Source organism: Pseudomonadota bacterium (assembly GCA_018823285.1).
Lineage (GTDB): Bacteria > Desulfobacterota > Desulfobulbia > Desulfobulbales > JAGXFP01 > JAHJIQ01.
The window spans coordinates 1-199,178 of sequence record JAHJIQ010000007.1; the positions used below are offsets into that span (position 1 = coordinate 1).

175 protein-coding genes, 5 tRNA genes, 1 other RNA gene and 2 pseudogenes are annotated in these 199,178 nt (G+C 52.0%); 113 read left to right on the forward strand and 70 right to left on the reverse strand.

Translation table 11 applies throughout. From position 1 onward, the window contains the following. From KKG35_01935 to KKG35_01945, 3 genes are all read right to left on the reverse strand, one after another. Window positions 1-452, reverse strand: a 452-nt coding sequence (locus KKG35_01935) for a 4Fe-4S ferredoxin (GenBank protein ID MBU1736878.1), incomplete at its 3' end; no start/stop codon positions are given. An 8-nt stretch (window positions 453-460) separates the two neighbouring features. After that, entirely contained in the window at window positions 461-2,497 is a 2,037-nt protein-coding gene (gene fdhF / locus KKG35_01940) for a formate dehydrogenase subunit alpha (GenBank protein ID MBU1736879.1), read from the reverse strand. Window positions 2,498-2,779: 282 nt separating this feature from the next. Further along, window positions 2,780-2,929: a hypothetical protein gene (locus KKG35_01945; GenBank protein ID MBU1736880.1), complete on the reverse strand. Its 150-nt coding sequence runs from the start codon at window positions 2,927-2,929 to the stop codon at window positions 2,780-2,782. A 236-nt stretch (window positions 2,930-3,165) separates the two neighbouring features. Between KKG35_01945 and KKG35_01950 the strand changes: the two genes are divergently transcribed. The 17 genes from KKG35_01950 to KKG35_02030 all read left to right on the forward strand — a co-directional run bounded on the left by KKG35_01950 (window position 3,166) and on the right by KKG35_02030 (window position 21,484). After that, on the forward strand, window positions 3,166-3,720 hold the full coding sequence (locus KKG35_01950) for a hypothetical protein (GenBank protein ID MBU1736881.1): 555 nt from the start codon (window positions 3,166-3,168) through the stop codon (window positions 3,718-3,720). A 355-nt stretch (window positions 3,721-4,075) separates the two neighbouring features. Then, complete coding sequence (fusA, locus tag KKG35_01955) at window positions 4,076-6,160, forward strand: elongation factor G (protein ID MBU1736882.1); 2,085 nt, start codon at window positions 4,076-4,078, stop codon at window positions 6,158-6,160. 221 nt (window positions 6,161-6,381) lie between these two features. After that, window positions 6,382-7,092 carry a hypothetical protein gene (locus KKG35_01960; protein ID MBU1736883.1) on the forward strand — a complete coding sequence of 237 codons (711 nt, stop codon included), beginning with the start codon at window positions 6,382-6,384 and terminating at the stop codon, window positions 7,090-7,092. Window positions 7,093-7,169: 77 nt separating this feature from the next. Further along, window positions 7,170-7,931, forward strand: a complete 762-nt coding sequence (gene hisA, locus KKG35_01965) for a phosphoribosylformimino-5-aminoimidazole carboxamide ribotide isomerase (GenBank protein ID MBU1736884.1) — start codon at window positions 7,170-7,172, stop codon at window positions 7,929-7,931. A 144-nt stretch (window positions 7,932-8,075) separates the two neighbouring features. Next, window positions 8,076-8,270 (forward strand): hypothetical protein, encoded by a 195-nt coding sequence (locus tag KKG35_01970; GenBank protein MBU1736885.1) that lies wholly within the window; start codon window positions 8,076-8,078, stop codon window positions 8,268-8,270. Window positions 8,271-8,315: 45 nt separating this feature from the next. Further along, window positions 8,316-9,209, forward strand: a complete 894-nt coding sequence (locus KKG35_01975) for an HDOD domain-containing protein (protein ID MBU1736886.1) — start codon at window positions 8,316-8,318, stop codon at window positions 9,207-9,209. Further along, window positions 9,206-10,123 carry an MBL fold metallo-hydrolase gene (locus KKG35_01980; GenBank protein ID MBU1736887.1) on the forward strand — a complete coding sequence of 306 codons (918 nt, stop codon included), beginning with the start codon at window positions 9,206-9,208 and terminating at the stop codon, window positions 10,121-10,123. Before KKG35_01975 ends, KKG35_01980 begins: the two co-directional genes overlap by 4 nt. 131 nt (window positions 10,124-10,254) lie before the next feature. Further along, window positions 10,255-12,432 carry an ATP-dependent RecD-like DNA helicase gene (locus KKG35_01985; GenBank protein MBU1736888.1) on the forward strand — a complete coding sequence of 726 codons (2,178 nt, stop codon included), beginning with the start codon at window positions 10,255-10,257 and terminating at the stop codon, window positions 12,430-12,432. Beyond that, window positions 12,419-12,847, forward strand: a complete 429-nt coding sequence (locus tag KKG35_01990) for a hypothetical protein (GenBank protein ID MBU1736889.1) — start codon at window positions 12,419-12,421, stop codon at window positions 12,845-12,847. The genes KKG35_01985 and KKG35_01990 overlap by 14 nt, the downstream gene beginning before the upstream one ends. 174 nt (window positions 12,848-13,021) lie before the next feature. Continuing rightward, the gene (locus KKG35_01995) at window positions 13,022-13,558 is read left to right on the forward strand and encodes an RsbRD N-terminal domain-containing protein (protein MBU1736890.1); all 537 of its coding nucleotides are present in this window, start codon (window positions 13,022-13,024) and stop codon (window positions 13,556-13,558) included. A gap of 50 nt (window positions 13,559-13,608) precedes the next feature. Next, the gene (gene dsrM, locus KKG35_02000) at window positions 13,609-14,667 is read left to right on the forward strand and encodes a sulfate reduction electron transfer complex DsrMKJOP subunit DsrM (GenBank protein MBU1736891.1); all 1,059 of its coding nucleotides are present in this window, start codon (window positions 13,609-13,611) and stop codon (window positions 14,665-14,667) included. A gap of 89 nt (window positions 14,668-14,756) precedes the next feature. Continuing rightward, window positions 14,757-16,358 carry a (Fe-S)-binding protein gene (locus tag KKG35_02005; GenBank protein MBU1736892.1) on the forward strand — a complete coding sequence of 534 codons (1,602 nt, stop codon included), beginning with the start codon at window positions 14,757-14,759 and terminating at the stop codon, window positions 16,356-16,358. Then, window positions 16,351-16,731 carry a sulfate reduction electron transfer complex DsrMKJOP subunit DsrJ gene (gene dsrJ, locus KKG35_02010; protein MBU1736893.1) on the forward strand — a complete coding sequence of 127 codons (381 nt, stop codon included), beginning with the start codon at window positions 16,351-16,353 and terminating at the stop codon, window positions 16,729-16,731. Before KKG35_02005 ends, dsrJ begins: the two co-directional genes overlap by 8 nt. After that, window positions 16,731-17,558 (forward strand): 4Fe-4S dicluster domain-containing protein, encoded by an 828-nt coding sequence (locus KKG35_02015; protein MBU1736894.1) that lies wholly within the window; start codon window positions 16,731-16,733, stop codon window positions 17,556-17,558. The genes dsrJ and KKG35_02015 overlap by 1 nt, the downstream gene beginning before the upstream one ends. Window positions 17,559-17,569: 11 nt before the next feature. Further along, the gene (gene nrfD, locus KKG35_02020; GenBank protein ID MBU1736895.1) at window positions 17,570-18,739 is read left to right on the forward strand and encodes a polysulfide reductase NrfD; all 1,170 of its coding nucleotides are present in this window, start codon (window positions 17,570-17,572) and stop codon (window positions 18,737-18,739) included. 125 nt (window positions 18,740-18,864) lie between these two features. Beyond that, entirely contained in the window at window positions 18,865-21,207 is a 2,343-nt protein-coding gene (cysS, locus tag KKG35_02025; protein MBU1736896.1) for a cysteine--tRNA ligase, read from the forward strand. Window positions 21,208-21,407: 200 nt separating this feature from the next. Then, window positions 21,408-21,484 (forward strand) — tRNA-Arg (locus KKG35_02030). A 355-nt stretch (window positions 21,485-21,839) separates the two neighbouring features. On the opposite strand, the gene KKG35_02035 is transcribed toward KKG35_02030, so the two are convergent. The 10 genes from KKG35_02035 to KKG35_02080 form a co-directional block, all read right to left on the reverse strand. Further along, window positions 21,840-23,123, reverse strand: coding sequence for a cytochrome ubiquinol oxidase subunit I (locus KKG35_02035; protein ID MBU1736897.1), 1,284 nt, complete (start codon window positions 23,121-23,123; stop codon window positions 21,840-21,842). Continuing rightward, window positions 23,120-24,190 carry a hypothetical protein gene (locus KKG35_02040; GenBank protein MBU1736898.1) on the reverse strand — a complete coding sequence of 357 codons (1,071 nt, stop codon included), beginning with the start codon at window positions 24,188-24,190 and terminating at the stop codon, window positions 23,120-23,122. Before KKG35_02040 ends, KKG35_02035 begins: the two co-directional genes overlap by 4 nt. A gap of 223 nt (window positions 24,191-24,413) precedes the next feature. Then, window positions 24,414-24,902, reverse strand: a complete 489-nt coding sequence (locus KKG35_02045) for a hypothetical protein (GenBank protein MBU1736899.1) — start codon at window positions 24,900-24,902, stop codon at window positions 24,414-24,416. Between the two features lie 124 nt (window positions 24,903-25,026). Beyond that, window positions 25,027-25,389, reverse strand: a complete 363-nt coding sequence (locus KKG35_02050) for a hypothetical protein (protein MBU1736900.1) — start codon at window positions 25,387-25,389, stop codon at window positions 25,027-25,029. A gap of 91 nt (window positions 25,390-25,480) precedes the next feature. Beyond that, complete coding sequence (locus KKG35_02055; GenBank protein ID MBU1736901.1) at window positions 25,481-26,416, reverse strand: hypothetical protein; 936 nt, start codon at window positions 26,414-26,416, stop codon at window positions 25,481-25,483. Window positions 26,417-26,464: 48 nt separating this feature from the next. After that, window positions 26,465-29,560: a hypothetical protein gene (locus tag KKG35_02060; protein MBU1736902.1), complete on the reverse strand. Its 3,096-nt coding sequence runs from the start codon at window positions 29,558-29,560 to the stop codon at window positions 26,465-26,467. Window positions 29,561-29,858: 298 nt separating this feature from the next. Further along, the gene (locus KKG35_02065) at window positions 29,859-30,257 is read right to left on the reverse strand and encodes a hypothetical protein (protein MBU1736903.1); all 399 of its coding nucleotides are present in this window, start codon (window positions 30,255-30,257) and stop codon (window positions 29,859-29,861) included. A gap of 114 nt (window positions 30,258-30,371) precedes the next feature. After that, entirely contained in the window at window positions 30,372-30,668 is a 297-nt protein-coding gene (locus KKG35_02070; GenBank protein MBU1736904.1) for a curli assembly protein CsgF, read from the reverse strand. A gap of 37 nt (window positions 30,669-30,705) precedes the next feature. After that, window positions 30,706-31,440 carry a hypothetical protein gene (locus KKG35_02075; GenBank protein ID MBU1736905.1) on the reverse strand — a complete coding sequence of 245 codons (735 nt, stop codon included), beginning with the start codon at window positions 31,438-31,440 and terminating at the stop codon, window positions 30,706-30,708. A gap of 84 nt (window positions 31,441-31,524) precedes the next feature. Beyond that, entirely contained in the window at window positions 31,525-32,880 is a 1,356-nt protein-coding gene (locus tag KKG35_02080; GenBank protein MBU1736906.1) for a DUF4384 domain-containing protein, read from the reverse strand. Window positions 32,881-33,436: 556 nt separating this feature from the next. On the opposite strand from KKG35_02080, the gene KKG35_02085 reads away from it, so the two are divergent. Further along, complete coding sequence (locus tag KKG35_02085) at window positions 33,437-34,093, forward strand: cyclic nucleotide-binding domain-containing protein (protein ID MBU1736907.1); 657 nt, start codon at window positions 33,437-33,439, stop codon at window positions 34,091-34,093. Here KKG35_02085 and KKG35_02090 read toward each other — a convergent pair. Further along, window positions 34,065-34,778, reverse strand: a complete 714-nt coding sequence (locus tag KKG35_02090; protein MBU1736908.1) for a class I SAM-dependent methyltransferase — start codon at window positions 34,776-34,778, stop codon at window positions 34,065-34,067. The two genes, KKG35_02085 and KKG35_02090, sit on opposite strands and share 29 nt — an antisense overlap. 145 nt (window positions 34,779-34,923) lie before the next feature. Between KKG35_02090 and KKG35_02095 the strand changes: the two genes are divergently transcribed. The 9 genes from KKG35_02095 (at window position 34,924) to KKG35_02135 (ending at window position 44,616) form a co-directional block, all read left to right on the forward strand. Further along, the gene (locus KKG35_02095; GenBank protein MBU1736909.1) at window positions 34,924-36,471 is read left to right on the forward strand and encodes a methylenetetrahydrofolate reductase C-terminal domain-containing protein; all 1,548 of its coding nucleotides are present in this window, start codon (window positions 34,924-34,926) and stop codon (window positions 36,469-36,471) included. Window positions 36,472-36,647: 176 nt separating this feature from the next. Then, entirely contained in the window at window positions 36,648-38,069 is a 1,422-nt protein-coding gene (locus KKG35_02100) for an amidophosphoribosyltransferase (protein MBU1736910.1), read from the forward strand. 20 nt (window positions 38,070-38,089) lie between these two features. Continuing rightward, entirely contained in the window at window positions 38,090-39,058 is a 969-nt protein-coding gene (locus KKG35_02105; GenBank protein ID MBU1736911.1) for a KpsF/GutQ family sugar-phosphate isomerase, read from the forward strand. 172 nt (window positions 39,059-39,230) lie between these two features. Then, window positions 39,231-39,797 carry a 4Fe-4S dicluster domain-containing protein gene (locus tag KKG35_02110; GenBank protein ID MBU1736912.1) on the forward strand — a complete coding sequence of 189 codons (567 nt, stop codon included), beginning with the start codon at window positions 39,231-39,233 and terminating at the stop codon, window positions 39,795-39,797. A 12-nt stretch (window positions 39,798-39,809) separates the two neighbouring features. After that, on the forward strand, window positions 39,810-40,403 hold the full coding sequence (locus KKG35_02115) for a hydrogenase iron-sulfur subunit (protein MBU1736913.1): 594 nt from the start codon (window positions 39,810-39,812) through the stop codon (window positions 40,401-40,403). Continuing rightward, window positions 40,403-41,071, forward strand: coding sequence for a methylenetetrahydrofolate reductase C-terminal domain-containing protein (locus KKG35_02120; GenBank protein ID MBU1736914.1), 669 nt, complete (start codon window positions 40,403-40,405; stop codon window positions 41,069-41,071). The genes KKG35_02115 and KKG35_02120 overlap by 1 nt, the downstream gene beginning before the upstream one ends. A gap of 170 nt (window positions 41,072-41,241) precedes the next feature. Continuing rightward, complete coding sequence (locus KKG35_02125) at window positions 41,242-41,565, forward strand: hypothetical protein (GenBank protein ID MBU1736915.1); 324 nt, start codon at window positions 41,242-41,244, stop codon at window positions 41,563-41,565. Between the two features lie 64 nt (window positions 41,566-41,629). Continuing rightward, window positions 41,630-44,089, forward strand: coding sequence for a fatty acid cis/trans isomerase (locus KKG35_02130; GenBank protein ID MBU1736916.1), 2,460 nt, complete (start codon window positions 41,630-41,632; stop codon window positions 44,087-44,089). A 317-nt stretch (window positions 44,090-44,406) separates the two neighbouring features. Next, a complete protein-coding gene (locus KKG35_02135; GenBank protein ID MBU1736917.1) occupies window positions 44,407-44,616 on the forward strand; it encodes a DUF1059 domain-containing protein in 210 nt (69 codons plus the stop codon). 44 nt (window positions 44,617-44,660) lie between these two features. Here KKG35_02135 and KKG35_02140 read toward each other — a convergent pair whose 3' ends face one another. From KKG35_02140 to KKG35_02175, 8 genes and pseudogenes are all read right to left on the reverse strand, one after another. After that, window positions 44,661-45,383, reverse strand: a complete 723-nt coding sequence (locus KKG35_02140) for a VTT domain-containing protein (protein ID MBU1736918.1) — start codon at window positions 45,381-45,383, stop codon at window positions 44,661-44,663. A gap of 156 nt (window positions 45,384-45,539) precedes the next feature. Further along, window positions 45,540-46,079 carry a methyltransferase domain-containing protein gene (locus KKG35_02145; protein ID MBU1736919.1) on the reverse strand — a complete coding sequence of 180 codons (540 nt, stop codon included), beginning with the start codon at window positions 46,077-46,079 and terminating at the stop codon, window positions 45,540-45,542. A gap of 230 nt (window positions 46,080-46,309) precedes the next feature. Continuing rightward, window positions 46,310-46,486: a hypothetical protein gene (locus KKG35_02150; protein MBU1736920.1), complete on the reverse strand. Its 177-nt coding sequence runs from the start codon at window positions 46,484-46,486 to the stop codon at window positions 46,310-46,312. A 134-nt stretch (window positions 46,487-46,620) separates the two neighbouring features. After that, window positions 46,621-46,911: pseudogene (locus KKG35_02155) on the reverse strand (TlpA family protein disulfide reductase). Between the two features lie 6 nt (window positions 46,912-46,917). After that, window positions 46,918-47,085: a hypothetical protein gene (locus KKG35_02160; protein MBU1736921.1), complete on the reverse strand. Its 168-nt coding sequence runs from the start codon at window positions 47,083-47,085 to the stop codon at window positions 46,918-46,920. Next, window positions 47,082-48,137, reverse strand: a complete 1,056-nt coding sequence (locus KKG35_02165; protein MBU1736922.1) for a HAMP domain-containing histidine kinase — start codon at window positions 48,135-48,137, stop codon at window positions 47,082-47,084. Before KKG35_02165 ends, KKG35_02160 begins: the two co-directional genes overlap by 4 nt. A 31-nt stretch (window positions 48,138-48,168) precedes the next feature. Further along, entirely contained in the window at window positions 48,169-49,503 is a 1,335-nt protein-coding gene (locus KKG35_02170) for a sigma-54 dependent transcriptional regulator (protein ID MBU1736923.1), read from the reverse strand. Between the two features lie 6 nt (window positions 49,504-49,509). Beyond that, window positions 49,510-51,195, reverse strand: a complete 1,686-nt coding sequence (locus KKG35_02175; protein MBU1736924.1) for a HAMP domain-containing protein — start codon at window positions 51,193-51,195, stop codon at window positions 49,510-49,512. Between the two features lie 420 nt (window positions 51,196-51,615). Here KKG35_02175 and KKG35_02180 point away from each other — a divergent pair, with 420 nt between their 5' ends. The 12 genes from KKG35_02180 (at window position 51,616) to KKG35_02235 (ending at window position 60,640) form a co-directional block, all read left to right on the forward strand. Continuing rightward, window positions 51,616-51,852 carry a sulfurtransferase TusA family protein gene (locus KKG35_02180; protein ID MBU1736925.1) on the forward strand — a complete coding sequence of 79 codons (237 nt, stop codon included), beginning with the start codon at window positions 51,616-51,618 and terminating at the stop codon, window positions 51,850-51,852. 149 nt (window positions 51,853-52,001) lie between these two features. Continuing rightward, window positions 52,002-52,274 carry a hypothetical protein gene (locus KKG35_02185; protein MBU1736926.1) on the forward strand — a complete coding sequence of 91 codons (273 nt, stop codon included), beginning with the start codon at window positions 52,002-52,004 and terminating at the stop codon, window positions 52,272-52,274. Between the two features lie 57 nt (window positions 52,275-52,331). Further along, on the forward strand, window positions 52,332-52,499 hold the full coding sequence (locus KKG35_02190; protein MBU1736927.1) for a hypothetical protein: 168 nt from the start codon (window positions 52,332-52,334) through the stop codon (window positions 52,497-52,499). A gap of 35 nt (window positions 52,500-52,534) precedes the next feature. Continuing rightward, a complete protein-coding gene (locus tag KKG35_02195) occupies window positions 52,535-52,837 on the forward strand; it encodes a DsrE family protein (GenBank protein ID MBU1736928.1) in 303 nt (100 codons plus the stop codon). A 24-nt stretch (window positions 52,838-52,861) separates the two neighbouring features. Further along, complete coding sequence (locus KKG35_02200) at window positions 52,862-54,523, forward strand: glycosyltransferase family 39 protein (GenBank protein ID MBU1736929.1); 1,662 nt, start codon at window positions 52,862-52,864, stop codon at window positions 54,521-54,523. Between the two features lie 309 nt (window positions 54,524-54,832). Beyond that, on the forward strand, window positions 54,833-56,266 hold the full coding sequence (locus KKG35_02205) for a YeeE/YedE family protein (GenBank protein ID MBU1736930.1): 1,434 nt from the start codon (window positions 54,833-54,835) through the stop codon (window positions 56,264-56,266). A 123-nt stretch (window positions 56,267-56,389) separates the two neighbouring features. Next, the gene (locus KKG35_02210; protein ID MBU1736931.1) at window positions 56,390-56,641 is read left to right on the forward strand and encodes a sulfurtransferase TusA family protein; all 252 of its coding nucleotides are present in this window, start codon (window positions 56,390-56,392) and stop codon (window positions 56,639-56,641) included. A gap of 49 nt (window positions 56,642-56,690) precedes the next feature. Continuing rightward, the gene (locus KKG35_02215; GenBank protein MBU1736932.1) at window positions 56,691-56,876 is read left to right on the forward strand and encodes a hypothetical protein; all 186 of its coding nucleotides are present in this window, start codon (window positions 56,691-56,693) and stop codon (window positions 56,874-56,876) included. An 11-nt stretch (window positions 56,877-56,887) separates the two neighbouring features. Next, the gene (locus KKG35_02220; GenBank protein MBU1736933.1) at window positions 56,888-57,091 is read left to right on the forward strand and encodes a hypothetical protein; all 204 of its coding nucleotides are present in this window, start codon (window positions 56,888-56,890) and stop codon (window positions 57,089-57,091) included. A gap of 28 nt (window positions 57,092-57,119) precedes the next feature. After that, window positions 57,120-57,584: a universal stress protein gene (locus KKG35_02225; protein ID MBU1736934.1), complete on the forward strand. Its 465-nt coding sequence runs from the start codon at window positions 57,120-57,122 to the stop codon at window positions 57,582-57,584. After that, on the forward strand, window positions 57,581-59,113 hold the full coding sequence (locus KKG35_02230; GenBank protein ID MBU1736935.1) for an FAD-dependent oxidoreductase: 1,533 nt from the start codon (window positions 57,581-57,583) through the stop codon (window positions 59,111-59,113). The genes KKG35_02225 and KKG35_02230 overlap by 4 nt, the downstream gene beginning before the upstream one ends. Before the next feature lie 12 nt (window positions 59,114-59,125). Next, complete coding sequence (locus tag KKG35_02235; GenBank protein MBU1736936.1) at window positions 59,126-60,640, forward strand: B12-binding domain-containing radical SAM protein; 1,515 nt, start codon at window positions 59,126-59,128, stop codon at window positions 60,638-60,640. On the opposite strand, the gene KKG35_02240 is transcribed toward KKG35_02235, so the two are convergent. Both KKG35_02240 and KKG35_02245 read right to left on the reverse strand, forming a co-directional pair. Beyond that, on the reverse strand, window positions 60,591-61,667 hold the full coding sequence (locus KKG35_02240) for a radical SAM protein (protein ID MBU1736937.1): 1,077 nt from the start codon (window positions 61,665-61,667) through the stop codon (window positions 60,591-60,593). The genes KKG35_02235 and KKG35_02240 overlap by 50 nt on opposite strands. A gap of 6 nt (window positions 61,668-61,673) precedes the next feature. After that, window positions 61,674-62,696, reverse strand: a complete 1,023-nt coding sequence (locus KKG35_02245) for a glycosyltransferase (GenBank protein MBU1736938.1) — start codon at window positions 62,694-62,696, stop codon at window positions 61,674-61,676. A 310-nt stretch (window positions 62,697-63,006) separates the two neighbouring features. Here KKG35_02245 and KKG35_02250 point away from each other — a divergent pair, with 310 nt between their 5' ends. The 4 genes from KKG35_02250 (at window position 63,007) to KKG35_02265 (ending at window position 67,149) form a co-directional block, all read left to right on the forward strand. Then, on the forward strand, window positions 63,007-63,978 hold the full coding sequence (locus KKG35_02250) for a hypothetical protein (GenBank protein ID MBU1736939.1): 972 nt from the start codon (window positions 63,007-63,009) through the stop codon (window positions 63,976-63,978). Between the two features lie 344 nt (window positions 63,979-64,322). Continuing rightward, complete coding sequence (locus tag KKG35_02255; GenBank protein ID MBU1736940.1) at window positions 64,323-66,074, forward strand: putative sulfate exporter family transporter; 1,752 nt, start codon at window positions 64,323-64,325, stop codon at window positions 66,072-66,074. A gap of 56 nt (window positions 66,075-66,130) precedes the next feature. Further along, window positions 66,131-66,469: a hypothetical protein gene (locus KKG35_02260; GenBank protein ID MBU1736941.1), complete on the forward strand. Its 339-nt coding sequence runs from the start codon at window positions 66,131-66,133 to the stop codon at window positions 66,467-66,469. A 95-nt stretch (window positions 66,470-66,564) separates the two neighbouring features. After that, window positions 66,565-67,149 (forward strand): NF038143 family protein, encoded by a 585-nt coding sequence (locus KKG35_02265; protein ID MBU1736942.1) that lies wholly within the window; start codon window positions 66,565-66,567, stop codon window positions 67,147-67,149. A 121-nt stretch (window positions 67,150-67,270) separates the two neighbouring features. On the opposite strand, the gene KKG35_02270 is transcribed toward KKG35_02265, so the two are convergent. From KKG35_02270 to KKG35_02290, 5 genes are all read right to left on the reverse strand, one after another. Next, the gene (locus tag KKG35_02270; protein MBU1736943.1) at window positions 67,271-69,535 is read right to left on the reverse strand and encodes an amino acid permease; all 2,265 of its coding nucleotides are present in this window, start codon (window positions 69,533-69,535) and stop codon (window positions 67,271-67,273) included. A 92-nt stretch (window positions 69,536-69,627) separates the two neighbouring features. Next, window positions 69,628-70,227: a mechanosensitive ion channel family protein gene (locus tag KKG35_02275; GenBank protein ID MBU1736944.1), complete on the reverse strand. Its 600-nt coding sequence runs from the start codon at window positions 70,225-70,227 to the stop codon at window positions 69,628-69,630. Between the two features lie 51 nt (window positions 70,228-70,278). Next, window positions 70,279-70,953 carry an acetate--CoA ligase family protein gene (locus tag KKG35_02280; GenBank protein ID MBU1736945.1) on the reverse strand — a complete coding sequence of 225 codons (675 nt, stop codon included), beginning with the start codon at window positions 70,951-70,953 and terminating at the stop codon, window positions 70,279-70,281. Further along, window positions 70,946-72,313 carry a CoA-binding protein gene (locus KKG35_02285; GenBank protein ID MBU1736946.1) on the reverse strand — a complete coding sequence of 456 codons (1,368 nt, stop codon included), beginning with the start codon at window positions 72,311-72,313 and terminating at the stop codon, window positions 70,946-70,948. Before KKG35_02285 ends, KKG35_02280 begins: the two co-directional genes overlap by 8 nt. Before the next feature lie 45 nt (window positions 72,314-72,358). Next, the gene (locus tag KKG35_02290) at window positions 72,359-73,219 is read right to left on the reverse strand and encodes a GGDEF domain-containing protein (GenBank protein ID MBU1736947.1); all 861 of its coding nucleotides are present in this window, start codon (window positions 73,217-73,219) and stop codon (window positions 72,359-72,361) included. A 313-nt stretch (window positions 73,220-73,532) separates the two neighbouring features. Between KKG35_02290 and KKG35_02295 the strand changes: the two genes are divergently transcribed. The 4 genes from KKG35_02295 (at window position 73,533) to KKG35_02310 (ending at window position 81,562) form a co-directional block, all read left to right on the forward strand. Further along, window positions 73,533-77,534 carry a translocation/assembly module TamB gene (locus KKG35_02295; protein ID MBU1736948.1) on the forward strand — a complete coding sequence of 1,334 codons (4,002 nt, stop codon included), beginning with the start codon at window positions 73,533-73,535 and terminating at the stop codon, window positions 77,532-77,534. A 79-nt stretch (window positions 77,535-77,613) separates the two neighbouring features. Further along, window positions 77,614-79,707 (forward strand): outer membrane protein assembly factor BamA, encoded by a 2,094-nt coding sequence (gene bamA, locus KKG35_02300; protein ID MBU1736949.1) that lies wholly within the window; start codon window positions 77,614-77,616, stop codon window positions 79,705-79,707. Between the two features lie 104 nt (window positions 79,708-79,811). After that, window positions 79,812-81,221, forward strand: a complete 1,410-nt coding sequence (locus KKG35_02305; GenBank protein MBU1736950.1) for an MBL fold metallo-hydrolase — start codon at window positions 79,812-79,814, stop codon at window positions 81,219-81,221. A gap of 71 nt (window positions 81,222-81,292) precedes the next feature. Next, window positions 81,293-81,562, forward strand: a complete 270-nt coding sequence (locus tag KKG35_02310) for a LapA family protein (GenBank protein MBU1736951.1) — start codon at window positions 81,293-81,295, stop codon at window positions 81,560-81,562. 107 nt (window positions 81,563-81,669) lie between these two features. Here the strand turns inward: KKG35_02310 and KKG35_02315 are convergent, their stop codons facing one another. Beyond that, the gene (locus tag KKG35_02315) at window positions 81,670-82,617 is read right to left on the reverse strand and encodes an OmpA family protein (protein MBU1736952.1); all 948 of its coding nucleotides are present in this window, start codon (window positions 82,615-82,617) and stop codon (window positions 81,670-81,672) included. A 373-nt stretch (window positions 82,618-82,990) separates the two neighbouring features. After that, entirely contained in the window at window positions 82,991-83,437 is a 447-nt protein-coding gene (locus KKG35_02320) for a hypothetical protein (protein MBU1736953.1), read from the reverse strand. Window positions 83,438-83,742: 305 nt separating this feature from the next. Between KKG35_02320 and KKG35_02325 the strand changes: the two genes are divergently transcribed. From KKG35_02325 to KKG35_02370, 10 genes are all read left to right on the forward strand, one after another. Then, complete coding sequence (locus KKG35_02325; GenBank protein ID MBU1736954.1) at window positions 83,743-86,514, forward strand: DEAD/DEAH box helicase family protein; 2,772 nt, start codon at window positions 83,743-83,745, stop codon at window positions 86,512-86,514. A 217-nt stretch (window positions 86,515-86,731) separates the two neighbouring features. Further along, the gene (locus KKG35_02330; protein ID MBU1736955.1) at window positions 86,732-87,559 is read left to right on the forward strand and encodes a KilA-N domain-containing protein; all 828 of its coding nucleotides are present in this window, start codon (window positions 86,732-86,734) and stop codon (window positions 87,557-87,559) included. Further along, complete coding sequence (locus KKG35_02335) at window positions 87,552-87,962, forward strand: GxxExxY protein (GenBank protein MBU1736956.1); 411 nt, start codon at window positions 87,552-87,554, stop codon at window positions 87,960-87,962. Before KKG35_02330 ends, KKG35_02335 begins: the two co-directional genes overlap by 8 nt. An 89-nt stretch (window positions 87,963-88,051) precedes the next feature. Then, window positions 88,052-89,767, forward strand: a complete 1,716-nt coding sequence (locus tag KKG35_02340) for a type I restriction-modification system subunit M (protein MBU1736957.1) — start codon at window positions 88,052-88,054, stop codon at window positions 89,765-89,767. Further along, on the forward strand, window positions 89,764-90,423 hold the full coding sequence (locus KKG35_02345; protein MBU1736958.1) for a virulence RhuM family protein: 660 nt from the start codon (window positions 89,764-89,766) through the stop codon (window positions 90,421-90,423). The genes KKG35_02340 and KKG35_02345 overlap by 4 nt, the downstream gene beginning before the upstream one ends. Beyond that, window positions 90,420-91,658, forward strand: coding sequence for a restriction endonuclease subunit S (locus KKG35_02350; GenBank protein ID MBU1736959.1), 1,239 nt, complete (start codon window positions 90,420-90,422; stop codon window positions 91,656-91,658). The genes KKG35_02345 and KKG35_02350 overlap by 4 nt, the downstream gene beginning before the upstream one ends. Further along, window positions 91,655-93,841, forward strand: coding sequence for an AAA family ATPase (locus KKG35_02355; protein ID MBU1736960.1), 2,187 nt, complete (start codon window positions 91,655-91,657; stop codon window positions 93,839-93,841). The genes KKG35_02350 and KKG35_02355 overlap by 4 nt, the downstream gene beginning before the upstream one ends. 123 nt (window positions 93,842-93,964) lie before the next feature. Further along, window positions 93,965-94,843 carry a GIY-YIG nuclease family protein gene (locus tag KKG35_02360; protein MBU1736961.1) on the forward strand — a complete coding sequence of 293 codons (879 nt, stop codon included), beginning with the start codon at window positions 93,965-93,967 and terminating at the stop codon, window positions 94,841-94,843. A 9-nt stretch (window positions 94,844-94,852) separates the two neighbouring features. After that, a complete protein-coding gene (locus tag KKG35_02365; GenBank protein ID MBU1736962.1) occupies window positions 94,853-95,872 on the forward strand; it encodes a DUF4145 domain-containing protein in 1,020 nt (339 codons plus the stop codon). A gap of 45 nt (window positions 95,873-95,917) precedes the next feature. Beyond that, the gene (locus KKG35_02370) at window positions 95,918-96,409 is read left to right on the forward strand and encodes a hypothetical protein (GenBank protein MBU1736963.1); all 492 of its coding nucleotides are present in this window, start codon (window positions 95,918-95,920) and stop codon (window positions 96,407-96,409) included. A 241-nt stretch (window positions 96,410-96,650) separates the two neighbouring features. On the opposite strand, the gene KKG35_02375 is transcribed toward KKG35_02370, so the two are convergent. The 8 genes and pseudogenes from KKG35_02375 to KKG35_02410 form a co-directional block, all read right to left on the reverse strand. Beyond that, the gene (locus KKG35_02375; protein MBU1736964.1) at window positions 96,651-96,956 is read right to left on the reverse strand and encodes a type II toxin-antitoxin system RelE/ParE family toxin; all 306 of its coding nucleotides are present in this window, start codon (window positions 96,954-96,956) and stop codon (window positions 96,651-96,653) included. Between the two features lies 1 nt (window position 96,957). After that, complete coding sequence (locus KKG35_02380; GenBank protein MBU1736965.1) at window positions 96,958-97,227, reverse strand: type II toxin-antitoxin system Phd/YefM family antitoxin; 270 nt, start codon at window positions 97,225-97,227, stop codon at window positions 96,958-96,960. Between the two features lie 153 nt (window positions 97,228-97,380). Then, window positions 97,381-97,643: pseudogene (locus KKG35_02385) on the reverse strand (hypothetical protein). 245 nt (window positions 97,644-97,888) lie between these two features. Next, window positions 97,889-97,973 (reverse strand) — tRNA-Leu (locus KKG35_02390). Window positions 97,974-98,010: 37 nt separating this feature from the next. Beyond that, window positions 98,011-98,397, reverse strand: coding sequence for a preprotein translocase subunit SecG (secG, locus tag KKG35_02395; GenBank protein MBU1736966.1), 387 nt, complete (start codon window positions 98,395-98,397; stop codon window positions 98,011-98,013). A 57-nt stretch (window positions 98,398-98,454) separates the two neighbouring features. Then, the gene (gene tpiA / locus KKG35_02400; GenBank protein MBU1736967.1) at window positions 98,455-99,210 is read right to left on the reverse strand and encodes a triose-phosphate isomerase; all 756 of its coding nucleotides are present in this window, start codon (window positions 99,208-99,210) and stop codon (window positions 98,455-98,457) included. 91 nt (window positions 99,211-99,301) lie between these two features. Beyond that, entirely contained in the window at window positions 99,302-100,486 is a 1,185-nt protein-coding gene (locus KKG35_02405) for a phosphoglycerate kinase (protein ID MBU1736968.1), read from the reverse strand. Window positions 100,487-100,623: 137 nt separating this feature from the next. Continuing rightward, a complete protein-coding gene (locus KKG35_02410; GenBank protein MBU1736969.1) occupies window positions 100,624-101,832 on the reverse strand; it encodes a glyceraldehyde-3-phosphate dehydrogenase in 1,209 nt (402 codons plus the stop codon). Between the two features lie 337 nt (window positions 101,833-102,169). On the opposite strand from KKG35_02410, the gene KKG35_02415 reads away from it, so the two are divergent. The 5 genes from KKG35_02415 (at window position 102,170) to ispD (ending at window position 105,877) form a co-directional block, all read left to right on the forward strand. Further along, window positions 102,170-102,246 (forward strand) — tRNA-Ile (locus KKG35_02415). 374 nt (window positions 102,247-102,620) lie between these two features. Further along, window positions 102,621-103,457, forward strand: coding sequence for a Nif3-like dinuclear metal center hexameric protein (locus KKG35_02420; protein MBU1736970.1), 837 nt, complete (start codon window positions 102,621-102,623; stop codon window positions 103,455-103,457). 50 nt (window positions 103,458-103,507) lie between these two features. Further along, entirely contained in the window at window positions 103,508-104,224 is a 717-nt protein-coding gene (locus tag KKG35_02425) for a hypothetical protein (protein MBU1736971.1), read from the forward strand. Between the two features lie 95 nt (window positions 104,225-104,319). Next, window positions 104,320-104,673, forward strand: an RNA gene (gene rnpB, locus KKG35_02430) — RNase P RNA component class A. A 10-nt stretch (window positions 104,674-104,683) separates the two neighbouring features. Beyond that, window positions 104,684-105,877, forward strand: a complete 1,194-nt coding sequence (gene ispD, locus KKG35_02435) for a 2-C-methyl-D-erythritol 4-phosphate cytidylyltransferase (protein ID MBU1736972.1) — start codon at window positions 104,684-104,686, stop codon at window positions 105,875-105,877. A gap of 78 nt (window positions 105,878-105,955) precedes the next feature. On the opposite strand, the gene KKG35_02440 is transcribed toward ispD, so the two are convergent. The 3 genes from KKG35_02440 to thpR form a co-directional block, all read right to left on the reverse strand. Beyond that, window positions 105,956-108,565, reverse strand: coding sequence for a PAS domain S-box protein (locus KKG35_02440; protein MBU1736973.1), 2,610 nt, complete (start codon window positions 108,563-108,565; stop codon window positions 105,956-105,958). 1 nt (window position 108,566) lies between these two features. Further along, the gene (locus KKG35_02445) at window positions 108,567-109,709 is read right to left on the reverse strand and encodes an ABC transporter substrate-binding protein (GenBank protein ID MBU1736974.1); all 1,143 of its coding nucleotides are present in this window, start codon (window positions 109,707-109,709) and stop codon (window positions 108,567-108,569) included. Window positions 109,710-109,854: 145 nt separating this feature from the next. Next, complete coding sequence (gene thpR / locus KKG35_02450; protein ID MBU1736975.1) at window positions 109,855-110,397, reverse strand: RNA 2',3'-cyclic phosphodiesterase; 543 nt, start codon at window positions 110,395-110,397, stop codon at window positions 109,855-109,857. Window positions 110,398-110,595: 198 nt separating this feature from the next. On the opposite strand from thpR, the gene aroD reads away from it, so the two are divergent. Genes aroD through aroA form a run of 3 tightly spaced genes read left to right on the forward strand, consistent with a single transcriptional unit; the run spans window position 110,596 to window position 113,381 of the window. Continuing rightward, window positions 110,596-111,270: a type I 3-dehydroquinate dehydratase gene (gene aroD / locus KKG35_02455; protein ID MBU1736976.1), complete on the forward strand. Its 675-nt coding sequence runs from the start codon at window positions 110,596-110,598 to the stop codon at window positions 111,268-111,270. Then, the gene (locus tag KKG35_02460; protein ID MBU1736977.1) at window positions 111,257-112,078 is read left to right on the forward strand and encodes a shikimate dehydrogenase; all 822 of its coding nucleotides are present in this window, start codon (window positions 111,257-111,259) and stop codon (window positions 112,076-112,078) included. Before aroD ends, KKG35_02460 begins: the two co-directional genes overlap by 14 nt. 7 nt (window positions 112,079-112,085) lie before the next feature. Beyond that, window positions 112,086-113,381: a 3-phosphoshikimate 1-carboxyvinyltransferase gene (gene aroA, locus KKG35_02465; GenBank protein ID MBU1736978.1), complete on the forward strand. Its 1,296-nt coding sequence runs from the start codon at window positions 112,086-112,088 to the stop codon at window positions 113,379-113,381. On the opposite strand, the gene KKG35_02470 is transcribed toward aroA, so the two are convergent. Both KKG35_02470 and KKG35_02475 read right to left on the reverse strand, forming a co-directional pair. Beyond that, the gene (locus tag KKG35_02470; GenBank protein ID MBU1736979.1) at window positions 113,376-113,741 is read right to left on the reverse strand and encodes a PilZ domain-containing protein; all 366 of its coding nucleotides are present in this window, start codon (window positions 113,739-113,741) and stop codon (window positions 113,376-113,378) included. The genes aroA and KKG35_02470 overlap by 6 nt on opposite strands. A 122-nt stretch (window positions 113,742-113,863) precedes the next feature. After that, entirely contained in the window at window positions 113,864-115,501 is a 1,638-nt protein-coding gene (locus KKG35_02475) for a glucose-6-phosphate isomerase (GenBank protein MBU1736980.1), read from the reverse strand. 192 nt (window positions 115,502-115,693) lie between these two features. Here KKG35_02475 and KKG35_02480 point away from each other — a divergent pair, with 192 nt between their 5' ends. The 3 genes from KKG35_02480 (at window position 115,694) to cobO (ending at window position 118,899) form a co-directional block, all read left to right on the forward strand. After that, complete coding sequence (locus KKG35_02480; GenBank protein MBU1736981.1) at window positions 115,694-116,548, forward strand: DnaJ domain-containing protein; 855 nt, start codon at window positions 115,694-115,696, stop codon at window positions 116,546-116,548. A gap of 107 nt (window positions 116,549-116,655) precedes the next feature. Further along, the gene (locus KKG35_02485; protein MBU1736982.1) at window positions 116,656-118,362 is read left to right on the forward strand and encodes a M48 family metalloprotease; all 1,707 of its coding nucleotides are present in this window, start codon (window positions 116,656-116,658) and stop codon (window positions 118,360-118,362) included. Window positions 118,363-118,377: 15 nt separating this feature from the next. Further along, window positions 118,378-118,899, forward strand: coding sequence for a cob(I)yrinic acid a,c-diamide adenosyltransferase (cobO, locus tag KKG35_02490; GenBank protein ID MBU1736983.1), 522 nt, complete (start codon window positions 118,378-118,380; stop codon window positions 118,897-118,899). Between the two features lie 4 nt (window positions 118,900-118,903). Here cobO and KKG35_02495 read toward each other — a convergent pair whose 3' ends face one another. Further along, entirely contained in the window at window positions 118,904-119,605 is a 702-nt protein-coding gene (locus tag KKG35_02495; protein ID MBU1736984.1) for a hypothetical protein, read from the reverse strand. A 154-nt stretch (window positions 119,606-119,759) separates the two neighbouring features. On the opposite strand from KKG35_02495, the gene hemG reads away from it, so the two are divergent. Further along, the gene (gene hemG / locus KKG35_02500) at window positions 119,760-121,124 is read left to right on the forward strand and encodes a protoporphyrinogen oxidase (protein MBU1736985.1); all 1,365 of its coding nucleotides are present in this window, start codon (window positions 119,760-119,762) and stop codon (window positions 121,122-121,124) included. 9 nt (window positions 121,125-121,133) lie between these two features. On the opposite strand, the gene dnaA is transcribed toward hemG, so the two are convergent. Beyond that, window positions 121,134-122,474: a chromosomal replication initiator protein DnaA gene (gene dnaA, locus KKG35_02505; protein ID MBU1736986.1), complete on the reverse strand. Its 1,341-nt coding sequence runs from the start codon at window positions 122,472-122,474 to the stop codon at window positions 121,134-121,136. 734 nt (window positions 122,475-123,208) lie between these two features. Further along, window positions 123,209-124,558 (reverse strand): dynamin family protein, encoded by a 1,350-nt coding sequence (locus KKG35_02510; protein ID MBU1736987.1) that lies wholly within the window; start codon window positions 124,556-124,558, stop codon window positions 123,209-123,211. A gap of 341 nt (window positions 124,559-124,899) precedes the next feature. On the opposite strand from KKG35_02510, the gene KKG35_02515 reads away from it, so the two are divergent. The 3 genes from KKG35_02515 to KKG35_02525 all read left to right on the forward strand — a co-directional run bounded on the left by KKG35_02515 (window position 124,900) and on the right by KKG35_02525 (window position 127,586). Continuing rightward, window positions 124,900-125,133, forward strand: coding sequence for a ferrous iron transport protein A (locus tag KKG35_02515; GenBank protein ID MBU1736988.1), 234 nt, complete (start codon window positions 124,900-124,902; stop codon window positions 125,131-125,133). 6 nt (window positions 125,134-125,139) lie between these two features. Then, window positions 125,140-127,362: a ferrous iron transport protein B gene (feoB, locus tag KKG35_02520; GenBank protein MBU1736989.1), complete on the forward strand. Its 2,223-nt coding sequence runs from the start codon at window positions 125,140-125,142 to the stop codon at window positions 127,360-127,362. A gap of 147 nt (window positions 127,363-127,509) precedes the next feature. Continuing rightward, window positions 127,510-127,586 (forward strand) — tRNA-Arg (locus KKG35_02525). Window positions 127,587-127,726: 140 nt separating this feature from the next. Here the strand turns inward: KKG35_02525 and KKG35_02530 are convergent. The 4 genes from KKG35_02530 to KKG35_02545 form a co-directional block, all read right to left on the reverse strand. Further along, the gene (locus tag KKG35_02530) at window positions 127,727-128,278 is read right to left on the reverse strand and encodes a nucleoside deaminase (protein MBU1736990.1); all 552 of its coding nucleotides are present in this window, start codon (window positions 128,276-128,278) and stop codon (window positions 127,727-127,729) included. An 84-nt stretch (window positions 128,279-128,362) separates the two neighbouring features. Further along, window positions 128,363-128,530 (reverse strand): hypothetical protein, encoded by a 168-nt coding sequence (locus tag KKG35_02535; GenBank protein MBU1736991.1) that lies wholly within the window; start codon window positions 128,528-128,530, stop codon window positions 128,363-128,365. Window positions 128,531-128,817: 287 nt separating this feature from the next. After that, window positions 128,818-130,854: a response regulator gene (locus KKG35_02540; GenBank protein MBU1736992.1), complete on the reverse strand. Its 2,037-nt coding sequence runs from the start codon at window positions 130,852-130,854 to the stop codon at window positions 128,818-128,820. A gap of 202 nt (window positions 130,855-131,056) precedes the next feature. Further along, window positions 131,057-131,794, reverse strand: a complete 738-nt coding sequence (locus KKG35_02545) for an arginyltransferase (protein ID MBU1736993.1) — start codon at window positions 131,792-131,794, stop codon at window positions 131,057-131,059. A gap of 272 nt (window positions 131,795-132,066) precedes the next feature. Between KKG35_02545 and KKG35_02550 the strand changes: the two genes are divergently transcribed. Further along, entirely contained in the window at window positions 132,067-133,554 is a 1,488-nt protein-coding gene (locus KKG35_02550) for a hypothetical protein (protein MBU1736994.1), read from the forward strand. Window positions 133,555-133,570: 16 nt separating this feature from the next. Here the strand turns inward: KKG35_02550 and KKG35_02555 are convergent, their stop codons facing one another. The 5 genes from KKG35_02555 to KKG35_02575 all read right to left on the reverse strand — a co-directional run bounded on the left by KKG35_02555 (window position 133,571) and on the right by KKG35_02575 (window position 138,390). Next, the gene (locus KKG35_02555) at window positions 133,571-134,827 is read right to left on the reverse strand and encodes a Y-family DNA polymerase (protein ID MBU1736995.1); all 1,257 of its coding nucleotides are present in this window, start codon (window positions 134,825-134,827) and stop codon (window positions 133,571-133,573) included. Between the two features lie 39 nt (window positions 134,828-134,866). Continuing rightward, complete coding sequence (gene umuD / locus KKG35_02560) at window positions 134,867-135,319, reverse strand: translesion error-prone DNA polymerase V autoproteolytic subunit (protein MBU1736996.1); 453 nt, start codon at window positions 135,317-135,319, stop codon at window positions 134,867-134,869. Then, the gene (locus KKG35_02565) at window positions 135,319-136,638 is read right to left on the reverse strand and encodes an AI-2E family transporter (protein ID MBU1736997.1); all 1,320 of its coding nucleotides are present in this window, start codon (window positions 136,636-136,638) and stop codon (window positions 135,319-135,321) included. Before KKG35_02565 ends, umuD begins: the two co-directional genes overlap by 1 nt. Further along, a complete protein-coding gene (locus tag KKG35_02570) occupies window positions 136,616-137,119 on the reverse strand; it encodes a cyclic nucleotide-binding domain-containing protein (GenBank protein ID MBU1736998.1) in 504 nt (167 codons plus the stop codon). The genes KKG35_02565 and KKG35_02570 overlap by 23 nt, the downstream gene beginning before the upstream one ends. Window positions 137,120-137,406: 287 nt before the next feature. Next, window positions 137,407-138,390, reverse strand: a complete 984-nt coding sequence (locus tag KKG35_02575; GenBank protein MBU1736999.1) for a WYL domain-containing protein — start codon at window positions 138,388-138,390, stop codon at window positions 137,407-137,409. Window positions 138,391-138,549: 159 nt separating this feature from the next. Here KKG35_02575 and KKG35_02580 point away from each other — a divergent pair, with 159 nt between their 5' ends. Then, window positions 138,550-138,771 carry a hypothetical protein gene (locus KKG35_02580; GenBank protein MBU1737000.1) on the forward strand — a complete coding sequence of 74 codons (222 nt, stop codon included), beginning with the start codon at window positions 138,550-138,552 and terminating at the stop codon, window positions 138,769-138,771. A gap of 88 nt (window positions 138,772-138,859) precedes the next feature. Continuing rightward, complete coding sequence (locus KKG35_02585; protein ID MBU1737001.1) at window positions 138,860-139,210, forward strand: hypothetical protein; 351 nt, start codon at window positions 138,860-138,862, stop codon at window positions 139,208-139,210. 157 nt (window positions 139,211-139,367) lie between these two features. Here KKG35_02585 and KKG35_02590 read toward each other — a convergent pair whose 3' ends face one another. Beyond that, window positions 139,368-140,327, reverse strand: coding sequence for a PAS domain-containing protein (locus KKG35_02590; protein MBU1737002.1), 960 nt, complete (start codon window positions 140,325-140,327; stop codon window positions 139,368-139,370). Window positions 140,328-140,548: 221 nt separating this feature from the next. On the opposite strand from KKG35_02590, the gene KKG35_02595 reads away from it, so the two are divergent. Beyond that, a complete protein-coding gene (locus KKG35_02595; GenBank protein ID MBU1737003.1) occupies window positions 140,549-141,076 on the forward strand; it encodes a TlpA family protein disulfide reductase in 528 nt (175 codons plus the stop codon). 76 nt (window positions 141,077-141,152) lie between these two features. Here the strand turns inward: KKG35_02595 and KKG35_02600 are convergent, their stop codons facing one another. The 3 genes from KKG35_02600 to KKG35_02610 all read right to left on the reverse strand — a co-directional run bounded on the left by KKG35_02600 (window position 141,153) and on the right by KKG35_02610 (window position 143,187). Beyond that, window positions 141,153-141,368 (reverse strand): hypothetical protein, encoded by a 216-nt coding sequence (locus tag KKG35_02600; GenBank protein ID MBU1737004.1) that lies wholly within the window; start codon window positions 141,366-141,368, stop codon window positions 141,153-141,155. 6 nt (window positions 141,369-141,374) lie between these two features. Further along, window positions 141,375-141,929: a hypothetical protein gene (locus KKG35_02605; GenBank protein ID MBU1737005.1), complete on the reverse strand. Its 555-nt coding sequence runs from the start codon at window positions 141,927-141,929 to the stop codon at window positions 141,375-141,377. A gap of 247 nt (window positions 141,930-142,176) precedes the next feature. Further along, complete coding sequence (locus tag KKG35_02610) at window positions 142,177-143,187, reverse strand: RNA pseudouridine synthase (protein MBU1737006.1); 1,011 nt, start codon at window positions 143,185-143,187, stop codon at window positions 142,177-142,179. Between the two features lie 210 nt (window positions 143,188-143,397). Between KKG35_02610 and KKG35_02615 the strand changes: the two genes are divergently transcribed. The 8 genes from KKG35_02615 (at window position 143,398) to KKG35_02650 (ending at window position 154,251) form a co-directional block, all read left to right on the forward strand. After that, a complete protein-coding gene (locus KKG35_02615; GenBank protein ID MBU1737007.1) occupies window positions 143,398-143,784 on the forward strand; it encodes an Hpt domain-containing protein in 387 nt (128 codons plus the stop codon). A gap of 91 nt (window positions 143,785-143,875) precedes the next feature. After that, window positions 143,876-144,109, forward strand: a complete 234-nt coding sequence (locus KKG35_02620) for a hypothetical protein (protein MBU1737008.1) — start codon at window positions 143,876-143,878, stop codon at window positions 144,107-144,109. Between the two features lie 1,311 nt (window positions 144,110-145,420). Continuing rightward, window positions 145,421-146,356, forward strand: coding sequence for an agmatinase (gene speB, locus KKG35_02625; GenBank protein MBU1737009.1), 936 nt, complete (start codon window positions 145,421-145,423; stop codon window positions 146,354-146,356). Continuing rightward, on the forward strand, window positions 146,346-148,418 hold the full coding sequence (gene speA / locus KKG35_02630) for a biosynthetic arginine decarboxylase (protein MBU1737010.1): 2,073 nt from the start codon (window positions 146,346-146,348) through the stop codon (window positions 148,416-148,418). The genes speB and speA overlap by 11 nt, the downstream gene beginning before the upstream one ends. Window positions 148,419-148,433: 15 nt before the next feature. Further along, the gene (locus KKG35_02635) at window positions 148,434-149,621 is read left to right on the forward strand and encodes a saccharopine dehydrogenase family protein (GenBank protein MBU1737011.1); all 1,188 of its coding nucleotides are present in this window, start codon (window positions 148,434-148,436) and stop codon (window positions 149,619-149,621) included. Continuing rightward, window positions 149,588-150,724, forward strand: coding sequence for a carboxynorspermidine decarboxylase (gene nspC / locus KKG35_02640; protein ID MBU1737012.1), 1,137 nt, complete (start codon window positions 149,588-149,590; stop codon window positions 150,722-150,724). The genes KKG35_02635 and nspC overlap by 34 nt, the downstream gene beginning before the upstream one ends. A gap of 570 nt (window positions 150,725-151,294) precedes the next feature. Further along, window positions 151,295-153,166, forward strand: a complete 1,872-nt coding sequence (locus tag KKG35_02645) for a HAMP domain-containing protein (protein MBU1737013.1) — start codon at window positions 151,295-151,297, stop codon at window positions 153,164-153,166. A gap of 14 nt (window positions 153,167-153,180) precedes the next feature. After that, window positions 153,181-154,251, forward strand: a complete 1,071-nt coding sequence (locus KKG35_02650) for a LuxR C-terminal-related transcriptional regulator (protein MBU1737014.1) — start codon at window positions 153,181-153,183, stop codon at window positions 154,249-154,251. 72 nt (window positions 154,252-154,323) lie between these two features. Here the strand turns inward: KKG35_02650 and KKG35_02655 are convergent. Next, window positions 154,324-154,399: transfer RNA gene (locus KKG35_02655), tRNA-Lys, on the reverse strand. Window positions 154,400-154,764: 365 nt separating this feature from the next. Here KKG35_02655 and bioA point away from each other — a divergent pair. Further along, window positions 154,765-156,036, forward strand: a complete 1,272-nt coding sequence (gene bioA / locus KKG35_02660) for an adenosylmethionine--8-amino-7-oxononanoate transaminase (protein MBU1737015.1) — start codon at window positions 154,765-154,767, stop codon at window positions 156,034-156,036. 85 nt (window positions 156,037-156,121) lie between these two features. Here the strand turns inward: bioA and KKG35_02665 are convergent, their stop codons facing one another. From KKG35_02665 to KKG35_02675, 3 genes are read right to left on the reverse strand one after another with little or no spacing between them, the layout of a single operon-like run. Continuing rightward, window positions 156,122-158,455 carry an FAD-dependent oxidoreductase gene (locus KKG35_02665; GenBank protein MBU1737016.1) on the reverse strand — a complete coding sequence of 778 codons (2,334 nt, stop codon included), beginning with the start codon at window positions 158,453-158,455 and terminating at the stop codon, window positions 156,122-156,124. Between the two features lie 12 nt (window positions 158,456-158,467). After that, entirely contained in the window at window positions 158,468-160,105 is a 1,638-nt protein-coding gene (locus KKG35_02670; GenBank protein MBU1737017.1) for a 4Fe-4S binding protein, read from the reverse strand. Next, window positions 160,063-161,205 carry a glutamate synthase gene (locus KKG35_02675; protein ID MBU1737018.1) on the reverse strand — a complete coding sequence of 381 codons (1,143 nt, stop codon included), beginning with the start codon at window positions 161,203-161,205 and terminating at the stop codon, window positions 160,063-160,065. Before KKG35_02675 ends, KKG35_02670 begins: the two co-directional genes overlap by 43 nt. A gap of 770 nt (window positions 161,206-161,975) precedes the next feature. Between KKG35_02675 and KKG35_02680 the strand changes: the two genes are divergently transcribed. From KKG35_02680 to KKG35_02690, 3 genes are read left to right on the forward strand one after another with little or no spacing between them, the layout of a single operon-like run. Beyond that, window positions 161,976-163,109, forward strand: a complete 1,134-nt coding sequence (locus KKG35_02680) for a Re/Si-specific NAD(P)(+) transhydrogenase subunit alpha (protein MBU1737019.1) — start codon at window positions 161,976-161,978, stop codon at window positions 163,107-163,109. Between the two features lie 11 nt (window positions 163,110-163,120). Further along, window positions 163,121-163,414 carry an NAD(P) transhydrogenase subunit alpha gene (locus KKG35_02685; GenBank protein ID MBU1737020.1) on the forward strand — a complete coding sequence of 98 codons (294 nt, stop codon included), beginning with the start codon at window positions 163,121-163,123 and terminating at the stop codon, window positions 163,412-163,414. Beyond that, window positions 163,411-164,790, forward strand: coding sequence for an NAD(P)(+) transhydrogenase (Re/Si-specific) subunit beta (locus tag KKG35_02690; protein MBU1737021.1), 1,380 nt, complete (start codon window positions 163,411-163,413; stop codon window positions 164,788-164,790). Before KKG35_02685 ends, KKG35_02690 begins: the two co-directional genes overlap by 4 nt. Window positions 164,791-164,916: 126 nt before the next feature. Here the strand turns inward: KKG35_02690 and KKG35_02695 are convergent, their stop codons facing one another. The 3 genes from KKG35_02695 to aat form a co-directional block, all read right to left on the reverse strand. After that, window positions 164,917-166,998, reverse strand: a complete 2,082-nt coding sequence (locus KKG35_02695; GenBank protein MBU1737022.1) for an MtrB/PioB family outer membrane beta-barrel protein — start codon at window positions 166,996-166,998, stop codon at window positions 164,917-164,919. A 15-nt stretch (window positions 166,999-167,013) separates the two neighbouring features. Continuing rightward, window positions 167,014-167,913, reverse strand: a complete 900-nt coding sequence (locus KKG35_02700; protein MBU1737023.1) for a DmsE family decaheme c-type cytochrome — start codon at window positions 167,911-167,913, stop codon at window positions 167,014-167,016. A gap of 244 nt (window positions 167,914-168,157) precedes the next feature. Then, window positions 168,158-168,838: a leucyl/phenylalanyl-tRNA--protein transferase gene (gene aat, locus KKG35_02705; GenBank protein MBU1737024.1), complete on the reverse strand. Its 681-nt coding sequence runs from the start codon at window positions 168,836-168,838 to the stop codon at window positions 168,158-168,160. Between the two features lie 338 nt (window positions 168,839-169,176). On the opposite strand from aat, the gene selA reads away from it, so the two are divergent. From selA to KKG35_02790, 17 genes are all read left to right on the forward strand, one after another. Next, window positions 169,177-170,610 (forward strand): L-seryl-tRNA(Sec) selenium transferase, encoded by a 1,434-nt coding sequence (selA, locus tag KKG35_02710; GenBank protein MBU1737025.1) that lies wholly within the window; start codon window positions 169,177-169,179, stop codon window positions 170,608-170,610. After that, the gene (locus KKG35_02715; protein MBU1737026.1) at window positions 170,610-172,700 is read left to right on the forward strand and encodes a tetratricopeptide repeat protein; all 2,091 of its coding nucleotides are present in this window, start codon (window positions 170,610-170,612) and stop codon (window positions 172,698-172,700) included. Before selA ends, KKG35_02715 begins: the two co-directional genes overlap by 1 nt. A gap of 13 nt (window positions 172,701-172,713) precedes the next feature. Continuing rightward, complete coding sequence (locus KKG35_02720) at window positions 172,714-173,403, forward strand: TIGR00730 family Rossman fold protein (protein MBU1737027.1); 690 nt, start codon at window positions 172,714-172,716, stop codon at window positions 173,401-173,403. Between the two features lie 64 nt (window positions 173,404-173,467). After that, the gene (locus KKG35_02725) at window positions 173,468-174,370 is read left to right on the forward strand and encodes a hypothetical protein (protein ID MBU1737028.1); all 903 of its coding nucleotides are present in this window, start codon (window positions 173,468-173,470) and stop codon (window positions 174,368-174,370) included. A 71-nt stretch (window positions 174,371-174,441) separates the two neighbouring features. Then, window positions 174,442-176,409, forward strand: coding sequence for a type II secretion system secretin GspD (gspD, locus tag KKG35_02730; GenBank protein MBU1737029.1), 1,968 nt, complete (start codon window positions 174,442-174,444; stop codon window positions 176,407-176,409). A gap of 164 nt (window positions 176,410-176,573) precedes the next feature. Continuing rightward, entirely contained in the window at window positions 176,574-178,079 is a 1,506-nt protein-coding gene (gene gspE / locus KKG35_02735; protein ID MBU1737030.1) for a type II secretion system ATPase GspE, read from the forward strand. Between the two features lie 154 nt (window positions 178,080-178,233). Then, entirely contained in the window at window positions 178,234-179,448 is a 1,215-nt protein-coding gene (gspF, locus tag KKG35_02740; GenBank protein ID MBU1737031.1) for a type II secretion system inner membrane protein GspF, read from the forward strand. Then, entirely contained in the window at window positions 179,448-179,864 is a 417-nt protein-coding gene (gene gspI, locus KKG35_02745; protein MBU1737032.1) for a type II secretion system minor pseudopilin GspI, read from the forward strand. The genes gspF and gspI overlap by 1 nt, the downstream gene beginning before the upstream one ends. Before the next feature lie 40 nt (window positions 179,865-179,904). Further along, on the forward strand, window positions 179,905-180,519 hold the full coding sequence (gspJ, locus tag KKG35_02750) for a type II secretion system minor pseudopilin GspJ (protein MBU1737033.1): 615 nt from the start codon (window positions 179,905-179,907) through the stop codon (window positions 180,517-180,519). Further along, window positions 180,516-181,457 (forward strand): type II secretion system minor pseudopilin GspK, encoded by a 942-nt coding sequence (gene gspK / locus KKG35_02755; protein MBU1737034.1) that lies wholly within the window; start codon window positions 180,516-180,518, stop codon window positions 181,455-181,457. Before gspJ ends, gspK begins: the two co-directional genes overlap by 4 nt. A gap of 84 nt (window positions 181,458-181,541) precedes the next feature. Further along, window positions 181,542-182,840, forward strand: a complete 1,299-nt coding sequence (gene gspL, locus KKG35_02760; protein ID MBU1737035.1) for a type II secretion system protein GspL — start codon at window positions 181,542-181,544, stop codon at window positions 182,838-182,840. Further along, the gene (locus KKG35_02765) at window positions 182,837-183,316 is read left to right on the forward strand and encodes a type II secretion system protein M (protein ID MBU1737036.1); all 480 of its coding nucleotides are present in this window, start codon (window positions 182,837-182,839) and stop codon (window positions 183,314-183,316) included. Before gspL ends, KKG35_02765 begins: the two co-directional genes overlap by 4 nt. Before the next feature lie 3 nt (window positions 183,317-183,319). Next, window positions 183,320-184,135, forward strand: a complete 816-nt coding sequence (locus tag KKG35_02770; GenBank protein MBU1737037.1) for a type II secretion system protein N — start codon at window positions 183,320-183,322, stop codon at window positions 184,133-184,135. Window positions 184,136-184,174: 39 nt separating this feature from the next. Further along, window positions 184,175-184,648, forward strand: a complete 474-nt coding sequence (gspG, locus tag KKG35_02775) for a type II secretion system major pseudopilin GspG (protein MBU1737038.1) — start codon at window positions 184,175-184,177, stop codon at window positions 184,646-184,648. A 22-nt stretch (window positions 184,649-184,670) separates the two neighbouring features. Then, window positions 184,671-185,144, forward strand: coding sequence for a GspH/FimT family protein (locus KKG35_02780; GenBank protein ID MBU1737039.1), 474 nt, complete (start codon window positions 184,671-184,673; stop codon window positions 185,142-185,144). Between the two features lie 61 nt (window positions 185,145-185,205). Beyond that, the gene (locus KKG35_02785; protein MBU1737040.1) at window positions 185,206-185,670 is read left to right on the forward strand and encodes a 2TM domain-containing protein; all 465 of its coding nucleotides are present in this window, start codon (window positions 185,206-185,208) and stop codon (window positions 185,668-185,670) included. Between the two features lie 210 nt (window positions 185,671-185,880). Further along, window positions 185,881-186,252, forward strand: a complete 372-nt coding sequence (locus tag KKG35_02790) for a hypothetical protein (protein ID MBU1737041.1) — start codon at window positions 185,881-185,883, stop codon at window positions 186,250-186,252. A gap of 62 nt (window positions 186,253-186,314) precedes the next feature. Here the strand turns inward: KKG35_02790 and KKG35_02795 are convergent, their stop codons facing one another. The 3 genes from KKG35_02795 to typA form a co-directional block, all read right to left on the reverse strand. Next, a complete protein-coding gene (locus KKG35_02795) occupies window positions 186,315-186,617 on the reverse strand; it encodes a hypothetical protein (GenBank protein ID MBU1737042.1) in 303 nt (100 codons plus the stop codon). Next, entirely contained in the window at window positions 186,614-188,404 is a 1,791-nt protein-coding gene (locus KKG35_02800; protein ID MBU1737043.1) for a hypothetical protein, read from the reverse strand. Before KKG35_02800 ends, KKG35_02795 begins: the two co-directional genes overlap by 4 nt. A 228-nt stretch (window positions 188,405-188,632) precedes the next feature. Then, complete coding sequence (gene typA / locus KKG35_02805) at window positions 188,633-190,420, reverse strand: translational GTPase TypA (GenBank protein MBU1737044.1); 1,788 nt, start codon at window positions 190,418-190,420, stop codon at window positions 188,633-188,635. Window positions 190,421-190,789: 369 nt separating this feature from the next. On the opposite strand from typA, the gene mraZ reads away from it, so the two are divergent. The 8 genes from mraZ to KKG35_02845 all read left to right on the forward strand — a co-directional run. Next, window positions 190,790-191,278, forward strand: a complete 489-nt coding sequence (mraZ, locus tag KKG35_02810; GenBank protein ID MBU1737045.1) for a division/cell wall cluster transcriptional repressor MraZ — start codon at window positions 190,790-190,792, stop codon at window positions 191,276-191,278. A 79-nt stretch (window positions 191,279-191,357) separates the two neighbouring features. Further along, window positions 191,358-192,257: a 16S rRNA (cytosine(1402)-N(4))-methyltransferase RsmH gene (gene rsmH, locus KKG35_02815; protein MBU1737046.1), complete on the forward strand. Its 900-nt coding sequence runs from the start codon at window positions 191,358-191,360 to the stop codon at window positions 192,255-192,257. Then, on the forward strand, window positions 192,194-192,601 hold the full coding sequence (locus tag KKG35_02820) for a hypothetical protein (GenBank protein ID MBU1737047.1): 408 nt from the start codon (window positions 192,194-192,196) through the stop codon (window positions 192,599-192,601). The genes rsmH and KKG35_02820 overlap by 64 nt, the downstream gene beginning before the upstream one ends. A gap of 12 nt (window positions 192,602-192,613) precedes the next feature. Next, the gene (locus KKG35_02825; GenBank protein MBU1737048.1) at window positions 192,614-194,608 is read left to right on the forward strand and encodes a PASTA domain-containing protein; all 1,995 of its coding nucleotides are present in this window, start codon (window positions 192,614-192,616) and stop codon (window positions 194,606-194,608) included. Then, entirely contained in the window at window positions 194,605-196,215 is a 1,611-nt protein-coding gene (locus KKG35_02830; protein ID MBU1737049.1) for a UDP-N-acetylmuramoyl-L-alanyl-D-glutamate--2,6-diaminopimelate ligase, read from the forward strand. Before KKG35_02825 ends, KKG35_02830 begins: the two co-directional genes overlap by 4 nt. Before the next feature lie 32 nt (window positions 196,216-196,247). Further along, a complete protein-coding gene (locus tag KKG35_02835; GenBank protein ID MBU1737050.1) occupies window positions 196,248-197,705 on the forward strand; it encodes a UDP-N-acetylmuramoyl-tripeptide--D-alanyl-D-alanine ligase in 1,458 nt (485 codons plus the stop codon). 55 nt (window positions 197,706-197,760) lie between these two features. Next, complete coding sequence (mraY, locus tag KKG35_02840) at window positions 197,761-198,840, forward strand: phospho-N-acetylmuramoyl-pentapeptide-transferase (protein ID MBU1737051.1); 1,080 nt, start codon at window positions 197,761-197,763, stop codon at window positions 198,838-198,840. A gap of 5 nt (window positions 198,841-198,845) precedes the next feature. Further along, on the forward strand, window positions 198,846-199,178 hold a 333-nt coding region (locus tag KKG35_02845), incomplete at its 3' end, for a hypothetical protein (protein ID MBU1737052.1).

Here is a 199,178-nt window from a genome sequence, read left to right on the forward strand (position 1 = left end):
CCGCTCTTGGTGGCGTTACAGAAGCAGTTCGGGAAAGGATTGTTGCAGTTCAGACCGATCAGAACCGAGTTTTTCCGGCGGGCGAGATAGTGGGGATCGGTGGTGTTCTGCAGAAAGCTTACGTCCATGTAAAGGATTGCCGAAAGGTCACAGGAGCGGACGCCGAAGTACACGGTCGGCTCAAGGGTATTTGTGGTGTGCTTGAATTCGTACTTGTCCGGAGTGGCGACCGTATAGGTGAACAGGATTTCACTCTGGGGGAACATGAACTGTTTTAACGAGTTCTGTGGCTGGCGGTCGAGGTCGAACGACAGGGAGTCGACAGTGTCGATCGGGCTGAACAGGGTGTCGCCGTGACGGTTGGTTCTGGGGCCGATCAGCCGGTACTTTTTGTTCAGCTTTCGGAGAAACGGGGTGAGGTGGTCTTTTTTGAGGATCAGTTTGTCGGTCATGATCTGGTTTAGTTCCCGGCTGGAATTTTATTGATTCTGACTGCGCAGACCTTATATTCCGGACAATTGGCCAGAGGGTCCCAGGTGTCGATACACAAGGCGTTGATCGGCGACTCGGAAAAATGAAACGAGGTGTAGAGTGACCCTGGCTGCACCTGGTCGCTGATGGAAGCGGCAACCGGGATCGCCCCCCGCCTGGAAATAAGTTCGACAATCTCGCCGTTTCTGATCTGCATTTTTTCCGCATCGCTTTTATGGATCTCAAGCAACGCTTTATCGCTTTCCCGATTCAGGGCCGCACTCTTCCGGGTCATGGTGCCGGTATGGTAGTGATGGTATATCCGCCCGGTGATCAGGGTGAAAGGGTAATCCTGATCCGGGAGTTCGCTTGGCGGCACATGATCGGCCGGGACAAAATGGCCGCGTCCCCGGGTGAAATAGTATTTATGCAGGAATTTTGTCCCGGTATGGCTCCGATCCCAGCAGGGCCACTGCAGACCCCAGGAGGAGTCGAGCCGGTCGTGGTGCATGCCTCCGTAAATGGGGGCGAGCATCGCAATCTCTTCCATCACTTCTGCAGGGGATTCGTAGTCCATCGGATAGCCGAGTCTTTCGGACAGGGCGGTGATGATATCCAGGTCGGTTCGGCAGCCCCCGATAGGAGGAATGGCCTGACGGACCATCTGCACTCTTCGTTCGGAGTTGGTGAAAGTGCCTGTTTTTTCGGCAAAGGAGGCGGCAGGAAAGACCACATGGGCCAGTTCTGCGGTCTCGGTCAGGAAGATGTCTGAAACCGCCAGGAAATCCAGCCCGGTCAAGGTTTCTTTGACCTTGGAAAGCACAGGGTCGCTGAGCATCGGGTTCTCGCCCATGATGAACATGGCCCTGAGCGCGCCATTTTTCCCGCCATGGGTCATTTCCATTAGCGACAACCCGGGCTGTGCGGAAAGTTCGGTGTTCCAGGCCTTTTCGAACTTCTCTCTGAAATCCTGGTTGTTGACTGGTTGGTAGCTTGGATAAACATTTGGCAGGGCGCCCATGTCGCAGGCGCCCTGAACATTGTTCTGGCCACGCAGGGGGTCGACCCCCGTGTCTTCCTTCTCAACATTGCCGGTCAGCATGGCCAGATTCGCCAGAGACTGGACGTTTCTGGTGCCGCAGATGTGCTGGGTGATACCCAGGCAGTAGCAGATTACAGCTTTCTGCGCCTGGGCATAGAGTTGCGCCGCCTTTCTGATCTTTGCCGGATCAACTCCGGTAACGGAAGCGACTTCGTCAAGGTCAAGGCGGAACAGCATGTCGCGGAGCTGATAGTAATTTTCAGTGCGCATCTCGATAAACAGGTCATCGACCAGGTTTTCGTCGAGAATAATGCGCATCATCCCGTTCAGCAGGGGAATGTCTGTTCCCGGGCGAAGGTCCAGATGGATATGGGCGAACTCGGCAAGTGGGGTTTTGCGGGGGTCGATAACAATCAGCTTCGCCCCTTTGTCAACGGCATCAAGCATTCGGCGGGCCACCTGGGGGTGGGCTTCGGTGGTATTGGAGCCGGAAACCAGGATGACTTCCGCGTTTTCAATCTCGTTGATTGAATTGGTCATTGCCCCGCTGCCGAAAGTGGTGGCAAGACCTGCCACCGTCGGGGCGTGTCAGAGGCGGGCGCAATGGTCGATATTGTTGGTTTTCATCACGGCGCGGGTGAATTTCTGGAGCAGGTAGTTCTCTTCATTCGTGCACTTTGCCGAAGAGAGAACGCCAAAACCTTTGTCGCCTTCTCTGATCCGCATTAATTCCTTTGCGGTGTAATCCAGGGCTTCATTCCAAGTGGCAGGCGCCAGGGCGCCGTTTTTGCGGATCAGGGGCTGGCTAAGGCGTTCTGGTGAATGGATAAACTCGTGGATGTGCCAGCCTTTGACACATAAATTATTGCGGGAAACCGGATGATTGCGGCTGGCGCTTGAGCCCCGGATCATGCCATTGCTTTCGTGAAGATACAAGCCGCAACCGCAACCGCAATAGACACAGGTTGTTAAGGTGTCGCCCATGATGCCTGCTCCTTCGTCCGGCTTCCCGGTTCTGGTCAATCAGGGTGCCGTGAACCTTAATGATTTAAAGCGAAAGGGTCTCATCATTTTTCCTGGAGATGAGAGGCGGGTCTGATTCCTGCTTGTTGGCCAAAGTACTGGCCAGCTCTTTTTGTAGTCTATATCTGAATGATTATCTATAGCAATGATTTATAGCAAATACCGGGAGATGAAAAGGGCAAAAAAAAAGAAGCCCGGAAAGTAACAGTTTCGGGCTTCTTCAGGGAAAGGTGGGGCGCGGGGTTATTTTGAACCGCAGCGGCAGCCGCACCCGGATTTTTTGCTTTCTTCCTGCTTGACCATGGCAGAGGCTTCACCGCAGGCCGGGCATTTTTTCGGTTTACAGCGTCCTTCTTTGGTCTCACCACATTTTTCACACTTAAAAATCGCCATCGAGTTCTCCTTTGCTGGTTGGTTAAAAAAAGCCCTGAAACTGAGAGGTCATTGTAACTGATAACGTTTACTGAACTGATTTTTAAACATCGATTTTCAGGTTGTCAAGTGACTAAAAAAATGTAATAAGGCCCGAATATTTTTTTTGCCTGGCAAGTTTTGAACTTTATCAATAAGATAGTCACATCATGCAAAACAGGCGGATCTAAACGAAAACATAATTGAAAGGTGTTGATATGCTGGTGAAAGAAAATTGCACTCTTTACAGCGGCGGACTTCAGGGTGCCGAAACTTTTTTTGGTGAGATGGCCGAGAAATGGGGGGTAAAGGAGGTCAACTTCACCTTCGACGGGCGAGTCCCCAACAGGGATCGTAACCTGGTTGTTATTTCCGAAGAGGAGCTCAGGCGCGGCGATATCAGCATGGAACTCGCTTCCAAGATGATGAACAGGAATTATTACGGGGCGGAAAAGATCCGCAAGGTGCTCCAGACAATTTTTCATATGGTCAATAACGGCCATCAGATTTTTGTCGTGGGAACAATCCAGAACGACAATACGGTCAAAGGCGGGACCGGATGGGCGGTGGAGCTTGCCAAGCTGTTCAATCGGCCTGTGCATGTTTATGGACAGGTCAGAAAAGGCTGGTTCACCTGGCGGGAAGGTGCGTGGCATGAAGATGACCCAAGAATCGAGCACGATACATTTGTCGGTACCGGGACCAGACACCTGACTGATAACGGGCGGCACGCTGTTGAAAAGCTGTTTGCCGATTCCTTCGGGAGTCGTTGATCCAACAGTGAGAGAAGGGTTCCGCGCGGACACTCATTTGCCTCCAACTCGGCCTGCCTGAAAAACTCTCCGTTTTCCTGTTTGATACAATCGGAAAACCGGGGAGTTTTTGTCTTTGACGGCTGCTGTTTTTTCTTGACAGCATCAGGGCTTACGGTTAAATGTACCCGTTCTCAAAATCAGCCTTCCATTGAAACATGGCTGGTTGTTTATAGATTCGATATTGTCAGCCCCATCAGCGGGCTGTTTTATTTGGAAGGCATGAGTGGAACGCAGGTCGTTCACGGTGTCGGTGCTATCAAGAAAAACCGGTTTAAAATTTTTTTAGGCGAACCGCATTTAGAGGTTGTAGAAAATGAGCGACGATCTGGCAAAAGTTAGGAATATCGGGATCAGTGCCCATATCGATTCGGGCAAGACCACCCTGACCGAGAGGATCCTTTATTATACCCAGAAGATCCATGCGATCCATGAAGTCCGGGGCAAGGACGGCGTGGGTGCAAAAATGGATTCGATGGAACTTGAAAAGGAAAGGGGGATCACCATTGCCTCCGCTGCAACTCATTGCACCTGGAAGGGTCACGATATCAACATTATCGACACCCCCGGGCATGTTGACTTTACCATTGAGGTCGAGAGGGCTTTGCGCGTGCTTGATGGTGCGGTCCTTGTTCTCTGCTCGGTGGGCGGGGTGCAGTCCCAGAGCATCACCGTAAACCGGCAGATGACCAGATACAACGTCCCCCGGATCGCATTCATCAACAAGTGTGATCGGACCGGAGCAAACCCTCTGCGGGTAACCAACCAGCTTCGGGAGAAACTCCAGCTCAATGCGATCAGACTCCAGCTGCCCATCGGGCTCGAAGCGGATTTGAAGGGTGTGGTTGATCTGGTGACCATGAAGGCTGTTTATTTCGAAGGCGATAACGGGGAGATCATCCGCGAGGCGGAGATTCCGGCAGAACTCATGGCGGATGCCGAAGCAGCTCGGGAAGAACTCCTTGATGCCGCTTCCATGCACTCCGACGAGCTGATGGAAGCGGTGCTCGAAGGAACACCAACCCCGGCAATGATTCGAGACGCAATAAGGCGCGGGACTCTCGCCTTGGACATTACACCGGTGTTTGTCGGTTCCGCCTATAAGAACAAAGGGGTTCAGGCACTCCTTGACGGGGTGAACAGTTATCTGCCGAACCCGATGGATGTTGAAAATATCGCGCTTGATCTGAGCAACGGGGAAGCCGAAGTCAAGGTAACCAACCGCCCCGAAGATCCGTTGGTAGCCCTTGCTTTCAAACTCGAAGACGGCCGTTACGGCCAGCTCACCTATGTCAGAACCTATCAGGGTGTCCTGAAAAAAGGGGATGCCATCGTCAACAGCAGGACGGGCAAGAAGGTCAAGGTCGGGCGGCTGGTCAGGATGCATGCCGACGAGATGGAAGAGATCGACAAGTCCGGCTCAGGAGACATCGTGGCCCTGTTCGGTGTTGATTGTGCATCGGGAGATACCTTTACTTCAGGGGATCTGAATTACTCGATGAGTTCCATGCATATTCCGGCGCCGGTTATCTCCCTGGCAATTGTGCCGTCGGATAACAAGGCCCAGAACAACATGTCGAAGGCGCTGAACCGCTTCACCAAGGAGGATCCGACCTTCAAGACCTATGTTGATGAAGAAACCAATGAAACCATAATTTCCGGGATGGGAGAACTGCATCTCGAAGTCTATATCGAAAGGATGAAGAGGGAGTATGGTGCAGTGGTCGCTGTCGGCGCTCCTCAGGTCGCTTACCGCGAAACCATTACCAAAAGAGCGGAGTTTAACTACAGCCATAAGAAACAGACGGGTGGTTCCGGGCAGTTTGGTCGGGTGGCAGGATACATGGAGCCCACCACGGATGGACAGGAATACGAATTTGTCGACAGTATTGTGGGTGGGTCGATTCCCAGGGAATTTATTCCTTCCTGTGATAAGGGTTTCCAGAAGAGTCTGGCCAAGGGTTCCCTGGCGGAAGCTCCGGTCACCGGGGTGAGAGTGGTCATTAATGACGGTTCCTCGCACGCGGTGGATTCGTCGGATATCGCTTTTCAGCTTGCGGCCATCGGCGCGTTCAAGGAAGGATATCAGAAGGCAGGCCCGGTATTGATGGAGCCGATCATGAAAGTCTCTGTTGAAGGGCCCACCGAGTTCCAGGGCGGGATCATGGGCAGTATCAACCAGCGTCGGGGTATGATCATCGGCACAACCGAGGAAGGTAATTATACAGTTGTTGAGGCGGAAGTGCCTCTTTCCGAGATGTTCGGCTATTCGACCATATTAAGGTCGCTGACTCAGGGCAAGGCTGAATTTACCATGGAGTTTTCAGTGTATCGCCAGGTGCCGAAGAATGTTGCTGAAGGGATTATTCAGGAACGGATGAAGCAGAAGAAGAGCAATTAACCTGTTGCCCGGAATGATGGTTATCAGGTAGAATCCGCTTGTCTTTGCCGCAAACTGCAGCGCAAGTCGTTATGGTCTCTGCGGGAGGATGTTTTGGTTCTTTGAGCCACTGTTAAATCTATTAATTTGATAAGCACTGTCAGTCGGTCCCGCGGATTTTCAAGAAGTTTCACTTTCGCTGTTTGCGATACTGACAATTGTTTTCATAGGAGATAATGAGCATGCAGAAACAGGATCTTGTCGATAAAAACCCATTGAAAATCTTAGCTCAAACTAAAGAGGGCAAGCCTGTAAGCAAACGGATGGGTCTGGTCACAGCCCGTGCCGGACTTGGCAAGACTGCTATTCTGGTCCAGATCGCCCTTGACAGTATCCTGCGTGACAATCAGGTTCTGCATGTCAGCATTGGTCAGAGACTTGAGAAAACAAAAGCCTGGTACGATGACATCATCAAAGACATTACCGAGGGTGTTAAGCTTGCCAACACTGCTGAACTGATGGCGGATGTTCTTAAGAACAGGCTGATCATGACTTTCAAGGAGTCCGAATTTACCAGGCCCAAGCTGGAAGAAAGATTGAACGATCTGGTCTATCAGAATATTTTCCGCCCTTCGTGCCTGGTTATTGACGGCTATGATTTCGGCGATTCATCAAGGGAGGCTCTTGCTGATTTCAGGGAGCTGATGGAGGCAATGGATCTGCAGATCTGGTTTTCCGCCGTCAGTCATCGTGATGATGATCGGGTGAGTGAAGCGGGGGTTCCTGCACCATGCCATACGCTTGATGATTTGTTTGATACGGTTGTTGTGATCAAGCCGGAAACCGCCAAGCCGAATCTCTCCCTGAATATTGTCAAGGATGAAACCGGCTGCGTGGAAAAAGGTAAGGTGCTGGATCTTGATCCCGCCACCTATCTGGTGAAAAGTACCTGATAAGATGTTTCTTTCTGAAAATACCAACTGAGAACAGTGGTGGGAGGCTTGCGGGCTTTTCCACCATTTTTTTTGCCATGAAATTTCGACCATGCATAGACATTCATGAGGGAAGGGTTAAGCAGATCATCGGCTCATCCCTGTCAGATTTTGATCACGCCGCCCTGCTGACCAATTTTGCCTCTGAGCATCCGCCTGCGTATTACGCAGAGATGTACCGCCGCGACAACCTCACCGGAGGGCATGTAATCATGCTTGGCCCCGGGAATGACGGCGCTGCTGCCGAGGCGCTTGAGGCATGGCCTGGCGGCATGCAGCTGGGGGGGGGCGTCAATGCCGGGAATGCCATGAAATGGCTCGACCGGGGGGCTTCTGCGGTGATCGTGACATCCTATGTTTTCCATGACGGGGCGGTCAATGAAGAGAGGTTGCGAAAGCTTGTCGGGACCGTGGGGGCGGAGCGGCTGGTGATCGATCTCAGCTGCAGGAAGAAAGACGGGCGATATTATGTGGTCACTGATCGGTGGCAGAAATTTACCGAGGTTGAGATTAACCGGGAGGCCATCGCGTATTTTTCCGGATTCTGCAGTGAGCTGCTGATCCATGCAGCCGATGTGGAGGGGAAATGCGAAGGGGTTGCCGTTGATCTGATTGCCCTGCTTGCTGACCTGGTTACTATTCCGACCACCTACGCCGGCGGGGTAAAAGACCTTGCCGATCTTAAACTTGTAAAGGAGGTTGGCAAAGGGCGGCTCGATGTGACTGTGGGCAGCGCTCTTGATATTTTTGGCGGTTCCGGGATCAGTTACCGGGAAGCCGTGGATTTCTGCAGTCGGTAGTAGGAGTCTTTCGCTCAGGGGTGATGATTCTTTACTCGGCATCATGTGAAAAACGGGTGTGTCGGTAAAGGTCCGGACGTCTTGCATTTTGAATCCCGAATCTATAGAATTATTCTGCACCCTGGAATTTACATAAGGTTTTGCATGGAAAATAGTGAAAAGAAGTTGCCACGTACAGAAAACGGAAATGAGCTGGCCGACCTGAAAATCAAGATTTCTCCTGAACTGTACCGGGCGTTTCAACGGTGCACCTGGGTCATAGTGAACGAAACCGGCAGGGGGCAACTTGAGATTATGGATGAAATGGTCAGGGATTTTCTGGTAAAACATGGCTGTTAGGAATTCAGATAACGGATCGCTGCACCCGCCCAAGGGATTAAGATTATGACAGAATCACTGCCGACCAATGATGTGAGGTTCAGGCAGATTCAGGACTATATCGACCGGATGCCGAGTCTTTCGACAACCGTTACGAAAGTGCTGGAAGTGTGCAATCGTCCCAATACTTCTCCCAATGATCTTAACCGAGTGATTTCCCTCGACCCGGTTCTCACCGGTCAGGTCCTCAAGCTGATCAATTCGGCTTATTATTCATTGCCCAACCAGATCACGTCACTCACCAGGGCCATCATTATGCTCGGCCTGAATACCGTTAAAAACCTGGCTTTGAGTACCGCTGTTCTCGGGGCTTTCAAGTCGGATGCCTTTCAGGCCCTGTCCATGGACGGATTCTGGGCCCACTCCATCTGCGTTGGAGTGACCGTAAAAACCCTGGCCGCGAAACTTGAAATTCCAGTGGCCATGCGGGAGGAGTATTTTGTAGCCGGTCTGCTTCACGATCTTGGTAAAATCCCGCTGAACAACTGCTTTTCAGAGGAGTACAGCCGGATATTGAACCTGGCGGTCCTTGAGCAGGGGCCGTTGAAGCGTGCCGAGGAGATGATGCTTGGCTTTGATCATGGTCAGGTTGGCGGAATGATCGCCGGCAAATGGCAACTCAATGAAGCAATTACCGATGTGCTGAGCGACCATCACACTCCGGAAAATATCACCGGGGAGAGAAGTCAGATGGTGATGATGACCAGTCTGGCCAATGTCTATGCCAACATCAATCAGTTCGGTACCGCAGGGGATCAGTATCAGGATGAATCCCAGCTTTCCTGGCTGTTGGAATCACTGGGTCTTAAATGGAGTGACCTGCAGGCGATGGAGGGGACGGTCAGGGCTGAAATTGAAAAAGCACAGATTTTTCTCCAAATCTCAGAGGAGGCGTGGTGATGCAGGTTAAATTCTGGGGAGTGCGGGGGTCTATTCCCTGCCCCGGGCCCGATACCGTGAAGTATGGGGGAAACACACCATGTATAGAGCTGCGAATAAGGGAGAGCGGAAGGCTTATTATTATTGATGCCGGATCAGGGATCCGGGAACTCGGCAATTATATGATGGCCCATGACCTGCCAAAAGGACCGATCCGGGCCGAACTTTTTCTGACTCACACCCATTGGGACCACATCATGGGATATCCGTTTTTCACCCCGATCTATATTCCGGGCACCGAGATCAGGGTCTGCGGGCCGGTGAACCATGAGGAGGACAGCCTGGAGGGAATAGTCGGCGGTCAGATGTCATACCGTTATTTCCCGGTCCGACATCTGGAGCTGGCGGCAAAGATTAAATACACCAGCCTGAAGGAAGGGAAATTCGATCTGGGAGAAGGGATGGTTCTTACCACCAAATATCTGAACCATCCTGTGTTATGTCTGGGCTACCGTTTTCAATACAAGGGAAAGGTGTTCTGTACCGCATACGACACCGAACCGTTTCAGAACCTTTTCACCACAGATATCAATGATCCCTCGTATGACAAAGACATGGCGCAGGAAGGAAAGGCTGTGGCCGATGAGCAGAACAAGGCCATTGAAGATTTCTTCAAGGGCGTCGATGTGCTTGTTCACGACGCGCAATACACCAAACGGGAGTATAAGGAATCCAGAGTGGGCTGGGGGCACAGCTCGATTGAGCATACGGTTGCTGCGGCAAACCGGGCCGGGGTCAAGAATCTGGTGCTTTTTCATCACGAGCCTGGCCGTTCCGACAAAGAGATCGACAGGATCGCAGAAGAACTCCATGCCGGCAAGAAATGGTCAACGAATCTGATCTTTGCCCGGGAAGGGATGGTGATCGATGTGTAGTTTAAAGTATCCCCGCCGGCTCTGATTTATTGCGGTGATCCCTTCCCCTTGATTTTTCCCCGCCATCCTTTTCCCCGGTAACACCGGTTTTTTTCTATACTTCCTTTCCCATAGTTTCTATACCTATTCCCATGAATGCGGATAATGCAAAAGGCGATGAAGCGGCACTTGAGGGGATCCTGGAGAGAATCACCTTTCACAGTGAAGAAACCGGCTTTACCGTTGCCAGGTTGAGAGAGGATGGTGGAGCGGGTGATCTGAAGACGATCGTCGGCACTTTCTCTTCTCTTGCCGTTGGTTCGTCACTCTCACTCATTGGAAAATGGGAGAAAGATTCACGTCATGGCGAACAGTTCAAAGTCGAAAAATGCACGATAGTACGCCCCAGTACATTGAAGGGTATTGAAAAGTATCTCGGTTCGGGGTTGTTCAAAGGAATCGGCCCTGCTTATGCGGGGAGGATCGTCAAGCGTTTCGGCATAGCGACTCTTGAGGTTCTTGACAAAGAGCCGGGGAGACTGCGTGAGGTTCAGGGGCTGGGGCGCAAGAAAGTGGCGGGGATCAAAAAAATCTGGCAGGAACAGCGAAATGTCCATGAGATCATGGTCTTTCTCCAGAGCCATGAAATATCTGCAGCCTACGCGGTCAAGATCTATAAGGTTTATGGTGATGCTTCTTTAGCCGTCGTTCGGGAAAACCCGTATCGTTTGTCGGAAGATATCTGGGGCATCGGGTTTCTGACCGCGGATCGGATTGCCAGGTCGGTGGGAATGGCAATGGACGACCCCAGGCGTGCCAGAGCAGGCGTTCTTTACACTCTCAACGAGGCTACGGGGGAGGGACATTGTTTTTTGCCGGAACATGAGTTGCTGGAAAGAAGCAGTCTCCTTCTGGCGATGCCTGTCGAACTGATAATCCCTCATCTGCCGCAGTTGGTCGCCGAGGAAAAGCTGGTCTTGGCGGACAAAAGGGTCTACCCGGCCAATCTTTATGCGGCCGAGACGGGCAGCGCAGCAAATCTGCTCAGAATTGGCGCCGGCACGCCGGTCTGGTGTGGTATTGATTGCGAAGCTGAAATTGTAAAAGTGCAGAAAGAGATCAGTATCGCTCTTGCCCTGGGCCAATCCGAGGCTTTGCAGGCGGTTCTGGAAAACCGTCTTACCGTCATAACCGGTGGCCCGGGGACTGGGAAAAGCACCATTTTAAAGGCACTGGTAATCATTCTGGAAAACAAAGGGTTCAATGTCAGCCTTGCCGCCCCCACCGGCAGAGCTGCCAAGAGACTTGGTGAGGCAACGGGCAGAGAAGCCAGAACGATTCATCGCCTCCTTGAATTTGATCCTTCCATAAACGGATTTAAGAGAAACAGAGACAATTGTCTTGATGCCGACCTGGTGATTGTTGACGAAGTGTCGATGCTTGACATCATCCTGGCCAATGCCCTGTTGAGGTCGATTTCCGCAACCGGTGCGCTGGTGTTGGTCGGTGATGCCGACCAGTTGCCCTCGGTCGGGCCAGGGAATTTCCTGAAAGATATCATTGAATTCGGCCGGATCAAGGTGTCCCTGCTTACCCGGATATTCAGGCAGGATGAAGGAAGTCTGATCAGCATTAATGGGGCCCGGGTTAACCGTGGAGAGCCTCTTGAGCTGTTGCCTGACTTCAAGGGGGAGAAAGATTTTTATTATATTTCCCGGGAAAATCCCGATGAGATAGTAAGAGAGATAACCTCTCTCTGCGGCGGCAGACTGACCGTGAAATATGGCTTTGATCCGCTGAAGGATATTCAGGTCCTTTCGCCCATGCGGAAAGGACTTGTTGGAATTGACAACCTGAACAGCAGTCTGCAGGAGGTTTTGAATCCAGGCAAACAGGAGGTACAAAAAGGGCATGTAAAGTTCAGGGTTGGTGATAAAGTCATGCAGTTGCGTAACAATTATGATAAGGATGTATTTAATGGTGACCTTGGTTTCATCGAAACGATTGACGAGGATGAGCAACTGCTGATCCTTGATATAGAAGGAAGGAAGGTCAGGTATGAGATGTCGGAGCTTTCCGAGCTCCAGTTGGCTTATGCCATAACCGTTCACAAGTCTCAGGGTTCTGAGTTTCCGTGCATCATCCTGCCTGTCCACACTTCCCACTATCCTCTTTTGCAGAGGAACCTGGTCTATACCGGAATAACCCGTGGCCGGCAGCTGGTGGTGATTGTGGGAAGTCGCAAGGCACTTGGCATTGCCATCCGCAATGATCAAGTGATGCAGAGAAACAGCGGGCTGAAGGAGAGACTGGCTGATGGTTGTCTATGAGATCAAAAGACCGACTCCGGTAGTGACCCCTCCCACCCCCAAAGTGGCCGGTCGTGATGTTGACCCCGTATTTGATATTGAAATGGCATCCCACGTCAAGCGCTTTGAAAGGGTCTATGAGTCTTCACGGGGGAAGCAGAAAAAGCAGGAAGATGAATATTCTCAGGGCGACAGGCCGCAGGACACGGTCCGGGAAATGGTCGACCGGGTGAATCGCAACCTGGAAAAACACGGAATTCTCGTTCATCTGGTTCTTTCCAGAGACGAAAACGGGTTTTCCGTCGATGTCTATGACTGTACCAGCAACGAAGTGTGCGAGGTCATCCGTGACATGGTAATCGACCTGAATGACCTCCCCGCCCTGATCAGAAAGCTTCAACAGGAAACAGGTTTTATCGTCGATACAGTTTCCTGAACGTCACGCCATTTATTTCATATAGGAATTCTTCCTGAATAATCTGCGATTTCTCCTGCCTTTTTCTTGTTGAAAAAAGAAAACAAACATGATAGGAATTCTGCTCGGCGAATGAATCGTCATTCATAATTTCTGGCCTTGTTTCTGGGTCTGTTGTTTTACCGGAATTTTTTTATGCAGCTTTTGCAGTTGTTCAGGGAGAAGGAGGGGGGGATTGTAAAAAAATGGGTCGACCATATTTTTTCCGAGTTCCCTTCTGAGTCACTTAGATTTCTTAACAATAAATCTGATCGATTTGCCAACCCGCTGGGGCATAATTTTACTGCAGGGCTGGCAGAACTTTTCAGAGCCCTGGGGTCGGATGTGGATGTAGATATCACACCCGCCCTTGAGCAGTTGATGAAACTAAGGGCGGTTCAGAAAGAACACACCCCTTCCGAGTCGTTAAGCTTTATTTTTGAAGTAAAAAGAATCTTCAGGAGCGAATGCCGCAAGGAGTGGTCCGCTGAGCTTGAACAGCAATGGCCTGATTTTGAAGCCAGGGTGGACAAGCTGGCTCTTCAGGGTTTTGATCTGTACATGGCCAGTCGTGAAAGGTTGTTCAATGTCCGCATGCATGAACTGCGAAGCGGACGCGGTGAAATAGTTGATCGGGCGAGATGTCCATCCGCGATGTTGCGGGAAGAGATGAAGTTGAAGGAAAAAAGTTAATGACAGCTAAACCATTAATCACAGTTCAACTAGATGCGAGGTAACAGTAAATGAAAGTCCTGAAAGCTTTAGGTATTGTCCTGGTGCTGATGGCGTTGGCCTATGTGGGCGTTATGTTGCCCGGCGGGCGAACGCTGTTCGGGGTCGTCTTCCCGTACCTGGCCCTGGCCATATTCATCATCTTCTTCATCGCCAAGGTGGTGGGCTGGGCTAAGTCTCCTGTACCATTCAGGATCCCGACCACCAGTGGCCAGGCGAACTCTCTGCCGTGGATCAAACAGAACAAGCTGGATTGCCCTTCAACCACTGCAGGGGTGATCGGCAGGATGGTGCTGGAGATCTTCGCTTTCCGGTCACTGTTTAAAAACACCCGGGCGGAGATTCACGAAGGACCGAAACTTGCCTACGGGAGCAGTAAGTTCCTCTGGCTGTTCGGGATCATGTTTCATTATTCGTTCCTGTTGATCGTTCTTCGCCACCTGCGCCTCTTCACCGACCCGATTCCCGCTTTTGTTCACGCGCTGGAATTTGGCGACGGTTTTCTGCAGGTGGGGGCGCCCACCCTGTACATTACCGATCTGGTATTCATCGGGGCGCTGACCTTTCTTTTCCTGCGTAGACTTGTTCTTCCCGCTATCCGCTACATATCCCTGCCGGCAGATTATTTTCCGCTTTTCCTGATTCTCGGCATCGGTATCACCGGGGTGTTGATGCGGTACTTTGTCCGGGTTGATGTCGTCAGCATCAAGATGCTGACTCATGGTCTGGCAACTTTTCAGCCGGTTATATCTGAAAATGTCAGCGGCCTATTCTTTGTCCATCTTTTTCTGGTCGCGTCCCTTCTTGCCTATTTCCCATTCAGCAAGTTGATGCATCTGGGCGGGGTGTTTTTAAGTCCGACCAGGAATCTTGCCAACAACAGCCGTATGGTGAGACATATCAATCCCTGGAATGATCCCTCCATCAAACCCCATTCTTATGCCAGTTATGAAGATGAGTTCCGGGAGTTTATGGTAGATGCGGGTCTGCCTGTCGATAAAGAGTTGCCGCCAGCGCCAGCTGAGGAAGTGGCTCCAGCGGAAGGTGGAGCGTCGGCGGAATCTGAATGAGCATGAAAATCAGCTGATAAGGAACTACGAAAATGGCAGATACTAAAGTTGCACAAATGAGTGAGAGCGTTGCGAAAGACCCGTCGCTGATGACGGGCGCCGTCCCGAAGAAGGACTGGATGGATACGCCGGCAGTGTTCAAGCCGGGGAACTACTGTTACCCGGGCAAGGAAAGCATGGCAGCGTATCATGGCAAAAATCTTCCCGGGAAATTCGGTCCGGCTCGCGTCTGGGATGTTGAGAGTGATGACTGGAAGCTGGTGGATAACTGGCAGCAGATCCTCCTCGAGGGGATGAAGGAGCGGCTGGAAAAGTTCCGTTCTTTCAAAATCTTCATGGACTGCTGTGTGCGTTGTGGTGCCTGTGCCGACAAATGTCACTTTTTTCTTGGCACCGGAGACCCCAAAAACATGCCGGTACTGCGGGCCGAACTATTGCGGTCGGTCTACCGGAATGATTTTACCACCGCCGGAAAAATCCTTGGCAGCCTCGCCGGCGGCAGGGAGATGACCTTTGAGGTTCTTAAAGAGTGGTTCATGTATTTCTACCAGTGTACTGAATGCCGGCGTTGTTCAGTATTCTGCCCCTATGGGATTGATACAGCCGAAATTACCATGATGGGACGTGAGCTTCTCCATCTGGTCGGAGTCAATACCAACTGGATCCTTGAGCCTGCGGCAAATTCCAACCGGACAGGGAACCATCTCGGTCTCCAGCCGCACACCTTTAAAGAGAATGCTGAATTCCTTCTTGATGATATCGAGGAAGTGACCGGCATAAGACTGAACAGCCTTACATTCAACCGGAAGGGAGCTGAAATCCTTTTTGTAATTCCTTCGGCCGATGTATTTGCAGATCCCGGCATCTTCACCTTCATGGGCTATCTGCTTCTTTTCGATCATATCGGTCTGGATTATACGATCAGTACCTATTCTTCCGAGGGTGGCAACTTCGGGCTCTTCACCAACAACGAGCTGATGAAGAAACTGAACGGCAAGATGTATGCCGAGGCCAAAAGACTTGGGGTTAAATGGATCCTGGGCGGTGAATGTGGTCATATGTGGAGAGTTATCCATCAGTATATGGATACCATGAACGGCCCTGCCGATTTTCTTGAGGTCCCGAAATCACCGATCACCGGCACCGTGTTTGAAAACGCCGCTTCCACCAAGATGGTTCATATCAGTGAATTTACTGCCGATCTTATCAAGCACGACAAGTTGAAGCTCGATAAGTCCCGGAACGATCACCGGATAGTCACTTTCCATGATTCCTGTAATCCTGCCCGGGCCATGGGTTTGCTCGATGAACCACGTTACATACTTGAGAATGTTTGCAATAATTTCCACGATATGCCTGAAAACACAATCCGGGAACAGACTTTCTGCTGCGGTAGCGGCACCGGTCTGAACACCGGTGAGATCATGGATCTGAGGATGCGGGCTGGTCTGCCGCGCGCCAACGCGGTAAAGTACGTTGAAGAAAAGTACGGTGTCAATATGCTTGCTTGTGTTTGTGCAATTGACCGTGCCACTCTTCTGGCCCTGATGCAATATTGGAATCCGAACGTTGAGGTGTGCGGTGTTTCCGAATTGGTCGGAAATGCTCTCATCATGGACGGGGAAAAAGAGAGAGATTCCGGACTCCGGTTCGAGCCTCTCGCAGCAAATGAGGGTGAAACAGATGTATGATAAAGGAAAGATCATAACCGGTCTGATCGTCTTTGTGGGCCTGATCACATTCCCGATCTGGTACGGTTTCGGCAGTGCCGGCCATCTGCCGAACCCGGAGAAGCCGAAGAACGCCAAGGAATGTGTAGAAGCAGTGGATTATATGCGTACGTCTCATATGCAGCTCTTGAATGAGTGGCGGGATGATATTGTCAGAAGTGGCGGGACCCGTGCTGGGATTACCCATGACGGGACTGAATATATTCGGAGTCTGCAGAAGGGTTGCATGAAGTGTCACACCAACAAAGCAAAATTCTGTGACGAGTGCCATACCTATACAGCTGTAAAACCTTACTGCTGGGACTGCCACATCCAGCCTAAGGAGGCGAACTGATGGATAACAGCAGAAGAAAATTTCTTAAACTGGCCGGAGTTTCAGCAATAGCCGGCATTGCAGCACCTGCAGCATTCAATTCCTTGTTGAAAGGCGAGGCATTTGCTTCAGGCGGCGGTAGCGGCCACGGGGAAGATAAAGCGCCAACCGGTAAGCGATATGGATTTGTAGTGGATGTTCAGAAATTCGCCGCCGATAAAGATCTTGCCCAGCGCTGTATCAATGCGTGCCATACCACCCATAATGTCCCGGACTTCGGGAAGGACAACAAGAAGGATGAGATCAAATGGATCTGGACGGAGACCTTTGGTCATGCATTTCCCGATCACAGTCAATATAAAAAGAATACGCAGCTTGTCGATCTGCCGATTATGACTTTCTGTAACCATTGCGACAATCCTCCTTGTGTAAGGGCTTGTCCGACCAAGGCGACTTTCAAGAATGCTGACGGAATGGTGTTGATGGATTTTCATCGTTGCATCGGGTGCCGGTTCTGTATGGCGGCCTGTCCCTATGGGGCGAGGAGCTTCAACTGGCGGAATCCCGCAGTTAAGAATGAAGACGGATCATACAAGTATATTCGTCGCCCGAATCTTGATTTTCCCACCAGAATGCGGGGTGTGGTCGAGAAATGCAATATGTGCGCCGAGAGACTGGCCGAAGGCAAACAGCCTGCCTGTGTCGATGCCTGCCGGCCAACTGACGGCATTATTTTTGGCGACTTGAATGACCCGAATTCTGAGGTGTCAAAGGTTTTGAGGGAGAAATTTACCATTCAGCGGAAACCGGCGCTTGGGACCAAGCCGTCGATTTTCTATATAATATGAGGTGAAAAGTCATGATTGAAAAAGCACTATCTGGAAACAGATTATACTGGACATGGCTGGCTATTCTCCTCGCCATAATGGGTGTGGGGGGCTTGTGCTACGTTCAGCAGTTCAACTACGGTCTCGGGATAACCGGTATGAGCCGGGATGTCTCATGGGGACTGTATATTTCCCAGTTCACCTTCCTGGTTGGAGTTGCCGCCGGAGGAGTTATGCTGGTGCTGCCTTACTACCTGCATAATTACAAGGTGTTCGGGAGGATTACGATCCTGGGTGAATTCATGGCCGTGGCAGCGGTTTCCATGTGCCTGATGTTTATTCTTGCCGATCTCGGTCAGCCGATGCGGGCATTGAACGTTCTTCTGCATCCGACTCCAAACTCTATTCTTTTTTGGGACATGATCGTTCTGAACGTCTATTTGTTCCTGAATATTGTTGGTGGCTGGGTGATTCTGAATGCTGAGAAAAAAGAGGTTCCCCCGCCGAAATGGGTCAAGGCGCTCATCTATATTTCAATTCCCTGGGCGATCAGTATCCATACGGTTACGGCGTTTCTCTACTGCGGTCTTCCAGGACGTCATTACTGGTTGACTGCCATTCTGGCTCCACGCTTCCTGGCCTCAGCTTTTGCGGCCGGTCCTGCCCTGCTGGTTATCTGTGCGTTGATACTTCGACGCTATACTGCATTTGATGCTGGTAAAGAGGCAATCAACAAGTTGGTGACGATCATCACTTATGCCGCGATCCTGAACTTCTTCTTTGTCGGACTTGAACTCTTTGTCGGATATTACAGTAATATTCCGGGACATATGCATACTTTGGATTATCTCTTTTTTGGCCATGAAGATGGTGGAGTTCTTTATGATAATCTGGTTGGGCCGATGCGGTTCTCAATGTTCATCGGCATGGCAGCAACCATTGCCCTGTTGTTCCCGAAAATGCGTGACAGTTACTGCAAAATCGGCTGGCTCTGCGGCGCTATCTTCCTTTCTCTATGGATTGATAAAGGGCTTGGCCTGGTTCTTGGCGGGTTTGTGCCTTCCCCGCTTGACTATTATGTCGAGTACTACCCAACGGCTATTGAGCTAGGCATCACCGCCGCAGTGTGGGCAACAGGCGCCTTTATCCTGACCGTACTTTACAAGGTGGCCATTTCGGTTAAGCTGACCAAAGAAGCATAAAGTAGATTTTGACCTGAAGGTCATTTTGTCGATTAAAGCAAGCCTCCCATCGGGAGGCTTGCTTTTTTAGTTTCCAGGAATTAAGAATAGGTTCTTTTCCTTCAAGATGAGCAGATATAGGGCAGATGAAAAAATACAGCAATATTCTTTCCAGGATCGGCAATACTCCATTAGTCCCTATTCAGAGGCTGAATCCATACAAGAATGTGTTAATTCTTGCGAAGCTTGAGTCATTTAATCCGGGAGGTTCGGTTAAGGAGCGTATTGCTCTCAACATGATCGAGACCGCTGAGAAGAGCGGCGAACTGACGCCGGACAAGATTGTCCTTGAAGCAACCAGCGGCAATACAGGCATCGGTCTGGCGATGGTCTGTGCTGTCAAGGGCTATAAATGTCAGCTGGTCATGCCGGAATCAGCAAGTATTGAACGGCGCAAGATCATGACCGCCTATGGAGCGGAAATTCTTCTCACTCCAGCCAAAAGAGCAACGGATGGAGCGATTGAACAGGCTTACGCCATGGCCCGGGAACACCCTGACCGTTATTTTTTGACTGACCAGTTCAATAACGATGCCAACTGGCAGACCCATTACCAGCATACCGGCCCGGAAATCTGGGAGCAGACCGATGGCAAGGTTACGGATGTTGTTGCAACTCTTGGAACCACAGGCACCGTGATGGGGATCTGCCGTTATATGGCGGAACATCACCCTGAGGTGAAAGTGACCGCCATGGAACCGTTTCTGGGTCATAAGCTTCAGGGTCTGAAGAATATGAAGGAGTCATATAAGCCCGGGATATTCAAGCGAAATGAACCCTTTCAGGTGATCAATATCCCTGATGAAGAGGCTTTTAGTAAGGCCAGACAGTTGGCGGCCAGGGAGGGTTTGTTTGTCGGGATGAGTTCCGGAGCGGCCATGTGTGCCGCTCTGACCAGAGCTGCCCAGATTGAGAAGGGCCTCATAGTTGTTATTTTCCCGGATGGCGGCGAGAAATATCTTTCCACCCCGCTGTTTAGTGCAGAACAGGTCAAGGAGGAGGTGGAGGTTGTATCCCGGCTCAAGTTTTACAATACCCTGTCGAAGCGCAAAGAGCTCTTCAGACCTGTAAATCCCAAAACGGTAACTTTCTACACCTGTGGGCCGACCGCGCATGAGCCGGCCAATCTGGGCCATTGTCGACGCTTTATTCATTCCGATCTTGTGAGTCGCACATTGAAGTACCGTGGCTATGAGGTGAAGTTCTTCATGAATTTCACAGACCTCGACGACAACACCATCAGAGGTGCCGAGGAGAACGGTCAGTCTGTTGCCGATTTCACTGCTGGATATATCAGCCAATTCAAGCAGGATATTGCAGCTTTAGGGGTACTCCCTGCTACCGAATATCCCAAGGCTTCGGAACATGTCAACCGGATGATCGATATGTCCCGTGACCTCGTGAAAAAAGGTTTTGCTTACGAAAAACATGGCTCCATCTATTTTGATATTTCCAAATTTTCCGGGTACGGGAGGCTTTCCGGTATCGATCTCAGCAAGATCCAGCATGGGAAAACCGTTGATCTGGATGATTATGAGAAGGACAGCCCGGTTGATTTTACCCTGCTTAAAAGATCAGCCCTTACTGAGCTGAAGAGCGGAATATATTTTGAAACCGAATGGGGAAAGATGAGACCTGGCTGGCATATTGAGTGTGCGGCGATGTCTTGTCATTTCCTTGGTGATACTATTGATATTCATTCCAGCAGTCGGGATCTGATGTTTCCGCATCATGAGAACGAGATCGCCATTGCCGAGGCACTCAGCGGCAAACCGCTGGCCAATTTCTGGCTGCACAGTGAGCTTGTGCTGGTAGAAGGAAAGAAGTTGAGCCGGGGGGCAGGGAATCTCATTACCCTGAAAGATCTTGTTGCTAAAGGATATTCAGCCCGCCAGGTCCGGTATTATCTGTTACGAACGCATTATCGTAAACCCATCAATTTTTCTTACCGGAAATTTGATGCAGCCTTGGCAAGTTTGAAGAGGCTCGACGAATTCTGCATCAAGATTCTGTGCCTTCCACCTGACTTGCCCCATCCTGAAGTGGCCGCTTATCTGACAGAGCTTGAGGAAAGGTTTTTTGCAGGACTCGATGATGATCTGAACGTCTCAAAGGCTTTTGGAGCCTTGTTTGACTTCGCCAAGAGGGTCAACCCTATTCTGGAAGCAGGGCGGCTTGATCGGGACCAGAAGGCGTATATCCTTGATGCGTTAAGGCGGATCAATTCGGTGCTCAATATTCTGAAACTTGAGGAATGTCCTTTGGCCCCGGAAATTGACAAGCTCATAAAAGAAAGGGAAGATGCCCGCCGGAACGGTGACTGGGTCAAAGCTGACGGGGTTCGCGATCAGCTTGCCAGTCAGGGTATTGAGGTGATTGATACTGCGAAAGGGACGACGGTCTGGAAAGAGAAGAAAGGTGGCAAATAGGACAGGCGGCAGACATTTTTTGGATTGGGATGGCAACTGATTTGTTTACGGTGTTAGTTAGCAGGCTGCTTTTCGTCTTAACCGTTTTCAGGACTCTGAGTTGAATGAAGCATAATGGCGTAAGTTCAAACAATAAGAGTTGCAAAGTCGGGAGTGAAGTGCTAAAAAAAGCAACTTCTGAATGAAGGTTTATCCAGGACGCGCCCGTAGCTCAGCCGGATAGAGCACCGGCCTTCTAAGCCGTAGGTCACAGGTTCGAATCCTGTCGGGCGTACCAATTGAATTTTCTCTTCCCATCTAATATGGAAGGACCGAGAAGAATACACACTGTCCTTCGGCCTCCTTGTCTACTGACAACCCTGTCGTGCTTACCAAATATGATTTTACCCGGTGACTGAATTTATCCAGGACAAAGGTAGGGTCTTTCTTTGTCCCTCAGCACGCCGTGTTTGTTGGCGAGGGCTTATTACTCTTTATAGAAGAGCGCTCTGCCCGTGCAATGCTATTGAGGAATGTTGCGAATTCCATAAAAGGGAGTGCTAAAGCTGTTCACATGACATCCAGTAGAAAAAGATACGGATGTAAGTGGAATAGTAACGAAAAACGCCCCGGGGATTCCGGGGCGTCTTGTTTCATCTCTCCAGATCACTGAAGATAAAATGGGTGAGGGCTTCTGCTTCCTTCGCGGTAGCGATAAAGGGGGGCATGTATGCTCTTTTATTTCCCATACTCTCATAAATAAAGGTCATGCCTTTGGGTTTCATGCCTTGGGTCAATGAGGTGATGTTGTTGAACGGACCACCGACGGAATGGCAAGAGAGACAGAGAAGATCAAAGACCTGTCTGCCTGTTTTGCTCATGTTTTCGTCTTTAATCTCCCGGGTATCGACCCATTTTGCTGTATGCAGAATTCCAGCATCTTTTACTGCATCGATCTCAGTTTTCAGAATCGTGTTTGAGTACATGAAGTTATGAATAATATACGGTCTGCGCCCGCTTTCGCGGATGAATTCAAATGAGCCAAGATAAAAGAGGCCGAGTACCAGCATGACTGCTGCCAGACCCCGGTTGATGTTGGCAGGCATCTTAATTGCCATACCGAGGCCGCCAAGAATAATCAGAGGTGAACAGACAATGAAAATCTTGATTACAGGTTGGATGTCGGGCATGTTTTTAAAAATCAATTCGTGCATGTCCGGGGGCAGGGCGCTTTTGTACCACCATGCGGAAGTGAGAAAGAGAACAAAGGGGGCCAGAAGCCACTTGGCGCAATAACGGACAAGGGTTGTTCTCAGAGCATCATCTTTTGACCATGAAGCGGTAAGGAAGCCGAACAGGCCTGCCAACATGATGGCGAGAAAGAATCTGAAAAAGAGGGACGGCCAAAACGTGGGATGAAAAAAACCGTGCCAGAAATTACCAGTGATTAGCCATTCGCCCGGGGTAAGCATGAAACCTACAATGCCGTTGATCACAAACAGCGATAAGAACGCTGCGGCAAAATATATCCAGCCGATGGTCAGATGGGTCCTGTTGCTGATTCGGTTGAATGTTTTGTAATAGATAAACAAGGAAATGATCTCGACCAGGAAAAAGACCCACTCGGTGGCCCACGCAAAAACAAAGAGATGGATCAGTTTAGAAGTTGCGGCCGGATTTAGAACCGAGATTGTGAACCAGATACCTACTCCGGTCAAAGCCCCGAGCACCATGGTGAGTAGAACAAAAAGTCGGGTGTGTTTATAAACATACCCTAGGATACTTGGACTGTTTTCACGCAAGCCCTTATGTTCCGTAAGCACCAGAAAAAGTCCGCCGCCGATCGCGAAATGGGAAATATAGACATGAAGAGTCGCAATCAGGGCAATAAGAAGACCGCCACCGGCAAAGTCTAGTTGCCATACTGGATAGTTCATGACTTACCCTCCATTTCACTGCAGACTTTTTTCATCATCCACCATATCAGCCAAATTGCAAAGAGTAGGGCGGTAGAAAAGATGATGAACGGACCGTACACCGGATTGACTGGTAGCTCGGAGATGTTAATGTAATCCTGCAGATAGCTGTTGCGAGCGATTTCACGGGCAACAGTCATCATCATGATGGTTGCGAGTGTCCACAGTGTAGCTTTATAAATTCGATAAGATTGAGCATAAATCACTGACAGGGCACAGAATGCAACGGAAGCGATTATCATTATGAAAAAAGCTTTGCCGGCCGGATCAGGCGTAATAATAATATTGTTTTGCAGGGCGCTCAGGAACCAGAAGCCCACGCCAAAATTGATGATGGTGCTGTAGGTGAACCAGTTGCAGCCGTATGTAATTCGCTTTTTGCGAGTTTCTTGGGTCAACCCCTGATCACGGTCTGAAAAAACTGCCAGGGATAAACCTCCAACGGCGATCGCAGACAAGATAAAATGAAGATATCTGGGAAGCAGGGCTGAGTCGGAAAGATTCAACATCCAACCGCCACGGCAGGAAAAATATCCGAGCCAGCTTGCAGGATCCTGCATGATGCTGATGTTGTTTGTGAAGAAAAAAGAGATCAGCAGAAACATGGCGATCGGCAGGCCGAGCAACAAGGTCTGGTGACCGCATCTCTCAAACTGGAAATTGTATAAGTATACCAGATAGTAACTGATGATAAGAAGGACCACGATAGTCAACCAGAAAGCGGCCATGAGGACTGTGCTGGTATAAAAAAATTGGCCGTATAATGTCTGGAGGAATAAGAGGGGGGCAACACCGAAATTTATCGTAAATGCCAGCGAGTAGGGGAGGGTCCGGACCAGATCTCTGCTGAGAGAATTTTGTTCTGTGTCAACGCCGGCCGGTGGCCCGGCAAGTGCAATGAAACCGGAGCCCAGCATAATGTTCATTGCCAGAAAATGAAGAAAAGTGGTTGCTATGAGAAAGATCTGCAGCCAGACCCAGGAAACCGGAATTGCTTCCGGAGGCGGCATCAGGGAAATAGGATCCATTGCTCGCTCCTCAAATTATGATTTGAAATTCATGAAATATACTACTGTGATATTAATTCTATTGGAAGGGTAAAGCAAAATCAAATTGCGGTTGTATCTGAGTAGAAACCAAGCCTGTTACTCCCTGTGACTGGCGGGGAGGGTAGAAAATGTCACGACCCTAGCTGTGTTCATTTTCATTATGAAAAAATTGTGCTGAGCGTGTTGTGAAAGGAGACAACTTTTAATCTGCCTGATTCATAGGGCGAGGTGGAACAACCAGGCCATGAGAGCTGCCCAGCCTTCTGACCATGTCGAGGAATGAGTTGGGCATTGGCAGACTGCGATCTGTCAGGAGAAGGCCACGGTCTTCAGCCGTGCGGAGAACTGAGTCGTCCGCATCTTCTCCCCGTTCGATACGGTTACAGATGGTTTGCATGCGCAGAGCATCTGTTAGAGGGATCAGGACTCTTTCGCCAGTTTCAGTCAGAGCCGCAATTTCCTGATCAATCAATGCTTTGTTTTCGCGGGTGAACGAGGCAAAAGGTTCCTCGGTGTTTGCCTGGGCAAACAGTGCATTCAAAACGGCTCCGGCCAGCATATTTCCGAAACGACTGTCGCTCTCTTTATGATGTTCCTGAATCTGTCCCTGGATCGTTCTAAAAAGAATCATTCGAATAATTTCGATGCCCTCTCGAAGTATCGGGATCAGCTTGCTGTCAAACTCCTTCATTGTTGATCCTTGCTGTGATTCTGATAAGAGAAGAGCCGTCATTCTTTCCAGTATTGAAGAAAGAATGACGGCTCATGTTGTTTTCAGGGATGGAGAAACTCCAACCCTGGATTGCGATCAGAGTCTATTTGCCGCTGGTCTGGATCTTGTCACCCTTAGACTCATCAATAATAATGACATCCCCATGGATGGTGCTTCCCGCACCCATGACAACACTATTCATGTTGTTGTCTCCGCTCCCGGAAGAGGAACTGGAACTGGAGGAAGAAGCACCCCTCTGGGCGCTATGCTGGGCAACTGCAGCCTGTGATTTGGAATTCATGATGATGAATTTGATGTTCTTGTCGCCCTTTCCCATGTCATCATAACTGGCGATACCGTCGTCAGTGGATTTTGATATGCCGTCATCTAGATCATCGGCCATGGCAACACCAAAGCATGAAAAGAGGAGCAGTGATAATAGTAAAAACAATTTGATATTTTTCATCTTACATCCCTCAAATCAATTGACCTTTAACATCAAAACCAAATCAACAGGCTGTTATTAGCTGATCAAAATAATAACAGAGGTTTATCCATTATTCAACAGTAACTGATCCCATGCTGGCTTCGGAACCAGCACCAATGGCAACGTTAGCAGACTTGTCAACATTGGCTTTGTTGGAAATTGTGCCTTTGATGTCCGCATTCTTGATGGTGACAGAACCCATATTTGCGGTAGCGCCCTTACCAATGGCAACGTTTGCTGACTTGCTGACGTTAGACTGGTTGGAAACAGTGCCTTTCACATTAGCTCTGTCCAAAGTCACGGAACCCATATTGGCAGTAGCGCCTTGACCGATGGCAACGTTAGCAGACTTGTCAACATTAGCCTTGTTGGAAACAGTCCCTTTAATGTTGCTGTTTTTCATGGTAACAGAACCCATATTTGCGGTAGCGCCCTTGCCGATGGCAACGTTTGCGGACTTGCTGACGTTAGAGCGGTTGGAAACGGTGCCCTGCACACTGCCCCTTTCCATGGTAACTGAGCCCATGTTGGCGGTAGCGCCCTGGCCGATAGCAACGTTGGCGGATTTGTCGACGTTGGCCCGGTTTGAAATGGTGCCCTTTACATTACCACCCTTCACAGTTACAGAACCCATATTGGCGGTAGCGCCCTTGCCAATGGCAACGTTTGCGGACTTGCTGACATTGGACTGGTTGGAAACAGTGCCTTTGATATTAGCCCTGTCAAGAGACACGGAACCCATGTTGGCGGTAGCGCCCTGACCGATGGCAACGTTTGCAGACTTGTCAACATTGGACTTGTTGGAAACGGTGCCTTGAATGTTGGAGCCTTTAACGCCTACCGAACCCATCCTGGCGGTGGCACCCTTACCGATGGCAACGTTTGCGGACTTGCTGACATTGGACTGGTTGGAAACAGTACCTTTAATGTCGGATTTTGCCATTGAGGCAGTTGAAAAACCCATGACCAGACTTAATGCTGTTACTGCGATGACTGCTTTCTTCATTTTAACCCCTCCTTAAGTGGTTGTTTAGAAGTGTGGACACCCGCGCTTCTACTTCATGATAACTGAGTTTTTGTTGGACTTGCTGCCACCGGTGGCGACATTGATATTCTGTCCGAAACTGAAGGGAGAATCAGTGTCGTTCACCGTAATACCTCTACCTGATGAAACCGATACATTGCCATTCACAGTGCCACTTTTTATAATTACGGCGCCGGAATTGGCTTCAGAACCGGATCCGACAGCGGCATTTACTGCCACCATACCGCCGTGGACATTGGTTGAAACATTGCCCCGGACGGTGCTGTTTTCGATTTTGGTGGTGCCCATGTTGGCCTCGGAATTGCTGCCGACTGCGACATTAATGGCCCCTCCACGAACCTTATTGGTGATATTGCCGCCGACATTGCTGTTTCTGATGATTGTCGCGGCCTGGTTGGCTTCAGCTCTGCTGCCGACGGCGACGTTCAGTGCTCCACCCCCAACTGTATTCTTGATGTTCCCGCGGACCGTGCTGTTTTCGATGTTGGTGGCCGCCTGATTGGCTATCGCACGATTCCCGACGGCAACGTTCAGTGCTGCACCACCCACAGTGTTGGTGATGTTGCCCTTAACATCGCTGTTTTCGATGTTGGTAGCTGCCTGATTGGCAACTGTACGGTTTCCCACTGCTACGTTCAAAGCCGCGCCGGCAACCTGATTGTTTACATTTCCGGAAACATTGCTGTTTTTTATCTTCAAGGCTGCCTGATTGGCCTCTGATCTGTTGCCCACCGCAACATTCAGGGCGGCTCCGCCGACTGTGTTCTTAGCAGTGCCTTTGAAGCTGCTGTTTTCCATCTTGACCGCAGCCTGGTTGGCCTCTACCCTGTTGCCCACTGCGACGTTTAGAGCAGCACCGGCAACTGTGTTTACTGCATTTCCGCTGAAACTGCTGTTTTCCATTTTGACGGCGGCCTGGTTGGCTTCGGCCCTGTTGCCCACAGCAACGTTCAGAGCAGCTCCGGCAACGGTGTTTACCGCATTGCCTTTGAAGCTGCTGTTCTCCATTTTGACCGCAGCCTGATTAGCCTCAGCCCTGTTGCCTACTGCAACGTTCAGGCCAGCCCCAGCCACGGTGTTCACTGCGTTGCCGCTGAAATTGCTGTTCTCCATTTTAACGGCGGCCTGGTTGGCCTCTACCCTGTTCCCCACAGCAACGTTCAAGGCGGCGCCGCCAACGGTATTCACGGCATTGCCCTTGAAGCTGCTGTTTTCCATCTTGACTGCAGCCTGGTTGGCCTCAGCCCTGTTGCCGACAGCGACGTTCAATCCTGCCCCGGCCACGGTGTTCACCGCATTGCCTTTGAAATCACTGTTTTTCATGTTCACAGCGGCTTGGTTTGCTTCGGCCCGGTTACCAACAGCAACGTTCAGGGCAGCACCGCCGACGGTGTTGACGGCATTGCCTTTGAAACTGCTGTTCTCCATCTTGACGGCAGCCTGATTGGCCTCTACCCTGTTCCCCACCGCAACATTCAGGCCAGCCCCAGCCACGGTGTTCACCGCGTTACCATTGAAGCTGCTGTTTTCCATTTTGACCGCGGCCTGGTTTGCTTCGGCTCTATTGCCGACTGCAACGTTTAAAGCCGCTCCGCCAACGGTATTGACTGCAGCGCCTTTGAACTCGCTGTTTTTCATGTTCACAGCGGCCTGGTTGGCTTCTGCCCGATTGCCGACAGCAACGTTAAGAGCGCCGCCGACGACCGTATTAACGGCTGCGCCTTTCATTGTACTGTTTTCCATCTTCAGTGCGGCCTGATTTGCTTCAGCCCGATTCCCTACGGCAACGTTAACTGCCCCAAGGGCTCCGATAGAGTTCACAGCGGCACCTTCAAGGCTGCTGTTCTCCATTTTCACTGAGGCCTGGTTGGCTTCAACCCGGTTGCCGACTGCAACGTTGACCAGGTTCTGACCGATAGCGGTATTGACAATTGCGCCTTTGACCTTGGAGTTCTCCAAGCTGGTTGCGACCTGTCTTGCTTCAGCCCTGTTGCCGACGCCTACATTGACGAGATTCTGGCCGACGGCACTGTTGACAATCGCGCCGGTAACCGATGAATTATTAAGGTTGGTTGCGGCCTGGCTTGCGGTGACTCTGTTACCGACGCCTACATTAACCAGATTTTGCCCGACTGCGGTGTTGATGGCTGCACCGGTCATCTGGCTGCCGCTCATTTTAATGGAGGCCTGATTGGCTTCGACCCTGTTGCCGACCCCGACGTTAACCATGTTTTGCCCAACAGCGGTATTAATGGCGGCACCGGTGAGCTTTGATTTTTCCAGGGTTGTTGCTGCCTGGGTGGCATCGACCCTGTTGCCGACTCCGACATTGACCATATTCTGACCGACGGCAGTATTCAAAACGGCGCCGGTCACCTGACTGCCGTTCATTTTGATTGACGCCTGGTTGGCTTCGACCCTGTTTCCAACTCCGACATTGATCATGTTTTTACCGACAGCCGTATTTATGGCGGCGCCAGTCAATTTGCTGTTATCCATTACCACTGAAGACTGGCTCGCTTTGACTCTGTTGCCGACCGCGACGTTAATTGACTGGTCAACCACGGAAGTATTCAGGATTGCGCCGGTCGACGTGCTGTTCTCCATGCGGATCGAAGACTGGTTCGCATCAACCTGATTTCCTACAGCGACATTGATGGCATTTTTGCCCATGGCCGTATTGATTGCAGCCCCGGTAATATTGCTGTTCTTGGTATTTATTGATGCCTGATTGGCAGAAACTTTGTTGCCAACGGCGACGTTAATGTTCTTGTCAACCATGTTGGTGTTGATCGCTGCGCCGGTGAGTTTGCCACCAAGTTTTATTGATCCCTGGGTTGCCTCAGCTTTGTTGCCAACAGCAACGTTGACGTTCTGCTTTCCTTTATTGGCGTTAATAACCGCGCCGGACATATCAAGATTCTTAAGTGCAACTGAACTCTGATGGGCTGTACTGTCTTTGCCCACCGCTACGTTTACATCTTTGGAAATCTGGTCCGGGATGTTCAGCACCGCGCCCTTTACATTGGACTCGGCTGCAACCGGAGAGACGGCGGTGATGAAAAAACAGGGAGCAAGAATCGTCAGCAATAGTACTTTTTTCATAGCGGCCCTCCCGGAACGCCTGAAGGCTGTTCCAGAATTGAGATTGTTCATTTATTACTGGTCAGCAAGTGATCGTATATAATTTCCAAGAGTCAGTGTTACATGCAAAGGTGAATATAATATTCAAAAGAAAGGCTCGTTCTGTTTCTGCCTTGGATACTTGAATAGACATTTGGAAGCCTTAATAACATAATATGCATTATACAAATGCTCCGCTCAACTGACAGTGAACTTTTGCCAATTTTTCTGTGAACAAATCACTCTTTGTAAATATGGGTTTTCTGTAAACCATTTGCGGTTAATCCCAGGTGAAATCGGCGCTGATTTTTGCAGCGCCGGAGACGTTGGAAACATTCAGAACAGTGTCAAACGACACGGACTCTCCGTTCATAATCGGCTGATGCCCCTTTATGGGCATTTCTGTTGAGTGGAGCACGGCACCGGATATTGACAGAATGTGCAGAACAAGGTGCCCCCGCAGAACAATTCGGGAGATGTTTTTAATGCTTCCTTTCACAATTACTACTTTATTGGCAGGGTGATACTCTGCTTCCATGGAATCAAGAGTGACATAGGCATATTCCTGATCGGTCGAAGTAAGTGTTTTTCCGATGGCCGAGTTGTCGCTAACAGAGAACAACGTAAGTGCTGTAAGTAGCACAAATACCAGTATGGTGTTAGAAAGTCTTTTGGTCATAGCCAACGCCTTTTTCAAACACATCATTTTCAGCCCCGGTCTCTTCTCCCTGCCAAAATTATGAGGCCCGGGGTTGATTTGGATAAAGCCGCACCATTGTGCGTAATGATATAATCACTTCACTGAACTGAACGGTTTTTTTAATTCGTTTTTAACTATTTTGCTCTCAAGTACAGACCCATATTCACGGCTGTATACGGTCCGTGTTTCGCCGGTAACTGTGTCGATAACAAAGGCACCTATAACCCCACCTTTGTCGCCTATGGAAGTTGCCCATGACGAAAGCTGATAACGCCCGTTATCGAGAGCAAGAGTTGGGGTTCCTTCAACTTCAATTACCTGGTATGCCCCGGTTAGCAGAAGAAACATCAGGGTGACACCAACGCCGAACAAAAAATATTTGATTTTCATGATCATCTCCAATTGTCGCAACAGGCTTTTATCGTGATCATTTGGTCTGGGCTCTAGAGAAATCGTCAGATTGAGCGCCCTGGCCTTCTACCTCTATAAATTCATCCGGATCCAGGATCTTCTGGCCGATAATTTCAGAGACCTCTTTGGTGTCGATTGTGAGTTTCACAAAGGCATCGCCAGCGGCGTCCCAGCCGTAGTCTTTCAGCCTGGCAAGGTAGATGGTTGCGAGTACTTTTGATTTAACCACATCTGATTTGAGCATGTAATTTTCAACGGTCGTCTCACTTTCCAGGGTGAAGCCGACTATCCGTTTTGCAAGTTGTTTGTAAGCATCAATTTCTGCGGCACGCAATGCGCCAAGAGGGGCAACCATTGCAGGGGTGGAGGTTGCAAAACCGACCCGGGTAAAAGACTTGCCGTTAAAATTCATCGGCATGCCGTCGATGTTCTCAAACTCGTTAAGAGTGATCGTGGCGGTGGCTTTGGCAATGTCTTTTTCGGCGTCGTAGACCACTTCATCGATTTTGACGCCCCGGATCTCAGCTTTGGTCTTTGATTCGGTCCGGCCTTCAAAGCTCGTTGCCATCATGTTTTCCACCGACTCGGTGGATCTGATTTTGAGTCCGTAAATTGCCTCTACGATTGCTCGCTCAGCTATAATCTTAGCGGCTCTGGTGGTCATGATTTTTTTGTTGCCGGCCAGTGCCGTTAATGGTGAGCATAATAGGGCTATTGCGATCAGGATTGTTGAAATTCTAAGGATGCGCATGTTTGTTCCTCCCTGCATGTATATCATTCAGTTTCTGAAAATTGTTAATTGTTATTATGATAACACCCGTTAAACAGGCAGATTTTACCATTCATCGTCTTTCAGTTTACGACCAAAACCGAACCCGGCTCTCTTTGGTGCAGCCGCCGGAGCGGGAGCGGCTTCGGGTTGAGCGGCTGGAGCGGCCTGGGCCTGGGCAATTTCCTGGTCGGCATATACCGCAGTTTCAACGTTCTGGGCAACCGGAGCAGCAGCAACCTGTGGGGTGGAGGCAGCATTCGCTTCTGCGGCCATCGCCGCCTCGTACAGGATATTGTTCAACGCTTTGCGGCGTGCACGGGCTTCATCACGGAAAGGCATGGTGGTATAAATTGCAATAAACTGGTCCTTGGATATTTTCTTGCTGCCGATCTGGTAGGCGGGATCAAATTTTGCCAATGCGGCTTCGGTCTGAGAGTCAAGCTGACCGGTCATTTGAAGATCGTAGCCGTGAATGTAAAGCCATTGCTGCACTGCTGCGGTTTTGGCGGCATCATCCATCGAGTAGTATATTTCTTCCAATGATTCCAGCACGATCGGGTCTGGATTTGCATCGTCTCCAAGCAATCTCCAGTATGGAAGATTGAGATATTTACCGATCATTTGTACCATACTGACCTGAACGAGCAGACGAACCGCTTCATGGCGCCCCTGTACTTTTTTGACGGAACCCTTCAGTCCGAAAGTCGGGCCGAAAAGAGTAAGGCCGATCTCTTTTTCCTTCATGGCTTTGTGGACTTCCATACTGTTGGTGGTGGTCATTTTCGGGATGCCGGTCAACGTGTTGGGATCTATCATATTAAAATCAATGGTGATACGCGCCTTGCCGGTTTTTCCGGTGTTGCCGAAGTTTGCCCCAACTTGTTCTGATGGCAGGGAGGTTTTGATTCCCTTGATATTGGCAGTTGCAGCGGCATCCATTCCTTCTCCTCTGGTTTCAAGTCCCCTGTCGAATTCGGTGATGCCACCGGTTAATACCACATCGGGTTTGATTTTGTTCTCAAAGGAAGAGTATCCGGTGACCATCTGGTTCTGAATAAAGGCCGGGTCGTAGGGGACATAGCCAACACCGCCACCTATCGAGTTCAGGGTGCTTTTCATGATCTCGGTAATATTCCTCTGGATTTCGCCACCGGTTGTAGCGGCGGTGCCTGTATTGTCGGCAATGTCGGTGGACATTATATTGACAAGGCCGGTATCATAGACACCGGTCATGATTCCCAGTTCCGAGAGGGCTTTATTGTATGAAGTAATTTTGACTTCCGGAGCTGATTCTTCAAGCTCAACATCCACGTCGCGCGGGTCCATCCCTCCGCATGAAACGACCAACGGCAGAAATGCAGCCAGCAATGTACTCCACAGGATCTTTCTGAATAATGCGCCTGAAGTATTAACGCTCATGATCTTCCTCTCCATTTCTAACTTAATTAGGATATTAATATATTAAATAAGTGGAACCCATATCAAAGAAGGTCGGGTTTGGAACCTCGACATGTAGAGTTTTCCACTCCTAGATTACATAGAGCTGAGTATTAAAGTCAACAAATAAAGTTCCAGCAAAAACCGGCTTTCGGGACGTGGTGTACAATCATGGAAAAGATCGTGTTGTCAGGGTCTTGGCTCGATTTGTGCTGTCGGCTCGATGTCATGAATCCATTATATATCTCAGTGTTACAAATAAACCGTGAAGTTTGTTGCCTGATTTTTGTGATTTAATAACACCTAAAGATTTTTTACAGGTAACAACAGTTTGGCAAAAGGTGCAATAGGTTGTCAGAAATATATTCCGCCTGTTTTCGCTAATTTTCAAGTTGAACGAGCAGTTGGCCGGGGGATGATATGTGCTGTGCAGAGGTGTAATTTGCTAGGAGAGAGTTATAATTCGATTGAAAAAGTGGCATCTTGCTGTAATCTGTTAAATGCTGCCAAATGAACAATAAAATGGAAGGTGGATGCAATGGATGAAATTTTTGCTGAAAATGAGCTATTCTCCGGTCTTGAGAAAAAAGATCGGGACATCATCATGGCGGTGGCTGCTAAAAAGAGTTTCCCGAAGAATACGGTGATACTCAGTCAGGGAGATGACACGCACTCGTTGTATATAGTCACGAGTGGCAAGGTTAAAGTTAATATTGTCGATGAGAACGGCAAAGAGATAATTTTGTCAATTCTTGGCCCGGGCGATTATTTCGGTGAGATGACCGCTATAGAGGAAGGCGCTTCAAGGAGCGCTTCGGTCGTTACCCGGGAAAAGTGTGAGGTGCTGGTTCTTGCCAAAAAGGATTTCCGGAGGATTATTTCGGACAATCCGGACATTGTGTTCGGGCTGTTAAGAGGAGCCAATGAAAGGATCCGGAAAGCCAACCGGAAAATTGAAAGCCTTGCCCTTATGGATGTATATGGCCGGGTGGCAAGGCTTTTCATGCAGCTTGCGGTTCCTGATGGTGACAAGCTGGTTATTCAGGAGAAGCTTACGCATCAGGATATTGCCAACATGGTCGGATCATCAAGGGAAATGGTCAGCAGGGTCATGAAAGAACTGACCATTGGAAATTATATTGGCGTCACACAAAAAATCATTGAGATCAATGGCAAGCTGCCATATTCGTGGTAGGTGCGAGTCTGTTTTCTCCTGCGGTTGAAATATTGACGAGAATAACGAATCCGGCTTTCTCAGAGAACCCTTTTCTCGGTTTTTCGGGATATGGTTTATTCTCTGGATTCTGGTAAAGGGTTGAGACGGATTCAATGGCTTGAAACCCGCATTCGGCGAGCATGGTCTTGAGCTTTTCGACGGTGCTGAACCGCGCGGATCTGTAAAAAGGATTGCCCGTCGCCTCCTTTTCTGCAAGATTTTTCCCCCATTCGCTTTCTGCCGGAACCATGCCCACAATCAGGACCCCGCTCTTTCCCAGAACCCGGGAACACTCCCTGAATACCAATACCGGATCCTCCAGAAAGCATTCGGTGAACAGAATGTATACTGCCGAGAAGGCGTTGTCGATAAATGGCAACGATTCTCCGACAGCCCGGCAGGTAGAAAGTCCCCTTTCTTTTGCTAAGACAAGTGGGGAAAATGCCGGGTCGATGCCAAACTGGATCCCCAGGGATTGAGCAAAACGGCCGGGGCCGATGCCGATTTCCAGGGCGGGGGAGGCAATATTGCGCCTGATGTTTTGCAATGCGACCAATTCACTTGCGAAAAGAGGGTTGTTTTCAAACCAGGCATCATATTCTTTCGCCCGCTGGTCATACACTTCTGCTGAGGCATATCGGTTGTCGGTCTGATTACTCATCATCTCCTCTGCTGATCGGAAAATCTATTCTATATTGATACCCGGGGGAAGAGCTTCCGCCAAAGGAAATTATCAGGTATCTTCATTTGAATAGAGTGGCAGGTGATCAGAAGAGCAAAATGGATTTGTTGTTTACAGGAGGGAAGCTTTGGCCGATTCAGTTCATTCAAGATTCAGACAGTCTCTTCGAGATCCTGAAGAATTCACGATTACCATGGAGCTTGTCCCGAGCAGGGGTGTCCGCAGTGCAGCCCAGGAGAAAGCCATCAGGTTTGCCCGAGATGCCTTTGCTGACGGCAGGATGCAGGCGGTCAGCATTACCGAGAATGCCGGGGGGCATCCCGCCTTGTCTCCGGAAGTTCTGGGTGTTGAGATCATGGAAACCGGTCTTGATGTGATCATCCACTTCTCCTGTAAAGACAAAAACCGCAATCAGATGGAAAGTCTCCTCCTTGCCTGGGATCGCGAAGGGTTGCAAAATCTTCTGGTCATTGCCGGGGATTATCCGCAAAAGGGATATCGTGGCCACCCCAAACCTGTTTTTGATCTCGATACAATCCACGCTCTTGATCTCATTGGCCATTTGAACTCGGATCATAACGAGGCTGGGCCCTGGTGTCCTGATCTGAGTGGTGTTGAAAGCACTTCTTTTTTCAAAGGGGTGGCGGTTTCTCCTTTCAAGTATTCAGAAGCCGAGCAGATCGGGCAGTATTTCAAGCTGCACAGGAAGGTTTCAGCCGGGGCGGACTTTGCCATTACCCAGCTTGGCTTTGATGCTCGCAAATTCCACGAACTTATCCAATACCGGCAGGAAGAGTCCTTGGACCTGCCCATGCTCGGTAATGTCTTTATCCCGACCCCTTTTGTGGCAAAGTTGATGAATCGGGGAAAGGTGCCCGGGGTTGTTCTCACCGATGAATTTTATGAAATGCTGCGGCAGGAATTCTCAAGTTTCGACAAAGGGAGAAAGGCATCCTTGGAAAGGGGTGCGCGGCTTTTGTGTGTTCTGAAGGGTCTGGGTTATGATGGGGTGCATATCGGTGGCCCCGGGCTGGAATTCAGCGAGGTTGACCAGCTGCTGACCGATGCCGAACAGTGGGCTGATGACTGGCCCGGGTTTTTGCCGGAATTTTCCGCCTGCCCAAATTATGGAGTCAGAAAACCTTTTTATTATTTTGAGAAAAATCAGGCCAGCGGCCTGAACAGCCCTGAGCATTCATCAAGACGGAAGTATCAATGGTCATTGCCCTATACATTTGCCGATCTTGTCCATGATGCGGTTTTTTCGGAGAGTGGGATTTTATATGATGTAGCTAAAAAAACCTGTGAAACACTGGTCGCGGAAGATGGCTCCGGATCATTTCACCGTCTTGAATATCTTGCGAAGCTCATTCTGGTCGGCTGTAAGGATTGTGGTGATTGTACGCTGGACGATCTTGCCTATGTGTGTCCACAATCCGGATGTGCAAAATATCTGCTGAATGGTCCTTGTGGGGGAAGCAGCAACGGCTGGTGTGAGGTCTTCCCTGGCAGGAAAAGATGTTTCTATGTGCAGGTGTATGAGCGGCTGGCAAATAATCGGAAAAGTGAATGTCTGAAAAAAGGTTTTATTCCTCCCCGGGACTGGTCATTGTGCAACACTTCCGCATGGGCAAATTTCTTTGCCGGCAGAGACCACCACAAACAGCGTAAGTAGCTATCTTTCCTGTAAAAAAAAAGTGTTCCCGAAGCATAAAAAAAAGGGTATCATGTCCACTTTTTTCAATCCGGCCGTTGCTGGCGGCAGGAACACTATTGTGCGGTTAAGTTTTTGAAAATATTAGGTATTTTCGATGCTTCTTGACAGCCTTAAGATTCCCAGAGGTGAATAGCATGGTAATGCAACCTGTTCCGGACAGACCTCGTGATGAATGTGGGGTGTGCGGGATATTCGGCCATCCGGATTCAGCAAAACTCACTTATTTCGGGCTTTATGCCCTGCAGCACCGTGGGCAGGAGAGCGCAGGCATTGTTACCTCCGATGGTGCGATGATCCATCAGCATCGGGGGATGGGGCTGGTGCCGGAAGTATTCAGTGAAGAGATCCTGCAATCCCTTGTCGGACATATCTCCATCGGCCATGTGCGATATTCGACCACCGGCGAATCAACAATTGTCAACGCCCAGCCTTTTACGGCAACCCATCTTGGTTGCACCCTTTCAGTGGCCCATAACGGGAATCTGGTCAACATAAGAAGTTTAAGGGAAGAGCTCGAAAAAGACGGGTCAATTTTTCAGTCGACCATGGACAGTGAGGTCGTTATTCATCTTCTGGCCAAGTCTTCACATCTCGGTTTTGAAAATGCGATTGGCGAGACCGTAAAAATAATCAAAGGCGCCTACTCAATGGTTCTCATGACCGAGAATAAACTGGTGGCGGTGAGAGACCCGAACGGGTTTCGCCCCCTGTGTCTCGGCAAGTTGAACAATGGTTCGTATATTGTAGCATCGGAAACATGCGCCCTTGACCTGGTCGAAGCGACATATGTTCGGGATATTGAACCCGGCGAGATACTGATCATCGACGATACGGGTCTGAATTCCTTGCATATGGAGAAGGCGGAGAGGGAAAGTTGCTGTATTTTCGAGCATGTCTATTTTGCCCGCCCGGACAGCGATATCTTTGGCGCCAATGTTTATCAATGCAGAAAAAAAATGGGTGAGTTGCTCGCCGTTGAATCTCCCGTTGACGCCGACTTTGTCATGCCATTTCCTGATTCCGGCAACTATGCAGCGATAGGTTATTCCCAGGCTTCAGGGATACCGCTTGAGATGGGAGTGATCAGAAATCACTATGTCGGCAGAACATTTATCCAGCCAACCCAGTCGATGCGAGATTTCTCGGTGCGGGTAAAATTAAATCCCATCCGTTCATTCCTGGAGGGGAAAAGGGTCATCATTATCGAGGATTCAATTATTCGCGGGACTACCGGGCGAAGCAGGGTCAAATCGCTGCGTGCAGTTGGGGTGAAAGAGGTTCATATGAGAATCAGTTGCCCGCCCACCCGCAACCCCTGCTATTACGGGATAGACTTCCCTTCCGGCGGAGAATTGATCGCTAACGAAAAAACCGTGGATGAGATCAGAGACTATCTTGATCTTGATTCTCTGGCCTATTTGAGTGTTGAGGGGCTTGTCAAAGCCACCGGCGACAGGGCGGACAAATTCTGTCTGGCCTGTTTCACCGGCGATTATCCGGTTGAACCGGACAAGGATTTCCACAAACTCGCTTTAGGCTGTAGCTGTTGCAAATAAATGAGAGCAGGGTTGCCGGGATGTATATTGATCAGGCCAGAGAAGTAATCAGGATAGAAGCAGAGGGGGTCACCTCTCTACTGGATCAGTTGGGACCCGGATTCAACAAGGCGGTCGATATGATCATGGCTTGCACCGGCCGGGTCATTATAACCGGGATCGGCAAATCCGGGCTTATCGGGCAGAAGATCGCCGCCACCCTGAACAGTACCGGGACTGCTTCCGGATTTCTCCATCCGGTTGAAGCAATGCACGGGGATCTTGGTCTTGTTGATGAGCGAGATGTTGTCCTGGCTATTTCCTATAGCGGTGAAACAAGCGAATTGAATATCCTGCTGCCCAGTCTGAAAAAAAGAGGGGTCGGCATTATCGCCATGACCGGGAATCCGGAGTCAAGTCTGGCCGGGTTTGGAGATGCGGTCTTGAGGGTCGCGGTTCCGCGCGAGGCCTGTCCTCTGGGGTTGGCTCCTACGGCGAGCACAACAGCTGCCCTGGTGATGGGAGATGCGCTTTCCGTTGTTCTGCTGAATTGCAAAAAGTTTAAAGCCAGTGATTTCAGGCGGAATCATCCAGGCGGAAGCCTTGGCGAACGTCTGAAGATTAAAGTTGCCGAGGTTATGATGACCGGGGACCGGATTCCCCAGATATCTGTTGCTTCACCGCTTGTTGAAGCGATCAGGGTCCTGAATGACCGGAATCTCGGTGCGGTGCTGATCATGAGCGGCGAAGATATGGTTGGGATTATTACCGATGGCGATATCCGAAGAATAGTTTCCCAGGGGAAAAACCTCGCTGGCATGGAGATAGCGGAGGCGATGAGTCCAAACCCCAAAACAATTGAGGAGAGTCTTCTTGCCGCTGATGCCCTGAGTATCATGCAGCGCCACGAAATCACAATTCTGCCGGTCAAAAGGCGCGATGGTCGTTTGGTAGGCGTTCTTCACCTGCAGGACCTTCTGGGGAAGGGGGAGTTTCGTTTTCTAGTTTGACCGGAGGGTTGCCCCGCAAACGGTGCGGGTTTTCAGAGCTGTTGACAAAAAAAAGGCTATTGGGTAGCATACTGAACCGCGCTTCATTTTGCGCGGTTCCCCTGAAGAGAATCGGTTTTTTAGTATAGAAATTACTGCAATATCATATATTTATCAGAACCAGAGGTTTTTTATGGGCATAAGCAGCAAAGAAATCAACGCATCGTTCAGTGCGGAAGTTATCGGGTTGCCGGGAGGGGAACACCTTAACAGCTGTTTTTCATGCGGTGCCTGCAGTGGTATCTGTCCTGTAAGTCAGGCTATCCCGGAGTTTGATCCACGGAAAATCATTCACATGATTCGGATGGGGTTGAAAGACAGGTTGATGAAGTCCGACCTGATCTGGCACTGTTCAAAATGCCGTAGTTGTGTCTTTGTCTGCCCCCAGGATGTCAGATTTTCCGATATCATGTCAGCGATCAGGGAAATGGCTTTGGACAAGGGGTTTGTCACCGAGCAGGATTTGCGTGATAAAGGAAAAGTTGCCTGGGTTGAGAGGGATGGTTGCGTCGCTTGCCTGACCTGTGTTCGGGTCTGCCCCTGGCAGGTTCCGGTGATTGATGATAACGGGGTTGCCGCAATTGATCCGAGGAAGTGCCGGGGTTGTGGGATCTGTCCGGCCGAGTGTCCGGCCCAGACGATTAAAATGAATGAATCCGAGGACGAGCGACTGATCGTTGCCTGCGGAACCGGAAAATAACGGAGAGCGCGCATGAGTTTTACTCCAAATATACAGGTGTTTTGTTGTCACTATACCTCGCAGCAGGCCATTGCCGAGGGTGATGATGGATTGCGGAAAAGTGGCTTTCCGGAAGGCGCTGTTATCAATCGGCTTTCATGCTCCGGCAAATTACAGGTCAGCACCATCCTCAAGGCCTTTGAAAAAGGTGCCGATGGGGTCTGTGTCGTCGGTTGCCCGGTCGATAAATGCCATAACCTGATGGGCAGCCAGAGAGCCGCTCACCGTGTTTCTGCCGTTAAAAAGGCCCTGGAGGAATTAGGAGCTGGAGGAGACAGAATCGAAATGTCTCATCTTGAAAGAGGCTTTCATCCGGAGTTCATCGAGACGGCAAAAATAATGATGGAACGGGTTCTCGAAATGGGCCCCAGTCCTTTCAGAGACGCGATGAAACCTGTGGCTGACAAGGCGGAAAAGAAAGCGGGTAAAGAGACGGCAAAAAAGGTGGTCGAAAAACCAGCTGCCGCTAAAAAATCGGTCAGTGCAAAATCAGCTGCGGCAAAACCTGCCGGAAAAGCGGCCAAGGCACCGGTTAAAAAGGCTGCCAGGAAGGGAGGTAAGAAGTAATGATTATAGCCGAGCGTAAGCCCGTTAATGAAATAGTTGAAATGATCGGTGATGCCAGGCGTGTTCTGGTCCTTGGTTGTCGCGGATGCGTGTCCGTCTGTTCAGCCGGCGGGGAGCGGGAAGTAGAGATCCTGGCTTCACTGTTGCGACTGGGACGCCAGAAAGAAGGAGGAACCCTGGAAACTGTTGAGGCCACAATGGTTCGGCAATGCGACAAGGAATATGTCGATGCCATTGATCAGTGGGACGGCAAGTACGATGCGATCGTATCCATGGCCTGCGGGGTCGGGGTGAACTTCATCGCCAACTTAAGACCGATGGCTATCGTGTATCCGGCAGTTAATACCAGTTGTTTCGGCGGTTCGGCGGAGCAGGGAGTGTGGACTGAGCAGTGCGCAGGCTGCGGTAACTGTATCCTCCACCTGACCGGCGGACTTTGCCCGGTTGCTCGATGTGCCAAGAGTCTGATGAATGGTCCATGTGGCGGTTCCCAGGACGGCAAGTGTGAAATCAATAAGGATGTCCCCTGTATCTGGCAGTCAATCCACGATCGCCTTGAGAGAACGGGAAAGAAAAAAGATATGGACCGTATTGCCCCGATCAGGGACTGGGCTTCAGCAGGTCATGGCGGGCCACGGAGAATTGTCAGAGACGACCTGACGGTTTGAACTCAGGAGTCAATGAGCGGTTGAAAGGGGTGATGGTCGGAGAAACCATCACCCCTTTTTTTATGATCAAACCATTTGGCTGATGGCGACATATCATGTTCAGTGAGATGATACACCTTCTGGGTCAGAACAGGGTGCCGGACCAGGAGGATCTCAAACGCAGGCTTGCTGTGGCGCTGGTTAAAAAAGCAGGAGTGCTCCAGCAGCCGAAAGCATGCTGGTCCGCGGACCCGAAAATAAATCCGAGTGCTGTACATATGCTCTGGGCTTCGGTTATCATTGAAGACATTGATGCACTGGCAACAGTGGTCGGGATGATCGGGGTTGAATTGTCGTCCGGGTCTAAGAAAATAAATCTGAACGAATTTTTGACGGAGAAACTTTCCATTCTTGGTGCCCTTCCTCCCAATCCTGAAAAATCAGGATGGCTGAAAGTAAAAATCATCTCGGCATCAGAAATATTGAAATTACCAATTGAGCCGCATGTCCCTTAGCTCGAAAATGGAGTTTATACCCTGAGGGTTGTTGCTGCGACAAACTGTTGCAACTGGGAGTTTGATGAAGAAACATATCCTGAGTGTTGTGTTGTTTGTCGTGGCAGTGACAATCTTGTCCGGCTGTGCTGTTTTCGAGAAAGGGCCGGTGGTTCCTCCTCCCTCTCCAGCAGAGTTGGCAGAGTTGCAGGAGTTTGGTGAGACGCTGGACTATCAGCGAGATATCCAGACCATCTTTGACCGCCGCTGTGTCGGCTGCCATTCCTGCTACAACTCCCCGTGCCAGCTCAAGATGACCTCCTATGAGGGGGTCTGCCGGGGAGCGACCAAGACCAGGGTCTATAATGGAACACGTCTTGAAGCCGTCGCCCCGACCAGGCTCTTTATTGACGAGACTACCACTGAAGGATGGCGAAAGCGTGATTTCGTCGATGTGACCGGTCACGAAAAGGGGCTTGGCCCTGATTCATTCATGTATCAGCTGCTTGATCTTAAGCAGGGAAATCCTGAGGTCAAAGGAGAGTACGATTCCGAGGCCAAGGATCTGGTCTGCTCACAGTCTGATCGCGAACTGAAAAAATTCATGCGGAAAAATCCCCACGCCGGGATGCCGTTTGGTTTCCCCGAGATCAGCAAGGATGAGCGGCGAACCCTGAAAGCCTGGCTGGCTGCAGGCGCCAAAGGGCCGAGTCCGGAAGCGGACAGGATTCTGAAGATCCCTGCCAATGGCGAGATGGGTGAAGCGGTCATCAACAGATGGGAGGATTTTCTTAATGACGATTCTCCCAAAACGGTGGTGACTGCCCGCTATATCTATGAGCATCTTTTTCTTGCCCATATCGGATTTGAAGAGATTCCAGGTGATTTTTTCCGTCTGGTGCGCTCGCGCACTCCCGCCCCGCAGCCGGTGGATGAGATCGATACCGAGAAACCGTATGACGATCCCGGCGGGACGTTCTTTTATCGCTTTCTCAAAGAGCATAGCACCATCGTCTTCAAGACCCACATCATCTATCGATTAAGCGACGCGCGAATGGCCCGTTATCGGGAGCTTTTTCTGGAACCGGACTGGCCGGGAGAAACCATTATCGATCCGGGCTACGATCCTGATGGGTCGGCCAATCCCTTCTGGACCTTCAGGCAGATTCCACCCCGCTCCCGTTACCGGTTTCTCCTTGATGACAGCCGGTATTTCATCATGACCTTCATTCGCGGCCCGGTCTGTAAAGGGCAGATTGCCCTGAATGTTATCAATGACCATTTCTGGGTGATGTTCCTCGATCCGGAGGTTGATCTTGCGGTCAATGATTCTGAGTATCTGGAGCGGAACATTGCCAATCTGCGGATGCCCATTGAAGACCGTGGCAGATCGATCCTGGGAGCATATCTTCCCTATGCGGAGGCACAGAAAAGATACGTGATCAACAGGGCGATTGCCTATCAGGAAGCTTATCCGGAGGGGCAGGTGCTTGGAAATATCTGGGACGGAGATCGTGCAGAGTCAGACCCGTTTCTGACCATTTACCGGCATTTTGACAGCGCCACGGTGATTGCAGGGCCGGTGGGTGGGTACCCCAGAAGCGGCTGGGTGATAGACTTCCCTTTGTTTGAGAGGCTCTATTATAATCTGGTGGCCGGGTTTAATGTCTTCGGCAATGTCAAAGAGCAGGCTGGGATCAGAATGTATATGGATCTGCAGCGACGGGAGGGAGAAATGCTGTTTCTTGATTTCCTGCCGGCTGAAGCTCGCGATCCGGTATTGCGGCTCTGGTATCCGACCATGCTTTCCTACTGGTTTGCCTCCGACGAGGTTGAGATGTTGGAGAATGGGATCGAGACCGGAGTCTATTACCCGGAAATCCGGGGAAATCCGGTGGATTACAAGGATGATTTTTTTGACCAGGTCATAAGCAATCGACTGCACCCGGATATTGGCTATGGTTATGACGGGATCAATTTCCATGACGATGATCTTGACCGAACACCGGCAGAAAAAATCTCCTCCGAGAAAGATCTTGATCTGGAGTTTCGAAAACTGTCCCACCGAAGCGGCGGTTTTGCCAAAGGAATTCCGGCAAAAGGGGATGTCGTCTTTATTCGTTTTACACGGGAAGGGCAGGAGGACCTGGTGTATACCATGATCCTCAACCGCTATCATGAGGATGTCGAGTTCATCAAGGGAGAAAATTGGCGCCTGAACAAAGACAAGGATACGGTCCATTTCCGTAAAGGGTTTCTTGGTGCCTATCCCAATACTTTTCTGCAGGTGGAATTAACTGAAGCTCCGCAATTTTTCAGAATGCTCGACAGCATCGCCGAGAAGCCCGATTCATACTATAGATTCTTTCAAAAGTTCGGGGTGAACCGTTCTGACCTGAAGTTCTGGGAGATATCCGACTTTTTCAATGAACGGTTCAAAAAGGACGAGCCGGAAACAGCCGGAATTTTCGATCTGAACAGATACACCAACGAAGTGAAGCCGCCAGGATTCTGGGGCCGCCTGTTGTTTCATCTCAGAGACTGAGATTCCGACGTATTCCTGTATTGTCTGCCGGGTCCCTGATAAGCCCCCTGGTTTTACGTTTTCCAGTGATATTGGAGGTTATAGGCCGCTGCGGTTGTCTGAAATGAAGTCATCTTGACTTTACTTCAATGTTTGTGGGAACATGGGTTTCAATGATGTGGTCCATAAATGGGATAACGGACAGTGGGTTGCTGAAAAAGTGAAACCGGGTTCCAGCTGCAGTGCCGCTTCCGTTGCCTGTCCCGATAAGCTTAAGTTGAGCAGCTTGTCTGCTCATACGAAACTTATACCCGCAGGGTGTGAAAGGAGGGTTGGATATGAAACGTTATTTTATCGATTGCCGTGATAATCCTGGCGAGGAGATTTGTACCGGGGCATTTTTTGCCAACAGCAAAGAAGAGCTTCTGGAGCTCGTGGTTCATCACCGGGTCAGAGTTCACAAGAAAAGAGATTCGCAGGACCTGCGGGCAAGCATCGTCAGGGATATCAAACAGGCTCCACCATTATTGAGGATGCACAGGTTGTAACCGTTTCCAGGCGCTGCCGTTTGAATGTCGAAGATTTCTCGCACCTACCGGAAGACGTTGGGGCCAGGTGAAGGTGACCTTGTAGCGGGTTGCAGTCCAGCGGGATTCAGATGTCTGGCGGCTTTCGGGATAAAAAAAGATGCTGCAAAAAGAAATACTGCCAACAGATTCTGCCAGGAGAGCAATGTTTCCCATCGGCCGCTGAGCCACACCTCGGTTAATGCCACGAAAAAGAAAGTCAGGATGATGCCGCTCCCGATCTTGCCGAAGAACGTCCCCCAGAAAAATTGACTGAAGGTCACTCCGGTCAGTCCCATACTGAAGTTGAGCGGGGTGAAAGGAAAGAAAATGAGGCGGAGATAGAGGGTGGTTGTAAAGCCGTTCTCGGTAATTTTGCCGTCGTACATTTTTAATCGATCATCTGCCACTGAGGCTGCAAAATCTCTCCCCAGATAACGACCAATCCAGAAACTCATTGAGGCGCCGAGCATTGCGCCGGCAAAGTTGCAGATGATTCCTCCTGACAAGCCGAACAGCATCGCGCCCATGGCGGTAAAAAAACTCGCGGGCAGGAACATGGAGATGCCGAAGCCATAGATAAGAATAAAAATTATTGGCGAGGCAAAGCTGTTGGCGGCAACAAAATTCCGCAGCGCCTGCGGCTCGATATACTGCCCGACAGGGGTAAGCCGAAAAATGAGTAGGGAAGAGAGCAGAAAGAGAATCAGAAGTATTGCCTTGATCAGCGGGTAATTTTTATTTCGCATGATTTTGCCGATCTATTGTTCCCTGTAACCTTTGAACAGAGCCCCGCCGGTATACTCGGAAGTGGAAAAACCTGTTTCACCAAGAAACTCTGCATTCTGGAAACCTGCCTCCTGCATCATCTTGAGCTGGTCCCCGACCGGGACCGTGCCGCCGATTCATTGTGACCAGGCTTCAGGGCTTGCCGCCAGCGAGTCAGGCAACTCTTTTTTGAGAATAATATCGGCGAACTGCAGCCTTCCCCCCGGTTTAAGAACCCGCCGGATTTCCGTAAAGAGTTGTTTTTTCCGGGGAGAAAGATTGATGACCCCATTGGAGATGGCAACGTCAAAGGTCTGGTCAGGATATGGGATATTATCTGTATCGACATGATGGAGTTCAAAGTTTCTGATGTTCGCGAGTTCCATATTTTTTCGGGCCCGATTGACCATCTCTTCAGTGAGATCAATACCACAGACCCTGCCTTTTTCGCCAACCAGCCTGCCGGCAACAATCATATCAAACCCGCCGCCACAGCCGATATCGAGAACCTGACTGCCGGGTGGAATCGCATCAATTGAAAACGGGTTTCCCACGCTGCAGAAAGACGCAAGTAATTCCGCGGGGGAATTCTCCACAATGATTTGGTCATAGTTCAGTGCCAGCGCCCCATTTTTACCGGTGGGGTATTGGAATTTTCCTTCAGCAGAGACAGCCACGGCCGCATACTTGCTTCGGATGGCATCTCTGATGGTGTTGAAATTATCCGAGGCTGATATTTCACACGAGCTCGGGAAGTGTTGTTTCTTCAAACGACTGAAGAAACTCAGAAGGGTTGTGAGGAAGCCCGGGCTTTCTTGCCGACGACCGCCGGCATTTCCCTTCGAGGGTCAACAACGGGGATTTGAAATTGTATTCTCATTATCAGTCATATCTATCCTCCTTCAGCTCATTTTACAAACAGAGAGTATGCGATCATGCCCAGACTGAAGACCGTTACGCCATGTAGAAGCGGCATGCTCCAGGGGCTGGCGTGTTCCCGAGCTTTGTAGGCCCGGTAATAGGCAAAACCAAGCAAGACAACAGTGGCAACGAGAAAGAGCCAGCGGTATCTGGCAAACCACATGGACAGGGTAAAACTTCCCAGGCCGAAACTGGCCAGGAGCAGAGGGAGTTGTCAGCAGAAGGCGTAGGCGAGTGCAGAGGTGACTGCGCCTCCGCCGACGAGTTTATTGTCCATTTTTATCTCCTTTCCAGTGCTTATTTCAGAATTTCTTCAATACCGGTTACAAGTTCGGAATAATGAATGCTATGTGAGATTTTCTTTTCGATCCGTCCATCCCTTGAAATAAAATAAGTCTCCGGAATCCCTTTGGCGCCGAGGGTTTCGGCGATTCCATCTTCCGGGCCGACCGGATAGGTCAAGTGAAACTCTTTCGCGAATTTCCGGATATCCTTGTCTTTGCTCAGTGTAAAAGCGCCGAGAAAAAGAACGCCCCTGTCCTTGTAAACCTGGTATGCCCGCTGTAACTCAGGGGCTTCGGCTTTACATTTTTTTCACCAGTGCGAGCCGATGTTTATCACCAGGGGCGTTCCTTTGAGGTCGCTCAGGATGTACGTGGTTCCTTCCAGATCGGTGAATGAAAAGTTCAATGCAGTGCTTGCATATAAAGGGCTGCCGACCAGAAGGGTCACAAGTAAATAAAATGGGACAATGTGTTTCACGATGAAGTGCCTCCTGCGGGTTGATTATGTATTGCCGGACCAATGGGAAGAGAGATCGTGAAAGTCGAACCTTGTCCGGGTTGACTGTCAACACTGACCGATCCATTATGCTCCCTGGCGGTACGTTCCACGATAGGCAGGCCAAGACCGGGGCCGTTTGTTTTTGTTGTGTAAAAAGGTTTGAAGATGTTTTTCTGTTCTTCCTGGGAGATACCGGGGCCATGATCCGTAACTGAAATTCTTACCGTTTTCCCGTCGGTGGACGTGCCCACAAGAATTTCTGTATTTGCCGCAGAGGATTCCACGCTGTTCTCAAGGAGCTTGGTCAGCGCTTCACGCATTCTTGCGGTGTCGCAAGGGGTCAGTGGCAGGTGTTCCGCCAGCCTGAGCAGCACCGGTTTTTTCAGGTTGTCCACGGAATTTGAAAATTCATCAACCGCTGTACGGGTCACGCTGTTGATGTCGCATGGTTCGAGTGCCAGCGGGGCCGGATTGGAAAAACTTAAGAATATCGAGGTCAGGGTGTTCAGCTTCTTGACCTCTTCTTCAATAACGTTCAGGAATTCGGTGACGAGCTCCCCGTGGAAATTTTTTTTCAGATACGAGGCGGCGATGCCGATTGAATGCAGGGGGTTCCTTGTTTCATGGGCCACGGCGGCGATCATGTTGCCGAGTTCAGCGGTGCGAGCGTCTTTTGCCTGCTGCCGATCGTTTTTTTCCTGTTCCGAGAGATTGAATTTCAGGTCCTTGACCATCTGGTTGAAGACCTCGACAAATTCACTGATTTCGTCCCCGCACGACTCCTTGTAGACCACACATTTGCGGCAATCTCCCAGCTTCTGGGCGAATTCCCCCTGAACAGCTCCGTGGCAGCTGGTTCCGGCGATGGACCAGCATCGGAGTCTGCCGTAAGCCGGGCAATCTTTTTTTTCACAGCCGAGTCGTTCCCAGCATTTGACGATCTGCGGATTTTCCTCTTCCACATCATAATTGCCGGACTGCAGGGCGATCATCTTTTCCTTCAAGGACTGGAGTTTTTTGATCTTGCTCATAATGACAAATCCATGCTGAAGTGCATCTGATTCAGGGTTGAAGCAGGCCGAGATTTTTCATCTTGGTGCGTAGCTGCTTTCTGGAAATGCCCAGGATGACGGCCGCGCTGGACTGGTTCCATGCCGCCTTGTCGAGGGCTTTTCTGATGATCTTTTTTTCCATTTCCGGCAGGTTCAGCTCGTTTAGTTCAAGGCACTCTTCCTCGCCGGTGGCCCTGATCTTACAGGGCAGGCACTCGATATTGATTGAATCGTGAGGGCAGAGGATGACTGCCCGCTCCATAACGTTTTCCAGTTCCCGGACGTTGCCTTGCCAGTCATATTGTTTAAGGATATCAAATACTTCCCGGTCTATCCCGTGTATTTTTTTCTTGTTCTTGCGGCAGAAGTGGTCGAGGTAATAATTGGCCAGCAGCGAGATGTCGTCCTTTCTTTCCCGCAGGGGGGGCACATTGATGGTGATTACATTCAAACGGTAATAAAGATCGGTGCGGAAATCGCCGGAGTCGACATCTTTTTCAATGTCCCGGTTGGTGGCGGAGATGACCCTGACATCGACCATGATACTTTCTTTGCCACCCACCCGGCGGATCTCTCTTTCCTGGAGAAAGCGGAGCAGTTTTTTTTCAAGCGCGTAATCAAGATCGCCGATTTCGTCCAGGAAAACTGTGCCGCCATGGGCCATTTCGATCAGGCCGATCTTGCGTTCTCCGGCCCCGGAAAAAGCCCCTTTCTCGTAGCCGAACAACTCGCTTTCCATCAGCTCGGAGGGGATGGTCGTGCAATCGATGGGGATAAACGGCTTGTCGGCGCGAAGAGATGAATAGTGGACAGCCCTGGCCACCAGTTCCTTGCCGGTTCCCGATTCTCCGAGAATCAGAATGTTGGCATCGGTCTTGGCAACCCTCCGGACCAGGGAGAAGACCTCCTGCATCGGTTTGGTTTTGCCGATGATATTCAGGAACTGATGCCTGCCGGGTGTTTCGTCATCCTCGTCGCGTTCACGCGGGAAAAGCACATCATTGACCACGCTTTCCATGACGTTCAGCTTTACCGGCTTGGTAAGATAGGTGTATGCACCCTTGCGCATGGCGTTCACGGCAAGTTCAATGGTGCCGAACGCGGTGAGCAGAATGAAGGGCGTCTCCGGGGTCATGGTCTTGACCTTTTCCAGGAGCTCTTCGCCGTTCATTCCCGCCATCTTGTAGTCGGAGATAACAAGGTCGTAGTGAGTGCTTTTGCACAGCTCAAGTGCCTCTTCACCGGAGCGGGCGGTTTCCACAACCTTGTCTTTGCCCGAGAGCGCGGCGGACAGAACCTTCAGGGAATTGATCTCGTCGTCCACCAGCAGAATTTTATATGACATCAGCGGTTATCCTCCTTGCAGGATGAGCGTGAATTTGCTGCCTTGCCCTTCGGTGCTTTCCAGGACAAGATCGCCCCGGTGCTCCCTGGCGATCTTTTTGGAAATGGCCAGGCCCAGGCCGGTGCCCCTGGTCTTGGTGGTATAAAAAGGATTGAAGACATGTCTGATTTTGTCCGGGGCGATGCCCGATCCGTCATCTTCTACAACAAGATGGACTTTTCCCTGGACGGCAAGTGTCGAAATAGAGACCTTGCCATCCCGGTCGATGGCGTCAAAGGCATTGATCAGCAGATTGATCAGCACCTGCTTGATCTGGTTCTGGTCACAATGAACGGGTGGAAGCGAGGAGTCGATATCGGAAACGAGAGTGATGCCATGGCTTCTGGCCTCTTCACCCAGCAGGGAAAGGGTGGTGCGGACAATCTCGCCCAGGTCGTTCGGGGCCAGCTCCTGGACCATGGGTTTGGCAAAACCGAGCAATGTCCCGGTCAGCTTGTTGATGCGTGAAACCTCATCGCTAATGACCCCGGTGAACTCTTCGATAAGGCTGCCGCTGTAGTTTTTCCGGATATAACCTGCCGCCCCGCCGATGGCGTTTAGCGGGTTTTTGATCTCATGGGCGAGGGTTGCCGCGAGCTCCCCGGTTGCGGCGAGCCGGCACAATCTTTCCTGCTCGTCGACGGCGTGGCCGAGTTTCATGACCATTTCATTGAAGGCGTTCGACAACTCGCCAATTTCATCGGTCCCGGAAACCGGGATGTTTCTGTTGAAACCTTCGTCGACCAGCCGGTCGACGGAATTTTTGAGAAGGAGGATCGGTCGGACAAGTCTGATGATCAGCCCCAGGCCGAAAACAAGGGTGGCCGCAAAAGAGATCAGCATCAGGATGAAAACCAGCAGCCTCCGGCCTTCAAGGTCGAGGGGGCTTATGTTCTCGTAAAAAATTACCGTGCCGAAGAGAATCAGGGGGACGGCGGTCAGGAGACTGAAGGCGGTCAGGGCCCGGAAGAGAATGCTTGAGCCGAGAGTGGTGAAGGTCGTCCGGTTGATGCTGAAGAGGAGAATCATAAAGCCTACCGGCCGGAACAGATGCCCGTGCAGCCAGACGGCAGAGCCTATGGGGGCCGGGAAGAAAAGGAAGGTTGCAGAAATGCAGAGCAGGAGAAAACCGATTGCCGACCAGAGAATTTCTATTTTGCGGGTCCGGTAAAATGCGGCAAAGAGCAGCATGCAGACCAGCCCGCTTAAATAGGCGACACTGATCCAGACCAGCGGTCGGAACTGGCCGAAGATCGGGAATTTCTCGTAAATATCGGGAACCAGAAAGCCAAGCAGGGGCAGATAACAGAGCAGAAGGATCTTTTTCCGACCGGGATTTTCAGAAGAGATGGCCACGATAAAGGTCAGGAGGCCGAAACAATATCCCAGCAGGGTCTGGTACAGGAGGTTCAGGTTCAGGTGGTTCAGGTGGATAACCGCATGGAAGAAGCTGCTGATCCCTAAAATCAGGAAGGAGGCGGAGAAAAGCATCGCCCGGCTCTTGTGAACATGATCAAGGCCGGGGGTTCGGTGATGCATCAGGATAAATCTGGTGGCGATGATCAGACAGATTGAAGCGATAAGAAATTCCTCGCCCGTGTGATAATCGAGCAGGAATCCTTTATCGGTATAGTAGGAGGGCCAGTTCATCAAGAATTTGCTTTTCTCCTGATATTTTTTGCATGGACGGGAAACCAAAAATGCACAATCCATACCACAATGTATGGAACAGTATTACAGCCCGGTTGTCAATTTTCAGATCGGTTGATGCTTCTTCTCCGAGCCATGACGTGTGGCATGTTGATGCCAGCATTCAGCGCTCAGGACACTGTTTCTGCCGACCTCGTCTGGGCCTTTTCGCACATCCAGGATTGTCTTGCTGTGCCGAATGGCACAATACCGCCCTGGCAGAGATGTGGTGAGAGGCATGTTCTCTCCGCATGTGGAGCCGGTTGCGGGTCAGAAGATTCCTCTTGGCATTATCTTTGCAAAATTCACAGATCGGCAGGGGGGTTGATTTTAAACGAGCCTGTGAATAGATGCCGGGCGTTCGGCTTTCTGGAGAAACAGCGGATGGGTGAGGCGAAAAAAATTGACAGGGTGCTCGATCTCTCCGGAATGCTTGGTCCCAATCCGAGCCTGATCACCAGAAAGAGGCTTGGTGACCTGGTCCGGGGTGAAACTCTGGAGGTGATATGCAGTGAGCGTTCCGTCCGGAAGGCGATTCTGGCTCTCTGCCGAAACAGTCTTTATGAAGTTATTGAGACCAGGGAGGAAAACGGGCTCTCAAGTTTTATAATCAGGAAATAATATGTGCCATCCTCCTTCATCAGGCCGGCCTGGTTTGGCGGCAGCAGGAAGGCCCTCGACATGCCCGGCGGAAAGTCTTGGCCGCCGGGCATGTTTTCCCGGTTGGTGAAAACGGCTGCATGTATGGCGGATGGATTATGGAGGCGGTGATGACCAAAAAAATTGCGGTGCTGGTCAGAGACAGGCAGGGTGAAGCCCTGAGAATGGCGGTCGGGATCATCCTGATGGATGACGAGATTGATGTCTATGTGCTTGACCGGAAGATTGATGAATCGGGAAACAATGGGCTCTATCTGGAGACCATCAAAGACATGGAGATGAATGCGTATTCCAATGTGAAGGACAACGTGGGGCTTGCGTATCTTACCGATGAGGAGATCGGGATCAGGCTCCCGGAGTATGACCACGTACTTGCCTATTGATTACAAACGGGGTGCCGGTTACGCGACTGGCCGATCATGAAAAAAGGAGACAGGGGTATGACCATTTTGTACCTGCTGAAGGGAAAACCGGATCCTACCTTGCAGAAAATTCTGACTGCACAGAAAAAACTCCACAAGATCGAAACCATAGATCTTGAGCAAAACAGGGAGTATGGCAGGATCGTCGCGGCAATTGCCGCCGCCGATCGGGTCGTTTCTTGGTAGCCTGCAGCTGAGAATAATTATTTAGGGAGCAGGGTATGAAACTCGGTATACTGGTGAATACGGACAAGTGCTTTCAGGCTCTTTCGGGAATCACCCGGGCCGCGAGCGACAAGGGGCACGAAGTGACCATCTTTGCCATGGACGAAGGGACAAGGCTTCTGGAAGATCCGGAATGCCTCTCTCTCTCGGGACTGGCCAGGGTGTCGATGAGCTACTGCGATCACAGCGCCATCGAGCTGGGTGTCAATAAAGAGGGGGTTCCCGAAGCGATTGAACGCAGCAGTCAGTACAATAACGCCGCAATGAACCATAATGCGGACAAGGTGATTGTTCTGTGATCCTGATGGGGGGATTTTCCTGGCGTGGGCAAGCTCAAGGTACTTGAAAGCGTCCTGCTTCTCTCAGTTGTCACGCTGCTCGTTTTTCCGATTCTTTATATCTGTCGTTTTCTGGATACCAACACCCTGGTCAGCTGGCGCTGGGTCTTTGCCACGGTCCCGGCGTCCTGGGTCATGGTGTGGCTCCTGGCAGCCGTTGTGTGTTCCGTTCTTGTTTCATGGTGGGTTCCTCTGGAGAGGTACCCCGGTCCATTTCTGTTTTTCCTCGCCATTCCGGTGATCCTGCCCTTGTGGTCCGAACCCGAACTGTTGCTCGATTCCGGGCGCTATTTTCTCCAGGCCAGGCACCTGGCCGAGTATGGATTCTTATATTTTGTCCGGGAATGGGGCAGGGAGATTCCCACCTGGACAGATCTTCCTTTGATCCCGATGCTGTACGGCTTGATTTTTAAAATGAGTGGTGAGTCAAGAATTGCCATCCAGTGCTTCACCACCCTTCTTTTCGCTCTGACCACGGTGCTTACGGCAAAAATCGGTGAAGAGCTTTGGGACCGGGAGACCGGTTTTTATGCGGGGATGATGCTTTTCGGCATGCCTTATCTCATGACCCAGGTGGTGTTGATGCTGGTGGATGTTCCGGCAATGTTTTTCCTGGTCCTGGCCCTGCACCTCTTTCTGCTGGCGATTTCCAGGGGTGGCGGCTGGATGGCGATGTCGGTTTCGGCGATTGTTTTTGCGATGCTCGCCAAATATTCGCTGTGGCCGATGCTCTTGGTGCTGCCCCTTTCGGCCCTGTTCTGCAAGGGTCCGGATCGGCGAACAAGTATCTGCCGGGCCGGGGTGGTCCTGTTTGCCGCTGCGAGCGTAGCGGCCTTAATGATTGTCTTGAAATTCTCTCTTTTCTCCGGGCAGCTGGAGATTTTGCTGCAATATCAGAAGCCGGCCCTGAAGCTCTGGCGGGAGGGGTATTTCTCCACGTTCTTTTTCCAGATCAGTCCATTGGTATCCATTCTTGCCCTCTGGGCGCTGTACCGGGCCTGGCGGACCGGCAACCGGCAGGTGCTGATCGCAACATTTTTTGCGGTCATGGTTTTCGGCCTGCAGATGAAGCGGATCCGCTACATTATCCCCCTGTTGCCTCTGCTGGCCCTCCTGGCTTCCTTTGGTTTGCAGGCGATCAGGGAGAAAATGGTCCGCCGCTTTGCCGCCCTTGTCATTGTCTCCTATTCGCTGGTGATTGCCTATACCGGTTACCTGCCGTTTTTTAAAACCACAAGCATGATGAACATTATGGAGGCAGGCCGTTTTCTCGATACACTGCCGGGAGATACCGTTGAGCTGCTGGCATTGCCCCAGAGGACCTCGGGTGGCAATACTGTTCTTGCCATTCCTCAGCTCGATCTCTTCACCGCTAAAAAGATCGTCAGTCGACAGGACTGGATGGGTGGAGAGGAAGGGTTGTGGTCTTCTTTTGCGCCGCTGCTCTTCTCGTGGCAGATTGCCAGGCCTCCTTTCTACCGGCCCGAAGTCGGGGGCGCACCTCTTCCGCTGGTGGTCATCGCAGACACCACTCTGCCTGAAAACGTCGCGGCCGCTGCCGGTATCGGAGCAAAGATTTTGAAAAAAAAATTCGTAAGCGCGCCCGGTGTTTTCAGATTTCAGACCAATGTTTTTGTCTATGATTGATTTCGGGAATGATCCCTTCTTTCAGCTGTTCTAATGCGGCCATTCAGCCGGATCGGCTGGCCCATTCGGGACAGCCGTCTGTTTCTGAAATACTCCCTGCAAAAAGCAGCCGGGGTTCTTCTGCCGGCACCGTTCCCTCTATCTTCCGATAAAAAGGGCTGATTCGTCGCCTGGGCGGGTGATCTCTCCGGAGAAAAAGTCCCGTGGCATGAACATTGCTCAAGATCCATGATGCGAGGGCGGATGCCCGCTATTGGAATCAGCAAAATGAAAACCGGTGTTGATCCGCACATATCTTAGGAGGAAGGAATGGAAATTATTATCCCAAGAAGGAACGTTGTCTGGGCCTACGTTATTGTCGGCTTCTTCAGCCTGATAAGCGTGGTGACCTTCGCAATCCACGAATATTACATCTACCTCTCGGCCTACCTCTGGTTCGGATTTATCTACGGCATGTGCCTGCAGTACGGCAGGTTCTGCTTTGCCTCGGCCTTCAGGGACCTTTTTGCGGTGGGCGTTCCGCGAATGGTCGTCGGAATCATGATCGCGACCCTTCTCTTTGCCATCACCTCGGCCTTTGTTTCGGCCACCGGCTGGAGCACCTTCCATGCGGCCCCGGTCAGTTTTCACGCCACCATTGCCGGCCTGATTTTCGGGGTCGGGATGGTCTTCGCCGGCGGTTGCGCTTCCGGGTCGCTGTACAAGACCGGGGAGGGCAACGGGGTCTCGCTGCTGGTGATCCTCTCGATCAGTGTTACCCAGTCTCTCTTTGTCGACTGGGGCGGGATCCTCAACAGACTGGTCCCCCAGGCCTGGCATGAATCGGCCCTTAAAAAGGGGCTCCCCGATTCGATCAATGTCGGTGATGGGTTTATCGACCAGTATCTCGCCGGGTATGTCTGGGACCAGCCGGTCATGACCTATGCCCAGAGCCTCGGCATGAAAGACGACACCCTTTCCGGAGCGCTGCTGGGCAATGCCCTGGCCGGAGTTTTCGTTCCCGCCCTGATCATCCTCTTGATCGTCTATTTTTTCTGGGTCAAGAAAAACTATGTCCGGAAGCTGCAGAAGGAGAAAGGCGGGAATATTACTCTCAAAGATCATCTGCACGGCTTCTGGGGCATGATCATGGCCTCCAAAAGGACCTCGATTGCAGGGCTGCTGCTGGGGATCGCCTGCGGTCTGCAGATGTTTGTCATCGAAGGCATGCGGATGAAATTCGGGGTCAAAAATGCCGGCACCCTGCTGGTGAGGCTTGGCCATGACTACGGGATTTCGGCCAAAGGGACCGTGTTTGACCCCGGCTACTGGTATGTGACCACCCAGGAAGCACAGTGGGTCGGGTGGATGCTGCAGAAGCTCGGGATGGAGAATATGGACAATATCTATTTTGGCTGGGTGAACGGCATTCCGAGCCCGGCCATCAACCCCGCCGACTGGATGTCGGTTGCCCTGATCGGCGGTGCTGCGGTCATGGCGCTCCTGCACGGAGAATTCAAGTTCAAGGCTCCGACTTTAGAGCTTGCGGTCTGGGCCATTATCGGCGGCGCCCTGATGGGGATCGGTTCCAGGCTGGCCCTGGGGTGTAATGTCGGGGCGTTTTTTGTCCGGACCGCCATGGGCGATATGTCCGGCTGGCTGTTCGGCCTCGGCATGATCGGCGGGGCCTATATCGGGGTCAAGTTTTTTAACTGGTACACGGAGCGGAAGATGGCCGGCGAGATGGCCGGTTTCGATTTATAGCTTAAGTTGAACTGCTCGTTTGCTCATACCGATACGTGAGCTTGCGAGACATCGAGACTTCTATCCGAAGGGTGAATAACAATTTAGCATTTTGAAGAATAAGCTGAAAACGGAGGTACAACCATGGCTATGACATTTGCAAAAAAAGAAGAAGGCGTCTACACCCTCGATGTGACCGGGTATGTCTGCCCGCATCCCCAGATCTATACCAAGAAGGCCCTTGAAAAGATCCGGAGCGGCGAAATGCTGGAAGTGATTTTCGATAACCCCTCTTCATCAGAATCGGTTTCCGCCATGTGTGATAACAACGGCAACGATATCGTCGAGAAAAATTCGGATGGCGGCCGGTATGTATTCAAAATTGTCAAAGGCTGAGAGCGCTGTTTTGTAGCTGCAGTAGAGAAAAAAAAGAGGAGGAGCACACATGAAACAGCATCTTATGATCATCATCGCCATAGTGGTCGGTTTCAGCACTTTTATGCTGGGCTACAGCCTGCCGCCGTTTCTGGAGGTTGGCTTTGGAGATGGTGCCGGTATCGAGGGCGGGGTTGCTCCCGATTCGGAACTGCTGAAGCAGTATGAAAATCTTTACAAGAGCGAAGAGGAATAAGGAGGAGCGGGATGAAATCGGGCCAGTTTTTTTTGATCGTGACGATTATCGCCGGAGCCTGCTTTTTCGGAGGCTACAAGCTTTCTGCCAACACCGGAACCGAACCGGGCTATTTTGGCGCGGTTGAGGCTGCCGGATACGGTGGCGGTGGTGACAAGATCGAAGGCGTTACTGATGAGATGAGCAAATATTACAAGTCACTGCAGGAAGAATAGACCTTCCCCAATCAAATGGAGATACCCCGTGAAAAACATTTTACTTGCGGTGGATGACACCAGGAGTTCCATCAGAACATGTGAAATATTGATCGATGTTCTGGGTGGTTGCCTGCCGGAGCATGTTGTCCTGCTATATGTAGAGAAAATTGAAGGCGGCTCAATAATGGATGATCTCCTGCTCAGCGATTCAGAGGTCAACACCTTGAGGAAATCTCTGCAGGGCACCGAGCACCAGGAAATGATGGACAAAAAAGCCCGTAAAATTCTCGAGTATTACGCAAAGATGCTGGCCGGAAAAGGTATTTCGGCTGTGAAGAAAATTGTCCGGGCAGGACATCCGGCTGAGGAGATCATGGCGGCAGCCGAGGAGGAAAAGGTCGGCATGATTGTCATGGGCTCCCGCAGTCAGCGGCTGCACACGCTGTTCATGGGCAGCGTCAGCCGGGAAGTGGCAAACAATGCGAAAATCCCGGTTCTGTTGTTGCGATGAGCATGCAGAGCGCGGCTTCCCGACAGCTCAGAGGGCCGCTGGGATCCTTGTCGGCAGGGATGGGCGTGGGCGGGGTTGAGGAAAACAAACTGCCATACGAACACTGCCGGCACCATGGTGCTGATAGCGGCAGTGTTATTCTGGGCGGTGGTCTGGCTGGACTTGCAGCAGGTCATAGATTAACGGATGCAGGGCACCCGGTTACGGTTATTGAAAAAGGTGGTGCGGTCGGCGGTCTGGCCAGGACCATCCGGCATGGCGGGTTCAGGTTTGATTTGGGTGGGCACCGTTTTCTCGCCGATAACAAACAGACCATGACCCTTGTTTCGGGGTTGCTTGGTAAAGAGCTGTTAACGGTGCCGCGGAGCAGCCGGATTTTTATGAACGGCAAATATGTCGATTATCCCTTGAATCCGGTCAATGCTCTTCTCGGTCTGGGGATTTCCACGACCACCTCGATTATCTTTGATTACGCCGGAGAAAAAATTCGCCGGCTTATCTCGGCAGGGCCACCCTTGATTTCTCTGGAGGATTGGGTGGTGGCACATTTCGGCCGGATAATGTTTGAACTCTATTTCAAAGATTACAGTGAAAAGGTCTGGGGGCTTAACTGCAGCCGGATCAGTATGGAATGGGTTGCCAGGCGCATCGACGGTCTGTCGCTGTGGAAGGCTGTCAGGCATGCGCTCTTCAGGCTGAAGAGCAACGGATACAAGACACTGACCGATCATTTTGTTTACCCACGGCTCGGCATCGGGGTGCTTTCGGACCGGTTGCAGGAGCGTATCGTTTGCAGCAATCAGGTAAGGGTCGGCTCCGAAGTCCGTGAAGTATATCGTACAGACCGGGAGATCACCGGAATAGAGGTGCAGGATAGCGGGGGCATGTCACTGGTTCGCGGCAGCAATTATCTTTCCAGTATCCCGTTAACCGTGCTCGTCCGGAAGATGCGCCCCAAACCGCCGCCTGAAGTGCTGGCGGCGGTGGACCGGATCAGTTTCCGCTCCCTGGTTGTTGTCGCAGTCATGCTGCGCAGGAAGAGGGTGACGGATCTGACCTGGCTCTATTTTCCCGGCAAGGAGATCCCGTTCGGCAGAATCCACGAACCGACCAACTGGAGTGCGGCAATGGCCCCGGCGGGGCAGACCCATCTGGTGATTGAGTATTTCTGTGATCAGGGCGATCATGTCTGGAATGCATCGGATGAAAAGCTGGTTACTGAAACATCAGAGCAGTTGCAGCGACTGGGGTTCATCAACTCCCGGGAAGTGATTGACAGTCGTGTCCTGAAGGTTCCCCACGCCTACCCGGTGTTCAGCGTTGATTATCAGAAGCACCTGCGGGTGGTGACCGACTGGCTGGAACGCTTTGAAAACCTGCACCTCATCGGCCGGAGCGGCCGGTACAGCTACCTGAACATGGACCATGCGATGGAAAGCGGCATCAAAGCGGCCGGGAAAGTCCTGCAACGCTCCGGAGCGCATTTGAGTATGCCGGAACGAATAGCCGCCTGTCCGTGTCGCGTATAATCGGGTGAGTCAATGAAATGCTTGCTGATCATTCCTGCCTGGCAACCGGAAGAAATTTTTCCGACCAGAACCGCCGCATCCCAGATCAATTACTGGCAGCCTCTGGGGACGCTCTATGTTGCTTCTGCTTTGCAGCAGGCAGGCCATGAGGTGGCGTTTCTGAACGGGGCCTTTCTGACCCGTGCGGAAATCCTCAATGCGGTTGGTCTGGCTAGGCCGGAGTTTGTCGGACTCTACTCTACCGCTTTCGGCTGGCCGAAAGCGATGCTGGCAGCGCAGGAGATCAGGGAGATTCTGCCCGAGGTGTTTATCGCAGTGGGCGGACCGTATCCGGTTGCGGTCCGGGAAAAATGTCTGGAGGATTGCCCGGATGTCGATGCGGTGGTCACCGGTGAAGGTGAAGTGACGGTGGTCGAAATGGTCAACCGTTTTGCGGCGGGCAGGGATCTGGCCGAGGTCGCCGGTCTCGTCTGGCGGCTGAATGATTCAATAATCTGCAACGCTCCCCGGCCGCTCTGCACCAATCTTGACACTCTGGCTTTTCCCGCCCGGGAACTGCTTGGTGAAGCGGGCAGATATATTCCGCCACCCGCAACTTACAAGCGTAAACCGGTGGCGGTGGTCATGACTTCCAGGGGCTGTGATCACCATTGTATCTACTGCTTCCAGATGGACAGAAGGCGGAAGAGCGGGATCAGATATCGCAGTATCGACAACGTGATGGCGGAGATCGAGCTGTGTCTCTCCCAGGGCTATCGGGAGATCAAGTTCATCGATGAAACCCTGGCCGGCGATTACGACCGGGCGATGCAACTGACCACCGAGATTCATAAACGGGGGCTTGATTTCAGCTGGTTTGCCTCGGCAAGGGTCGATCAGGTTGATAAACCCCTGCTCCGGGCCTTTAAAAAGGCGGGCTGCTGGGCGATCCTGCTGGGGGCGGAGAGCGGGGTCCAGAAGAACCTTGATACGATCAGAAAGGGGATCACCCTGGAGCAGATCCGCGGGGCGGTTGCGGCGGCCAGGGAGGCCGGGCTCAAGGTCTTTACCCCGTTTCTGTTCGGTCTGCCCGGCGAGACATTCGCCGAAGGGCTCAGGACCATCAAGTTCGCCTGTGATCTCAATCCCGATGTGGCGAATTTCCATTGCCTGACACCATTTCCGGGCACCGAACTCCACGACCGTCTTGAGAAATACGGAACGGTTTCCGGGAACCTCGGCGATTATACCTATCAGGGCGCTGCGTTTACCCCGTTTACTATGGGCAGAGGCGATATCACCAGATTGCGGCGGATCGCCTTCAAATCTTTCTATTCCCGGCCGCGCTTTCTCCTCCGCCGTTTTATCGGGATCAGAAGCGTGAACGACCTGCGGGCCGCTTTCACCGGAATCCGGAGTCTGTTCTGGATCTGGCTCTCTGAGGGAGTGTTTCAGCGAAGAGGGGTTGCCGGGGAAAAGAAACCGTCATCGGCAACTATCACAACCGGAGATATTCCTTCAGCAGGGCGGGGTATTGTCCAGGGTTGAAGAGGATGTTCATCATCATGTTGCATTCGTGGGTGCAGCAGCAACCCCGTTGCCGGATGGCGGCAAGGGTGTCAGTGCTTCTCCGGTCTTCGAGAATCCTCATGAGATCATAGCCGTCGTCTCTGACATTGCCGAGTTTATCGGCAAATGATTCACACGGGTACACGTCGCCTGTTTCCGTTACAACCAGACTTAATTTTCCGGCAAGGCAGGGGAGCTGCGCTTTATTCTCGGTCGCGGTTTTATGGATCAGCCTGCGCTGGATAATGTCCTGGGCCGCCTTCAAGCGACCGCCCCTGAAGCGGTATCCACCATCCTGCGAATTTTTCATGTTGGTTGCGAGAAGTTCCACGGCGTTTTTGTACTTGTCCGGATCGACTGTTTTCAGAGAGCTTTCCGCCACCTCGCCTCTGATCAGGGAAATAGTGTGGACCCTGATCTGCTTAAGGTTCTGAACCAGCCGGATCGTTTCCTCTATCCGGTCCTGGTTTGTCGCGCAGAACACCGTGTTGATCCCCAGCTCGAAATGGGCATATTGACTTAAAAGCGGTGCGAGAGACTCATAACAGGACAGCACCTTTTTATAGGCCCCCGCGACACCACGTAACGCATCATGGATTTCTTCCGGCCCGTCCAGCGAGAGTTTGACCGTGACCACACTGTCCGGGCATCTCTTGAGGATAGCTTCCGTGTCGTGGTAGATCTTTTCCGGCAACAGACCGTTGGTCGGCAGCAGGATAATCGCGGGTTTGTTCCGGCGGTAGAAAAGTTCCGTTATTGCAACAAGCTCGTCGCGCAGAAATATTTCACCGCCTGAAAATGCGAGCCAGAGCAGAGTGCCGAGGGACGAAGAGATCTGCTCGATTTCCGGCAGGGAAAGCTCTCTGCCGGAGCTGATGTGGTCCCGTGAGAGATAAAAGCAGAAAGGGCAACGGGCGTTGCAGCGGCGGGTCAGAAAAAGAGTGAGATGGACTGGTTTTCTCTTCAGGAAAATAGAATCGATATGTCTGAAAGGGGAATAGGGCATGTTCGTTCACGAAGAGGTCTGCCCGCGGAAGGCGATGCCGGTGAGGGCGCCCGCCCCCACGGCCAGCGGATAGAGGAGGGTGAAATAAGATGCGGCACCAAGGGCCAGCTTCATTCCGCCGGTGGCATGAAAAAGTTCAAGCATTCCCTGGCAGACCAGCAGGTTGATAAAGAGCGGGACCAGAAGGGCTGCCGGGGGAATTGCGTCGGGCATGAGCAACCAGCCGACGGCGAGAAGGGCGAAGACGTGGAAGAGAATGACGGAGATCTTCAGTTCGAATGAAGCGGTGCCGGAATCGGTCAGCAGATCTTTGTGCAGGAGTGAATATCTGGTCCAGAACTTGGCCTTCCGGTAACCGTTGGCCATGGAGCTCGCCAGGGAAAACCCGAAGAAATGGCGGACCAGAATTTCCGGACGCATCCGTAATCGGCAGCCCTGTTGTTTGAGTCGGTGGCTGAATTCCACATCTTCGAGAATGGGCAGGAAATCCTCTCGAAACCCGCCTGAGTTCCGGAACGTCGAGGCGTCAAGGGCCATGGCGTGGGTTGCGATATAATCCGGATTTTCTGGATTCTTCAGTTCGGAATAATGGATGAACACCGACTGGAACAGGCTGAAGAAACCGGGGTCATGCGGTCTGCAGGTATAAGTGCCGCCGATGATGGTGTGAGGTTCCGCAAGGAGAACCGCCTGCTCCGCCAGGGTCAGGGTTTCGGGCAGGACCAGGCAGTCGCTATCGGTGAAGAAGAGGGTCCGACCGCGGCTGTTCCGGGCGCCCAGGTTTCTGGCCGCCGCGGCACCGCCATGCGCGTCCATTCTGATCAGACGGCAGGGGTATTCCTTGATTATGGCGACGGAGTTGTCGGAGGAGCAGTCATCGACCACGATGATCTCATAAGAGTCATGGTGTGAAGCGAGGAGGGCCTCCAGGCAGAGAGCGATGGTCTCGGCGCCATTGTGGTTGGGAACAATCACTGAGACCCGGCATTCCCCGGCGATTTCTTTTTTTATGTGAACTGGATCCGTCATTTTTCTAGCGGTGCCCTGCTCTCCGTTCTATCGTTCTGGCCGGTTCCGGCCATCTCTTTTTCTCATGTTGTCCGATTTGGGACAATCCTTCTCACTAAAATGCCTGTAAGGCTGTAATTCCACGAAATCAAGAGTGGTATGCATATTGCTACATTCAAGTTGCGTACCTGAAATCCCGGAAGATCTGGAAATGATGAAAAACAGATCCATATCATCTTTAGGGCAACCCAATGGAGGAAAGTTTATGAAATTGAAATTGAAAGTGTTGTTAACAGTCACGGCGTTTGTGATTACTTGTGCTGGAACCGCTATGGCAGCCCAGTGGGCCAACCCGGAACTTCTGGTTGATGCTGCGACTGTAAAGGAAAATATCGACAAGCCGGACTGGGTGGTGGTCGATACCCGCGAGCTTAAAGATTATGTACAGGGCCACATCCCCGGGGCGATCAGTCTCGGCAAGCCCGGCAAAAGCGCTTTTCGTGATCCGACGGCCAGGGTGTTTCAGGATGTCGGCAAGTATGAAAGCATGCTGGGTAAAGCGGGTATCGGCAACGATACCCATGTGGTTTTCTATCATGGTGATCTGAAGACCCTGAATGACGCCACGGTTGGTTTCTGGGTCATGGAATATCTCGGCCATGATAAAGTCCATGTGCTTGATGGCGGTCTCGAGGCATGGCGGAAGGCGGGGAACAGGCTTGACAAGGAGCCGACCATCAAAGCGGCCACAACCTTCAAGGCCAATGTCGTTCCAAGCCGCTACGCATCAACCGCTGAAATAGTCGCAATTGCCAATGGCCAGACCAAGGGGGTCCAGCTGATCGATTCACGGACGGAAAAGGAGTATGACGGCAGTGATATGCGCGCGTTGAACGGCGGCCATATCCCGGGTGCGGTGAGTATTTCCCATCTGACCACCCTGGTCAAGGTGAAAGACACAAAGACCGGCAAGATGAAAGAGACCGATGTCTACACCGCTGACTCAACGGGAAAACTCTTTGACTCTTTCGACAAAAACAAGCGAACCATCGCCTATTGTCAGACCGGAACCCGTTCCACCCTCACCTATCTGCAGCTCCGGCTGATGGGATTCAAAGAACCCGCCAATTGGGACGACTCGTGGCGGGTGTACGGTTCCGACTTGCATGCTGCGAACCTTATCGAGGCACCTAATGGCGTCCAGTGGTACAATTTCGACAAGGTCAACAAATCCATAAAGGATCTGGAGAAAAAGGTAGAGGCATTGGAGGCACAGGTAAAGAAATTGTCGGGAGGAAAATAAGGCAGTAAATCAATAAGGGTGAATTTGATTATGGTATCCCTGCTTTTTTTGCTTTTCCCTAACAGTTATTTTGCAAAAATTAAATTGTTTACTAGCCACACTCTGTGGTAGACGTATTCTGGTAATCATTGATTCTTGAGCATCAATGACTGCATGGGAACGTGTTAGCGGCACACTGGTATTCTTGCCTGGGCTATTTGAGCCGGAAAGAATTTGAAAGAATTTGAAAGAATATGGCTATGAAAAAGCAGCTGAGGAGGAGAAGGTTAATTTTTACCGGATTGCGTTGAATGAGTGGGCAATTGTATGCAGTTAACAACTAACATAAAAAGTGGAGAAATACCATGGCGCAAAAAGATGCAAATGTTGTTGTTGACAGCGGCCAAAGCCGCTGGTCGGACCTCTGGACCAAAGAAGATTATCTGGCTATCTGGCTCGGCTTTATAGTTGTTGCGGTGTGTCTGGTTGCGTATCTGGGATATTATCCGAAAGCAGATTACACCCAGAAGATCGATGCCGCAAAACAGATAAAAACCACTGAAGCGAGCCGGGCCCCATTCAAAACCATTGCCTGGCACAAAGCTGCCGGCGATGCAAAAAAACTTAAAGCCTCCAAAGACATGGCCTTTGGCAAATTCATATCCCACTGGACGAAACACCCCGGTTCATGGAAAACGAATCCGCTTGATGCCTTTATCATGACGGAAGCGCAAGCCAATGCCAAGAATGAAAAGGCGATGCCCGCCTATGAAGAGGCAAAGGCAAAAGCTGCAGCAAAATTGAGCGAGGCCAAGTCGGCCGAAGACGCTGCCGCCGGCGCCTCCTTTAAGGATCCGGCCCTCAATGATGCCGCCAAGGCCAAAATTGCCGACTGGCAGGCGGCAGAGAAAAAATCCTCATCTGCAAAAGCAAAGACAGCCAATAAACCTTACAACTACATCCCAACCCTGATCGGTCTGTGCGTTTTCATGATCATTTTCTTTGGTATCGGAGTGGCGATGATGGGTGAGAGTGTTCCCGGTTTTGGTACAGGATTCGTTGTCGTTTTCCTGGTTGCGGTATTGGCCTACATGCTTGGGGGGCAGTCCATTTCCAAGCAATATGGTTTTGGGGCGGAAGCATGGGCTGTTTTGCTTGGTATGGTGATTGCCAACACGATGGGCACACCCAAGTGGGCGCTGCCTGCCTGTAAAGTGGAGTTTTTTATTAAAACCGGACTCGTGCTGCTTGGTGCGGAAGTCCTCTTCAGCAAGATCATGTCCATAGGCATTCCCGGAATTTTTGTTGCCTGGGTGGTTACCCCGATTGTTTTGATAGGTACTTTTATTTTCGGGCAGACGGTTGTCAAGATGCCTTCAAAAACGCTCAACATTGTTATTTCCGCCGACATGTCGGTCTGTGGTACATCGGCTGCGATTGCGGCAGCCGCAGCCTGCAGGGCGAAAAAAGAGGAGCTGACCCTGTCCATCGGCCTGTCCCTGGTCTTCACCGCAATCATGATGATTGCCATGCCGGCATTCATCAAGGCAGTCGGGATGCCGGAAATTCTGGGCGGGGCCTGGATGGGCGGGACGATTGACGCCACCGGGGCGGTTGCCGCCGCCGGGGCCTTCCTTGGTGAAAAAGCCCTGTATGTGGCAGCAACCATCAAAATGATCCAGAACGTCATGATTGGCGTCAGCGCCTTCTTTATCGCTCTCTACTGGTGCATGAAGGTGGAAGCGGACGAATGTAATCGGCCGACTGTAGGCGTTGGTGAGATCTGGCACCGTTTCCCTAAGTTCGTGATTGGCTTTCTTGCCGCATCTATCCTGTTTTCGCTTCTTGACAGTAATCTGGGGAAAGATATGAGCGGCGCTCTCATCGACCAGGGAGTTGTCCGCGGTGGAACCCGTCTTCTGCGCAGTTGGTTCTTCGCCCTGTCCTTCGCTGCTATCGGCCTTTCCACCAACTTTCGGGAACTTTCAAAATATTTTAAGGGAGGCAAGCCGCTGATCCTTTACGTTTGTGGTCAGAGTTTCAATCTGGTCCTTACTCTTACGATGGCCTATATCATGTTTTATCTGGTATTTCCCGAAATCACCGCCAACATTTAACGGTACCCGTTAAACTACTGAACCGGGGGGTATTCCTCCCGGTTCAGTTCCGGAATATGAAGCCCACAGACCACAAAAGCATGCTGCAAAGATTGCGTCTATTCTGCCTTGTTCTTGGCGCTGCACTGGTGTTTGTATATGTGTTTTTACCGTATCTGACCAACTCAGTCGGCATCCTTAAGCGGATGTCCGTTTATCTCGATGAGAATGGAATCGATCCCACCCGTTACTATTACACCGATGTTGAACAGGTTGAAGAGGCCGAACAGTACCTGCAGTCTGTCCTTGAGGTGACCAGCCGGGAGGCGGGTCTCCTCCGGCTGAGGCTGACAGGTTTTCCCGGCTCACCACTCAACCGCCTGAGGGGCAAAAGTGATTCGGGCGGCAGCAAATGAAAGCCTCCGCTCTTTCTTGATGACCCAGTTCCGCTCACTTCGGCATGATAGAGACAGAGCAGCCATCTCCGGTGGTGACGTTTATTCGAAACTCCATGGAAAATAAAAAGAATCTACTTTTCAACTACGAGCAATCCCTGGCTCGCCAGCTCGCTGGTCGGATAATCGACAAACCCGCTCCTGATATCTGGATGATATTCATCCCGATTCTTTTCGTTTTCCACATATGGAAGGTCAGACAATATTCTCATGCGGTCAATGCTTTTGTAGAGAACCATCTCACCTCAAGGCGTCGCGCCCTTGAAATCGCGTTTGAAGCCCTGCAAAACGGCAATCCGCCGACGATTGATCTCCTGGTGGAAAAAGCAGGCGATATCCCATCCAGTGCCAAACCCCTGTACCGTAAGTGGTTGTCGCTTCTTGTCGATCACTACACCGGCCTTCTGGTTGCGTCCGGAGAGAGTCATCAAGAGTTGAAGAGAGACTGTTATCGCGATAAGGACAGTTATCTGCAGTTCTGCCATGCACTCAATGAGAGTGAAAAAGCTTTTAATGCTGCGTTATTGCCCGTCATCGAGGGCGATCAACAGGATATTCACTGCATTCTCGACAGGATTAATGAGAACATTGCCGCCCTTCGGTTCCGGGAAGTTGAGGAGATTTTCGGTTCAGCCGATTGAACAGGGGGCGTGGTGGCGGAGAAAGCCGGCGCCAGCGAAAAACATTCAGGAGCCATACATTGTGCCGTTGCCCGAGATTTTTTTATTTTCATAAACTCCGGCAGGGGCAGGTGGCGGCGGGTCAGACCTCGGCAATTTCGTGGAGCTGTGAATTCACGAGGATGGTGGTCGGCATTTTATGGAGCAGTTTCTGGTAGAAGCCGTGCCATTTTTTTTCGTCTTCCTCTTCAGGGAGTTCAAAGCCGAGGAAGATGCAATCGGCGTCGGCGGAGTATTCCCGGAAAGGAATTTCAAAAGGATTATCGCAGACGATAACCTGAGGGTAAGCCTTGACCCTGGAAAGGTTGATGATCTCGGCCAGCGCTTCAGAGGCGGGGATTCTGCCTTCTTCCTTTTCAACTACCCGGAGTATTCGGATTTCGGTGTCTTCCCATTCCCAGCTTTCGGTAATCAGGTGGGCGGCAAGAAGCATCATCCCGCCGTTTTTCTTTCCCCGCCACCAGACATCTATTCTTTTTCTTCGTTGTGGAAGCGGCAACCCTTTGACTGAAAAAAGAAAGATGTTCATTTCCAGGGCGGCAGCCATCCTGAGCTGGCGGAGATATCCTAATAAATTGCCATATTCCGAAGACCAGCCGAATATCGCCACATTGGGATGGATAGGTCCGGTTTCCGTGGCCTGAAGGAGCATGGAGACGCCTTCTTCCACAGTGTTTGCCGTCACCACCGACGGAAAGGCCTCGATATCTTTCTCCTGGCAGAATTTTTCCAGCTGCTTCAGGACACCCGGTCTTCTGGGAGCAAGTTTGGTAAAATCCCCCTCAAGGATGTCCGCCAGATAGACGAGCCCGCGTTTCGCTGCGATCCAGGTCGCATATTTCACCAAGGGCTCGCGCACGGTTGGATTCCCCGAAAAAACCAGCATGGTCGGCCGCCAGTTTTTGCTGTCTTCCGGCATCCGGCTTAATCGCAGGAGGTTCTTGCGAATAGCATTATAGACAAAACCTCTTCTGGCATCGCCAAAGGCGGCAATGAGTTTTCTGGTCCTGATGTACCAGAAAAAAATTACGATAATGAGGATCGCACCCACGGCTGCAACCCAGTTAATGAGAAGGGAAACGGCAACACAGGCAAGGGAGCCGAGCAAGGCGGTTACCCAGTGATAGAATTGAAATCGCGGCCGGAATGAAGGGTTGTCGCCGAAATCCTCAATAAAGGCCGACAGGTTGATCATTCCGTAGGTGTATAAAAAAAACATGGTGATGATTGCGGCAATTGCATTTAAGGCGGCGCCTCCGGAGTCATTCCCGGCCCAGAAAAGAACCAGTAAGGTGATGACGTAGGTTAAGAGAAGCGCGCGTCTTGGTTCATCACCCTTCTTTGTTCCTTTAGCAAAGAAAAAAAGAAGCTTGATGATCCGGTCACGGGAAACAGCCTGCAGAATTCGGGGCGCGCCGAGCAGGCTGCCCAGAGCGGAAGAAAGGGTTGCGGCAACAACGCCGGCCACAACAATCCCGGAGAAGCCGAACAGAGCGTTTTCCTTGAGCAGCCCGAAGGGGTTGCTGATGAGATCGGCCCGCTCCCAGGCACCGCCACTGACGAGAATCTGGGCCAGATAAATTGCAAAGCCGACGCTCACCGCCGCCAGTGTGCCCCGGGGGATGCTGGTGCCGGGGTCTTTAAGGTCGCCGCTCATATTGACCCCTGCGGCAATTCCGGTAACGGCCGGGAAGTAAAGGGCAAAGATGCCCCAGAAACTGTATGGGATACCGGTAGAGGGTATGGCACCCGCAAAAGAATAACCAGGGGCAAGATTGGTGATAAAGCGTTCCGTGGAAAAGCCGAGAATGCCGCCGCCGAGAAAGGAGACTATCGACAGAAAGAGAATGCACATGATCACAAACTGGGTCTTGAGGGCCAGGCCTGCACCGTAATAGGCAATCAGAAAGAGTGTGGTGGCGGTTGTGAGACAGATAACCAGAAAATAAGGCGCGACTTTCGGGTAGGAAATGACCAGTGCTTCGGCAAACCCCAGAATATAGAAGGGCACGGAAAGAGCGAGGGCAAAGAAAAGGGCGATGCCGATTGCCCCGCCGAACTCAATACCAAGAGATCTTGAGATCAGATAATAAAGACCGCCACCGCGCACCTGTAAGTTTGTGCTGACAGCGGCAATGGACAGGGAGGTGGCCAGGGTGATTGACTTGGCGATCATCAGGATGATGACGGCGCCGATGATTCCCGCTTCTCCGACCACGAAGTTGGCGCGCATGAACATGATCACGCCTAGGATTGTCAGGATCGAAGGAGTGAAAACGCCTCCGAAAGTGCCGAAATTGTTTTTTACTGCTCTGCCTGGGGCTTCACTGGCTTTTATATTCGGCATTGACTGATAACTCCGATCCAGAGGAAAGAGCCGGGAATCCGGCCTGGATTTGTTTTTTTTGAGTGCCCGGTCCTGATTGGTATGCTCTCCTTTCAGCTTTTTGTTAAGGATTTGTCCAGCAGGTGTTTTTCAATGCTCTTTCTCTCCTCTCCCTTCCAGCGTTTAATCGCCTTCTGGAAAAAGATGTTGTTGGGAATGCGGATCAGTGCTTTTTCCTCATCCGGCAGGTCACCGCTTTCAAGGATCGAGGTGTACATGATATTGAAATCGACCACCTTGCCGCGAAGACCTGTGCCGCCCACCACTTCGGTGATTTCAATTTCATCACCGATCCTGTAAGGGGTGAAGAGAATAACCAGTAGGGAGCAGAGAAAATTGCTGAACACGCTCCACACGGCAATAAACCCGACGGCAATCATTGCTGCGATGGTAAGAAGCGAGGTGATGATTGATGACACCTTCACCCCGAAAAGCTGCAGGGAGAAGAGGACGACCATGACAAAGATCAGGATTTTCACGATCTTCCTGAATACCTGGGCCAGAGATTCCGAAATGGCTTCGCGCTTGTGCAGCAGTGAAAAAAAGCGGCTGAACACTAAGTAAAGGGTCAAGCCGCCGACAGTTATTAAAATAAGGGCAAGGGATTTTGGTCCCTGGCCGGCCAGTAATTCCTGTAGATTCAAACTGTTCATGATGAGCCCTTTATCCTCCTTATTTGATGCATGGCCGCTCCTGCGACCATATCACTTTAATATGATTCGCGCGTCCGCAACGTTGCACCCTTCACTTGAGCAGAAGAGGGGGTTGATGTCAATCGACGCAAAATGGTCGGCAAGCGCCATGCTCAACCGGGAAAATCTCTCAATCGTTGCAACCAGGGCCTCACGGTCCACTGCCGGGGTGCCGCGATATCCTTCAAGAAGTTTTCGACCTTTGAGCCCTGAGATCATTTTCTCTCCATCTGATTTGTCGAGCGGGGCCATGGCGATGGTGGTGTCTTTGTAGATTTCGACGGAAGTGCCGCCGATCCCGAGCAGCACAACCGGGCCGAATTGAGGGTCGTTCTGGGCGCCGAGAATAAGCTCCACCCCGGTCGACATTTTTTCCAGCAGAACCCCCAGAAAACCGGGGAGCCGTGAAAAAGTGGTGAACACCTGCCGGAGTTTTTCCAGATCGTTAATATTGACGGCAACGCCCTGATGCTCGGTCTTGTGGACAATCTCCGGAGAGACCACCTTCGCGGCGAGAGGGAAGCCGAGAGTTTCTGCCGCAGGGGTGCAGTCCTCAATTTTTTCCGCCACGATGAACCGGGGGACCGACAGGCCGCCAATCCGGCAGATTTCCTTTGCCTGGGGTTCCAGAACCCAACCATACTTGCGGGCCGAGTCGAGCATTGTAAGAATTGTCGATTTATCCATTTCTTTTCCCCGTTAAGGCTTTTGCCATCATCACCGCACTTTCGATGGAGGAGGCGACCGGCACTCTGTTCAGCTCAAACCCTTCGATGAGCATCCGGAATTTTTCCACATGGGGCACATAGGCGATCAGGGGTTTTCCCTCCCGGCGGTAGATCATGCTGATCCTGGCGCCGAGATCGGAGGAGATCCCCGGGAGATAGGGCAACAGCAGCAACAGGATGCAGTCGATCTGATCGCTTTTGCTCAGGGTTTCAACCGTTGCCTCGAAGTCATGCTCCAGGGCGCTGCCGGTGAGGTCAATCGGGTTTGCGACCGAGGCGATTCCCTTGATGCTGTCGGAGAGCACCCTGCGCAGATCCTCCTGAAGCGGGATGGGAAATTCCTCGGCGGAGAGTCCGTAAGCGGCACAACTGTCAACGGCCAGCGCCCCGTGTCCGCCGCTGCCGGAAACAATGCCGATTCTCCCTCCCGCCGGTTTCTCATAGCAGCTGAGGGCCTCGCAGTAGCTGGTCAGCTCCAGTTCGTTTGCCGCCACATAGACCCCATGCTGCTCCAGTACACTTTTGAACACATGATAATCTCCGGCCAGTGAAGCGGTATGGCTCGATACCGCCCGGACGCCTCCGGCAGTCTTGCCCGACTTTAAAACAACCACCGGTTTCGGACTGTTTTTAGCGGCGATGACGAATTCTCTTCCTTCATTTTCTCTAAATCCTTCGATATAAAAAACGATCACCCCGGTCAGCGGGTCGTGAATGAAATGATCAAGGAGGGAGAGTTCGCGAATCATGGCCTTGTTGCCGATACTGACCGCCGAGCTGAGACCGATCCCTTCGTCGGCGAATTTGACCAGAAGGTCCACCAGGATTCCGCCGCTCTGGCTCACGATGCCGACATTGCCTGATCCCGGCTGCACGGTCCGTTCGGAGGGGAGAAAAAAGGTGTCGACGTGGGCCGGGGTGAAAATCCCGAGGCAGTTCGGGCCGATGACCGGAAGATTCCCCTTTTCGGCCTCGGCAAGCATCTCCTCCTGCAGGTCATTGCGCCCCGCCTCGGCAAAACCTCCCGAGATGACGATCGCCCCCTTGACTCCGGCGGCAGCACACTCCCGGACCGTTGCCGGCACCAGATCGGCCCGGACCGCAATAATCGCCAGGTCCAGCTCCTCTTCAATATCGGTGATCTTCCGGTAGACCTTCTGACTGAGCAGGGTTCCCCCTTTCGGGTTGACCGGAAACACCTTGACCGGGTAGCGGAGCAGGTTTTTCCCGTATACGACATTTGCCGGATGCAGGTCGTTCGAGGTGGAGACCCCGATCACGGCCATGGTTCGAGGGTGAAAGAAATTGTCGAAGTTCATAGCCTGTTACCTGTTCTTGAAGGTGCGAAAAACTGAATACATACTTTATGCCATCTTCATCCGGGCGATCCGGTTTTTGCCGCTCTTCTTGACCGAGTACATCAGGTTGTCGGCAAGACTCATTACTTCCTGCATGCTTCCGGGAGGTTTCTCGCAGGTCACCATGCCGATGCTGAAGGTGACCGGCCACCCCTTCTGTTTCATGGCGGCGAGCAGACGGGTCTGCAGCTTTTCCATGGCATCTTCGGCGGCCTTGTACCCGGTTTCAACCATCAGCACGGCAAACTCGTCGCCACCGAGCCTCGTGATCACGTCGGTTTTTCTGGTGTTGCCCTCCATGAGCTGCGCCACCTTTTTCAACAGGGCATCTCCGATGTGATGGCCCAGGGTGTCATTGACCTGTTTGAAATTGTCGAGATCAATGTAGGCCAGGGTGAAAGGATGCCCGAAACGTTGAGATCGATCAATTTCACGTTCGATCTTCTCATAAAAGGCCCTTCTGTTGCAAACACCGGTTAAAACGTCGGTGTGGGCGAGGGTTTCCTCGATGGTCAATTGAGTACGATAACCGGAAAACAGCAGGCCGATAATCAGGAACAGGCCCAGACGTACAGAACCGTTCCAGTACAGGATCAGGGGGTGTGAATAGACCCTCCCGGAAAGAGTGTCGGTCATCAGCCAGGCGACGGCGGAAAGAAGGGCGATAATGACTCCCAGGCGTTTGTTGCCGTACCAGGTGCCGATGGCCAGAGGGACGACGTAGAATATGGACGAGGAGAGTTCCGGGCCTGCAAGATAATCTCCGACGCCGATCAGAAAAACCAGGGAAAGACAGAAAGTGACAATCCCTGTTTCGGAAAGTGAGCCAAGAAAATCTGTAATTTTTGTTTTTCCCCGGTGGTACATTTCGAAGGCCTTTTTTACTGTAAAGAGAACGGCGATGGCTTGAATTCAGTTTGTTTCGATTCGGTATCTGTTTTTTGTTGATATTTCTGTTCTTTATCGGTGGTCTCGGGCTGAATGAATCCTTACAGTTGACTGGAAATGATTGTCTCAGCGAAGAGGAGAATTACTGAAAACAATAGTATTGTATTATAACCCCATCCCTTGGTCAATGAAGCCTTATGGTGTTTAATGATGCGATGAACAGGAGAAGAGCAAAGTGTTTTCCTCTGCTCACTGCGGAGGCCGTGAGCGAATTTGACGAAAGGAGCCTTTCATGCGGAGATTCCATGTTGCTCGCCGTGTGGGGCTTAAATATCTGAACTATATGACAAAATTTTTCCGATGGGCAGGCTCTCTGCTCATCTTCTTCTCGCTGCTCCTTTCTCTCCTGTACCTGATCAGGGAGCCTCTGGTGTATGCGGTCATGAAAAATGTTGCGAGGCTCGCTGCCGGGAGGGGTGGGGTTGCGCTGGATATCGGTTCGATCAGCGGCAATCTGTTTTCTGAAACAAGAATGGAAAACATTTCCGTCAAACCGCAAAAAGGGCAGCCGCAGACCTATCATTTTACAGCCCGGGCGATTCAATGCCGCTATGATCTGTGGGATTTGCGTGAAGGTTTTGAGCCCTTTATCCGAGGTCTTGACTGTTCGGTGGAAGACCCTGAAGGCATGTATGATTTCAGGGGCGCAAGTACCCCGGAGCAAACATCTGACCAATCACTGCAAATCACTGTTCCGGAGGTCCTTCCCGGGCTGGAGTTGCGCAATGGCTCCGTGCTGCTGACCGATACCGGCTGGGCGGTCGAATTAAAAGCAATGAATGCCGCTTTCCGCCCCGGTGATAAAACCCATGAGCTATTGATAGAGGTCGGGGAACTCAGCGTTGTCCAGGATGAGGAAACGAAGATTGAAACAGGATTCACGGCCAGGCTGCGCTCTGCCGAGGAGAAACTGATCATTGACTCTCTTGACCTTGCAGAGCAGAAAGTCGGAGCATCCGGATGGGTAGCCCTGGGGCGGAATGGCCAGGGGTTTGCCGCCGATCTCCTCTTTGCCGAAAGCAAGCTGAGTGCAAGGGGGACAATTGAAAACGGGTTTTTAAAAACGCAGATCACCACAGAGAGTTTTGATCTTGGAGAACTGCAGAAACGATTGGGTGGCACCGGTTGGGATATTTCCGGCAAGATTCGGGGTGAGGCGGAGCTTGACTATAGCTTCCGCTCGCAGGCGGACCGTGCCGGGACTTTTGACCTGGCGTTCCAGCATGGCCGTTACAACGGCGTGGATATCAAAACCATCACTGCCGCCGGCAATTTTGCTGCCGGGGCTTTAAGAATTTCAAAGGCGGAAGCTGAAACTCGCGCCAATCGTGTCTCCATTGAAAATGTGTTCGTCCCGTTGTCCGGGGTGTCGTCGAAAACGGTGCTTGCAATTGTAGCGGAGAGTCGGGGGGAGTTTGCAGGAGAAATTGCTGATCCTGAGGGGTTGCTGAAACTATTCGGCCTCGGGGAGGAAGCGGTCCCGAAAATGTTCAGGCCGGATGTGTTGTCGTTTCACGGCAAACTGGAGAACGGGACTCTCCATCTTGAAGAGGCAAGGGTTTTGTCTCCTGACCACCGCCTCACCTGCAACAATGTGTTCATCCCGTTGTCCGGGGTGTCGTCGAAAACGGTGCTTGCAACTGTAGCGGAGAGTCGGGGGGAATTCGCAGGCGAAATTGCTGATATTGAAGAGCTTCTGAAACTATTCGGGATCTGGGATGAAGCTGCCCCGGAAACGTTCAGTAAGGATGTGTTGTCGTTGCGCGGCAAACTGGAGAACCGGGCTCTCTATTTTGAAGATGTGACGGTTGTGGCATCCGATCTCAGCGTCACCGATCTTCGTGGCGAGATCGGTATTCCGAAATCCATGGACGATCTGGAGTCGCACCGAGTCGATCTTTCCGGAAAGTTTGCAAGTGGCGACCTTGGGTTACTGGTCAGGCGATTCGGCGAGATTCCCGTTTCCGGACAGGTGGCAGGTGACGTGGAAATAAAAGGCACTCTGGGGGCGGTGCATGGAGTTGTAAAACTTGCCGGTGAAAATCTGGAGTTTGGGGAAAGGGCGCTTGGTTCCCTGGCTCTTCAGGGGGAGATTTTTCTTTTTCAGAAAAAATTCGGCAGTCTGAAAGAGGTCCGGGTTGCCCTCACCGATTTTTCACAGGAAAACAACTCCGGCAGAATCAGCCTTCAGCCTCCATTTTCCGGGAACTGGCATCCGGAAGGGTTTTCAGGGCAGGGAGCCTTCCTGGTTGATGGGCAGGGCGATCTCAGCTTGGGTATGACGAAGGATCCGGGAGGAGAGATGGCGGCAGAACTCTCGGTGCGAAATCTTAACAGTGTCGGATGGCTGGAAAATTTTCTTGATCGCCGCATCTTTTTTCACGGCGCAGATCTGAATGTGCGTTTCACCGGGTCGCGCCAAAACCCGCAAGTACATCTTGACGGAACAGTTGACAAGGCAGGGACGACAGGCGTCCCCTTTCCGCTCTCCGGGAAATTCGAACTGCGCTATTCATCCCGGGGTCTTGAAATCTCAGAATTTACCTGGGAATCCCATGAAAGGAACCGGCTCACCTTAACCGGCCATCTGCCCTATGATCCGCTGGGAGAAAAGCCGTTTCCTGATGGTGAAGTCACTTTGCTTGGGCACGTTGATTTTCCGGCCCTGGAGGACATCTCTGTATTTCTTGAGCCTTTGGGCATAGGCAAAGGGAGTCTCGCCCTTGACCTGGATCTTTCGGGATCATGGGACAAACCGGTCGGCAGGGTGCTTCTTAAAGCCGAAGGAGTTGAGCCTCCTATAGCACTGAAAGAGCTTGTGGACTCACCGATGAATCTGGTTTGTGAATTGACAGCGCAAGACGATGCCATTGTCCTGAAGTCCGCTTCGCTCGAATCTGACGACTACACGGTACGGGGAACAGGTTCCTGGCAGCATGGTATTATCTTGAAGGAATTTCTGCAGCAGGGGTGGACGGGGTTAAAGGGCGAGGTGGCAGCGGAGGCTTCGGTTAAACTGAAAGACTTGAATATTCTTCGCAAAAAAATGCCCTGGCTTCGTCGTCTTGAAGGTGATCTGCAGGGTGAAATCCATGTGGCCGGTCCGGTTGCCGGGCCCGCCATGAAAGGCTCCTTCTCGTTGCAGAATGGTGAAGCAAGCCATCAGTTTAATTTCCCGATGCTCTCGGCAATCAATCTGCAGGGTGATTTTGATGAGCAATCGATCAACATTCACCGGATGCAGGCGGAAGTGGGCGGTTCTCTGGTCAGCCTCGCCGGCAATCTCGAAAGAGGGGAGGAAACGGTTACGGTCCGCCTGCATGGCGGAGGCAAAAATATTCTCCTCTTCCGCAACAACGACATGGGGATGCGCGGAGATGTTGATCTGGATGTCTCAGGCCCGTTGGAGAAACTTGTCATCAAAGGGACGACCGGGCTTACCGGTGGCTATTATACGAGGAATATCGATTTTCTTGGCAAGATCGGTTCTGCGGCAGTACCGGTTTCGGAAGGCGGGGGCTTTCTCTTTTCATTTCCCGATCCGCCGCTGAAAGATGCGGTGTTTGATATAAAAATTACCACCATAGAACCGTTTAAAATACGAAACAACGTGATCCGCGGTGTCCTGCGGCCCGAACTTTCATTAAAAGGCACGGGGGAGCTGCCGTTTCTGGTCGGCAAGGTGTATATCGACCCCTCAAGGATCATCCTTCCCTCCGGCAGGCTGCAGATCAAGTCCGGACTTGTCCGTTTCCCCGAAGAAGATCCGGACCGGCCGCAACTCGACATCCTGGGCCAGTCGAAACTCCTGGGCTATGATATCAACGTTGTGACCAGGGGGGCCATTGACGACCCGGTGATTACTCTCAGTTCCAGCCCCGCGCTGCCCAATGATGACCTGCTCATCCTCCTCCTGACCGGTCAACCTCCCAGGCAGGAAGGCGCCGGGGTGGTCGGAAGCAAGGGGACAAGAAATGTCATGGTCTATCTGGGCAGGGACTTTCTCAATAAATGGCTGGAGGGCGAAAACGGGAACGGGGATGAATCGATTCTCGACCGTTTTGAGCTTGATTTCGGCAGGGACGTTACCAAGAGTGGGGAGCAGACGGTGGAATCGACTTTCAGGTTGACGAAGCAGGAAGCCGGCACGGGGAAGATATATTATCTGTCCGGCGAAAAAGACAAATATGATGCCTACAACTATGGGTTTAAAATGGTTTTTCGCTTTGAATAACCGGGTGTTTTTTCGGATAGCCGTGGTGTTGGTCTGCAGCATGTTTTTTTGTTTGCCGCCGGAAACGGAGGGCTCTCTTTTGCTTTCCCCGGACCAGGAGTCCGGCGCGACCGGGTTTTTCGACGGGACTCCGGGCCAACAGGAGCTGCCGCCGTATACCCTGGGGGTCAGCGGAAACGCCTATTTTTCCCAAAAAGAGCTTTTGAAATCGGCGGCCGCTGAACTGCAGAAGTTCCGCGAGAGAGGATACCGGAAGGCGGATATTGACGATGCGGCCTTCCAGATGCGTTCGGCATATCTGCAGGCAGGATTTGCTTTTGCGGCTGTTGATTATACATATGAGCAGCAAGATGGTCACGTTCAGGTGGATTTCAGGGTGGAAGAGGGGGCAAGGGTATTTGTTGAAAGAATAAACTTCAGGGGCAACAGGGAGATCCCGTCAAGTCGGCTCCTTGGTTTTTTCCGGCAATTGTCCGGGCCGCTGAGCAAGCAGATGAAGATGGTTTATAATGAGTCGGAGGTCAGGGATGCGCTGAGCGGGATACGGGAGTATTACCGGGGGGAAGGATATGTTGATGCGGTGGTGAATGCTCCGGAGCTTGCCTTTACGGCAGATCGATCAGGAGTGATTGCCACCATTGAAATTGAAGAAGGGGCAAAATATTACATTGCTGAGGTTGTGCTGCGCGGAGATCTCATCCCGGAACTGGCCCCGGAACTAGAGACGATAAAAAAAGAGTTCACCGGCAAGACCTATTATGTCCGGCGCAAGCTCTTGCTGCGCACGAGCCTTGAGGCTGTCTATGACGCGATCGGCTATGCCGATGCAGGGTTTGAAGTAACCGCCGTGCCTTTTGCGAATCCCGGCAGGATCACTCTGGCGGCGGAGATAGCAAGTGGTGAAAAGGCGAGGATTTCAGAGGTGGTCATCCAGGGGAACGCCGGAACAAGGGACTCTTTCATTCGGGACAGGGTGAAGCTGAAAGCCGGTGATATCTATTCCGAGGCCAAACGCAGGGAGAGCTTCAGGGGGCTTTTCGAATCAGGGCTTTTTGCGGGAATCAACATCGAGCGCACTCCCCGGCAAGAGGACGGCGGGAAAAATCTGCTGGTGACGGTTGAGGAGCTGCCGACCCGGGAAGTATATCTTGAACCGGGCTGGGGCTCTTATGAGGAGTTGCGTCTCGGGGTCGGGGCCTCTGAGAAGAACCTCTTCGGCACCGGTAAAAACGGGAGGGTCGAAGGCCTTGTTTCCACCAAGGGGGGGAATCTTACTGCGAGCTACACCGATCCGTGGCTTCTGCAGTCGGATATCGCCATGAATGTTCCTCTCTATTACGAGCGAAGGGAGGAACCTTCCTACACCTCCGAGGAAAAAGGTCTGTCGCTCTTCTTTTCCAGGAAATTCAGTGAAAGCCTCACTCTTGCCACCGGTTACCAGTACAAGATAATCCAGCTTTATGATCTGTCGGATGACACGGTCATCCAGAGAGAAGGGGAGGATTACAATAAAGGAACGGTCGGCATTCAGGCGGTCAGAGATACCCGGGACGATATCTTTTTTCCGGGCAAAGGATCCAGGCTGGCCTGGAATCTTGATCTTTCATTGCCCGCCTTCGGCAGCCAGATTGAGTTTGGCCGCATCACTCTGGGCGGCCGGCATTTTATGGAACTGCCGAATGAGTACATTTTCGGCCTGCGGGCAAGCACTGGGCTGATCATTCCACTTGGCAGCCAGTCCTTTATTCCGATCAGCGAGCGATTTTTCAACGGCGGAGACAGCACGGTCAGGAGTTACAAACATTCCCAGCTGGGGCCGAAGGATGAAAACAGTGAGCCGCTCGGCGGCCTGGGAAACAATGTCGCTTCCATTGAGCTGCGGAAGAGGGTGTATCGTAATTTTGCCGCAACCTTGTATGTGGATGGCGGTAATGTCTCGCCGAATCGCTCCCTGCAGGGAAAGGATTACACCTCGTATACCAACCGCTCGGATCTGCTGGATGATACCCTGGCGGATTTCTTCAGCGAATTCAAGTTCGGTATTGGTATCGGCTTTCAGTATCTTTTGCCGGTTGGCCCGATCAGGATCGATATCGCGTACAATCCCGATCCTGAAGAGATCTGGGCCGAGGATGAATGGGTCTTTCATTTCAGCCTCGGCATGGCATTCTGATTTTTCCCAACTTTGGATGTGCAGACTTGCCCGAAATCAATAAAAGTAATAGTCTGCGCAGCGCAGGTTTTTTCGAAACTTATTAAATCAAGCCAGGGGTCGCAATGAAAATCACCTTTCACGGGGCGGCGAAGACCGTCACCGGATCACAGCATCTTATCGAGGTTAACGGCTATCGCATCCTGCTCGACTGCGGTCTCTTTCAGGGCAAACGGAAAGAGGCCTTTGAGCTGAACCGGCAGGGGCCGTGTGACGGCAAGGATCTTGACGCGATCATCCTCTCCCACGCCCATATCGACCACTCGGGCAACATCCCCTGCCGGGTCAAGAACGGGTTTAAAGGTGACATCATCTGCACTTCGGCCACCCGGGACCTCTGCGCGGTGATGCTGATGGACAGCGCCTTTCTCCAGGAAAAGGATGTTGAATACGTCAACCGCAAACGGGCCAAAGCGGGGCAGAATCTTTTCGAGCCCCTCTACACCAAGGAGGATGTGGTTTCCACCATGCAGAACTTCATCGGCATGAATTATAACCGCAAACGGCAGATCTTCCCGGGGATCGAACTGACCCTGGTGGACGCCGGCCATATGCTCGGCAGCGCCCATGTGATCCTCGATATCCAGGACAATGAGACCGGCAAGCCCTGCCGGGTGGTATTCAGCGGCGATATCGGCCGTCCCGGGATCCCGATCATCCGCGATCCTGATCCTATCACGGATGGCGCGGATGTGCTGATTATCGAAAGCACCTACGGCGACAGGTCGCACCCGCCTTATCCCGAGTCGGAAAAGGAGCTGAAAAGGATCGTCAATGAAACCGTTGACCGGGGGGGCTTCCTCCTGATCCCGGCTTTTGCGGTGGGCCGGACCCAGCAGATTGTCTATGCGCTTCACAAACTCTATGAAAAGGGTGAGATTCCTAAAATACCGGTCTATGTGGACAGCCCCATGGCCACCAGGACAACCGAGATTTTCCGGCTCCATCCGGAGGTGTATGATGAGGAGATTCGTGGATTCATGCTCCAGGACCAGGGCAACAATCCCTTCGGTTTCGAAACCCTGAATTATGTTTCATCGACCGAAGAATCGAGGGAACTGAGCGCTTCTGATAAACCCGCGATTGTGATCAGCGCGAGCGGCATGATGGAAGGAGGGCGAATTCTCCATCATCTGAAAGCCCGGATCAGCGACCCGAAAAACACGATCCTGGTCACCGGCTGGCAATCGCCCAACACTCTGGGCAGAAGAATTGTCGATGGGGAAAAGGAGGTCAGAATCTTCGGTGAGGAATATCAGGTAAATGCCAAAGTGGAAGTGGTCACCGGCTTCAGCGGCCACGCCGACCGTGAAGGATTGCTCGCCTGGGCGGGCGCGATGAAGAAAAAGCCGCAGCAGACCTTTGTGGTCCATGGTGAGGTGGAGTCGGCCGAGGCCTTTGCCGGATCTCTGAAGTCGGAGCTTGGTTTTGAAGCGGTCCTTATTCCGGACCTGCACCAGAGTTTTACAGTATAATTGAGGTCGGTAAGGAATTTTCGCAGGCAACCCCGGATGCGATCATCAATTTCTACAATCAGGGAGCGAGTATGAATTTTAAACTTATTTTTATCCTGACCCTTATCGGTCTCGCGGTGTTGTTCGGGGTGCAGAATGTCGCCGTGGTCGAGATCCAGTTTCTCCTCTGGTCCTTCACCCTTGCCCGATCGATTCTCATCTTCTTTGTTCTGGCTGCGGGGATCATCATCGGCTGGCTCATGCACAGCTATACCGACTACAAGGAGAGGCACAAGACAGAGCAGGCCCCTTCCAAGCCGGCCGGAATTGAGGACGACCGGAAGGACCTCAATTCTTTCTGATTGCTGACAGGCTCATTTACCTCAAGACAAATCGTCTTGAGAAACGATCGCCCATCTGCTGCGGGGTTACGGAAGATCCCGAGTTCGTCGATCTCTGATTTCCCCCGCTACTTCAATTTCTTTACCAAACTCACTCTTCTATTTAACGCTCTCCCATCAATGGTGTGATTATTGGCTACTGGTGCCAATGGACCGGCACCATGTGCTTCTAATTGTGTGCCCGGAATGTTTAACTGTTCTTGCAAATACTTGACCACTGATTTGGCTCGTCTGAGTGATAGATCCATATTATCATCCATCTTGCCTTCATCATCTGTATGACCAACTACATAAAAAACATCGGCAGGATGCTTTTTCATATAATTACTGATTTCTGATAACGAGGCTTCTGATTCTTTTTTAATACTGGCTTGATTGGTATCAAAATAAATACCATATATTGCTACATAGCCTTCTGTTTGTATGGCTTTTTCTATTTCATCTGCCGGTAAGACTGTTGTTTGAAGTGGCTTTACCTGTGCCACATCTACACGATAATTTGGAACGTTCCACCACCCCTGGGTGATAAAGATACCTGTATAGATATCACCATTTTTGCTTTTTTGTTTTGCCGCAATATAATAGGTATGATCGCCTCTGGCTCCGGATGTCAAAGAAGCTGAATTGGAATAATTTGGATCACTTTTCAAGGGATTCATCCCATAGAGTTTTCCCGGCAATCCTGATATTCCTTCTGATTTCTCAGATTTAAATAGGATCTGAAACTTATTTTCTTTTAAATACTCCATGTATGCTGAATAGATTTCAAAACTGGTATTTTTTTCAGTGCCTTTATAGAGAGAACTTGATAGGGCACCGATTATTTCTAACTCTGTCTCTTTTCCTGTTAATAATTTGTAGGGTTGATACTCTGATGATTCATTGTGGTATGCAGATGATGACTTGACTGGGCCAACTAGCTTTTGTCCCCAATCTATTTGCTCAGATGCTGTAGCTAGTGTTGTTGCTAACAAACTCAACCCGAGTACTATTGATAACATTCTGAGTGTTAACATTACTACGCTCCTTGCTTTATGATTTTTAAGGGATAAGAAATCGCTTTTTCTGGGTTTGTAAAAAAAAATTGAGACAACCTGCCTGCCCGCCTCAAAACCATCTAACATTGTCTATGCTTAATGGGTCGCTAGAGAAGTGTCAAACCAAAATCAGTAACCCAGGGAATTCCCCTGAAGAGGTCGGTGAGTGTATCAGCAATTTATGCCGCATGCAAAGAAGCCTCGAGCAAAGAACCGCCCCGCTGGTCAATGGAGAAAATGCCAAAAGGCAAGCATGACCCTCGTCCCATGAAAATACTGACTATACAAGAGGATAATGACGCATCAGAGTTCGAAGTATTTCTGAACAAGGTCTCTGGCGAACTGGCCGCTGCTATATGTAAAAAAATTCAAGGCTATACAGAGCTTGATGACATTTATATCGGCAATTGCGGATCAGGTCGGCCAGGTGCATGATGCTGTCATCATCAACAGCCGCCGGTAGGTTCGACATGTTTTTCTGTTTTCTCCAATATGGCAGAGTGTCAGCATGGTAAAAGCGGGTTGCGCCTTTCCAGAACTCTTTGTGATCCAAGAAGGTGATCATCGCCCGTTCGTAGTGATTCGATAACTCCGACATTTTTTCAGCAAATGGGCTCAGCCCGTCACCGATCAAATGAAACTCGGCCTCATCCATAATTGCCTGGAAGCCTTTTTCACAACTCAACTCGAAAATTTCCTGAAACTCCGCATCAATCTTGTTGCGTTGCTCGTCGGGAATTTCAAGCCAGGCGGCAAACAGCTCGTCGGGTTTGGATTCCTTCGTGTCGGCAAAATCCATATTGGTAACGAGTTCCCGGTCTTGGAAATATCGGGCAAGCAAAGCATTGGGAACATGTCGGAAAAAGCTTTTTGCAGAGTAATGTCTGGCCATGAGTTCACTCCTTTTCAAAAGGAAATCATAACATTGGGATTCTGTAGGACATTACTGTATATTACTGAACTTCTGAAAGATAAGTTTGAAAATAACCAGGATGTAAGTATGGGTATTTTGTAAATATCTTTACCACGCATGTGTTTTCGGAACTCTGATTGAGAAATAATCGAAACCTGCCAGTGAAAAACGAAAAACAGACTCGAAAAGATATAATCGATAAACAGCTCCTCCAGGCCGGATGGCGGGTAGGCGATCCTACCCAGGTCGTGGAAGAGTTTGAAATCGATGTCGATGGGCCAGTGAAGACAGGAGACCCCGGCCCTGCTTCGCCATACGAGGGGCACCAGTATAGCGATTATGTTCTCCTGGGCCGGGATTCAAAAATCATTGCCGTAGTGGAAGCCAAAAAAACCGCCAAGGATGCCGCCCTTGGTCGTGAGCAGGCCAAACAGTATTGTCAGAACATCCAGAAGCAAAAAGGTGGCGAGCTGCCGTTCTGCTTTTACACCAACGGTCTTGAAACCTACTTCTGGGATCTCGATAATTATCCCCCGCGCAAGATAGTTGGCTTCCCAACCCGGGACGATCTGGAGCGTTACCAATACATCCGCCGCAATCGCAAGCCTCTCACTCAGGAATTAATCAATATAGACATAGCCGGTCGTGACTACCAGATCCGCGCCATTCGCTCTGTTCTTGAGGCTATCGAGCAAAAGAAGCGCGACTTCCTCCTGGTCATGGCCACCGGTACCGGTAAAACCAGAACCTGTATTGCCATGGTTGATGCCCTGATGCGGGCCGGTCATGCCGAAAAAGTCCTCTTCCTGGTCGATCGCATCGCCCTTCGGGAGCAGGCCCTGGCCGCCTTCAAGGAGCACCTGCCCAACGAACCGCGTTGGCCCAACGTTGGCGAAAAAATCATCGCCAAGGATCGCCGCATCTATGTTTCCACCTATCCCACCATGCTCAATATCGTCCGGGATGAGTCGCAGTACCTCTCGCCGCATTTTTTCGATTTCATCGTCATCGATGAAAGTCACCGTTCCATCTACAACACCTATGGGGAAATCCTCGACTATTTCAAGACTATCACCTTAGGCCTCACCGCCACGCCCACCGACATCATCGACCACAACACCTTCAAGCTGTTCAACTGCGAGGATGGCCTGCCGACCTTCGCCTACACCTTCGAGGAAGCGGTCAACAATGTGCCGCCCTACCTGAGCAACTTCCAGGTGATGAAGATCCAGACCCGATTCCAGATGGAGGGCATCAGCAAACGCACCATCACTCTGGAAGACCAGAAAAAACTGCTCCTGGAAGGCAAGGAGATCGAAGAGATCAACTTCGAGGGCTCGCAGCTGGAAAAGAAGGTCATCAACAAGGGCACCAATGCCCTGATCGTCAAGGAATTCATGGAGGAGTGCATCAAGGACGGCAGCGGCGTCCTCCCCGGCAAGACCATCTTCTTCTGCTCGTCCAAGGCCCATGCCCGCCGCATGGAAGAGATCTTCGACAAGCTCTATCCCCAATACAAGGGCGAGCTGGCCAAGGTGCTGGTTTCGGAAGACCCACGGGTCTACGGCAAAGGGGGGCTGCTCGATCAATTCACCAACAACGATATGCCACGGGTGGCGCTCAGTGTGGATATGCTCGATACCGGCATCGACGTGCGGGAGATCGTCAACCTGGTCTTTGCCAAGCCGGTCTATTCCTACACCAAGTTCTGGCAGATGATCGGGCGCGGCACCCGCCTCCTGGAAGCCGCCAAGCCCAAGCCCTGGTGCACCGAAAAGGATGTCTTCCTGATCCTCGATTGCTGGGACAACTTCGAATATTTCAAGCTGACCCCCAAGGGCAAGGAGATCAAACCGCAACTGCCCCTGCCGGTCCGGCTGGTCGGCCTGCGGCTCGACAAGATCGAAAAGGCTCTGGACAGCGGCCAGCAGGAGATCGCCGAGCGGGAAATCGCCAAGCTCCGACAACAAATTGCCGAACTGCCGCAAGGCTCGGTGGTGATCAAAGAGGCGGCTCCCGCTCTGCATCGCCTTGAAGAAGAAAACTTCTGGATCACCCTCAGCCACCAGAAACTGGAATTCTTACGCAACGAGATCAAGCCCCTGTTCCGCACCGTTTCCGAGGCCGATTTCAAGGCCATGCGCTTCGAGAAAGATTTGCTTGAGTACTCGCTGGCCCGGTTGAACGAAGAGAAGGAGAAGGCCGATACCCTAAAAGACGGCATTGTCGAGCAGATCAGCGAACTGCCGCTTTCGGTCAACTTTGTCAAAACCGAGGAAACCCTGATCCGCGCCGCCCAGACCAACCACTACTGGGCCAAGATCGATGAGGACGCGCTGGACGAACTGACCACCAAACTCGGTCCCTTGATGAAATTCCGCGAGCAGATCACCGGCCCCGGACAGATTCACCTGGACCTGACCGACAACCTGTACCGCAAGGAGATGGTGGAGTTCGGCCCCCAGCACGAAGCCGTGAGCATCAGCCGCTATCGGGAAATGGTCGAGGCCCTGATTGCTGAGATGACCGAACACAACCCGATTCTGGCTAAAATCAAAAACGGCCAGGAGATCAGCCCGACCGAGGCCGAAGAGCTTGCCGATCTTCTCCACTCGGAGCATCCCCACATCACCGAGAATCTCCTGCGCCAGGCCTACAAAAATCGCAAGGCCCGCTTCATCCAGTTCATCCGCCACATACTCGGGATTGAGATTCTCAAAAGCTTCCCCGAGACGGTCAGCGAAGCCTTTGAGCAGTTCATCCACCAGCACACCAGCCTTACCAGCCGCCAGCTGGAGTTCCTGAACCTGCTGAAAAACTTCATTATCGACCGCGAAAAAATAGAAAAGAAGGACCTGATCAACGCCCCCTTTACGGTCATTCATCCCCAGGGCATCCGTGGCGTGTTCAACTCGGCGGAGATCAACGAAATATTACAGCTCACCGAGCGACTGGCGGCTTGAAATTTTATGAACCACGAAACACACGAACCACACAAAAACGGAAACAGCTTTTACTTTCGTGTTTTCGGAGTCTCGTGAACTCGCTTACCTCGTGCCTTTCGTGGTTAAGAAAAAATGCAGAAGGGGTCGAATACGGCTCCTTTAACAACGAACACCAAAATGAATTCGCAGATTTTAATTATGGCGGAAGTGCCACAATAACCGGGACGGCCCAATCATGACTGACAGCAAGGAAATTATTGTCCTCACTGAGACTGTGCGCGTTCAGCAGATCCGGAAGGATGATTACATCTCATTGACGGACATCGCCAAGTACCGAAATGCCGATGATCCCCGGTTTGTCATCCAAAACTGGATGCGAACCCGCTTTACTGTAGAATTTTTGGGAATATGGGAGCAACTGAATAACCCTGATTTTAACCGTGTCGAATTCGAGGCGGTTAAAAATGAGTCCGGCAGCAACGCCTTTGTTATGACACCGACGAAGTGGGCCAAACTCACCGGAGCCATTGGCATTGTCTCCAAATCAGGTCGCTACGGCGGTACCTATGCCCATAAAGATATCGCCTTCGAGTTCGCCTCCTGGGTGTCGGTGGAGTTCAAACTCTATCTGATCAAGGAGTTCCAGCGCCTCAAAGAGCAGGAACTCCAGCAACTCGGCTGGGACATCCGCCGCAATCTGACCAAGATCAATTACCGCATCCACACCGACGCCATCAAGGCAAACCTGATCCCGCCTGAACTTACACCGCAGCAGATCAACCTGGTCTACGCCAGCGAGGCGGATCTGCTGAACATGGCCCTGTTCGGCAAAACCGCAAAACATTGGCGGAACGAAAATCCGGACCACAAAGGCAATATTCGCGATGAAGCCAATGTCTCCCAGCTTGTCTGCCTGGCCAACCTCGAAACCCTGAACGCCCATTTTATTCAACAGGGGATGCCGCAGGCCGAGCGGCTCAAAATCCTGAACCGGACCGCCATTCACCAGATGAAACTCCTGCTTGCCGACAGAAACGTCAAGCAGTTGGAAGAAAATGAATAATTTGAACCACGAAATACACGAAAGGCACGAAAGAATTCTTTATAAGGATGAGTGCTATGCCATTCAAGGGGCGATCTTTGAGGTCTACCGGGAGATGGGATGCGGGTTCTTGGAAGCCGTTTACCAGGAGTGCCTGGAGAGGGAGTTTGCCAACTGCGGGATTGCTTTTGTGGCCCAGCCGGATTTGACACTGAGCTACAAAGGCGAACGCCTCAAACAAGCATACAAGCCAGACTTTATCTGTTACGAGAAGATCATCCTCGAACTGAAGACGGTCAAGGAGATTGCCCCTGAGCACAAGGCTCAGGTAATCAACTATCTCAAGGCAACCGGCATGAAGCTCGGCTTGCTGGTCAATTTCGCTCACTATCCTAAAGCCAAAATTGAGAGAATTATTTTATGAACCACGAAATACACGAAAATCACGAAAGAATAATTGTTGTTAATTTTTGTGTGGTTCGTGTGTTTCGTGGTTAAAAAAGGAATCTAAACATGCTGCAAAACAACCCCGAACTGAAAAGCAAGATCGACCAGCTCTGGAACAAGTTCTGGTCCGGTGGCATCTCCAACCCGCTTACCGCCATCGAACAGATTACCTACCTGCTGTTCATGAAGCGGCTGGATAATTTGGATCTGGAAAAACAGTCAGCCGCCGAATTCACTGGCGAAAAGTACACCTCAAAGTTCAGCGGCACCTGGATTCCGCCGGAGCATCGGGACAAATCCGCAGATGACCAAAAGCCCTTTGCCATTGAAAGGCGCACCCTGCGCTGGAGCGAATTCAAACGCATGCAGGCGGAAGAGATGCTCCAGCATGTCCAGAACAAGGTCTTTCCCTTTTTGAAGGACATGAACGGCGCCCAGTCCAACTTCACCCTCCACATGAAGAATGCGGTCTTCATCATCCCCAAACCGGCCCTCTTGGTGGAAGCGGTCAAGACCATCGATGAGATCTTCGAGGTGATGGAGAAGGATGCCGACGAAAAAAATCAGGCCTTTCAGGATATCCAGGGCGATGTCTATGAAATGCTGCTCTCGGAGATCGCGAGCGCCGGCAAAAACGGCCAGTTCCGCACCCCGCGTCATATCATCAAATTGATGGCCGAGTTGGTGCAGCCGCAGCTTGGCCATAAAATTGCCGACCCGGCTTGCGGCACCGGCGGCTTCCTTCTGGGAGCCTACCAATACATCGTCACTCAGCTGGCCCTCAAAGCCGGCAGTAAGGATCTGCAGCCCGATGAAGATGGTTTTACCCGCACCTCGGTGGCAGCCGGGCTCACCGAAGATGCTCGGACAATTCTCCAAAGCACTCTGTGCGGCTACGACATCGACAGCACCATGGTTCGCCTTGGTCTGATGAACCTGATGATGCACGGCATCGACGAGCCGCTTATAGATTATAAGGACACTCTGAGCAAGTCCTTTAACGAAGAGGGCGGATATGACATCGTCATGGCAAACCCGCCCTTTACCGGCAGCATCGACAAGGGCGATATCAACGAAAATCTCTCTCTATCCACCACCAAGACCGAGCTGCTCTTTGTCGAGAATATCTATCGGTTGTTGAAAAAAGGCGGTACCGGTTGCGTCATCGTGCCGCAAGGGGTGCTATTCGGCTCCGGCAAGGCCTTCAAGCAGTTGCGCCAAACCCTGGTGGAGCGTTGCGACCTCAAGGCGGTGGTCACCATGCCCAGTGGAGTCTTCAAACCCTATGCCGGGGTCAGTACCGCCATCCTGCTTTTCACCAAGGTCTGGGGGCCGAAGGACAAGGTTACAAAACCGGCTACTGAGCATGTCTGGTTTTATGAGATGGCTTCCGATGGCTATTCTCTGGACGACAAGCGCACCAAGCTGGAGGGGCATGGCGACTTGCAGGATATTGTTGCCCGGTTTCATGGCCGGGATGCGGATAAGGATACTGATCGGACCGCGAAATGTTTTTTTGTGTCTCGTGAGGATACTGAGGCCGAGGGCTATGATCTGTCGTTGAGCCGCTATAAAGAGGATGTCTTTGAAGAGGTAGTGTATGAGGCGCCGGGAGTGATTTTGGAGCGGTTGCTGGTGGCGGAATTGGGGGAGGAATTTTTTAACCACGAAAAACACGAGGTAAGCGAGTTCACGAGACTCCGAAGGCACGAAAAGGTTTTGGATGGGGTGGAGAGCGGCATTGTCCGGGAGTTGCTGGAGTTGCGGGGGATGATTGGATGAACCACGGAACACACGGAAAGCACGGAAAAGATGGGAGCCATGGGAAATTGCTCGTCTATCAAGCCGACGATGGTCGGGTCCGACTTAATGTCCGTTTACAGGGTGAAACAGTTTGGCTAACCCAGCCGATGATGGCTGAACTCTTTCAGACCACCCAACAGAACATCAGTCAGCACATTCTCAACATCTATGGCGAGGAAGAACTGGCGGCTGAGGCAACTCACAAGAAATTCTTGTCGGTTCGCCGGGAGGGCAAGAGGGATGTCCGACGTGAGCTGGATTTCTATAACCTCGATATGATCATCTCGGTTGGCTACCGGGTAAAAAGCGCCATCGCCACCCGTTTTCGCATCTGGGCGACCGAACGACTCAAGGAGTATCTCGTCAAGGGTTTCACCATGGACGATGAGCGGCTCAAAAAGGCAGGCGGGGGCAGCTATTTCGATGAACTTCTCGCCCGCATTCGGGACATTCGCTCGTCTGAAAAAGTGTTTTGGCGCAAGGTGCTCGATATTTACGCCACCAGCGAAGAGGATTGGCAAGGGGCGGAAAGAATGATGAACCACGGAATACACGGAAGGCACGGAAATTGTTTGGCCCAGGTGGTGAGCGGGATTGTGTGCAAATTGCTGGAGTCGCGGGGGATGGTTGGATGAAGTGGTATCCGTTTTCTGAAGTCATAACCGATGTAACGTCGAAATTTAGGAAGATCAAGGCTACGGACTACAAAGCCGAGGGACGCTTTAAGATTATTGACCAAGGCCAAAAAGAGATCGCCGGTTATACGGATGACGAATCTTTGGTCAATAAGACTCATTCACCGATTATTGTTTTTGGGGATCATACCCGTGCACTCAAATACGAGGAATCAACGATTGCGTTAGGGGCAGATGGCGCAAAGGCATTAGCTGTAAATCCTAAGCTGTTTAATGCGCTTTATATTTTCTATTACCTTCGATCCATCAGCTTAAAAGCGGCTGGTTATAGTCGGCATTTCAAATTTCTGAAACAAGTCGAAATACCTATACCAGAGGAGGATGGCAAACCCAACCTTGACGACCAAAAGCGCATTGCCCATCTGCTCGGCAAGGTGGAAGGGCTGATCGCCCGGCGCAAACAACACCTGCAACAACTCGACGACCTGCTCAAAAGCGTCTTTCTGGAGATGTTCGGTGACCCCGTGCGGAATGAGAAGGGGTGGGATACAAACCAATTAGCGAAAGAATGTCTGAAAATTACAGATGGAACGCATGACACTCCAGAAAGGTTAACGAGCGGAGTACCTTTCATAACAGGGAAACATGTTCGCCCATTTTCAATTGATTACAATGGGTGCGATTATGTTTTGGAAGAAGATCATCGTATTATCTACAGTAGATGCGATCCAAGGTATGGCGATGTTCTGTATACCAACATCGGCGTCAATCTTGGAACCGCAGCAATGAACGTTGTGGATTACGAGTTTAGCATGAAAAATGTCGCACTATTGAGGCCAGTGAATGAATCATTAAACCCGCGATTCTTGGAGCATTACCTCAACTACGAGAAGATAAAAAATAAAATTATTTCTGACTTATCCTCAGGAGGAGCGCAAAAGTTCCTCGGGTTGGGGCAGATCAAGAAGATAGGCATTATTCTTCCACCACTTGATCTTCAAAACCAATTCGCCACTATCGTCGAAAAGGTCGACGGCCTCAAATCCCTCTACCAGCAAAGCCTCACCGATCTGAAAAATCTCTATGGCACGTTGAGTCAGAAGGCGTTTAAGGGGGAGCTGGATCTGTCGCGAGTATCGCTGGGTCAGGCAGAGCAACGCGAAATAGGCACAAGGCAAGAAAAGAGAGGCCTGGAAACGAGCGCCGAACCTCAGAGCATTGGGGTTACTTTATGAACCGACTCAAGGTCAGCCTCCAAAACTGCTATGGTATCCAATCTTTCGACCACGATTTCGACTTTGCATGTGGCAACAACCCCACTAGACCAAAGACCAAGGCCTACGCCATCTACGCGCCAAATGGCTTGATGAAGTCTTCCTTCGCTAAGACCTTTGAGGCGCTGGCAAAAGGTGAAATTCCTAAAGAATTACGCTACAACCGCCCCTCACGGCACGTGATTGAAGCGGACGGCGCCGCCATTTCGCAAGAGGCGATCCATGTCCTCAAGGCGGAAATCGATATCAGCTCCGACAGCCCGGCCATCACCAATATCTTGGTCAATCCTGCAAGCAAGGCCAGGTACGATGAGCTGCTGGTCGAACTCGACAAATTGAAAAACAAACTGATCAACTCCCTGCAGAAAGCATCAAAAATCAAAAAAGGTGAGATCGAAAAGACCCTTCTCACTGACTGGAGGGAACTGGATTTCCCAACCTGTATCGGCAGAATCAAAGAAATTGCCATTGATGATGATTTGAGCCCCTACGAGTATGCGATTATTTTCGATCCCAAGGCCATTGAAGTATTGAAAAGCCAGGAATTCATCACGAGGGCGAGTGAGTTCAACGAGCGCTACCAGGAACTTTTTAATCAGGCCGGAACGATATATCAGAAGGGGGTTTTCAATCCCACCAAGGCGGAAACTTCATTTGCGACCCTGGACAAACAGGGGTTCTTTGCCGGGGGCCATCGCGTCCACCTGAGAGGGGACTCCGGTTCCATCGACAAGACGGAACTGGAGCAGAAACTGCGGGCAATCCATGCGAAAATTGACGGCGACGATACTCTCAAAAAACTGCGTGCCAGCCTCGCCAAAAACGCCCAGAACCAGGCGCTCACCGATCTTATTGAGAGACTTGCCGCCACTGAAGTTGAATTTCTTCTTGAGAATCTTAAGCCCGAGAAGCAGGCCCAATTCCGCAAAGACCTTTGGACCTACTACATCCAGAACACCACTGATGCAACAGGGTACCTGGAGTTGTACAGCGACAGCAAGGAGGAGATCGGGAGAATTGAAGCGGCTTCAGCTCAAGCCGCGCCAAGGTGGACTAAAGCAGTCGAGCTTTTCAATGATCGATTCCTTGATATGCCTTTCACGCTTTCTGTTGCTAATCAAACCCAAGCAGCACTCGGTAAAGAGAACGCCCGGCTCAAGTTTACCTTCAAAGAAGGCCCCGACACCGTCGAATGGTCACGTTCTGAAATCAAAACCCTCAGTCAGGGCGAAAGAAGGGCTCTCTATCTTCTTAACTTCATTTTTGAAGTGGAAGCCCGGAAACTTGCCAACCAGGAAACCCTTTTCATCATTGATGATGTCGCCGACTCCTTTGACTACAAGAATAAGCATGCCATCGTCCAGTATCTTAAGGATTTGGGTAAAACCGAAAATTTCCACCAGATCATCCTGACCCATAATTTCGACTTCTTTCGATCGCTTGTTAATAGTTTTGTCGTTGACTACGACAGATGTCTTATGGCCAATAAGGGCGAGGGAGTCATCACTATCAAAAAGACGGATGGCATCAGAAATTACTTCATCGGAAAATGGAAAGATAATGTAGCCAACAATGACTGTATCCTTTGCGCCACCATCCCGTTTACAAGGAATCTGATCGAATATACCAGGGGAGAAGATGATCCCGACTACCTGCAGCTCACCAGCCTGCTCCATTGGAAGATCGACACAGACCAAATAAGTGGTGGTGATTATCTGGAGATTTACAATCGTCTTTTTGGTACAGGTCACGACACCAGTGGCACACAATCGATGAAATCCCTTCTGTTCGATAAGGCCAATGAAATATGTGCCCAGACCACGCATGACGGCTTGAATTTGGAAGACAAAGTGCTGCTTTCCATGGCTATACGCCTGCAAGCCGAGGTATTCGTAACCAACCAACTTCGGACCTTGAAAAACGATGTGAACTACTGGTGCCAGGCCCGGAATCAGTTCGGCAGCCTTATGAAAGAATACGCGGCCCTGGCCCCGGTAGCGCAAGAGATGCGAACGTTGGAAAAGGTTAGTATTACGGTCAGCTCGAATATCCATCTCAATTCGTTCATGTATGAGCCGATCCTGGATCTGACAATTGAGCATCTCACCAGTCTCTACAGAGAAGTCTGTGGCTTAACCACGTAGAATTAAAATGTTAATAAACATAGTATTGCAATCAGCCCTTTGGGTTGAGGTTATAAAAACCTTGGGATGTTCGGTGTTTAACTACTAAGCTTAGGTCATTGTCTTTTCTCGTTAGGATTTATCATGAATGAATCACATCCATTTTCAATCAGGATCTTTGTCGCCAACGGTGATCCGGACGGATTGCGGGTTATCGAGCGCTCCAACTGGAACGGTCGAGCCTTGGTCTTCCCCCGGCCGCTTCTTCCAGAGGTAAAGAAGCGTGAGGAATTCGGGCGAACCGGAGTTTACCTACTGCTTGGCCCCAGGGAGGATGGCGAGGGGGAACTGCTCTATATCGGCGAAGGTGACCCGGTAAGGCCCAGACTGGAAAGCCATTTCTCCCAGAAGGATTTCTGGAATCGAGGGGTCTTTTTCGCCACCGGCCAGGCAGGGGCACTAAACAAGGCCCATGTCCAGTACCTTGAGGCAAGATTGATCGAGCTGGCTAATGCCGCCAAGCGCATGGCTCTCGACAACCAGAACAAACCAAATCGTCCATCGCTCAACGAAGCCGACCAAGCCGACATGGAAGTGTTTTTGGATCACATGCTCCAGATTCTGCCTCTCCTCGGTATCTCAGCGTTTGAGAAACCCAAATCCGACAAAAGCACCCGCAGAAATCATCTTTATGTCGAGACCAAAGGCCTGAAGGCGGAAGGGTACGAATCTACTGGCGGTTTTGTTGTCTGCAAGGGCTCTGAAGCGGTTGTTGAAGCGGCTCCTTCCATGAAAACCCATGTCCGAGGCATGTTTGATCTGCGAGAAAAACTCATCACCTCCGGAGTCCTTGCGCAAGAGGGGAAGTGGTACAAATTCACCCAGGATTACAGCTTCAGTTCACCATCCACGGCAGCAGCAGTTGTCATGGGACGAAGCGCCAATGGCCGGGTTGAATGGAAAGACAAATCAGGCAGCACCCTCAAGGCCATTCAGGAAGAAATGGCCACGAGCGAGGGATAACCCTGAGGTATGAATATAAAATACGTAAACGAAGTTAAGCAGCATTTAGGCCCCAAATCCCTTGAGATCCTGACCGATATATTTCGTAAATCTAGCGGTATCCCTCCCTGGGTTTTTTCTGATCGCTATAGAGCTGAACATTCAGATTGGCTCGAAGAACTTGATAATTTAGAGCAGCCAACTCTATTTTTAGAACGTGATCACCAAAGAAAGAGATATATGGTCAACGTTTATGCGCTACCTCTATTAGAAGATGATCATGCCCGCATCCTATTAGAGCGCTTCGAATACTTCTTTTGTTATTTCAAAAAAGAATACAAAGCTAATCTTGATAAGCCATTGTTTTTGGCAGACATATTGGAATCGACAGATACAGAACCGAATCTGTGTCGTGAAGCTCTGATCTACATGGTTATGGCACATTCTGGATTCGCTGGCGAATCTAAAGAATTTCCATTGAGCGATGGTTCAAGCATCTGTATTTCAGAGCAAATATTGAGATATCAAGATTTTGGGGAGATTATTAGCAAGTTTTATGAATGGCACATTATAAATCCGCCCAAGGATCAAGGATTAGCGCTAGGTATTGACGGGGAAGCGAATCAATCTCTACAAGGCTTCTTTACGCCAGATGATTCGACCAATAAGCCTAAATGGTATGAAAAATTAGATGAGCAGAAAAGGGAACTAGTCAAGGAAATAGATCAGGCTCTACGGGCTGGGCTGGTGGCTCTCCCCACAATGGGATTAAGAACGTTGATCGACCTTGTTATCGTCGAACATGTTGGCGATAAAGGTACTTTCAAAGACAAGATGACCGCTTTTGAGAAGGAGGGCTTAGTCTCTCCGAAACAAAGAGCACTAATTGATACGGTTCTTGAGGCTGGGAATGCCGCTTCTCATAGGGCCTATTTCCCTAGTCGAGATGACCTCCAAACATGTATTGACGTAATAAAACACATGATACAAGGAATCTATGAACTACACCCTAGAACTAAACAACTAAAAAATAATACGCCGAAACGTTGAAGGCATAAATAGAGGACAAGCCAAGAATACTGTTGTGGTTTTATAATGAGCGAAAAACAGAGACTTAAACCAGCTTCAAAACAAGAGATATCGCTATATTGCTTGGTTGGCGAATCTGTATGTGCAGTACAGCATGTGGAAGATGCCCTTAGTCATTCAATTGTATTAAAAAAGACAAAACCACAGTTAAGGTCAGAAGCTGACCAACTTTTAGAGAAACACCGTTCCTATACTCTTGGTAAAGCTATAAAGATTGCCGAACAAGCAAGTTTATATCCTGAGTCACTACAGCGAGAACTTGAAAATTTATTGTCAGAGAGAAATTGGCTTATTCATAAGAGTATTGCGCAAGGCCGGGATGAATGGGATTTGAATATCTCCAGAGAAAAATTGTTAAGTAGAATAAAGGCTATCACAACAAAAAAAGGGGTCGCGTCCGCTCTTGGCTTTTGTTGTAAAGGGGTCGGCGACTGGTCAAGTTCGCTTTTTACTTTTTCATTTGAAAAACTAATTATTTCAACATGTTATGTGCGGTAACCAGAATTCCGGGGACATCGTACTCAATTATTTCATCCCAATGTTTGGTCAACTTCTCAAATATATTGACTCAACATCCACTGGAAAAAACATACACTTACCAAAATCAGAAACCAGTTTCATCAAGCTCCCGATGCCTGGATGGGTATTCAGAAGGAGAATTGAGTAGGGGCTGCCTAAAGAAACGGTTGTCCATGAACCAACATCTCCCTTTTTAGTTCGTAGGGTTTGTTGCAAGCATCTATTCTTCAGGCAAGACAAGTAATCTTTCACTACGCCAAATCCGCACTATTCTAATTCGCTTCGAATCATACCGGTAGACAATGCGGAAAGGTGGCCGAATCAACTCACGCAGGAAATCCAACTCGAATTCAGGGACAACACGGCTTATCTCCGGCTGGGAAGCCAGGAGTTCGATATCCGAAATAATTTTGCTCACCAGGCGTTGTCCAACTTGGGGAATTGCCTGCTCTTTGTAAAAACCAAGGATATCTTCAAGATCGCCAATGGCGGAGGCTGCAAAAGTAACCGCTGTTTTCCGGCCCATATCAGATGATGGCCAATCGTTTCTTGACTTCGGTCAGGTTGAATTCCCGCCCTTCCTCCAGATCGGCCATCCCCTTGACTACAGCCTTCATGAAGGACTGCTCTTCGACTCCGGCTTCATAATCCACCAAAGATTGGACCACGGCAACTCCCCGGCCTCGGTTGGTCAGGACCACCGGGCGATGGGCCTCCTGGACCTGTCTGACTATTTTGCCGGGATTAACCTTGAGATCACTGATCGGAACTATATCCTCGGAAAACTTGGTATTCATGGCACACTCCCTTAAAAGAAATCGTCTGTAGTACCATGTATAGCACCTGTTAAGAGACCAGTCAAGTGAACATCTGAACTGAAATGTCCGGGGTCAGTTTACTTAACTATTTCCTTTGATGGGCGAGTCAACATATCTTGAAGATAAAAACTATCAACCTGCTGATTTGATCGGGATGATCTTGGCCCCAGCTTTCAATGCTTCCAGATAGTCGGCCCACCATTGCATTAACTCGCGACGTTGTTCCAGGTACTCGCTGCGGTGATAAGCCGCCCGCACCTTGGTTCTCTCTTCATGGTCCGGGCCTTTTCGATTACATCCCCGCTAAACCCACTCTCATTGGCAATGGTGCTGAAGGTGGCCCTGAAGCCGTGAACGGTCGCCCTGGAATGATAGTCCAAGACGATAGAGGGCATAGAGCAGGGTGCTTTCCGACAGTTGTTTTGACTGGTTCTTGATGCCGGAGAAAACAAGGCCTTCCTGGCCAAACAAAGTGCCAATCTGTTTTATTATGGTTCTTTGTTGCTTGCACTCTATTTTGGACCCTGTTTTTTGTGGAAGAAAATGAGCTGTATTGAACGCTATTAGACAACAAAAAACCCGCAAACCATTTCTGGCTGCGGGTTTCGTGGTCTTTTTAAGTCATCCCTGGACTATTAATTGGTGCCGAAGGCCGGAATCGAACCGGCACGGGTCTCCCCGCTGCCCCCTCAAGACAGTGTGTCTACCAGTTCCACCACTTCGGCAACAAAACTGTAAACTTCTTAACTTGTGCTGTAAAAACTACTTTTCCTGACCCGGGAAGGTGGCCGGGGCCTGATCGGCCTGTCCTGCTTCCTCGCTGGGCATCGGAACTTTTACCGGGCCGCTTTCGAGGGGTGCCTCGACCGGGGCCGGCGCGCTGATTGGTGCGGAAACGCTTTCCATCACAGATCCACTTCCCCGGTGGGCCGAGAAATAGGCCAAACCGATGGAAGTCATCATGAAGATGATGGCCGCCATGGTCGTCACCTTGTTCAAAAGCGGCACCGGTCCTTCGGTTCCGAAGACGGTGTTGCCGCCTCCGCCGAAAGTGGCTCCGATGTCGGCTCCCTTACCGTGCTGCAGGAGCACGATGACAATCAGGAACAGACAGACAAGCACATGGATGAAAGTGATTATGGTCGTCATGATTTTTTATACCTTATAATAAACAATGCCCTCCATAACGGAAGGCCTGATCGAGACTTAGCAAAAATTGATGATACGGGCGAAGGACTCGGCTTTCAATGCTGCCCCCCCGACCAGGGCGCCGTCAACATCCTCCTGAGCCATCAAGCTGTCCACATTCTCAGGATTAACCGAGCCACCATACAATATTCTGGTTTGGCTAGCAATATTTTTCTCGAACATGGAAGCGAGCAGATTCCGCAGGAAAGAATGTACTTCCTGGACCTGTTCGGTAGAGGCTGTTTTGCCGGTGCCGATGGCCCAGACCGGTTCGTAGGCAATAATCAACGCTGAAGGATCGGTGAAGCTGATGTCAGCAAGACCTTCACGCATCTGTGTCTCCAGAACCTTCATGGTCAGGCCGGCTTCCCTTTCCGGGAGTTGTTCGCCGATGCAGAATACCGGGGTCAGGTTATGCTCCATGGCCCCGGAGATCCTTCTGTTGACCAGGCTGTTGGATTCACCGAAAATGTGCCTGCGTTCGGAGTGACCAACAATTGCCATGCTGCAGCCGACATCCTGCAGCATCGGCGGGGATATCTCGCCGGTAAAGGCCCCGTGGTCCGCCCAGCAGACATTCTGGGCGGCAAGGAGCACGTTGGAGTCGTAGACGATGTCGGCAACTGCGGCCAGGGTGGTGAAAGGCGGGGCGATCATGATCTCACGGTCCTGGACTGCGGAGGCCGCGCGGACAACCTCCTGCGCAAGATGCTCCGCTTCGGCGATGGTGGTGTTCATTTTCCAGTTACCGGCTATCAGGGGTGTTCTGGTCATGATCCTCTCCCGGGGATTATTGTTGTCCAGGTAAAAAAGTCAGATCCTGTCATGTTCTGTCTGTGCAAACAGGGTCAGGATTGTATGGCAATTATCGATTCTCTTCCAGGGCGACTACGCCGGGGAGCCTTTTGCCCTCCATCAGCATCAGGAAAGCGCCGCCGCCGGTTGAAATATAGGAGATATTGTTCGACTCTCCGGCTTTGTGCACAGCAACGTCGGTGTCTCCCCCCCCGACGATGGTCAGGGCATGGGAAGAGGCGACCCGTTGAACCATGGCCATGGTGCCGCGGGAAAAAGCATCCATTTCAAAGGCACCCATGGGACCGTTCCAGATAATGGTTTTAGCGTCTTCCAGCGCTTCCGCAAAAAGGGTGGTGGTGGCCGGACCGATGTCCAGGATCATCCATTCACTCGGCACTTCCTGGGAGGTGGTCTGTTTGGTTTCGGCACGCGGGTCAAACTTGTCGGCGGTAATGCAATCTACCGGCAGGTAAAGCTTGACCCCCTTTTTGGCCGCTTTCTTGACGAGGTCTTTGGCGGTGTCGAGAAGATCGTCTTCAACCTTGGAGCGACCCACATTGAAGCCCAGGCTTTTCAGAAAGGTATTGGCCATGGCCCCGCCGATGATCATTTTATCGACCCGGTCCATCATGTTGGTCAGGGCGCCAAGCTTGCTGGAAACCTTCGCCCCGCCGACTATTGCCACCAGAGGTCGCATCGGGTTGCTCACCGAGCGGTGGAAATAATCCATTTCTTTCTGGAGCAGAAAGCCAGCTCCGCAAGCGGAAACGAATTTCGGAACGCCGACCACCGATGCGTGGGCCCGATGGGCCACGGCAAAGGCATCATTGATATAGATATCGGCAAGGGCTGCCAGTTTTTTTGAGAAGGCTTCATCATTCTGCTGCTCTTCAGCATGGAAGCGCAAGTTTTCGAGCATGATGATCTGCCCCGGTTTCATTGCTTCGATCATGCGGACGACTTCGTCACCGATACAGTCCGGCGCAAGCTTGACTTCCTTGCCTACCAGTCGCGACAACCGTTTGGCCGCCGGGGCCATGGAGAATTGATCAACCCGTTCTCCCTTGGGACGCCCCATGTGGGACATGATGATGATCTTCGCGTCTTCATCAAGGGCGTAATTGATGGTCGGCAGGACCCCGCGGATCCGGATGTCGTCCGTGATGTTGCCCTGCTCATCAAGGGGGACGTTAAAGTCGACCCGGATGAGAAGTTTCTTGTTTCGGACATCAAGGTCTCTGATGTTCTTCAATTGAGCACTCCAACTGTTATTTTTTTCAGGACAAGTTGCAGTCTGTTCTTTTTACAGGATGCGGAGAGGTTCGTGCACCATCGGTCAGATCAGTATAATATTTCTTCCAGAGGCCTGTCATTACAAAATATGGGCCGTTATACCATCTGCTCGGCAATGGAGACGGTTCGGTCTCCGAGCATGTTGGTGTAGCTGCCAAGTTCGTTATCATACCATCCATAGATGACCGCCTGGGTGACCGGCACCTCAAGAATCCCTTTGGCCTCGCAACCCATCCCCAGTTTATCAAGGTTGACCCGGATGTTGGCGGTCCGGGTGTGGGTTTCCGTCCCTTCAATGATGGTTGCGGCGAAAGGCATGCCGATAATGTCTGCCGAAACATTTTGCTCGGAGGAATAATCGAGATAAGGCGAGGTGGCGGCAAAATCCCGGTAGATGTTGTTTATCCGGTCTCTTTTGATTGGATTGTCAGGCTCGTCCTGAATGTTTAAGACCAGAACGATCAGCGACCCGGTTGAGGTCGGGATCCGGACTGATTCAGCGATAAAACCGATGGATTTCATTTCCGGAATCACCAGGGCGAGGGCTTTGGCGGCGCCGGTGGTGGTCAGAATAATATTGTTGAGGATCGAGCGGTTCTTCCTTAAATCGGTTGCGCCTGCACCGGGCAATCGATCAAGAACCTGCTGGCTGCCGGTTGCGGCATGAACGGTAACCATGGAGGCGCTCAGGAAATTTTCGGCGCCCAACTGATCGAGCAGGGGTTTGATCATGTATGACAGGCAGGTTGTGGTGCATGAGGCGGCAGAAATCAGGCAGTGTTTGCCTGGAATGTAATCTTCCTCATTAATCCCCATGACGGTGGTGACTGCGTCATCGGGCATCGCCATTCCTTTGGCCTTGATCTTGAATGGCGCCGACAGGATAGCTTTTTCCGCGCCGGCCTGGAGATGTCCGCGGAATGCGCCTCTTTCACTGCCGGGATCCGCCGTGGGGTCGTTGAATACTCCGGTGGTGTCAACAACCAGGCGGACATCGTTTTCTTTCCATTTGATGTCCTTGGGGTTTCTGGCTTCACGGAGAATTGTGACCGGTATGCCGTTGACGACCATGGTGCCCGCTTCTTCATTTAATTCCTCAATGACGCGGGTTGCCCGGTAACCGTGAAGATAATTCTCAAGCCGGCCATAGGAGCTGTCGCGTTCGATGGAGGCGGCGATATCGGCGAGTCCTGTACCGACCGGCCTCCCAAGATTTACAACCAGAGATGAAAAGTGTTTGCGGCCGACATGATGCCATAATGAGAGTTTGCCGATCCTGCCGAGTCCGTTGATGCCTAATTTCATTGAACCATTTCTCCTTATATAATTAGGGGGGGCTGATGGTTTTGGGCAAAGCTATCTGTCGTGTTCTTTGGGATTAGACAGCTGGTATCGTTACCTCAGTTGGTGCTGATTTCGAACCGGTAATATAAGTAAGGAGCCCGATTGAGGCAAGTAAAACTTGGTGGTTATTTTGCCGATGGTTGATTCAATGCTTTGTGTTTTCAATGTTTTCAGAGGAGTGGCGGAGGCTCTGAATGTCCATGCGGCGGGTGGTTCAAGGCGGGCCTGTGCGATGGGAAAAATTGAGTTGACAATCATGCGGTCTCGGATATAATCATCGGTTTCTTTTATGGGAAATGGGCCTATAGCTCAGTTGGCTAGAGCCACCGGCTCATAACCGGTCGGTCCCTGGTTCGAGTCCAGGTAGGCCCACCAGTTAAAGTGTTTTGAGGTTCCGTTACAGGCTGTACAGCAGGTATTAATCAGGCCGACCGAAATCGGCTTCACCGCGTCTCCGGGCGCCGGTATAAGGCATGATGAAAGAGTGCCCTCGCACGTTGACCACAGAAAGAATTTTTATAAGATTGAAAAAAATAATCCGGCCCTCTGGGGTAAAGGGGCTGGACCCCGCCGGAAAAGAAAAGGTGCAGACGCCAAGGCGATGCGCCTTTTTTTATTGTCCCCTGCAGAACAGACTGGTGACTTCTGTTGCCGGGTCTGTCGCTGAGAGTGGGGTAGGCTATTTACAGCGTCCGGGCTGGTATTCGGTCTTTTGATCGGGCGGGCCGTAACATCTGCCACAAGGAATTATGCCGAAACAAGCTGTTGTTCTGAAAGATCTGCTGTGCCTGCTTGAAGAAATTGCCGCTTCAGACCTTGCCGAGCCATGGGATAATGTCGGTCTCATGGTCGGTGATCCGAATCAGATTGTCTCGGGTGTTCTGGTTGCCCTGGACCCGACGGAAGATGTTCTCGTCGAGGCGGTAAACCTGGGATGCAACGTTCTGCTGACGCACCATCCCCTGATATTCAAACCCATGAAGGCTCTGGTTCTCGACACCTACCCCGGCCGTCTTCTCGCAAAGGCGGTGACTGATGGGATTGCCGTTGTCGGATGTCATACGAATCTCGACAAGACCGCCGGCGGGGTGAACGATGCGCTGGCGAAGGCAATCGGTCTTTCCGATTGCGGGGGTCTGGAAGTGGATAATGATGAGAACCCGGGAGCTGGTTTCGGTCGGATCGGCAGGCTTTCTCCTGCGCGTTCGTTTGATGCGTTTTCTTCCGGGCTTATGAAAGCGCTTGATTTGCCGGTATTACGAATTGCCGGGCCGAAACCGTTGCAGGTGGAGTGGGTCGCCGTTTGTGGCGGCAGTGGTTCGGATCTGGCTGAAAAGGCTTGCGCAGCCGGCGCCCAGGTTTATGTCACCGGTGAAGTGAAACACAGTACTGCGAGATGGGCCGAGGATGCCGGATTTTGTGTCATCGATGCGGGCCATTACAGCACTGAAAATATGGTGGTGCCTGCGCTTGCCTCGCTTGTCAGAAGCAGGATGCAGGAAAAGGGGGTTGAAATCAACGTGAAGGAAACCGGAATTCAGACCAGCCCTTTCCGGGTCGTATTTCGGGATCAGGGAACCGTGTGATCAATCAATTAATTGTTTTTATTATATAATTCACTTTAAGGGAGCTACAATTGAAAGACGAAATCATGAACCTGAAAGAACTCCAGGATGTTGATCTGGAGATCAGCAAAATCAATGAGGAGATTGGCACCGGCACCGCTGTCCTTGATAAGCAGAAGAGTGAAATCGAAAAACTCAAGGTGGCGATTGACGGGTTCGCAGATAAGCTTCAAATCGGAGAATCCAGGCGCCGTGAAGTTGAAGCGGAAGTTGAAGATGCCCAGGCAATGATCAAGGACCGGCAGAATAAGCTGATGAATGTCCAGACCAATCGTGAGTATCAGAGTATTCTTAAAGAGATCGAAGATGCCAAGAATGCGAATCGGCAGCGTGAAGATGAGCTGGTTCGCCTCCTGGAACAGGCCGAGCATTATGATAAGAAAAACCAGGAGAGCACCGCCTTGTGTGCCGAGATGGAAGCAAGGCTCGCTGACGAAACCGCCAAGCATGAGGCGGCTGCCGCCAAGCTGGCAAGTCGGATGGAGAAAATATTGAAAACCCGCATTGCCAAGGCCAAGAAGGTTCAGGATCAGAAAATCCTCAACAAGTATGAACTGATCAAGGCCAAGCGGGATGGTCTGGCGATGGTGGGGGCCAGTAACGGGGTCTGTCATGGCTGCTACATGAATGTACCGCCCCAGCTGTATAATGATCTTCTTCGTGAGGACCAGCTCCACTCCTGTCCGACCTGTAACAGACTCCTGTATTTCGTTGCGGCCGGCGAATAAGAATTTTCTACCGTAAAGGAGTAGCCGGGGAACCCGGTTATTTCAGTATTTTTTTTAAAACTTCAGCTGGTGATGTGACGGATTTCAGGTTTGACCGGAGTGGGTGCATGATCGCTCCGCTTTAAGCGGGGAGGAAAGTCCGAACTCCACAGGGCAGGGTGGTTCGTAACACGAACGCCGGGTGACCGGCGGAAAGTGCCACAGAAAATATACCGCCCCGGCATGCCGGGGTAAGGGTGAAATGGTGAGGTAAGAGCTCACCGCTCTCATGGTGACATGCGAGGCATGGTAAACCCCACCCGGAGCAAGACCAAATAGGGGAACGCTGCAGGGCTGCCCGCCCGAAGTTCCCGGGTAGGTTGCTAGAGGTGCCGGGTGACCGGTATCCCAGAGAAATGATCATGGCCCGGCAACGGGTACAGAATTCGGCTTATAGTCCACTCCGGTCTTTTTGTTAATATGTCAGCCAACGTAACCGCAATCATTCCTGCCGGTGGTACCGGTCGGCGCATGGGCCAGTCTGTTCCCAAACAGTTTCTGGTGGTCGCCGGTCTGCCCGTTATGGTCCACACGGTAACCGCCTTACAGAATTCCCCCTCGGTTCGTTCCATAATCCTCGTTGTTCCGGGCGAATACCTTGATGAAACCGTCAAGCTGGTCGCTGACTATCGGTTGTCCGGGGTTACAAAAATCGTCGTGGGGGGGCAGACCCGCCAGGATTCGGTCAGGGCAGGCATGGATGTTCTCCCCGACGGAACCGAGTATATCCTGGTTCATGATTGTGCACGACCGCTGATTGACGTCGCATTAATTGAGCGCTGCATTGACGCCGCAAGGGATTCCGGAGCGGCTATAGCTGCAGTACCGGCAGGTGATACCTTGAAAGAGGTTGCTGCCGGTGGCTGGATATCAGCCACCGTTGATCGGGAAAAGATCTGGTATGCCCAGACGCCTCAAGTGGCGGAAGTCGGTCTTCTCAGGCGTGCTTATTCAGTTGCCGAAGGAGAGGCTTTTACCGGAACCGATGAGGCGGCACTTCTTGAACGGATAGGCATTGAGGTTGCGGTGGTCCCGGGATCGTCCGCAAATCTGAAAATAACCTGTCCGGAGGATCTGCTGCTGGCAGAGGGTCTGATGGCCGGGAGGAATGGAGGAAAAGTTGTGGGTGAAATGAGGGTGGGTCAAGGCTTTGATGCCCACCGGCTGGTCGAAGGCAGGAGGCTCGTTTTAGGTGGCGTTGTCATCGACTACGAAAAAGGACTTCTGGGTCACTCGGATGCGGACGTGCTGGTCCACGCCCTCATGGACGCTCTTCTCGGGGCGGCCGGGCTGGGTGATATCGGCCGCCATTTCCCGGATTCGGATCCCGGGTTCAAGGGTATTTCAAGTATCGATCTGTTGCATCGGGTTATGGCGCTTCTTCTCGCGCAAAATCAGGTCATGGTGAACTGTGATCTGACAGTGATTGCCCAGGAGCCAAAAATTTTTCCTTACCTTGATGAGATGCGCGAAAATATCAGTCGGGCATGTCGTGTGGTTCCAGGGGTTGTGAATATCAAGGCCACAACCACCGAAAAAATGGGTTTTGCCGGACGCGGAGAAGGGATGGCCGCCCAGGCGGTCGTCATGATTCAAAGACGCCTTTACCGGTAACTGTGTTTGGCCAATTTTGCTTGATGTTGCAGGAGACACAGAGGTAAGGGTTCCACCTTTTTCTGAAATCATTCCAGATCAGGGTTTATTCAGCAACTCTTTGATTGCTTCGGTGATCTGATGGATATCGAAGGGCTTGGTGATGAACTTTCCGATTCCGTAACCGCCCGCTTTTGCCTCGTCTATCAGGTCGCTGAATCCTGTAAACATGATGATCGGCAGGTTGGGTCTGCACCCGGCTGTTTTTCCCGCCAGTTCAGCTCCGTTCAGGTTCGGCATGGTCATGTCGGTGAGGAGGATATCCGCAGGATTCTTATCGTCTCGCAGAAATGCCAGGGCCTCTTCCGGTTTGTTGAATGCCGTGACTGTATAGCCCATGCTGGTGAGAGACCTTCGTACAAAGTCGGTAATCGCCTTCTCATCATCAACCACCACCACATGTCCGCTCCCGGGATGATATGAAGGACTTGCGGTTTGTTCAGGACTGCAGTCTTCTCCGGCAAGCACCGGCAGCAAGATGGTAAAGGTGGCACCGGACCCGGGCGAACTTTCAACCTCGGTATGTCCTTCATGGGAGAGCACGATCCCGTGGACCACCGACAGCCCCATTCCGGTCCCTTCTCCTTGTGGCTTGGTCGTGAAAAACGGTTCGAATATCTTGTCCCTGATTGTCGGGTCTATGCCGCTGCCGGTGTCGCTGACCGTCAGTTTGAGATGGTCTTGTGTCCGCAGAGAGTGTCCCTGTTCATTGCGAATCTCCGAGGCATCGACCCTGGAGAGGGAGACTGTGAGAATGCCGCCTGTTTCCCGCATCGCTTGGTAGGCGTTGGTACACAGGTTCATAATCAACTGATGGATTTTCGTCGGATCAGCCAGCACCAGGCCGCAATCCTGATGGATCTCTTCCCTGATTTCGATCGTAGTTGGAATGGAGGCTCGCAGCATCTTTAAAGACTCCCTGACCAGCGGGACCATGTTGATCGGCTTTTTAACGGATTCATCCTTTCTGCTGAAGGCGAGGATTTGTTTGACCAGTTCTTTTGCCCGATGAGCGGCTTTCAGGATCTCATCCAGATTACTGCATATTTCGGGCGACGGTTTGCTGGTAAACAGGGTCAGTTCCGTGTAGCCGATGATTGCAGTCAGAATATTGTTGAAGTCATGGGCGATTCCACCGGCCAGGGTGCCGATGGCCTCCATCTTCTGGGCATGGAGGATGTGCTCTTCAAACTGTCTTTTCTGTTCCTCGGCCTCAAAACGGGAAGAGATATCGTTGCCGATGGAACTTGCCTCGGTCATCATGCCATTCTGGTCATAATGAATATTGATGGTCCAGAGCAGGTGGTGGATTTCGCCGTCTTTCCCGATCTGCCGGTTTTCATAGGCAACACTCTTACGACGTTCCCGTTTCCATTTTTCGAAGGCCATTCTGGTGCGGTTGCGATCGTCAGGGTGGATATATTCAAAGGCTGACCTGCCGAGAAGGTCTTCAAGGGACAAGCCGTAAAGCTTTTGTGCAGCGGGGTTTACAAAGGTGAATTTCCCATTGCGGTCCACACGGGTGATCAGGTTGTCGGTCGCGGTGATGACTTCGCGAAATTTCTGTTCGCTCTCGATCAGAAGTTGCTCCCGGAAATTGATCGCACTGGCCATTTGACTGATACTGAAACTGAGTTCCCGAACCTCTTCGTATTCAGTGCTGGGAAGAAAAAATTTGTAATCACCTCCGGCGATGGTCGTGGTGTGCCGGGTCAGTTCGGCCAGAGGCCTGGAAAGCTGTCTTGCCTTGTACATGGAAAAGAGGAAGGCCATGATGACTGAGACCAGGATTCCTGCGCCGAGAAGAAGAAGTGTCCGGTATACGGGCTGGTAGGCCTCCTTCAATGGCTGCGAAACAAGGACCACCCAGCCGGCGGTGGGAATGATTCTGGTTGCGCCGATACTTTTGATATCGTTGAGTGTGAAACGGTCGGCCCGCTCCCGCCCTGAAAGGGCCTGGGCAACAAGATCAATGTTGCTCAGCATGACCTGTCGGGCGACAATTTCAGGATCCGGGTGGATGATGATTGCCCCATGATTATCAATTACCGTAGTGGTTATATTCCCTCCCGGGGCCAAGCCGTTAATGATCCCGGCCAGGTGAACGATATTGATGTCTGCTACAAGAATGGAGTTTTCCAGAGGAATGCAGGCGCTGATGTTCATTTTGCCGCTGATCATTGACATGAAAGTCTCGGACCATTGCGGCTTTCTGCTGGTAAAGGCTTTCTGGATAAATTGCTTGTGGGCGAGATTAATGCCGGTGTAATCATCCCGGTAGGCTTCTTTGCCGTCGTGGAGTCCGATGCTTTTGACGGAGAAGTTCTGATCAAGGAGGTAGATGGCATCGAACAGATCAGAGTTTTTGACATGAGAGTCGAGAATAAACTGGGATGATACATGGTCCGACACTGCGGGGTTCTTCAGCATGGTGCCGATATTTGCGAGAATGGTCAGGGGTTTGGCCAGGAAAACCTCGATCTGACTGCTTACCCCCATGGCCAGAATTCTGTTTTTGGCGGATATTTCATTCAGGGTGGTCACAAACAGGTGGTTGATAATAACCATGGCGACCAGGGCGATAGGAATAAGCGTCGCTGAGGCAAAGGAGAAAAAAAGCGAGTTCTGCAGATTCCGTGCTTTTTTCAACCTATTGCTCCAGTTTTATGAATTGACCGTTTTCTACAGTGGACATGAATGAGGAGCGGTTGCCGTCACCAAAACCATCGATTGCAACCTGTCCCTGGAGGGTTTTAAAGGTTGAGACCCGGAGGATATAATCCTTGAGAGATTCGCTCTTGTTTTTCTCAGAAAGGCCCTGCATCAGGATTCTGGCAACATCGTAACTGTTGATGGCTGCAAATCCCGGATTACTCTGGAAGCGCTCTGTAAAATCCCGGTGAAACTTGAGGTAATGAAGATTGGTATTCTGGCGATCGAAAAATTGGGAAACCGTTACTCCTTCCACCGCCCTGCCGCCCATTTCGATCAATTTTTCAGTGGCCGCCCAGGCAGACAGGGTGATCGGAATCTGCCAGCCGAGTTTGCGAGCCTGCTGGCAGAGGATGGCCGCGTCGAGAGAGCTTGCACAGATCACCAGCCCTCGCGCCTTATCGGACCTCGCATTTTCGATTACTTTCTGAAAATGCACGTCCGGTCCGGAGATGTACGTCTCCGTATGCAGGACACTGCCTCCTCCGGTTTCAAATACCTGACGGAAGTCGTTCACCCAGCTTTCGGTGTAGGACTTGTTTTTCAGGTCATAAACAATGACTACTGATCTGTCGGTCATTGTTTCAAGCAGGTGCCGCGCAACTTTAGCCGCATAAGTTCTGGTCGGCGCGCAGATGCGCAGGAAATTGTCTTCAAGACCGGTCAGTTCGTTGGTGGTGACGGTCGGGCTCATCATCAGGATGTTGTGCCTGCTGATGATTGCTTGGGTATCCATGGCCATGGAACTTGTCATCGGGCCGATAATCGCAACGACATTCTGGTCGATCAGAGATTGGACCGCTTTTACCGCCTCGTCCTTGTCCTGTTTGTCATCAACCACGATCAGGCTGATCGGGCGGCCGTTAATCCCCCCGGCACGGTTCTGCTCTTCAATGGCAAGCTGGACACCGTTGCGACCGTTGATCCCGAGGTCGGCGATACGCCCTGACAGACCTGCCACGAAGCCGATCCTGATCGGTTTGTTTTCCGAACAGCCTTGCAGGACGAGGAGAAGGGTCACCGCAATGAAGAGCTGGAAAGGACGCGTTTTTCGTGATCCACAATCCGGAATGGGTGCCATTATTCATCCCCTGAAAATGTTGGCGGGTTACTCTGAATAAAATACAGGAGACTCTGTATCTGGTTCAAGCACAGGCGCCTTTTAATGGTAGCAAAAATAAACGGTGGAAGTCCAGCAGGCAGAATTGTTTTATTCGTTATTCTGTTCACAGGGTAAGCGGGTAGGAGCTTTCAATCCGGTGATCAGCACCTTTTCCGGTCAGGTGGCTTGAATAGAGGTGGAAGGTGTTAATTTCACAGGGTGGGGTTTCAAAAAGACTGTGACTGGCGAGATAATCGGCCAGTCTTAGACCCCGGGGAGGGGTCTTGAATCTGGCTATCGTAATATGTGGTGAAAACTTGCGCTTCTCTGAATTCAGGCCCATTCGTACAAGTGAAGACTCAATCCGTTTCCGTAGAAACCTCACCTGTTCATCGGGGCTGATCCCGAGCCACAGCACCTTGGGCTCACGCCGCGGCGGGAAGTGGCCAAGGCCCGTGACCCTAATCTGAAATGGCGTCCCCTTTATTCCGGCAAGGGTATCGCGAATTTCACGGAAAATGGCGCCGTCAACCTCGCCGATGAAGCGCAGGGTAAGATGGATCTGCGCGGCCGGAACCCAGCGCGCATCAGGCAATCCGTCACAGATGGAACGAATGAGTTCCCTCTGTGGTTCGGGAAGATCTATGGCAACAAAAAGTCTGGGCATAACATATTCTGTCAGTATTTGGCGTTGGGGGATTTTACCATAGCAAAGGAAGACTTGTGATAATTTTTCGCGGTTTCGCGCGTATTGACAAGCTGTACACGATGTAATACCCTGCTTGTTCCAATGAACAATCGGTAATATTTCAATTCTCACTGAAGGGGATGTATCAGGGCGATGGTGACTGGCGGAAAAATTTGTGTGTCGATATTTGCCAGTGATCCCGACCGGGCGCTGGCCGCCGCTGTCAGTGCGGGCGAGGCAGCCGATCTTGTCGAATTGCGCCTTGATGCCATGGAAGTTCCAGACCCCGCCTTTTTCCTGTCCAGGCTTGAGACTCCGGTCCTGATCACCTGTCGCCCGGAATGGGAAGGCGGCTGCTTCAGGGGAAGCGAGGTAGAACGGCGGGATATACTGATGGCAGCGATCAGAGATGGTGCTGCGTATGTTGATATTGAATTGAAAACGGCTGTGGAGATGAGGCAATTGCTGCTTGCTGCCGCCAAGGAAAAGGGCGTCAAGTCCATTGTCTCCTGGCATGATTTCAAGACAACGGCATCAGCGAAAGCCCTTGAATCGATTTTTCAGGAGCAGTGCCGGACCGGTGCTGATGTGGGTAAAATAGTTACCACGGCGCGGGATTTCAGGGATGTTTTGCGGGTTCTCGGGCTGCAGGAACTTTCCCATGAAACCGGTTTCCCGCTCTGTGCCTTCTGCATGGGAAAGGCAGGAGTCATCAGCCGGATTGCCACCCTGGAGATGGGCGGTTTCATGAGTTATGCCGCTGCCGATGACGGGCAGCCCGCTGCTCCCGGGCAATTATCCGTTTCTGTAATGCGCAGGATCATGGAGGCTCTTGCAGATGGGCGGGATTGACGGCAGCACCGGAATATACGGAATCATGGGGTTCCCGGTCAGCCACACCTTGAGTCCGGCCATGCACAACCGGGCCTTTGCTGAGCGTGGGCTGAATAATGTCTATGTTCCCTTTGCCGTCGAGGATGTTGCCGGAGCGCTGCAGGGGTTTCGGGTTCTCGGGATCCGGGGTTTGAGTGTGACAGTGCCGTACAAGGAGCAGGTCATTCCGTTTCTCGACGAGATTGATCCGGTGGCGGCCAGGATAGGAGCGGTCAACACCCTGGTTGTTGATGGAAAGAAAATCAGGGGGCTGAATACCGACTGGCTTGGTGCGAACCGGGCCCTGGGCGAGGCGCTGCCACTTGCCGGCAGCCGGGTTCTGATCCTTGGCGCTGGAGGGTCTGCCCGGGCCATTGGTTTCGGGCTTCTTGAGGCGGGAGCCGGGATCGTGGTCGCGAGCAGAACCCCTGAGCGAGGCCAGAGGCTTGCTGTCGACCTGGGCTGTGAGTGGTGCTCGCTTGAGGCGGCGGGGGCGGTCGAGGCCGACGCACTGGTCAACGCCACCTCCGTTGGTATGGCACCGGGTGCCGAAAAGACGCCGATGGTGGCCGGATCCCTGAAAAATTTTCCGGTAGTCATGGACATTGTCTACTCCCCGATTGAAACGAGACTTTTGAAAGAGGCCACTGCCGCAGGATGCCGGGTGATTAACGGTCTGGAAATGCTCCTCTATCAGGGGGCGGCTCAGTTTGAAATCTGGACCGGGCGGGAAGCGCCTCTTGAGATCATGCGGCGTGTTTTGACTGATAAAATTACAAAAAAATGAGTCACCGATGAAAGAGATCAGACCATACAAACATATTAACGCCCGGATAGAAGTGCCGGGGTCCAAGAGCATCACCCAGAGAGCGCTGATTGCAGCCGCCCTTGCCAAAGGAGACAGTATTCTGCGCGGACCACTGGCAAGTGACGACACCCGTTATACGGCAAAGGCGTTGCGCGCGATGGGGGTCAGGATAAAAAAGAACAAGAGATCCTGGAAGGTTTCCGGCAACAACGGCCAGATTCTGGAGCCGCCGAAGAAGCTTTATCTTGGCAATAATGGAACCGCCACCCGGTTTCTTGCCTCGCTGGTTTCCCTGGGTCATGGAGTGTTCAGCATTACCGGCGACAAGCGGATGGAACAGCGGCCGATCCAGCCACTGATCGATGCTTTGTGTGGCTGGGGGGTTGCAATCCGCAGTATAAAAGAGACAGGCTGCCCGCCTCTTGAAGTAAGGGCTGATGGAATACGGGGCGGTCTGACGACGCTCCCCGAAGGCAGAAGCAGTCAGTATCTTTCATCACTGCTGCTGGTTGCTCCGTATGCGGCTCATCGGGCCAAGCTTGAAGTAGCCGGCGAGGTGTATTCCAAACCCTATGTCCAGATGACCCTCAATGTCATGAAGTCTTTCGGGGTCAAGGTGATTGCCAAAAAGGATTTCTCATACTTCGAGATTCCCAGAAGAAAATATCTTGGCCAGGACTACCAGATTGAGGGTGATGCCTCCAGCGCTTCCTATTTCTGGGCTGCCGCTGCGGTGACTGAGGGCAGGGTGGAGGTTGTCAATGTGCCGAAGAAATCCATGCAGGGCGACACGGCCCTGGTGAAAATTCTGGCCGAGATGGGGTGCCTGGTTGAGTACAGTGATACCGGGATCCTTGTTGAAGGGCCGGCGGAATTAAAGGGGGTTGATGTTGACATGGCTGATTGCCCAGATGTCGTCCCTACCCTGGCAGTGGTTGCAGCCCGGGCGAAAGGGAGGACGATCATCAGGAACATCGGACATCTGAGGATCAAGGAGTGTGACCGCCTGCATGTCATGTCAACCGAATTGAATAAACTGGGGGTCAGGACCGAGGAAGGGCCGGACTATCTGGTGATTGAAGGGGCGGGAGCGCGCGCCACTTTAAACGGCGCAGTGATCGACACCCATGATGATCACCGGATTGCCATGAGTTTTGCCGTGGCGGGTCTCTTTGTGCCGGGGGTGAGAATTCTTGATGAAGGAGTGGTGGCAAAATCTTTTCCCGATTTCTGGGAAAGATTTCAAAAGCTTTACGGGATAGAGAGAGATTCGACCTTATAGCCAGCCCGAACCTTGCTGCTTTTCATTAAAGGCGGTCAGGAATTTTTGCAGGGTAACCATTTCAGAAGGCCCTATTTCAAGAAACTCCACCCCGGAATGATACCCTTCATGGGTTCCGCTTTCGCAGCGGACGACTCTTCCTCTTACCTCGACAAGGTCATTTTCAAGTCCTAGAGTAATCTCAAGATTCTGGCCGATATCAAACGGGACATGAGTTTCGAGGAGTATCCCTTTCGTGCTCACGTTTAAAGTACGGGCCATGGCCCGATTCATCTCCTCTCCCGATTCATCGAGAACGACGTAATCCAGAAGATTCAGTGAATCCTTTCTTGTGCTGCCACGAAGTTCTTTTTCACTCATAAAGGTCTGTCCTCATTGGTTATTTTCGTCACAGTAGTGTATATGATAAAAATATTCAATCATTATTGGCAGGTTGGCATGGTTTCGTTCATGCACGGCAGGAATCATGGTCAACCGGGCATTTATTGCTGCTTTCGCACTGCAATCCTGGCAGCGGACAGAACATTCCCGTCAACGTCCCCATCTTTGCCGGTTTTCATGACTGGATCACTCGTTGTTCTGCCGGATATTCTGTCGAGGATGCGGTCAGCCAGGTATTTACCGAGCTGCACGCCTTCCTGATCAAAAGAGTTTATATTCCAGATAAACCCCTGGAAGGCGATTTTGTTTTCATATACGGCCAGCAGTTCTCCCATGGTTTCTGGGTCGAGCCGGTCTGCGAGCAACAGCGAGCTCGGGCGGTTGCCGGAGAAGATGCGATTCGGATTGGTGTCGTCCTTGCCGACCGCCAGGGCCATCATCTGGGCAAGGAGGTTGGCGACAAGTTTTTCCTGTGAAGTAGTGCCCCTGATGTTGATATCCCTGCCGTACTGGTTTTCCCGGAAACCGATGAATTCGACCGGAATAACGGTTGTCCCTTGATGGATCAGCTGGTAGAAGGCATGCTGGCCGTTGGTCCCGGGTTCACCCCAGATGACCGGCCCTGAATCATAGGGCAGAGGTTTTCCCTGGCGGTTGATTGATTTGCCGTTGCTTTCCATGTCACATTGTTGAAGATGGGCCACAAAACGAACCAGAGCCTGGCTGTAGGGAAGAATGGCAAGGGTCTGGTGTTTCAGGAAATTGCGGTTCCAGATCCCGAGAAGGGCCAGAAGGAGCGGGATATTCCGGCGGATACTTGTTTCTTCTGCGCAGCGATCTATGTTGTTTGCCCCTTTCAGGAAGGCGAGAAAGTGATCGTAGCCGAGAGCGAAGCCGAGCATGACCCCGCCGACCATTGAAGTTGCACTGTAACGGCCGCCGATATAGTCAAACATATAGAAAGAGCGCAGATACTTTTCAGGATTGTCCATCGGACTCCCCATCCCGGTAACGGCAATGAAATGCTCCTCCGGCTTGAGCCCTTCAGCGGCAAAGGCTTTACTGGTGAGGCTTTCATTAGTGAGGGTCTCAAGAGTGGTGCCGCTTTTGGAGACAACGCAGACCAGGGTCCGGGTAAGATCGATTCCCGACAGCACTGATGCCGCATCATCCGGGTCGACGTTGGAAATGAATTTTACGGTGCGACCGTTCTTGCGGAATGGCTGCAGGGCGAGATAGATCGCTCTGGGGCCAAGATCTGAACCGCCGATTCCGATATTGATCATGGTGTGAAAAGATTCGCCCCGACTGTTCACGATCTTCCCTGAGTCGAGGTCAGCAAGAAAGTGTTTGAGTTTTTCAAGCTCAGTCGTTGCCTGGCCGGTGGTTTTCTGATTGAAGGGTGGGTCTGTAAACAGATCTCGGGTGGCGGTGTGCTGGACCATCCTGTTTTCAGAGGCAAAGCCTTCTATCCTGTTCATGGTTTCCCCCCTTTTCATCGCCATGAACTGGGATACGGCGCCGGCCTGATCCGCCAGCTGCTGCAGGGAGTCAAGCGTTGTGTCATCTATCTGCTGGCAGGTGTAAATCAGTTCAAGTGACGAGTTCCGGCAGGAAAACGACGCAAGCCTTTTTCGGCTGAAGGTGGAATCCTTTTTCAGGCGGTAAGGATTTTCGGCAAGGCGGGAAAGTTCGGTGAAAGCCGGCAGCCGGTCCATGTTCTGAAATGTACTGGTCATAGTATCTCCATGAAGGACATAGAAAATTTTTGACTAGTATAGTACTTTTTTTTTATAAAATTAAATGGTTACATAAAAAATCATTGAATTATTATTCAAAAATACACATCATATTGCGTAAGAGTGTGATTGTTGGCACAATATATTGATATTTCATTTATTTTTAACGAATATTTCCGGAGATTGGTGCAGATGCAACAGATAAACGAACTGGAGCTGTTCAGGTCCTGCCAGGTGCTTTTTGGTGGCCAGCTTGATGTTTCCAGGGAGTTCCTCGAATACATCCAGTGGTCCGGAGTCAAGAGCGCATACCGCAAAAAAGTCAGGGAGACGCATCCGGATGGTGCGGCAAGAGAGGGTGAGCTGGTCCAGCGCAAAAGGGCCGATGAGTTCAGGTCGGTCCAGGAGGCCTATGAAAATCTTTCAAATTTTCTGGCGGCCAGGGATAAGGGCTATCGGTTGATTGCACCCATACGGGTAAAGGCAGAAAACTCAGGGGCCCGGTCTTATGGGAGCCCGTCTGGGCAGGCGGAACAAAACTCTTCCCGGCACAGGCGTAAAGAAGGGCCGCAACCAGTCGGCGGTTTTGCAGAAAATAGGAGGAGAAGCGGAAATCCGGCAGAGGGTCGACCGAGTCGCCCTGTCACGTCCTCGCTTTACAAAGGACCGTTACCCAGGAGAAGACTTCTTTTCGGCCATTTCCTCTATTATTCCGGATTGATTAACTGGCGCACAATTGTAAAGGCTCTGGCCTGGCAGAGAAACAACCGCCCGCGGATCGGGGAGCTTGGCAAACGTGTCGGCCTGCTGTCCGAGGTTGATGTGGAGAAGGTGATCAGGAATCGGAAGGGGATGGAAAGTTTCGGACAGTCAGCGATCAGTATGCGCCTGTTAAACCAGAAGCAACTGAAAGGGTTGATCCTGCAGCAGAAGAGGCTGCAGAGGAAATTCGGGGAATTTTTTATCGCCCACCGGATATTCTCTCCCGAGCAACTTGAGGATCTGGTGCAGGAATGTCAGCGACATAATGCTCAGTTTGCTCCCTGAAACAATTGATATACAGCAACCTCATATATCTGCTGGTCGTTATTCTTGTCCTTTCAACTGGCGGTGTTCCGGAAATACCCAGATTTCCCGGGGTGTCAGCTGCCGGTTTGTTTGTTCTGAAACTGGCCGTTTTTTTTCTGTCGGTCCGGATCTATCTCTCCAAAAAACCGATCCATCTTGTAAAAGATTATATGGCTGCGGAGACAAGGCTCTCCGTTCTGGCTCTTGCGCTGTTCCTTGTCGATGTTTACGTCCTGGATCTGAAGTATTACCTCGCATCTCTGACATTTTCTGACAAAATCTCTTCACTTGCTGGTATCAGCGGATTATTCCTGTTTCTTTTCTATCTGACGGTTCTCTGGTTCCTGCTCAGAAAAAGTTATGAATCTGTTTTCGGGGTCAAACACCGGCCGGTTGTGTTCATAACGGCAAAACTCAAACTCTGTATCTCCCTGGTATTGCCGTGGCTTATTCTGTCGCTGCTTCATGACCTGCTGCTACTGATCCCCTGGCCATCTTTCCGGGTTTTCATGCTGTCGCCGTGGGGAGATCCGGTTCTCTTTGTTGTATTTCTGGTGGCGGCGGTGATCTGGCTGCCGGTCCTGCTGATAAAGCTCTGGGGGTGCGTGCCGCTGCCGCCCGGACCGGTAAGAAGCCATATTGAGAATTTCTGCCTGGAACAGGGCGTTTCATTTAAAGAGATCTGTTACTGGCCTCTTTTTGAAGGAAAGCTGTTAACCGCAGGGGTCATGGGGATTGTTGCAAATTTTCGTTATCTGATGATCACTCCGGCCCTGCAGGAAGCGTTGACCGCGGAAGAGCTTGAAAGCGTGGTTGCCCACGAGATCGGCCATGTCAAAAAGAGGCACCTTCTCCTCTATCTCCTGCTCTTTCTGGGATTCGGGATCATTTCTCAACTCAGTGTGAAGCCGATTCTCTATCTCCTTTTCGGCAGCGAATTTTTCTATGAACTGCTCTTTGATTATCAGGGGGAACCCGGGGCGCTGCTGGCGACTCTGACCGGGGTGCCCCTGATCCTGTTGACCCTGCTCTATTTCCGGTATGTGTTCGGTTATTTCATGCGAAATTTTGAGCGGCAGGCGGATCTCCATGCGTTCAGGGTCATGGGCGGGGCCGGTCCTCTGGTCAGGGTTTTTGAAAAGATTGCCTGGTTGAGCGGCAAGGTCAGAGATCTGCCGAGCTGGCATCATTTCGGGATTGGCCAGCGAATTGATTATCTGCTGGAATGCGGGCGCGGGGCACGGAACCCCGGGGGTCATGATCTCAAGGTCTACGGCAGCATTGCGGCCTATCTGGTCGTGCTTGCCATGACGGTTTTCTTTGCTCTGCAGATTACCGACAAACTGATTGAGGATCAGCCCGGGAGGAAATTTGCCGAGTCGGTTCTCATGAAAAAACTGGAGTTGGAGCCGGATAACCCCACCTGGCATCAGTTCCTGGGTGATCTGCGACTCGGCAGGGGACTCTACACGGACGCCATCGCTGCCTATGAAAAGAGCCTTGCTCTGGAACCTGAAAATCCGGAAGTCCTCAATAATCTGGCCTGGCTTCTGCTGACCGTTGACCATGAAAGGGATAAAAACCGGGCTCGCGCCCTGGACCTTGCGTTGCAGGCGGTCAAGCTCCACGTCCGTGGCTACATTCTTGATACGCTTGCTGAAGCTTACTGGCAGAACGGATTAAGAGAGGACGCGATCAAGACGGGGCGAAGGGCCATGGAAGAAGATCCCGAGAATCGCGAGTATTATCGGCAGCAGGTGAAAAAATTTGAGGATTCCGGCAGTGAATCATGATCAGGGCGGGAAAGAATGGAAAAGGGGATGATTATCGTCAATACCGGCAACGGCAAAGGCAAGACAACTTCAGCTTTCGGACAGGCTCTCCGGGTATCCGGGCATGGCGGCCGGGTCTGCATTATCCAGTTTATCAAGGGGAAATGGCAGACCGGCGAGGTGAAGGCCATGGAGGTTTTGAGCAAAAACATTGAGGTTCATGTGTGCGGCACAGGATTTACCTGGGAAGCTGATGATCAGGATGTTGTGGCGGAGGCGGGGAGAAAGGGCTGGCAGCTTGCCCGGGAGAAAATTTGTTCCGGAAAGTACCGATTGGTGATTCTGGATGAGATCACTTATCTGCTCAATTACGGGGTGATTCCGGAAGATGAGCTCCTCAGAGTTTTACAGGAGCGGCCTGCTGGGGTCGATGTTTTGCTGACCGGTCGTGGCGCGGGGCGGGCCATTATTGAGGCGGCCGATCTGGTCACTGAAATGCGGGAAATCAAACATCCATACAGCACAGGAGTAGCAGCGAGAAAAGGGGTTGAGTTCTAAGGGGCTAGGGAAGTGCGGTCCCGGTTTGAAAATCGAGGTCGGACAGCGATTTGCCGTTGCTGAGAGCTGCGGCAATTGCTGCTCCGAATTTTTCGGCTTCAGCAAGCTGCTCTTTTGAATGACCGTAGCGGCTGTAATAACGGCTGAAATATTTTGATCTTTCCGGGGCTTTGCCGGCAATTTTTAAAAACACCCCGACGGTTCGCCATGGCTCTTCTGCAGGATGGGAAAAGACCATCCGGTTCGGGATAACGGCGCCGCAGCTCAAGAGCAGGCTTTTCAGTCCGAGCCAGTGCATCCGCCAGTATCCCCGGCATGAGATCAGCGGCAGAACCTGTTTTCCGGTAAAAAGAAGCGGGCCGAAGCGATCGAGGAGATCGAGAATCGGGCCACTGGGGTTATACGACCAGGTTGGCCCGGCAAGAACAATCAGGTCGAATGAAGTGCAATCGGTGATTTCGGGTTCCCTGATCCGGAGGCGCATCCGGAAAAAGGTGGTCAGCATCATTTTCAGGGTGCCGATAAATGAGCCGACCGGAAAGCGGGGTGGCACGAGAGGATGAATTCTTTCCATGACGACCTCGGCTCCATTTGCCTTGAGGCCGGATGCAAGGCTGTTTAAAAGGCCAATGGTCTGGCCGCTGAACGAATAGTAAATGATCAGGATTTTCGGGTGGAGCGGACTGTTGGTGCCGGTAGCTGCCATGGTGAAAGCCTTTCCTCTGGCTGTATTTTTATGAGATGCTGATATTATATTATTGGCTGATTGTCCATATATTTTGTAGAAATCACCGATTGTGAAATGTCCAGTATACCTGTTGCAGATCTGACAGGATAACTTATTTCTTCTGGAGGACAAGGTGGAAAAGAGAGATATTGTTGTTTTGGGGTCCGGTCTTTCCGGTCTTTCGGCAGGGCATTTTATCGGGGAAAAATGTCCTGGGCGGGATGTGCTGCTGATTGAAAAGGAAGGCCGTCCCGGCGGGGCTATCCAATCTTTCAGTCAGGACGGCTATCATGCCGAATGGGGGCCGCACGGTTTTTTGAACAACACCCCGGAGAGCCTCAAGATTCTGGCCGATACCGGTCTTGATCAGGAGATGATGACCGCTCCGCTTGGAGATTTCCGCCGGTTTATCTGTTTCAAGGGGGGGCTTGAGCCTTTGCCCCAAAGCCCGAAAATGCTTCTGACAACTCCGCTCCTTTCCGCTGCCGGAAAACTCAGGCTTTTGGCGGATCTCTGGAAAAAACCGAAGGACGCCCCGCAGACCATCAGTGACTGGGCCAGATATCGTTTTGGCAGTGGTGTCCTGCCCATGGTTGATGTTGCGGTTACCGGAACTTTTGCCGGCGACCCTGATCGGCTCAGTATCGATGCGGTTATGCCCGGTGTCCGGCAGCTTGAAAAAGAGAACGGTTCGGTGTTGCGCGGCTTGAAGAACAAAAAGAAAATGGGGGGGGATGTCCGCAAGTTGCCTGCCATGATAAATTTTCCCCAGGGCATGGAAAGATTGATCGAAGTGCTGGCGGAAAGGCAGGAGATCAGAAGGAACACCTGTATCACAAAAATTAAAAAAAATGATTTCTGGGAGCTTAAGTTTGAAGGGGGCGCCCTTCAATGCAGGACCCTGGTGGTTGCTCTGCCGGTCAACAGTTCCCTGCAACTCCTGTCACATCTCAGTCCTCCGCCGGTTTCCAGTATCCCGGGGGCCAGGATAGTCAATGTGGTTCTGGGTTTTTCTGATATGGGGCAGATTCCCCGAGGGTTTGGATATCTTGCTCCGGAAAAGGAGAAAAGATTCGCCATGGGGGCCATGTTCACCTCCCACATGTTCCCGGGACGCTGCCCTGAAGGAATAGTTATGATCGAGGCTCTGGTGGGCGGCCGACGCCATCCGGAGAGACTTGACCTCTCAGACGATGAGTTGGTGAACAAGGTTTGCGAGGATCTGGGTGCCCTGATGAACATCACCGGAAAACCGGTTTTCTCGAGGGTCTTAAGGCCGGCCAGCGAAATCCCGCAGCTTGAGATGGACCATCCCGCCTTGCTGACGTGGCGCCGGGACATGGAAGAATCTTTCGAGGGGCTCCATATCTGTGGTTTCGGCTGGGACGGGATCGGCATGAACGACATGATCAAGTCGTCTGCCAGGGCAGCTTCTGACATTGCTGCCGGCAAGGCTGGAGAGGCCGGTCAGGCTCCGGTGAAACCGGTGTACTTCTGAAAGGGACAATCAATCGAACTTCTTTTTGAGCTTTCTGGTCAGGAGGTCCACCTGACCGCGGACACTGCCGCAACGGTTGATGGACTCGGTGATCACTTTAACCGAGTGGACCACGGTTGAATGATCGCGGTTGAATGCCTTGCCGATGTCACCAAGTGGCTGATCGGTAAGCTTGCGGGCAAGGTACATGGCCACCTGGCGTGGAAAAGCAACGGTTTTTTTCCTCGACTTTGAGCAGAGCTCTTCGTGTGAGGTTTTGAACTGCTCGGCAATAAAATCCCGGATCATGAGGGCTGATACGATGTTGGCCCTGCTGGTAATAATATTACTGAGCACCTCTTTGACCATGTCCAGATCAGCAGGGCAGCGGAGAAGGCTGGTCTTGGCCTTCAGGCCGATGATGGCGCTCTCCACCTGCCTGATATCGCCACGAATGTTTTCTGCCAGATAACCGATCAGTTCTTCGCTGAGACCGGGGATGGATTTGCCGGCTTTGCGTTTAATGATGTGGCATCTGGTCTTGAAGTCAGGAGGATTGATTGAGGTGACCAGTCCGGAAGAGAGGCGGGAGCGGAATCCCGGATCAATGTCTGCGATGTCGCGGGCCGGGACTTTACTGGTAAAGATGACCCGCTTGTTTTTTTCCAGCAGGATATCAAGGACCGCAGCAAGTTCTTCCTGGGTTTTACTCCGCCCGGAGAGGGAATGAATATCTTCAACCAGCAACACATCACATTGGCTGTGATACTTTTCCTTGAAATCATCCATGCTGTTAGATCGGATGCTGCGGACCATCTCGGCGGTCAGCTGTTGTGAGGTAAGATAATGCAGTCGTGTTCCCGGGGATTCGGCGAGGATCTTGTGGGCCACGGCATGGGTGAGATGGCTTTTCCCGAGACCGGTGTCGGAATCGATGAACAGGCAGCGGGAAATGGAGGAATCATCATTGGCAATTGCCTCGCAGGCCGATCGTGCCATCAGGTTGGACTCTCCGGTCATGAACTCGTCAAAGGTGAAGCGGGGGTGCAGGACGCGCACCGCAGTATTGTTTTTCGGAACATTCGGCAGGCGCATCTGTTGATGGGAAATCCCCGGCGGAAGCATCGGCACCGATTGCTCGGGATCGACGGTGATGGTGATCCTGGTGTCGGGCATGCCGAGTTTTTCAAGGACGCTGTTGATTCTGGGGAGGTAGTTTTCCGTGACCCAGGAGCAGAAAAATCTGTCGGGGCCGGCCAGTTCGATCGAGGTGTCGCTTTCGTGCAGGCATTTTAATGGGTTGATCCATAAAGAAAGAGCATTCTCCGGCATGACTTCAGACAAACCGTTTCTAATCATTTCCCAATACATGAATAACAAAAACCCTGGCTAATTTTTGTTTTAAGAGAGATGACCAACGTGTGGAAAACCGCTGATCAATATGAAGCAATTTTCTATGATAAATACCCACAACAGTCAAAAGTTGTCTGGAGTGATTTTTGAAAATTGTGTGAAAGTTATCAACAGCTTCCGGAGCCCTTTGATACGGGGATGAGTAAAAATGGGTGGTGCTAAAACCCCATTGTTTCGAGGTTTTTTCGTCGACATGCAAAAAGGTATACAATACTGTGGGGTTATGTCGGAATACATGGGCCAGAGGAGATGAAAGGAAAAGATTAAACATCGGTTTTTCTCTTAAAAGCTCATTAATCCTCAAAATATCTCGGTATTTTTCTCAACCCATTGAACTTGCTTGGAAAAAAAATTTCGGTGATTTTGAAAATAAAAATTCCTGTCAGAGAAGCAGGAAAAATATTGGGCAGGAATCGGCGAAGATAAATTTTCCAGAAAAGAGAGATGCTTGCTAATTGCCACATTGTGGCAACTTGCATTGTAAGGTGCGGAGGGAGTCCGCATGGGAAAAAGGGTGCTTTCGGGTGTCAGGCTAAAAATGGGGGATCTGCAGGAAGAAATGTGATTTTTTCATGATTCCATGCCCGATTTGATGCCGATTCACAGAGGAATAAAAACAAAGCATTCCCGATTGCGGGCGCAATTTTGTCTTTTAGCGCAATTGTTCAAGCAATAAGAGTCTGGGTTGGTTGTTACTGGTTTCTGCTGTAATACTCCTGAAGATCGCGGTCAAGAAACCTTTCGATCCGCATAATGTGCTTGCGGTGGGAAAAGATCACATCTCCGAGCCCTGCATCAGCAACAAGCGTTTGCGTGTGGGTCCGAATCTTTTTCCACAGCTGGAGCCGGTGTCTGGTGCCGAGATCAACAAGGTCATCAGGAGATGCCGCTGACTTTCTGATCAACCGGGGCAGCAGATATCTGGAGTAGAGCAGGAAGGCCAGGACGTAGGCTGCGCCAGCTCCGGCCAGGGGGACGAGCAGGTTCGGCAGCCCTGCAGAGCCGTTGGCCAGGGAAGTGAGCAGGGTGGTGTCGGGGATGCTTAAGAATTTCCTGCTGATAATGTCCAGGAAAAGAAACAGGAAAAGGGCAAGAGCGGAGGCGCCCCGCAGGGTTTTTCCCAACAGGGTTCTGCCATGAACGCCGATACTGGTCATTGCTTCGGCGATCATTCGTAATTCCCGGGCCTGTCTGTCCACATGTTGAAGAATATGACTCACCCGCATTTTCTGGGCAGACAGAATCCTCTCTTTCAATTCATTCCGCTCGTTGTTCCAGATGGACATGTTTTCCGGAACCTGGGAAACGTTGGGAGAATAAGTAAGAAATATCCTGGGGATATCTTTTCTTCCCGTCATCTGGGACAGATTCCAGCACAGGGTCCCATAGGAGCGGACCAGGTCTGCCGGATTGTCACACTCATCCAGACGACTCATGACAAAGAGTATTCTGTCTTCACCAAGGCTTTCCGGCAAAGTGTTACGGATGGTTTCATACGCCTCGCGGATGGTTCCGGCTTTGTGCGGGTCAAACATCAGGACCACCAGATCGGCAAGATGGGCCAGATCACCGACAACCCGGGCGTAATCGTACCCCCGGTCTTTTTCAGTGATTGCGTCCAGCATTCCCGGGCTGTCAATGATTGCCAGATTTTCGAGCAGGTCGGATTCAACCTCCTTCATCAGGAAGTGCGAGGTGAACTGGTCGCCATATTCCTTGAAGGCGGTGAACGGCAGCCGCTCGTCATTGACCAGGCTGGAGCCCGGGATTTCGCGGGCCGGTTCTCCCTTCGCAGGGGCGGTAAGTACGGTAAAGGAGTCGTCGGTAGGAGACTGACCTGTTCTCTGAATGTTGCTTTCGAAAAGTTCATTGATCAGGGTTGATTTGCCGGAGGAGAAGTTGCCAAGGATCAGGACGATTGATTTCCACTTCATGACTGATTCCAGGTCGTCGTGATCAAGGCGGTAACGTTCGAAAAGAGGTCCCAGTCTGGCCAGAGTTTTTTTCTTGATTTCCTGTTGTAATTTGTTGGGGGTGGTCATTATATCCTCCGGTCACGGAAAGGTAGCAAAGGTGTTGGGCCGTCTTTAACTTACGAAAAACATGGTGTAAGGATCTAGAAGTAAATCATATCGGTATGATAAAACCTTTCCTGCTGCTTGGAAAGGACAAAAGGTCTGAACGAGCCCCCCCTCTTGTGCAACATTCCGAGGGGAAGTCCATATAAATATTGTAATATAGTACTATTATATTGACTCCGGTGAACCCTCTTCTTATTAATTGATGTTCTGCAGGCTGTCATTTATGGAAGTTGTGCGGTTTGAGCAACGTGGAAGGGTCCGTTGCCATGGCAGTGTGTTTTTCAGATTTCTTGGGTGGATAAGTGGCAAAAATACCGTTAAGACAATTGAAGAAGAATCAGACCGGAGTGATCACCGCCGTCAAAGTGGCCGGAGAACTTGGCCGGCGAATCAGGGAGATGGGTCTGGTTCCGGGCACTGAAATAAAAATTCAGGGAAGGGCCCCTCTCTATGATCCTGTTGCCCTGAGGGTAATGGGCGGCACGCTCACCCTGCGCAACAACGAGGCGGATCACATTGAGGTTGAGACGGAATAAAACGCGATGCCTGATCAGTTGAACATAGCCCTGGCCGGCAATCCCAATGCCGGTAAAACCACCCTCTTTAACCGGCTCACCGGAGCCCGCCAGCATGTCGGCAACTATCCGGGAGTCACCGTCGAGAAGAAAGAAGGCTTTTTTCTCGCTGCGGATGGCCAGCGGGTCAAAGTGGTGGATCTTCCGGGAACCTACTCACTGACCGCCTACTCGGTCGAAGAGGTCGTGGCCAGGGATTATCTGGTCCATGAAAAGCCTGGAGTGGTTGTCAACATTACCGATGCGGCCAATCTGGAGAGGCATCTTTATCTCACCTGCCAGTTCCTTGAATTGGGAGTGCCGGTGGTTATCGCCCTGAACATGATGGATGTTGCCAGAGACCGCGGGATCACGATAGATGCCGAAAAACTTGCAGCGCTCCTCAATGTTCCGGTGGTTCCGATCTCGGCCAAGAGCGGTGAAGGTGTTGAAGATCTCATGGCAGCCGCTTTGGCGGTTGCCGCTTCCGGTAAAGTGTGGGAGCCCACCATGATTTCCTATGGTGACGATCTCGATGGGGCAATTATCGAGATGGAGGAGGTTGTCCGGGATCACTCTTTCCTGACCGAGATTTATACACCACGCTGGCTGGCCCTGAAATATCTTGAGGGGGATGAGCAGATCAGGAAACGGGGTGAAGAGTTTGGCCGTAAACGCGGGCTTGAAAACCTCGCCACGCGGCTCCAGCAGATGGTTGACAGAGTCGCCGCCCACCTCATGGCTACCATTGAAACCTATCCTGAAGCAATGGTGGCAGATCATCGGTATGGTTATATCAAATCAATTCTTCGCCAGGGTGTGGTCAGCCAGGTCTTTGATCAGGACAGAATCTATGCCTCCGACCGTATCGACCGGGTTGTAACCAGCAGGGTGGTCGGCCCCCTGATCATGCTCGGCGTCCTTTTCGGCCTGTACAAGATCACCTTTACCTGGAGTGAGATTCCGGTAGCCTGGATGGAAGGCCTCTTTGAGTTGCTCAGCGGGCTGCTGGATCGGTTAATGACAGATGGCCACCTCAAGTCGCTGATGATTTCCGGGATCGTTGACGGTGTTGGCGGGGTCCTTGGCTTTGTGCCGCTGATCATGCTCATGTTTTTCGGGATAGCCATACTTGAGGATTCCGGCTATCTGGCCCGGGTCGCCTTTATGATGGACCGTATTTTCAGGATCTTCGGCCTGCACGGGAGCTCGGTCATGTCATATATTCTTTCGGGAGGGATTGCCGGCGGTTGTGCGGTGCCGGGAGTAATGGCCACCCGGACCTTGCGTTCCCCAAAGGAAAGGATGGCGACACTCCTGACCACCCCGTTCATGAATTGCGGCGCCAAGATCCCGGTGCTGGCGCTTCTGATCGGCACGTTTTTCTCCGAGAATCAGGCCGGGTTCATGTTCATGCTGACCTTGCTCGCCTGGATTGTTGCTCTGGTGGTGGCTAAAATATTGCGTCTGACCGTTTTGAAAGGGGAGTCCACGCCGTTTGTCATGGAGCTCCCACCATATCGGTTTCCCACTCTGAAAGGGCTTTTCATTCATACCTGGGAAAAAACCTGGCAGTATATCAGGAAGGCCGGCACAGTAATTCTCGGTGCTTCAATTCTTCTCTGGGCGATGATGACCTTCCCAGGTTTGCCGGATGCTGAAAAGCAGGATTTTGAAAAGAGGCGCCAGCAAGTGATCACCCAGATTCAGGGGGTTGAAAACCCCGGGGAAACAACATCGCTACAGAAAACCGGTCTTGAGGAGAAGCTGGCCGAGATTAACGCTTCAGAAGCGGAACGTGCCCTGCTGAACTCCCTTGCCGGCCGTTTCGGGTCAGGGCTTGAAACGGTCAGCTGGCTGGCCGGTTTTGACTGGCGGACAAATATCGCTCTGGTTGGTGGTTTTGCCGCTAAGGAGATCATTATCTCCACCCTCGGCACCGCCTATTCCCTTGGCGAGGTGAATCCTGAAGAGAGCGGGTCATTGTCAAAAACACTGGCAGCCGAACCAGCCTGGAGCAAGCTCAAGGCGTTAAGTCTGATGCTGTTTATTATGTTTTATTCCCCCTGCTTTGTGACCGTAGTCTGCATCGTCAGGGAGGCCGGTTCCTGGAAATGGGGTCTTTTTTCCATGGCGTTCAATACCGGTTTCGCCCTGCTGGTCGCCGTGGTCGTATATCAGGTCGGGACCTTTCTCGGTCTTGGAGTTTGAAGATGGCATGGGGCAGTTTGCCTGTTTGGGCGATGAAAAGAGATGCCTGAACTTCTCTCACAGTTCAGGCAGGCCAGAGGGGGTACGCTATCGTTTTTTTAAGGTTGCCGTCTTCAGGAAATTACGGTATAGAGATTCCTTCCAAAGGCACCCGTAGCTCAGCTGGATAGAGTACATGACTACGAATCATGCGGTCGCACGTTCGAATCGTGCCGGGTGCGCCAGAAATTCAAGCACTTAGTCTGATCAGGCTAGGTGCTTTTTTGTTGGTTCCTGCGCAAGAGGGATCTGCCCTGAAATATCTGCGGCAGATCATAGTTTTACAGCTTTGATATGGCAGGAAAAATTTCTTGATCGGAATTGATTAGCGGATGGCCTTGATCAGTTGGCGGCGCAGTGCTTCCAGGGAATGTCCGGCCAGCCGGAACGCAAGATCGGCCAGAAATTTCGAGACCCTGGCAGTTCGGTGTTGCTGGATGGTGGCCAGGTTCACCCAGGTCGGCGGCAGGTGTTTGATCCTCCGGACCATACCGCCATCATCGTCAGCTGCCAGATAGACCACTTTTCCGATCCCGGCCAGAAGTAAGCGGGTAAGACACATCGGGCATGGTTCAAGGGAGACCATCATGGTCAACCCGCTGCGGTCGCCAAAATCGGGATAATGTTTTTCAAAGTGGTCGATGGCCACCATTTCGGCGTGTCTTTCCGAATGAAATCCATTATGAAATATTTCGTTTCCCGCTTCGGCGAGAACCCTTTCATCAGTGTCGACCAGAATGGCGCCAACTCCATAGCACCCTTTTTCAAGAGCCTCGCAGGCAAGCTCACAACAGCGTATGCCGAGAGGCTCATCGGGGTAATCCTGGTCAGCATGGTAGCCGGCAAGCGCCGCCTTCAATTTCGGCAGAGTGTCCATAAAGACTGAGGGGAAAAAGTAAATGATGATTCAGGGCGGGTTGGAAAATATCTGGCAGGACATGATCGGCTCCGGGGCAGGTGATCAGAAAATGGCTGCAACTCTGGCCAGTTTTTCTGCACCTTGTCTGAAAAACCCGTAAAGTTTGCTGAACAGGTTTGTTTTTGCTGCATTTTTTGCATAGCCCTTTGGAATAATGAGTTTGTTCCGGGTACCGCTTGTAATTATTCCGGATAACTGCCACTTCTCCATCGTCCACCTCCACCCGCAATGAGCGGGGCCCCTTTTTGAAAAATATGCCTCAATCTCTGTAACGACCATTTTTGCAGGTGGGGGAAGAAAAGTCAAGAAAATATACAGTATATTGTGGTGCTGATGTGACGCTGTACACCATGAGGTATTGATGGAGTATTGAGTGAAGGTGGATATGGAAAGTGAAAAGAGTTTTCCAAACAGGTTGCAGAAAGTTTCGTCTGCGAATCTGAAAGAGGTCCCCTTCCATACTGAGATTCTTCGTGGCTTGCCGGTGAGATGACCGATTAGTTGTGGAATACGGTATTGGGCAGGCTGTTGGTGATCACCCTGAGAAGTTCATCAATTTCAAAAGGCTTAGTGATAAATCCGTCCATCCCGGCAGTCCGGCATTTATCAGCAAACCTCTCTGCGGTGTGGGCGGTCATTGCGATGATCGGCAGATGTGTGCCGGTTCCTGTTTCGCGGTTCCGGTAAAGCCTGGTGAACTCGAATCCGTCCATCCCCGGCATTTCAATATCCAGCAGGACCAGGTCGAACTGGATTTCCTCAAGAGTCTTCAAGGCCTGTTCTCCATTGTCAACTTCGCTGACCAGCCATCCTTCGGAGGTGAGAATCTCATATGCCAGGACCCTGTTGATCGGTTCATCGTCCACCAGAAGAACATGAATCTGTTTCTGCTGCGTTACGGGTCTTCCTTGCTTTATTCCCTGGATCTCGGTTGAGGATTGTTCCGGCAGTGATTCAAGCCGGACGGTGAAATGGAAAGAACTGCCCGGGTGTTTGCGATTTGCGGCATCTTCCTTGCGACGGCTCGGTAGGGCGGCGCTTTCAATCCAGATTCTGCCACCCATCATCCTGGCGAGTTCACTGGAGATGGCGAGGCCCAGGCCGCTGCCACCGTAATTTCTCGCGATGGAGGCTTCGGCCTGGGTGAATGCCCGGAAGATTTTTTCCCTGATTTCCGGAGGAATGCCGATCCCGGTGTCTCTGACTTCGAAATGGAGGGTCAGGTTTTCGCCCAGCCGGTTTGCCTCGTCCACCAGAATGTCGATCCTGCCGGTTTCTGTAAATTTAATGGCATTATTGACCAGATTGATGAGTATCTGGGAAAGCCTGCCCGGGTCTCCAATCAGGTTGTCGGTGATCCCTTCATTAATGGAAGTCGAAAAGGCAAGCCCTTTCAACTCGGCCTGTTTTGCCAATGGTGCCAGCGCTGATTGAATGATTTCGCGGAGAGAAAAATTGATCGATTCCAGATCAAGACGATGAGCCTCGATCCTTGAGAAGTCGAGAATGTCATTGATAATCCTGAACAGCCGGTCGGCAGATTCTTTGACCATTCGTATATAGTTGAGCTGTTTCCGGTCACTGATTTCCATCCTCAACAGGAGGTCGGTAAGTCCGATGATGCCGTTCATCGGGGTCCGGACTTCATGGCTCATGGTGGCAAGGAATTCACTCATTGCCTGCCGGGCCATCTCTGATTCTTCCTTGGCCTGCCGGTGTTCGGCGCTGATCAGATTCACCGTCTCAATCTTGTTGCCGATGGTTTCACCAAGCAGGTTGAGAGTCCGGGCCATTTCGGCAAACTCGTCATTGCCCTCTTCCTGAAGCCTATGGTCAAACTCTCCATCCACCAGCTTTCTCGCGCCTGAGGACAATTCCCTGAAGGAGGCAAGGACGTCCCGGAGAAAATACCAGGAGAAAATAAGGATCAGGAAAGAGGCCAGCAGGGAAATAATGACGGTGCTTTTTTTCCCCCGGGCCGCCATCTGCTCAAACTGCATGTGGAGTTCATTGATTTCCTGTTCTTCCTCAGCTATGGCTTTATTTATGAGGGTGATAAATTGCTTCTCAAAGAGCCTTTCGGAAAGATCGCCAAAGTTTTTTTCCCCTTCAGAAAAATTTCCTGCCTTATTCTGCTCCTGGATAAGCGTCAGCTGCCTTTCCATGACAATGAGGAGACTCTGGATCTTGGAGATCCGATCACTTTCTTCAGCCTGTGGTATGGCTTCCTCTTCGCCGAGGAGCCAGCTTTCCTGATAGGTTGCCCGACGTAGCTGTTCAAGGGGGATTTCAATGGCGAAGCGGTGGTCGAAAATTTCTCCATCCCCAAAAGAAACATGGTCCCCCATTTCTTTCATGTATTTGTGGACCGAGGTTTTTATTGCAAACAGGGCGGTAAGCTGCTTGTGGGAAGAGTGTTCCCGTTTCTGATACAGTTCAATAGTGTCAATGGTCCAACGGTGTGAAACGGAGAGGGAGATGATCATGACAAAGATGACCAGCAGATAGATGAGGATGCGGGTTCGGATTTTCATGGGCGATATTCAGGTGTCATGTCGTCTCCGGGTCGACGGAGCCGGTTTCCTTGTCAGTGTCGGCAGAGGCAGAATTTCAGTTGCCCGGGGCCGCATTTTTGGAGGGAGAAGCAGGATCCTCTCCAGGAATCTCCCGCCGGTGCCCAGTATAGCATTAAATCTCAGGAATGTGATGTGAAAAGGTTTCTTGACTCAACCGAGATCATTCACCGGTGTCCGATTTTTGCCAGGAACCGTTTTTCAGCAGGTAGTGGGGGCGAAAGGCTGCCTTGTAGCACATGGCATGAACCTCTTCAATCATATAGCCGAGATAGAGTTCCCTGATCCGGTTCCGGCGGCAGATATCGATCAGGTTCAAAATGTTGAAGGTTCCTGGGCTGCGCCTGGCCTCGGCCGGATCGAAGAAAAAATAAACCGCATTCAGCCACGTCTTCCCGCAATCAACAATTGATACACCGATCAGCCTGCCCTTGACCGAGTAGCGAATCTCAAAAGAGAACTGTGAGGAATTGAGGAAAAAGCCTGCATAATAATCTCTGGCCAGGTTGTTGCGGCCCGGGAAACGGGTGTCGAAAAAATGCTGAAGGAGCCTGACATTGTCATCGGTCGCCGCCAGAGGAGTTGTGTTGATTTCAAGATCGGTGTTGGCCCGGAGGGCCCTCTTCTGGCTCCGGTTCGCCCGGAATTCTTCGGGGTCGATTCGGATCGGCTGGCATTTCCGGCAGCCGGGACAGCGCATGGTGTAAACCGTGTCGCCATATCTCCGGTACCCTGCCGCGAGCAGGGTGTGCATGATTTTTTCCGGAATCATGCTGAACCTGGCCATTCTGTAAATTGCAATCTCCGGAAGGTCGTAGGGGCAGGAGGTCGGGAAATCACTGAAGTAGCGATCCAGATTTTCCAGCAATCGCAGTTGTTCGGAAGGTAGAGTAAGGTCCATAATCCCCGGCAAGAAGAGGCCTGCCGGCAATTTCCCCGTCTGCTGGGAAAACCCCGACACCCGTTGAGCTGTCATATAAAAGATACAGCTTTCCGTAGCGCGCGGCAAGGGACATGAAGTTTTGGCAAGGTCGGCAACTTGAGATAGCCTGACTGGGAGTAGGGTTTTTTTTGGGGCGGGATAAAAAAAACTTCTCATCGCTGATCGACCTGCGATAGGATTATCGGTACACCGAACATGCATCAGGGGAATAAACAGTGAGGCAGGGATTGATGAACATATTGAAAAAGAGCAGCCTGCAGACCAGGATATTCGTTGTTCTGATCATTATCGTGGTTGCCCAGATCGGCGGACTGATCATCGGCCAGCAGACCATCAGGGAGGTCCAGATCGGCGGGCCGAATTATCAGGGAATAGAACTGAAAACCGATTATATCGGGAATATGGCCAGGATGCGGGCAAACATCAACCTGATCAACAGCACACTGTTTTCCGCGCTCTGGGAGAATGACGAGGGAAAAGTCGAGACTCTGTCGCAGATGTCCGAGAGGATGGAGGTCCTTTTTGTCGAACTGGATCAGATGCATCTTGCTTCGGAGGGAAGTGTCGGCTGCGGATACTGCCATGACCAGGCACATGTGGGAGAGATCAAGGAATCGCTTGCCGGGACCCGTAAGATCTGGGAGGAAATGCGGGGTCTTTTGAGCGAGCGGATTGTCCCGGCCCTGGCGGAGGAAGATGTCGAGGCCGCAGGGGAAATTGTCGAAGAAAAGTATCTCGGACTGTATTCCCGGTTGATGGCAACCAGCAAGGAAGAGATCGAGCTTGTTCGTGAAGCATTGCCGCAGTTCAAGGAATCGGCCATGACCAAGACCGACCGGATGATCCTCTTTTACAATGTCGGTGGCATCGGGGCCGTTCTCTTTCTGGTGTGCGTCACCTTTTATTTGACCAGAAAGATCATTCGGACGGTCAATCATATCGTCGAGAATCTCAATCAGTCGGCCGATCGGATCAATCTGGAATCTACAAGTTCCTCCGATTCTTCCCAGGACCTGGCCGACATGTCGACCAGCATTGCCGCCTCTCTGGAGGAGACCAGCGCCTCCCTTGAGCAGATCAACTCCATGATCCAGCAGAACGACGAAGGGGCCCAGGCGGCCAGTGGAGAGGTCAGGAATAATTCGCAGGTTTCGATCCAGGCCAATGCCGATATGGACATGATGCAGACCAGTATGGGCAAGATCAAGGGCGACAGCGATGAGATTGCAAGCATCACCCACGATATTCAAAGTATTGCCTTTCAGACCAATCTTCTGGCCTTGAACGCTGCCGTTGAGGCGGCCCGGGCCGGAGAAGCGGGCGCCGGTTTTGCGGTGGTGGCCGATGAGGTGAGGAGTCTTGCCAGGCGAACGGCGGAAGCAGCCCGCAACATCAGCGGACTTGTTGAGCGTGCCATCGCCAATGTGGGCGAAGGGAGTGATCGTCTTGCGACGGTAGCCGAGAGATTGCGGGAGGTGGGCGTCAGTTCCGAGAAGGTGAAGGTGCTGGTGGACGAAATCTCCCGGTCGTCCCATGAGCAGGCTCTCGGGATCAAGCAGATAGCCAAGGCGGCCCAGGAAATGGACAACAGCACCCAGCAGCTGGCCGCCACCTCCGACCAGAATGCGAACTCTTCCCGCTCCCTGATGGAACAGGTGGTGATTCTGCGCGAGAATATCGGGGAGTTGACCAGTTTTATTGAAGGGGATGGAGAGTGACCTCTTTGTCCCTGTCTCAGGCTTTGACCATCACCAGTTGCTGCCAGCAGGTGGTGTAGGCCGGTGATCTGCGATCCTGTCGGTTGCGCCAATCCTTTCTGAACCCGGCCACGCCGTATTGCAGGGTGTAATGGCCCATGTGGCGGTTCACCCGGTCAATGGCCGCCATCAGTTCCGGCTGCTGGTCAGCGGCCGGGGTAAAGAGGCCGGGCTGGCGACAGGCGTCGCTGGTGAGGCCGCTCAGGAGTATCCCTGCTTTTTTGTACCGGTGTCCGGGCCGGTAAATGGTTTTCAGGCAGCGGATGGCCGCCCGGGTGAGTTCTCCGGTGTTGGCGGTCTGGCCGGTCAGGAGCGTGGTGCGGTGCCCGAAGTAGCAAGCCTGGTCTTTGCTGAAGGGGTCGGTGTTGATATAGACCTGCAGGCAGGAGGCGACCGATTGCTGCTGCCGCAGTTTGGCCGCCGCAATGGCGGTATAGGTGGCCACGGCTTCCCGCAGATCCTCCAGCGATTGCACCGGATGGCCGAACGACCGGGAGCAGGTGATGCTCTTCTTCGGGGAGGTCTCGTCAAGGTCCAGGCAGGAGATGCCGCGCAGTTCCATGGCGGTGCGCAGCCCCGTAACGGTCATGATTTTGCGCAGCCAAACGTCTTCAGCCTGCATCAGGTCAAGGGCTGAATGGATATTGGCGGCCGCAAGCTTTGCTCCGCTTTTTCTTCCCACGCCCCAGACGCTTTCCGCCGGAGTTTCAGCGAGTATTTTTGTGAGCTGTGGATGGTCTGTCAGGTCGAAGACCCCGGAGGTCATTCTCTTCTTGGCGATCCGGTTGGCGATCTTGGCCAGGGTTTTGGTTGGTCCGATGCCGATTGAAACCGGGATGCCGGTCTGTTTTCTGATTTTCTCCCGAAGCGCCCTGCCGTAGTCGGTGATATTGCCACTGCGGGGCAATCGAACGAAAGCCTCATCGATGGAATACATTTCCACTTCCGGCTCTTGCTGGCCAATCACTGCCATCACCCGTTGAGACATGTCGCCATACAGAGGGTAATTGGAAGAATAGACGTGAACGGCGTGGTGTGAGAGCGTCTTCTCACATTTAAAGAACGGCTCTCCCATCTTGATGCCGAGTTTTTTCGCTTCCTCGGAACGGGCAATGATGCAGCCGTCGTTATTGGAAAGAACGACCACCGGTTTGCCGGCGAGCTTCGGGTTGAACACCCGCTCGCAGGAAACATAGAAGTTGTTGCAGTCGATCAGGGCGAAAAGTTTTTTCATGAGAGGCGGCCGGATAGGAGCGGGTACGGTTGAGAGTTTTTAGAGGTTGTGGATCGAGGTGGTCACCACGCCCCAGATTTCAAGATTCATGTCATTTTCTATCTCAATATCAGAGTAATCCGGGTTTTCTGCTGCCAGACGGCATCGCGAGCCGTACTGCAAGAACCGTTTCACGGTCAGCTCACCGTCAACTATGGCGATGACTATCTTCCCCGATGCGGGGGTGAGCGAGCGGTCGACCACCAGGATGTCGTCATGGTGGATTCCCGCGCCGGTCATGGAGTCGCCGGCTACCCGGACAAAGAAGGTGGCCGCCGGGTTCTTGACCAGATACTCATTCAGGTCAAGGCTCTGTTCAATATAATCTTCAGCCGGAGAGGGGAACCCGGCCTGAACAGTTGAAAGGAACAAGGGGCGGGCCAACTTTTTCCCCGGTTCTGCCCGGTAAACCTGGGCCACTGACGGGCTTTTTATGAGACTGGAGATATCCATCAGATGATATAGTAGGCGCGCAGCTGGCGGAACATGGTCGTGACCACCACCTTGATCACCATGATGGCCGGGATTGCGAACAGCATCCCGGCAAAACTGAAGATCACCGCTCCGCCCATGACCCCGACAATGACCACCAGCGGATGCAGATTAACCGCGCTGCCCAGCACATAGGGCTGGAAGATGGCGTTGTCGGCCAGCTGGACAAGGGCGACGACCGCAATGATTGCAAGCAGCAGGTTGCCTTCGTTGATAAAGGGCAGAATCGGGGTGATCTGCTCGGTCAGAATAGCATAGAGAATTCCGACCAGAAGACCGATGACCGGCCCGAGAAACGGGATGGCGTTGGCCAGTCCGGCGATCACACCTATGGTGGCGGCCCATTGCATTTCAAGCCCGACCAGAAAAAGGCTTAAGGTAAAGCTGGTGCCGACCAGGAAGCACTCTATGGCTGTCCCGCGCAGGTAGCGGCCCAGGGCCTCATTGATGCTGTCAAAGACGGTCAGGGTCACTTCAAAGTAGCGGTTCGGCACAGCCTGCACCAGATTTCTTTTCAGCTTGCCGTCGTCAAAGAGCAGAATCAGAAAAACCAGCGGGGTGATCAGCCAGAGGGAGAGGGCGTTGAACACCAGGAGCAGTAAAGACCCTCTGCTTTTCCGGCCTTCAGGTTGGGGGATGTGCGGTGTGACACCGCTGCTTTTTTCCTGCGCCTGCTTTTCCGCCTGCAGTTCGGCCTCTTTCTGGTCCCGCTGGCGGTTGGCCTGGTAATACTGCCAGTAGCGATCAGCCACCGGGGCGTATCCGTAAAGATTCGGGTTGTAGTGGAAGATGGTGAACAGCTCCCGTTCCTTGTCGGAAAGGCGCAGGACGGAGTCCAGAGCGCTGCGGAGCGGCTCAAGCTCCTTGCCGAAGATGGTGTAAAAGAGGTTCCCCCCCCGCCCGTTGTTCCTGGTGCCCATCATCTGGTCGAACTTCTCATTGACCTTGTAACGGACCCTGACCTGCAGTTCCAGTTCTTCTTTCTGGTTGGGGATGATCTTGCCCGTCAGGTTGATGGTGGAAAAAAGAAGAAGGCAGAACATGGCCGAGAGAAAAATGACCGCCCAGAAGCGGGAAAAGCCCTTGCCTTTCAGGTAACCGATCAGCGGCAGACAGATGTACGCCATAATCATCCCGATCATCAGGGGCAGGATCATCGCCCGTAAGGCCCAGATCAGATACACCGCCGCCAGCAGGGCAAGGGCGGCCGACGTGGCATAGAAGATCGTTGCCCGGCGCTGCCGCAGCAGGCATTCTTCACTTGTGAGATAAGTGCTCATTGGTGACCTTGAGTCTGGTGCCGATGATCCCGGCCAGAGCGCGGTAAACCTCAAGTCCGATCTGGGGGGTCGCGGCGAACAGCCGGTCAAGATCGGTTCGGAAAAAGGCATATATTTCCGTGCCGGCAGCGGCCATGGCCGAGGCCGAACGGGGAGAATCGTCAAGGAGGGCGAGTTCGCCGAAGAAGGCGTTTGCGCCGAGGGTGGCAATCACCGTGTCCCGGTTTTCCCGGTCGTGGTCGATGATTTTGACTTCTCCGGTGGTGATTACGAACATTGCCGCTCCGGGTTGCCCTTTCCGGAAAACGAATTCGCCTTCTGCATAAACCCGCTGGTGGACAATGTCGGCGATGGCCCGCAGTTCCCAGCGGGACAGCTTCTCAAAAAGAGGGATGCTGCCGAGAATGGTGGTTTTGTCTCGCCGCTTGCGGCTTTTGTTGAAGATAAAAGCCCACAGGGGGCTGTTTCTGCTTATGTCCATTGGCTCTTGTCCCTTACGGCAGGAACTCGGTTTGTCCGATCCTGCATGTGCTTCAATGATCATATAATATGATGCCGTATTAATCAATCAGGGTTCAAATCTCCGTAGTTCTCTGTTCCGGGAGTTCTATGTCACGTCAACTCTGAACCGTCACCTCTTTCTCGTCATTTTTCGCACCTCCTGCGTTACGTGTTGGGTTGCATAGCGCTGCTATGCAACCCAACACATGCCTTGCCGGCACAAAAAATGCCGGAGAAATACTATGACATTTCATCCTTGACGCGACACTAGTGGTATGCCTGCAAGGCCTCCTCCAGCTCCAGTCTGACCGCATCGACCAGTTCCGGTGGAGCGAGCACCCTGACTCCGCTGCCCCAGGAGAGAATCCATCGTTTCACCTCAAAAAGATGATTGGAAGTAAAAGAGAGGGTCACACTGCCGTCATCGGCATGGGTAATGGACTGTTCCGGATGCCACTCTCTTTCGAGAACATATGGCGTGTGTTTCTGGGCAAAATGAATTTCGACCCGGTGGTCCTTTTCGCCACGGAAGATCCCGAAATGATGGCCGGCAAAACGGGCGAAGCTGAAATCATCGGGGATGGTGAAATGCGCTTTGAGGGTTTCGGCCGCTTTAATCCGCGACAGGGCAAAGATCCGGATGTCCCGGCGCCGGTGGCAGAAACCGGCCACGTACCATTCACCCTGGAAATTGACTACATGATACGGGTCGATCTCCCGTTCCTCTTCAGCGGTGTCTCCTGGTTTCAGGTAGGAGAGGCGGAGTCTCCGGTTGTGGTGCAGGGCTTCGGCCACCTTGTCCCAGGTTGCCGGATCGATGTCGGTGCCCCGCTCCTGAAGCACCGACATCCGGTCATCCACCCATGACGGCTCAACGGAGACCTTGTCCGGCAGGGATTGCTCGATCTTTCTGAAAACGGAAACCAGCTTCCGGTACACCGGAGTGTTCTCATGCTGCTTCAGGGCTTTTCTGGCGACACAGATTGCGAACAGGTCGCTTTCACTGATGCTGATCGCCGGCAGTTTATAGGTCTCCTCGGTGTAGAAGTAGCCGTGCTTCTGCTGGTCGTATTCTATGGGTGCGTCCATCTGGTGTTTCAGGTAATCGATATCGCGGCCGATGCTTTTCGGGCTGACCTCATAGCGGGCGGCCATGGTGCTGCGGTTGGCAAGTACCCCCTGACGCATACCCTCCCGGATCGCCTGGTCGATAAAGATAAGCCGCTGGAGCTGGATTTTGTTTCGGGTCATTTTCCTGGTCCTGAAAGAAGTTTTTCCAAATCCTGGAGGAGATGGTTCTGTTTTTTTTGTCGATGTAAATAAATCACAATGCAGGGGACAGCCGATGTCCCACCCAGGAGAGTATTCTAAGCGCAAACCAATGTCAAAAAGAATAGAGGAGATGACGGAATGTTTGAACTGAGAGGATACTGGCAGAGAGTCAGGGTTGCTGCGTATGGGAATTGTTGCTGGCGGAAAGGATTAAAAGGGGGGCGAAACGGTCTGACCCGAACGGCTGAAATAAAAAGGAGAGAACGACGGTCGGTCACCTCCAGGGAAGGTGAAAGAGATCTGTCCATCCCGACCTTTATCCGGCTGGGCAGAAAGATCAGTGGTTTGACTTGCGGCTGAGGAAGTTTTTGTTTACCGTCGGACATGTTGCCATGATGGATATTTTCGGCGTGGCGGAACAGATTAACTTCAAGGTTTGAGCGGACGGATGACGGAATTCAAAGACCAGTGGGACCTGGAGATGGCCATGGAGGTCCTGCAGAGCAAAACGGTTGACGCAAAGGTATGGTCGGAAGCGGTCAAATGGCTTCTTCTTTATGGCCCGCCCCAGATCAGGGAGATTCTGCAGCAGGCCTCCAGCAGCGCCTTCAATGAGCACTTTCCCGGGGTTGTGGCCAAGGGCTATAACGAAGAGGGGCATCCCTATTACGACATTCACGAGCTGGCCGAGGCTATGGGGGTGCCGGTTGAAGAGGTTGCCGCAGGTCTCGCCGAGATCCAGTTCGGGGAAGGGGTTGAGGTGTTCGTTGAAGGGGACCGGGTATATAAGGTCCAATAGCGGTTCTTTCCCGGGAGGAAAGCATCACATTTGCAGGTGAGGGGGTACCTCCGGGAGGCTGTGGAGGGCATGGATGTTTTTGGGTGTGATATGGTCCAGGCCTTGACAGTCTGGATGTAGCCGGTAGCCTGGACCATAATGCTTAAGTACTTCAATATCAGTCGAGCAGTCTTTTTTCTCCTTCCAGTTTCTTGATCCAGCCGATTTCCTGGGTGACTTCCAGAACACCCATGTATTCGTCGTTTTCGTTATAGACCGGGAAATAACGGATCATGATCGTCTCATTCCTGAAGTTGATCCAGAACTCAGCCTTGTCCATGGTCCGGTTCTTGAACCCCTCAACGATTTTTATGACCGTATCGACACTTTTTTCGGGATGGCATTTGTCGACCTTTCTGCCGATGACCGACCGGGTCCGGGGGAAGATCTTGGTTTTGTCGAGTCTGTTGAAATATGCGACGGTGTCTTCGGCGTCGACAAAGGTTACCTCAAAGGGCAGGGCCTCCATGATCGCATCGAGCTGCTCATAGGAAAGCCCGTTGATCAACCGCGCCCGTTTTTCTTTACTGCCTTCAACCTCGCTGACCATCACTGAGAATTTATCCCAGGCCTTGGGGCCGTAAACATCGGTGTTGATCTTCTCAAAACCGGCCAGCATTTTTTCAGCATCTCCTTCTTTCATCACATTCCTGGCCATGGGATAGAGAATGTCGTTCTCCTTCCAGATATGTTCGGCCCGGATGGTCAGGTATTCGAGTCCCTCTGATTTGAAGGCGAGAAGGTCTTCGTCGCCCATGGAGGGCAGTTTGTCGACCTGCATCAGCATCTGCTGCACCAGTTTTCGCTCTGCCTCGTGTTCCATCAGCATGACGCCAAGCGGCCCGCCCTGGGACGGAATGCCTCTTTCATGCATTAACGGGAAAAGAAGATTTTCTTCTTTGCGGTTATGGATCTTGTCCCCGAATTCCAGCAGGAAATCGAGCGCCCGTTTGATCTGCTGGAGGTCATATTCCCCTTCTTCCAGCGCTTCAAGGTTCTTCTTCAGGACCGCCATCGCCCGTTCGATCATTTCATGCTCGGCAATCAGGAAATCATCCCATCGTTCGTATTTTCCCATTTCATTTCCTCCGTTATATATTTTATGCTAAAAGCAAAGGCTGTTTTTCGTAATCTTGGATTTTCCGGCGTCCGCCGACCGGCAATTCGCTTGTCAGGGTCAGGCGGATTGTGTACCGTGAGCATCACCTCTGTGCGGTAGGTTGTGATCATCATGCCATAAATAGTGTCAGGTGTGAATTGATCTGGGTCAATAGGGATATTTTTTTCAAAGAGTGGATCATGCGAAAAATTATTGGCATATTTATCACAGTTCCCGTTCTCGCTCTGGTGCTGATATTTGCCGGGTGCGGGCAACAGGAACAGGAACGACCGCAGGTTGCCACGGTGGGATTACCGGCCCCTGATTTTATCCTGCTTGACACTCGGGGGAAGAGTTGGAAGCTCTCGGAACTGAAGGGTCATGTGGTTTTCGTCAACTTCTGGGCAACCTGGTGTCCACCGTGTCGTCAGGAGATGCCCTCCATGCAGGAGCTGTACATGTCGATGCCTGCCGACAAGTTCAAGATGCTTTCAATCCTGAGTAATGACGAGCCCGTTTTTGCCGACAAGCTGGCCGCGAAGATCGGCTGCACCTTTCCGGTGATGGATGACCCTGATTCTGCGGTGGGCAAAGCGTATGGGATAACCGGAGTGCCTGAGACCTATATCGTGGACAAAAAAGGCATTCTCCGTGAGAAGTTTCTCGGGCCACGGGAATGGGGTTCGCCGGAGGCACGGTACATGCTTTATAAATATCTTAAAGAGTAGAAATTCGTCACAGTTCTCTGTGAACATAAACTTGGCGGACGCTGCTTTACCAGGGGAAGAAAGTGTGGGGTTTGCGTCAGCCGGAGTTCAATTCTGAAAGTCGCCTGTGCAGAATTTCAAGGCACTTGCCGCATCTTTCGGCCGGTTTTTCCGAGCCTTTTCCTTCATAGTACATCTGGTCAAGTTCCAGAGCCTCAATGGCCTGATTCAGATTTCTCATCTGCGCTTCCGGTGAATACTTTTTCCATTCATCGATAGCCTGCAGGCATTCCGGTTCACTGTTTAGACGCATATTCGTTTACCACTCGACAGGTTTGGCTAGAATGTCACGGACTTTGAGGTCAAATAGTTTGTTGGAAGATTGGGGGCTGATCAGGGCCACGGTGTCGGCTCCCCGGCCTGTTCCTGCCACACACAATACATCGGCCTGGCTGATCATTCCGCTGTCGGCGGCCATCATCGCGATTTCAACACAGACCTTTATCCCTTGGCCGAAAATTCTCAAGGTGTTTGCCACCAGATCCTGCTGGCTGTAGCCCTGCTTTTCCCGAATCGCCGTCCCGATATTCCGGAAGGGCATGGTGCCGGTACACACTCTTCCTCCCAGCGATTCAATTTCATGCCTTACTGCAGGCACCATTTCCAGAGCTCCCGGCTCCCTGAACCCGGAATTGTGGGTCACAACAACCAGAGTGACTCCGAGATTCTGCAGACGACGTGCTGCCTCCAGGCCGGTGTCGCCATAGGTGGAGGCAACCACCACCTGGCCGATCTGGTGCTTTTTAATCCCATCTTCCAGAATATCCAGGGTTTGGGCCGTGTTTTTGAAGCCCGGCTTCGGGAATGTTTTCAAGGTTGATCCGCCTCCCTGTTGAGAGATGTTTTTTCGATTATTCCGCGACCATACATCTGGTTTGCTGCAATTGTGGATGGCCTGCAGCTTAAGGATTTCTGCTTTAATAATATTGGCAGGATTCGGAGATGGCAAATATATTTTAACGCTGAATCAGGCCGCTTGTTTACTCGAACCAATAAGCGAGTCCGTGAGACATCGAGACTCATGTCCGAAGGGTGTAGATCTGTGATATCGAGTGAAGGAATCACGGGCAGTGTATATGGGTGATTTTCGGGTTTCTTGCCTGTTCAAGGATTTTGGCGGCTGGATTTCGCCATCCCGGGAACGCTGTGGCCTGGTGGATAAATTCGGCCGGAAAAGAGTGAGAATGATAGAGCCGGGGTTCCTGGCCCGGCAGGGTGATGTCCGCTGCCCAGGCATGGAGTGTGTGGTTGCGTGTTTGAAGTTCCAGGAAATCCTGGTCGGTCAACTCCTGCGTCAATCGCTTGAGGTAAAATTTACCTCCGTGGTTGTAGATCTTGTCGCCTATAATCGGATGTCCGAGATGTGAGAGATGGCAGCGCAACTGATGTCTTCGCCCGGTGACCAGGCGGGCAAGAAGCATTGATTTCTCATTGGTTGCGGCAACAGTGTAAATGATGGTGCTGGACGGTTTTCCGTTCGGGGCAACGGTGACCTGGCACCGTATTTCACTGTTCGGGTCTTTCCCCAGAGGGAATTCTATCCTGAGACCATTCACTTCAATTCTTCCTTGGACGATTGCCAGATAATATTTTCCGGTCATGATCCGGGCCAGATTTTTCTGGTGTTTGCGGCAGACCTCCTTGCTCTTTGCACAGAGGAGCAGACCGCTGGTTTCACGGTCCAGGCGATGCATCAGATGAATGTCGGGGTTGTTGAACCTGTCTCGGAGGATATTAATAAATGTATTGCAAACGATCCGGCCTGTCCTGCTGACCGGGATCCCTGCCGGTTTACCGGTCAGGAGAAAATCCGGGGAAGAATCGATGACCTCGGCATCGGTGGAGACCTCTGGTTCGTCTAAAGAGTCCGGATGATAAGTGAGGTTGTCACCGATGGAAACCTTCCATGTGCAGGAAACGGCATCTCCGTTGAGTCTGACTTTGCCGGCAGCAATATTTTCCGACCATTCCAGTTGATCAAGATAGGTAAACCTTTCAGAAAGAAGGGAGAGGACGGTCTTCCCTTCTTCATGGCGGTTGATTCTGGTGTTGAAAATAAGAGTTTTATTCATCGCTCAAGTTTGTGTGGCGTGTTCCAGGTATCGGCCCGGTGCAAACGTAGTGATTGTTTTTTCTTATAACAGGGAATGATCGAAGGCGCTTCAAAAGAACCCGGTAATTGGCAATGGCATGCCTTCACATGTTATGATAACCTCCTCTTGGTGAGAGATAAGAAAATGCGACGGGCGAAATTATTCAGTTTTTTCAGGTTGATATAAAGAATGACGACCATTGATAACGATCCACAGGGCAGCGATCAATTCCCGGTCGATTATCCCAGACTTCTTGATGAAAGGTGTCGAGGCAAAAAAGATCTCGCGGCCAGATTATTACGCAATCTTGCAGAAGACAGCGGCCCACGGTGGCTGGTAGATGCTGAAGGGGTTGTGAAAACTGGTGACATGGCGAATATCTCCCGGATCGGTCACTCCATCAAGGGAAGTTGTAAAATGCTTTACGCAGAGAGCATGGTTTCTGCCGGAATGAAACTTGAAAAAGCCGGCAAAGCCGGTTCTTTGCAATTGGCCGGGGAAGCACTGGACGATTTGAAAAAAGCCTTCACCGAGGCCTGTAACTGGCTGCAACAGAACAGAGAGTTGATAAAATAACTCCTCCACAATTTTTTCTTGGAAAAATCCTTCAAAATGCAGTAGGTTTTGTTCTGGATAAATACCACATTGTAGCATGTATGGAGGGGCTATGAATTGCTGGGAATACATGAAGTGCGGCCGTGAGCGTGGCGGCGAAAGGGCTGATGAATTCGGGGTTTGTCCAGCGTATCCCGATCATGGCAGACATTGTTCCTATATTGCCGGGACGATGTGCAAGGGAAAAATTCAGGGCTTTTTTGCGCACAAGCTCCATGATTGCCTGAAGTGTGAATTTTATGGAAGTAAACACTTCGAAAGCGATTATTTTGACAACCTTGACTGATATCTCAAAGTGGTCGTATATTTAACACATAAGCAAATGAAACGTGTACAGCGAGGTCAGCGATGAGCGGACACAGAGGAGCGACTAAAAACATTCTTGATAAGCATGGTCGCCGATCAGGTTTTGACCGGCGGGTCCGGCAGTCGGATTCATTTCCCTTTGAGCGACGTCAGTCGGCAGAGCGGCGTAAAAAGAGGGCTGACCGGCGAAGAAGCCTGGCAGATCGGGTATGGACTTCGTGAGGGGGGCGGTTTAAATGTGCAAGTGATTGTTAGGGGAAGTCGTTTTGTCTCGATAATGTGAGGCCTGCGTTCAGTTCGCGGGCCTTTTCCTTTTAACTCAACTTTCCGACATGTCTTATGGTGTTTATTTGCTGTTACAAAATGGTTCGGAGTCGTAGTGGCATTCCACCAGGATGAGAATTTAGAAGCCAGTAGCCAGAAGCCAGAATGACTGATTTTAATGCTTTTCTCCTGGCTTCTGACTCCTGGCTTCTGGCTACTGGTGGAACACCTGCGCTAACAAATCGCCGAAACCCTTTATTAGCGGGAGATTAGCCAAACTCGGAAAGTTGTGCTTTTAATTTTCTGATTACCATCGAAACTCAGCCTAAAAAAAAGCTCCACCGTAACAGCATGATATTATTTGAGTTTTGATCAAACCTCGTCATTCCGGCATGTTTTTAGCCGGAAGCCAGAAATTAGCCCAACCCCCTGGATTCCGGGTCAAGCCCGGAATGACGATTAACACTGGCTGAAAATTGTTGGTAATCACTTTTAATTCTATAGTCTGCGATCAATATTGCCGGGGCCACCGCAGTCCGGAGTATAGCAGGTCACGTTTTTAAACGCGCATTCCTTGCCACAGGAAGGGCAGCTGTTGGGAGGGGTTGCGGCCGTCATTAAAAAACCGCACCCACCGCATTTCCAGTAAGTCTGGCCGCAGCTCGGACAGAGTGCGGCGTGGGCTCCGTCTCCGATTTCCTGGCCACAGTTCAAACATGTTTTGAGGTCTGCCATAGTGTTTGCCTCCAGTTGATAGTTACTGTTTAAGCTCTTGACAATATTGTTACCATACATCGCTGCAATTTTGCCCTAATTTTGCTGTCTTCTTCAGTCGCCTGCAGAGAGGAGTCGGGCTTTCTGAAAGTTTTACGCTCAGGGCTCGGTTTTGCCGGGATGTTTATTTGCCGTTCAGGTACACTAAGCACTTAACCTCCTTTGTCTATGAGTGAATTTGCAATTGGGATCGCGTAAAATCATTGACGAAGCAGCCATAAAAAGGGTATTTTCCCCCGCCTTTGGAGCGATGATGAATACCTTTCAAATTGAGGGCCGGCAGTTGGACAGGAAATCAGTGGTGGCAGGGACATCTCTTTATCATAAGGCGCATCCGACCTCTTCTTTGGTGCCCGGGGTGCTGAACCTGGTGGGGGCCGCATTTGATGGTACGGCCTGTTTCAGGAAGGGGGCCTCTGCGGGACCTCTCGGGATCAGGGAAGTTTCTGAGGATATTGAGACCTATTCCCCCTATCAGGATTCCGACCTGGAAGAGATCTCGCCTTTCTATGATCTTGGAGATCTCGCGCTGGTCCGGACAGGTGATGCCGATGCTGATTGGTCTGAACTGAAAGGAAGTTTCAACGACCTGACCGCATCAATGGATGGGACGGTCCGGATTCTGGCTTTGGGGGGTGAACATTCCGTATCGTATTTCTTCATCGAAAAATATCTTTCCCTTTTTCCCGATCTGGTACTGCTTCATCTTGACGCGCATGCTGATTTGCGGGATGGTTATCAGGGATATCGTTATTCGCACGCCTCGGTAATCAGAAGATGTCTCGATCATTTCGGTCCTATGCACCGATTGGCCCAGTTCGGTATCCGTTCCGGAACCAGAGAAGAGTTTGCCTGGATGCGCAAAGAAGGGACTCTGTATGGCGATCTTCTCGATTTTATAAATTATATGGTTAAAATACCCGCCGACCGGCCCGTGTATCTGACCCTTGATCTCGATTTTTTTGATCCTGCCTTCATGCCCGGAACCGGTACTCCGGAAGCAGGCGGTGAGGATTTTCATTCGTTTATTGAGATTGTCCGGGTACTGCGGGCCAAAAGAGTGGTTGGCGCAGATGTCGTGGAGCTTGCTCCAGCGATTGATCCGACCGGCAACAGTGGCGTGTTTGCCGCAAAAGTTGTCCGGGAGATAATCCTTGCCTTTCATGGAGAGAACGGTCATGTCAGATAAAGCTGAGTTGAGCAGCTCGTCTGCTCGTACCGATAAGCGAGCTTGTGAGACATCGAGACTTATACCCGAAGGGTGCAAAGCTGAGTTGAGCAGCTCGTCTGCTCGTACCGATAAGCGAGCATGCGAGACATCGAGACTTTTACCCGAAGGGTCTGAAACAAAAATTTCGGCGGCGGATGCCTGTGAGCTTTATAATGTTGAGCGCTGGGGAAGTGGTTATTTCTCCATCAATGACAGCGGTCACCTCTGTGTTTTGCCGGAGCGGGATGAAGCGGGTCCGCGAATCGATTTCCTGGAAGTTGTCAACGAGATCAGGGATCAGAACATCGCCTTCCCGGCGGTTATCCGGTTTCAGGATATTCTCCGTTCACAGGTCAAGCTCCTGAATACAACCTTCAGGGAAGCCATTGCTGAATATAATTACCAGGGTCGGTTTTTTGGTGTGTATCCGATCAAGGTCAACCAGATGCGGGAGGTCGTCGAGGAAATTCTCGATGCCGGGGAGCCTTATAACCATGGCCTCGAGGCCGGGTCCAAATCGGAGCTGATGGCGGCACTTGCCTACAATGAAAACAATCAGGCCCTCACCGTATTAAATGGATACAAGGATGAGGAATATGTTCGCCTTGCCTTGCTCGGGCGTAAGCTGGGACGCAGATTTATTATTGTCGTCGAGAATATTTCCGAGTTTGATCTGATCGTCCGCATCTCCAAGGAAATGAAGGTGAAACCGCTGATCGGAATCCGCTCCAAGCTTGCAGTCAAAGGGGGCGGCAGGTGGGCCGGTTCCAGTGGAGAGCGGGCGAAATTCGGCCTGACCTGCAGTGAAATCTTAAGTGGAATCGCCTATCTCAAAAGTGAAGGGTTTGCAGATTGTCTGCAGCTCCTGCATTTTCATGTGGGAAGTCAGGTGCCGGATATCAGGATCATTAAAGAGGCGGTTGCCGAGGCGGGCAGAATTTATGCGGATCTCGCGCTTTCGGGGATAAAAATTCAGTATTTTGATGTGGGGGGAGGGCTTGGTGTTGACTACGATGGTTCCCGGTCTGCCAACAATTCATCCCGTAACTACAGCCTGCAGGAGTATGCCCAGGATATTGTCAGCGGGATCCAGCAGATCTGCGATGAGGTCGGCGTTCCCCATCCGGATATCATCAGTGAAAGCGGCAGATATATCACCGCGCACCATTCCTGTGTGGTGACCAACGTTGTCGACACCATCCATCAGACCAGGACCACCTTCGAAACCGGAAGAATAGCTGACGAGCATATCCTGCTGACCAATACCAGGGAGGCGGCTGAGTCCCTTACCGAAGAGAACTTCCAGGAAATTTTCAACGATGTCCAGCAGAGCAAGGATGACGCGATAACCGCCTTCAAGCTTGGGGTCATTTCCCTGAATGAACGGGCGATGATCGAGACCCTGTACTGGCAGGTGATCAGCCGGATCAGCAGGATTCTCGAGACAATTGATTTCGTCCCGGAGGAGCTTACCCTTATTGAAGAGTTGAAAGCGAGTCAGTATCTGTGCAACTTTTCGGTGTTCCAGTCGGCTGCCGATACCTGGGCGATCAGCCAGCTTCTGCCGATCATGCCCATCACCCGGCTTGATGAAAAACCTCAGGAGCGATGCTCGATTGTCGATATCACCTGTGATTCGGACGGCAAGATCAGCCACTTCATTCCACAGGGCGGGCATGACCAGAGCCTTCTACTCCATTCGCAGAAAAGGGGAGAGGACTATTTTATCGGGCTCTTCCTCACCGGCGCCTATCAGGATGTGATGGGCGATATGCACAATCTGTTCGGCAGGTTGAACGAGGTCCATATCTATTGCGATGATGATGACCCGGCGGATTTCTATATTGAGGAGGTTATCAAGGGCACTTCGGCGGAAAAGGTTCTTGAGACCATGCAGTACAATCCGGACATGATGGCCCGTTCGGTAAAGAAAGAAATTGACCGGCAGATCCGGGACGGCAATATTCAGCCCCGTGAGGGTGTCCGGCTGATTGATTTTTATGAAGAATGCCTGGAAGGGTATACCTATCTGAAATTCTGAAAAGAGGGTTGTTGCATGTCAAGAGTGTTGATTATCGGGGCGGGTGGAGTCGGCGCAGTGGTGACCAGAAAATGTGCGATGGTGCCGGAGGTGTTCTCGGAGATTCTGCTTGCCTCCCGGACCGTGGCAAAATGTGAGGCCATTGCGGCCACGACCAGCCGGCCGATCCGGACGGCCCGGGTCGATGCCGACCAGGTCCCGGAACTGGTCGCCCTGATGCGGGATTTCAAGCCCGAGCTATGCATCAATGTCGCTCTCCCGTATCAGGATCTGACCATAATGGATGCCTGCCTGGAGTGCGGGGTGAACTACCTCGACACCGCCAATTATGAACCGCTGGACGAGGCGAAGTTTGAATACCGCTGGCAGTGGGCCTACCAGGAGAGGTTTCAAAAGGCCGGGTTAATGGCGCTTCTTGGTTCAGGTTTTGATCCCGGGGTCACCAATGTTTTTTCCGCCTATGCCCAGAAACACCTTTATGATTCGATCCGGACCATCGATATTCTCGACTGCAACGCCGGTGATCACGGCCACCCCTTCGCCACCAATTTCAACCCGGAGATCAACATCAGGGAGATCACCCAGAACGGCAGATACTGGGAAAAGGGGCAATGGGTCGAAACCCGGCCGCTTGAGAAATCAATAGATTTTGAGTATCCGGGGGTTGGCGTCAGGAAGAGCTTCCTGCTCTACCACGAGGAGATGGAGTCTCTGGTCAAAAACATCCGGGGGCTTGAGCGGATCCGCTTCTGGATGACCTTTTCCGAAAACTATATCAAGCACCTCGAGGTTCTGCAGAATGTCGGGATGACCAGTATCGAGCCGGTCGAGTTTGAAGGGCAGCAGATCGTGCCGCTGAAGTTCTTAAAGGCGCTCCTGCCGGATCCAGCCTCCCTTGCCACCAATTACCAGGGCAAAACCGTTATCGGTTGCGTTTTCGACGGGGAGAAGGGCGGGGTTCGAAAGAAAACCTATATCTACAATATCTGTGATCACGCCGAATGTTTCCGCGAAGTGAACTCCCAGGCGGTCTCTTATACCACCGGGGTACCGGCGATGATCGGGGCCATGCTGATGCTGCAGGGCAAGTGGCAGGGGAAAGGTGTTTTCAATATGGAAGAGCTTGATCCTGACCCCTTCATGGACGCGCTTAATCTTCACGGACTGCCATGGACAGTGACAGACTTTCACGGCTCGATCTGAAGACTCCCTGCTATCTGGTTGAGCGGGAGCTGATCGAAGAGAACTGCCGGATCCTGGCCGGGGTCAGTAGCCGGACGGGTTGCCGGATTCTATTGGCCCTCAAGGGTTTCTCGATGTTCAGTCTTTTCCCTCTGATCAGTGGTTATCTGCAGGGGGTTTGCGCCAGCGGTCTGTTTGAGGCGCGGTTGGGGAGAGAGGAGTTCAAGGGCGAGGTCCATACTTTTTCACCCGCTTTTCGCGAAGATGAGTTTTCGCAGGTTGTCGAATTGTCCGACCATATCATCTTCAATTCCCTGTCCCAGTTCCGTAAATACCGGCAGGCTGCTTCCGGGCGGCAGATCGGTTTGCGGATCAACCCGGAATACTCGGAAGTGGCGACACTTCTCTACAATCCCTGCGCTCCCGGTTCCAGGCTCGGGATAACCTCTTCCGACCTGGATGGTGCCGATCTTGATGGGATCGACGGGTTTCATTTCCATGTCATGTGCGAGCAGGGAGCCGACACCCTGGAGCGGGTTCTGCAAAGGGTTGAAGAGAAATTCAGCCGGTATTTCAGCGGTCTCAAATGGCTCAATTTCGGCGGTGGCCATCATATCACCCGACCCGGATATGACATCGACCTGTTGTGCAGATTGATCGGTTATTTTCAGGACACCTATGACCTGCAGGTCTACCTTGAGCCGGGAGAGGCGGTTGCACTGAACAGTGGCTATCTCGTGGCCTCCGTCCTGGATGTGGTCCATAATGAGATTGATATCGGCATTCTCGACACTTCGGCCGAGGCCCATATGCCCGATGTTCTGGCCATGCCATACCGCCCTCAAATTATCGAAGCCGGACAACCGGGAGAATTCGCGTTTACTTATCGACTTGCAGGGAACACCTGTCTGGCGGGAGATATAATCGGTGACTACTCCTTCAAGGAACCGCTTCGCGCGGGCAGGAAACTTGTTTTTACCGATATGGCCCATTACACCATGGTCAAGAATACCACCTTCAACGGGATCAATCTGCCGTCCATCTCAATCTATGACCGGGATACGGATTCGGTTGATCTGGTCAGGGAGTTTTCATTTGCAGACTTCCGCAATCGTCTCTCCTGAAGTGTATTCAATGGCCTGATGGCATAACCAGGCATCTGTCTGGTAGTATTCAGGTATTTATCCCGTATTTTCCTGTGTTGCATTGCTTATCTCACTGTAATAGTGTCGCGATATCCTGCTCGTGAAATGGTTGGAGAACCCTTGTAAGTTCCATTCACAGGCAGATTGTAACGTCCGGGAAACGCAGTTCTTGCGAAAAACTCCTTGCCGTTGTTATATGTTCTTGTAATCGCTGCTGTTCAGGTCTGGTACTTCGCCGGCATCAATGTGAAATCGATACCGGTCCTGGGCGGTTGACTCCTGTTGCTTACGGATGCCAGAGGGCTGCAGGAAAGTGTCATCATAAAAGGGGGAAAAGATAAACTCTTCTCTGTTCCGGTAGTATTTACCGCGTATCTTTTCCGTTCATGCATATAGAGTTTCTTCACCGGACTCCGTTCCTCGGGAGTCGAGAGGTGACGGTTGTCGGTTTGCCCTGGGGGCTTATTTTGTTTCAACCTGTGGTAAAGGCCCTGGCAGTCCTTTCCGTATTGCTTTTCATGTGAAAAGAGGGAGTAAGAGAGTTTTGCCATGACCATTCGTAAGGAAATAACCTGCATGATGTTGGCCATTTTGGCCTTGTATGCGGTGCTCAATTATTTTGTCATGGGCATTGTTATTGATCCTGCATTTCAGAAACTGGAACGGCAGGAGGCCCTGAAGGACATGGAGCGTTTCATCGGGGCCATGGAAAGTGAAATCCATCACCTTGATATCCTGAATCATGACTGGGCGGCATGGGACGACACCTATGAGTTCATCAGGGACCGGAACCATGATTATGTGAAATCGAATCTGGTGGAAGAAACTTTTTTTGATAACAAAGTGAATCTGGTTTTTTTGCTCGATTCCCAGGGACGGGTGGTCTGGGGAAAGGCATATGATCTTGAGACCGGGCTTCCCCTGGAGATCAAAGAATTCCCGGCGGATATTTTCCCTGACCACCATCCGCTTCTCGGCCTGAAGGAAACCGGAGGATATCATGCCGGCGTCTATATTTCATCGGCCGGGCCGATGTTTGTTTCGGCAAGGCCGATCATAACCTCCAAACTTGAGGGACCGGTTCGCGGGACCATTATTATGGGAAAGGTGATCAGTGCCGGATATCTCGAATCCCTCGCCCGCCGGACCCAAACCAACGTCCAGCTCTGGGTTGAGGGGGATGGGCAGTACTCATCCGGCGACCTCAATTTATTTGATAAGTTGAATGGTTCCCGGGTTCTGGTCGCTGACGGGGGAGAGGATACCCTGAATATTTATTCCCTGTTTGCAGATCTGACGGGCGAGCAAAATCTGATGATCTTCCTTTCCTCTGCCAGGCACATCAGTACTGTCGGCAAAAAAACAGGTCTTTTTGTGAATCTGTCGATTCTTGCGGTAGGAGTATTGGTCATGGCTTTTTTTCTGCTGTTTCTTGGCATAAGAATAGTGACCCCCTTAAGGAAATTGAGCGGAGTGATCGTTGATCTCGGTAAAAATGACGAGCTTTACAGTGAGATAAATGTAGGAGGATGCGATGAGATCCTGACCCTGGGGCGAGAATTCAATGACATGGTGAGCAAGCTGAACCTGGCCCGATACCGGATGATCAACCAGTCTTATTTTTCGGGGATGGCGGATGTGACATCAGACCTGATCCACAATATTCGCAATACCCTGACCCCCATTGTCACAGATGTTGTACTGCTGCGGGAAAAATGCAGTTGCCTCCCTTTGGAGAGTATGAGAAAATCGATAGAGGAGCTGATCAGTGATCGTTCTCTTGATTCCGCCAGGCGCGAGAAACTGGCCGAATTCCTGGTGCAGGCGCTGGGGCATATCGAGAAGATCCGGGATGATGTCGATCTCCGGCTCGATAAAATGGAGAAGGACTCGGACATTACGAGAAAATTTCTTGAGGGGATTGAAGATTTTTCCCGGCAGGGCTTTTATATTGAAAAGTTCAATCTTGATGAAGTGACCAGAGACGTCTCAGATTTTTTCCGGAATAAATTTCCGGAGATAAATTTTACTACTTCCCTTGAGAATGTCGGGGTGATCAAGAGCCATAAAAGTGCTCTGATTCAGATTCTTGTCAATCTCCTGCAGAATGCCGGCGAAGCGGTTCGAGATGCTTCTTCAGGGCAGGGGAAGGTTGAGTTCTTCTGTAAACGCCTGACGTCTGATGAAAGGGATTCGGTGCTTCTTTCAGTGAAGGATAACGGACGGGGAATAGCGGCAGAAAATATGGACCATCTTTTTGAACGGGGTTTCAGTACAAAAAACAAAAAAGTTTCCGGCATCGGCCTGCATTGGTGTGCTAATACGATAAAATCTCTTGGCGGGAGTCTTTCTGCGGAAAGTGATGGGGTGGGCTGCGGAGCCTCTTTCCATGTTCGGATTCCCCTGGAACCAGAATTTTAGAGGCATTTACAGTTATGCAACTGCAGGAAACATTCAGAGTGCTGGTGGTTGATGATGAGCAGCCGATTCACGATATGTTTTCAGACATCTTCTCTTCCGAGACTGATTTCCACCGGTCAAAGGCAAATCTCGAGAAACTCGAAGGGCAGCTTTTTGGCGGCAGAGGGAAAAATTCACCGGAAACTCCTTTTTACAAACTGACCCATTGCCGGAGCGGTGAGGATGCCGTGCGGACTGTAGTTGAGTCTCTTGAGATGGACGAGCCGTTCAGTGTGATCTTTATGGACATGCGGCTTCCTCCGGGAAAGAATGGTCTCTGGGCGGCGGAGAGGATCCGGAAGTTGGATGAGGATGTCCATATTGTGATTTTTACCGGCTATTCAGATGTTGGACCTGCTGAAATCAACGCCAAGGTTCCGCCGTTGAATAAACTTCTTTACATCAACAAGCCTGTGAAACCCCCGGAAGTCAGACAGTTTGTCCAGTCGCTCACTTCGAACTGGCTTGAAAACCGAAAGAAAAGAACCGGTTTTGCAGAAATCGGCAAGCGCCTCGACGAGTACCAGGAGTATCTGAATGAGATCGGCTTTTCGATGCATCAGGAGCTTCTGGAGCACAGCAGAACCCGCCAGCTGCTGGAAGAAAAAAGCGCCGAGCTGAATGAGATAAAAAGTGTAGTGGATATGCTTGCCAGAAAATACAAAGGGAAGGAAGGGCACGGTTCATCGGCCATCGATCACAAGGTGCTTTTCAACATCCTTGAACTCACCGCACCCTTTATCCATAAACTGGAAGCCAGCGGACTTGATTCAAGGCAGCTCGAACATCTCCGGATCCTTGAAGGGAACCTGCAGAATATCGTCTCCCCGGTGATCCATAAAATGGCCAAAGACAATCCCTCTTTTACTCCTTCGGAAATCCAGGTGGCCAACCTGATCAGGATGGGCAAGACTTCAAAAGAGATTGCCTCGAACCTGAACTTAAGCACCAGAACCATCGAACATTACCGGTTGAATATCAGAAAAAAGCTTGGGCTCGGGCAGAAGAAGGTGAATCTGCGGGTCCACCTTCTGTCTCTTGAATAGCATTCCACAGAGAATGTCGCTGCAGAAAAAGAAAAACGCCCGGTTCAAAAGATCCGGGCGTTTCATTTATACTGGTGGGCCATGATGGACTCGAACCATCAACCTACTGATTAAGAGTCAGGTGCTCTACCAATTGAGCTAATGGCCCCTCGATGTTCAAGGGGTCTTTTCTAGCACAAGGCGATTTTTCCGTCAAGTTCTTTGCCGCCTGGAATGAGAATAATTTCATCTTATAATGTTTTATTTTCTAAATACAACAGCAAGAGTCATTTCCTGATGGATATCCGCTTCTTTTTTGTTGTTAATTCTATTAGTTTCAGAGGCGGGAGCCCCAAGCGTTAATGAAGAACACGGTAAGCAGCTAGCTGATCAATCGGCGGGCCGGGTCAAATTGAGAGACAGCTAGATTTTTCACTGTCATTCGGGACGTTTTGTTCTTGTTTCGTTGTTTATGTGGCGAATATTCAAGATGAAAAAATTTGTTGCTTTGAAGAGTTGAAGAAGGATGCGACTGTGGACAGGAAACGGATTGATGAATTGATCAGGATCGACCGGGAGCTCATCTGGCATCCCTATGCTGCCGCTCCGGCTACAGTTGATCCATACCCGGTCGAATCGGCCAGTGGCACCAAGCTCATGCTTGCCGACGGTCGGGAGGTCATCGACGGGATGTCTTCCTGGTGGGCGGCGGTCCATGGATACAATCATCCCGTTTTGAATGCGGCTGTCACTGAACAGCTGGGCAAGATGGCCCATGTCATGTTCGGCGGGTTGACCCATCAACCGGCAGTGGAACTTGCCCGAAAACTTGCCGAGATCACCCCCGGTGACCTTTCAAGGGTTTTTTTCTGCGATTCCGGCTCGGTTGCGGTCGAGGTGGCGATCAAGATTGCTTTCCAGTACTGGCTCTCGCTCGGGCGGCCTGAGAAAAACAGGCTTCTGACCATCCGCGGCGGCTACCACGGCGACACCTTCGGGGCCATGTCGGTCTGTGATCCGGTGTCCGGGATGCACGCCATGTTCGGCGACCGGCTGATGGCACAGTATTTTGCCGACATATTCCCTCCTGTCGATGCAGACCGGCTGGCGGATATGCGAAGCATTCTCGAAACCGAGTCACACAAGATTGCTGCGGTCATTATTGAACCGGTCGTCCAGGGTGCGGGCGGGATGCGTTTTTACCCGCCGGAGCTGGTCGCCGGGATCAGACGCCTCTGTAATGAATTCGGAGTACTCCTGATCGCCGATGAGATCGCCACCGGTTTCGGCAGGACGGGCAGGATGTTTGCCTGCGATCATGCCAATGTGACTCCGGATATCTTATGTCTTGGCAAGGCGATGACCGGTGGGTATCTGAGTTTTGCTGCAACCATTACCCGGCAAGAGATCAGTCAGGTTATTTCCAGTTGCGGCCTGCAGATGTTGATGCACGGGCCGACCTATATGGCAAACCCGCTCGCCTGCTCGTTAGCGCTGGCGAGTATTCGTCTTCTTGAGACGTATGATCTGTCTAAAATAATTAATAATATCGAGAGGTTGTTCTGGTCCGGATTGGAAAAGTGCCGCGAATTGCCAGGGGTAAAAGATGTCAGGGTCATGGGTGCAATAGGGGTGGTTGAAACCCATGAGAGGGTTGATGTGGCCAGAGTTCAGCAACGGGCCATTGAGAAAGGGGTATGGTTGAGACCCTTCGGCAATCTGGTCTATACCATGCCTCCGTTTATTATTCGTGATGATGAGCTTGCAGTGATTGCGGAGGCGATTTATTTCGCGCTAAAAGATTAGATCATTTGAATGCGATATGTCGTTGAATACAAAAAGGCCGATCTCGATGGAGATCGGCCTTTTTGCGGTTAAAGATGAATAAATATCAGAACGGCTGCAGGACCCAGATGCCGCAAGGGCAGGTGTCGGCGCAGAAGCCGCAGGCGATGCACTTGCTGTCGTCTGAAACGTAGCGATAGGAATCATCAAAAGTTTCTCTGGAGATGGCCTGGGTCGGGCAGATGGTCTCACAGAGATGACAGTCCCGGCAAGACCCGCAACTCAGGCACCGCTCTGCAACTTCCTTCGGTGATGCTGCCGGAAGAGGCAACGGCTCATAATGGGTGTGGGTCAGATCACACTGGGCGACGACATCCTTGACAAAAGGTTTGAATGCTTCCCCTTTGAAACGGGCTACGATCGCCTGGGCGGTGTTTTTCCCGGCCCCGAGGGCGTTGGTCGCAAGACCCGGTCTTTCCACATCGCCAACGGCCGAAATCTTGCTGTCGGAGGTGAGGCCTGTTGCATCACACCTGATCCAGCCGGCGCCGCCGACCGTTACAACCTCAACGGTATCAGGCAGGAATTTCAAAGCCGGTATATCGCCGATTGAGATGATTACGGTCTGGGCCGGGATCAGCTGGCCGGCAGCGTCAATCAGCCCATCCTTGGTGACTTCCTTGGTCATGACCGGCCATTTAAAGGTGGCGCCCAGGGCCTCGGCCGCTTCTTTTTCCTTGCCGAAGGCGAGGGGCTTCTGGATATCCACCAGAGTCACCTGATCGGCACCAAGCCGATATGCCTCGCAGGCCACGTCACAGCCGACGTTGCCTGCGCCGATGATCACCACCTGTTTGCCGATCTTCGGTGGTTTAGCGCCTTTCCCGTCCTTCAGGAAGTCGAGAGCCGGGATGACTCTTTCATGTCCGGGGAATGGAATGATGCGCGGCTGGTGTGTTCCCACGGCCACCACAACATGGTCGTACTCTTTTTTGAGCTTGGCGAACTTCTCCTTGGTCATGGTGACGCCGAAATTGACCTTGATGTTCTTTACGGAAAGAAAGCGTGCAATCTCAGAATCCCAGATCGCCTTCGGCAGCCGTTCCCAGGGGATAACCTGGGCGAGTTTGCCGCCGAGCTGGTCATCTTTTTCGAAAATGTGCGCTTCAACCCCAAGGCGGGCCAGTTGCCAGGCGGTGTTCATGCCGCCTGGGCCGCCGCCGATGATCGCTACTTTTTTGCCCAGTGATTTTGCTGCCTTGGGAGGCTTTGCATCCCGGGCGGCACGGCCGAGCATCTGGACGTCGATCTTTTCATCCACAACCTGGCGAGAGCAGTTCTGCATACAGAGGTTCGGGCAGATATTGCCGCAGACCGACGCGGGAAGCGGCGTATACTCCATCAGCATTTCGTAGGCTTCTTTTTCCTTGCCTTCCCGAAAGAGGCGTAAGCGATCGATGGTCGGAATGTGAACCGGGCAGTAATAGGCACAGGGTGCTGCCTTGTCACGGTTAGCCCAGAAGGGTTTCTTGCGGCGCAAATCGCCGGTTTCAATCATCCCGATAGGACTGCGGTCAAGACCTGGGGCGAGATCGCGGATCGGATCGCCGCCGCCGAAACCGGGGTTCCAGATCTTCTGCTTGAACTCAGCCATCGGCATTGGCCCGGAGAACATCAGGGCGCGTTCCTGGGGGGTGATGGCATCAAGAACCATCCATTCGTCCCGTTTGGAGAGTTTCTTGAGAAGCCTGGTGCGGCCGATCTCCTTCAGGTAGCCGGGCATCCGCTCCATCAACCATTGCCACTGTTCATCGGTGGGGAGAATCGCCTTGACATTGGTCTTTGAATAGGAGCCATCAGTTTTGCCGCGGTAAAAGATGGTGCCGCCAACCATCCCCACGCAGGGGCGGTAGCCGAGAACATTGTCGGGGTTTTTGGCATCGATACCGCAGACTACGGAAATCCCGCCGCAGTTGAATTCGGCAAAAGAGTCGCCGGTTGAGCCGAGAATCCATAACTCAGGGCGCTTGTACTCCGGGTTCCACTTGGTCATGGTCAGACCCCGGGCGCCGATGGAGCCGCCGATATAAATCTTCCCTTCGGCGGTGGCATTGCAGACCCCGTTGGTCGCATCTCCCTTGACGGTGATTTCTGCCCCGATGTTCAGGTAGCCCACGTCGTCTGAAGCAGAACCGTTGCAGACGATCTTGGTGCCGGGCATTCCCATGCAGCCGAGACGCTGGCCGCAGGGACCGTTGATCTCAATCTTGACCGGTTTGCCGCCGTTCTTCAGCCTGCCGCCGACATTATGCTGGCCATAGGTTTCAAGGATGAGATTGTCTGATTTTACAAACGCCTGCTGGACCAACTCTTCAAAGTCTTTGGAGCTGATACGCCGGCCGTTATCGTCACGCCCTTTTACCACAATTGCTCTTTTCATATCATGCTCCCCTTAACACACATACCGGATATTAAGCCGCTCAGCCGCAGCTTTATCGTTGATTCCCAAGGCATCGGACATGCCGATCGGCAGGCTCTGCGAACGCCCGAGCGGTGCCATGACCTTTTTCATTTCGGTCTGGATGGCCATAAAGGTCTCGGCAACCCGCTCCGCAACCTTGTCCGGATCGAGACGGCGATAGATTTTCGGGTTCTGGCTGGTGATGCCTTTCGGGCAGATGCCGATATTGCAGACATTGCAGCGGTTCCGTTCACTGCCAAGGCACCCTGCGGCCGACTGCATGATGAACTTGCCCATGTGGACGCCGGAAGCGCCGAGCATGATCAGGGCCATGCCGTTCTGGGTGACGTTGCCGTTCTTGCCGACCCCGCCCGCCGCAAAAAGCGGGATCTCGTTCTGTTTGCCCTGGGCGCAGAGGTCGAGATAGCATTCCCGGAGATTCGAGGCGATCGGATGCCCGGTGGCGTCCATACTGATGTTGTATGCAGCCCCGGTGCCGCCGTCGATGCCGTCGATCATCAGCGCGGACGCGTAAGGATTCCTGACCAGATTGTTCAGAACCGATTTGGCGGAGTTGGAGCCGGAGATCTTCGGATAGACCGGCACTTTGAAATTCCAGGCCATCGACATGGTCTGAATCATCTTCATCACCGACTCTTCAATGGAGTAAAGGGTCTGGTGCACAGGAGGCGAGGGGAGGTCGACGCCTTCCGGAACCCCGCGCAGACGGGCGATCAGCTTGCTGACCTTGAACCACATCAAAAGTCCGCCGTCACCGGGTTTTGCGCCCTGACCGTATTTGATCTCGATGGCGGCCGGGTCGCACTGCATTTCCGGGATCGCCCGGATGATCTCGTCCCAGCCGAAATACCCGGAGGCGATCTGCAGGATGATGTATTTCAGAAACGGGCTTTTCAGGACCCAGGGAGGGCAGCCGCCCTCACCGGTGGCCATGACTACCGGGATACCGAGCACTTCATTACAATAGGCAACGCCCTGCAGCAGGCCGAGCCACATATTCGGCGACAGGGCGCCGAAGGACATGGAGCCGATGATGAACGGGAAGATCTCCCGGACCGGCGGGATCCATTCCCCTGCGGCCTGTCTTCTGAGATACTCTTCCGGCGGGAGGACCCTGCCAAGCAGGGTGTTCATATAAAATTCGTGCCTGCCCGCATCGAGAGCGGGGTCGGTCAGCATCGAGATCCGGTTGAAAGAGATCTGGTCCAGCAGGTTCGGCCCCGGGACGTTACGGCGCCCACCCCTTGTCGGAGCCTGGCCGCCCTTGGTATTCACAAACCGGTGGCGGTCCGTTTCGTTGTGGACCGGGTGGATCGCCTCGTTTGGACAGACCATGGCACAGGAGCCGCAGCCGATACAGCGTCTGGCCGGATCGGTGTTCTGTCTGATGCCGACGAAGGTCTTGTAGGAGCTTCCCCTTTCACTTGAGGAAAGGACAAGTTTCGGCATGCGCTTGCGCATGTAGGTCAGTTTCAGGGTGTTGACCGGGCAGATTGCCGCGCACTTGCCGCAGAGGGTGCACCTGTCTTCGCGATGCTCAATGACCCAGGGCAGGTCGTTGGTGCTTAAGCTGCCTGGTTCAGAGGGAATTGATCGAATTGAGACCATATCACTAGCTCCTGTCTGTCTGGAGGAATAATAATTGTATGTTCACGCATGGGCTGGAAGTCTTTTGACTTGTCCCGATCCGGGATCATCGCATCGACGCCGCACATTTCCGAGGCGATTGCCCACTCGCCGGGCTTGCCGCCAACCGTTGCCGGCCTGAGTTTTTTGGCGTCCATGACCAGAATTGTTGTCTCATCGGCCAGAGTGCCGATAACCGCGTTGGGGCCGTCGATAATCAGGCGGCGGCAGACGTCACGGAGTCCGCGGAGAAATGTCCCTTGCGGATGGGCCGCCAGCTCATTGTTCTTGAGCGGGGTGATCACATGTTTGTATGCCTGGAGAGGCAGCTTGAGCTGCTTGGTCACATAATGAAGGATGTGGGCGAAGACTTCGGAGTCTGATTGATAGCCGATGTATCCCGGGTATCCTTTGCCGGTAAGCCAGTCCTTGATCGGGATAAAGGCGGTGTTTTCCCCGTTGGTCATGGTTGCCACGCCCTGGATGAAGAAGGGGTGACAGGCGTAGAGATTGATGCCCCAGTTGGTGTTCTGCCGTCCCTGGGCCATGCAGACCCTGCTTTTGATCCGGCCGCTCTGAAGTCCCAGGGCTTCACCGACCTCAAGGGGCCAGCCGACCTCCTTAATCATCACGACATCCGGCCACAATGAAAAGGCGGTGAGATCACCACCGTGCGCTTCTCCGTCCGCCCGCAGGGCGAGGCGGGCCATCATCAGTTCGTGCTCGATCTCTTCTTTGCCCAGAGAATCCCAGGCGCTGGGTTTTTTGTAAACCCGTAACACATATTTATATCTGTCTTTCGCCTCGATTTTGCTGAGATCAAGATCGAACTCATGATCGTATTTCAGCACGAATCCACGCTCATTCATCATTGAATGTAAACGGCCGAGAGCTTCTTCGGAGTGGGCGATGCCGGAAAGAATCGGATCTTCCGGATTGTACTTGTAATCCGTAAATGACAGGCCCCGCAACAGAAGGCCGAGGCCGCTGCCGTCATATCCTTCCTGCATGGCCTCCATGGCCGTCAGGATGGAATAGGGAGAAAAAGGCTCGTTTGCGGTTTTCATAGCTAACCGGCACATTTTTAAACTCCTTGTGGTTGATTCATTGTTTCTGAGTTGTGACACAGAAATTTGATGGCTTCGTATGAAGTATAAACCGCTTCATTTCAGCCAACGTTCATACCAAAAAAAAATCATTGGCACTCTTTGCTCGCCACGCCGTCTGCGCTGAGACCGGAAAAATCAGCGGAATAATATGCAGATACGCTGGATAAATAGCAAATCTCCAACCGGCGGGGGATGGCGGAATCAGCAAAAATACAACTGTGAAAAAAAGATGTCAAGGAAGAACGGCCCCATTTTGCAAGGGAGAGAAAATAATGGAGAAAAGAGGGGTTACTATTTATTGCGTCCTTGAATAATAAAGTATCAAGAATGGTTGTTGACGACTGTGGTGATCCTGACTGCCGGAGTTGAATTGTGGTCGTCCTGTATGTTTGCAAAGCCTTCCAGTAAAAGGAGAAAGCTGGAGTCGGCGGAGGGATTTTTGTCGTGCATTTTTATGGCAAGTGTGGTATCAGCTTTGGATTTTCACCAACCGGCCGAGAATATCGAGCACAATGTCGGATGGAATCTGCCGGCCTGTTTTTGTTTATTATATTGTCAGTTTTGTCATAAACGGTACTGTTTTGTCGGCATGTTTTCTGTCTGTCGATAAAAGTACCGACAAAATTAAACAGTTAATATTGTTAATGTTAGCCTGATTGGCTGTTTCGAACTCGTGCTTCCTGAGTGCGTGTGTCGAAGCCATTACTAATTGCCATACTGCATAAACGATAAGGAGCAGTCAAATGAAGATTGCGGTAATGAAAGAACTCCATGAAGGGGAAACAAGGGTTCCAATGATACCGCCGACAGTGGAGAAACTGGTCAAGCTGGGCGCTGCTATAGAGATTGAGTCCGGCCTTGGCTTGCCATGCAGGTATCAGGATAGTGATTATGAGAAAGTCGGCGCCACGGTCAACGGTGACCGAAAAGCCCTGATCAAGTCCGCCGACATCGTCTTAAGACTCAGAAAGCCCCCCATCGATGAAGTTGAATTGATGAAAAAGGGCTGTATCCATATCAGTTACCTTGATCCGTTCAATGAAAAGGATCTCCTGGAGAAACTGAGAACCTGCGGAATCAGTGCGATAAGCCTTGAGATGCTGCCGAGAACTACCATTGCCCAGAAGATGGACGTATTGAGTTCCCAGGCAAATCTCGGAGGCTATGTGGCAGTCATGCTGGGAGTTGAACAGCTTGACAAGATTTTCCCGATGATGACCACCCCGGCCGGAACCATCAAGCCCTCCAGGGTTTTTATTATCGGTGTCGGCGTCGCCGGTCTCCAGGCGATTGCCACCGCAAGGCGTCTCGGGGCAAGGGTTGAGGCTTTTGATACCCGTCCGGTTGTCGAGGAGCAGGTCAAGTCACTTGGCGCCAAATTTGTAAAAATTGATCTCGGCGAGACCGGGCAGACCAAGGACGGGTATGCCAAAGCTCTTACCGAGGAGCAGGTCCGGAAACAGAAGGAAGGGATGGCCAAGGCCTGTGCCCAGGCCGATGTGGTCATCACCACGGCCCAGTTGTTCGGCCGTCCCGCGCCGCGGATTGTTGACAAGGCCATGGTTGCCCAGATGCAGCCCGGCAGTGTGATCATCGATATGGCGGTTGAGACCGGCGGCAATGTTGAGGGTTCCGAGCTGGACAAGATCGTTGAGGTGGAAGGAGTCAAAATCGTGGGTCTTGGCAATCTGCCCGGCCGGGTTGCCCTCACCGCCAGCCAGATGTATTCCGCCAACCTGGGGAATTTCGTCGATCATTTCTGGAACAAGGAAGAAAAGAAATTCAACTTGAATCTCAAAGACGAGATCATCAAGGGCGCCTTGATGACCTACGAGGGTGAGATATTCAGTGAAACCTATAAAAGCATAGTGAAATAAGCGAGGACGAAATGGAAGCCGTATTTTTAACATTTGTATTTGTGCTATCGATATTTCTTGGGTTTGAGCTCATTTCAAAGGTGCCTTCAACTCTGCATACCCCGTTGATGTCGGGGTCAAACGCGATTTCCGGAATCACTCTGATCGGTTCCCTGGCTGCGGTGAAAACAGACAATGTGCAGATTGCCATCATCCTCGGCACTCTGGCTGTTGCCTTTGCCACGGTCAACGTGGTCGGCGGATATGCGGTAACCGATCGGATGCTTGGGATGTTCAAGAAAAAAGATGAAGGGGGGGCAAAATGAACATCATGACCCTGGGAATAAATTTTGTCTATGTCATTTCAGCCGTGATGTTCATTTTCGGTTTGAAGATGCTTTCTTCTCCGGCAACGGCCCGTCGCGGCAACCTGATTTCCGCGCTGGGCATGCTGCTAGCCATTGTGGTCTGCCTGATGAATGCCGGGCTTGATTACAAGTGGATTGCCCTCGGGGTATTTATCGGTTCGGTGATCGGTCTGGTGGCGGCATATAAGGTTGAGATGACCTCCATGCCGGAGATGGTCGCCCTGTTCAACGGGTTCGGTGGTATTGCGAGTCTGCTGCTCGCCTGGGGTGAGTATCATCAGCATCCCGAGCTTTCAGTTTTCATCGCCGTTGTTACGTTTCTGTCCGCTTTTATCGGCGGGGTGACTTTCTCCGGCAGTATGGTTGCCTTCGGCAAGCTCGCCGAGAAGATCAGCAGCAAGGCTGTGGTATTCTCCGGCCAGCATATCGTCAATGCCCTGATCCTGATCACCGCCATCGGTTCCGGCGTTATCTTCGCCATGAATCCTGCAGACAATTATGCCTTTTTCATGGTCATCATCGCGGTTTCCCTGATCTTCGGTGTGACCTCGGTCATTCCGATCGGCGGGGCCGACATGCCGGTGGTTATTTCTCTGTTGAACAGTTACTCCGGGATCGCCGCCTGTGCCGCCGGTTTTGTGGTCAACAACAACCTGCTGATCGTCGCCGGCGCCCTGGTCGGGGCGAGCGGGATCATTCTGACCAAGATCATGTGCAAGGCCATGAACCGCTCGTTGGGCAACGTGCTCTTCTCGGGGTTCGGCTCCAAGGTCCAGGCGGCTGGTGACGGCCCTCAGGGCGAGATCAAGCCGGCCACTGCCGAAGATGTCTACTACATCCTTGAAGCGGCCGACACGGTCGCCTTTGTTCCCGGATATGGCCTGGCGGTAGCTCAGGCGCAGCACGTGGTCTGCGAACTTGGTGAGTTGCTTGAGGCAAACGGCACCGAAGTGATGTATGCCATCCACCCGGTTGCCGGCCGGATGCCGGGACATATGAATGTTCTGCTGGCCGAGGCCAATGTCCCTTATGACCAGCTGGTCGAGATGGACGATATCAATCCGAAAATGGACACCATTGACGTCTGTGTGGTCATCGGCGCAAACGATGTTGTCAATCCTGCTGCGCTCAATGACGAAGGGAGTCCGATCTACGGCATGCCGATCATCGAGACCCACAGGGCAAAAACGGTTATCGTCCTGAAGCGTTCCATGAACCCCGGTTTTGCCGGGATCCAGAACGCCCTCTTCTTCGGTGAGAACAGCAGGATGTACTTTGGCGACGCCAAGGCTTCGATCCAGGCGCTTGTCGCCGAGTTTAAAGGAGCGGAATAGTTCTCGTCCGTATTTGAATATGAAAAAACCCGCCGGGGAACTTCCCCAGCGGGTTTTTTTGTGCAATGAGTGCAGGGAAGGGGATGCCGATCATCGACGTCCCCTTTCTTTTTCATGTATTATGTGTCAGTTTCCGAAAGTTGCCGACAACATGATGTAGGCGATATCAACCTTGTAATCCTGATATGAGTAAGCGCCACTCAGGGTGTCGTCAGTTCCGAAGACCAGGGTGTAGTCGTTGAACAGGGCATCGTTGTAATCATACTGCTCGTGCATGTACCCTACGGTAAGGGCCATGTTTTTCTCGATATTGTAGATGCTCTTCACGTCGAACACGATCTTGGTGTAATCATCGATCTCGGCATGGTCGACAACTGCGGTGCCGTCTTCACGGGTCAGGTCGGTATCGCCATCGTTTTTCTGATACGCCCAGGAGACCTTCAGGTTCATCTTGTCGGCGATGACCGGCAGGAGTGTCGCAACACCGTAGGTTTTGAAATCACTGCTGATGACACTGGTCCAGTTGAAGTTGGTGGCATTGCTGGTCCCAGCCGGGTCCGTCAGGGCTGAGTTGTTGGCGTATTGCCTGATCCTTGAGTCTGCCTCGGTCGTTTCATAGCCTGCAAAGCCACTTAAAGTGACCTTGTTTGGCAGACGCCACAGAACATCGCCATAGACTTTATGAGCGGTATCTTCCTTGCGGCCCAAAGTGGTCTGGTCGTAGTCATTGGTCACATATGTGTAGTCAAAGCCAAGATCAACGGAGTCGACCGGATAGAGCTCCAGGCCAAATCCAACTTTGTCCTGGCTTTTGTCGGTGGCGTCGAAACGGCGGAGATATTTCTCAATCTCTGCGTCAACATTGACTGTCCCGTCGTTGTTCAGGAAGTTAGCAGAAGTGTCATGATAGTCAGCCTCTCTCTCCATCCGCTGATAACTGGCCTTGATGGTCATCAGGTCAATGGCGCTGTTTTTCGCCTTGAGATGAAAGATATTGTCGGTGGTTTTTTCGAGATCGTGGCGTCCGTACCTCTCGACACTCAGGTACTCGATACCCGCATCAAGTTTTGTTCGCTGCGGCAATCTGATCCCGCCCTCAAGACCTGCGTTCTGCTTGGTATAGGCCTGCAGATGGTTGCCGGTGCCAACTGTGATCAGGTTGTCGGTGTAAGAGATTGCAGTTGAATCATTCGATTTTTTCTGGTGGGTCAGAAAAACCTTGGTGTCAATTTTGTCTGTCGGTTTTGAGTTCAACGCCGCAGAAAAAGAGTTGTAGGTGATGTCGCCGTCAAAGTCGGTGGTGTTGAGCCCGGTAGGCAGCGCAGTCTGGTTGGTTTCGGCAGCGGTTATTGAGCTTTCCAGTTTAGCATGGCTCAGGTGGACACCCAGGGTGGAGTCGGCCGGGAGATGGTACCAGGCCAGATCGGCGAAAATCTTCCGGTAATAATTGTCCGGAGCAAGGACGTTGGTGTTGCCGAGAGTGCCGGCTGCGCCGATAATATCCTCCCACTGCAGATAGAGATTTTCATTGGTGAACTTGCTGAGTTGCAAGGTCAGTGAAGCGGCCATTGCTTTTGACTTGTAGCCGAATTTCGCTGACGTGTCGGTGGTGACATAGTCGACAGGTTCCGGAATTTCCAGGGAATTGCTGTGGTAGCCTGTGCCAAGAGGTTTGAGCCCGGTCTTTGCTTCCCGGCTGGCCTTGATGGAGGTAAACAGCCCTTCGCCGAGGTAGGCGCCGAAGTCAATGCCTGATTTTTCCCGTAAGGTGGAATAATCAAAATGCTGCCAGGTGCCGGTGGCCACGCCGCCATTCACCCCAACCAGGTTGTTGGTGCCGATATTGGTGAATGGAGTGCTTGAGTCATAGGATAGATTATGGATCAGCTTGTTATGGTAAAGGGTGTATTTGTATTTCCCGAAATGATTGGCCTCAAGGGCCAGCTCCTGGTCGTCCTGGTCCAGATTTTTAGCGCTGATACCCAGGTCGTGGGATGGCTTGAACACATCGACGGTCATCGAACCGAAGGCGTCATTGTTCATATCCCGGTATTCTTCAAACTTGGCACTGTTCTGGTTGATGCCGCTTGAAAGCCTCATTCCGGCGTCCAGCTTGACGGCAACCGATTCGTCCGCGGTTGCTAATGCGGGGGTGACAAAAAGAAAGAGTGCAACAATACTGAAATCTCTCATGTGTTTTTTCTTCATTGTAAGATCCTCCCCTTATCTCGCGAAACCGGATTTTTGGAAAAGTGAACTGCCGTGAATCATGTTGTGGCAGTTAATGCATCCCCTGGCGACAACCCTTCTGCTGGGTGTGCCGGCAAAAGTGCTGGAAGCATCATAGATGGTTCCAGGATGTCTGGACCAGTCGTGACAGTCCTGGCAGAGGTTGGGGATCTTTTCGGTCATGAGCTGGGCATGCCTGCTGCCGTGCGGGGAGTGACAGATCACACAGCTTTCCTCAACGGGCGGATGCTCCCAGATAAAAGGACCGCGTTTGTCCGCGTGACACTGGTAGCAGAGCTGGTTGACGTTTTCCGCCTTGATCATATGGTGGGAAAGAGTGCCGTGCGGATTGTGGCAATCCGAGCATTTGACCTTGCCTTCAATAATCGGATGGTGAGACTGTTTGTTGGAATCAACCCGCACATCACGGTGACAGCCAAAGCAGGTGTCCGGCTGGGAAACGACTTGTTTTTCCTGATGAATTTTGTGACATGAAACGCAGGCGACATCGTTTTTGCTGTGGGAACCCATGTCCCACAAGGTGAGAATGCTCGCCCCGGCGTGGCAGGAAAGACATCTTGCGCTCTGTTCTTCGGCGGATTGCTTCGAATCCTTGCCGAAGGTGATGATCGTGTGCTTGCCGGGATCATCGGCGTGTTTATCGGCCGAACCATGGCATGAACTGCATTCTGAACCGGTTGCCTGGGCCATCCACGAGCGGCCGTGAAAGCTTTTGTCGAACTTTGCCGCGACTTCGTCGTGACACTCTTTGCAGACCCCCCAGTCTCCAGCCGAGACGGGTGGCGCACTCATGAGATTCAGGCCGAAGGCGGCCAGAAATCCCATCGCCAGAATAACGAGTTTTTTCCAGGTGATAATGACGTTCATCTGCATGTCTTCCTCCCCCGTAATAATTTATGATGCATTTCAGCCCACTATGGGATGCGATGCATATAATCAGTGTCAGGTGAGAGAAAAAGCAAAGTCAAGTAAATATTTTTTTAATCATCAATTAATTGCTGGAATTACTTAAAAAATACTTACCTGTGTCGGGATGGCTTCAAAAAATATAAGGGGGCAATATGGGTACGTTTGTTTTGGATATGCTCTGCTTTAAAATTTATCTATCAGGAATGAATCAGGTATGGGAACGAAGTGTTTTTGGCTGATCAATATGCCTGGCAAGGATTTTCCGAAAGGTGTTGCCGCTGATCTCCCTTGCGCCCATCCGGATCAGATGTTCGGTCCTGACCTGGCAGTCGATGCAATCAAAGCCGCAGGATTTTAGTTTACCTACAAGGGCTGCGAGGGCGATTTTTGAACTGTCCCGTTCCAGGCTGAACATCGATTCCCCGAAAAAAACTTTTCCCAGGGCAACCCCGTAAAGACCGCCGACGAGAATATCGTTTTTCCAGCATTCGACCGAATGGGCATAACCAAGTTCGTGGAGTCTGGTGTAGGCTTCGATCATCTCCTCGTCAAGCCAGGTGCCGGCGGGGCCTGAGTTTCGCTTTGCTTCCGCGCAGCTTCTGATCACGGTTTTAAAATCCCGGTCAAAGGTAATGGTGAAAATTCCCTGGCGGATGGTTCTGGACAGTCTGCGGGAGATTTTGAGTTCGTCGGGAAAGAGAACGAGGCGCGGGTCCGGCGCCCACCAGAGGATGGGTTCCCCCGGGCTGTACCAGGGGAAAATTCCGAGGCTGTAGGCCAGCAGCAATCGTTCGGGAGACAGGTCTCCGCCGAGGGCAAGAAGCCCGTCTTCCCGGGCCAGTTGCGGAGGGGGAAAGGCGATATTCTGGTCTAATTGGAAAACCGGCATGGAGCTAAATTTACACTACTGAGTACTTCTTGGCACTCTGGAACATATGGTTGAGCAGTCTCAATGTCGATTGACAATTGAATCGGAGGTCGTCTATACAGTCGGTTTTGATACCCTTCATTATAAGTAACTTTATAAGTAACTTTGAGTCGGGTGAGAAATTTGCCGTGAGTGCACCAGCAACTTGTTGTATTCCTTATTCACGCATGATTTCCGGAAGATTATCAGATGAACCCGGAATTGACATATTCATACGAAAACGGTAAGGTTTTCAAATGGTTATGGACAGAATCGTATAATCCGGGCCGCAGGTGTCCGTCACAATAATCGGATCGGTGATGACAGAAAAAACTGACAACAAGAAAAAGGTGCCGGCAGCAGTCCAGAAGCTGTTGCGTGCCATCCCGAAGGTGGATGATTTCCTCGGGATACTTGAAGGGAAAGGGCTGGAGATTGGGCGACAGGCCAAGAGCGTGGTCCGGGAGGTGCTGGAGGAGTGCCGGGAGGCAATCCTTTCGGGCGAGCCGGTAGACGCAAAAGACCTTGCGCCGGAAAAGCTGGAACACCTCTTCCGGAAGAAACTGGCTGAGAAAAACTCGCCGAATTTCAGGGGGGTGATCAATGCGACCGGGGTGGTTATTCATACCAATCTGGGCAGGTCTGTGCTCCCGGAAGAGGCCATGGCTCGGATCCATCTGGTCGGCGGCGGTTATTCCAATCTTGAATTCGATCTTGAAACCGGCCGCCGGGGCAGCAGGTACAGCCTCGTGGAAGGGCTGCTCTGCGAACTGACCGGTGCGGAAGCGGGTCTGGTGGTCAATAATAATGCGGCAGCGGTGCTCCTGGCCCTCGACACCCTGGCCAAGGGCCGGGAGGTGGTCGTTTCCCGCGGCCAGCTGGTGGAGATCGGCGGCTCGTTCCGGATTCCCGATGTGATGGCCAGGAGCGGTGCGAAGATGATCGAGGTCGGGGCCACCAACCGGACGCATCTCCGTGATTTTGAATCTGCTATTTCTGAAGAGACCGCATTGCTCTTGAAGGTCCATACCAGCAACTATCGGGTGATCGGTTTTTCCTCGGAGGTTTCACTTCCGGAAATGGTTGAACTTGGACGGCAGCGCACCATTCCGGTAATGGAGGACCTTGGCAGTGGTTGTCTGATAGATCTCTCCCGGTTCGGATTGTTGAAAGAGCCAACGGTCAGTGAAGTGGTCTCTTCGGGAGTGGACGTGGTCACCTTCAGCGGCGACAAACTCCTCGGTGGTCCCCAGGCGGGCATTATCCTCGGCAAGCGGGAGATCATCGAAAAGATCAAGAAGAATCCGATGAACCGGGCGCTCAGGATCGACAAGTTCACTCTGGCCGGCCTGGAGGCGGTATTGCGGCTTTATTTTGATGAGGAAAAGGCTTTGACGTCAATTCCGACTCTGGCCATGCTGAGCATGAGCCGTGAGACGATAGCCGCCAAGGCGAACCGGTTGTCCAGGCGGATAAAGAAGCAGCTGCGCGGAAAGTGCATGGTTTCAAACGTTCGGACCGATTCCAGGGTTGGCGGCGGAGCATTGCCGGAGCAGGATCTGCCGACGGTTGCGGTGGCCCTGGAGCCTGAAGTCTTCTCGGTCAACGAACTTGAGGAGCGGTTGCGGAAAAGTGAGGAGCCGGTGATCGGCCGGATCGAGAGTGATCGGTTCCTCCTGGACATGCGCACTGTGCCCGCCGAGCGGATTCCTCGCCTGGCTTCAATTTTACTCCACGTGTTTGGAGCCGATTGATGAGCTCCCCTTATCACTGGGTTGATCCGGTTCTGACCGAAGAAGACCTCACAACCTATCGGGCGGCATTTGCCGATGGGGTGAACAGTCTGATTCCGTGTCGGAGAGTTGATCTTGTTCCCTGGAGCTTGTCCGCAAAATCCGGTGGCGAGCTGCCTCCGGAATGGGAGGCCGGGCTGAAACTGGTCTGGAAAAAAGGCAAACCCGTTGTCGATAACGAGGTCCCGATGATGTTTCTGCCCGTCTGGTCCGGTAATGCGCCTTACGCGACAGCGATTCTGACGGGCGGGGAACAGTCGCTTTATGAGAGATACTCGGTCAAGGCATTACTGGAATACAGCGGCCTGATCAGCGAAAATTTTCTCGAAATTAAGGTGAACGGCACCGACCCGCTTACCGGCCTTTTGAACAGTGTGCTTTTCCGGCGGGGGCTCTCTTCTCTGGTGAATAGGGCAGGAGATGCGATTCTGGTCCTCCTTGAGATTTATCCCAGGCACCGGGATGCCGCCCAGGGATTGGCTTTTCTGCAGAGGGTCGCCGGATCGATCAGGTCCATGGCCGGCAGTTCGGTGCCGATTTACCATCTCGGAAACGGGACCTTCGCCATGTTCTGGCGGGACATCGATCTCGGCAAGGCGAGAGACATGGCCGATGTGGTGCTGCATCGTTTTCAGCTTGATGGAATCCCCAAATGTCACATCGGGATGATCCAGGTCAGAGACTACTCAGCCGTTGGCGCGGAGAAGGTTTTTGATCTGGCCTGGAGCGCCGTGGTGAAGGCGAGGCAGCGCGGTTCTTTATCCCGCTTCACCTACTGCAGCCAGGCCGAACTCGACAAGCATCCTTTCCGTCCGCTCATGGTGAAAACCGCCAACGTCTTTAAATCACTGTGGCGCGGGCTTGAGCAATTTTCCGTCGTCGCCCTGTCCACTGAAGCGGACGAGGGGATAAAGGTCATAACCGACTTTCTGAAGAAGATGAGTGGTGATGATTTTGTTTTTGTCGGGCTCGACACCAGGTCGATCTTTTTACTGTACAAAGATATCCGCGGTCCATCCGCTCTGGATAAGGTTAAGTTGTTGCAGGAAAAGGTGCAACGTGACCACGGCGTGACATGTTCTGCCGGGGTCGCGGATTTTCCCTGTCTGGACCATAAACGGGGGGAGATTCCGGTCAATGCCAGGAAGGCTCTGTATCACTCCTCATATTACGGTCCCGGCAGTGCGGTGCTGCTCGACTCGGTTTCGTTCAACGTCAGCGGCGATGTTTACTACAACGAGGGGGATATCATCGGCGCCATCAGGGATTACGAGATCGGGCTTGCCCTTGATCCGGCAAACATCAATCTTCTGAACAGTATCGGGGTCGCTCATGCACGACTGGACAACCTGAAAGCGGCGACCGGGTATTTCGAGAAGGCGCTGCAGATGAATGACCGGGACTACATGGCTCTCTATAATCTCGGAGCGGCCTGGCTGGCAAACGGGAGGGATGATCTGGCGGCAGGGTATCTTGAAAAAGCCCTTGCCGGCAGTGAAGGGAATTTCGACCTGGCCCTGCAGCTTGCCGGAGTTTATTGCCGGACTGAAGAATATGATAAAGTGGTCGGGCTGCTCGAAAAGGACACCATTGACTCAACCGGAAGCAGGGCCGGGTGGGAGCTCGGCGCGGCGTTTCGCTGTCTCGGTGAGGCGTGGCGGAATCTTGGGGAAAATGGGAAGGCGGTTGAGTGTCTCCAGAAGGCGATCGTCTATAACCCGGCCGATGCCAGGGTGCTCAGCATGCTGGGTGAAGTGTATGATATTGAAGGTCAGGGCGGTGAGCTTGCCCTGGATCTCTGCAGGCAGGCCCTGGAACTTGATGATACCCTGTGGGATAACTGGTATCGATTGGGTCTGGTGAAATATCGTCAGGGGCAATTTGGTGGCGCAATAACCGATCTGCAGAAAAGTTTGCGCCTGAACAGAAAAAACGTCAAGGCGGTCGGGATTCTGGCAGAGATTTATGATTCGATGGGAAAGGAAAGGCTTGCCGGCCGGATGCTGGCCAAAGAGAAAAAGATATCAATAAACACCAGTTATAATCATTAACAAGGAGATCTAGATGCCCAGATGTTTGATCCCGGGGCTGCATGACGAAAATCAGCAGTACAGCCTCGATAATTTCAATGTCGGAGATTCATGGCGGCTGTTCAAGATAATGTCCGAGTTTGTGGACGGATTCGATACCTTGTCTGCACTGAAACATCCGGCAGTATCGGTGTTCGGCTCAGCTCGTACGCCCCCGGATAATCACTACTATCAGCTGACCGTTGAAATCGCCAGCCGCCTTTCCGAAGCGGGTTATCCGATCATAACCGGAGGTGGCCCGGGGATCATGGAGGCGGCCAACATGGGAGCGACCCGGGCAGACGGGGTGTCGATCGGGCTGAATATCACGCTGCCGTTTGAACAGGAGCCAAATCCGTACGCCAATCTGCCCCTGGATTTCAAATACTTTTTTGTCAGGAAGGTCATGTTCATCAAATATGCCATGGCTTTTGTATGTATGCCGGGAGGATTCGGCACTCTGGATGAACTCTTCGAATCCCTGACCCTGATGCAGACCAAACGGATCAAACCCTTCCCGGTTATTCTGGTCGGCAGTCATTTCTGGAGCGGTCTGATCGACTGGATTAAAGAGCAGCTTCTGGAAAAGAACGGGAATATCGACAAGGATGATCTTTTTCTGTTCAACGTGATGGATGACCCTGAAGAGGTTGTCAACTATATCAGGAGAACGGTTATTCTGTAGTGACGATGGACGTGCGGCAGGGTGTTTTCTGCGAGGCAGTAAAATAAAGAGGTTGTCAGAGACAGTGGATTTAATTTTCAGATCAATGCCCGATCCTTCCGGCGGGTTGAAGCTTGCCAGGGGTTTTGCGGCGATTCTCTTACTGGTCATTATTGCCTGGCAGGGTGCCGGATTGATCTGGAAGATTGTGGGTTCTTCCCGCAATGACGGCGAAATTCGTTCGGCGGCTCTGCCGGAGCGAACCGGCAGAGCAACTGCCCTCCGAGGTATTTCCGGGGAAACCGGCTCTTCAGCGGCGGAGCTGCCGCTTTTTGGTGTAAGTACTTCAGCCCGGATATCCAAACCGGGGCCGAGCCATGATGTTCCGCTTACCTCGCTGGCGCTGATTCTGAAGGGGGTGGTGATGGCCGACCCGGTCAGTCGGGCGATGGCGGTTATCGCGGAAAAGAATAAGCCCGACCTTGAGAAACTCTACGGCCCGGGTGAAAAGGTGCCGGGTGATGCTACTGTGGTTGAAATCCTTTTCGATCGGGTGATTCTGCAGCGGGGTGGCGTGCTGGAGACCCTTCTTCTTACGGGGCAGGAGAAAGAGATCCCGTCCGGCAGCCTGAGACCTGCCGGTGGCATCAAGCCGAAAGGCGATGGGGTAAACTGGCAGATCGGCAGGGATTACTGGAACGGCAGGCTTGCTGATATTCCATCCCTGGCCAGAGAAGTCGGAGTTGAAATATACCGGGAAAACAATATCCAGAAAGGGTATCGTCTGGTATCGGCCCGTGGCAGCAAACTTCTGAGGGACCTTGGGCTTGAGCCGGGAGATGTTCTTCACGAAGTGAACGGCGTGCCTCTGAACAGCGTGCATGACGGGCTTGCGGTCTACCAGAAGATGGCCGAAGCCACCGAGGTCAGGATCACCATCAGTCGGAACGGAAAGCGTGAGTCAAGGGTCTACAGAATAGGAAACTGATGCGGCGAAACCGAAGATGGAATGCAGCACACTTCGGCAATGGATCAAAGCACATTAGAGTGGAAAAAATTATGCAAAACAGGTTGAAGATTTTCTCAGCAGGGATCTTTTTGTTCCTGGCAATATTCCTGTCGGTGGGTTCTGTCCACTCTGCAGAAAAGAATACCGCAGGCCGGGTGACCGTTAATTTTCAGGATGTTGAAATCCAGACGGTGATCAACAGTGTCTCCAGAATTACCGGGCGGACATTTATCGTCGATCCGCGAGTCACCGGCAAGGTGACCGTTGTCGCCACCCAGGAGGTGGACGAAGAGGAGATCTATCCGATCTTTCTTTCCGTGCTGCAGATTCATGAATTTGCGGCCATAGAGGAAAACGGCGTGACCAAGATTGTCCCCCTGGCCCGGGTCAAGCACGACTCGGCGGATTTGAGCGAGGGAAATGAAAGCGAGAAGCCGCTCGCGGAAAGCATGGTCACCCGGTTGTACAAATTGAAACATCTCCCGGCGGAGAAACTGGTGTCGATCCTGCGGCCGCTGGTGCCGACCAAGAGTTATCTTGCCGCCCAGATTGAGAGCAACATGCTGATCATCTCGGACCGGGCAGCCAATATCGAAAGGCTGATCAAAATCGTTGAGCGGATCGATCAGGCGAGATCAGGAGAAATTGAAGTTGTGCGTCTTGAGCATGCCGATGCCGGGGATGTGGTCCGGGTGATCGAAGGGCTTGAAGGTGCCGCGCGCAAGGGCGCCCCGCCCGGAGATGATCTGCGGCTGATTGCCGACGAACGAACCAATGCCATTCTCCTGAGCGGTAACGAATTTAATGTGATCAAGGCACGTGCCCTGATTTCTCATCTGGATACGCCGGTGGAAACCGAAGGGGCGACCAGGGTTGTTTTTCTCCGCTATGCCAGGGCAAAAGACCTGCTGCCGATTTTGAAGGGTGTGGAGGAAGGGAAAAAAGAAGGTGAAAAAAATGCCCAGGTGCAAAAGAGAACGGATTTCAATATCCAGGCCGACGAGACGACAAATGCCTTGATCATAACCGCCCAGCCTTCGGTGATGAAGGAGATCCAGTCGGTGATCAACAAGCTCGATATCCGCAGAACCCAGGTCCTGATCGAGGCGATCATTGCCGAAGTGTCGACCGATAAGGGGGCGGAGCTCGGCGTTCAGTGGCGTGCCACCGATGTTACTTCCGCCTCTGATGAAGGGGTTATCGGCGGCACGAATTTCATCGGGGGTGAAGCAGCGCCCGGCGGGATTAATGGGCTGAGTGCAGATGTCGCGGCTTTCGGGGCTCTCTCAGGTTTCAATCTTGGTTACATGAAGGGGACCGTCAATATTCTGGGCTCCGAGATCCTGAATCTTGGCGCTCTGATTTCGGCTCTGGAAAAGGACGGCAATACCAATATTCTTTCAACGCCATCGCTGGTGACACTGGACAACGAGGAGGCCGAGATAACCGTCGGAGACAATGTTCCCTTTGCCACCGGCAGTTATACCTCGACCGGAAACAATAATCCGGAAAACCCTTTTACGACCTATGAGCGGAAAGACGTGGGTATTAAACTCAAAGTGACTCCCCAGATCAATGAGGGGGATTCAGTAAGGCTGGGTATTGAGCAGGAGGTTTCAAATCTTGCGAGTACCGTCTCATCTACCAACATCGGTCTGCAGACAACCAAAACCAGGATGATCAGGACAACGGTGATGGTTGAAGACGGCAAGATTCTTGTCCTGGGAGGGCTGATCTCGGATGACATTCAGGATTCTGTTTTCAGGGTGCCGATTCTTGGCAGAATACCCATTCTGGGCTGGCTGTTCAGTTATAAAAAAAGCAGCCATGAAAAAAAGAATCTGATGGTGTTCCTGCGGCCGACTATTTTAAGGGACAATGATACCGGCAACCGGATCACTTTCGACAAATATGATTATATGCGCAGGCTGCAGCAGGATTTTAATGACAAAGGGGTGTCGCTGCTTCCGGATACCGTGGCCCCGGTGCTGCCGGAAAAAGGGAAAGCCGAGGAATAAGTTATTGAGTGTCTAAAGTTTGAAGTGACCAGAGTGCCTAAAGTTGTGGTCGCTTTACGATCAGATAGAATCTTTAATTTTAGGCACTTCAAACTCTAGCTCACTTTAGGCACTTCTAATTGGTTTCTGCTGATGAAATTCTCATATTTTACCGAGCAACGATCATGACCGGGGAACCCGCTGGAAATATTAAGCTGCCGTACTCTTTCGCCAGACGACACGGTTTGCTGATCACCGAGGTCTCCGGCGAAAGGGCCCGGGTTGTTTACCGACCGGGAGTGGAGCCGCTGATCCTGAACGAGGTGAGACGGTTTGCCGCCGTACCTCTGGAACTTGAGGCAGCGGAGTCTGGCCGGTTCGATGAAATTCTGCAGCGATTTTACGAGAACGACAGTAGCGGCGCCATGCAGATGGCCGGGGATTTTTCAGAGGATCTTGATCTGCAGGCGCTGGCCGAGCAGCTCCCGGAAACCGAAGATCTTCTCGATAGTGAAGATGATGCCCCGATCATCAGGCTTTTAAACGGGATTTTTACCGAAGCGGTCAGGGAAAACGCTTCGGATATCCACATCGAGCCCTTCGAGAGCAGGTTGCAGATCAGGTTCAGGGTAGACGGGGTCCTGCGGGAAGTGCTGCAGCCGTCCCGGATTCTTGCCCCCTTTATCATTTCCAGAATCAAGGTGATGGCCAAACTCGATATTTCCGAGAAAAGGCTGCCCCAGGACGGCCGGATCTCCCTGCTCATTGCCGGCAGGCCGGTGGATGTTCGAGTGTCGACCATCCCCTCTGCAGTTGGGGAAAGGGTTGTCCTCCGGCTGCTCGATAAACAGGCCGGACGTCTGAACCTTGAGCATCTGGGCATGGATCCGGACAGCCTGGCTGCCCTCGACAGGCTGATTCATCAGCCGAATGGCATCGTCCTCGTCACCGGGCCGACCGGGTCGGGGAAAACCACCACCCTTTATGCGGCCCTTTCCAGACTGAACAGGTCGAGCCGCAATATCATGACCGTGGAAGACCCGATCGAGTATAATCTCGACGGTATCGGCCAGACCCAGGTGAATACCCGGGTGGATATGACCTTCGCCCGGGGTCTTCGGGCAATTCTCCGGCAGGACCCGGATGTGGTGATGATCGGTGAGATCAGGGACCGGGAAACAGCCGAGATCGCCGTTCAGGCAAGTCTCACCGGCCATCTTGTTTTCTCGACTCTTCATACCAACACCGCAATCGGCGCGGTAACCAGGCTCAGGGACATGGGGGTCGAGCCCTTTCTGCTTTCTTCCACCCTGAGCGGGGTATTGTCCCAACGTCTGGTGAGGGTGCTGTGTCCCAAATGCCGGATTTCCTATGAGGCGACAGCGGCTGAGGGCAGGCTGCTGGGCTTGAGACCGGAAGAAAAGGTGACGATTTATCGACCGGCCGGCTGTGAGTCATGCAGCGGCCAGGGATTCGACGGACGGACCGGGATCTATGAGCTGGTTGAGATTGATGAGCGACTCAAGGCGATGATCCACGAGAAAGCGGGAGAGCACGAGATGGAAGAGTATGCCCGTCACCGCAATCCAGGTCTCAGGGCCGACGGCATCCGCCGCGTTCTGGCAGGAGAAACCTCCCTTGAAGAAGTTGTCCGGGTCACCAGGGAGGAAGGGACGACGATTGGAATGTAGAATGCAAAATGTAAAATTCAAAATGAAGTGCCGGTAGAAGATAATTTCGGTAATGAATTGCAGGTAACAGGGTGATGGAAAGTAAAATGATTTGCTTTTTATTTTGCATTTTACATTTTGCATTTTGCATATCCGGCGAAGCCGGAGGATACGCATGGCCGCATTTGAATATTCAGCATTAAACGCTCAAGGGCGGCTGGAAAAGGGGGTCCTGTCCGCCGATACCCCGCGGCAGGTGCGACAGGTGCTGCGGGATAAAGGGTTGGCGCCGGTCTCGGTCGAGCCTGTTGCGGGCGGCACAGCGAAAGCGGTGGGGGGACGAATGTTGTCTCGCGGGATGGGGGCCACCGGCCTCGCTCTTTTCACCAGGCAGCTTGCCACCCTTGTCAAATCCGGCTCGGTTCTCGGTGAGGCGCTTGATGTTGTCAACGAACAGTCGGAAAGTGCGAAGGTTAAAAAAGTTGTGACTGCAGTCCGGGCCAAGGTTATGGAAGGGATGTCACTGGCCCGGGCGATGGCTGATTTCCCGCAGGTGTTCCCCGATCTCTACCGGGCTACGGTTGAAGCGGGTGAGCAGTCGGGGCGGCTTGATCAGGTCCTTGAAAGGCTTGCCGAATATACCGAGTTCAAACAGCAGCTGGGCCAGAAAATAGTCCTGGCTATGGCTTATCCGGTGCTCCTGACTTCAGTGGCGGTGCTGGTGGTAATCGGCATGCTTGCCTATGTCGTACCGCAGATCATTACCGTGTTCCGGAATATTGACCAGGAATTGCCCGTGCTCACCCGATTGGTGATCTCGGCGAGTGAGTTTTTCAGTCATTACGGATCGGTATTGCTGGTGATTCTGATCCTGCTGTTGTTCGCGGCCAGAAGTCTCATGCGTTATGGCGGAATCAGAAAAAAGGTCCACGGCGCGATGCTTTCGGTGCCGGTGGTCGGCCGCTTCCTGAAAGCCCTTGATGTGTCGCGCTTCACTCGAACCTTGAGCATGCTGGTGGCGAGCGGGGTTCCGGTTCTTGACGGAATGAAGGTAGGGGCCGGAGTCATGAATAACTGGGTCCTCCGCGATGCGGTCACCGAAGCGGCCAAAGGGGTCCGGGAGGGCAAAAGTGTGAGCCGGGCACTGGCGGCGAGCAAATGCTTTCCGCCGATGGTTATTCACCTGATTGCCAGCGGGGAAGCCTCCGCCGAGCTTGATACGATGCTTTCCCAGGCGGCAGTCAGCCAGGAAAAGGAGGTCGAAATGGTGGCGGGTCTCGCCACCGCTGTATTCGAACCATTGCTGATCCTGGTTATGGGTGGGGTGGTGCTGCTGATTGTTCTCGCCATCCTCCTGCCGATCTTTGAACTGAACCAGCTGGTGCGTTGATGAGCCGCCATGATTTCGGGCAAAGAGGCTTCACCCTGCTTGAGATTCTGGTGGCGCTGGCGGTCTTCAGCATTGTCGCCCTGACCGCGCTGACCAATAACAACGTGATCATCGACAACAGCCGCTATATCGAGGACAAGACCCTGGCCCACTGGGTGGCTATGAACAAGGCTGCGGAGCTGCAGTTAGCCGGCAATTGGGTTAAAAAGGAGGGCGAGAAAGGCGTCGCGGTCATGGCCGGGCGGAGCTGGAACTGGCAGGCGGTGGGGCAGAATACTCCCGATCCGGATATCCAGTTGGTAGAGATAAAAGTTGTCTCTGCCGATGAATCTGGAAACCAGGCAGTGCGGACTGATCTGACCCTGTATCTGGGGAGGCCTGCAGGATACCAGCTCCAGGGAACGCAAGGATCGTGAGGTTCTCAAACCGAGGGTACGCAAAATTTGTAAGTCTCGAATGATGACTAAAAAACACAACCGGGGTTTCACCTTGCTTGAGCTGCTGGTTGCCATGGCGATTTTTTCTCTGATGTCGGTCATGGTATACAGCAGTCTCACATCGATGACTGAAACCCGTGAGCAGCTGCAGAAAAGAACAGAAATCTTTGCCGAACTGCAGACCTTTTTCAGGGTCATCGGCAGGGACCTTACCCAGACAGCGAAAAGACCGGTGCGTGACGGTTTCGGTGATGAACTGCCTGCTGTGAAAAGGATTGTCGGAGAGTCGGCCCTTGAGTTTACCAGAAACGGCTGGCGGAATCCTGCCGGACGGCCGCGGAGCAGCCTGCAGAGGGTCAGGTACAGGTTTGCTGCAGGGCAGCTGATCCGGGAAAGCTGGAACGTTCTCGACCGGGCGGTGGACAGTGAACCGCACGACCGGATTGTACTCAACAAGGTGTTGGATTTCGATGTTACATTCATTGGGCAGCAGGATAAACCGTATAAATCGTGGCCGCCGAACGTGAATGGAACGCCCGTGAATGACGAGCTGCCCAGAGCGGTCAATATCCAGGTGGATGTTGCCGGTTGGGGTCGACTTGACCGGCTTTTTCTGGTCAATAACGGCGCATGAGGGATGAGGGAGTGATCAGGAGCGGCACCAATCAGGAAGGCATTGCTCTTCTTACCGTACTTCTGGCCACTGCCCTGATTGCGCTGCTGGCGGTTGGGTTGACCACGGAACAGAGGATCGGGCTCAGACGAACAGAAAATCTTTTTGAGGGCGACCAGGCAATGCTTCTTGCCAGAGGTATGGAGGAGTGGGGGGTTCAGCTCCTGATCAAGGACCTGCAGGCGTCAAGCAGTGATCATCTGGGAGAAGACTGGGCGGTGGGGCTTCTCCCGGTTCCGGTCGGTGAGGGTATGGTTGTGGGGAGGATTGAAGACCTGCAGGGCAGGATCAATATCAACAATCTGGTCAAGAATGATCAAACGATAGATTCTGTGACCAGTGACCGGTTTGAAAGGTTGTATGATTTATGCGGGATGGATTCCGCCAAGGTTGATGCACTTGCCGACTGGCTTGATTCGAATAGTACCCGGTTGCCTGATGGGGCTGAAGATGATGATTATCTGCTCAACGAGATTCCTTACCGGAGCGGAAATCGGACGATGGTCAGCACCAGCGAACTCCTTCTTGTTGATGGCATTACCAGTGAAGGGTTTCGATGCATGGAGGAAAGTGTTACCGTTTTACCGGTGTGGACCAAAATCAATGTCAATACGGCCGGGGTGATGGTGATTGCCTCAATTGCAGGGATTACTCCGGCCGCAGCTGCGGAAGTGGTGAGGGACAGACCGAAAAACGGGTATAGCACTCCGACCGACTTTCTATCTCATCCGCGAATAGTAGGATCAAGTGTGAGTCCGGGCGACCTGGAGCTGAAGAGTGATTTTTTTCAGTTGACCGGGCAGGCGGTTTATGGTGGCAGTGAGGTGCTTCTGTACAGTGCTCTCGCAAGAGATTCCGGGCGGGTCAGGGTGTTCAGCCATAGTATCGGAGCCTACTGAAAGAATGTATTTACACCCTTCGGGTATATGTTTCGTACGAGCAGACGAGCTGCTCAACTCAGCTTTAATCTTAAGTCAGCGGATATGGGCAGACAAAATATAAAGAACTTAAAGACCGTTTCTCCCGTTGGCAGGGGGTTCTGGCAGAAAATTCTGGGAGATTCCGGGCGGAACGGACGCGCAGGGCTTTTCCTCTACCTTGGTCCGGAAGCACCGGGCAAAGTTTACTGGGCGGAGAAGAGCCCCGGGCAGAGATTCAAAGCTTTCATCGGCTCCCTCGATGATTTCGGCCGCAGTGTGGATCAGGCGGCAACGGTTTTTGTGCCAGGCTCGGAAGTGCTGCTTGCAGAAGTTACAATTCCTCACGGGAACCGGGCTCGGGCACTCAAAAGCATCCCGTTTCTGATCGAGGAAAACCTGGCCGAAGATGTGGAATTTCTTCATTTTGCCTGTGACCGGATCAATCCGGCGGGGAAAACCAGGGTGGCCATTGTTTCCCGGAACAGAATGACTGCATGGATGACGATGCTTTCGGAAGCCGGAATAGAGGCCGCATCCATGGTTCCGACCAGCCTGCTGCTGCCGACAGTTCCGGAACGGTGGGCGATTGTTCCGGAGGGGCGGCAATGGTTGGTTGGTAAAGAGGGGGGGCTCCCCTTTGCGGTGGATCCTGAGAATTGCCGGCTGCTTCTCTCCCTGGCAGAGGGACACGGAGAAGATGACGGAAAATGCGGTGTTACTTTTCTTACCGATCATGGTGAAAATATTGATCTGCAGGCCTTGCTTCCGGGTCGTGAGGTTGAAGTGGCCACGGCGTCTTTTCTGGAAATGATGACTGAGGGTTATGGCAGGGGGCAGGGCATCGACCTTTTGCAGAGCGAGTTCAGCAGGAGTGCACAATGGCGTGGATTATGGCGGCAGTGGCAGTTTTTCGTCTGGTCGGCACTGGCGCTTGTTCTCATCAGCGCGGTCGGTTTTTCCTTTGATTATCATCGGCTGGCGAAAGCCGAACAGAGACTTGATGCGGAGATGAAGGCGGTATTTCTGGAGGTGTTCCCAAACAGCAAGAGGACCGATAACCCGCGGGTCCGGATGGAGAGCAATCTGAAGGGGCTGCAGGGTAAACAGAGCCAGGGCGAGACATTCTTCGTGGTGTACGATCAGGTGGCGCCGGTTATGCTGCAGAGTCCGGGTTTCAGCCTTAACACCCTGCGCTTCAAGGATGGGAGATTCGATTTTGATTTTGAGCTGGAGAGTCTTCAGGCCCTGGAAAATCTGAAAGCGGTCCTTGGTAAAAACGAGATGATCCGGGCTGAGATCAGAAATGCCTCTGCTTCCGGAGACAAGATCAAGGCAATCATGCAGGTGGGCATCGACAGGTGATGAAAATATCCTGGAACGAGATGAGCGGCAGAGAAAAGCTGATGGTCATCGGTGGATCCGCCATGCTCCTGATATTGATCGGGTATCTGCTATTCATCAAACCGGTTTGTGATGAATATGTGAGGCTGCAGGCAGAGGTCCCGGACAGGGTGGCTGACCTGGCCTGGATGCGTTCCGTTGCAGGAGAATCCCGAAATCTAACCGCCGCGGCCGGTAAAGTTGTGGGGCCCGCCTCGCTGCTCAGGAGTATTGACGAATCGGCGAGACAGCACAATGTTTCCGCAAACCTGGTAAGGGTTGAACCGGTTGGCGACAACGGAGTCAAGCTGTGGCTGGAAAATGTCCTGTATACGGATTTTTTCGCCTGGTTCCGGTTTCTTGTTGCCGGGAATGGTTTTTCCGTGAGTTCACTGGCGGTTGAAAAGAGTGGCGCTTCAGGAGTGGTGAATGTTCGCCTCTCTCTCGAGCAACGGTGATTGATGATGGCAGGACAAAGTGATCTTCGTGGGCATGGCGGTTTTGTACCAGTCACTAAAAAAAATCTGCTGCTGTTCGGGTTATTGTTTCTGTTCTGTGTCGGGGTCCGCGTTCCAGCGGATCTCCTCTGGCCGTTCATGTTGAATAAGGCCGGTTTTTCCGACAGGCAAATCCAGTTGACTTCCGGCGAGGGATCATGGTTGGCCGGAAGTTTCAGGAGGGTTCAGGTCGTCGGGAGGGAACTGGGGAGCGTTTCATGGCGCTTCCGCCCTATGTCGATGCTAGCGGGCAGCCTTCGTTTTGACCTCACCGTAAGGAATGACGAATCGACCTTGTCGGGAGTGTTTAAAGCGGGGCCGGGCAGGGTCGGACTGGATGGAGTTCAGGGGATGATACCCCTTCACCTTATTAGTAAAATAGCCGGTTTGCCGGGAATTGAGCTTTCCGGGAAGCTGACATTTTCGCAGTTGTTTTTAGTCGTGAAGAAGGGCCGGCTGAACTCTGCCGGCGGTGAGATTTTCTGGCAGGACGCCGGGATGAACAAACCCTATAAGCTGAATGCCGGAAACATCGTGGCCGTTTTAAAAACAGACCAGGAAGGGATCAAGATCAATGCCGCAGACAAAGGTGGTGAGCTTATGATCAGGCTCGCTGGAACCGTGTTCCCGGACGGCAATTATAGCATGAATGGCGATTTTGCCACCAGGGATTCAGCTCATCCCGATCTGGTTTCATTCCTGAAGGTTATGGGAGAGCCGGGGCCGGATGGCAGGGTCAGGCTTTCCTATCGAGGTAAAATCGGCAAGATGCTCCCGTGATATGCAGGCTAACAGTTAACACTTAAGAGTGAACCCATGATGAAAATCAAAATGTTTTCCCCGAATAAGAAATCATCCGGCCACATTGTCGACGATCGTGGTTTTACCCTGATAGAAATCATGGTGGTAGTGGTCATCCTGAGCATCCTGGCCGCTTTTATTGTCCCGAAGATCATGGACCGTCCGGATGAGGCCAGGGTGGTCAAGGCCAGATCCGATATCCGGACCATCGAAAGCTCGCTGAAACTCTACCGCCTCGACAATCATTCCTATCCCAGTACTGAGCAGGGGTTGGAGGCTCTGGTGGCAATCCCTGAAGGGGAACCGGAACCGCGCAACTGGAAGGAAGGGGGGTATCTCGACCGTTTGCCGAAAGATCCGTGGGGGGGCGAATATCTCTATCTGAATCCCGGGGTCCACGGCACCATCGATGTATTTTCTCTGGGGGCGGACGGCAAGCCCGGGGGAGAAAAGAACAATGCGGATATCGGCAACTGGGATGATGGGCAGTAATCACCCGAGTCGAGGATTTACCTTGCTGGAGATTATGGTTGTCCTGGTCATAATCTCCATCATTCTCACCTTTGCCACCCTGTCCGGTGATACCGGTGCAAGGCAGCTGGAAAACGAAGCCAGACGCCTGGCCGCCCTCTTAAACATCGCTTCCGAAGAAACAATTATGAACTCCAGGGAATATCGGGTGGTTTTTGGGGCGAACGGGTACTCGTTTTACCAATTCGCTGGAGCAGGAAGATGGGATTTGATAGAAGATGATCTGCTGCGGCCAAGAGAGTTTCCGGAAGGGTATTCATTGATTTTGACCCTGGAAGGGGAAAAGATTGAGCCCGGCAAATCCGATGCGGATGATCTGGCGGCAGAGGCGGCGGTATATTTTCTGTCAAGCGGCGAGGTGACATCCTTCGAGGTTGAATTGGTCAATGGTCACGGTGGTAAATGTCTGGTAACGAACCGAAACGGCCTTTCTGTCGTTCTGGTGTCGTCTTCATGACGTGGCTGTCATAAACTCTTCCTGTTATATTCAGGCAAATTGTAACCGACAAGGAATGCGCATGATCATTCGAAAACTTCGTCTGGAAAAAGGTTGGTCGCAAGAGCAACTGGCTGAAATCTGCGATCTGAGTGTGCGAACGATCCAGCGGATTGAGAGCGGGCAAACACCTAGCCTGGAGACCCTGAAAGCCCTGGCGTCGGTTTTTGAAACCGAGGTCACTGCTTTAAGCAGGGAGGATGTAATGTCTGGCCAGTCAATGTCGGCAGAGGAAGAGCGAGCGGTTATCTCCGTGCGTGACCTTAAGGGGTTTTATACCCATCTGGTCATATACGGAGTTGTGATTAGTGGATTATTGGCCCTAAACCTTGTCCGACCGACAAATCATTTCTGGGCAATGTGGCCGGCTATCGGCTGGGGCGTCGGTGTTGTCTTTCATGGCTTGAATGTTTTCGAGGCCTTCAGCCTGTTCGGGGCCGATTGGGAAAAACGGCAGCTGAATAAACGCTTAAAGCGCGATGCGTAATTGAGGTTGATGATGGTCAAGGCAACAATTGAGATAATCGCCCTCTGCTGGGTTGGCTATAATGTCTGGCGGGTATTCTCTGTATCACAAAATGCTGTGGAAGTTGGCGCTGAAGTGCCCGCTAACTGTCCACCTGATTTCGCCTTCCAGACTTATTTGAAAGTCAGAGAGTATTATCTGTGCTTGAGTCCTGGTCACAAAAAGTACGAAATGTCCGGTACTGATCTGATGCAGGATGTGGTGATTGAGGTGTGGGAAACCGCCGGATTTCAGTTTGTAAAACATCAATACCGGGTTGCCGAACTGGTGGTAAATGAGCGGATGAAACTGGTCTCCGAAAAAAGCCGGGTCAAGGTTTTTGGTCTGATCAAAGGGGAGTCGCGATCAGAGGTTGAGTTTCGGTTTCAGCCCGCTGCTGATGGAAAAACAAACCTTGGCCTTGCAATCCGGATTGTTTTTCCCAACCGGTTCCGACACTTTCTGGCCCGGTTGTTTTTCATTGAACCTGTCTGGCAGGCTCATGCGCGGGAGGAGATGAACGCTCTCGCCGGAATCATCGAACAACGATATCTGGCGGTGTAACCATTCTCGGGAGGAGCCGATGATTGTCTGCGGACTAGCGGCATGGATTGACCGGACCAGGATCAGTCGATAATCCTGATGGCGGTGAATTCGGCGGGGAATCCAGGGCCAATGGCTTTCCTGCTGATCGTTCCTTCAAGGGTGAGGGTTTTGCCCTGGAATTCACCGGCCAGTTTCCCGGCCAGCGGGCCGACAATTTTGTATTCAACCCGGTTTTCGTCTTTGATGCTGATATGGGTGAATGGTTCATGGCCAATCAGCGCCACTTTTCCTGAAATCCTCTGCAGCTCCTGGTTGCAGCCGACCACCGGCAGCAGGAGCAGCGCCAGAAACAGAATGATATTTCGCCGGCCTGATTTTTTCATTTCACCAAAACCGTAAACTTCATCCCCTGTTTGAGATCTATCAGAGTGTTGATCGTGCCTGTAAGATTGGTCCCCAGCCGATAAAACATGTTTGATGTTTTGTAGGTGCCGGCATTAGCGTCCGATGGCGGGAGAGTTGTATATATCCGGGGACCGGACTGAACGGAGACTCCATCGTGGAACACATAATTATACAAGTTGATTGAGCCCAGTTCATAGGAGATGGAGCCGATAGCGGATGTCGTGAACCCACCGGTATTGAATCGATACCCTGCCGGGACTTCCGAGGCATTGGCGTTGTGTGACAAGAGAGAGGCGATCCCCCATTTTTTCAGGGCGGAAGTAAAGGTCTCGCCGGGAAATCCGGTGGCGTCCAGGGCGGAGTCGACGGCGGTGTAATCTCCCGAAGCGTTCTGAACAATATTTCTAAAGAGTGGAGCGCCTCCGAAGTTGCGAGCAAGAAAGGCTCCGAACGAGTAGGTGATGGCATAACTGTTCAGAACATTGTCATCTCCGGTATTGGAACTGGAGCCGGTCAGCCACTGGGATACCGGAAGATAGTTGAATCTGTTGGAACGCGGTAAACGACCGGAAGTGTTGAAAGTCGCCCCTGCCGTTCCATCGGCGTAAGAAACTCCGCGAGGGCCATCGATCCGGAGTTTGCCGGAGAGGAGGTCTTCGGCGACCAGTGAACACATTTCGTTGAGCCAGACTTCTGTGCCGGTGCCCCGAAGAACATATTTTTGATAAAAGTGGACCATGTGCTGAAACTCATGGCTGAGAGCGCTGAGAATCATCTCCGGCCAGTGATCTGAAATCTCCCAGGAGACACCCTCCTCCGTGGCAAAGAGCACTGAATCCAGGTAGAACATAATCCGTTCATTTGAGCCTGGAAGGGATGATTGGAGGAAATTGTCTTTGGCATAGAAATAGCCGAGATACCCCCCATTCGTTGAATTGTCGTTTTCGAGGTCAAAGAGGAGAATCGTAATATTGTTGTCGGCGGTGATCAGATTGGGGGAGGTGTGGGCCCCCCACTCGGCGCCGAAGATATTGGTCAGCCATTCGTAGACATCGTTGCTTTCTCCGGCCAACAGGAATTTGTCGGCAAGAATATCGATTTTGGCCTGGTCAATACACTTTGTTCTAGAGCACCCGGCATCCCAGGAATTGTCGGCCACCCAGATGTTGAGAGTTTTACCGTTGGCGGTAACCACTTTCCGGCAGGTTGCAACAGTGGTGGTGGCGGTGTTGTTTTCAGGATAGAAAGTCGTGGTGTCACCTTCGGTATCACTCACCAGGCGCATCGGTTCCGGCAGGGCGGAAAGCAATGAGAAACTGGGCGCGGGTTGCACAACTTCTCTTGAATAGAGTTGCGGGTTGGAGTTGAAGAGCGAAATATCCGGACGGCCCATCAGGCCGATGCCATTTTGGTCTGCTTCAATGTCTGTGGGTTCAGAGAGGCTGCTGAGGGCGAGGGAGTGCTCAAAAGGAGGCTTGATGTTTGCAGAAAGGGTTGGCGGAGCGCTTGCGTTATTCAGGGATTCGTTGGTGAAGACAAAATCAACATCCTTGGGGGTGCTTCCCAGATCAAGGGTATAGGAAACAAGGGTGTCTCCGTTGTCGGTGGCAGGGGTGATTACGTGGGTAATGTCGTAGATCCCGCTGACAGAAGGGGCCGGCGCAGGGGGTGAATCTCCGCCGCCTCCGTTGCAGCCTGTGATACCTAGAAGCAGGACTGCAATCGGAAGCAGAGACGCGAATGATTGCCTGATTACGGCGTGCATATTGTTCCGTGTTGTCAGAGTTGATACAGGCGATGATGAATCCATCTTACCTGTTTTGATTCACTGACTGAAACAATAATGCTTCGTGATCAAAAAACTATACACCCATGAGGATATTTGTCTCGATGACTCGTAGACTCGCTTTCGCCCAGGGGCATAAGTTTCGTATAAGCAGGCACGCTGCTTAACTTAGCTAATCGGTACAAGCAGACAAGCTGCCCAACCAAGCTACACCCTGTTCGGCACCGCCCTCTTTCTCAAGCGGATTGATTTAGGGGTGACTTCGACCAGTTCGTCGTCGTTGATATAGGCGATGCAGTCTTCAAGGCTCATGTTCACCGGCGGGGTCAGGACGACATTTTCGTCCGAACCGGATGCGCGCATGTTGGTGAGTTTCTTGCCCTTGGCGGGGTTGACGACCATGTCCTCCTTTCTGGCATTTTCACCGATGATCTGGCCTTTGTAGACCTTCTCGCCCGCGCCGAGAAACAGGCGGCCGCGATCCTGGAGGTTGAAGAGAGCATAGGCTACGGTGGTGCATTCCTCCATAACAATCAGGGCACCGTTGACCCGGTTGACGATCTCTCCGGCGTGGGGGCCGTATTGATCAAAAACGTAATTCATCATCCCCATCCCCTTGGTGTCGGTCATGAACTGGGAGCGGAAACCGAGAAGGCCCCTGGTGGGGATCTTGTAGACGAGCCTGACCATGCTGCGCTCCATGTCCATTTCAAGCATCTGCCCTTTGAGCTTGCCCAGCTTTTCAATCACCGCCCCCTTGAATTCGTCGTCCACATCAATGGTGAGCTCTTCGTAGGGTTCCAGGGTCCGGCCGTTCTCGACCTTCATGATCACCTGGGGTCTGGTCACCTGGAATTCAAAGTTTTCCCGGCGCATCTTTTCAATCAGGATCGACAGATGAAGTTCGCCGCGGCCGGAAACCCTGTACCCGGTGGAATCGGTGAGGGGTTCGACCCTTAGGGCAACGTCGGCCAGAATCTCCCGCTGCAGACGGTCGTGAAGATGCCTGGAGGTGACATACTTTCCTTCCCTCCCGGCAAAAGGAGAATCGTTGGGGATAAAATTCATCGAGATCGTTGGTGGATCGATCTCGATCAGCGGCAACGGCATCGGATTCTCCGGATCGGTGAAGGTGACGCCGACCGTGATGTCCTCCAGACCCGCGACGGCGACGATCTCGCCGGTTTCCGCCTTATTGACCGGGACTTTCTGGTCGGACTCAAAACGAAAAATCTTGGTGATCCGGACCGGAGACAGGGTCCCGTCACGCCGTGCACAAACGATGTTTTCGTTAATTCGCAGGGTGCCGTTCACGACCTTGCCGATCCCGAGACGGCCCAGATACTGGGAGTAATCGAGAGTGTTGACCTGCATCTGCAGAGGGTTGTCCGGAGAGCCGGAAGGGGCCGGGGTGTGGTCGAGAATCATCTGGCAGACCGGTTCCATGCTGTCGCCTCTGATTGCCGGGTCGTAGGTGGCATAGCCCTCTTTGGCAGAGGCATAGACGATCGGGAAGTCGAGAAGTTCGTCCGGCGCTTCCAGTTTGACGAACAGGTCAAAAACCTGGTCGACCACCCATGCGCAACGGGCGGCCGGTTTGTCGATCTTGTTGATGACTACGATAATCGGCAGCTTGGCGCCCAGGGCTTTTTTGAGAACAAAATAGGTCTGGGGCATCGGGCCTTCCTGGGCATCGACCAGCAGCAGGCAGCCGTCGGCCATCCGCAGTACCCTTTCAACCTGGCCGCCGAAATCGGCATGGCCGGGGGTGTCGATAATATTAATCCAGTGATCCTTGAAGATGAAGGAGCCGTTTTTTGAGGCGATGGTGATGCCGCGTTCCCGTTCGAGGTCCATGGAGTCCATGAGCCTTTCAGAGATATCCTGATTCTCCCGGAACATGCCGCTGTGTTTGAATAGTTTGTCGACCAGAGTTGTCTTGCCATGGTCGACATGGGCGATGATTGCGACGTTACGAATTTTACTTTGCTGCATAAATTTCAGACCTTTTTCTGCTTTTTGAGCCACCACTTTCTACAGGAAGATTGTGTTCCGGGCGGGGAAATGTTGAGCGAATTCTGAAGGCTCCGCAAGCAAACGAAGCCGTATAAACTGGCCAACTGAGAATCAATGGGTTGCGTTGTTCTGCAGTCCTGCGGCATCTTTTCCGGATATCCGGAGTTGTAACCTGCCCGCAGGATCGGCAAGACCTTTTGAATTTGGAGGGGAGATAATATTGTGAGGAAGGGTTCTCTGCAACAAAAATCTTATTGAAATAGTGTTTTTTTTCTTGACCCGGCAGGTGGTATTTTTTATAGAATCCGGGTAGAGTGGTGTAATGTGGGGTAAAGAGGTTGTAAAAGGATGATTGTGACAGAAGAAAGATTGGTGAAAAATCCGGTCCATCATTTTCGCGGCCGTTCAGATCATACCCTCGACGGGAAAGGGCGGATCAATATCCCGACCCGCTTCAGGGAAGTGCTGCGCCTGCAGTTCAATAATGAGAGGCTCATGGTCTTCCCCTGGCGGAATTGCCTGAAGGCGTATCCGCTTTCAAGATGGGAAGAGCTTGAGTTGAGCCTTCTGGCAACGGGCAAAAAGCACCCGGAAACCATCAAGATGGTACGGTTTATGGTTGGCGGAGTGGTTGAGTGCCCGGTCGATAAACAGGGAAGGATTCTGCTCCCGGCTAAGATGCGAGCGGATTGCGGAATCAGTAAAGAGGTGCTGGTCAGCGGCATGATTTCCTATTTTGAAATCTGGGACAGCGTGACCTGGGAGAAAGAAAACCTTCCGGCGGAAGAAGACTTCAAAGGATTTGAGCTGAACCAGCTGGAAAGCGGGTTCTTTTGATGCCCTCTCTGACCCTGCGTATAAAAAAATATCCTGAATGTGAAACCGCAAATCTCCCTGCCCGTCACCGTGACCGTAAATGAATAAAGCTCCCGGCCAGTGTCATGTCCCTGTTCTCCTTGACGAGGTCCTGGAGTATCTGCAGCCGGTGAGTGCAGGTATCTATGTCGATGGCAATCTTGGTCTTGGCGGCCATTCGGCGGCAATACTTGAACAGAGTTCGCCCGACGGAAGGGTGATAGGTTTTGACTGGGACAGCAATGCATTGAGTATGGCTGAAAAAAGGCTGGCTCCTTATGGAGAAAGGTTCTGCGGCTTCAGGAAGAATTTTACGGAGATCGGGCCGGTCCTTGAAGAACTTGGGGTGTCGGGAGTGGACGGCATTCTGCTTGACCTTGGCCTTTCTTCATTACAGCTGGACAGCGAAGAGCGGGGGTTCAGTTTCAAAGGAGAAGCGCTACTGGATATGCGGATGGATGATCGGCACCATGAAACCGCCGCAGATCTGCTGAACACCCTGACCGAGGAAGAGCTTGCCGATCTTTTTTATTATTACGGTGAAGAGCGGCAGGCGCGAAGGATTGCCGGTGCGGTTGTCAATGCCAGGGTCAAGACTCCCTTCGAGACTACTGACCAGTTGGTGGAACTTGTAGAGAGAGCAATCCCCAGGCGTTTTCATCCACCAAAGATCCACGTGGCGACAAAGATTTTTCAGGCGTTGCGGATCGCGGTCAACCGGGAGCTTGACAATCTGGACACCGTTTTGAAACTGGGGCCTGGATTTTTGCGCGGAGGAGGCAGATTCTGCGTTATCTCATTTCACTCCCTGGAAGACAGGATGGTGAAGAGGGCATTTAATGATGATGCCCGCTTAAAGGTTGTGACCAGGAAACCGGTCAGACCTACGGAGGAAGAATGTCGACAGAACCCAAGGTCCAGAAGCGCCAGATTCCGGGTGGCAGAAAAACTCGACCCGTAACCAGATCCTCCCGCAGTGAACGGTCGGGCAATGGCCGGTTGAACCGGCGGATTATAAAATCCGGTGGCAAAAATGATGATAAAGACAGATTTTTGAAGATTGTCGGCATGGTTCTGGCGGTAACGGTGATCATTGGTGTCGTGAGCAGCATCTGGTTCGGCTGGAAAATCAGGGCCGGGCTGACGGATCTGAGTCGGGAAACGGTTGCCGCCGGAAAGCTTGAAGAGAAATATCAGGCCATGGAAGCCCGGCGGACCGAGCTGATGGCAAAAGATATGATTGAAAAGAAGGCCTCTCTGTTGGGGCTTGGAAAGCCGGTTCCCGGGCAGATAGTCCGGCCTTAGGTGCAGCCGCAAATGAAAGATGTCCCCGGAAAAGCAGGGAAAAGAAACATTGCCCTTGCCATTGGAATTCTTTTTCTCATTGCCTGGCTTGGCGCGCTGGTGGTGGCGATCAAGGACACCTTTTTCACCCCGAGAACCATTGTCGCGAAGTCGTTTGCTGAAGATCTCCAGATGTCCGGTGCAACAACGGCAACCAGATACAAGATTCTCGACCGGCGGCATGAGGAACTCGCCGTCAGTTTCAGAATGAATTCGGTTTACGCAAGACCCCTTGAGATTGCCGATCCCGAAAAAGGGGTCGCTTTCCTGGCTGAAACACTGGAGCTTGATGAGAAAATGCTGTTGCGTGAACTGCGGGCCGAAAGAAGTTTTGTCTGGCTTGGCAGGCATCTTCCGGCAGAGAAAACTGCGGGCATTCAGAAAAAGGGGTTGCCGGGGGTCTATATCACCAACGAGTCCCAGCGCTACTATCCATTTCACCAGACCGCCTCCCACGTATTGGGTTTTTTGAAGGATGATCACGGACTGGCCGGGGTTGAATCGTTTTACGACAGGATGCTCCGGGTTACCGCCGAAGATACCGCTTCTTCCGGCGCGAATCAGGAGATCACAGGACATGTTGTCCTGGCCCTTGACATCAGGGTCCAGGAGCTTCTTGAAAAGCAGCTTGGCCTGGTGATGAGCGAAGCGGATGCGGGCTCGGCCATCGGGCTGGTGATGAGACCTTCTAACGGGGCCATCCTTGCGATGTCGAGTCTGCCAACCTATGACCCGAATCTGTTCTGGGATTTTGGGGCGGCAGAGAGAAGAAATCTGGCAATCAATGATCTCATCCACATCGGCGGTTTCAACCGGTTGTTCCGACTTGCCGCTTTGTATGAAAAAGAAAGTCGGGCCGGTGCAGGTGAAGGGAGTCCGGCAGGAAGTATCGAAGCCCTGAAGATGTCGTTGCAGGGAGAGTATCAACCGCGTTCTCTGGCAGAGGATGGAGTTGCCTATTTCAGCCTGGAGTCGGGAACTTTGGTGTCCGGAGAGCTGTTCTGGGATGAGGAGTTTAAACTTTCCCCGGCCGAGGAGCTGCAATTTAAGGAGATGGTCGGCTTGACCGGCGATATCAAGGTCGATCTGCCGCTGGTAAACAGTGTGAGCAGCACTGGAAAAGAACCGGCGGGAAAGCCGCCGGAGATGTATGAATCCGGATTGCAGACAACCGCTGTCAATCTGGCGACGGCATTTTCAAGGATCATTAATGATGGCAGTCCGCTGACCCCTCATCTGGCGACCGGCATCCTTGGACCGAATTCCGGGAAAACGGCAAGACTGCGACACGAGAAGCCTCCGGGCGTGCTGTCGCCTGAGACCGGCAACCGGATCAGGAATTTCCTCTCGGGATTCGCCCGGAAAAAAGATGATGCTGTTTTCATGGAAGCTTTTCAGGTGATGGAGAATCCACTGGAAAAAAGGCTGGCTGCCCTGGCTGCGAGTTCTGCGGCCAGGGGAGATGTGGTGGCGGGAAATGACGGAAAGAATTCCAAGCGCTCCCGCCCTGAGAGATACCAGACGCTCCTGCTCGGATTTGCGCCTCTGGAAAAACCGGACCTGGCCCTTCTGATTGTTCTGAAGGATGCAGTCCTGGATCAGGGAAGGAAATCCCCCACACGGGTCATGGCGGAAAAGAACATGAATACCTTCCGGAAGCTGGCAAATGAAGAGTGGAATCCCTCAGGGCAGCCAACGGACTCTTCAGCACATGCCAGGGCCTATCAGGAGTGGCTTAGGAGCAACAAGGATCAGAAAACAAATTCGGATCTTATTTCGGACGAGGAGCAGGTGAGGATGCCTGATCTGAGGGGAATGAGTCTTCGGAAGGCGCTGCAGGTGATTCAGCCGCTGGGGCTTACGATCCGGGTCAAAGGGTCAGGCGAAGTGGTTTCCCAGGAACCCGGGCCGGGGAAGAAGATCAGCAAGGAAGTCTGTGTTCTTGAATTGAAGGAAAGTCGGAAGTGATAACGTCTGCCGCAGATAGCCGGAAATTGCCATTTCTGGAAGATGTCGTGCAGGGTCTTGGCATTGCTCTTGTTCCGGGTGTGGCCGGGATTCAATTAAAAGGGATCACCGCCGATTCGCGAAGAGTTCTGCCGGGGTTTCTTTTTGTGGCTATCGAGGGTGGGCGGAGTGATGGGCATGATTTCCTGGTAAGCGCGGTGAATCAGGGGTGTGCGGCATTGCTGGTGCAGAGTGATCGCGCGGAACGCGCTGCTGGTCTTGGGGTTCCGGTGCTGGTTGCCCGGGATCCTAGAAAGACTTTTGCCGGGCTGGTCGCGGCCTTTTATGGTCATCCGGAGCGTGAACTGGTAATGATCGGGGTGACCGGAACCAACGGCAAGACCACCACCTGTTACATACTGGAGTCGATTCTCAAGGCAGCAGGTTTTTCACCGGGAGTGATCGGAACCGTAAGCTACAGGTATCAGGGCTTCGAGAAAAAGGCCAGCCTCACCACCCCGGAGCCTGAAGAACTGTTCCGGCTCTTTCGGGACATGGTCGATGAAGGGGTCACCCATCTGCTGATGGAGGTTTCATCCCATTCGCTGATCCAGAGCCGGTTGGTCGGAGTGTTGTTTGATGTTGCGGTCTTTACCAATCTCAGCCGGGATCACCTCGATTTTCATGGTGAGATGGAAGGGTATTATCTGGCCAAGAGGGAATTGTTTACCCGCTACCTGAAGAAAGCGGGCGCCGCGGTTATTCTGGGCGAGATTTCTCAGGGGAAGGGTGAAGGAGCCGAATGGGGTCTCCGGCTTAAGGATGATCTGCTTGCCGGGAATGATTTCGGTCCCGGGGAAAAATCCCCCCACCGGCTTGTCAACTGCGGGGTTGAGAAGGGAGAGGTGTATTTTTCCGCCCTGGAAATGAACCTTGCGGGAATAACCGGCGAACTGTCAGGACCGGGCGGACGAGCGGGTTTCAAGACCTCTTTGACCGGCCGGTTCAATCTTGAAAACATTGTCGTTGCGGCGGGAGCCGGGTTCGCCTTAGGACTTGAGGCGGAGGAAATATGCAGGGGAATCAGCATGACCGGACAGGTGCCGGGACGGCTGGAGAAGGTTGGCGACGGCACAAAATGCAGGGTTTTCGTTGATTATGCCCACACCCCGGATGCGCTGGTCAACGTGCTCGAGACCCTGAAATATCTTGGCAACAGCCGGCTTGTTGTGGTATTTGGCTGCGGCGGCGACCGCGATCGCGGCAAGAGGCCATTAATGGGCAGGGATGCTGCCAGCCACGCCGAAGTCGTTATCATTACCTCCGATAATCCGCGAAGCGAGGAGCCGCTCGCCATTATGAAGGAAATTGAGCAGGGAATCATCAATGACGGCGTCCCACTGATGAAGAAAAAAAGCGGTGAGACTTTGCTGCGCGAAGGTTTGCGGGGTTACGACATGATTGAATCGAGAAAAGAGGCCATTGAGGTGGTGATCGCCAATTGCCGCCCCGATGATGTGGTGCTGATCAGCGGCAAGGGCCATGAAGATTATCAGATCATCGGCGACCTGAAGATGCATTTTGACGATCGGCAGGAGGCACTGCGATGCCTGGCCCTGAAATATTGAGTTGAAAAGCTGGAGAAGGATTGGGCAGTCAGATGCAGAAGAATACAGAACAATACGGCTTCGGTTACGGTTTCAATACCTCCCAGGATATGGCCTGGACCCTTGCCCAGGTGGTTGCGGCCACCGGGGGCAGCCTGGAATCCGGAGATGGAGGGGTTGTCTTCCGCAGCATTTCCACGGATACCAGGAAGCTGGAAACCGGAGATCTTTTCGTGGCCCTGAGCGGTGAGAATTTTGACGGCGAGGCATTTGCGGAAGATGCAGTGCGGTCAGGAGCGGCGGGACTGGTCTTGAAGAGAAAACCGGTTCGGGATCTGAAAGTGCCTCTGGTCCTGGTCCCCGATACCCTCAAAGCGCTCGGAGATCTCGCCTCCTACCGGCGGCGACAGATGAAAGCTCTGAAGGTCATCGCCATCACCGGGAGTTCCGGAAAAACGACGGTCAAAGAGATGACCGCCGCTGTGTTCAGCAAAAAATCAGGAGTATTGAAAACCCTGGGCAATTTCAACAACCTGATCGGTTTGCCCCTGTCCCTCTTGCCGGTGGACAGCAGCCACCGGATTGCCATTCTGGAGATGGGGATGAATCAACCGGGTGAGATTGCGCGGATGACCGAAATCGCCGCGCCGGACATTGCCTGCATCAATAATGTCCAGAATGCGCATCTTCAGGGGCTGGATAATCTGGACGGGGTGGCCAGGGCCAAAGGAGAGCTGTTTGCCGGGCTTGGTCCGGAGGCCACCATGGTGGTCAATCTTGATGATCGAATTGTCGCTGCTCTTGCCGAAAGATATCCGCAGAAAAAAATCACCTTCGGCCTGAACCGGAAAGCACAGGTCCGGGCCACTTATATCCGCCACCGGGGTGAAAATGGCGTGTCTTTTACCCTGGTCGCCGGCCCCGAAAAGGTGAGAGTCCGGATGCAATGCGTCGGCAAGCATAATGTGTTGAACGCACTTGCGGCCGGCGCCATGGCATGGGCTGCTGGTGTGAATCTTAAAGAGATAGCTGCAGGACTTGCCGGGTTTGCACCTTATGACAAACGGTTCCAGATTGAAAAAATCAAGGGGGGGATCAGGTTGGTGAACGACACCTATAACGCCAATCCCGCCTCAATGCTTGCAGCACTTGAGACCGTCAAGGGATTGAGCCGGGACAACCGTTCGGCGGTGGTCATCGGGGACATGCTGGAGCTTGGGAGCGAGAGCGTCGCCGCCCATCGATTCATCGGCAAAACCGTGGCGCGGCTCTCGTTTGACTATCTCCTGACTTTCGGCTCATTTGCGAAAACCCTTGCCGAGGCCGCCCGTGAGGACGGGATGGCGGAAGAGCGGATCTTTTCCTTTGCCAGCAAAGAAGAGATCGTTGCATGTCTGCAGGGGTTTATCAGGGAGAACAAGATCGGCGCCAATGACTGGCTGCTGGTGAAAGGCTCCAGGGGACTCAGAATGGAGACGGTTGTCTCGGGTCTACAGGAGGCAAACGGATAAAGCTTGAGTGAGCAGCTCATCTGCTCGTACGCAACTTATACCCGAAGGGTGCAATATGCTCTATCATCTTCTCTATCCTCTGCACACCATGTTCGGAGGCTTCAATGTCTTTCGATATATTACCTTCAGGTCCATCGGAGCTACCATCACCTCCTTTGTCCTGGTTTTGCTGGTTGCGCCATCGTTCATTTTATTCCTGAAGAGACTCCAGATCGGGCAAGTGGTCAGGGATGACGGGCCGGCAAGCCATCTGAGCAAGAAGGGGGTGCCGACGATGGGAGGGATGCTCATTCTCTTCGCCGTCTGCCTGAGCACCCTTTTGTGGGTTGATCTATTCAATCATTATATCTGGCTGATTCTGGGGGTCACCCTCTGGTACGGGGCGGTCGGGGCTTATGACGATTACCGGAAGATCAAGAAAAAGAACAGCAGCGGGCTGAGTGCCGGCGGCAAGATTGCTCTTCAGCTTGCGGGGGCCTGCATCGCCGGTGCAGTGCTGTATACCCATCCGGATTTCAACAGTCAGCTGAGCATTCCTTTCCTGAAAGATGTCCGGCCGGATCTCGGCATCGGTTATCTGCTTTTTGTCCTGCTGGTCGTGGTCGGGGCGTCTAACGCCGTGAATCTGACCGACGGGCTTGATGGCCTGGCCACCGGACCGACGGTCATCACCTGCAGCGTCTATCTGATCTTTTCCTATCTGGCCGGTCATGCGGGACTGTCTTCATATCTGCAGATACCCTTCGTGCCGGGAGCCGGCGAAGTGGCGGTGTTCTGCGGGGCTCTGGCCGGGGCAAGCCTCGGTTTTCTCTGGTTCAATGCCTATCCCGCCCAGGTGTTTATGGGAGATGTCGGTTCTCTTTCGACCGGGGCTGCGCTGGGGATGGTGGCGATCATCATCAAGCAGGAGATGCTGCTGGCGATCGTCGGCGGCATATTTGTTCTTGAAGCCTTGTCGGTGATGCTGCAGGTGGGATTTTTCAAGATCAGCGGCGGCAGGAGGATTTTTCTGATGGCGCCGTTCCATCATCATTTTGAGAAAAAAGGGTGGGCGGAGCCAAAGGTGGTGGTCAGGTTCTGGATCATTTCGATTGTTCTGGGGCTCGCCGCCCTGGCAACCCTGAAACTCAGATAGTGAGGATGACTCTGGACAACGAACGCGTTGCAATAACCTCTGCCACAAAAGCGCTGGTGGTTGGTCTTGGCCGGTCCGGTTTCGCTGCGGTCCGCCTGCTCCATAAGCTTGGCGCGGGGGTTGCGGCAACTGATTCGGCACCGCGAGTGAAAATCAGCGGGGAAGTATTGTCCTGGCTTGAGGAAAACCGGATCAGCTTGCAGTGCGGGACTCTTGCCGGAGATCTTCTTGAAGGGATCAATCTCATTGTGGTCAGTCCCGGTGTTCCGTTGCAGCAGCAATTCTTTGCGGCGGCAAGAGAACAGGGGATCAGGGTGATCGGTGAGCTTGCTCTTGCG

Bases quoted from the DNA above. Each gene is read 5' to 3' on its own strand.
- KKG35_02210 (MBU1736931.1), top strand. From the start codon at position 56,390: ATGGCTATGACATTTGCAAAAAAAGAAGAAGGCGTCTACACCCTCGAT.
- KKG35_02180 (MBU1736925.1), top strand. From the start codon at position 51,616: ATGGGTGAGGCGAAAAAAATTGACAGGGTGCTCGATCTCTCCGGAATG.
- KKG35_02075 (MBU1736905.1), bottom strand. From the start codon at position 31,440: ATGCGCATCCTTAGAATTTCAACAATCCTGATCGCAATAGCCCTATTA.
- gspK (MBU1737034.1), top strand. From the start codon at position 180,516: ATGAGGGATGAGGGAGTGATCAGGAGCGGCACCAATCAGGAAGGCATT.
- KKG35_02135 (MBU1736917.1), top strand. From the start codon at position 44,407: ATGAAACGTTATTTTATCGATTGCCGTGATAATCCTGGCGAGGAGATT.
- KKG35_02690 (MBU1737021.1), top strand. From the start codon at position 163,411: ATGAACATCATGACCCTGGGAATAAATTTTGTCTATGTCATTTCAGCC.
- KKG35_02445 (MBU1736974.1), bottom strand. From the start codon at position 109,709: ATGGCACCCATTCCGGATTGTGGATCACGAAAAACGCGTCCTTTCCAG.
- KKG35_02305 (MBU1736950.1), top strand. From the start codon at position 79,812: ATGAAAATCACCTTTCACGGGGCGGCGAAGACCGTCACCGGATCACAG.
- KKG35_02610 (MBU1737006.1), bottom strand. From the start codon at position 143,187: ATGAATAAAACTCTTATTTTCAACACCAGAATCAACCGCCATGAAGAA.
- cysS (MBU1736896.1), top strand. From the start codon at position 18,865: ATGAAAAAATACAGCAATATTCTTTCCAGGATCGGCAATACTCCATTA.
- KKG35_02360 (MBU1736961.1), top strand. From the start codon at position 93,965: ATGAATGAATCACATCCATTTTCAATCAGGATCTTTGTCGCCAACGGT.
- KKG35_02820 (MBU1737047.1), top strand. From the start codon at position 192,194: ATGTCGACAGAACCCAAGGTCCAGAAGCGCCAGATTCCGGGTGGCAGA.
- KKG35_02250 (MBU1736939.1), top strand. From the start codon at position 63,007: ATGGCAGCCCAGTGGGCCAACCCGGAACTTCTGGTTGATGCTGCGACT.
- KKG35_02495 (MBU1736984.1), bottom strand. From the start codon at position 119,605: ATGGCAGCTACCGGCACCAACAGTCCGCTCCACCCGAAAATCCTGATC.
- KKG35_01960 (MBU1736883.1), top strand. From the start codon at position 6,382: ATGCAGAAACAGGATCTTGTCGATAAAAACCCATTGAAAATCTTAGCT.
- speA (MBU1737010.1), top strand. From the start codon at position 146,346: ATGTCAGATAAAGCTGAGTTGAGCAGCTCGTCTGCTCGTACCGATAAG.
- KKG35_02165 (MBU1736922.1), bottom strand. From the start codon at position 48,137: ATGAGCAAGATCAAAAAACTCCAGTCCTTGAAGGAAAAGATGATCGCC.
- KKG35_02005 (MBU1736892.1), top strand. From the start codon at position 14,757: ATGACGGGCGCCGTCCCGAAGAAGGACTGGATGGATACGCCGGCAGTG.
- KKG35_02695 (MBU1737022.1), bottom strand. From the start codon at position 166,998: ATGAAGAAAAAACACATGAGAGATTTCAGTATTGTTGCACTCTTTCTT.
- KKG35_02055 (MBU1736901.1), bottom strand. From the start codon at position 26,416: ATGAAGAAAGCAGTCATCGCAGTAACAGCATTAAGTCTGGTCATGGGT.
- KKG35_02555 (MBU1736995.1), bottom strand. From the start codon at position 134,827: ATGAAAAAACTTTTCGCCCTGATCGACTGCAACAACTTCTATGTTTCC.
- KKG35_02420 (MBU1736970.1), top strand. From the start codon at position 102,621: ATGCCGAAACAAGCTGTTGTTCTGAAAGATCTGCTGTGCCTGCTTGAA.
- KKG35_02205 (MBU1736930.1), top strand. From the start codon at position 54,833: ATGGAAATTATTATCCCAAGAAGGAACGTTGTCTGGGCCTACGTTATT.
- KKG35_02140 (MBU1736918.1), bottom strand. From the start codon at position 45,383: ATGCGAAATAAAAATTACCCGCTGATCAAGGCAATACTTCTGATTCTC.
- KKG35_02060 (MBU1736902.1), bottom strand. From the start codon at position 29,560: ATGAAAAAAGTACTATTGCTGACGATTCTTGCTCCCTGTTTTTTCATC.
- KKG35_02645 (MBU1737013.1), top strand. From the start codon at position 151,295: ATGACCATTCGTAAGGAAATAACCTGCATGATGTTGGCCATTTTGGCC.
- KKG35_02080 (MBU1736906.1), bottom strand. From the start codon at position 32,880: ATGAGCGTTAATACTTCAGGCGCATTATTCAGAAAGATCCTGTGGAGT.
- KKG35_01990 (MBU1736889.1), top strand. From the start codon at position 12,419: ATGGTTGTCTATGAGATCAAAAGACCGACTCCGGTAGTGACCCCTCCC.
- KKG35_02265 (MBU1736942.1), top strand. From the start codon at position 66,565: ATGGAAAATAAAAAGAATCTACTTTTCAACTACGAGCAATCCCTGGCT.
- nrfD (MBU1736895.1), top strand. From the start codon at position 17,570: ATGATTGAAAAAGCACTATCTGGAAACAGATTATACTGGACATGGCTG.
- KKG35_02790 (MBU1737041.1), top strand. From the start codon at position 185,881: ATGTCCGGTACTGATCTGATGCAGGATGTGGTGATTGAGGTGTGGGAA.
- KKG35_01975 (MBU1736886.1), top strand. From the start codon at position 8,316: ATGACAGAATCACTGCCGACCAATGATGTGAGGTTCAGGCAGATTCAG.
- gspE (MBU1737030.1), top strand. From the start codon at position 176,574: ATGACCGGGGAACCCGCTGGAAATATTAAGCTGCCGTACTCTTTCGCC.
- KKG35_02565 (MBU1736997.1), bottom strand. From the start codon at position 136,638: ATGAGCACTTATCTCACAAGTGAAGAATGCCTGCTGCGGCAGCGCCGG.
- KKG35_02510 (MBU1736987.1), bottom strand. From the start codon at position 124,558: ATGACCACCCCCAACAAATTACAACAGGAAATCAAGAAAAAAACTCTG.
- KKG35_02835 (MBU1737050.1), top strand. From the start codon at position 196,248: ATGCAGAAGAATACAGAACAATACGGCTTCGGTTACGGTTTCAATACC.
- KKG35_02050 (MBU1736900.1), bottom strand. From the start codon at position 25,389: ATGAAAAATATCAAATTGTTTTTACTATTATCACTGCTCCTCTTTTCA.
- KKG35_02580 (MBU1737000.1), top strand. From the start codon at position 138,550: ATGTTTGAACTGAGAGGATACTGGCAGAGAGTCAGGGTTGCTGCGTAT.
- KKG35_02335 (MBU1736956.1), top strand. From the start codon at position 87,552: ATGAATAATTTGAACCACGAAATACACGAAAGGCACGAAAGAATTCTT.
- KKG35_02285 (MBU1736946.1), bottom strand. From the start codon at position 72,313: ATGAACTTCGACAATTTCTTTCACCCTCGAACCATGGCCGTGATCGGG.
- KKG35_02700 (MBU1737023.1), bottom strand. From the start codon at position 167,913: ATGCAGATGAACGTCATTATCACCTGGAAAAAACTCGTTATTCTGGCG.
- ispD (MBU1736972.1), top strand. From the start codon at position 104,684: ATGTCAGCCAACGTAACCGCAATCATTCCTGCCGGTGGTACCGGTCGG.
- KKG35_02260 (MBU1736941.1), top strand. From the start codon at position 66,131: ATGAAGCCCACAGACCACAAAAGCATGCTGCAAAGATTGCGTCTATTC.
- KKG35_02475 (MBU1736980.1), bottom strand. From the start codon at position 115,501: ATGACCAGTACATTTCAGAACATGGACCGGCTGCCGGCTTTCACCGAA.
- KKG35_02370 (MBU1736963.1), top strand. From the start codon at position 95,918: ATGAGCGAAAAACAGAGACTTAAACCAGCTTCAAAACAAGAGATATCG.
- KKG35_02480 (MBU1736981.1), top strand. From the start codon at position 115,694: ATGCAACAGATAAACGAACTGGAGCTGTTCAGGTCCTGCCAGGTGCTT.
- KKG35_02540 (MBU1736992.1), bottom strand. From the start codon at position 130,854: ATGAAAATCCGAACCCGCATCCTCATCTATCTGCTGGTCATCTTTGTC.
- nspC (MBU1737012.1), top strand. From the start codon at position 149,588: ATGGACAGTGACAGACTTTCACGGCTCGATCTGAAGACTCCCTGCTAT.
- KKG35_02280 (MBU1736945.1), bottom strand. From the start codon at position 70,953: ATGGATAAATCGACAATTCTTACAATGCTCGACTCGGCCCGCAAGTAT.
- KKG35_02240 (MBU1736937.1), bottom strand. From the start codon at position 61,667: ATGCCCTATTCCCCTTTCAGACATATCGATTCTATTTTCCTGAAGAGA.
- KKG35_02275 (MBU1736944.1), bottom strand. From the start codon at position 70,227: ATGAACAGTTTGAATCTACAGGAATTACTGGCCGGCCAGGGACCAAAA.
- dnaA (MBU1736986.1), bottom strand. From the start codon at position 122,474: ATGTATTGGGAAATGATTAGAAACGGTTTGTCTGAAGTCATGCCGGAG.
- KKG35_02470 (MBU1736979.1), bottom strand. From the start codon at position 113,741: ATGAGTGAAAAAGAACTTCGTGGCAGCACAAGAAAGGATTCACTGAAT.
- KKG35_01985 (MBU1736888.1), top strand. From the start codon at position 10,255: ATGAATGCGGATAATGCAAAAGGCGATGAAGCGGCACTTGAGGGGATC.
- KKG35_02170 (MBU1736923.1), bottom strand. From the start codon at position 49,503: ATGTCATATAAAATTCTGCTGGTGGACGACGAGATCAATTCCCTGAAG.
- KKG35_02570 (MBU1736998.1), bottom strand. From the start codon at position 137,119: ATGGACATAAGCAGAAACAGCCCCCTGTGGGCTTTTATCTTCAACAAA.
- KKG35_02635 (MBU1737011.1), top strand. From the start codon at position 148,434: ATGTCAAGAGTGTTGATTATCGGGGCGGGTGGAGTCGGCGCAGTGGTG.
- KKG35_02130 (MBU1736916.1), top strand. From the start codon at position 41,630: ATGAAGAAACATATCCTGAGTGTTGTGTTGTTTGTCGTGGCAGTGACA.
- KKG35_02245 (MBU1736938.1), bottom strand. From the start codon at position 62,696: ATGACGGATCCAGTTCACATAAAAAAAGAAATCGCCGGGGAATGCCGG.
- aroA (MBU1736978.1), top strand. From the start codon at position 112,086: ATGAAAGAGATCAGACCATACAAACATATTAACGCCCGGATAGAAGTG.
- KKG35_02350 (MBU1736959.1), top strand. From the start codon at position 90,420: ATGAAGTGGTATCCGTTTTCTGAAGTCATAACCGATGTAACGTCGAAA.
- KKG35_02770 (MBU1737037.1), top strand. From the start codon at position 183,320: ATGATGGCAGGACAAAGTGATCTTCGTGGGCATGGCGGTTTTGTACCA.
- KKG35_02785 (MBU1737040.1), top strand. From the start codon at position 185,206: ATGATCATTCGAAAACTTCGTCTGGAAAAAGGTTGGTCGCAAGAGCAA.
- KKG35_02800 (MBU1737043.1), bottom strand. From the start codon at position 188,404: ATGCACGCCGTAATCAGGCAATCATTCGCGTCTCTGCTTCCGATTGCA.
- KKG35_02090 (MBU1736908.1), bottom strand. From the start codon at position 34,778: ATGATGAGTAATCAGACCGACAACCGATATGCCTCAGCAGAAGTGTAT.
- KKG35_02215 (MBU1736932.1), top strand. From the start codon at position 56,691: ATGAAACAGCATCTTATGATCATCATCGCCATAGTGGTCGGTTTCAGC.
- KKG35_02345 (MBU1736958.1), top strand. From the start codon at position 89,764: ATGAACCACGGAACACACGGAAAGCACGGAAAAGATGGGAGCCATGGG.
- KKG35_02665 (MBU1737016.1), bottom strand. From the start codon at position 158,455: ATGAAAAGAGCAATTGTGGTAAAAGGGCGTGACGATAACGGCCGGCGT.
- KKG35_02355 (MBU1736960.1), top strand. From the start codon at position 91,655: ATGAACCGACTCAAGGTCAGCCTCCAAAACTGCTATGGTATCCAATCT.
- mraY (MBU1737051.1), top strand. From the start codon at position 197,761: ATGCTCTATCATCTTCTCTATCCTCTGCACACCATGTTCGGAGGCTTC.
- KKG35_02085 (MBU1736907.1), top strand. From the start codon at position 33,437: ATGGATGAAATTTTTGCTGAAAATGAGCTATTCTCCGGTCTTGAGAAA.
- KKG35_02185 (MBU1736926.1), top strand. From the start codon at position 52,002: ATGACCAAAAAAATTGCGGTGCTGGTCAGAGACAGGCAGGGTGAAGCC.
- gspI (MBU1737032.1), top strand. From the start codon at position 179,448: ATGAGCCGCCATGATTTCGGGCAAAGAGGCTTCACCCTGCTTGAGATT.
- KKG35_02035 (MBU1736897.1), bottom strand. From the start codon at position 23,123: ATGAACTATCCAGTATGGCAACTAGACTTTGCCGGTGGCGGTCTTCTT.
- KKG35_02575 (MBU1736999.1), bottom strand. From the start codon at position 138,390: ATGACCCGAAACAAAATCCAGCTCCAGCGGCTTATCTTTATCGACCAG.
- KKG35_02615 (MBU1737007.1), top strand. From the start codon at position 143,398: ATGACGACCATTGATAACGATCCACAGGGCAGCGATCAATTCCCGGTC.
- KKG35_02585 (MBU1737001.1), top strand. From the start codon at position 138,860: ATGACGGAATTCAAAGACCAGTGGGACCTGGAGATGGCCATGGAGGTC.
- KKG35_02045 (MBU1736899.1), bottom strand. From the start codon at position 24,902: ATGAAGGAGTTTGACAGCAAGCTGATCCCGATACTTCGAGAGGGCATC.
- KKG35_02680 (MBU1737019.1), top strand. From the start codon at position 161,976: ATGAAGATTGCGGTAATGAAAGAACTCCATGAAGGGGAAACAAGGGTT.
- KKG35_02365 (MBU1736962.1), top strand. From the start codon at position 94,853: ATGAATATAAAATACGTAAACGAAGTTAAGCAGCATTTAGGCCCCAAA.
- KKG35_02340 (MBU1736957.1), top strand. From the start codon at position 88,052: ATGCTGCAAAACAACCCCGAACTGAAAAGCAAGATCGACCAGCTCTGG.
- dsrM (MBU1736891.1), top strand. From the start codon at position 13,609: ATGAAAGTCCTGAAAGCTTTAGGTATTGTCCTGGTGCTGATGGCGTTG.
- KKG35_02120 (MBU1736914.1), top strand. From the start codon at position 40,403: ATGATTATAGCCGAGCGTAAGCCCGTTAATGAAATAGTTGAAATGATC.
- KKG35_02065 (MBU1736903.1), bottom strand. From the start codon at position 30,257: ATGACCAAAAGACTTTCTAACACCATACTGGTATTTGTGCTACTTACA.
- KKG35_02110 (MBU1736912.1), top strand. From the start codon at position 39,231: ATGGGCATAAGCAGCAAAGAAATCAACGCATCGTTCAGTGCGGAAGTT.
- KKG35_02115 (MBU1736913.1), top strand. From the start codon at position 39,810: ATGAGTTTTACTCCAAATATACAGGTGTTTTGTTGTCACTATACCTCG.
- KKG35_02795 (MBU1737042.1), bottom strand. From the start codon at position 186,617: ATGAAAAAATCAGGCCGGCGAAATATCATTCTGTTTCTGGCGCTGCTC.
- KKG35_02100 (MBU1736910.1), top strand. From the start codon at position 36,648: ATGGTAATGCAACCTGTTCCGGACAGACCTCGTGATGAATGTGGGGTG.
- secG (MBU1736966.1), bottom strand. From the start codon at position 98,397: ATGACGACCATAATCACTTTCATCCATGTGCTTGTCTGTCTGTTCCTG.
- KKG35_02825 (MBU1737048.1), top strand. From the start codon at position 192,614: ATGAAAGATGTCCCCGGAAAAGCAGGGAAAAGAAACATTGCCCTTGCC.
- KKG35_02720 (MBU1737027.1), top strand. From the start codon at position 172,714: ATGCCCAGATGTTTGATCCCGGGGCTGCATGACGAAAATCAGCAGTAC.
- tpiA (MBU1736967.1), bottom strand. From the start codon at position 99,210: ATGACCAGAACACCCCTGATAGCCGGTAACTGGAAAATGAACACCACC.
- KKG35_02040 (MBU1736898.1), bottom strand. From the start codon at position 24,190: ATGGATCCTATTTCCCTGATGCCGCCTCCGGAAGCAATTCCGGTTTCC.
- KKG35_02290 (MBU1736947.1), bottom strand. From the start codon at position 73,219: ATGTACCACCGGGGAAAAACAAAAATTACAGATTTTCTTGGCTCACTT.
- KKG35_02375 (MBU1736964.1), bottom strand. From the start codon at position 96,956: ATGGGCCGGAAAACAGCGGTTACTTTTGCAGCCTCCGCCATTGGCGAT.
- KKG35_02255 (MBU1736940.1), top strand. From the start codon at position 64,323: ATGGCGCAAAAAGATGCAAATGTTGTTGTTGACAGCGGCCAAAGCCGC.
- KKG35_01950 (MBU1736881.1), top strand. From the start codon at position 3,166: ATGCTGGTGAAAGAAAATTGCACTCTTTACAGCGGCGGACTTCAGGGT.
- KKG35_02315 (MBU1736952.1), bottom strand. From the start codon at position 82,617: ATGTTAACACTCAGAATGTTATCAATAGTACTCGGGTTGAGTTTGTTA.
- KKG35_02220 (MBU1736933.1), top strand. From the start codon at position 56,888: ATGAAATCGGGCCAGTTTTTTTTGATCGTGACGATTATCGCCGGAGCC.
- KKG35_02330 (MBU1736955.1), top strand. From the start codon at position 86,732: ATGACTGACAGCAAGGAAATTATTGTCCTCACTGAGACTGTGCGCGTT.
- aat (MBU1737024.1), bottom strand. From the start codon at position 168,838: ATGCCGGTTTTCCAATTAGACCAGAATATCGCCTTTCCCCCTCCGCAA.
- cobO (MBU1736983.1), top strand. From the start codon at position 118,378: ATGGAAAAGGGGATGATTATCGTCAATACCGGCAACGGCAAAGGCAAG.
- KKG35_02295 (MBU1736948.1), top strand. From the start codon at position 73,533: ATGCGGAGATTCCATGTTGCTCGCCGTGTGGGGCTTAAATATCTGAAC.
- gspD (MBU1737029.1), top strand. From the start codon at position 174,442: ATGCAAAACAGGTTGAAGATTTTCTCAGCAGGGATCTTTTTGTTCCTG.
- KKG35_01970 (MBU1736885.1), top strand. From the start codon at position 8,076: ATGGAAAATAGTGAAAAGAAGTTGCCACGTACAGAAAACGGAAATGAG.
- KKG35_02535 (MBU1736991.1), bottom strand. From the start codon at position 128,530: ATGGAGAAGTGGCAGTTATCCGGAATAATTACAAGCGGTACCCGGAAC.
- KKG35_02320 (MBU1736953.1), bottom strand. From the start codon at position 83,437: ATGGATTTTGCCGACACGAAGGAATCCAAACCCGACGAGCTGTTTGCC.
- KKG35_01995 (MBU1736890.1), top strand. From the start codon at position 13,022: ATGCAGCTTTTGCAGTTGTTCAGGGAGAAGGAGGGGGGGATTGTAAAA.
- KKG35_02530 (MBU1736990.1), bottom strand. From the start codon at position 128,278: ATGGACACTCTGCCGAAATTGAAGGCGGCGCTTGCCGGCTACCATGCT.
- KKG35_02620 (MBU1737008.1), top strand. From the start codon at position 143,876: ATGAATTGCTGGGAATACATGAAGTGCGGCCGTGAGCGTGGCGGCGAA.
- gspJ (MBU1737033.1), top strand. From the start codon at position 179,905: ATGATGACTAAAAAACACAACCGGGGTTTCACCTTGCTTGAGCTGCTG.
- dsrJ (MBU1736893.1), top strand. From the start codon at position 16,351: ATGTATGATAAAGGAAAGATCATAACCGGTCTGATCGTCTTTGTGGGC.
- fusA (MBU1736882.1), top strand. From the start codon at position 4,076: ATGAGCGACGATCTGGCAAAAGTTAGGAATATCGGGATCAGTGCCCAT.
- KKG35_02070 (MBU1736904.1), bottom strand. From the start codon at position 30,668: ATGAAAATCAAATATTTTTTGTTCGGCGTTGGTGTCACCCTGATGTTT.
- KKG35_02590 (MBU1737002.1), bottom strand. From the start codon at position 140,327: ATGGGAAAATACGAACGATGGGATGATTTCCTGATTGCCGAGCATGAA.
- KKG35_02310 (MBU1736951.1), top strand. From the start codon at position 81,293: ATGAATTTTAAACTTATTTTTATCCTGACCCTTATCGGTCTCGCGGTG.
- KKG35_02230 (MBU1736935.1), top strand. From the start codon at position 57,581: ATGAGCATGCAGAGCGCGGCTTCCCGACAGCTCAGAGGGCCGCTGGGA.
- hisA (MBU1736884.1), top strand. From the start codon at position 7,170: ATGAAATTTCGACCATGCATAGACATTCATGAGGGAAGGGTTAAGCAG.
- KKG35_02015 (MBU1736894.1), top strand. From the start codon at position 16,731: ATGGATAACAGCAGAAGAAAATTTCTTAAACTGGCCGGAGTTTCAGCA.
- KKG35_01945 (MBU1736880.1), bottom strand. From the start codon at position 2,929: ATGGCGATTTTTAAGTGTGAAAAATGTGGTGAGACCAAAGAAGGACGC.
- rsmH (MBU1737046.1), top strand. From the start codon at position 191,358: ATGAATAAAGCTCCCGGCCAGTGTCATGTCCCTGTTCTCCTTGACGAG.
- gspG (MBU1737038.1), top strand. From the start codon at position 184,175: ATGAAAATCAAAATGTTTTCCCCGAATAAGAAATCATCCGGCCACATT.
- KKG35_02150 (MBU1736920.1), bottom strand. From the start codon at position 46,486: ATGTGGTTTGCCAGATACCGCTGGCTCTTTCTCGTTGCCACTGTTGTC.
- KKG35_02105 (MBU1736911.1), top strand. From the start codon at position 38,090: ATGTATATTGATCAGGCCAGAGAAGTAATCAGGATAGAAGCAGAGGGG.
- KKG35_02195 (MBU1736928.1), top strand. From the start codon at position 52,535: ATGAAACTCGGTATACTGGTGAATACGGACAAGTGCTTTCAGGCTCTT.
- KKG35_02675 (MBU1737018.1), bottom strand. From the start codon at position 161,205: ATGTGCCGGTTAGCTATGAAAACCGCAAACGAGCCTTTTTCTCCCTAT.
- KKG35_02545 (MBU1736993.1), bottom strand. From the start codon at position 131,794: ATGGACCTTACTCTACCTTCCGAACAACTGCGATTGCTGGAAAATCTG.
- KKG35_02380 (MBU1736965.1), bottom strand. From the start codon at position 97,227: ATGAATACCAAGTTTTCCGAGGATATAGTTCCGATCAGTGATCTCAAG.
- KKG35_02410 (MBU1736969.1), bottom strand. From the start codon at position 101,832: ATGAAATTAGGCATCAACGGACTCGGCAGGATCGGCAAACTCTCATTA.
- gspL (MBU1737035.1), top strand. From the start codon at position 181,542: ATGGGCAGACAAAATATAAAGAACTTAAAGACCGTTTCTCCCGTTGGC.
- mraZ (MBU1737045.1), top strand. From the start codon at position 190,790: ATGATTGTGACAGAAGAAAGATTGGTGAAAAATCCGGTCCATCATTTT.
- KKG35_02270 (MBU1736943.1), bottom strand. From the start codon at position 69,535: ATGCCGAATATAAAAGCCAGTGAAGCCCCAGGCAGAGCAGTAAAAAAC.
- KKG35_02600 (MBU1737004.1), bottom strand. From the start codon at position 141,368: ATGCGTCTAAACAGTGAACCGGAATGCCTGCAGGCTATCGATGAATGG.
- KKG35_02550 (MBU1736994.1), top strand. From the start codon at position 132,067: ATGAACATATTGAAAAAGAGCAGCCTGCAGACCAGGATATTCGTTGTT.
- KKG35_02670 (MBU1737017.1), bottom strand. From the start codon at position 160,105: ATGGTCTCAATTCGATCAATTCCCTCTGAACCAGGCAGCTTAAGCACC.
- KKG35_02595 (MBU1737003.1), top strand. From the start codon at position 140,549: ATGCGAAAAATTATTGGCATATTTATCACAGTTCCCGTTCTCGCTCTG.
- KKG35_02685 (MBU1737020.1), top strand. From the start codon at position 163,121: ATGGAAGCCGTATTTTTAACATTTGTATTTGTGCTATCGATATTTCTT.
- typA (MBU1737044.1), bottom strand. From the start codon at position 190,420: ATGCAGCAAAGTAAAATTCGTAACGTCGCAATCATCGCCCATGTCGAC.
- umuD (MBU1736996.1), bottom strand. From the start codon at position 135,319: ATGGATATCTCCAGTCTCATAAAAAGCCCGTCAGTGGCCCAGGTTTAC.
- thpR (MBU1736975.1), bottom strand. From the start codon at position 110,397: ATGCCCAGACTTTTTGTTGCCATAGATCTTCCCGAACCACAGAGGGAA.
- KKG35_02235 (MBU1736936.1), top strand. From the start codon at position 59,126: ATGAAATGCTTGCTGATCATTCCTGCCTGGCAACCGGAAGAAATTTTT.
- speB (MBU1737009.1), top strand. From the start codon at position 145,421: ATGAATACCTTTCAAATTGAGGGCCGGCAGTTGGACAGGAAATCAGTG.
- selA (MBU1737025.1), top strand. From the start codon at position 169,177: ATGACAGAAAAAACTGACAACAAGAAAAAGGTGCCGGCAGCAGTCCAG.
- feoB (MBU1736989.1), top strand. From the start codon at position 125,140: ATGCCTGATCAGTTGAACATAGCCCTGGCCGGCAATCCCAATGCCGGT.
- gspF (MBU1737031.1), top strand. From the start codon at position 178,234: ATGGCCGCATTTGAATATTCAGCATTAAACGCTCAAGGGCGGCTGGAA.
- KKG35_02650 (MBU1737014.1), top strand. From the start codon at position 153,181: ATGCAACTGCAGGAAACATTCAGAGTGCTGGTGGTTGATGATGAGCAG.
- KKG35_02190 (MBU1736927.1), top strand. From the start codon at position 52,332: ATGACCATTTTGTACCTGCTGAAGGGAAAACCGGATCCTACCTTGCAG.
- KKG35_02715 (MBU1737026.1), top strand. From the start codon at position 170,610: ATGAGCTCCCCTTATCACTGGGTTGATCCGGTTCTGACCGAAGAAGAC.
- KKG35_02460 (MBU1736977.1), top strand. From the start codon at position 111,257: ATGGGCGGGATTGACGGCAGCACCGGAATATACGGAATCATGGGGTTC.